This is a genomic window from Nocardia sp. NPDC058058 (genome assembly GCF_042885355.1).
Classification (GTDB): Bacteria; Actinomycetota; Actinomycetes; order Mycobacteriales; family Mycobacteriaceae; genus Nocardia.
In genome coordinates this window covers 734,776-965,461 of the sequence record NZ_JBHVSA010000004.1, presented here as the reverse complement: position 1 = coordinate 965,461, position 230,686 = coordinate 734,776, and the positions used below count along the sequence as shown (strand labels likewise).

Annotated in this window: 203 protein-coding genes, 3 tRNA genes, 1 pseudogene and 1 riboswitch (2 of these 208 running past the window's edge); of the genes and pseudogenes, 96 read left to right on the top strand and 111 right to left on the bottom strand. The window is 66.9% G+C overall.

All coding sequences use genetic code 11. The annotated features are described in order from the left end of the window. Positions 1-404 carry the start of a TetR/AcrR family transcriptional regulator gene (locus ACFVUS_RS35525; RefSeq protein WP_387776871.1) on the bottom strand. 415 nt of this gene lie to the left of the window's left edge, so 404 of the gene's 819 nt are visible here — the first part of the coding sequence; its start codon is at positions 402-404; its stop codon lies off the left edge, out of view. A 160-nt stretch (positions 405-564) separates the two neighbouring features. On the opposite strand from ACFVUS_RS35525, the gene ACFVUS_RS35520 reads away from it, so the two are divergent. Further along, positions 565-1,341, top strand: coding sequence for an ABC transporter ATP-binding protein (locus ACFVUS_RS35520; protein WP_387776868.1), 777 nt, complete (start codon positions 565-567; stop codon positions 1,339-1,341). Beyond that, entirely contained in the window at positions 1,338-2,675 is a 1,338-nt protein-coding gene (locus ACFVUS_RS35515) for an FtsX-like permease family protein (RefSeq protein ID WP_387776865.1), read from the top strand. Before ACFVUS_RS35520 ends, ACFVUS_RS35515 begins: the two co-directional genes overlap by 4 nt. 23 nt (positions 2,676-2,698) lie before the next feature. On the opposite strand, the gene ACFVUS_RS35510 is transcribed toward ACFVUS_RS35515, so the two are convergent. Both ACFVUS_RS35510 and ACFVUS_RS35505 read right to left on the bottom strand, forming a co-directional pair. Then, a complete protein-coding gene (locus ACFVUS_RS35510) occupies positions 2,699-4,072 on the bottom strand; it encodes a cutinase family protein (protein ID WP_387776862.1) in 1,374 nt (457 codons plus the stop codon). A 237-nt stretch (positions 4,073-4,309) separates the two neighbouring features. Next, positions 4,310-4,383 (bottom strand) — tRNA-Met (locus tag ACFVUS_RS35505). A 73-nt stretch (positions 4,384-4,456) separates the two neighbouring features. Here ACFVUS_RS35505 and ACFVUS_RS35500 point away from each other — a divergent pair. Both ACFVUS_RS35500 and ACFVUS_RS35495 read left to right on the top strand, forming a co-directional pair. After that, a complete protein-coding gene (locus ACFVUS_RS35500; protein WP_387776859.1) occupies positions 4,457-5,458 on the top strand; it encodes an AraC family transcriptional regulator in 1,002 nt (333 codons plus the stop codon). 163 nt (positions 5,459-5,621) lie between these two features. Further along, the gene (locus ACFVUS_RS35495) at positions 5,622-6,743 is read left to right on the top strand and encodes an acyl-CoA dehydrogenase family protein (RefSeq protein ID WP_387778532.1); all 1,122 of its coding nucleotides are present in this window, start codon (positions 5,622-5,624) and stop codon (positions 6,741-6,743) included. Here ACFVUS_RS35495 and ACFVUS_RS35490 read toward each other — a convergent pair. The 3 genes from ACFVUS_RS35490 to ACFVUS_RS35480 all read right to left on the bottom strand — a co-directional run bounded on the left by ACFVUS_RS35490 (position 6,724) and on the right by ACFVUS_RS35480 (position 9,231). Beyond that, positions 6,724-7,281 carry a potassium channel family protein gene (locus ACFVUS_RS35490; RefSeq protein ID WP_387776856.1) on the bottom strand — a complete coding sequence of 186 codons (558 nt, stop codon included), beginning with the start codon at positions 7,279-7,281 and terminating at the stop codon, positions 6,724-6,726. The two genes, ACFVUS_RS35495 and ACFVUS_RS35490, sit on opposite strands and share 20 nt — an antisense overlap. A gap of 44 nt (positions 7,282-7,325) precedes the next feature. Beyond that, a complete protein-coding gene (locus ACFVUS_RS35485; RefSeq protein ID WP_387778529.1) occupies positions 7,326-8,420 on the bottom strand; it encodes an AI-2E family transporter in 1,095 nt (364 codons plus the stop codon). Between the two features lie 223 nt (positions 8,421-8,643). After that, complete coding sequence (locus ACFVUS_RS35480; protein WP_387776853.1) at positions 8,644-9,231, bottom strand: TetR/AcrR family transcriptional regulator C-terminal ligand-binding domain-containing protein; 588 nt, start codon at positions 9,229-9,231, stop codon at positions 8,644-8,646. Positions 9,232-9,319: 88 nt separating this feature from the next. Between ACFVUS_RS35480 and ACFVUS_RS35475 the strand changes: the two genes are divergently transcribed. Then, positions 9,320-9,856 carry an anthrone oxygenase family protein gene (locus ACFVUS_RS35475; RefSeq protein WP_387776850.1) on the top strand — a complete coding sequence of 179 codons (537 nt, stop codon included), beginning with the start codon at positions 9,320-9,322 and terminating at the stop codon, positions 9,854-9,856. Here ACFVUS_RS35475 and ACFVUS_RS35470 read toward each other — a convergent pair. The 3 genes from ACFVUS_RS35470 to ACFVUS_RS35460 all read right to left on the bottom strand — a co-directional run bounded on the left by ACFVUS_RS35470 (position 9,763) and on the right by ACFVUS_RS35460 (position 13,137). Next, positions 9,763-10,290 (bottom strand): DUF779 domain-containing protein, encoded by a 528-nt coding sequence (locus ACFVUS_RS35470; RefSeq protein ID WP_387776847.1) that lies wholly within the window; start codon positions 10,288-10,290, stop codon positions 9,763-9,765. The two genes, ACFVUS_RS35475 and ACFVUS_RS35470, sit on opposite strands and share 94 nt — an antisense overlap. Beyond that, complete coding sequence (locus tag ACFVUS_RS35465) at positions 10,290-11,813, bottom strand: aldehyde dehydrogenase family protein (protein ID WP_387776844.1); 1,524 nt, start codon at positions 11,811-11,813, stop codon at positions 10,290-10,292. Before ACFVUS_RS35465 ends, ACFVUS_RS35470 begins: the two co-directional genes overlap by 1 nt. Before the next feature lie 94 nt (positions 11,814-11,907). Beyond that, positions 11,908-13,137 carry a transcriptional regulator gene (locus ACFVUS_RS35460; RefSeq protein WP_387778526.1) on the bottom strand — a complete coding sequence of 410 codons (1,230 nt, stop codon included), beginning with the start codon at positions 13,135-13,137 and terminating at the stop codon, positions 11,908-11,910. Between the two features lie 305 nt (positions 13,138-13,442). Here ACFVUS_RS35460 and ACFVUS_RS35455 point away from each other — a divergent pair, with 305 nt between their 5' ends. From ACFVUS_RS35455 to ACFVUS_RS35440, 4 genes are all read left to right on the top strand, one after another. Beyond that, positions 13,443-14,723 carry a hypothetical protein gene (locus ACFVUS_RS35455; RefSeq protein WP_387776841.1) on the top strand — a complete coding sequence of 427 codons (1,281 nt, stop codon included), beginning with the start codon at positions 13,443-13,445 and terminating at the stop codon, positions 14,721-14,723. 1 nt (position 14,724) lies between these two features. Beyond that, positions 14,725-16,065 carry a lipase family protein gene (locus ACFVUS_RS35450; RefSeq protein WP_387776838.1) on the top strand — a complete coding sequence of 447 codons (1,341 nt, stop codon included), beginning with the start codon at positions 14,725-14,727 and terminating at the stop codon, positions 16,063-16,065. A 152-nt stretch (positions 16,066-16,217) separates the two neighbouring features. Continuing rightward, positions 16,218-16,865 (top strand): SDR family oxidoreductase, encoded by a 648-nt coding sequence (locus tag ACFVUS_RS35445; RefSeq protein ID WP_387776835.1) that lies wholly within the window; start codon positions 16,218-16,220, stop codon positions 16,863-16,865. Positions 16,866-17,005: 140 nt separating this feature from the next. Further along, positions 17,006-19,336 carry a bifunctional serine/threonine-protein kinase/ABC transporter substrate-binding protein gene (locus tag ACFVUS_RS35440; protein ID WP_387776832.1) on the top strand — a complete coding sequence of 777 codons (2,331 nt, stop codon included), beginning with the start codon at positions 17,006-17,008 and terminating at the stop codon, positions 19,334-19,336. 39 nt (positions 19,337-19,375) lie between these two features. Here ACFVUS_RS35440 and ACFVUS_RS35435 read toward each other — a convergent pair whose 3' ends face one another. Beyond that, positions 19,376-21,958: an AAA family ATPase gene (locus tag ACFVUS_RS35435; protein ID WP_387776829.1), complete on the bottom strand. Its 2,583-nt coding sequence runs from the start codon at positions 21,956-21,958 to the stop codon at positions 19,376-19,378. A 215-nt stretch (positions 21,959-22,173) separates the two neighbouring features. On the opposite strand from ACFVUS_RS35435, the gene ACFVUS_RS35430 reads away from it, so the two are divergent. Both ACFVUS_RS35430 and ACFVUS_RS35425 read left to right on the top strand, forming a co-directional pair. Then, positions 22,174-23,223 carry a helix-turn-helix domain-containing protein gene (locus ACFVUS_RS35430; protein WP_387776826.1) on the top strand — a complete coding sequence of 350 codons (1,050 nt, stop codon included), beginning with the start codon at positions 22,174-22,176 and terminating at the stop codon, positions 23,221-23,223. Between the two features lie 49 nt (positions 23,224-23,272). Beyond that, a complete protein-coding gene (locus ACFVUS_RS35425; protein WP_387776823.1) occupies positions 23,273-23,704 on the top strand; it encodes an SRPBCC family protein in 432 nt (143 codons plus the stop codon). A 6-nt stretch (positions 23,705-23,710) separates the two neighbouring features. Here ACFVUS_RS35425 and ACFVUS_RS35420 read toward each other — a convergent pair whose 3' ends face one another. Together ACFVUS_RS35420 and ACFVUS_RS35415 are read right to left on the bottom strand one after the other, a co-directional pair. Further along, positions 23,711-24,802, bottom strand: coding sequence for an FAD-dependent monooxygenase (locus ACFVUS_RS35420; protein ID WP_387776820.1), 1,092 nt, complete (start codon positions 24,800-24,802; stop codon positions 23,711-23,713). A 29-nt stretch (positions 24,803-24,831) separates the two neighbouring features. After that, entirely contained in the window at positions 24,832-25,482 is a 651-nt protein-coding gene (locus ACFVUS_RS35415; RefSeq protein ID WP_387776817.1) for a hydrolase, read from the bottom strand. Between the two features lie 165 nt (positions 25,483-25,647). Between ACFVUS_RS35415 and ACFVUS_RS35410 the strand changes: the two genes are divergently transcribed. Beyond that, complete coding sequence (locus ACFVUS_RS35410) at positions 25,648-26,835, top strand: PucR family transcriptional regulator (RefSeq protein ID WP_387776814.1); 1,188 nt, start codon at positions 25,648-25,650, stop codon at positions 26,833-26,835. Positions 26,836-26,953: 118 nt separating this feature from the next. On the opposite strand, the gene ACFVUS_RS35405 is transcribed toward ACFVUS_RS35410, so the two are convergent. From ACFVUS_RS35405 to ACFVUS_RS35395, 3 genes are all read right to left on the bottom strand, one after another. Next, positions 26,954-27,027 (bottom strand) — tRNA-Met (locus ACFVUS_RS35405). Between the two features lie 78 nt (positions 27,028-27,105). Beyond that, positions 27,106-27,897, bottom strand: a complete 792-nt coding sequence (locus tag ACFVUS_RS35400) for a PP2C family protein-serine/threonine phosphatase (RefSeq protein WP_387776811.1) — start codon at positions 27,895-27,897, stop codon at positions 27,106-27,108. Positions 27,898-28,040: 143 nt separating this feature from the next. Beyond that, the gene (locus tag ACFVUS_RS35395) at positions 28,041-28,808 is read right to left on the bottom strand and encodes a trans-aconitate 2-methyltransferase (RefSeq protein ID WP_387778523.1); all 768 of its coding nucleotides are present in this window, start codon (positions 28,806-28,808) and stop codon (positions 28,041-28,043) included. 168 nt (positions 28,809-28,976) lie between these two features. On the opposite strand from ACFVUS_RS35395, the gene ACFVUS_RS35390 reads away from it, so the two are divergent. After that, positions 28,977-31,106, top strand: coding sequence for a protein kinase (locus tag ACFVUS_RS35390; protein WP_387776808.1), 2,130 nt, complete (start codon positions 28,977-28,979; stop codon positions 31,104-31,106). A 52-nt stretch (positions 31,107-31,158) separates the two neighbouring features. Here the strand turns inward: ACFVUS_RS35390 and ACFVUS_RS35385 are convergent. After that, positions 31,159-31,232 (bottom strand) — tRNA-Met (locus ACFVUS_RS35385). 533 nt (positions 31,233-31,765) lie between these two features. Here ACFVUS_RS35385 and ACFVUS_RS35380 point away from each other — a divergent pair. After that, on the top strand, positions 31,766-32,308 hold the full coding sequence (locus tag ACFVUS_RS35380) for a transglycosylase family protein (protein WP_387776805.1): 543 nt from the start codon (positions 31,766-31,768) through the stop codon (positions 32,306-32,308). Positions 32,309-32,420: 112 nt separating this feature from the next. Here ACFVUS_RS35380 and ACFVUS_RS35375 read toward each other — a convergent pair whose 3' ends face one another. After that, complete coding sequence (locus ACFVUS_RS35375) at positions 32,421-33,272, bottom strand: SDR family oxidoreductase (protein ID WP_387776802.1); 852 nt, start codon at positions 33,270-33,272, stop codon at positions 32,421-32,423. 144 nt (positions 33,273-33,416) lie between these two features. Between ACFVUS_RS35375 and ACFVUS_RS35370 the strand changes: the two genes are divergently transcribed. Further along, positions 33,417-34,442 carry an Lrp/AsnC family transcriptional regulator gene (locus ACFVUS_RS35370; RefSeq protein ID WP_387776799.1) on the top strand — a complete coding sequence of 342 codons (1,026 nt, stop codon included), beginning with the start codon at positions 33,417-33,419 and terminating at the stop codon, positions 34,440-34,442. Between the two features lie 282 nt (positions 34,443-34,724). Here ACFVUS_RS35370 and ACFVUS_RS35365 read toward each other — a convergent pair whose 3' ends face one another. After that, the gene (locus tag ACFVUS_RS35365) at positions 34,725-37,718 is read right to left on the bottom strand and encodes a UPF0182 family protein (protein WP_387776796.1); all 2,994 of its coding nucleotides are present in this window, start codon (positions 37,716-37,718) and stop codon (positions 34,725-34,727) included. 176 nt (positions 37,719-37,894) lie between these two features. Here ACFVUS_RS35365 and ACFVUS_RS35360 point away from each other — a divergent pair, with 176 nt between their 5' ends. Further along, positions 37,895-38,497 (top strand): PPA1309 family protein, encoded by a 603-nt coding sequence (locus ACFVUS_RS35360; protein ID WP_387776793.1) that lies wholly within the window; start codon positions 37,895-37,897, stop codon positions 38,495-38,497. Between the two features lie 179 nt (positions 38,498-38,676). Here the strand turns inward: ACFVUS_RS35360 and ACFVUS_RS35355 are convergent, their stop codons facing one another. Then, positions 38,677-39,702, bottom strand: coding sequence for a PDZ domain-containing protein (locus ACFVUS_RS35355; protein WP_387776790.1), 1,026 nt, complete (start codon positions 39,700-39,702; stop codon positions 38,677-38,679). Between the two features lie 85 nt (positions 39,703-39,787). On the opposite strand from ACFVUS_RS35355, the gene ACFVUS_RS35350 reads away from it, so the two are divergent. The 3 genes from ACFVUS_RS35350 (at position 39,788) to ACFVUS_RS35340 (ending at position 43,716) form a co-directional block, all read left to right on the top strand. Next, positions 39,788-41,224 carry a zinc-dependent metalloprotease gene (locus ACFVUS_RS35350; RefSeq protein WP_387776787.1) on the top strand — a complete coding sequence of 479 codons (1,437 nt, stop codon included), beginning with the start codon at positions 39,788-39,790 and terminating at the stop codon, positions 41,222-41,224. A gap of 120 nt (positions 41,225-41,344) precedes the next feature. After that, on the top strand, positions 41,345-42,286 hold the full coding sequence (locus ACFVUS_RS35345) for a hypothetical protein (RefSeq protein WP_387776784.1): 942 nt from the start codon (positions 41,345-41,347) through the stop codon (positions 42,284-42,286). Between the two features lie 44 nt (positions 42,287-42,330). Beyond that, on the top strand, positions 42,331-43,716 hold the full coding sequence (locus ACFVUS_RS35340) for an ABC1 kinase family protein (protein ID WP_387778520.1): 1,386 nt from the start codon (positions 42,331-42,333) through the stop codon (positions 43,714-43,716). 84 nt (positions 43,717-43,800) lie between these two features. Here ACFVUS_RS35340 and ACFVUS_RS35335 read toward each other — a convergent pair whose 3' ends face one another. The 3 genes from ACFVUS_RS35335 to ACFVUS_RS35325 form a co-directional block, all read right to left on the bottom strand. After that, positions 43,801-44,052, bottom strand: coding sequence for a WhiB family transcriptional regulator (locus tag ACFVUS_RS35335; RefSeq protein WP_375336031.1), 252 nt, complete (start codon positions 44,050-44,052; stop codon positions 43,801-43,803). Positions 44,053-44,251: 199 nt separating this feature from the next. Continuing rightward, complete coding sequence (locus ACFVUS_RS35330) at positions 44,252-44,617, bottom strand: hypothetical protein (RefSeq protein WP_387776781.1); 366 nt, start codon at positions 44,615-44,617, stop codon at positions 44,252-44,254. A gap of 184 nt (positions 44,618-44,801) precedes the next feature. Then, complete coding sequence (locus ACFVUS_RS35325; RefSeq protein ID WP_387776778.1) at positions 44,802-46,946, bottom strand: ATP-dependent DNA helicase UvrD2; 2,145 nt, start codon at positions 46,944-46,946, stop codon at positions 44,802-44,804. A 101-nt stretch (positions 46,947-47,047) separates the two neighbouring features. On the opposite strand from ACFVUS_RS35325, the gene ACFVUS_RS35320 reads away from it, so the two are divergent. Continuing rightward, a complete protein-coding gene (locus ACFVUS_RS35320) occupies positions 47,048-48,313 on the top strand; it encodes a low temperature requirement protein A (protein ID WP_387776775.1) in 1,266 nt (421 codons plus the stop codon). Positions 48,314-48,346: 33 nt separating this feature from the next. Here the strand turns inward: ACFVUS_RS35320 and ACFVUS_RS35315 are convergent, their stop codons facing one another. From ACFVUS_RS35315 to ACFVUS_RS35305, 3 genes are read right to left on the bottom strand one after another with little or no spacing between them, the layout of a single operon-like run. Beyond that, on the bottom strand, positions 48,347-48,811 hold the full coding sequence (locus ACFVUS_RS35315) for a MarR family winged helix-turn-helix transcriptional regulator (protein WP_387776772.1): 465 nt from the start codon (positions 48,809-48,811) through the stop codon (positions 48,347-48,349). Next, positions 48,808-49,230, bottom strand: coding sequence for an EVE domain-containing protein (locus ACFVUS_RS35310; RefSeq protein WP_387776769.1), 423 nt, complete (start codon positions 49,228-49,230; stop codon positions 48,808-48,810). The genes ACFVUS_RS35315 and ACFVUS_RS35310 overlap by 4 nt, the downstream gene beginning before the upstream one ends. Continuing rightward, complete coding sequence (locus tag ACFVUS_RS35305; protein WP_364639396.1) at positions 49,227-49,646, bottom strand: hypothetical protein; 420 nt, start codon at positions 49,644-49,646, stop codon at positions 49,227-49,229. The genes ACFVUS_RS35310 and ACFVUS_RS35305 overlap by 4 nt, the downstream gene beginning before the upstream one ends. 92 nt (positions 49,647-49,738) lie before the next feature. Here ACFVUS_RS35305 and ACFVUS_RS35300 point away from each other — a divergent pair, with 92 nt between their 5' ends. After that, complete coding sequence (locus tag ACFVUS_RS35300) at positions 49,739-49,990, top strand: mycoredoxin (RefSeq protein WP_387776766.1); 252 nt, start codon at positions 49,739-49,741, stop codon at positions 49,988-49,990. A 73-nt stretch (positions 49,991-50,063) separates the two neighbouring features. On the opposite strand, the gene nudC is transcribed toward ACFVUS_RS35300, so the two are convergent. From nudC to ACFVUS_RS35280, 4 genes are all read right to left on the bottom strand, one after another. Beyond that, positions 50,064-50,966, bottom strand: a complete 903-nt coding sequence (gene nudC, locus ACFVUS_RS35295) for an NAD(+) diphosphatase (RefSeq protein ID WP_387776763.1) — start codon at positions 50,964-50,966, stop codon at positions 50,064-50,066. A gap of 60 nt (positions 50,967-51,026) precedes the next feature. Beyond that, complete coding sequence (locus ACFVUS_RS35290) at positions 51,027-52,061, bottom strand: potassium channel family protein (RefSeq protein WP_387776760.1); 1,035 nt, start codon at positions 52,059-52,061, stop codon at positions 51,027-51,029. 123 nt (positions 52,062-52,184) lie between these two features. Beyond that, entirely contained in the window at positions 52,185-55,955 is a 3,771-nt protein-coding gene (locus ACFVUS_RS35285; protein ID WP_387776757.1) for an ATP-dependent helicase, read from the bottom strand. Further along, positions 55,952-59,587: an ATP-dependent helicase gene (locus tag ACFVUS_RS35280; RefSeq protein ID WP_387778517.1), complete on the bottom strand. Its 3,636-nt coding sequence runs from the start codon at positions 59,585-59,587 to the stop codon at positions 55,952-55,954. Before ACFVUS_RS35280 ends, ACFVUS_RS35285 begins: the two co-directional genes overlap by 4 nt. 139 nt (positions 59,588-59,726) lie before the next feature. On the opposite strand from ACFVUS_RS35280, the gene ACFVUS_RS35275 reads away from it, so the two are divergent. From ACFVUS_RS35275 to ACFVUS_RS35265, 3 genes are all read left to right on the top strand, one after another. Continuing rightward, the gene (locus ACFVUS_RS35275; protein WP_387776754.1) at positions 59,727-60,503 is read left to right on the top strand and encodes an alpha/beta fold hydrolase; all 777 of its coding nucleotides are present in this window, start codon (positions 59,727-59,729) and stop codon (positions 60,501-60,503) included. Positions 60,504-60,525: 22 nt separating this feature from the next. Then, positions 60,526-60,831, top strand: coding sequence for an MGMT family protein (locus ACFVUS_RS35270; protein ID WP_387776751.1), 306 nt, complete (start codon positions 60,526-60,528; stop codon positions 60,829-60,831). A 79-nt stretch (positions 60,832-60,910) separates the two neighbouring features. Continuing rightward, positions 60,911-61,651, top strand: coding sequence for a VOC family protein (locus ACFVUS_RS35265; protein WP_387776748.1), 741 nt, complete (start codon positions 60,911-60,913; stop codon positions 61,649-61,651). On the opposite strand, the gene ACFVUS_RS35260 is transcribed toward ACFVUS_RS35265, so the two are convergent. Continuing rightward, on the bottom strand, positions 61,648-61,941 hold the full coding sequence (locus ACFVUS_RS35260) for a WhiB family transcriptional regulator (protein WP_387776745.1): 294 nt from the start codon (positions 61,939-61,941) through the stop codon (positions 61,648-61,650). The two genes, ACFVUS_RS35265 and ACFVUS_RS35260, sit on opposite strands and share 4 nt — an antisense overlap. A gap of 48 nt (positions 61,942-61,989) precedes the next feature. Beyond that, positions 61,990-62,409, bottom strand: coding sequence for a hypothetical protein (locus ACFVUS_RS35255; protein ID WP_387776742.1), 420 nt, complete (start codon positions 62,407-62,409; stop codon positions 61,990-61,992). 260 nt (positions 62,410-62,669) lie between these two features. On the opposite strand from ACFVUS_RS35255, the gene ACFVUS_RS35250 reads away from it, so the two are divergent. Further along, positions 62,670-63,512 (top strand): alpha/beta fold hydrolase, encoded by an 843-nt coding sequence (locus tag ACFVUS_RS35250; RefSeq protein WP_387776739.1) that lies wholly within the window; start codon positions 62,670-62,672, stop codon positions 63,510-63,512. Between the two features lie 12 nt (positions 63,513-63,524). Here the strand turns inward: ACFVUS_RS35250 and ACFVUS_RS35245 are convergent, their stop codons facing one another. Continuing rightward, positions 63,525-64,355, bottom strand: coding sequence for a helix-turn-helix transcriptional regulator (locus tag ACFVUS_RS35245; protein ID WP_387776736.1), 831 nt, complete (start codon positions 64,353-64,355; stop codon positions 63,525-63,527). 350 nt (positions 64,356-64,705) lie between these two features. Between ACFVUS_RS35245 and ACFVUS_RS35240 the strand changes: the two genes are divergently transcribed. After that, on the top strand, positions 64,706-66,454 hold the full coding sequence (locus ACFVUS_RS35240) for an NTP transferase domain-containing protein (protein ID WP_387776733.1): 1,749 nt from the start codon (positions 64,706-64,708) through the stop codon (positions 66,452-66,454). 11 nt (positions 66,455-66,465) lie between these two features. Here the strand turns inward: ACFVUS_RS35240 and ACFVUS_RS35235 are convergent, their stop codons facing one another. The 5 genes from ACFVUS_RS35235 to ACFVUS_RS35215 all read right to left on the bottom strand — a co-directional run bounded on the left by ACFVUS_RS35235 (position 66,466) and on the right by ACFVUS_RS35215 (position 72,561). Next, a complete protein-coding gene (locus ACFVUS_RS35235; protein WP_387776730.1) occupies positions 66,466-67,209 on the bottom strand; it encodes a helix-turn-helix transcriptional regulator in 744 nt (247 codons plus the stop codon). A gap of 192 nt (positions 67,210-67,401) precedes the next feature. Next, entirely contained in the window at positions 67,402-69,108 is a 1,707-nt protein-coding gene (locus tag ACFVUS_RS35230) for a dipeptide ABC transporter ATP-binding protein (RefSeq protein ID WP_387776727.1), read from the bottom strand. Continuing rightward, positions 69,105-70,019 (bottom strand): ABC transporter permease, encoded by a 915-nt coding sequence (locus tag ACFVUS_RS35225; protein ID WP_387776724.1) that lies wholly within the window; start codon positions 70,017-70,019, stop codon positions 69,105-69,107. Before ACFVUS_RS35225 ends, ACFVUS_RS35230 begins: the two co-directional genes overlap by 4 nt. Then, a complete protein-coding gene (locus ACFVUS_RS35220; protein WP_387776721.1) occupies positions 70,016-70,975 on the bottom strand; it encodes an ABC transporter permease in 960 nt (319 codons plus the stop codon). Before ACFVUS_RS35220 ends, ACFVUS_RS35225 begins: the two co-directional genes overlap by 4 nt. Next, positions 70,972-72,561, bottom strand: a complete 1,590-nt coding sequence (locus ACFVUS_RS35215; protein ID WP_387776718.1) for an ABC transporter substrate-binding protein — start codon at positions 72,559-72,561, stop codon at positions 70,972-70,974. The genes ACFVUS_RS35220 and ACFVUS_RS35215 overlap by 4 nt, the downstream gene beginning before the upstream one ends. 282 nt (positions 72,562-72,843) lie before the next feature. On the opposite strand from ACFVUS_RS35215, the gene ACFVUS_RS35210 reads away from it, so the two are divergent. Further along, positions 72,844-75,156, top strand: a complete 2,313-nt coding sequence (locus tag ACFVUS_RS35210; protein ID WP_387776715.1) for an arylsulfatase — start codon at positions 72,844-72,846, stop codon at positions 75,154-75,156. 95 nt (positions 75,157-75,251) lie between these two features. After that, complete coding sequence (locus tag ACFVUS_RS35205) at positions 75,252-76,022, top strand: hypothetical protein (RefSeq protein ID WP_387776712.1); 771 nt, start codon at positions 75,252-75,254, stop codon at positions 76,020-76,022. 10 nt (positions 76,023-76,032) lie between these two features. Here ACFVUS_RS35205 and ACFVUS_RS35200 read toward each other — a convergent pair whose 3' ends face one another. Then, entirely contained in the window at positions 76,033-76,776 is a 744-nt protein-coding gene (locus tag ACFVUS_RS35200) for a TetR/AcrR family transcriptional regulator (protein WP_387776709.1), read from the bottom strand. Between the two features lie 46 nt (positions 76,777-76,822). Here ACFVUS_RS35200 and ACFVUS_RS35195 point away from each other — a divergent pair, with 46 nt between their 5' ends. Further along, positions 76,823-78,424 carry an FAD-dependent monooxygenase gene (locus ACFVUS_RS35195; protein ID WP_387776706.1) on the top strand — a complete coding sequence of 534 codons (1,602 nt, stop codon included), beginning with the start codon at positions 76,823-76,825 and terminating at the stop codon, positions 78,422-78,424. Here the strand turns inward: ACFVUS_RS35195 and ACFVUS_RS35190 are convergent. Then, complete coding sequence (locus ACFVUS_RS35190) at positions 78,387-78,830, bottom strand: YdeI/OmpD-associated family protein (protein ID WP_387776703.1); 444 nt, start codon at positions 78,828-78,830, stop codon at positions 78,387-78,389. The two genes, ACFVUS_RS35195 and ACFVUS_RS35190, sit on opposite strands and share 38 nt — an antisense overlap. Before the next feature lie 368 nt (positions 78,831-79,198). On the opposite strand from ACFVUS_RS35190, the gene ACFVUS_RS35185 reads away from it, so the two are divergent. The 5 genes from ACFVUS_RS35185 to ACFVUS_RS35165 all read left to right on the top strand — a co-directional run bounded on the left by ACFVUS_RS35185 (position 79,199) and on the right by ACFVUS_RS35165 (position 86,371). Then, positions 79,199-82,903: a nitrate reductase subunit alpha gene (locus ACFVUS_RS35185; protein WP_387776700.1), complete on the top strand. Its 3,705-nt coding sequence runs from the start codon at positions 79,199-79,201 to the stop codon at positions 82,901-82,903. A gap of 10 nt (positions 82,904-82,913) precedes the next feature. Next, positions 82,914-84,587 (top strand): nitrate reductase subunit beta, encoded by a 1,674-nt coding sequence (gene narH / locus ACFVUS_RS35180; RefSeq protein WP_387778514.1) that lies wholly within the window; start codon positions 82,914-82,916, stop codon positions 84,585-84,587. Continuing rightward, the gene (gene narJ, locus ACFVUS_RS35175) at positions 84,584-85,264 is read left to right on the top strand and encodes a nitrate reductase molybdenum cofactor assembly chaperone (protein ID WP_387776697.1); all 681 of its coding nucleotides are present in this window, start codon (positions 84,584-84,586) and stop codon (positions 85,262-85,264) included. Before narH ends, narJ begins: the two co-directional genes overlap by 4 nt. Continuing rightward, positions 85,261-85,995 carry a respiratory nitrate reductase subunit gamma gene (gene narI / locus ACFVUS_RS35170; protein ID WP_387776694.1) on the top strand — a complete coding sequence of 245 codons (735 nt, stop codon included), beginning with the start codon at positions 85,261-85,263 and terminating at the stop codon, positions 85,993-85,995. The genes narJ and narI overlap by 4 nt, the downstream gene beginning before the upstream one ends. Positions 85,996-86,155: 160 nt before the next feature. Continuing rightward, entirely contained in the window at positions 86,156-86,371 is a 216-nt protein-coding gene (locus ACFVUS_RS35165; protein WP_375965927.1) for a hypothetical protein, read from the top strand. 52 nt (positions 86,372-86,423) lie between these two features. On the opposite strand, the gene ACFVUS_RS35160 is transcribed toward ACFVUS_RS35165, so the two are convergent. Genes ACFVUS_RS35160 through ACFVUS_RS35140 form a run of 5 tightly spaced genes read right to left on the bottom strand, consistent with a single transcriptional unit; the run spans position 86,424 to position 93,223 of the window. Next, on the bottom strand, positions 86,424-87,203 hold the full coding sequence (locus ACFVUS_RS35160; protein ID WP_387776690.1) for an SDR family NAD(P)-dependent oxidoreductase: 780 nt from the start codon (positions 87,201-87,203) through the stop codon (positions 86,424-86,426). Between the two features lie 10 nt (positions 87,204-87,213). Next, entirely contained in the window at positions 87,214-88,965 is a 1,752-nt protein-coding gene (locus ACFVUS_RS35155; protein WP_387776687.1) for an amidohydrolase family protein, read from the bottom strand. A gap of 6 nt (positions 88,966-88,971) precedes the next feature. Beyond that, positions 88,972-90,630: a class I adenylate-forming enzyme family protein gene (locus ACFVUS_RS35150; RefSeq protein ID WP_387776684.1), complete on the bottom strand. Its 1,659-nt coding sequence runs from the start codon at positions 90,628-90,630 to the stop codon at positions 88,972-88,974. Between the two features lie 60 nt (positions 90,631-90,690). Beyond that, positions 90,691-91,839: a serine hydrolase domain-containing protein gene (locus ACFVUS_RS35145; RefSeq protein WP_387776681.1), complete on the bottom strand. Its 1,149-nt coding sequence runs from the start codon at positions 91,837-91,839 to the stop codon at positions 90,691-90,693. A 16-nt stretch (positions 91,840-91,855) separates the two neighbouring features. Next, positions 91,856-93,223 carry a flavin-containing monooxygenase gene (locus ACFVUS_RS35140; protein WP_387776678.1) on the bottom strand — a complete coding sequence of 456 codons (1,368 nt, stop codon included), beginning with the start codon at positions 93,221-93,223 and terminating at the stop codon, positions 91,856-91,858. Between the two features lie 205 nt (positions 93,224-93,428). On the opposite strand from ACFVUS_RS35140, the gene ACFVUS_RS35135 reads away from it, so the two are divergent. Further along, positions 93,429-94,082: a TetR/AcrR family transcriptional regulator gene (locus ACFVUS_RS35135; protein WP_387776675.1), complete on the top strand. Its 654-nt coding sequence runs from the start codon at positions 93,429-93,431 to the stop codon at positions 94,080-94,082. A 40-nt stretch (positions 94,083-94,122) separates the two neighbouring features. Here ACFVUS_RS35135 and ACFVUS_RS35130 read toward each other — a convergent pair whose 3' ends face one another. From ACFVUS_RS35130 to ACFVUS_RS35095, 8 genes are all read right to left on the bottom strand, one after another. Further along, positions 94,123-94,542: a nuclear transport factor 2 family protein gene (locus ACFVUS_RS35130; RefSeq protein WP_387776672.1), complete on the bottom strand. Its 420-nt coding sequence runs from the start codon at positions 94,540-94,542 to the stop codon at positions 94,123-94,125. Between the two features lie 48 nt (positions 94,543-94,590). After that, on the bottom strand, positions 94,591-94,725 hold the full coding sequence (locus ACFVUS_RS35125; RefSeq protein ID WP_387776669.1) for a hypothetical protein: 135 nt from the start codon (positions 94,723-94,725) through the stop codon (positions 94,591-94,593). A 168-nt stretch (positions 94,726-94,893) separates the two neighbouring features. After that, on the bottom strand, positions 94,894-95,703 hold the full coding sequence (locus ACFVUS_RS35120) for a sirohydrochlorin chelatase (protein ID WP_387776666.1): 810 nt from the start codon (positions 95,701-95,703) through the stop codon (positions 94,894-94,896). Further along, a complete protein-coding gene (locus tag ACFVUS_RS35115) occupies positions 95,700-97,082 on the bottom strand; it encodes a uroporphyrinogen-III synthase (protein ID WP_387776663.1) in 1,383 nt (460 codons plus the stop codon). Before ACFVUS_RS35115 ends, ACFVUS_RS35120 begins: the two co-directional genes overlap by 4 nt. Then, positions 97,079-97,465: a nitrite reductase small subunit NirD gene (gene nirD / locus ACFVUS_RS35110; RefSeq protein WP_387776660.1), complete on the bottom strand. Its 387-nt coding sequence runs from the start codon at positions 97,463-97,465 to the stop codon at positions 97,079-97,081. The genes ACFVUS_RS35115 and nirD overlap by 4 nt, the downstream gene beginning before the upstream one ends. 100 nt (positions 97,466-97,565) lie before the next feature. Then, positions 97,566-100,103 carry a nitrite reductase large subunit NirB gene (gene nirB / locus ACFVUS_RS35105; RefSeq protein ID WP_387776657.1) on the bottom strand — a complete coding sequence of 846 codons (2,538 nt, stop codon included), beginning with the start codon at positions 100,101-100,103 and terminating at the stop codon, positions 97,566-97,568. Between the two features lie 29 nt (positions 100,104-100,132). Then, positions 100,133-101,587: an MFS transporter gene (locus tag ACFVUS_RS35100; protein WP_387778511.1), complete on the bottom strand. Its 1,455-nt coding sequence runs from the start codon at positions 101,585-101,587 to the stop codon at positions 100,133-100,135. Between the two features lie 268 nt (positions 101,588-101,855). Then, on the bottom strand, positions 101,856-103,007 hold the full coding sequence (locus tag ACFVUS_RS35095; protein ID WP_387778508.1) for an MFS transporter: 1,152 nt from the start codon (positions 103,005-103,007) through the stop codon (positions 101,856-101,858). 230 nt (positions 103,008-103,237) lie between these two features. On the opposite strand from ACFVUS_RS35095, the gene ACFVUS_RS35090 reads away from it, so the two are divergent. Both ACFVUS_RS35090 and ACFVUS_RS35085 read left to right on the top strand, forming a co-directional pair. Beyond that, on the top strand, positions 103,238-103,924 hold the full coding sequence (locus ACFVUS_RS35090; RefSeq protein ID WP_387776654.1) for a FadR/GntR family transcriptional regulator: 687 nt from the start codon (positions 103,238-103,240) through the stop codon (positions 103,922-103,924). 152 nt (positions 103,925-104,076) lie between these two features. After that, positions 104,077-105,543 (top strand): MFS transporter, encoded by a 1,467-nt coding sequence (locus tag ACFVUS_RS35085; RefSeq protein WP_387776651.1) that lies wholly within the window; start codon positions 104,077-104,079, stop codon positions 105,541-105,543. Positions 105,544-105,626: 83 nt separating this feature from the next. Here the strand turns inward: ACFVUS_RS35085 and ACFVUS_RS35080 are convergent, their stop codons facing one another. The 3 genes from ACFVUS_RS35080 to ACFVUS_RS35070 all read right to left on the bottom strand — a co-directional run bounded on the left by ACFVUS_RS35080 (position 105,627) and on the right by ACFVUS_RS35070 (position 108,934). Further along, positions 105,627-106,478, bottom strand: a complete 852-nt coding sequence (locus tag ACFVUS_RS35080; protein ID WP_387778505.1) for a TIGR02569 family protein — start codon at positions 106,476-106,478, stop codon at positions 105,627-105,629. 190 nt (positions 106,479-106,668) lie between these two features. After that, positions 106,669-107,856 carry an adenylyltransferase/sulfurtransferase MoeZ gene (moeZ, locus tag ACFVUS_RS35075; protein ID WP_387776648.1) on the bottom strand — a complete coding sequence of 396 codons (1,188 nt, stop codon included), beginning with the start codon at positions 107,854-107,856 and terminating at the stop codon, positions 106,669-106,671. Positions 107,857-107,959: 103 nt separating this feature from the next. Continuing rightward, positions 107,960-108,934, bottom strand: a complete 975-nt coding sequence (locus ACFVUS_RS35070) for a DUF3152 domain-containing protein (RefSeq protein WP_387778502.1) — start codon at positions 108,932-108,934, stop codon at positions 107,960-107,962. 433 nt (positions 108,935-109,367) lie between these two features. Here ACFVUS_RS35070 and ACFVUS_RS35065 point away from each other — a divergent pair, with 433 nt between their 5' ends. Beyond that, positions 109,368-110,042 (top strand): TetR/AcrR family transcriptional regulator, encoded by a 675-nt coding sequence (locus ACFVUS_RS35065; RefSeq protein WP_375965885.1) that lies wholly within the window; start codon positions 109,368-109,370, stop codon positions 110,040-110,042. Between the two features lie 66 nt (positions 110,043-110,108). Here ACFVUS_RS35065 and ACFVUS_RS35060 read toward each other — a convergent pair whose 3' ends face one another. Together ACFVUS_RS35060 and ACFVUS_RS35055 are read right to left on the bottom strand one after the other, a co-directional pair. Further along, on the bottom strand, positions 110,109-110,336 hold the full coding sequence (locus ACFVUS_RS35060; RefSeq protein ID WP_387776645.1) for a DUF3107 domain-containing protein: 228 nt from the start codon (positions 110,334-110,336) through the stop codon (positions 110,109-110,111). 101 nt (positions 110,337-110,437) lie between these two features. Next, on the bottom strand, positions 110,438-111,139 hold the full coding sequence (locus ACFVUS_RS35055) for a ferritin-like fold-containing protein (protein WP_387776642.1): 702 nt from the start codon (positions 111,137-111,139) through the stop codon (positions 110,438-110,440). A 136-nt stretch (positions 111,140-111,275) separates the two neighbouring features. On the opposite strand from ACFVUS_RS35055, the gene ACFVUS_RS35050 reads away from it, so the two are divergent. Beyond that, entirely contained in the window at positions 111,276-112,376 is a 1,101-nt protein-coding gene (locus ACFVUS_RS35050) for an SGNH/GDSL hydrolase family protein (protein WP_387776639.1), read from the top strand. On the opposite strand, the gene ACFVUS_RS35045 is transcribed toward ACFVUS_RS35050, so the two are convergent. After that, entirely contained in the window at positions 112,373-113,404 is a 1,032-nt protein-coding gene (locus ACFVUS_RS35045) for an alpha/beta fold hydrolase (RefSeq protein ID WP_387776636.1), read from the bottom strand. The two genes, ACFVUS_RS35050 and ACFVUS_RS35045, sit on opposite strands and share 4 nt — an antisense overlap. A 496-nt stretch (positions 113,405-113,900) precedes the next feature. On the opposite strand from ACFVUS_RS35045, the pseudogene ACFVUS_RS35040 reads away from it, so the two are divergent. From ACFVUS_RS35040 to ACFVUS_RS35025, 4 genes and pseudogenes are all read left to right on the top strand, one after another. Further along, positions 113,901-115,562: pseudogene (locus ACFVUS_RS35040) on the top strand (DEAD/DEAH box helicase); the annotation flags it as partial. A 2,349-nt stretch (positions 115,563-117,911) separates the two neighbouring features. Further along, positions 117,912-119,132, top strand: a complete 1,221-nt coding sequence (locus tag ACFVUS_RS35035) for a hypothetical protein (RefSeq protein ID WP_387776633.1) — start codon at positions 117,912-117,914, stop codon at positions 119,130-119,132. 96 nt (positions 119,133-119,228) lie between these two features. Further along, a complete protein-coding gene (locus tag ACFVUS_RS35030) occupies positions 119,229-119,843 on the top strand; it encodes an acid phosphatase (RefSeq protein ID WP_387776630.1) in 615 nt (204 codons plus the stop codon). A 4-nt stretch (positions 119,844-119,847) separates the two neighbouring features. After that, positions 119,848-120,333 carry a GNAT family N-acetyltransferase gene (locus ACFVUS_RS35025; RefSeq protein ID WP_387776627.1) on the top strand — a complete coding sequence of 162 codons (486 nt, stop codon included), beginning with the start codon at positions 119,848-119,850 and terminating at the stop codon, positions 120,331-120,333. A gap of 89 nt (positions 120,334-120,422) precedes the next feature. Here the strand turns inward: ACFVUS_RS35025 and ACFVUS_RS35020 are convergent, their stop codons facing one another. Then, positions 120,423-120,815 (bottom strand): hypothetical protein, encoded by a 393-nt coding sequence (locus ACFVUS_RS35020; RefSeq protein ID WP_387778499.1) that lies wholly within the window; start codon positions 120,813-120,815, stop codon positions 120,423-120,425. Between the two features lie 247 nt (positions 120,816-121,062). Here ACFVUS_RS35020 and ACFVUS_RS35015 point away from each other — a divergent pair, with 247 nt between their 5' ends. Both ACFVUS_RS35015 and ACFVUS_RS35010 read left to right on the top strand, forming a co-directional pair. Next, positions 121,063-122,001, top strand: coding sequence for a diacylglycerol kinase family protein (locus ACFVUS_RS35015; protein WP_364639535.1), 939 nt, complete (start codon positions 121,063-121,065; stop codon positions 121,999-122,001). 258 nt (positions 122,002-122,259) lie between these two features. Further along, positions 122,260-122,514 carry a WhiB family transcriptional regulator gene (locus ACFVUS_RS35010; RefSeq protein WP_011211115.1) on the top strand — a complete coding sequence of 85 codons (255 nt, stop codon included), beginning with the start codon at positions 122,260-122,262 and terminating at the stop codon, positions 122,512-122,514. Positions 122,515-122,794: 280 nt separating this feature from the next. Here the strand turns inward: ACFVUS_RS35010 and ACFVUS_RS35005 are convergent, their stop codons facing one another. Both ACFVUS_RS35005 and ACFVUS_RS35000 read right to left on the bottom strand, forming a co-directional pair. Beyond that, positions 122,795-124,309, bottom strand: a complete 1,515-nt coding sequence (locus tag ACFVUS_RS35005; RefSeq protein WP_387776622.1) for a sensor histidine kinase — start codon at positions 124,307-124,309, stop codon at positions 122,795-122,797. A gap of 106 nt (positions 124,310-124,415) precedes the next feature. Next, a complete protein-coding gene (locus tag ACFVUS_RS35000; RefSeq protein WP_387776619.1) occupies positions 124,416-124,631 on the bottom strand; it encodes a biotin/lipoyl-binding carrier protein in 216 nt (71 codons plus the stop codon). 90 nt (positions 124,632-124,721) lie between these two features. Between ACFVUS_RS35000 and ACFVUS_RS34995 the strand changes: the two genes are divergently transcribed. Then, on the top strand, positions 124,722-124,796 hold the full coding sequence (locus tag ACFVUS_RS34995) for a 50S ribosomal protein bL37 (RefSeq protein ID WP_153805149.1): 75 nt from the start codon (positions 124,722-124,724) through the stop codon (positions 124,794-124,796). Positions 124,797-124,874: 78 nt separating this feature from the next. Here ACFVUS_RS34995 and rsrA read toward each other — a convergent pair whose 3' ends face one another. Continuing rightward, a complete protein-coding gene (gene rsrA / locus ACFVUS_RS34990) occupies positions 124,875-125,141 on the bottom strand; it encodes a mycothiol system anti-sigma-R factor (RefSeq protein ID WP_375966466.1) in 267 nt (88 codons plus the stop codon). A gap of 8 nt (positions 125,142-125,149) precedes the next feature. Further along, positions 125,150-125,962 carry a sigma-70 family RNA polymerase sigma factor gene (locus ACFVUS_RS34985; protein WP_387778496.1) on the bottom strand — a complete coding sequence of 271 codons (813 nt, stop codon included), beginning with the start codon at positions 125,960-125,962 and terminating at the stop codon, positions 125,150-125,152. Between the two features lie 167 nt (positions 125,963-126,129). Here ACFVUS_RS34985 and ybaK point away from each other — a divergent pair, with 167 nt between their 5' ends. The 4 genes from ybaK to ACFVUS_RS34965 all read left to right on the top strand — a co-directional run bounded on the left by ybaK (position 126,130) and on the right by ACFVUS_RS34965 (position 129,390). Continuing rightward, positions 126,130-126,624 (top strand): Cys-tRNA(Pro) deacylase, encoded by a 495-nt coding sequence (ybaK, locus tag ACFVUS_RS34980; RefSeq protein WP_387776616.1) that lies wholly within the window; start codon positions 126,130-126,132, stop codon positions 126,622-126,624. A gap of 106 nt (positions 126,625-126,730) precedes the next feature. Continuing rightward, the gene (locus ACFVUS_RS34975; protein ID WP_387776613.1) at positions 126,731-127,267 is read left to right on the top strand and encodes a MarR family winged helix-turn-helix transcriptional regulator; all 537 of its coding nucleotides are present in this window, start codon (positions 126,731-126,733) and stop codon (positions 127,265-127,267) included. Beyond that, entirely contained in the window at positions 127,264-128,952 is a 1,689-nt protein-coding gene (locus ACFVUS_RS34970; protein ID WP_387776610.1) for an MDR family MFS transporter, read from the top strand. The genes ACFVUS_RS34975 and ACFVUS_RS34970 overlap by 4 nt, the downstream gene beginning before the upstream one ends. Before the next feature lie 153 nt (positions 128,953-129,105). Further along, complete coding sequence (locus ACFVUS_RS34965; protein ID WP_375965866.1) at positions 129,106-129,390, top strand: hypothetical protein; 285 nt, start codon at positions 129,106-129,108, stop codon at positions 129,388-129,390. A 20-nt stretch (positions 129,391-129,410) separates the two neighbouring features. Here ACFVUS_RS34965 and ACFVUS_RS34960 read toward each other — a convergent pair whose 3' ends face one another. Beyond that, a complete protein-coding gene (locus tag ACFVUS_RS34960) occupies positions 129,411-130,193 on the bottom strand; it encodes an SOS response-associated peptidase (protein WP_387776607.1) in 783 nt (260 codons plus the stop codon). Positions 130,194-130,362: 169 nt separating this feature from the next. Between ACFVUS_RS34960 and ACFVUS_RS34955 the strand changes: the two genes are divergently transcribed. Beyond that, a complete protein-coding gene (locus ACFVUS_RS34955) occupies positions 130,363-131,871 on the top strand; it encodes an aldehyde dehydrogenase family protein (protein WP_387776604.1) in 1,509 nt (502 codons plus the stop codon). Between the two features lie 53 nt (positions 131,872-131,924). Here ACFVUS_RS34955 and ACFVUS_RS34950 read toward each other — a convergent pair whose 3' ends face one another. Then, positions 131,925-132,215: a hypothetical protein gene (locus ACFVUS_RS34950; RefSeq protein WP_387776601.1), complete on the bottom strand. Its 291-nt coding sequence runs from the start codon at positions 132,213-132,215 to the stop codon at positions 131,925-131,927. A 163-nt stretch (positions 132,216-132,378) separates the two neighbouring features. Between ACFVUS_RS34950 and aroA the strand changes: the two genes are divergently transcribed. The 6 genes from aroA to ACFVUS_RS34920 all read left to right on the top strand — a co-directional run bounded on the left by aroA (position 132,379) and on the right by ACFVUS_RS34920 (position 136,977). After that, positions 132,379-133,662 (top strand): 3-phosphoshikimate 1-carboxyvinyltransferase, encoded by a 1,284-nt coding sequence (gene aroA / locus ACFVUS_RS34945; protein WP_387776598.1) that lies wholly within the window; start codon positions 132,379-132,381, stop codon positions 133,660-133,662. After that, entirely contained in the window at positions 133,623-134,669 is a 1,047-nt protein-coding gene (gene rsgA / locus ACFVUS_RS34940; protein ID WP_387776595.1) for a ribosome small subunit-dependent GTPase A, read from the top strand. The genes aroA and rsgA overlap by 40 nt, the downstream gene beginning before the upstream one ends. Positions 134,670-135,035: 366 nt before the next feature. Next, entirely contained in the window at positions 135,036-135,530 is a 495-nt protein-coding gene (locus ACFVUS_RS34935; RefSeq protein ID WP_387776592.1) for a hypothetical protein, read from the top strand. A gap of 202 nt (positions 135,531-135,732) precedes the next feature. Beyond that, a complete protein-coding gene (locus ACFVUS_RS34930) occupies positions 135,733-135,918 on the top strand; it encodes a hypothetical protein (protein WP_387776589.1) in 186 nt (61 codons plus the stop codon). A gap of 127 nt (positions 135,919-136,045) precedes the next feature. Then, positions 136,046-136,579 (top strand): nitroreductase family deazaflavin-dependent oxidoreductase, encoded by a 534-nt coding sequence (locus ACFVUS_RS34925; RefSeq protein ID WP_387776586.1) that lies wholly within the window; start codon positions 136,046-136,048, stop codon positions 136,577-136,579. Positions 136,580-136,659: 80 nt separating this feature from the next. Continuing rightward, complete coding sequence (locus ACFVUS_RS34920) at positions 136,660-136,977, top strand: hypothetical protein (RefSeq protein WP_364639573.1); 318 nt, start codon at positions 136,660-136,662, stop codon at positions 136,975-136,977. 45 nt (positions 136,978-137,022) lie between these two features. Here the strand turns inward: ACFVUS_RS34920 and ACFVUS_RS34915 are convergent, their stop codons facing one another. Next, positions 137,023-137,301, bottom strand: coding sequence for a hypothetical protein (locus ACFVUS_RS34915; RefSeq protein ID WP_387776583.1), 279 nt, complete (start codon positions 137,299-137,301; stop codon positions 137,023-137,025). Between the two features lie 170 nt (positions 137,302-137,471). Next, a complete protein-coding gene (secA, locus tag ACFVUS_RS34910; protein ID WP_387776580.1) occupies positions 137,472-140,300 on the bottom strand; it encodes a preprotein translocase subunit SecA in 2,829 nt (942 codons plus the stop codon). A 419-nt stretch (positions 140,301-140,719) separates the two neighbouring features. Here secA and ACFVUS_RS34905 point away from each other — a divergent pair, with 419 nt between their 5' ends. The 6 genes from ACFVUS_RS34905 to bluB all read left to right on the top strand — a co-directional run bounded on the left by ACFVUS_RS34905 (position 140,720) and on the right by bluB (position 147,767). Next, complete coding sequence (locus ACFVUS_RS34905) at positions 140,720-142,135, top strand: wax ester/triacylglycerol synthase family O-acyltransferase (RefSeq protein WP_387776577.1); 1,416 nt, start codon at positions 140,720-140,722, stop codon at positions 142,133-142,135. Positions 142,136-142,187: 52 nt separating this feature from the next. Then, positions 142,188-142,700 carry a DUF6912 family protein gene (locus tag ACFVUS_RS34900; RefSeq protein WP_387778493.1) on the top strand — a complete coding sequence of 171 codons (513 nt, stop codon included), beginning with the start codon at positions 142,188-142,190 and terminating at the stop codon, positions 142,698-142,700. Between the two features lie 230 nt (positions 142,701-142,930). Then, the gene (locus ACFVUS_RS34895) at positions 142,931-144,091 is read left to right on the top strand and encodes a ferredoxin reductase (RefSeq protein WP_387776574.1); all 1,161 of its coding nucleotides are present in this window, start codon (positions 142,931-142,933) and stop codon (positions 144,089-144,091) included. 133 nt (positions 144,092-144,224) lie between these two features. Then, positions 144,225-145,643 carry a fatty acid desaturase family protein gene (locus tag ACFVUS_RS34890; protein WP_387776571.1) on the top strand — a complete coding sequence of 473 codons (1,419 nt, stop codon included), beginning with the start codon at positions 144,225-144,227 and terminating at the stop codon, positions 145,641-145,643. 95 nt (positions 145,644-145,738) lie between these two features. After that, positions 145,739-146,989 (top strand): fatty acid desaturase family protein, encoded by a 1,251-nt coding sequence (locus ACFVUS_RS34885; RefSeq protein WP_387776568.1) that lies wholly within the window; start codon positions 145,739-145,741, stop codon positions 146,987-146,989. A 106-nt stretch (positions 146,990-147,095) separates the two neighbouring features. Next, positions 147,096-147,767 carry a 5,6-dimethylbenzimidazole synthase gene (gene bluB, locus ACFVUS_RS34880; RefSeq protein ID WP_364639591.1) on the top strand — a complete coding sequence of 224 codons (672 nt, stop codon included), beginning with the start codon at positions 147,096-147,098 and terminating at the stop codon, positions 147,765-147,767. 133 nt (positions 147,768-147,900) lie between these two features. Here the strand turns inward: bluB and ACFVUS_RS34875 are convergent, their stop codons facing one another. The 7 genes from ACFVUS_RS34875 to ACFVUS_RS34845 all read right to left on the bottom strand — a co-directional run bounded on the left by ACFVUS_RS34875 (position 147,901) and on the right by ACFVUS_RS34845 (position 155,960). Then, entirely contained in the window at positions 147,901-149,193 is a 1,293-nt protein-coding gene (locus ACFVUS_RS34875) for an acetyl-CoA C-acyltransferase (RefSeq protein ID WP_387776564.1), read from the bottom strand. Between the two features lie 84 nt (positions 149,194-149,277). After that, positions 149,278-149,949 (bottom strand): ribosome hibernation-promoting factor, HPF/YfiA family, encoded by a 672-nt coding sequence (gene hpf, locus ACFVUS_RS34870; protein WP_387778490.1) that lies wholly within the window; start codon positions 149,947-149,949, stop codon positions 149,278-149,280. Between the two features lie 227 nt (positions 149,950-150,176). Beyond that, positions 150,177-150,821, bottom strand: a complete 645-nt coding sequence (locus ACFVUS_RS34865; protein ID WP_387776561.1) for a ComF family protein — start codon at positions 150,819-150,821, stop codon at positions 150,177-150,179. Positions 150,822-150,836: 15 nt separating this feature from the next. Beyond that, positions 150,837-152,636: an MtrAB system accessory lipoprotein LpqB gene (gene lpqB / locus ACFVUS_RS34860; protein ID WP_387776558.1), complete on the bottom strand. Its 1,800-nt coding sequence runs from the start codon at positions 152,634-152,636 to the stop codon at positions 150,837-150,839. Then, on the bottom strand, positions 152,633-154,513 hold the full coding sequence (gene mtrB / locus ACFVUS_RS34855) for an MtrAB system histidine kinase MtrB (RefSeq protein WP_387776555.1): 1,881 nt from the start codon (positions 154,511-154,513) through the stop codon (positions 152,633-152,635). Before mtrB ends, lpqB begins: the two co-directional genes overlap by 4 nt. A gap of 44 nt (positions 154,514-154,557) precedes the next feature. Beyond that, positions 154,558-155,235: an MtrAB system response regulator MtrA gene (gene mtrA, locus ACFVUS_RS34850; protein WP_364639602.1), complete on the bottom strand. Its 678-nt coding sequence runs from the start codon at positions 155,233-155,235 to the stop codon at positions 154,558-154,560. 77 nt (positions 155,236-155,312) lie between these two features. Continuing rightward, on the bottom strand, positions 155,313-155,960 hold the full coding sequence (locus tag ACFVUS_RS34845; RefSeq protein WP_387776551.1) for a dTMP kinase: 648 nt from the start codon (positions 155,958-155,960) through the stop codon (positions 155,313-155,315). A gap of 72 nt (positions 155,961-156,032) precedes the next feature. Between ACFVUS_RS34845 and ACFVUS_RS34840 the strand changes: the two genes are divergently transcribed. The 3 genes from ACFVUS_RS34840 (at position 156,033) to ACFVUS_RS34830 (ending at position 157,969) form a co-directional block, all read left to right on the top strand. Further along, a complete protein-coding gene (locus tag ACFVUS_RS34840) occupies positions 156,033-157,127 on the top strand; it encodes a glycerophosphodiester phosphodiesterase (protein ID WP_387776548.1) in 1,095 nt (364 codons plus the stop codon). A gap of 76 nt (positions 157,128-157,203) precedes the next feature. Beyond that, positions 157,204-157,491 (top strand): hypothetical protein, encoded by a 288-nt coding sequence (locus tag ACFVUS_RS34835; protein WP_387776545.1) that lies wholly within the window; start codon positions 157,204-157,206, stop codon positions 157,489-157,491. Positions 157,492-157,645: 154 nt separating this feature from the next. Beyond that, positions 157,646-157,969: a hypothetical protein gene (locus ACFVUS_RS34830; RefSeq protein WP_387776542.1), complete on the top strand. Its 324-nt coding sequence runs from the start codon at positions 157,646-157,648 to the stop codon at positions 157,967-157,969. A 43-nt stretch (positions 157,970-158,012) separates the two neighbouring features. Here the strand turns inward: ACFVUS_RS34830 and ACFVUS_RS34825 are convergent, their stop codons facing one another. The 7 genes from ACFVUS_RS34825 to ACFVUS_RS34795 all read right to left on the bottom strand — a co-directional run bounded on the left by ACFVUS_RS34825 (position 158,013) and on the right by ACFVUS_RS34795 (position 162,399). After that, positions 158,013-158,390 (bottom strand): hypothetical protein, encoded by a 378-nt coding sequence (locus ACFVUS_RS34825; RefSeq protein WP_387776539.1) that lies wholly within the window; start codon positions 158,388-158,390, stop codon positions 158,013-158,015. Further along, a complete protein-coding gene (locus ACFVUS_RS34820; RefSeq protein ID WP_387776536.1) occupies positions 158,381-158,794 on the bottom strand; it encodes a hypothetical protein in 414 nt (137 codons plus the stop codon). Before ACFVUS_RS34820 ends, ACFVUS_RS34825 begins: the two co-directional genes overlap by 10 nt. Positions 158,795-158,895: 101 nt before the next feature. Continuing rightward, complete coding sequence (locus tag ACFVUS_RS34815) at positions 158,896-159,933, bottom strand: hypothetical protein (RefSeq protein WP_387776533.1); 1,038 nt, start codon at positions 159,931-159,933, stop codon at positions 158,896-158,898. A 426-nt stretch (positions 159,934-160,359) separates the two neighbouring features. Next, positions 160,360-160,851, bottom strand: coding sequence for a hypothetical protein (locus ACFVUS_RS34810; RefSeq protein ID WP_387776530.1), 492 nt, complete (start codon positions 160,849-160,851; stop codon positions 160,360-160,362). A gap of 2 nt (positions 160,852-160,853) precedes the next feature. Beyond that, positions 160,854-161,234: a hypothetical protein gene (locus tag ACFVUS_RS34805; RefSeq protein WP_387776527.1), complete on the bottom strand. Its 381-nt coding sequence runs from the start codon at positions 161,232-161,234 to the stop codon at positions 160,854-160,856. Positions 161,235-161,317: 83 nt separating this feature from the next. Next, positions 161,318-161,509 (bottom strand): DUF397 domain-containing protein, encoded by a 192-nt coding sequence (locus tag ACFVUS_RS34800; RefSeq protein ID WP_387776524.1) that lies wholly within the window; start codon positions 161,507-161,509, stop codon positions 161,318-161,320. Beyond that, complete coding sequence (locus tag ACFVUS_RS34795) at positions 161,506-162,399, bottom strand: helix-turn-helix domain-containing protein (protein ID WP_387776521.1); 894 nt, start codon at positions 162,397-162,399, stop codon at positions 161,506-161,508. The genes ACFVUS_RS34800 and ACFVUS_RS34795 overlap by 4 nt, the downstream gene beginning before the upstream one ends. A 199-nt stretch (positions 162,400-162,598) precedes the next feature. Here ACFVUS_RS34795 and ACFVUS_RS34790 point away from each other — a divergent pair, with 199 nt between their 5' ends. Together ACFVUS_RS34790 and ACFVUS_RS34785 are read left to right on the top strand one after the other, a co-directional pair. Then, positions 162,599-163,042 (top strand): DUF4254 domain-containing protein, encoded by a 444-nt coding sequence (locus tag ACFVUS_RS34790; RefSeq protein WP_387776518.1) that lies wholly within the window; start codon positions 162,599-162,601, stop codon positions 163,040-163,042. Further along, the gene (locus ACFVUS_RS34785) at positions 163,039-163,245 is read left to right on the top strand and encodes a hypothetical protein (RefSeq protein WP_387776515.1); all 207 of its coding nucleotides are present in this window, start codon (positions 163,039-163,041) and stop codon (positions 163,243-163,245) included. The genes ACFVUS_RS34790 and ACFVUS_RS34785 overlap by 4 nt, the downstream gene beginning before the upstream one ends. A 54-nt stretch (positions 163,246-163,299) precedes the next feature. Here ACFVUS_RS34785 and ACFVUS_RS34780 read toward each other — a convergent pair whose 3' ends face one another. The 5 genes from ACFVUS_RS34780 to ACFVUS_RS34760 form a co-directional block, all read right to left on the bottom strand. After that, positions 163,300-163,887 carry a hypothetical protein gene (locus ACFVUS_RS34780; protein WP_387776512.1) on the bottom strand — a complete coding sequence of 196 codons (588 nt, stop codon included), beginning with the start codon at positions 163,885-163,887 and terminating at the stop codon, positions 163,300-163,302. A gap of 216 nt (positions 163,888-164,103) precedes the next feature. Beyond that, positions 164,104-165,579 carry an adenosylhomocysteinase gene (gene ahcY, locus ACFVUS_RS34775; protein WP_387776509.1) on the bottom strand — a complete coding sequence of 492 codons (1,476 nt, stop codon included), beginning with the start codon at positions 165,577-165,579 and terminating at the stop codon, positions 164,104-164,106. Positions 165,580-165,706: 127 nt separating this feature from the next. Beyond that, positions 165,707-166,870, bottom strand: a complete 1,164-nt coding sequence (locus tag ACFVUS_RS34770; RefSeq protein ID WP_387776506.1) for an alkane 1-monooxygenase — start codon at positions 166,868-166,870, stop codon at positions 165,707-165,709. Between the two features lie 191 nt (positions 166,871-167,061). Further along, positions 167,062-167,754, bottom strand: coding sequence for a response regulator (locus ACFVUS_RS34765; RefSeq protein WP_387776503.1), 693 nt, complete (start codon positions 167,752-167,754; stop codon positions 167,062-167,064). A gap of 9 nt (positions 167,755-167,763) precedes the next feature. Then, a complete protein-coding gene (locus ACFVUS_RS34760; protein WP_387776500.1) occupies positions 167,764-169,422 on the bottom strand; it encodes an ATP-binding protein in 1,659 nt (552 codons plus the stop codon). A gap of 60 nt (positions 169,423-169,482) precedes the next feature. Between ACFVUS_RS34760 and ACFVUS_RS34755 the strand changes: the two genes are divergently transcribed. Further along, positions 169,483-170,865, top strand: a complete 1,383-nt coding sequence (locus tag ACFVUS_RS34755; RefSeq protein WP_387776497.1) for a cation:dicarboxylate symporter family transporter — start codon at positions 169,483-169,485, stop codon at positions 170,863-170,865. A gap of 101 nt (positions 170,866-170,966) precedes the next feature. On the opposite strand, the gene ACFVUS_RS34750 is transcribed toward ACFVUS_RS34755, so the two are convergent. The 4 genes from ACFVUS_RS34750 to cofD all read right to left on the bottom strand — a co-directional run bounded on the left by ACFVUS_RS34750 (position 170,967) and on the right by cofD (position 174,630). After that, entirely contained in the window at positions 170,967-171,419 is a 453-nt protein-coding gene (locus tag ACFVUS_RS34750) for a 6,7-dimethyl-8-ribityllumazine synthase (protein ID WP_387776494.1), read from the bottom strand. An 80-nt stretch (positions 171,420-171,499) separates the two neighbouring features. Beyond that, positions 171,500-171,667, bottom strand: a riboswitch (FMN riboswitch). Positions 171,668-171,735: 68 nt separating this feature from the next. Then, positions 171,736-172,254 carry an NUDIX hydrolase gene (locus ACFVUS_RS34745; RefSeq protein WP_387776491.1) on the bottom strand — a complete coding sequence of 173 codons (519 nt, stop codon included), beginning with the start codon at positions 172,252-172,254 and terminating at the stop codon, positions 171,736-171,738. Further along, the gene (locus ACFVUS_RS34740) at positions 172,251-173,627 is read right to left on the bottom strand and encodes a coenzyme F420-0:L-glutamate ligase (RefSeq protein ID WP_387776488.1); all 1,377 of its coding nucleotides are present in this window, start codon (positions 173,625-173,627) and stop codon (positions 172,251-172,253) included. The genes ACFVUS_RS34745 and ACFVUS_RS34740 overlap by 4 nt, the downstream gene beginning before the upstream one ends. Positions 173,628-173,670: 43 nt before the next feature. Next, positions 173,671-174,630: a 2-phospho-L-lactate transferase gene (gene cofD, locus ACFVUS_RS34735; protein ID WP_387778487.1), complete on the bottom strand. Its 960-nt coding sequence runs from the start codon at positions 174,628-174,630 to the stop codon at positions 173,671-173,673. Between the two features lie 632 nt (positions 174,631-175,262). Between cofD and ACFVUS_RS34730 the strand changes: the two genes are divergently transcribed. Beyond that, a complete protein-coding gene (locus ACFVUS_RS34730; protein ID WP_033089244.1) occupies positions 175,263-175,490 on the top strand; it encodes a WhiB family transcriptional regulator in 228 nt (75 codons plus the stop codon). A gap of 83 nt (positions 175,491-175,573) precedes the next feature. Here ACFVUS_RS34730 and ACFVUS_RS34725 read toward each other — a convergent pair whose 3' ends face one another. Beyond that, positions 175,574-176,056 carry a metallopeptidase family protein gene (locus ACFVUS_RS34725; RefSeq protein ID WP_375965792.1) on the bottom strand — a complete coding sequence of 161 codons (483 nt, stop codon included), beginning with the start codon at positions 176,054-176,056 and terminating at the stop codon, positions 175,574-175,576. A gap of 182 nt (positions 176,057-176,238) precedes the next feature. On the opposite strand from ACFVUS_RS34725, the gene ACFVUS_RS34720 reads away from it, so the two are divergent. From ACFVUS_RS34720 to ACFVUS_RS34695, 6 genes are all read left to right on the top strand, one after another. After that, positions 176,239-176,619 carry a DUF3499 domain-containing protein gene (locus tag ACFVUS_RS34720; protein ID WP_387778483.1) on the top strand — a complete coding sequence of 127 codons (381 nt, stop codon included), beginning with the start codon at positions 176,239-176,241 and terminating at the stop codon, positions 176,617-176,619. Positions 176,620-176,692: 73 nt separating this feature from the next. Then, complete coding sequence (locus ACFVUS_RS34715) at positions 176,693-178,069, top strand: phosphomannomutase/phosphoglucomutase (protein ID WP_387776485.1); 1,377 nt, start codon at positions 176,693-176,695, stop codon at positions 178,067-178,069. Between the two features lie 73 nt (positions 178,070-178,142). Beyond that, the gene (locus ACFVUS_RS34710) at positions 178,143-179,330 is read left to right on the top strand and encodes a tobH protein (RefSeq protein ID WP_387776482.1); all 1,188 of its coding nucleotides are present in this window, start codon (positions 178,143-178,145) and stop codon (positions 179,328-179,330) included. Continuing rightward, on the top strand, positions 179,330-180,568 hold the full coding sequence (gene manA, locus ACFVUS_RS34705) for a mannose-6-phosphate isomerase, class I (RefSeq protein WP_387776479.1): 1,239 nt from the start codon (positions 179,330-179,332) through the stop codon (positions 180,566-180,568). Before ACFVUS_RS34710 ends, manA begins: the two co-directional genes overlap by 1 nt. 218 nt (positions 180,569-180,786) lie before the next feature. Further along, positions 180,787-181,713 carry a cation diffusion facilitator family transporter gene (locus ACFVUS_RS34700; protein WP_387776476.1) on the top strand — a complete coding sequence of 309 codons (927 nt, stop codon included), beginning with the start codon at positions 180,787-180,789 and terminating at the stop codon, positions 181,711-181,713. Positions 181,714-181,788: 75 nt separating this feature from the next. Then, entirely contained in the window at positions 181,789-182,709 is a 921-nt protein-coding gene (locus tag ACFVUS_RS34695) for a cation diffusion facilitator family transporter (protein WP_387776473.1), read from the top strand. Between the two features lie 3 nt (positions 182,710-182,712). Here the strand turns inward: ACFVUS_RS34695 and ACFVUS_RS34690 are convergent, their stop codons facing one another. The 3 genes from ACFVUS_RS34690 to ACFVUS_RS34680 form a co-directional block, all read right to left on the bottom strand. Continuing rightward, positions 182,713-183,114 (bottom strand): DUF3052 domain-containing protein, encoded by a 402-nt coding sequence (locus tag ACFVUS_RS34690; RefSeq protein WP_387776470.1) that lies wholly within the window; start codon positions 183,112-183,114, stop codon positions 182,713-182,715. Between the two features lie 17 nt (positions 183,115-183,131). Next, a complete protein-coding gene (locus ACFVUS_RS34685; protein WP_387776467.1) occupies positions 183,132-184,616 on the bottom strand; it encodes a phytoene desaturase family protein in 1,485 nt (494 codons plus the stop codon). A gap of 70 nt (positions 184,617-184,686) precedes the next feature. Next, positions 184,687-185,265 (bottom strand): TetR/AcrR family transcriptional regulator, encoded by a 579-nt coding sequence (locus ACFVUS_RS34680; RefSeq protein ID WP_387776464.1) that lies wholly within the window; start codon positions 185,263-185,265, stop codon positions 184,687-184,689. An 89-nt stretch (positions 185,266-185,354) separates the two neighbouring features. Between ACFVUS_RS34680 and ACFVUS_RS34675 the strand changes: the two genes are divergently transcribed. Together ACFVUS_RS34675 and ACFVUS_RS34670 are read left to right on the top strand one after the other, a co-directional pair. Then, positions 185,355-185,783, top strand: coding sequence for a DUF4267 domain-containing protein (locus tag ACFVUS_RS34675; RefSeq protein WP_387776461.1), 429 nt, complete (start codon positions 185,355-185,357; stop codon positions 185,781-185,783). A gap of 56 nt (positions 185,784-185,839) precedes the next feature. Beyond that, entirely contained in the window at positions 185,840-186,058 is a 219-nt protein-coding gene (locus ACFVUS_RS34670) for a DUF4287 domain-containing protein (RefSeq protein WP_387776458.1), read from the top strand. 58 nt (positions 186,059-186,116) lie between these two features. Here the strand turns inward: ACFVUS_RS34670 and ACFVUS_RS34665 are convergent, their stop codons facing one another. The 4 genes from ACFVUS_RS34665 to rfbD form a co-directional block, all read right to left on the bottom strand. Continuing rightward, positions 186,117-186,731: a Uma2 family endonuclease gene (locus tag ACFVUS_RS34665; protein WP_387776455.1), complete on the bottom strand. Its 615-nt coding sequence runs from the start codon at positions 186,729-186,731 to the stop codon at positions 186,117-186,119. Positions 186,732-186,943: 212 nt separating this feature from the next. Beyond that, on the bottom strand, positions 186,944-188,035 hold the full coding sequence (locus tag ACFVUS_RS34660; RefSeq protein WP_387778480.1) for a sugar phosphate nucleotidyltransferase: 1,092 nt from the start codon (positions 188,033-188,035) through the stop codon (positions 186,944-186,946). A gap of 23 nt (positions 188,036-188,058) precedes the next feature. Then, positions 188,059-188,961, bottom strand: coding sequence for a glycosyltransferase family 2 protein (locus tag ACFVUS_RS34655; RefSeq protein ID WP_387776452.1), 903 nt, complete (start codon positions 188,959-188,961; stop codon positions 188,059-188,061). Between the two features lie 11 nt (positions 188,962-188,972). After that, positions 188,973-189,854: a dTDP-4-dehydrorhamnose reductase gene (rfbD, locus tag ACFVUS_RS34650; RefSeq protein ID WP_387778477.1), complete on the bottom strand. Its 882-nt coding sequence runs from the start codon at positions 189,852-189,854 to the stop codon at positions 188,973-188,975. A gap of 215 nt (positions 189,855-190,069) precedes the next feature. Here rfbD and ACFVUS_RS34645 point away from each other — a divergent pair, with 215 nt between their 5' ends. The 3 genes from ACFVUS_RS34645 to ACFVUS_RS34635 all read left to right on the top strand — a co-directional run bounded on the left by ACFVUS_RS34645 (position 190,070) and on the right by ACFVUS_RS34635 (position 193,690). Beyond that, positions 190,070-191,590 (top strand): LCP family protein, encoded by a 1,521-nt coding sequence (locus ACFVUS_RS34645; RefSeq protein WP_387776449.1) that lies wholly within the window; start codon positions 190,070-190,072, stop codon positions 191,588-191,590. Beyond that, on the top strand, positions 191,578-192,294 hold the full coding sequence (locus ACFVUS_RS34640; protein ID WP_387776446.1) for a TIGR03089 family protein: 717 nt from the start codon (positions 191,578-191,580) through the stop codon (positions 192,292-192,294). Before ACFVUS_RS34645 ends, ACFVUS_RS34640 begins: the two co-directional genes overlap by 13 nt. A 100-nt stretch (positions 192,295-192,394) precedes the next feature. Beyond that, positions 192,395-193,690 carry a cytochrome P450 gene (locus ACFVUS_RS34635; RefSeq protein WP_387778474.1) on the top strand — a complete coding sequence of 432 codons (1,296 nt, stop codon included), beginning with the start codon at positions 192,395-192,397 and terminating at the stop codon, positions 193,688-193,690. A gap of 3 nt (positions 193,691-193,693) precedes the next feature. On the opposite strand, the gene ACFVUS_RS34630 is transcribed toward ACFVUS_RS34635, so the two are convergent. After that, positions 193,694-195,253 (bottom strand): carboxylesterase/lipase family protein, encoded by a 1,560-nt coding sequence (locus ACFVUS_RS34630; RefSeq protein WP_387776443.1) that lies wholly within the window; start codon positions 195,251-195,253, stop codon positions 193,694-193,696. Here ACFVUS_RS34630 and ACFVUS_RS34625 point away from each other — a divergent pair. Beyond that, on the top strand, positions 195,229-195,642 hold the full coding sequence (locus ACFVUS_RS34625) for a zinc ribbon domain-containing protein (protein ID WP_387776440.1): 414 nt from the start codon (positions 195,229-195,231) through the stop codon (positions 195,640-195,642). The two genes, ACFVUS_RS34630 and ACFVUS_RS34625, sit on opposite strands and share 25 nt — an antisense overlap. A gap of 3 nt (positions 195,643-195,645) precedes the next feature. On the opposite strand, the gene ACFVUS_RS34620 is transcribed toward ACFVUS_RS34625, so the two are convergent. Next, the gene (locus ACFVUS_RS34620) at positions 195,646-195,945 is read right to left on the bottom strand and encodes a SelT/SelW/SelH family protein (protein ID WP_387776437.1); all 300 of its coding nucleotides are present in this window, start codon (positions 195,943-195,945) and stop codon (positions 195,646-195,648) included. Positions 195,946-196,099: 154 nt separating this feature from the next. Here ACFVUS_RS34620 and ACFVUS_RS34615 point away from each other — a divergent pair, with 154 nt between their 5' ends. The 5 genes from ACFVUS_RS34615 (at position 196,100) to ACFVUS_RS34595 (ending at position 205,246) form a co-directional block, all read left to right on the top strand. Continuing rightward, positions 196,100-199,378 carry a DUF5691 domain-containing protein gene (locus ACFVUS_RS34615; protein WP_387776434.1) on the top strand — a complete coding sequence of 1,093 codons (3,279 nt, stop codon included), beginning with the start codon at positions 196,100-196,102 and terminating at the stop codon, positions 199,376-199,378. Then, entirely contained in the window at positions 199,375-200,472 is a 1,098-nt protein-coding gene (locus tag ACFVUS_RS34610; RefSeq protein WP_387776431.1) for an AAA family ATPase, read from the top strand. The genes ACFVUS_RS34615 and ACFVUS_RS34610 overlap by 4 nt, the downstream gene beginning before the upstream one ends. Continuing rightward, positions 200,472-202,670: a DUF5682 family protein gene (locus ACFVUS_RS34605; RefSeq protein ID WP_387776428.1), complete on the top strand. Its 2,199-nt coding sequence runs from the start codon at positions 200,472-200,474 to the stop codon at positions 202,668-202,670. The genes ACFVUS_RS34610 and ACFVUS_RS34605 overlap by 1 nt, the downstream gene beginning before the upstream one ends. 19 nt (positions 202,671-202,689) lie before the next feature. Beyond that, positions 202,690-203,859: a VWA domain-containing protein gene (locus ACFVUS_RS34600; RefSeq protein ID WP_387776425.1), complete on the top strand. Its 1,170-nt coding sequence runs from the start codon at positions 202,690-202,692 to the stop codon at positions 203,857-203,859. Positions 203,860-203,950: 91 nt separating this feature from the next. Then, complete coding sequence (locus tag ACFVUS_RS34595; protein ID WP_387776422.1) at positions 203,951-205,246, top strand: protein kinase; 1,296 nt, start codon at positions 203,951-203,953, stop codon at positions 205,244-205,246. Positions 205,247-205,324: 78 nt separating this feature from the next. On the opposite strand, the gene ACFVUS_RS34590 is transcribed toward ACFVUS_RS34595, so the two are convergent. The 4 genes from ACFVUS_RS34590 to ACFVUS_RS34575 form a co-directional block, all read right to left on the bottom strand. Further along, positions 205,325-207,835, bottom strand: a complete 2,511-nt coding sequence (locus ACFVUS_RS34590; RefSeq protein ID WP_387776420.1) for an ABC transporter permease — start codon at positions 207,833-207,835, stop codon at positions 205,325-205,327. 14 nt (positions 207,836-207,849) lie between these two features. Then, positions 207,850-208,623 (bottom strand): ABC transporter ATP-binding protein, encoded by a 774-nt coding sequence (locus ACFVUS_RS34585; RefSeq protein WP_387776417.1) that lies wholly within the window; start codon positions 208,621-208,623, stop codon positions 207,850-207,852. 189 nt (positions 208,624-208,812) lie between these two features. Beyond that, positions 208,813-210,366, bottom strand: a complete 1,554-nt coding sequence (locus tag ACFVUS_RS34580) for a protein kinase (protein WP_387776414.1) — start codon at positions 210,364-210,366, stop codon at positions 208,813-208,815. A gap of 96 nt (positions 210,367-210,462) precedes the next feature. Beyond that, a complete protein-coding gene (locus tag ACFVUS_RS34575) occupies positions 210,463-212,346 on the bottom strand; it encodes a protein kinase (protein WP_387776411.1) in 1,884 nt (627 codons plus the stop codon). Between the two features lie 205 nt (positions 212,347-212,551). Between ACFVUS_RS34575 and ACFVUS_RS34570 the strand changes: the two genes are divergently transcribed. The 4 genes from ACFVUS_RS34570 (at position 212,552) to ACFVUS_RS34555 (ending at position 216,751) form a co-directional block, all read left to right on the top strand. After that, positions 212,552-213,322, top strand: a complete 771-nt coding sequence (locus tag ACFVUS_RS34570; protein WP_387776408.1) for a deoxyribonuclease IV — start codon at positions 212,552-212,554, stop codon at positions 213,320-213,322. A 165-nt stretch (positions 213,323-213,487) separates the two neighbouring features. After that, positions 213,488-214,423: a TauD/TfdA dioxygenase family protein gene (locus tag ACFVUS_RS34565; RefSeq protein ID WP_387776405.1), complete on the top strand. Its 936-nt coding sequence runs from the start codon at positions 213,488-213,490 to the stop codon at positions 214,421-214,423. 175 nt (positions 214,424-214,598) lie between these two features. Beyond that, on the top strand, positions 214,599-215,810 hold the full coding sequence (locus ACFVUS_RS34560; RefSeq protein ID WP_387776402.1) for a CaiB/BaiF CoA transferase family protein: 1,212 nt from the start codon (positions 214,599-214,601) through the stop codon (positions 215,808-215,810). Then, complete coding sequence (locus ACFVUS_RS34555; protein ID WP_387776399.1) at positions 215,807-216,751, top strand: hydroxymethylglutaryl-CoA lyase; 945 nt, start codon at positions 215,807-215,809, stop codon at positions 216,749-216,751. Before ACFVUS_RS34560 ends, ACFVUS_RS34555 begins: the two co-directional genes overlap by 4 nt. A 53-nt stretch (positions 216,752-216,804) precedes the next feature. Here the strand turns inward: ACFVUS_RS34555 and ACFVUS_RS34550 are convergent, their stop codons facing one another. After that, positions 216,805-217,065: a hypothetical protein gene (locus ACFVUS_RS34550; protein ID WP_387776396.1), complete on the bottom strand. Its 261-nt coding sequence runs from the start codon at positions 217,063-217,065 to the stop codon at positions 216,805-216,807. Positions 217,066-217,368: 303 nt separating this feature from the next. Here ACFVUS_RS34550 and ACFVUS_RS34545 point away from each other — a divergent pair, with 303 nt between their 5' ends. Further along, complete coding sequence (locus tag ACFVUS_RS34545) at positions 217,369-217,902, top strand: hypothetical protein (RefSeq protein ID WP_387776393.1); 534 nt, start codon at positions 217,369-217,371, stop codon at positions 217,900-217,902. 65 nt (positions 217,903-217,967) lie between these two features. On the opposite strand, the gene ACFVUS_RS34540 is transcribed toward ACFVUS_RS34545, so the two are convergent. Further along, the gene (locus ACFVUS_RS34540) at positions 217,968-219,095 is read right to left on the bottom strand and encodes an acyl-CoA dehydrogenase family protein (protein WP_387776390.1); all 1,128 of its coding nucleotides are present in this window, start codon (positions 219,093-219,095) and stop codon (positions 217,968-217,970) included. 9 nt (positions 219,096-219,104) lie between these two features. Beyond that, positions 219,105-220,274 carry an acyl-CoA dehydrogenase family protein gene (locus ACFVUS_RS34535; protein ID WP_387776387.1) on the bottom strand — a complete coding sequence of 390 codons (1,170 nt, stop codon included), beginning with the start codon at positions 220,272-220,274 and terminating at the stop codon, positions 219,105-219,107. A gap of 220 nt (positions 220,275-220,494) precedes the next feature. On the opposite strand from ACFVUS_RS34535, the gene ACFVUS_RS34530 reads away from it, so the two are divergent. After that, complete coding sequence (locus ACFVUS_RS34530; RefSeq protein WP_387776384.1) at positions 220,495-221,250, top strand: hypothetical protein; 756 nt, start codon at positions 220,495-220,497, stop codon at positions 221,248-221,250. Positions 221,251-221,476: 226 nt separating this feature from the next. Here ACFVUS_RS34530 and ACFVUS_RS34525 read toward each other — a convergent pair whose 3' ends face one another. Continuing rightward, positions 221,477-223,285: a DEAD/DEAH box helicase gene (locus ACFVUS_RS34525; RefSeq protein ID WP_387776381.1), complete on the bottom strand. Its 1,809-nt coding sequence runs from the start codon at positions 223,283-223,285 to the stop codon at positions 221,477-221,479. Between the two features lie 272 nt (positions 223,286-223,557). Between ACFVUS_RS34525 and ACFVUS_RS34520 the strand changes: the two genes are divergently transcribed. Continuing rightward, complete coding sequence (locus ACFVUS_RS34520; RefSeq protein ID WP_387778471.1) at positions 223,558-224,361, top strand: carbon-nitrogen hydrolase family protein; 804 nt, start codon at positions 223,558-223,560, stop codon at positions 224,359-224,361. A 111-nt stretch (positions 224,362-224,472) separates the two neighbouring features. After that, a complete protein-coding gene (locus ACFVUS_RS34515; RefSeq protein WP_387776378.1) occupies positions 224,473-225,102 on the top strand; it encodes a phosphoribosyltransferase in 630 nt (209 codons plus the stop codon). Between the two features lie 121 nt (positions 225,103-225,223). Here the strand turns inward: ACFVUS_RS34515 and ACFVUS_RS34510 are convergent, their stop codons facing one another. Both ACFVUS_RS34510 and ACFVUS_RS34505 read right to left on the bottom strand, forming a co-directional pair. Continuing rightward, the gene (locus tag ACFVUS_RS34510; protein WP_387776375.1) at positions 225,224-225,751 is read right to left on the bottom strand and encodes a gamma carbonic anhydrase family protein; all 528 of its coding nucleotides are present in this window, start codon (positions 225,749-225,751) and stop codon (positions 225,224-225,226) included. A 143-nt stretch (positions 225,752-225,894) separates the two neighbouring features. Then, the gene (locus ACFVUS_RS34505; RefSeq protein WP_387776372.1) at positions 225,895-226,704 is read right to left on the bottom strand and encodes an alpha/beta hydrolase; all 810 of its coding nucleotides are present in this window, start codon (positions 226,702-226,704) and stop codon (positions 225,895-225,897) included. A 474-nt stretch (positions 226,705-227,178) separates the two neighbouring features. Here ACFVUS_RS34505 and ACFVUS_RS34500 point away from each other — a divergent pair, with 474 nt between their 5' ends. Further along, the gene (locus ACFVUS_RS34500; RefSeq protein WP_387776369.1) at positions 227,179-230,616 is read left to right on the top strand and encodes an AAA domain-containing protein; all 3,438 of its coding nucleotides are present in this window, start codon (positions 227,179-227,181) and stop codon (positions 230,614-230,616) included. 14 nt (positions 230,617-230,630) lie between these two features. Here ACFVUS_RS34500 and ACFVUS_RS34495 read toward each other — a convergent pair whose 3' ends face one another. After that, positions 230,631-230,686: the end of an amino acid deaminase/aldolase gene (locus ACFVUS_RS34495; RefSeq protein WP_387776366.1), read on the bottom strand. It continues 1,120 nt past the right edge of the window; only the last 56 of its 1,176 coding nucleotides appear in the window; its start codon lies beyond the right edge, outside the window — the gene reads right to left on this strand; its stop codon occupies positions 230,631-230,633.

The window sequence follows — 230,686 nt, the reverse complement described above, 5'->3', positions numbered from 1 at the left end:
TGCCATTCCGCGCGCGCCGACAGCTCCAGTTTCGCGCGCCAGTCCGGCGGGCCCGGGTCCGGGAGCGGGTGAGCGCCGAACACCGCGTCGACCATGAGGCCGCCGAGTTCCTCCTTACCGGGGACATAGCGGTACAGCGACATCACCCCGACGCCGAGTTCGGCGGCGGTACGGCGCATGGACAGGCCGGCGCTGCCGTCGCGGTCCGCGAGGGCGATCGCGGCGCGCACGATGTGCTCGGTGGTGAGTGCGGCGGCCGGGTCGGCGACGGGGTCGGCGATCCGCTGCTTGTCGGCGACCCGTTCCCGATAGGCGCGCGCCCGGCAGGCGCGCGAGCAGTACCGCGCGGGACGGCCGCGCGGCGTGGGCTCCATCGCGCGGCCGCACATCCGACAGTTCGGCATCTCGCCTCTTTTCGTCACGAATCACTGCTTTCGTGACAAAAGCCTACCCGCTGTTCTTCCGTGTCGATAATGAGTCGATTTCTCTGACAAAAAGCTGCTCTGAACTGGCAATATGAAATAGCTATGGCTTTTCTCGAATTTCCTCGGATACGGTGTATTTATGACTCGTACATCGTATCTGGAGAAACCACATTCCACGGCCTTCTCCCCGCACGCCGTGGTCCTGTCCGGCCTCGTCAAAACCTACGGATCGGGTCCCGCGCGCACGACCGTGCTCGAGGACGTATCGCTGGCCTTCCCGCGCCGCTCGTTCACCGCGGTCATGGGTCCGTCCGGTTCCGGTAAGAGCACGCTGCTGCAGTGCGCGGCCGGACTCGACCGGCCGGACTCCGGTTCGGTGATGATCGAGGGCATCGAATTGACCGCGCTCGACGAGCTCGCGCTCACCCGATTGCGCCGCGATCGACTCGGATTCGTCTTCCAGTCCTACAACCTGGTGCCCACCCTGACGGTTCGGCAGAACGTCACCCTGCCCGGCGAGCTCGCGGGTCGGCGGGTCGATTCGGGCCGAGTGCTAGATATGCTGACCCGCCTCGGGCTCGCCGAGCACCTCGACGCCCGGCCCGCTCAACTGTCCGGCGGTCAGCAGCAACGGGTTTCGATCGCGCGGGCGCTGCTGAGCGACCCCGCGGTGATCTTCGCGGACGAGCCGACCGGGGCGCTGGACAGTCATGCCGGGGCGGAAGTGCTTGCGCTGCTGCGGAACTCGGTCGACACCGGCGGCCGGACGGTCGTGATGGTCACGCACGATCCGATCGCGGCCGCAATGGCCGACGCGGTCGTATTCTTCGCGGACGGGCGGGTCGCGGACTCCCTGCTGCGGCCGACGGCCGATACGGTCGCCGCCCGGATGACGGCGCTGGGCGGTGTCCGATGATCGGGCGGCTCGCGCTGAGCACGGTGCGCGCGCATCCCTCGGCCTATTCGGCGGCGGCCGGTGTCATCGGCGTCGGCACCGCATTGCTCACGTCGTTCGCCGCACTGGCCGAAACGGGGCTGGCCGCGCCCGCGCACCGGGGTGAGTCGATGACCATGCTCGCCGCCATCATGGGCGGCTGGTCGGTGGCGATCGTGGTGTTCGGGATCGCCTCCACCATCACGCTCGTGGTGCGGCAGCGCGGTGCCGAACTCGCGCTGCTGCGCGCCATCGGAGCCACACCGCGGCAGGTGCGGCGCATGGTGCTGCTGGAGACCGTCACCGTCGCGACGCCCGCGATGGCGGTGGGGGTGCTGCCGGGGATCGGGCTGGGCGCGTTCCTGCTGACGCGAATGGTGGACGCGGGCGTGGTGCAGGCTCCGGTCGAGTTCATAACGACTTGGCGCACAGTCATTTCCGGTACCGCCGTCACGCTGGTCGCGGCCGTCGCGGCGGCGGTGATCGCGGGCGGGCGAGCCGCGAAAATCGCGCCGACGCTGGCGATGGCCGAATCATCTTCGGGGACAGCGCAATCGGTGGTGTCCGCACCAAAATTATGGTTCGGACTGCTCTTCCTGCTGCTCGGGCTCGGTTCGGGGGTCGGCACGCTGTTCATGGCCGACGGCCCGCTGCTGGCCGCTGTCGCCGGACCGGCCTGCGTTGCCGTCGCCATCGGGTTGGCGCTGCTGTGCCCCATCGTGGTCGGCGGCCTCGGTCGTATCGCCGCGCTGACGCCGAACGCGGTGATTCGCTTGGCGATTCGCAATCTCGCCGCCCGCGCGGCGGCGTCGAGCACCGTGGTCGGTCCGCTCGCGATGCTGGTCGGCATCGCCACCGGGACGCTCTACATGCAGTACACCGAGAATGGCACGCCGAAGACCGCGGGCGACGATATCGGCGCGCAGTTCGCGGTGGCCAACTATCTGGTGGTCGCCATGATCATCGCGTTCTGCGGTATCGCGGTGACCAATTCGCTGATCGCGGCGACCTGGGAGCGGCGGCGCGAGTTCGCGGCATTGCGATTGAACGCGTCGACGCGCGATCAGGTGCTCGGCATGATCGTTACCGAGAGCGCGCTGGCGGCGGGACTGGCGATCCTGCTGGGCACGGTGGCCGCGGCGACCACCGTCATCCCGTACGCGCTGGTCAAGACCGGCTCGCCGGTACCGCACGGATCGGCGGTGAGCTACCTGGTGATCATCGGCGGAGCCGCTGTGATCGCCTGCGTCACAACGTTTTCCACCACGATGCGCGCCACCCGGACGCGTCCGGCGCTGGTGCTCGCGACGGCGTGAGACGCTCCGATCGAACGCGATACCTACGAATTGACCTGGGAGTCGAGGAAATTCAGCAGGATCTGCGCGTCGTCACCGTAGTCCAGGTGCGCGTTCGAGGCGTAGAAGTTGGCCATGGCCGCACCCTGGCGGCTCAATTGCAGCAGATCGTTGATGGAGTCCGGACCGCCGATGCTGATCAGGGTCTGCGCCGCGACCCGCAGGTCACCGCGCACGGCGTCGGCGAAGGGGCCGACGACGGCTCCCGCCAGATCGATGGTGAGCGGTGCCAGCGCCGACGCGGTGGCGGCGGCCGCCAGCGGACCCGACCGGTCCATGGATTCGACCGCGCGCCACAGGGTTTCCTGCATCTGGCCGACATCCGCGGCAATGCGCAGGATATCGATGCCGGTCATGGCATCGGCGATGACACCGGCGGCGGCGGTCCACCCCGACGGGTCGACCGCGGCGGCCGCGCGGATCACCGAGGCGACGAGCGGCAGATCCACGCCCGCGGCCGCCTTGACCAGCGGGGCCAGCGCCGCGTTCAGATCGCTCGCGACCTGATGCGCGGTACGGAGGTCACCGGATTCGATCACCCCGGGCAGCCCGGTCAGGCTCTCCAGAATCGCGGGCAGATTCGCCGCGGTGGCGGCCCAGCCCGCGCCGACCTGCACCACCTGCGCCATCAGCTGACCCGGATCGGTGGCGCCGGGCAGCAGCGCGGCGATCGGCGTGGGATCCCCGCTGATCACCCGGCCCAGCGCGGCCAGGAACGGCGAGGTCGCCGCATTGAGCGAGCAGTACAGATCGCCGTCCGCGCACAGGGTCCGCACCCGATCGGTCAGCGCCCCGAAATCCTGACTCCGAGACCCGGCGATCCCATGCCCCGGCTGCGGATTCCCCAGGGACAGCGTGGTATTCGGATCCCGATGCGGATCGGCCAGCAGCCCGACCCCCACCACCCGCTCCGCGCCGATCGGCCCTTCACCGTTACCGATCTCGGTGGCGAAGTCACCGATCCCATCCGCCCCCTGGCTGTATCCGGCGAGAATCACCCGCGTCGAAGCGCACAACCCACTCACCATCTGCCGCAACCGCGATTCCAGCGTGCCCAGCGACTGCGCATAGGTCAGCCCCTGATCGAAGGCACTGGCCGCGTACGGCGCGTAAAGCACGGTGATATCGCCCCCGAGCTGCCGCTGCAACCCATCCCCGATCGGCCTGAGCATCCCCACCGGCACCGCCGGATCCGCATCCGGCCGCGTCTCCCAGGTCCCCGGCGCGAAGATCGCCGTATACGGCGTGCACCCCCGCACCCCGCGCGGCTGTGCCCCCGCATCCCCGGCCACCACGGTCCCGACCATAACCACCACGGCCACCGAGATCGCCGCGCACGAGGTCGCCAGCCTGCTCATCGTCCAAATCCTCTGTCACCGAAGGGTTTCCAACCCCACCCGGCAGTTCCCGAAACCCACCGCGCAGTTTCGGCCCATTCTCCCGACTCAGCCCCGATTCCGCAGGACTTTCAGACACATACCTGTTTCAAACCTGTTCGCACGATTCCATTCAAGCCGGGCGACACGTCGTCGCAGGTGATCTCGAATCAATGCGAAAGCAGCCCGGAACCATAAGGTTCCGGGCTGCTTTCGTAGTAGCGGGGACAGGATTTGAACCTGCGACCTCTGGGTTATGAGCCCAGCGAGCTACCGAGCTGCTCCACCCCGCGTCGGGTGAAATGAACAGTACAGGGGTGGGGTGGATATACCAAAACGTCCGGGCAGGTTGATACGGTCGGGCGGATGTCTGCCGAGGCCGGAAGCACCCTGCCGATCCAGCGAGTTCGGGCCATTGTCGAACTCGCCGGAGCGCGTGGCTGGGATATCAGCGGCATGCTCGCCGATGCCGGGATTTCGCCGGATCTGTTGTCGGAGGGGCGATCCCGGGTCACCATCGATCAGGCGGTGCGGGTGGTGCAGCAACTGTGGCGGGCCACCGATGACGAATTGCTCGGGCTCGGACTGCAACCCATGCCGCGTGGCACGCTGCGGCTGGTGTGTTTCGGGTTGATGGGCGCGCCCACGCTGGGGGCCGCGGTCCGGCGCTTCGAGAGCTTTCGGCGGTCGCTGCCCGGGCTCCCCCGGGCCTCGCTCACCGAATACGACGGCGAGGCGCGAGTCAGCTTCGATATGAGCGGCGCGGATCGGGCACCGGGCATCGTCATCGACACCATGCTGACCATTACGCACCGCTTCCTGGCCTGGCTGATCGGCGGGCGGCTGCGGCTGCGGCGGGTCGAGGTACCGTACCCGCGCGACCCCGAGGTCGACGACTACGACGTGGTTTTCGGTGCGCCCGTGGTGTTTTCGGCCGCCGAACCGACGCTCATCTTCGATGCCGCATTACTGGATCATCCGATCGCGCGCACCGAGGAGGAGTTGCTGGAGTTCCTGCGCAATGCCCCGTCGGGGGTGCTCGGGCCGCGCGACTATTCGATCTCGCTGGCCGCGCGGGTGCGGCATATCGTGCAGCGCGGCCTGGACGGCGAATGGCCCGGCGTCGAGGATGTCGCCGCCGAACTGTCCATGAGCCCGCCCACGCTGCGCCGCAAACTGCGCGAGGAGCACACCGCGCTGCGTGAGATCCGCGAACAGATTCTGCGCGACGCGGCCATCGCGAGCCTGGTGCGCGGTGAGGAAACGGTGGCGGCGCTGTCCCGGCGGCTCGGCTTCTCCGAGCCCAGCGCCTTCTCCCGGGCGTTCCGGCGCTGGACCGGCAGTCCGCCCGGCTCCTATCAGCACTGAACATCAGCGCGGAACCGCTGAGCGTTCCGGTCAAGAAGTCGAGCGAGGCGGTCATTGGGAAACCGGGCATATCGCCTTACCGTCACGACTGAGCCGTCTTAAAACAGATAGCGCCGACTGAGAACAGAGGAGTTCGCACGTGGCCCTGCACCGCTCGCCGTGGATGGACGAGGACCTGGACGCGCTGTCCGATCTGGCGCGCAAGTTCTTCGAGAAGGAATGCGCCCCCAATGAGGACCGGTGGGCCCGCCAGCACCACGTCGACCGCGAAATCTGGAACCGCGCGGGCGAATTGGGCCTGCTGTGCCTGAGCATTCCGGAGGAGTACGGCGGTGGCGGCGGCACCTTCGCCCACGAGGCCGTCGTCCTCACCGAACAGGTGCGCGGGCTGTCCCCCAGCCTCGGCAATCCGGTGCACAGCGGTATCGTCGCGCACTACCTGAACGCCTACGGCACCGAACAGCAGAAGCAGGATTGGCTGCCGCGCATGGCATCCGGCGAGGTCGTCGGCGCGATCGCCATGACCGAACCCGGCACCGGCTCGGATCTGCAGGGCATCAAGACCAAGGCGGTCAAGGACGGCGCCGATTACGTCCTGAACGGTGCCAAGACCTTCATCACCAACGGCTATCTGGCCGATCTGGTGATCGTGGCCTGTAAGACCTCCGAGGGCAAGGGCGCGGACACCGTCTCGCTCATCCTGGTGGAGACCGCCCGCGAGGGCTTCCGCCGCGGCCGCAATCTGGAGAAGATCGGCCAGCACGGTCAGGACACCTGCGAGCTGTTCTTCGACAATGTCCGAGTGCCGCAGTCGAATCTGCTGGGCAGCGCGGAGGGCATCGGCTTCATCCAGCTCATGCAGCAGCTCCCGCAGGAGCGCCTGATCCTGGCGGTCATCGCCGCCGCCGCGATCGAGAAGACCGTCGAAGTCACCCTGGCCTACACCAAGGAACGCGAAGCCTTCGGCAAGCCCGTCTTCGCCTTCCAGAACACCCAGTTCACGCTGGCCGAATGCGACACCATCAAGTCCATCGCCTGGTCCTTCACCGATGACTGCGTCAACAAGCACCTGCGCGGCGAACTGGATGTGCCCACCGCCGCCAAGGCCAAGTGGTGGCTCACCGAACAGCAGTGCAAGGTCGCCGACGAATGCCTGCAGCTCTTCGGCGGCTACGGCTACATGGCCGAGTACCCGATCTCGCGCATGTACGCCGACGCTCGCATCCAGAAGATCTACGGCGGCACCAACGAGATCATGAAGCTCATCATCGGCCGGACCCTGTAGTACCCGATCGCAACTGCCGCTGCCGGACCCGGGCCGAACCTGTGATCAGGCGCAGGGCCGTGCCCAGCAGCAGCAGATTGCCGATCATCTGCACCAGCACGAAACCCCTGGCGAGCTGGCTGCTCGCGACGATATCCCCGAATCCGACGGTGGCGAACACCGTCACGGTGAAATAGAGCGCGTCCAGCTTGGTCAGCGACACCCCGAAATTGCCGGGGTCATTGAGGCTCAGCAGGTAGTAGACCGTGGCGAAGCCGATCAGATAGGCCCCGAAAACCGTTGCCAGCGCTTCGGCGGCCTGTTCGATCGGCCGATCCACCCGCAACACCCGGCTCACCTGCCAGACGCACAGCCCGAACACCACCGCCAGCCCGGCCGTGAGCAGGACGAAGGCGGGCACATCGTCGAGCCGATCGAACGGCAGCAGGAAATACGCCAGCGTGAACGCCGTGACGGTCAACAGCGAGCGCCCCATCGCACGATAGAACGACCGGCGGCCGCGCCGTGAAACCCCGCTCCCACCAAGCTGTTCCGGCATGGGGAAATGCTACGTCGCAGGTGGGGGTTCCCGGCGTAAGGCGCTTACCCGGTCGAATCCCCCGCCGCCGGCTCGGGTGCGGTGTCGGCATCGATCTGTTCGCCGATGTAGCGGATGATCACCGCGGCGACCGCCGCCACGGGGACGGACAGGAAGGCGCCGACGATGCCGTAGAGGGAGCTGCCCACGGTGATGGCGAGCAGGACCACCACGGCGTGGAGTTGCATGCTGCGGCTTTGCAGAATCGGTTGCAGGACATTGCCTTCGAGCTGCTGCACGACCACGATGATGGCCAGGACGATCAGGGCCGAGGTGAGGCCCTTGGTCACCAGGGCCACCAGGACCGCCAGCGCGCCCGCGACGAACGCGCCGACGATGGGGATGAAGCCGCCGAGGAAGGTGAGCACCGTCAGGACCGCGGCCAGGGGGATGCCCATGATGACCAGGCCGCCGCCGATCAGGACCGCGTCGATGAGACTGACCAGGGCCTGCGTGCGGATGAAGCCGCCGAGGGTGACCCAGATCCGGTTCAGCACCTCCTCGACGTGCCGGCCGCTGCGGCTGCCGAGGACCCCGTGCAGCCAGGGCAGCAGGCGCGGGCCGTCCTTGACGAAGAAGAAGGTCAGCATGAGGACCAGGAACAGGGTGACGATCGCCGAGGTCGCGGTGCTGACGCCGCTGAAGACGCCGCTCGCGATGCGCTCGGCACTGGCCTGCACCTTGTTCACGATCGCGTCGACGGCCGAATTCAGTTGTTCGTCACCGATATTCAGCGGCGGGCCGTGCAGCCAGTCCCGCACCCGGTGAATACCTTCGGTCGCGCGGTCCGCGAGATCGGGGGCCTGATCGACCACCGACGGCACGATCAGCGCGATCACCCCGGCCAGGATGCCGAGCAGACCGAGCGTGGTGATGGAGGCCGCCGCCGCGGCCGGCAGACCACGCTGGGTGAGCCAGCGGGTGGGCGGCCACAGCACGGTGGCGATCACCAGCGCCAGGGCCATCGGCAGCACCGCGACCCACAGCTTGCCGAGCACGATGCCGAGCACCCACGCCCCGGCCGCGATGGCGACCAGGCACAGCGACCATTTGGCCAGCCAGAGCAGACCCTTGCCGATGACATCGCCTCGATCCGACAGCGTCGCAGACGCATTCGGCGCGTGCGGTACTCCGCCGGATTCGGTCCGCGCCGATTCATCCCGTTCGGACGACGCCCTCGCGGACCCGGCCCCGTCATTCTCGTTCGCTGGCTCGCTCACGCCCACAGTCTGGCACGGTGCGCATGAGAAACCACGGAGCACGTTCGCCGCCGGTGACGCCGCCCACACCATCGAGCGATTCCGGCAATTCGGGCAGTCCGCATTACCCGAATACCCCCGCGTGCGCACCGGCCAATGCCAGCCGGGCCGCCGAATCGGCCGTCGCGTCGGTCAGCCGCTCGCGGGTTATCAAGGCGCGGAAGTAGATCGGCGCGACCAGCGCCTTGATCACCTCCACCGGATCGGCGTCGGCGGGCAGTTCACCCCGCTCGATGGCGCGCGACACGATCGGCAGCGCCTGGCGGATCCGATCGCGAAAGACATGCCGTACCACCGTCGGCGGCGACGCCGAGCCCGCGGTCTCGGACACCAGCACCGCCAGCACCGCCTGTCCCCCCGGGCTTTTCACCCATGCCACCAGACCGCGCGCGAGCGCGCGCAGATCCGCCTCGACCGATCCCGTATCGGGGAGCGGGATTTCGGCCGCGGCGCTGTCCGCGAGCGCGTCGGCGATGAGCGCGTCCCGGTCGGGCCAGCGGCGATAGACGGTGGTCTTGTGCACCCCGGCGCGGCGCGCGACATTGTCGACGACGAACCCCGCGTAGCCGAGTTCGGCCAGCTCGGCTACGGCGGCGGCCAGTACGGCGGTGCGCACCTTGGGTCCGCGACCGAGTGGCGCGTCAGGGCTCATTGCAACTCCTAGTTGCGATATCGAACGGGCACGGGCATGCTCGACCCTATCGCAACTCACTGTTGCGATAATTCAGGACGGGAGTCCCATGCTGTCGAAACTCGTTCGCGCGGCGGCCCTGCTGTTTCCGGGCCTACTGGCCGGAGCCTTCGGCTACGGCGCGGTCAATGTCCTCTACGCCTTCCGCGAGGTTCCGCTCGATGTCCGATTCACCTTCCACACCGCGCTCATGCGCGTCAACGGCCCCGTCATGCAATCGCTCATGGCCCTGACGATCCTGAGCACCCTGGCGCTCGCCATCCGCACCCGGGGCGCGGCGCGGCTACTGGCCGCCACCGCCTCGACCCTGGCGGTGGCGTCCTTCCTCATCACTCGATTCGGCAATGTGCCGATCAATCAGCACATCAAGGTGTGGGCGATCAGCGGACCGCCCGCCGACTACGCCGTACTGCTGCACCGCTGGGAGATGTTCCACTTCGCCCGAACCGGTTGCGCCCTGGTCGCTTTCGTCCTGGCGATCGCGGCGGTCACTCAGCCCTGGCGGTCCGGGACCGGACAGGCGTCGACCGCCTCGGCGACCACCTGGGGTTCGATGGCGGCCGCCGGGCGGGCGCCGAGCTCGTAGTCCGCGCCGGTGATGATCGCCGACGCGGCCAGGACGCTCAATTCGCCCGGTTCGTAAACCCTTCCGCGACTGAGGAATCGGAACCCCTCCGGGGTTTCGAGGCTGAACCCCGAACCCCGGCCGGGCACCACGTCCAGCACCAGTTGGGTATGCCGCCAGGCCGCGAACTGCGGGCCCGAAATCCAAACCGGCGCAGTGTCTTCCGCGGGCGGCTCGGTGTCGGGCAGTTCATCGGCCCGCAGGCGCAGATCGAGCAGCCCGAGCAGGACATCGGCATCGCCGACGATGAATTCCCCTGCGGGATAACACATCGGGGACGAGCCGTCGCAGCAGCCGCCGGACTGGTGCAGCATGAGCGGACCGTGCGAATCGCGGAGGCGACGGAGCAGATCCATCGCCGCCGCGGTGGCGCGCACGCGCCGGGGTGCGGGCATCAGAAGAAGCCTTGCGCCTTCGACGCGTAGCTGACCAGGAGGTTCTTGGTCTGCTGGTAGTGGTCGAGCATCATGCGGTGGTTCTCCCGGCCGATACCGGACTGCTTGTATCCGCCGAACGCCGCGTGCGCCGGGTACTGGTGATAGGTGTTGGTCCAGACGCGTCCGGCCTGGATATCGCGCCCGGCCTTGTACGCCACCCCGCCATCGCGCGACCAGACGCCCGCGCCGAGCCCGTACAGCGTGTCATTGGCGATCTTGATGGCATCGTCGTAATCGGTGAACGAGGTCACCGAGACGACCGGCCCGAAGATCTCCTCCTGGAAGATCCGCATGGAATTGCTGCCGGTGAACACGGTCGGCTGCACGTAGTAACCGCCGGACAGATCGCCACCCAGGTCCACGCGCTCACCGCCCGTGAGCAGGGTCGCGCCCTCGCCCTTGCCGATCTCGATGTAGGACAGGATCTTCTCCAGCTGATCATTGCTGGCCTGTGCGCCGATCATGGTCTCGGTATCGAGCGGATCCCCCTGCCGCACCGCCTTGGTCCGCACCACGGCCGCGCTCAGGAACTCGTCGTAGATATCGGATTGGATCAGCGCGCGCGACGGACAGGTACAGACCTCGCCCTGATTGAGCGCGAACATCGCGAAACCCTCGAGCGCGCTGTCCTGGAAATCGTCATTGGCGGCGAGCACATCGGAGAAGAAGATGTTCGGGCTCTTACCGCCGAGTTCGAGGGTCACCGGAATCAGGTTCTGCGAGGCGTACTGCATGATCAGTCGCCCGGTGGTGGTCTCACCGGTGAAGGCGATTTTCTTGATGCGCGGGCTGGACGCGAGCGGCTTACCCGCCTCGACGCCGAAACCGTTGACGATATTGACCACGCCCGGGGGCAGCAGATCGCCGATGACACTCATCAGGAACAGGATCGAGGCCGGGGTCTGCTCGGCGGGCTTGAGCACCACCGCGTTACCGGCGGCCAGCGCGGGCGCGAGCTTCCAGATGGCCATCAGGATCGGGAAGTTCCACGGAATGATCTGCCCGACGACGCCGAGCGGTTCGTGGAAGTGGTAGGCGACGGTCTGGCTGTCGATCTCGGAGATCGAACCCTCTTGTGCGCGAACGGCTCCCGCGAAGTAGCGCAGATGATCGATGGCCAGCGGGATATCCGCGGCCATGGTCTCGCGGATCGGCTTGCCGTTATCCCAGCTCTCGGCGAGCGCGATGGCCTCGAGGTTTTCCGCGATCCGATCGGCGATCTTGTTGAGGATGACCGAGCGCTCGGCGACCGTGGTCTTACCCCACGCGGGCGCGGCGGCGTGCGCGGCGTCCAGCGCCAGCTCGATGTCCTCGGCGGTGCCGCGCGCGATCTCGCAGAAGGTCTGCCCGGTCACCGGTGTCGGGTTCTCGAAGTACTGCCCCTTGACGGGCGCGACCCATTCACCACCGATCCAGTTCTCGTAGCGGGACTGGAAGGACATGGCTGCCCCGGGGGTGCCGGGGCGCGCGAAGACAGTCATCGATGCTCCTGAATCTGCTGACGGTTGCTGCGATGTCAGATGTGATCCAGGACACTACGAGTGCGCCGGTTGCGGTACCGTTGCATAAAACTGGTCAGATGCCCAATTTGCGGTCTATGAGCGCCAATTGCGCCTCGGCCTGGGCATACATCGGTGAATCCCGGTCCAGCGAGGCCAAATACGCGGACCAGGCCGCGATATCCTCGCGCCCGTCCACCGAACTGGTCCAGCGCGCCAGCAGCCGCCGATCACCCGCCGCGAGCAGCGCCGCGCGCACCCGGCAGTGCAATTCGGCGCGCGCCTCCATGATTCCGGGCGCGAGCGAGCGCGGCAGCAGCGGACCCGGATACGCGCGCAGCGCCGCGGCCGCGTCACCGTGCGCCAGCGCCCGGCGGACCGCGCCGATATCGGTATCCAGATCCAGCAGCAGTCGATACGGTCGCGAGGCCAAACCGTTCGCGCCCACGATCTTTCGCACCCGGGACAACTCCGCGCGCACCGTCACCGGATCCAACTCGGATTCATCGAGCAGCATCGCGAGATGGTCGGCGCTCAATCCTTCCGGATGATCGGCGAGCAGCACCAGAATCTCGGCATGCCGCTGCGACAGTCGAATTCGTTCACCGTCGACGGTGAGCACCGGCCGCCCGGCACCGAGTACCTGCAATCGCGCCAGCGCGGGATCCGACGGTGACGGCGCACCGAGCAGGCGCAAGCGCAGCTCCGATTCCGCGGCCACCACCGTCGCCCGGATCAGTGACAGCATCTCCGGTCCGGCGACCCGCGGCCCGCCGGTGATATCGATCGCGCCGATCACTCGGCCGCTGCTCGGATCGTGCACCGGCGCTGCGGTGCAACTGAATTCGTGCACCGCCCGGCTGAAATGCTCGGCCCCGAAGATCTGCACGTGATGATCCAGCGCGAGCGCGGTCCCCGGCGCGTTGGTGCCGACCCGATCCTCGCTCCAATCCGCGCCTTCGACGAAATTCATTCCGGTGGCACGATCTTTGACCCGGCGATCACCCTCCACCCACAGCAGCCGCCCCTGCGCGTCACTGATCGCCACCAGCAATCCGGCCTCTGCCGCGTCCTCGACGAGCAGCTTGCGGACCACCGGCCGAATCGACGCGGTGGGATGGGTTGCCCGATAGCGCTTCAACTCCGGTCCGGCCAAATCCACCGCACCGCCGAAACCATCGGGATCCACCCCGTTGCTGCGGCTGCGCCGCCAGGAATCCAGCACCACCGATCGCACCGAATCCCCGCCCGGGCGCACCGTCGGGAGTTGGCGACCGTCGATAAAGGAGTTGTGCGCGAACGACATCCGCAACGCCAGCTGCGTGACGTCGTCATCCGGCCGGACGGCAACCCAGGGGCTGCCCTGCGCAACAGTGCTCAATCGCTATCCTTCACGTTCCCCCGCCTCCCACTGTAACGCCGAACGCGAAAGTGGCGGGCGGCCTTCGCCGATCGCCGCGTGTCGAGTGGACGCGGCAAATTTCGCCGGTGTTAGCATCGCGCTTGCCATCGGAGCGACCTATTCGCCAATTCGCCTTCGGCATTCCGGATATCGACCTGTGCTGACAGTTCTCTTCACCTTTTGCCCCACCGACGAAAGGTTCGACAACGATGCGCATCGGCGCGATTCTGCGTGCGCTAATCATGGCCGCGGTGTTACCGATCGGTATAACGCTGCTGTCCCCCGCACCGGCGCTGGCGAGCGGTGCGGTCGAACGATATCTGGATCTGCCGCTGATCAATCGGCACGCCGATATCAGTCCGGGCGGCGTGAATCCCGAACTACCGTATGACCGCAATGAATTGCTGGACCTGCTGAACGAGGCCCGTGCCGCGGGTATCGCGCCGACCCGATACGCGGCGCTGCTGTATCAGTACTGGCTGGTGGATACCGCGCAGATCGCCGGAATCGACTTGCAGACCTGGAATCCGCGCGATGGCGTGCAGGCCAACTATCAGAATCTGATCAAGTCGTACACCTACTACGAAAACCTGCAACTGAATCACCGGGAACTGCAATGGGCGGGTATGGGTGGTGAGGTCGGCGCCGACTTCGGCGGCGGGCTGGTCGATTTCGAGCTGATGACCAATATCTATTCCCTGCCGGGAATGTCCGATACCGCGCATGCGATCGTGAACGCCGCGACCGCCGTCGCCGGACCGCAGATCATCGACAGCCTGCCGAAGGGCCTGATCGCGCTCGACAACGCGGGCAAGGTGATCACGCCGGAGGATCTGCGCTACATCATCGGCTGGATCATGGTGATGCAGAAGAACATCTTCTCCGACCTCATGCCGATGCATGACGCCTATGTCACCGGCGGCGTCCCCGCATTGGCCGAATTCACCGCGGCCGGATTGTTCGGCAACGATATTCTCGACGCCTGGAAAGGCATCGCCTCGGGCGATCCGGATCGCATCTCCGACGGCAACGCCACCCTGCTGCATCGCGAGCAGTACACGATCGTCGGACCGCAGTGGGATCTGGTGCGCGAATACCGGGGCGATGTCGGCGAGGCCATCTCCTATCTCTCCACCGTCGCGGGCTCACCGTCGGTCGCCGGAGTCATTCCGCCGCGTGATTTCAACTCTTCGACCTACACGTTCATCGGAACAGCCGGGAACAGGGAAACCCTGACATTGCCGCTGCCCAACTGGAATTGGGCGGTATTCGAGCAGCGCTGGACCTACATCAACGCGCAACTGCTGCCCAAATACAAGAATCAGGTCAACAATGACTGGCCCGCGCTGGAGGCGGTGCTGCGCACGCCCTACGACATTCAAATGCAGACGCACCGGCCGCTGCTCAATATTCCGGCACTGCTGCAATCCGCGCTGGCGCAGCTCTCGATCGCGCCCGCGAGCCCCGATGCCCAGCTGGGAGCGAACTGATATGAAACGAACCATTCTCACCGCGCTGATCGCCGCGGTGCTTTCCTATGCCGGAACTCCGATCGCCGCGGCGCAACCGGCCCCGCCACCGCCGCCGATTGTCCAGACCCCGACTCTGGATCAGGTTTTCAACGATTTCGTGCAGGGCTCGGTGAACGGGGCCACCGCCGCGTCACCGGAGGAGAACGCGCGGGCGCTGCGCACCGACGACCCGTTCTACGACGAACCGGACTGGGACCGCTCGGCCGCACCGGGCACCCTGCTGAAGGCCGCCAAGGTCGATGTCGCGTTCATGGGTCTGAAGCCCGCGCACCTGGACGCCTACAAGCTCATGTTCGTCACCACCGGAATCGACGGTGTCACACCGGTTGTCAGCACGGGCTTCGTGATGATCCCGGTCGACGGGCAGCCCAATTCGACCAGGCACGTCGTCTCCTACCAGGAAGCCAATGACAGCGTCGGCTGGTACTGCCATCCGACTACGCAGTGGACCGGCGGTGATCCCCTCGACGGTGCGTCCTGGTCGTCACTCGGACCGTTGGCGCTCATGTTCGAAAAGGGTTACGCGGTAGTCATTTCCGATGTCGGCAACAATGCCGATCGCAGTCCGCACGGGGTGTTCGCCGGTAAGTTCGCCGGGCATTCCGAACTGGACGCGGTGCGCGCGGCCTTCCATCACGCACCGATCGGACTCGATCCGCAGGCGCGGATCGCACTGTTCGGCATCGCCGGCGGCGGGGTCGGCGCGGGCTTCGCGGCCGAGGAACAGCCAACGTACGCACCGGAATTGAATGTGGTCTCCACCGTGCTGGAGGGCATGGTCGTGAAGCCGGACAACTTCATGCGGGTGGCGAACGGTTCGGTCGGCTCGGGATTCGCGTTCGCGACGCTGCTCGGACTCGAACCCTGGTATCCGGAGATGCGCATCGATTCCAAGCTGACCCCGACCGGGCTGGCCATCGCGAATTCCTTTCGCACGCAATGCCAGATGCCCGCGTACTTCATGATGCCGTTCATCCCGTTGCAACTGCTGTTCAACACCGGCGTGAGCCCCGCCGACGAGCCCGCGTTCCAGCCGGTGTTCGAAGACAATGTGCTGGGTCGGGGCACGCCCACGTCCAAGGTGCTCATCACCTCCTGCGTCGGCGACGACTCCCCCATGTCGCTGGTGCCCGCCGCCGATTCCCGCGACCTCGCCGCGGAGTATCGCGCCCGGGGCACCGATGTCACCTACGCACCCTCCGACTGCAGCATTCCGCACATGCTCACCAACCTCTACGGCTGGGCCACCGACCTGTGCGGCATGCAAACCATCGATTGGCTCTCCCGCAGTTTCGAATAACCCGACGAAAGGACGAATACCCATGCTCGCAGCACTCGGAATCGCCATCGTGTACGCGGTGACCTTCATGCCCCAGGCGGTCACCGAAGCCATCACCAGGGTCCTGCCCTTCATCACGTAATACCGGGCCGCGCCGCCGTAGGCTCGTCACCATGCGAATCGCAATCATCGGCGGACACGGGCAGATAGCACTTCAGCTCACCGGACTGCTCAGCGAACGCGGGCAGCAGGTGCTCGGCGTGATCCGGAATCCGGGACACGCCGGGGAGGTCGAGGCGGCGGGCGGTGAGCCCGTCGTACTCGATCTCGAACAGCAGGGCGCGGCGGAACTCGCGGCGGCGTTGAAGGGGGTCGACGCGGTGGTGTTCGCGGCCGGTGCCGGACCCGGCAGCGGACCGGAACGCAAGTACTCGGTCGACCGGGACGGATCCGTCCGGCTCGCCGAGGCCGCAGAACAGGCCGGAATCCGGCGCTTCCTGCAAATCTCCACCATGGGCGCGGGCAAACCCGCCGCCGGGGGCGACGAATCGTGGATCGCGTACATCGACGCGAAAACCCAGGCGGAGAACGATCTTCGCGCCCGCGACCTGGACTGGACGATTCTGCGGCCGGGTCGGCTGCTCGATGACGCCCCCACCGGACAGGTCCTGCTCGCCGATACGGTCCCCGCCGGGGGCGTCCCCCGCGCGGATGTGGCCGCCGTGCTGTCCGAACTGCTCGTCACCGGGGCGGGAGCGGGCCGGGTACTCGAATTGATCAGCGGCGACCGCACCGTCGAGGATGCCGTCGCCGCACTGTGACCGGCTGCGGCGCAATCCCTTTCCGCCCACCGCGATCCGAGCGACTTCGGCGTCGGTCCCGCTCCGCGAAACGACCGGATGAGCGGGGCGCGCCGAAGCGGTAGGGTTCGAAGGGTTTTGCGGTATCGAGGGGCCGAATGGTGCGTGCGGGCGAGGAATTCGCGGGTTTTGTGATCGAGCGGCGGCTCGGCGGGGGCGGGATGGGCGAGGTGTATCTCGCCCGGCATCCGCGCCTGCCGCGCCTGGTGGCGATCAAACTGCTGGCGCGGGAGTTGGCGTCGGACCGGCGAACTCGGGCGCGCTTCGAACGCGAGGCCGAACTGGTGGCCCGGCTGGACCATCCGAATATCGTGACGGTGCACGATCGGGGCGTCGAGGACGGGCGGCTCTGGATCGCCATGCAGTACGTCGACGGTGGCGACGCGTCGGCCCTCGATCCATTCGGATTGTCGCCCCGGGACGCGGTGCGGATCGTGGCCGCGACCGCCGCGGCCCTGGACCACGCGCATTCGAAGGGCGTGCTGCATCGCGATGTGAAACCCGCGAACATCCTGTTGACCCGCGATACGCCGGGGCAGCGGCGGCGCATTCTGTTGACGGACTTCGGCATCGGCCGCCTGCGCGACGATTCCACGGAACTGACCCGGACCGGCAGCCTCGCCGCGACCCTCACCTATGCCTCGCCGGAGCAGCTCTCGGGTGAGGCGCTCGATCACCACTCCGATCAGTATTCGCTGGCGTGCACACTGTTCCGCCTGCTCACCGGATCGACCCCGTTCCAGTCCGAGACCGCCGCCGGGGTCGTCGCGGGGCATCTCCAGCATCCGGTGCCGCTGCTCACCGACCGCCGCCCGGGCCTGCCCGACGCGTTGAACGAGGTATTCGAGCGCGGTCTGGCCAAGCGGCCGGGGGATCGATTCGAGTCCTGTCGCGAATTCGCCGCCGCCGCGGCACGCGCGCTGACCACCGATTCGGCGGCCGCCACGACGGACCACGCACCGGCGACGCTGCCGTTCGAGATCGCCGAACCCGCCGCCCTGGCATCGGCGGCAACGCTGGTCACCAGCGCACCGGGGAGCCCGGCCACGCTCATCATGCCCGCGCCGGGTGGCATTGATTCACCGGAAGCGCTTGGGCCGCAAGGTGATTCGGAACCATCGACCGCTGTGGGAGCGTACCCCGACGGTATCGATGGCGGGGCCGCCGTCGCAGCGCTCGATAACGGCGCCCGGCGACCGCGCACCCGGCGGATCGCGGCCGGGGCGGGAGCGCTCGTCGTGGTGATCGCCGCGGCGTGCGGAATCTTCTGGGCCGCACATGATTCCGCCGCGACCCGGCCGAAGATCTCGCCGCCGAACGCGATCGCGCATGCCGCGCTCTATCCCGGCTTCACCCCGCTCACCCGGATCGACGCGGACGGCAAACCGGTCGCCGAGCCGAAATCGGTGCTCGACCCGGCCAATGACGGCAGGTTGTTCTGCAGACCGGTATCGATCGCGGCCGCGATGCCGCTGTCCGGTAAGGATGCGGCGCTGGGGCGCAATGTGATCGGCGGCGTCCGGCTGGCGGTGAACCAGTTCCTGCGCGGCGGCAACAATGCCTGCCCGGTCACCCTGCGCGAATTCGACACCGCCGGTGATCAGGAGACCGCCACCCGGGCGGCGGCGCGCATCGCCGCCGACGAATCCATCGTCGCGGTGATCGGTCCCGCGCTGTCGGGAGAGGTCATCGCGGCGGGTAGCACGCTGGACGAGGCGGGCCTGCCCTTCCTCACCCCGGTGGCGACCAATCCCCTACTGGCGCAGTGGCGCTGGTCCGGCTTCTTCCGCGGGCTGGCCAATGACCACGCCCAGGGCCCCGCCGTGGGCCGCTATCTGGCCGAGACGGCGGGCTTCGCGCACGTCTGCGTGGTGCGGGACACCGGCGGTGGCTTCGGAAACGAATTGGCCGACAATGTGATCGAGGGGCTCGGTACCGCGAAGTCCTGCGAAGTCGAGGTCGATCCCGACACCGACCCGGCGGCGGCCGTAGCCGCGATCGCGGATGCCCACCCCGACGCGATCTACTACTCCGGCTACGCGAAAGCGGCGGCGAAGCTGCTCACCGGACTCCGAAGCGCCGGTGTCACAGCGACTTTCATCCTCGGCGACGGCGGCTACGACCCGCTGTTCCGCACCGATGCCGGTGCGGCGGCCGCGGGCGCCCTGGTGGCCTGCCCCTGCGGTCCGCCGACCGATCGCTTCCAGACCGACTACCGCGCGGCGACCGGTGCGGCCCCCGCCGCACACGCCGTCGAGGCGTACGACCTCACCGCGATCGTATTGCGCGGCATAGCCTCCGGCCGCATCACCCGCGCGGACCTGCGCACCTACCTGCACGATTACCACGGCGACGGCATGGCACACTCCTACGGCTGGTCCGCCACCGGCGAACTCACCGATCCCAGCGTCTGGCTGTACCGACTGGAGTGAACCGCAACCGATCCCGGCACGGCAGCGCCCGCGGCTCGATCAGCCGGACAGATCGGGTGGCCGGATATCCCTGCGGGAGTTGATCATCAGCTTGGACAGGATCGACGCGACCTGGGAATCCACCGTGCGCGTGGAAGTTCCGCGCCGCGCGGCGATCCCGGCGTTGGTGTATCCGGCCGCGACCAGCAGTGCCACCTGCCGCTCCGCGCCGGTCAGCGCATCCCAGTCCGGCGTCCGGTCGGGGGCCGGACTGGGCCCGGACCGTGGCGGGTGCATCAGCGTTGGCTCGGGTGCGAGTCCGCCGCCCGGTGCGGCGGCGAGGTGCTCGGTGCCGGAGCAGGCCGCGAGCAGCCGCCCGGTATCGGGCATCAGCTCACCCTCTCCGGATGCGATTCGGAAGGCCCTGTCCCCCAGTATCTTCGCCGCCACCTCGACCGCCTCGGCGGTGATTTCGGCGAACGGCCGCAAATTCGCCACCTCGAACCCCAACCGCCGCCGCAGTTCCGCGCTGCCACCCAGCAGCCGGGCGATATCCAGCGCCCACGGCACCGCCCGGACATCGCCGGCGGACGGCAGCGCGGTGATCAATCGGGACAGGATCCACGCCCGAATGTGCAGACCCCACACCCCACCCCAGTGATCGCGCATCGGAATCTGCCACGCCATCCCCTGATCACACAGTGCGAGAGCGGCTTTCGGATCGCCGTGCGCGCACACCGCGATGGCGCGCGCGAATCGCGCCCAGGAGATCGCCCACTGCGGTCCGGCCGCAGCCATCCGCTCCGACTGCCTGCCGGTCGCCGCGAGCGCCTGCGCGGCGGTCCCGTGGAATGCCGCGGACAGGGCCTCGAACAGTCCACTCATGGCAGCGCCCCCGGGATCGCCCGCCCGCTCGAACTTATCGAGCGCGCGCGAAAGCACCACCGCCGCAATCGGATCGGCATGCACCAGCCAGAGCGTGCCGCCCCATAGATACTCGACCGCGGCCGGCAGTCCGAGATCGACGGCCGGGTCCAGGCCGTGGGAACCGCCATCCGGCAGCGCGCGCGACGGCAGGCTCGCGGCCACGCACTCGGACAGCAGCCCCTCGGCCTCGCCGGGCAGGCCCTGGCACAGACTGAGCCAGCCGATCAGCGCGCGCGTGGACACTTCCACTTCGGGCGGGCAGTGACCCGATGCGCACGCCGCCGCGAGCGCGCGCTCGATCAAACTCCGTGATTCGCGTAAAGAGCCGCGCAGGAAGGGGATTCGCGAGGTGGCGAGTCCGGTAGCCATTTCCAGGCCGATCACCGCCCGCACCGGTTCGGTCAGACTGCGCTCGATGGCGCACAGGATGTTGTCCCATGCGGCCCGGGTCCGGATCAGCAATTCCTGTTCGCGCGGGCTGACCCAGCCGATGCTCACCGCCAGCACCTGCCCCCGGTAGTAGTCGCGATGCCGGGCGGTCAGCTCCACCCATTCGCCGGACTCCAGCAGGCGCTCCCGCGCGAACACCTGGAAGCTCTCCAGCAGTGAGAATCGCGGCGTCTCGGCGTCGAGATGAATCGATACCAGGGAACGATCGACCAGCCGTTCCAGCAGACCGGCGATCTCGTGCCGGTCCAATCCACCCGAATCCGCTCCGGCGCATACCGATTCGATCGCTTCGAGATCGGCTCCGGTCTCGGGCGCCGATCCGCCGCGCCGGTCGCCGCCATCCGGATCGGCGTCATAGCCGGTCGCGAACACCGCCAGCCGCGCGAACAACAGACGTTCCTTCGGCTCACACAGCTCGTACGACCAGCCGATGACCGCCCCGATATCACGATGCCGCTCATCGACGCCCACCCGGAAACCCGGCGACCAGCGCAGCCTGCGGTCTCCCTCGGCGCCGCCCAGATCACGCAGGATCATCGCCGGGGACTGATAGCGCAATCGCGCCGCGGCCAGCCGGATGTACAGCGGGAAATAGTGCAGATGCCAGCAGATCTGGCGTACCACGGCGGTATCCCCATCCGCCACCGGCCGCCCGGCCAACTCCGCGCGCTGCCGGAACAACGCCAGCGCCTGATCCCAGGCCAGCGGCGGAACCACCGCGATGTGCTCCTCGGCCCAGCCGATCGCGGTACGACTGGTCGCCAGCACCGCCAACCCCGGGACAGCCGCGAGCAGGTCCGCGATCACCGCCCCGGCCGCCGCGAGCAAGTGTTCGCAATTGTCCAGTACCACCACGATTCGCGCGGCCGCACCCGCGCGAGCGGTCTCCGGCCGGTCGGCCATTTCGGCCGCGGTGATACCGGGGCGGGCGAGCGCGGCGATCAATGCCTGCCACCCGGTGCGTCCGGAGAAATCGCCTTCCAGCACGGCGCCCGCGATCTCGTCCACCACCGTGGCGGCGCTCGCGTCCCGGGGCAGCCGGGCCAGATGCACCCAATGGACGGGCAGCCCAGGATCTTCGCGCAGGTGGGTACCGATCGCCATGGCCAGGCGCGTCTTACCGATACCGCCCGGTCCGACCAGCGTCACCAACCGCGCGGAGCCCGAGAGCAGGGTCGCCACGCGATCCAGTTCGGCCGCGCGCCCGATGAATCCGCCGGCGCCCACCGGCATACCGACGCCGAATGGATCAGGACCTACGGACACGAAGCGGAAGCCTAGAGGCTCTCGCTCGCGATGGCCTGTCCGACCTCGCGGTACGCCCCGGAACCCGACCTCGTAGGTACCCGCGGGCGCGACTGCCGATGCGCCCGCACCACCTATTCGCGCAGGATCGAAAGTCCGCCGACCCACCGGATCGAAAGGTGCGAAATGCTTTCCGCACGGTGCGATGCCACACCTCACCGCCGCCCGGTATCGCGATGCCGTTGATCACGGGCACCACCTCCACTCGGCTGGCCGGGCTGATCCGGACCACCGCGATCAACGCCGGGGTGTCCGTTCCGGATCTGAACGCGATCTGCCCGAGCGTGGATCCGGCCGTGCTGGCCGATGACCTGCTCCGGGTGCCGACCGAATGGGCGTGGCGCGCCTGGGAACTCATCGACGCGACCGCGGGTCCGGGCTCCGGGCTGCTCGCCACCGCCGCGGCGAAGCACGGCGGCCTGCATGTCTGGGATTACCTGTTCACCAGCGCGCCGACGTTGGCCGAAAGCGTGCGCATCGCGATCGGATTGCGCGGTGTGGTCACCGATCCCGGCGTCGGCTGGGTGGTGGAGGAGGACGGCCGACTGCTCACCATCCGCGAGACCGCCGCCATCGAACCCGACGGGGTGCTACCGCCCATCGAGGAATTCATGCTCTCGATCATGCTGCGCCGTGTGCGCGAGGCCACCCGGCAGCAGGTGGTGCCGGTCCGAGTCGCGTTCAGCCACAACGCGACTCACCGCTACCGGCATCTGGTCGACGAATTCGGGACCGGCCGAATCGATTTCGGGGCGGCGCACGCGGCGATCACCTTCCTGGACGCGAGCGAGCTGCCCACCGGTGACGACCCGCACCTGGGCGCGATGGTGCGCCACTACGCCGAACTGCTGCTCGCCACCTCGCGACCGGCGCCGGACTGGCGGAAAACCCTGCACGACACCGTCATCGCGGCTCTCCGGGACGGCGACACCAGTCTCGACGCGGCGGCGCGCCGGCTCCTGATGAGCCCGCGCACCCTGCAGCGCCGACTGTGCGAGCATGACACCACCTGGCGCCGGGAGATCGAAACCGTCCGGCACGAGCACGCCATCCAGCTCATGCGGCATACCGATCTGCCCGTGCAATCGGTGGCCGCCCGGCTCGGCTACACCGACGCGCGCACCCTGCGCCGCGCCATCCGCCGCTGGTCCGGGCAGGGTGCGGAGGAGTTCCGGCGCGGACTCCGCGATGCCGCCGCACCCCGGGCCGCGGCGCTCGCGGGCTGAGCCCGGGTCGACGTTAGAGCTACGTCATGTAACAGATACCATCTGGTTTGTGGCAAAGCTGAATGTCTCCGTTGACGTCCCCATCCCGCCCGATCAGGCCTGGGCGCACGCCTCCGACCTGCCCGAACTCGATAAGTGGCTGACCCTGCACGAAGGCTGGCGCGGTCCGATCCCCGCCGACCTCACCCCCGGCACCCGCCTCATCGGCGTGGCCACCGTCAAGGGCTTCCGCAATCGCGTCACCTGGGTGGTGAAGACCGCCGAACCCCCGAATCGCCTGGTACTCAACGGCTCCGGGATCGGCGGCACCAAATTCGGCATCGAACTCCGCGTCGCGCCGAGCCCGACCGGTTCCAAGGTCACCGCCGATTTCAGCCTCGGCGGCGCACCCCTGTTCGGCCCCATCGGCTCGGCCGTGGCCCGCGCCCTGCGCGGCGACGTCGAACGCTCCCTGGACAATTTCGTCAAGCTCTACGGCTGAGCGCGCTCAGCCCGGCGAACCCGCGTACGTACGGCTCCACTGCTGACTCCAGCGCACCAGATCGCGCACCGAATCCAGCCGTAGCCGTTCATAGTTCGCCAGCGCGGCGGGGCCATTACCGCCGGTGACGCCGTCCCGGACGCTGTCGCGCAGGGCGATGGCGTCCTCGACGCTCGAGTTGTAACCCTGACCGGTGGCCGGGGCCACCGCGTGCGCGGCATCGCCCATCAGAGCCACCCGGCCGCGGACCAGCCGCTCCGGCAGGTAGTTGCCGATCGGCGTGCCGAAGGCAATGCCCCGCTCGAAACATTCCACAATCGTCTCCCGCCACGGCGTCGGCCACATGCGCCGGGTGGTGTCGATCATCTCCGCGGTGAAACCCGGTGGGAACATACTCATTTCGAGCCCGCGCAGAATCTTTCCGTCCCGGACGCAGCCGGTGTCCTCCAGCAGTTTCGTGCGGGTGGGGTCGTGCCAGGCGAAACCGATGGTGCGCAACCCCTTCGACATATCCCGGTTGTTCAGTCCAGGCAGCGGGAACGCCACCAGGAGTTGCCGCCCGTACCCGAGGCTGACGAGATCGTCACTGGGCAGCGGGGTTTCGGGCGGCAGATCCGATTCGGCGATCCAGCCGCGCCAGGTCATGAAACCGGCGTAGTCGGTGAGCGGCCGGCGCGGATTCACCTCGGCGCGCACCAGGCTGCGATAGCCGTCCGCGCCGATCAGGATATCGGCCGAGAATTCCTCGGCACCCGTTGTGGCATAAGCTTTCTCGTCATCCTGATACACCTTGGTGACATCGACGCCGAGTCGCAGATCCACACCCGGTACCCGGGAGCCGACCTCGGCGAGCCAGCTGTACAGCGCATTGAAACTGGTGGAGCGCCGATACCCGTAGATATAGGCGAGCGTCTCATCGGGATTCTCCCCGGTGGCCTCGCACAGCATCCGGTAGTCGACGCCGATACCGCCGCGCCCCTCGAAGGTATCCCGGCATTCCAGCACCGTCGTATGAACCCCGCTGCGCGCCAACGCGATCGCCGCGGTGAGACCACCGATCGAGCCGCCGACCACAATCGCACTGCCCGGTCCGGACATGCACTGCCCTCCTGATCGAATCGCGCTGTTCAGCCGATAGCGGCGGCCGCGGGTGCGAACGCGCTGTAGAACGAATTCAGGTGCGACCAGTTGTTGTTGGACCGGGTGATGATGTCGACGACACCACCGGCCGTCGCGGCATTCGTGCCGCCCCACGTCCGCTGCAATTCGGCCAGCACCGAGGTCCAGCTGACCGGTATCGCACCGGCCTGCATCATGCGCTCGATCCCGTATCGATGCGATTCCGGGCTCAGGCCACCGCAGGCGTCGGTGACCAGATACACCTCATAACCCTGGCTGAGCGCGGAAATGGTGGTGAAGGTCGAGCAGACCTCGGTGAGCACGCCCGCGAGCACCAGCTTCTTACGCCCGGTGGCGGCCACCGCCGCCTTGACGCCCGGATCGTCCATCGAGTCCATCGGCCCGCCGGGGCGCACGATGACGGCGGTATCGCCGAGGGCGTCCATCAACTGGGGCACCAGCGGACCGCCCGGCCCTTCCGGCGGGGCATTCGTCGCGATCAGCGGAACATCGAACAGCTTGGCCATCCTCGCCAGCGCCACCGCTCCGTAGGTGATGGCGGTGCGATCACCGGATCCGATGGTCAAGACGAAGCCGTCGCTGTGATCGATGAGCAGAATCGCGCAGTTGTCGGGGGTGAGATGTTCGAGATTGGACATGATGGCCCTTTCACTCGGACGTACCGCCGCTGGCGGTGTGCGTTTTCGACGCCCACCGATTCTGGGTGCGGGCGGTCGAATCCACCTATGGGCAACCGCCAGAGGCTACGATCGACCTCTTTGTTCGCCCGCACAAAACAGCAGGTCATAGCCTACGCTGCTGTAATGGACGCCACACGGGGCACCGCGACTTCGAATATCGGGCAACTCCTTGGCGAACTCTCATCCGAGGTGGACGGACTCGCGGAGACCCTGACCGAACGGATCATCGCGACCGAACAGCGCTACCTCGAGGACACACCCGCCAATCGGCACTATCTCTACGACGCCTGCCGGACGTTGCTGTCCACGATCCTGTTCCAGCTCGGTGCGGCGCAGCCCGCCGACCTCGAATCAGCCGGCGCCGCCGGGCGTTTGCGCGCCGAACAGGGCATCCCGCTCGCCACCGTGCTGCGCTGCTATCGCTTCGCCGTACAGCTCGTCTGGGAGGAGTTCGCGGCGCGCGCGAACCGGATTCCGCCGGGCGAGTTGATCGAATTCACCACCGCGGCATGGGCTCTGGTCGATCGCATGTCCGACGCCCTCACCACTGGTTACCGCGATACCGAGCGCGCGCTGATCCGCGCCGATGCCGAGACCCGGGCGCGGCATATTCGCGAACTGTTCGACACCCGCACCGAAACCCCGGCGCGGGCGATGGAAGCCCTTCGCGCCCTGGACCTTCCGGAACAGGGCAGCTACACCGTGCTGGCAACCGAAATCGAACCCGGGCGGCCCGAGAACACCGCCGCGGCGACACAGTCGCTGCGGCAGCACAGCGTCACAGCGGTATGGGAAACCCGCGAGGATGTTCACCTCGGTCTCGCCTGCGGCCGGTCCCCGGACGAGATCATCTCGGCGGTAACAGGTTTGGCGACACTCTTCCCCGGCCGCACCGGAGCCAGCCAGCCCTTCTCCGCCCCGCAGCGGATCGCGGACGCGGTCGGCGAGGCCCGCCTGGCGCTGCGCTGCCGCCCGCCCGGCATCCGCACCGTGACCTGGTACGGCGCCGACCCGATCCCGCTGCTGCTGGTCCAGCTGCCCGCCGCGGCCAGGCGAACCGCGGCCCGAATCCTGGGCCCGCTCCGCGAGATTCCCGATATCCAACGCGAAGAGTTGCTCACCACCCTGCGCGCCTGGTTCGACCACGGCGGCTCGAATCCGGCGGTCGCGCGCCAACTGCACTGCCACCGCAACACGATCCTCTACCGCCTGCACAAGATTCGCGACCTCACCGGCCGCGACTGCGATAACCCCGTCGAAGCCGCCGAACTCTACATCGCCCTGCAGGCGGAGCAGTTGCTCGGACAGTAGAAGTCAGTTCGTCGGACGGATATCCACAGGCATCCACACTCCACCCGAATCGGTCACCCCGGTGCGCTGATACACGAAGAAGGCTCGGAACCAAGTGGTTCCGAGCCTTCTTCGTTAGTAGCGGGGACAGGATTTGAACCTGCGACCTCTGGGTTATGAGCCCAGCGAGCTACCGAGCTGCTCCACCCCGCGTCGGGTGAAGAAGACGTTACCCCTAGGTGGACGGTATCTCCAAAACGGGCGAAAAGGGCGAGGTCAGGCGGCTTTCGGCTAGGTGAGACGCTGCACCGGGGACAGGCCCCGCAACAGCTGGGCATCCACCACCAGCGCGGTGGTGTTGTCCCGGCCACCGTTGGCCAGTGCGGTCTCGACCAGGGCCTCGGCGGTGTGACCGGCCGAATCATTCGCGGCGAGCAGGGTTTTGATCGCGACCATATCGAGTTTCTTGCCGACGCCGTCGCTGCACAGCAGCAGACGGCCCGCGCTCGAACCCGTTGCGGTGTGGCCGATCTGATCGGGTTCCACGGTGCGGGCGGAGGTGGTGACCAGGTGCGCCATACCGGGCATCGGCTCATGCCCGCGCGAGCGAAAGTATTCGGCCACAGTGTGGTCGGTGGTGATGCGCTGGAGCGCACGGCCGTTCCAGCGATAGGCGCGACAGTCGCCCACCCAGGCGATATCGGTCGGGCCGTCCGGCTGGCCGCCCGCGGGGAGCACCGCCACCACCAGCACGCTGTCCGCGGCCGCCTCGGGCAACTCGCGCAGCAATTCCTGTTGTGCGGCAAGGATTCCGGCTCGCGCACCGTGTACCACCGCCACCCGCGAGGCGGTCCGGGCCACCAGCCGCGCGGCGCGTGCCGCCGCCAGATGATCGCCGACGCCATCGGCGACCACGAAGGCCGTGCGGCCCAGGCGTTCATCGGTGAAGGTGGCCACCGCGTCGGCGTTGATGGTGCGCAAACCGACTCGGCTCACCGCCGAACCCGCCACCCGGCCCAGCCACGCCTGGTCAGCGGGTTCCACCGGATCTCCGGCGCCGATCTCGAACGCCTCGCTGTGCATGGCCCCTCCTGGGACTCGGCCTCACGGGGTGCTGTGGATCAGCACTCCCTCATTCAACGGCCGAAAACCGTGCACTACTCCCGATTTGCCTGTGCGATTGCTGTGTAAACCGGCAAAAGCCGAGATCAGAACGTTATCGCGGATCAGTGCGCGGTCTGTGTGACCACGAAGATCCGGCGGAACGGCAACCAGGTCGCACCGTCCGGCTGCTGCGGATACGCCTCGCGCAGCAGCGGTGCGAGCTGGGACCGGAACTCGGCCCAGTCCGTGTCATCGAGCACATCGCGCACGGGGGTCAGTGCGGTGCCGGTCACCCACTCCAGTACCGGATCCGGACCGGTCAGTCGCTGCAAATAGGTGGTCTCCCAGGCATCCACGGCACACCCCTGTGCGGTCAGCACCTGGGCGTACCCGGCCGGATCGAGCACCGCGCGCGGCTCCAGCAGTCCGGCCGGAGCCAGCCGCACCCGCCACTGTTCCGAACCGGCCAGTGCGCGAATCGCGAGATGCGAAGGGGCATCGAAGTTTCCGGGCACCTGGAACGCCAGCCACGCCCCGGCGGGCAGCTCGCGCGCCCACCTCGCGATCAACTCCGGATGGTCGGGCACCCACTGCAATACCGCATTGGTCACCACCACATCGGTATCCGGGCTCGGCCGCCACTCCCGCACATCCACCAGCCGCGCGTCGATACCGCGCGCCCGCGCGGCGGCCACCATCTCGGGCGAGGAATCCGAGGCCTCCAGCGCGGCCTCCGGCCAACGCTCCCCCAGCGTCACCGTCAGATTGCCGGGCCCGCAACCCAAATCCACCACGCGGCGCGGCTTCTCGGCCCGCACCCGCTGCACCAGATTGAAGAACGGCCGCGCCCGATGATCATCGAAGGCCAAATACTGCCGCGGATCCCACATGGCTACTCCATTCCGGGTCACCAACCGTGTCCTTACTTCCAGGCCAACCCTAATCCGACCCCGCGCGAATACCCGGAAAGCCCCCCGAGATGAATTTCCAGCCAATCTAGAATTGCCGGATACGTTCGCTGCCACAATGATTTTCGCCTCGATGAGTCTGGGGACGAGATGACCGAAGCACCACAGCCGCTCACCATCGGCGACCGGTTCGGTCCGTACCGACTGGACGGGCTGATCGGGCGCGGCGGCATGGGCGAGGTGTACCGGGCCTACGACACCGGCCGCGAACGTATCGTCGCACTGAAGGTGCTACCGGCCCCGCTGGCCGGAGATCCGGTGTACCGCAGGCGTTTCCAACGCGAATCCCGCGCGGCCGCCCGACTGCGGGAAGCACATGTCATCCCCATCCACGACTTCGGCGAGATCGACGGGCGACTCTATATAGATATGCGTCTGGTCGAGGGCGCGAGCCTGCGCAGCCTGTTGCACCGGGAGGCACCGCTCGCACCCGAGACGACGGTCGCGCTGATCACCCAGATCGCCGCCGCGCTCGACGCCGCACATCGCGAAGAGCTGCTGCACCGAGATGTGAAACCGGACAATATTCTCGTCACCCCCGACGGCTTCGCCTACCTGGTGGACTTCGGCATCGCCAGAGCCATCGGCGATGACACCCTGACCCGCACCGACTCCCCCGTCGGCTCGTTCGGATATATGGCCCCCGAACGCTTCACCGCGGGCGATGTCACCGCCGCCGCCGATGTGTACGCCCTCGCCTGCGTGCTCTACGAATGCCTCACCGGTACCCGCCCGTACTCGGGAAGTTCGGCGGCACAGGTCATGTACGCGCATCTGGCCGTACCCATCCCGCATCCCAGCCTGGTTCGCGCCGCGGTACCGGAGGGGTTCGACGCGGTGGTGGCGCGCGGTATGGCCAAGAGTCCGCGCGATCGCTATCGGACCGCGGGCGCACTGGCCGCCGCGGCGCGCACCGTACTCACCGGGCCCGTGCTGACACAGCCGAGTCTCTTTCGCGTGGAAGAGGATTCGTCCGCGGACTCCGGCCCCGCCGAGACGATCACCGGACCCACCCGGGCGAGCGGCAGTGATCTCGCGGCGCATATGAACCATTCGCCGACGGCGATGACCGAGGGCGACACCCCGGCTCCCACACCGGACGAGACACCACCCGAAACCGAACATCCGGCCGAAACATCGACGGGCAGAACACGATTCACCACACGCCGGAAGCTGCTCGCACTCACCGGCGTGCTGGTCCTCGCCCTCGCCGCACTGGGCGTCGAAGGCTGGACCGCGCTGCGCGGCGAGCGAACCGGCACCCCGATCCCCGACGCCACCGCGCTGCAAGCCCCGGATATCGAACTGCTGTCCCTCACCACCGCCACCGGATACAAACGCGCCAACTGCGTGCGCGGCGCGTCCAGCGAATACACGGTCGCCGCCCTGTCCTGCGCCGCCAACCCCGCCTCCGGCGATCCCACCGCGCACCTGTGGCGCTTCCGCAGCGTCGACAGCCTGCGCGATTCGTATGTGCTGTACCTGCACCGCTTCCGGGCCGCACCGTGCGCCGGGGATCCGGCCGGGTTGGACGCCGCCTCGGTCTTCCACGATCAAGAGGTCGGGCGCAGAGCGTGTTTCACCGATCGGGAGAACGATCCGGCCAGTCCGAAACCCGCGCTGGTGCTCACCAACGAGAAGGTGCTGACCATGGCGGTCTACACCTGGGCCGCCGCCGGCGATGAAACCATTCGCGATTACGCCGCCCGGCACGACCTCGGCCAGGTGCAGCTCGCCGAGGACGCCGAGGATCCGGACGCGTTCACCCCGGCGCAGTACGCGTTGCTGGACCGGCTCGGCAGATCCGAGTACCGGCACACCAATTGTCGCCATCTGGCGCCCAAGAGTCCCAGCACACTCACCAACGCCATCCTGACGTGCGGCCTGGCCGGTGGCCCGGCCGTCGTGCTGTACAGCTATCCGGACCGCCGCACCGAGACCATGCGATATCAGGCCCGGCTCACCCAGTACCCGGGACACGGCTGCGGCGGCACGGGCGGCAGCGATGACGTCTGGCGGCAAACCGGCGGACCGGTCGGGCGCTTCTTCTGTTTCGACGACACCACGAGCCTGGACGCACCGCCCCATCCCTGCCTGCTGGCCGCCGATGACGAACGCGTGCTGACCGTCCTGCTCTGCACGCTGGCCGCCGACGACCCCCGCCCCGGACCCAAGACCGAGCGGGACCTTGGCACCTGGTTCGGGCAGCACTTCGGCTAGCGCATACGAAAAAGGCCTCCGAAGATGTGATCTTCGGAGGCCTTCTCGTTAGTAGCGGGGACAGGATTTGAACCTGCGACCTCTGGGTTATGAGCCCAGCGAGCTACCGAGCTGCTCCACCCCGCGTCGGTGAACACAACATTACACACGGCTCGCAGTCAGCACCAAATCGTATGGTCAGAGGCCGTTTTGCGGCGAGACGGTCCGATCTTGAAGTGGCGGCGGCGGGAGTTCCAACCATCCGGATGGTTGCGAAACGGAGGTCGTGGACCGAAAAACCTCCGCCTGGGAAGGCCTTCCTGCGCGCGTGTCCCGCGAAACGCGCCCGAAACGTGACTGGAGTCACATTTACCCAGTGAGTTAAATCACATCACAGGCATATAACAGACCGCTCGGATTTACGAAATGCAGCATAGCCAACCTGCATGAAGGCCATTTTCTCGGTTATTCGCTTCATGCAATTCCGAAGTTATCAAGACGTGATCTGCCGAGATCCTCCCGTTATCGTCAATCTCGGCCCGGATCAAACCCGTGATGGGCACCGCACCGAACCGCCGCACGCCGGAAACCCTGTCCCGCGGTTTGGTACCCAGAGCCCCTGGGGACAGGGACACGGCAGCAAAACGCCTGGTCGGTCGTTCGCAGGGAGGGAAAACACCATGAAACAGAACCGGAAGATCAACACCCGCGCCCTCGGCTTCCTCGCCGTCACCGGTGCCCTTGTTGCCGTCCCGTTCGGCTTCTCCGCGACCGCCTCGGCAGCCCCCGCCCACGACTGGGACGGCGTCGCCCAGTGCGAGAGCGGCGGTAACTGGGGAATCAACACCGGCAACGGCTACTACGGCGGGCTGCAGTTCTCGCCGAGCACTTGGTCGGCACACGGCGGCCAGGGCAGTGCTGCCAACGCCTCCAAGGCCGAGCAGATCCGCGTGGCCGAGAACGTGCTCGCCAGCCAGGGCGTCGGCGCCTGGCCGGTCTGCGGCCAGTACCTGCGCGCCGGTACCTCCGAGCCCGAGCCGGAGCCCTTCGTCGAGCCCGCGCCCGCCCTCCCCGCCGCGCCCGCCCCGGTCAGCGATAAGCAGGTCCTGATCGATCAGGCCAAGACCGCCGCCGGTGGCCTCGCCCAGCAGTTCGGCGTGCAGGATCAGTACCAGCAGGTGCTGGATCAGAACGCCTCGCTCATCGAGTCCTGGGGCCGCTGAGCGTCCCCTGGGCCATCGAGCCCGCATACTCCTTCCCCATACCGGAAGTGACAGGAAAGCGCTGTCGTCGCCCATGACGACAGCGCTTTTCTTGTACCGGAAGGGAATTCGCTCAGTTGGCGAACTCGGCGCGATGCGCGAGCGCCCAATCCCGGAAGTCGCGCGGCGGGCGGCCGGTGAGCTGTTCGACGGTCGGGTGCACCACCGAGGTGAAGGATTCCAGGGCGGTGGCGCGCAGGGCGGTGATGGCATCGGCCATCTCCGGCGTGACACCGAAACCGATGATGGCCGAACGTGATTCGTCCACCGAGATCTCGACATAGCGCAGCGGGCGGCCCAGTACGTCGGCGAGGATAGCGGTCTGCTCACCGGGTGAGAGCGGCCGCGGACCGCTCAGGGTGTAGATCTTGCCCGAATGACTTTCATCCACAAGGGATTTCACCGCGACGGCGGCGATATCGACCGGATCGACCACCGCGATGCGGCCCTGACCGAACGGGGCGCGCACCGTATCGGCGTTCCGGATGCCGGGAGCCCAGTGCAGGGCATTGGACATGAAACCCAAGGGGCGCACCATGGTCCACGGAACCCCGCTCGCCCGGACCGCGTCCTCACCGGCGCGATGCCACATCGGAATCGGATCGGTGGCGGCGTCATCCCCGGCCCGGCCCGAGGACAGCTTCACAATCCGGTCCACGCCCGAATCCGCCGCCGCGGCAGCGATATTCGCGTCATGCTTGGGCAGTTCCGGCCCGCTCGACAGCAGGAACACACTCTCCACACCCCGCAGCGCGGGTACCAGACTGTCCGGCTCCCCGAGATCACCCCGCACCACCTCGACCCCGGCGGGCAATCCGGCATCCGCCGGGCGGCGGGCCAGCGCCCGCACGGGCACACCCAGCTCGAGCAGTCCGTCGATCACGGCTCGTCCAACGGTTCCGGTAGCTCCGGTCACAAGAATCATCACGCACTCCAGCTCTTCAGCGGCTCTTCGCGGGGTTGATCACCGCGCTGAAACCAGCCTGTGCCAAGCGCCGGGCAACATCCATGAACCGAACTCGAAGCGCGGATATATTCCATATCACCCGCGAATGAGATGATTCATTCCATGCTGGATGAGATCGACCGCGGACTGATCCACGCCCTGCACCTCGACGGGCGTGCCACATTCCAGCGGATCGGCGAGGTGCTCGGTGTCTCGACCCAAACCGTCTCGCGCCGCTACGCACGCCTGCGCGAGACGGCGGGGTTGCGCGTGGTCGGCCTCGCGGACCCCGCGCGCACCGGGACCACACAGTGGCTGGTGCGCCTAACCACGACTCCCCCGGCGTCCCGTCAACTCGCCGAAATCCTCGCCCAGCGCACCGATACGACCTGGGTCATGCTCACCTCCGGCGGCACCGAGATCTTCCTGATCGTCGATGCCCCCGAGTCCGGCACACCCGAGCTACTCCTGCACGACCTCCCCCGCACCTCGGTGATCACGGGGATCTCGGCACACTATGTCCTGCACACCTACCTGGGCGGTCCCACCGCCTGGCCGGGTCGCCTCACCGTGCTCGACGCGGACCAGCAGTTCGCGCTGGCGGGACCGCACCCCGACATCCACGCTGCGGCACAGCGGGATTCGGCCACAGCACCGGGAACGCGCACTGCCGCGCGACGCCCCGCCACGGCCGAGGAAGAATCATTCCTCGCGGCTCTCCGCTCCGACGGCCGCGCGGGGTTGGCCCGCCTGGCCGACGCCACCGGATGGTCGCAATCCACTGTGGCACGACGCATTTCGGAGCTGCGAGCCGACGGCGCGCTGTACTTCGATGTGGAGGTGGACGATCGTGGGCTCGGAGTCACGACCCGCGCGCTGCTCTGGGCCACGGTCGCTCCCAGCCAGCTAGACCGCGTCGCGAAAGCCCTTGCCCAGCATGAGGAATTGGCCTTCCTGGCCGCCACCACCGGCAAATCGAACCTCATCGCCGAAGCGCTCTGCCCCGACCCCGCCAGCCTGCACACCTACCTGACCCAGCGCCTCGGCGCGTTCGACGCCATCCACACCCTCGAGACCACACCCGTACTCGCCACGGTGAAGTCCACCTCACAGCCCACCCTCGCGCACCAGCCCGCCCGACGCCGCTGAACGAGTCTTCACCACATCCGGCACAACAGCCCCTCACCACATCCGGCACAACAGCCCCCTCACCACATCCGGCACAGCCCCTTCGTCATCCCGGCGTGTCCTTGGCCGGGATCCACACCACCTGTACTCCAACGAGATTCAGTGGATCCCGGCCAAAAGCGCGCCGGGATGACGGGGTTGTTGTCCGCCGATGCACCTCAGAGGCGTGTGCTGGTGGCGAAGGAAAAGGCGCTGCCGTCGTTGTCGACGGCAGCGCCTTTTCAGTGTTCAGCGGTCAGCGGGTCAGTTGCCTGCCTTCTGGTAGGCGTTGACCGCTGTTTGCAACTGTTCCAATGCCTTGCCGAGTTGGCCGAGGTCGCCGGACTTCTGGGCGTCCTGGACCGACCGCAACGCATCGTCGAGTTGTTTGACCGCGGCGTCCTTATTGGCCGCCGGTGGGGTCACCGTGCCCTGGTTGGGCGGAGTTGTCCCCTGGTTCGGCGGTGGGGATGCCTGGTTGGGCTGGTCGGTGGCCGCGCTGCCGGTGCCCGGGAGCACCTGTTCGAGCGCTTCCTTGACCGTGGATCCGTAGCCGACCTTGTCGCGATAGCTGGCCAGCACCTTCACCAGCTGCGGGAAGGACGGTGTATTCGGCCCGCCCGCATTGCGTTCCAGATACCAGGGTTCGACGTACAGGATGCCGCCGTCACCGACGGGCAACGTCAGCAGATTGCCGTATTTGATCTTGTTGACATTGCCGCCGGTCAGCAGGTTCCGGTCCCTGGACACTTGATCGTTCGTCGTCATGGACGTCTGTGTCTGGCCCGGCCCCGGCGTCTGTGAATCCGGTGGCAACTTCAAAACGGTTATCTTGCCGTAGTTCTCGGGATCCGAATGCGCCTGGATGTAGGCGGACAGGAAGTTTCGCTTGTACCCGACCATGACGCTGGTCAGATTGAAGGTCGGCTTGTTCGTCTTCGGATCGCCCACCAGCACGTAGTACGGCGGTTGATGCGCACCGCTGGCCGCACCCTCCTGCGTCGGATCGTTCGGCACCGACCAGAAGGCGTTATTGGTGAAGAACTCACGCGGATCATCCACGTGGTACTTGGCGAGCATCTCGCGCTGCACCTTGAACAGATCCTCCGGATACCGGAAGTGCGCCCGCAGATCCGCGCTGATCGCGCTCTCCGGCTTCACCGCGTTCGGGAACACCCCGCTCCACGCCTTGAGCACCGGATCGGTCTTGTCCACCTGGTACAGGGTGACGGTGCCGTCGTACGCGTCGACGGTCGCCTTCACCGAGTTGCGGATGTACGAGACCTCCTTGCGCGGCAGCAGCCGGCCGGTGGTCTGGTCGATGCTGTCCTCGACCACCCCGTCCAGCGAAGTGCGCTGGGCGTACGGGTAATTGTCGAGCGTGGTGTAGGCGTCCACGATCCAGAGCATGCGCCCGTCCACCACGGCCGGGTACACATCGCCGTCGGCGGTCAGCCACGGCGCGACCTGGGTGACGCGATCACGCGGATTGCGATTGAAGATGATCTTCGAATCCGAGCCGATCGCACCGGAGAACAGGATGTTCCGCTCGGCGTACTTGGCCGCGAAGGCGAACCGGTTGAACCAGTTGCCGATCGAGACGCCACCCGCGCCCGAGTAGGTGTACTGCTCATCGGGCTTGTCGTATTCGCGCGGAGCCTGATTGTTGCCACCGACGATGGCGTAGTCGGCATCGCCCTTGGAGATCAGTTCGCCGTAGTAGATGCGCGGCTGATCGAGCTTGATGGCCTGCTTGTCCTTGGGCGTGAACAGGTCGCTGACCGTGGACAGGTCACCGACGTTGAATACCGGGTAGCCGTAACCGCCGCCGGAATCACTGCCCGCCGACTGTCCCGCGGCCTGGGTGTCCTTGGGCGGAGCCTGATTCACCCGGTTCGCGGGCGAGGCCACGAAACCATTGCCGTGCGTGTAGACCGTGTGCTTGTTGATCCAGTCCGTCTGGTTGCCGGACAGGTTCTGCGGCTGCAACTCTCGGGCCGCCACGATGAAATCGGTCATCTCACCGTTGATGGTGTAGCGATCGATGTCCAGCGGATCTGGGAAACCGTAGAAGTTCTGCAGCTGCTGATTGCGCTGAATGAACGTCTGCGTCAGCAGATTCGGGTCCAGCAGCCGGATGTTCTTGATGGTCGACTGATCCGACGGCACCATGATCGGCTGCTTGGTCACCGGATCGGTGGTCGCCTCACCCTTGTAATTGGTGTATTCGACCTTGTCCGGCGTGAGCCCGTACGCATCGCGCGTGGCCTCGATATTGCGCTCGATATACGCGCTCTCCTTGGTGGCCGCGTTCGGGCGCACCGAGAACTGCTCCACCAGCAGCGGCCACACCGCGCCGACCAGCACCGAGGACAGCACCAGCAGCGCCGCCGCCATGGCCGGAATGCGCAAGTCGCGCAGTACGACACCGGCGAAGAACGCGATAGCGCAGATCACCGCGATGGACAGCAGAATCAGCTTGGCGGGCAGCACCGCGTTGATATCGGTGTACGAACCACCGGTGAAGGTCGGTTCCTTACGCGTGCTCGACAGCAGCGCATACCGGTCGAACCAGTAGGCGATCGCTTTGAGCAGCACGAAGAGTCCGGCCAGAATCGCCAGCTGCACGCGCGCGGCGGTGCTGAGCGTGCCCTCGCGACCCGCCAGCCGCAGCCCGCCGAACACGTAGTGCGTCACCAGGTTCGCGAAGAACGCGATCACCACGGCGACGAACAGCCAGTTCAGCACCATCCGATAGAACGGCAGATCGAAGGTGTAGAAACCGATGTCCAGATGGAACTGCGGATCCTGCACGCCGAACTTGCCGCCGTGCAGGAACAACTGCACCGTGGCCCAGCTCGACTGCGCCACCAGACCCGACAGCACACCGATCAGCAGCGGAATCCCGATGCCGAACAGCCGAAGTCGGCTCATGACGGTGGTGCGGTAGCGCGCGATCGGATCGCCCGGCCCGGACACCGGCACGAATACCGGCCGCGACCGGTACGCCAGCAGCAGCGCCAGCCAGATGATCGCGCCGACAACCAGCGCGACGACCAGGAACAGTAGGAAGCGGGTCAGCAGGACCCGGTGGTACACACCGCGGAAACCGACCTCGCCGAACCACAACCAGTTCGTATAGGCGTCGGTGAGCCGCGGCCCGACCAATAACAATGCCGCCAGGGCCAGTGCTGTCACCAGCAATATCCGGCTGCGGCGTGACAGCGAAGGTAAGCCAGTCGGGGGGCGCATGCCCACGATGCCACTCTCCCAGGGTCCGGCAGGCCCGCCCGGAAAAACCAGGCGGTGCACCGCAGTCCGATGATGCGAGTTGGTCCCAGGGGACCGTTCGCGCCCCACTCTACGTAAATCGCCCGGGATCCGGCCCAACACCCGGGCTCGAGACCGCGAGATCTCGATGCGAGGATTGCGGGGTGAACCCTGAGCAGTGGGCCGCGTCCGCCCTGTACCGGTGCATCCGTGAAGTCGCCGAGTATGTCGACGGCGAGGGCTGGGACCGTCCCCCGCAAATGTTCGCCCTGGTACCGACGGTGGACCTGGTCGCCGCCGAACCGTCGCTGCTGGATCAGGTGGACGAGAAAGACGCCCTGACTCCCATTGCGCAGGAGCCGTTTCCGGAGGACATCAACGGCGACCACCCGCGCGCGCTCGACGAATTCCTGGCGACCACCAGCTGGCCGCTCGCGGTCGAGGGCTGCGTGCTGGTGCAGCAGATCGTGGTGCTGCCGCCCGATGCCGAGCAGACCCTCGACGACGCGATCGAACCGCTGCTCGCCGATCCCGATGCCGCCGACTCGGCCGCCCGGCAGGCCGCGGTCTCGCATCCGGAGCGCCGGGACGCCCGCCTGTTCGTAGGCGTCCTGCGCGACGGCACCTCGCTGTCCCTGCTCCAGGTCCGCCCCGCCGAAGACGAGGAGGACCCCTTCGGCGACCTCGACCTCCGCACCGCCCCCAACCTGGCTCCGAACCTGGTCGAGGCGGTCAGACAGACGCTCGACAACGAGCCGGAGGACTGAGCGGGCTTACCGCTGAAAGCAATTCGCGCCCCACTGCCTGATGGCAGTGGGGCGCGGCTGCTTACGGGATGCCCCACCTCGTCATCCCGGCATGCTTTTGGCCGGGATCCACAGCTGGCGGTACTCGCACCGATTGTGTGGATCCCGGCCAAAGACGCGCCGGGATGACGAGGGCCGCGCTAGCTACAGCTGGGGGTTTCCTTGCCCGCGTTGATGTCGTCCAGCGCCTGCACCGCGCCCGCCAGGTTTTCGACCTTGACCAGGCGGAGGCCGTCGGGGGTGCGCTGGGCGGCTTCGTTGCAGTTGGCGGCGGGGACCAGGAAGGTCTGGGCGCCTGCCTCGTGGGCGGCGATCATCTTGTACTGGATGCCGCCGATCGGGCCGACCTTGCCGTCCGGGTCGATGGTGCCGGTGCCCGCGACGAACTTGTTGCCGCTGAGTTCACCCGGGGTGAGCTTGTCGATCAGGGCCAGGGTGAACATGAGACCGGCGGAGGGACCGCCGATTTCGGCCAGGTTGAAGTCCACCTGGATCGGACCGCTGGCGAATTCGCCGGGCGTGATGCCGAGATAGCCCTTGTTGGAATCGTCCGGGCGCGCGCCCAGGGTGATCTCGGCGCGCTGCTCCGCACCGTCGCGGCGGAACACCACCGGAATCGCGCTGCCGGGTTTGGCCGCGGACACCGCCGCCACCACATCCTTGGACGTGGTGATGGGTTTGCCGTCCACGCTCACCAATTCATCGCCCTTGCGCAGTACATCCTTCGCGGGCCCGTCCTCGGTGACCGCGCGCAACCGCACCACGGTCGGCATCTTCAGATAATGCAGGGCCGCCAATTCCGCATTGTCTTCGGAATCCTTGAAATCCTGTTGGTTCGATTTGTCTATCTCGTCACGCGACACTCCGGGCGGATACACCTCGGCGCGCGGCACCAGACCGTGCTGACCATCGAGCCACAGCCCGAATGCCTCGAAGATATTCAGCTGATCGCGAACGGAGACCGTGGTCATATTCAGATTGCCCGCGGTCGGATCGACCGCGGCTCCCCGCACCTCAACGACCTGTTTTCCATTCACTTCGCCCAGCGTGTTGAATGTCGGCCCAGGTCCGAGTGCCACGAACGGGACGGTGACGACACTGCCGATGATTCCCAGCACCAAAATGGGGATCAGGGCGGCGAGCAGGGTGAATATCCGACGGTTCACGCGGCCAAGGGTACTGGTGATGCCCCCGATTGCCGCGTTCCGCTCGGCGGTTCGCCGCATCGGAGGCTCCAGTACCGTAGAAGCCATGAGTGATATGCCGTTCGGATTCTCGAATCGCGACGACGACCCGGAGCGCAAGCCCGGCGACGAGTCCAGCGGTTCCGGTGCGAACAACCCGTTCGGATTCGGTGGTCCGGGCGGCGGCGGATTCGATCCCTCGCAACTCGGCCAGATGCTCAGTCAGCTGGGTCAGATGTTCAGCACCATGGGCCAGCCGGGCGCACAGTCCGGTCCGGTCAATTACGACCTCGCCAAGCGGCTGGCCCGCCAGCAGCTCGGTTCCAGCGTCACCCCGGTGACCGAGGGCGCCCAGCGCGCGGTCGCCGATGCCTCGCATCTCGCCGAACTCTGGCTGGACCCGGTCACCACGCTGCCCGCGGGCGCGACCAAGACCGTGGCCTGGACCGCCAATGACTGGATCGAGGAGACGCTGCCGACCTGGAAGCGGCTGTGTGATCCGGTGGCCGAACAGGTTTCGGGCATGTGGACCGCGACCCTGCCCGCCGAGGCCAAGGAATTCGCCGCGCCCATGATGGGCATGCTCGGCCAGATGGGCGGACTCGCCTTCGGTTCACAGCTGGGTTCCGCGCTCGGCCAGCTCGCCAAGGAGGTGCTGACCTCCACCGATATCGGCCTGCCGCTCGGCCCGGCCGGTACCGCGGCGCTGCTGCCCGCCGCCATCTCCGAATTCAGCGCCGGACTGGAACAGCCCGAGAGCGAGATCCTGGTCTACCTGGCCGCCCGCGAGGTCGCGCATCAGCGACTGTTCGCGCATGTGCCGTGGCTGCGCCAGCAGGTGCTGGGCGCGGTCGAGGATTACGCGCGCGGCATCAAGATGGACTTCTCGGCCATCGAACAGGCCGCCGCCGGACTGGATCCGATGACGCTGGCCCAGGACCCGTCCAAGCTGGAGGAACTGCTCGCGCAGGGCACCTTCGAACCGCAGACCACCCCCGAGCAGCAGGCCGCACTGGATCGCCTGGAAACCCTGCTCGCGCTGATCGAGGGCTGGGTCGAGACCGTGGTCACCGACGCCGTCGGTGATCGGCTGCCCGGTGCGGGCGCGCTCGCGGAAACCCTGCGCCGCCGCCGCGCCACCGGCGGACCGGCGGAGCAGACCTTCGCCACCCTGGTCGGCCTGGAACTGCGCCCGCGCAAGGTGCGCGAGGCGGCCACGCTGTGGCGGCGGCTCACCACCGACGCCGGCATCGAACAGCGCGACGGCATCTGGGCGCATCCGGACCTGCTCCCGGACTCCTCCGATCTGGACGCCCCCGCGGGCTTCATCGATTCGGTACTCGGCGGCGGCACAACGGCTTTCGACGATCCGCTGGCTCAGCTGGCGGAGGTGGAGAAGCGCGAGCAGGCCGCCAAGGAAGCCGCGGCGGGCGGGGACAAGCCGGTGGACACCACCAAGCCGGAGCAGCCGACCGACGACGAAGGCGATAAGCCGAACTCCTGAAACCGAGGCCCCTCATGGGGCTCGATCTCGTTTCGTGAAGTTGTGGATAACCCTTGAAAGCGCTGGTAATCAAGCGTTTTCAAGGGTTATCGCGATTTCGGGGGCGGGCAGGGTTGGGGCATGACCACGCTTGCGCGTACGTATGGGCCGATGCTGGATCCGCGAGTCACGGTGCTGCTGCGCCGGAATGGCTTGGTGCAGTTGGGGTGGACTCCGGGGGCAGCGGTCGTGCTGCGACCGGTGGGGCCGGTCGAGGCGGTGCCCGCGCTATTGCGGTTGCTGGATGGGGTGCGGCCCGAGGACGAGATTCTTTGTAAGGCAAGGGCATTGGGATTTTCGGGGGAATCCACGCTGGAGCTGCTGGATACGCTGGCCGATGCCGGACTGCTGATCGACGCCGAAACGCCTTCGCGATTGCGGCGGGTGCGGGTGCACGGGCGCGGCCCGCTCTCGGACGCGCTGCTGGACGGTTTGCGGCGAATCGGGTTGCGGGGCAGTCATTCCTTTCCCGGGCACGCTCCGGGCGCACGGCCGGAGCGGCCGGATCTCGTGGTGCTCGCCGATGCCCTGGTCCCGGATCCGGCACTGGTGGCCGAATTGATGCGCCGGCGCATTCCGCATCTTCAGGTGCGAATTCGCGATGGGCACGGGGTGATCGGGCCGCTGGTGCTGCCCGGTGAGTCCAGCTGTCTGCGCTGCGCGGATCTACTGCGTTGCGATCTGGAACCGGAGTGGCCGCATTTGAGCGCGCAATTGCTGGGCCGGGCCGGGCATGCCACCCCGGCGAGTATCGCGGCCGCGGCGGCACTCGCGTTGCACGAGATCGACACCATCGCGCACGGCGATGCCGAATTCGCACCGGCCACCCTGAATGCCACCCTCGAATTGCATCTCGATCGACCGCACCTGGATTTCCGGCGCTGGCCCGCCCATCCGCTCTGCGGTTGCCTGGATACCGCGCGGAGCGACCGGGAGACCATCGGCGAACCCGCGAGCAGCGAAATCGATTCGGACATCACGGATCCCACGGCTGCCCGTAATAGCGAATCGGAGTTGCTGTGACCGATACCACTAAAGCCCTGGACCCGCGATTACATCCGATTCCCATGGCGAACCGTCTGGGACATCGGCATGATGGGAACGTGTCAGAGATTGTGAGCAAGCGCTCTTCCCGCAATGCCAAGTTGGCGAAGATCCCACTGGGCATCGCAGGGCGGGCGGCCGTGGGTTTCGGCCGCAAACTGGCCGGGGGCGATAAGACCGAGATCAATGCCGAACTGAACCAGAAGGCCGCCGAACAATTGTTCGCGGTACTGGGTGAGCTCAAGGGCGGGGCGATGAAGTTCGGGCAGGCGCTGTCCGTCTTCGAGGCGGCGGTACCCGAGGAATTCGGTGAGCACTACCGCGAGGCCCTCACCAAATTGCAGGCCGCCGCGCCGCCCATGCCGACCGCCGCCGTACACCGGCAGCTGGATCAGCAGCTGGGCACCGGCTGGCGGCAGCGCTTCAAGGAATTCGACGATGAGCCGACCGCCTCGGCGAGTATCGGCCAGGTGCACAAGGCCGTCTGGTCGGACGGCCGCGTCGTCGCGGTCAAGGTGCAGTACCCGGGTGCGGACGAGGCGCTGCGCGCGGATCTCAAAACACTCAATCGCATGGCGGGCATGATGGGCGCGCTGATTCCGGGTGCGGACGTCAAACCGATCCTGGCCGAGATCAGCGAGCGCACCGAGGAAGAACTCGACTACCGCATCGAGGGCGGCCATCAGCGCCAGTTCGCCAAGGCCTTCGACGGGCACGCGCGCTTCCTGGTGCCCAAGGTGGTGGCCAGTGCGCCCAAGGTCATCGTCACCGAATGGCTGGATAGTGCCACTCCGATCTCCAAGGTGATCACCCAGGGCATGGAGGATCCCGCGGGCACGGTGGATGTGCGCAATCGGGTCGCCGCCATGATGGGCGAATTCCATTTCAGCTCACCGGCTATCGCGGGTCTGCTGCACGCCGATCCGCACCCGGGCAATTTCATGCTCATGCCGGACGGCCGGCTCGCGGTCATCGATTACGGCGCCTGTGCCCCGCTGCCCAATGGCTTCCCGAAGGAGCTGGGCCAGATGGTGGCGCTCGCGGTCGAGGAGCGCTTCGACGAACTGACCGAGTTGATGACCACCAATGGCTGGGTCATTCCCGGGAAAAAGGTTACGCACCAGGAGATTCAGGACTACCTGCGGCCGTTCACCGACCCGATCAAGACCGAGACCTTCCACTTCACCCGTAAGTGGATGCAGCGCGTGGCGGGCAAGGCCACCGATATCTCCAATCAGGAGATGCTGAAAACCGCTCGCGCCCTGCAACTTCCGGCCGAACACGTAATGATCTTCCGCGTGCTCGGCGGTTCCATCGGCATCTGCGCCCAGCTCGATGCCGAACTGCCCTTCATGAAGCTCATGCAGGATTGGGTCCCCGGCTACAAGGAATACCGCACCGCGAGCTGAAAACCCTTCAGACGCAAAACGACCCGCTTACGAAGAAGTAAGCGGGTCGTATGCGTTCTTTTTCACCCCCGGCGCTCAGGCCGATCATGCCACCGCGACCTTGCGCGGACGCCCACGCGGGCGCTTACGGGCAATGACGACACCCTGATCGAAGATCTCCCCGCCCCAGACGCCCCAGGGCTCGGCGCGGTCGATGGCGGCGGACAGGCAGCCCTGCCGGATCGGGCAAGCCGCGCACAGCGTCTTGGCCTCTTCCAGCTGAGCCGGGCTCTCGGCGAACCAGAGATCAGGGTTGCCATCTCGGCAAGGTACGGACATCGTGGCGCCCCGGCGAATGCGGGGAGTCGAGGCCACGGTGTTGCGGCATGTCACGCGGTCACGGGTAACCGTGGTGGACACGTCGGTCTCCTTCTCGTGCAGCGGTCGTTTCGGTAGTTGAAGCGAAACCGCTGCCCGAGGGCTGGAGGCCGATATAACTATGGCCACGGTTTCGCTTCTTGGGCGATCCGTGGCCAGATGGTCTGGGAGTTATCCCTTACCTGAGTCGACTTCGGCGTCGACTCCTGTTCACGGTCGCGAGGTGGATGTTGCGGGGGCGGCTGGCTGCCGGCAGCAGATGCACCGGATCGACTCCGGCTTCCGCTGCGAAGGCATCGGTAGCCACATACGTGGCTGCCTGGTGCCAGCTGCCCTCGGGCTTGTCCTGCTTCATGACGATCTGCTCTGCCGCTTGGGTTTTGGTTGCAAAACCCTGAAGACCAAGATCACCGACGAAACCGGACAGACGAATCCCCTGCGTAGCGAGGATCCCCCGGGAGGCGGACATGACGGAGACGGTCGAAACCGTCGCCAAATCACCGGACATTGTCCGGACAGATGCGGTGTTCACGATGCCGTTCATTGGTCTGCCTCCCTCCTGCTCTCGTAGCCGATAAGTACCCATGCGCGCCGGGATTCCTCCCGTGTGCATGAGACCACCCTAAGTAGATATACAGATGCGCACAACCTATTTTTGACCAGCAGTTTTGCGGTCTTGCGCACCCCGGTTCAGAAGTGAAGTGTGGCAACCCGTTCGGGTCGCGCGCTCACCGCTGCCGGGCCCGGACGATAGCCAGTACGTCCGCGCCGTAGGTCTGGAGCTTCTTCGCGCCGATGCCCGGGATGGCGACCAGCGCCCGGTCATCGGCGGGTCGCTGTTCGGCGATGGCGGTCAGCGTGGTGTCGCTGAAGACCACGAAATGGGGTAGGGACAGGGCCTCGGCCTTGTCTTTTCGCCACTCCTGGAGTGCGGCCAGCAACTCGGTGTCGATATCGGCGGGGCAGCGGTTGCAGCGGCCGAGCATGGTCGCCTGGGTATTGAGCAGTGGGCGGCCGCAGACCCGGCAGGTGGGGTGCACGCGTTTGGGACCGGGACGATCGGTGGTGCTCGGCGCTATGCGCGAGGCCGGGGAGTCGTCGGGGACCAGGCCGATCAGGAAGCGGGAGCGGCGGCGCACCTTGCGGCCGCCCTCCGAACGGGCCAGCGCCCACGACAATTGGAGGTGTTCGCGGGCGCGGGTGACGCCGACGTAGAGCAGTCGGCGCTCTTCCTCCAGTGCGGCCTCATCGGTGACGGCGCCGTCGTGACCCAGGACGTGCTGGATCGGCATGGTGCCGTCGGCCAGGCCGACCAGATAGACAGCGTCCCATTCCAGACCCTTGGCGGCATGCAGTGAGGCCAGCGTGACGCCCTGCACGGTCGGTGGGTGCCGAGCCTCGGCGCGGGCCGCGAGCTCGCGCAGCAGGCCGCCGAAATCGAGTTCGGGTTCGTGCGCACCGAGCTCCTCGGTGAGGTTGACCAGGGCCATGAGCGCGGACCAGCGCTCGCGCGCCTGGACGCCGACGGGTTCCTCGGCGGTCAGGCCGAGGCGGGCCAGCACCGCGCGCACCAGATTCACCAGTTCGGGGCCGCGGGCATCGGGGAGATCGTCGCGGGCTCCGGCTTGGCGCAGTGCCTGTACGGCCTGGCGCACATCGGTGCGGTTGAAGAAGCCCTCACCGCCGCGCACCTGATACGGAATTCCGGCTTCGGTGAGCGCCTGCTCATAGGCCTCGGATTGCGCGTTGATGCGGTAGAGCACGGCGATCTCGGCGGCGGGCACACCCTTGCCGAGCAGTTTCGAGATCGAATTGGCAACGGCCGCGGCCTCGGCGGGCTCATCGTCGTATTCGGCGAAGGACGGTTCCGGACCGTCGGGGCGCTGGCCGATGAGTTGCAGGCGGGTGCCCGCGATGCGGCCGCGGGCCGCGCCGATCACCCGGTTGGCGAGCGAGACCACCTGCGGGGTGGAGCGGTAGTCGCGCTCGAGGCGGATCACCGTGGCATCGGGGAAGCGGCGCGAAAAGTCCAGTAGGAAGGCCGGACTCGCGCCGGTGAACGAGTAGATGGTCTGGTTGGCATCGCCGACGACGGTCAGATCGTCGCGTTCGCCGAGCCAGGCGTCGAGCACGCGCTGCTGTAGCGGTGTGACGTCCTGATATTCGTCGACGACGAAACTGCGGTAGCGGCCGCGGAATTCCTCCGCGACCGAGGTGTAGTCCTCCAGCGCGGCGGCGGTGTGCAGCAGCAGATCGTCGAAATCGAGCAGCAGTCCGTCGGCGGTGGTCTTGAGCGATTCGTATCCGGAGTAGACCGCCGCGACCTTCGACGCCTCGAAAGGCGCGTCGCGCTGCAATCGCGCAACGGCGGTCGCGTAATCCTCCGGCGCGATGAGTGAGCCCTTGGCCCATTCGATTTCGCTGGTCAGATCGCGCAGCGTATCGGTGTCACTGGCCAGCCCGGCGCGCTGCGCCGCCTGCGCCACGATCGGGAACTTGCGATCCAGCAGCTTCCACGGCACATCCCCCACCACCTGCGGCCAGAAATACCGCAGCTGCCGCAGCGCGGCCGCGTGGAACGTGCGCGCCTGCACCTGCCCGGCCTCCCCGCCGAGCCCCAAGGCCCGCAACCGGCTCCGCAGCTCCCCCGCCGCCCGCGCCGTAAAGGTCACCGCGAGCACCTGATCCGCCCGCACATGCCCCGCCGACACCAGATGCCCGATCCGATGCGTAATGGTGCGCGTCTTGCCCGTCCCCGCCCCGGCTAGGACGCACACCGGCCCGCGCGGCGCGCGCACGGCCGCCGCCTGCTCGGCATCGAGATCGTCGAGCCGGAGCTTCTGGGTCGCGGCGGCAGTCACGCGCACCATCATGACAGTGCCCCCCGACAACCCGCCCGCCGCTGGCGCTCCCCGGTCCGAATTGGTGTCACCGGTTCCGAGCATTGGGCGCTTTGCCGGGTTAGCGTGCCGTCGTGGTGAATGAGGCGCCCGGGACGGGTGAGGTGACGCATGATCGGCATGCGTCGTGGATGGAGTTGTTCTTCGATCTGGTGGCGGTGGCCGGGATCGGGCAGTTGACGCATCTGCTGCACGGTGGGCCGTCGCTGGAGCATGTGGTGTTGTATGTGTTGCTCTACCTGGCGTTTTGGCTGGTGTGGGCATGTATCACGTTGTACGGGGATATCGCGGGGGATCGCACGCACCCGGTATTGATGTTGTCGGCGATGCTGGGGCTGGGGGTGATGGCGGCCGCGGTGGCGGGGGTGCCGGATCGGCATTCGACCACGTTCGCGGCCGTGTATGTGGTGGTGCGTTTGGTCATCGGGCAGGTGTGGGGGCGCGGGCGGATCGTGGTGGATTTCCCGACCGTGCAGCTGACGGTCGGCGTGTTCCCGTGGATCGCCTCGCTGTGGGTTGGCGAGCCGGGCAAGTACTGGTTCTGGGCGGCAGGCCTGGCCATCGATCTGTATCTGATGTTCGTGCTCACCGGTGAACGCATGCTGGCGCAGGCGCAGCACGAGTTCGACAAGCGGCTGTCGCGGATTCGGGAGTCACCGCGGTTCGACGGCCGCGAATTGCCGAAACTTCGTGCGATGCATGCCAATCCGGAGCATCTGGGTGAGCGGCTGGGCCTGTACGTGATCATCGTGCTCGGCGAGGGCATCATCATGGCGATCAATGCCGTCGGCTCGGCGGCATGGAATTTCCATGTGCTGGCGCTGGGTCTTGGCGCGTTCCTGATCCTGGCCGGGCTGTGGGCGCTGACGCTCAAATTCGGTGCGATACCCCGGCTGATGGGCGGCACCGATCCGGCGAATCAGGTGCCGTGGCAGCACGTCATGGCCACGCACTGCCTGGTGACCGGTGCGATAGCCACCATCGCCGCCGGATTGGGCATGACCATCGAGCATGCGGACAGTCATGTCTCGACGGGAATCGGCTGGGTGTTGTGCGGCGGCACGATCATGTATTTCGTCGTGCTCGCGGTGAGCGGGCTGCGCAGCCCGACCGGCTGGCGAACCCTGCTCGGATATCCCCTGCCCTGCACGCTGATCGCGGTGGCGCTGGGTATATTCGCCCCGAATATCGGCCCGCTTCCGCTGGTGTACGGCATTCTCGCGCTGATCCTGTGGTCGCTGGCCTGGCAGACGCATTCGGAGGGTAGGTGGCGCACCGGATCCGGTCCCGCACGCCCGCATCGGCGGCCGCGCGGCGCCGGCGGACCGGCCGCGGCCTGATCGAGAAGCGCAGCGCCCCTTACGATTCCGATATCAGTCGCGGTCGCGCAGGCGGCGCAGCGCGGTGGTGAACGCACCGGTGCGCTCACCCAGCGGGCCGAAGAAGTCGCGGTCACAGGATTCGACCGCGACGATGGCCTGATTGGCCAGTGCCACACCGGTTTTCGTCGGCACCAGGGATTTGGCGCGACGATCGCTGGGGTGGTCGCGGCGCTCGATCAGGCCCTTCTGTTCGAGCGCGCGCAATACCTGCGAGGTCATCATCGGGTCGGTCGCGGCGTGCGCCGCCAGATCGCGCTGCATGACCGGCTCGTCACCGGATTTGCCGGTGAGCCAGGTGAGCGAGGCCAGCAGCACGAATTGCACGTGGGTCAGGTCGAAGGGCGCCAGGGCGGCGCGCTGGGCGGCCTGCCAGCGATTGGTCACCTGCCAGAGCAACAGGCCCGGACTTTCGTCGGCATCACCGAAATCGGTATGCAGCTCATTGCGCGCCGTCACTGCCCGACCATAGCGCGGGAGATGGCCTCGAAATCGTGCGCGGTCAGTTCCACCAGACCGCGCCGGAGCACGATGCCCCAGTTGGGGACGCCGGTGAGGTCGAGTTCGCCGCGCAGGTCGTCGATCGGGATCTGCCGGGCGTCGCGGTCGTAGCTGACCGCGCGCCGCCAGGGGCGGAAGCAGCCGCCCGGGTCTTCGGCCTGCCAGGCCGGGCGGTCGTCGATGGTGGCCAGGGCGGTGAAGGCGCGCACCGGTTCGCCTTCGCGCATGCCGGTGCGGGGTGAGTAGTAGACGAGTCCGTCACCGGCCGCCATCCGTTCGATGGCGGCGCGTTTGCCGTGATTGGCCTGGGCGATACCAAGTTCCATGCCGCGGTGCACGTGGTCGCGGGAGACCACGGCGAGCCAGTACCGCCTCATGCCCGCACCGCCTCGGCGGCGGCGACCAGCGCGTTCAGGTCGGGCTGGGCGGATTTGGCGAGATCGGCGCCCATGATCTTGGTCCAGAACCAGCGCAGCGGGCCGTCGATGGAGACCTGCACCGAGACGGTGGTCTTGTCCTCGACGCTGACTGTGTGCGCGAAAACGAGCCGGGCGCCGATGAGCTTGGACACATCGATGAATTCGGTATCGGTGAGCTTTTCCACCACGAACCCGACCTTGGGGCCGCCCTTGGGCTTGAGGGTTCCGGTCGCGCCCTGGACGAAGGGGCCGTCGAGTTTCACCCATTCGGTGTCGTTGTTCCACTCCGGCCAGGTGGCCATATCGGCCCATTTCGCGAAGAAGGCGGCGGGTGCGGCGGTCGAAGTGGCGGTGGCCTGTGCGATGAAGTTCATGGATTTAGTATGCGCGCATACTAAATCTCCGTCAACCCCTGATCTCGGAAAACCCGGGGAACACGATCGAAGCGGGTCACGTTGCACAGACCGTGACTGCAAAAGACCTGACCATGTACTCGACGACCTGGTGCGGCTACTGCCGCCGGTTGAAGACCCAACTCGACGAGGCCGGCATCACCTACTCGGTGATCGACATCGAAGAGAATCCGGATGCCGCCGAATTCGTGGGCAGCGTCAACAACGGGAACCACGTGGTCCCGACCATCAAGTACCGCGATGGCTCGACCGCGACGAACCCCAGCCTGGCGCAGGTCAAGAAGGCCCTCGCCGACATCAGCTGAGTAGGCCGCAGTAAAAGACAAGCCGTACATCCGGGGGATGTACGGCTTGTTCTCGTTCCGGGTGACGCGCGAATCAGCTTGCGGCGGCCCAGGATTCGACAATGGTGCGGGCGATCGAGATGGAACCCGGAAGCAGCAGGCGCGCATCGGTTTTCGCGCCCCAGGCACCGGCGGCCAGCGCCTCGCGCACCTCGGCGCGGGTGAACCAGTGCGCCTCGGCGATCTCGCCGTCGTGGAAGGTCACCGTCTGTTCCGGATCGGCGACGGCGCTGAAACCCAGCATGAGCGAGCGCGGGAACGGCCAGGGCTGGCTGCCCAGGTAGCGGATATCGGTGACATCGACGCCGACCTCCTCGCGCAATTCGCGTTCGACGCAGCGCTCGAGGGATTCACCGGCTTCGACGAATCCGGCGAGCAGCGAGAACAGGCCCTCGGGCCAGGTGTGCTGGCGGGCCAGCAGCACGCGGTCGCCGCCGTCGTGGATCAGGCAGATGATGGCCGGATCGATGCGCGGGAATTCCTCGAAACCGGATTCGCTGGTGCGGGACCAGCCGCCCGCGGTGACGCGGGTGGGGGTGCCGTCGGCGGCGCTGAAACCGGCTTTGCCATGCCAATTCAGCAGGGCGATGGCGGTGGAGAGCAGGCCGGTGCTGAAATCGTCGAGTTCGAGGGTGCTGCCGAAGGCGCGCAGATCGGCGAGTTCGCCGTCGATCGCGTCATCGCGGACCGCCCACAGGTGGGTGTCACCGTCGACGCCGAGGAAGACCGCGTCGGGGGCCGGATCGGCGGCCAGGCTAGTGGCGGCATCCAGCACCACCGCACCACTGTCCACGCGCACCTGCCCGCGCTTGTTCATCCGTAGCAGCTTGGCCTGCGCCCAGCCCTCTTTGAGGGCCTGCTCATCGGCGCGCAGGTGCTCCGCGCGATCAAGGGTGGAGCGTGACAGGACCGGAACCGCGTTCAGCTGGAAAGACACATACCGAGACTAGTCGTATCAGGTTGCGGGACATGTGATTGCGATCATGAAGAGCGGTGGTCAGCCCGCCACGCGGCGGAGGTAGAGGAGTTTGTCTTCCTTTTCCAGGGCGTCGGTTTCGGGATCGCCGACCCGGATGAGGACTCCCGCGCGGACCACGCCGAGGACGATATCGCGCAGGTGGCGGGGCGATCCGCCGACTTCCTCGGGTTCCACGTCTCGTTCGGAGATGGCGAAACCGGCCTCGGGGGTGAGCAGATCCTCGATCATCTCCACGACGGTGGGGGTGGTGGTGGCGATGCCGAGCAGGCGGCCCGCGGTCTCGGAGGACACGACCACCGAATCCGCGCCGGATTGGCGCAGCAGATGGGTGTTCTCGGCCTCGCGGACGGCGGCGGAGATGCGCGCCTTGGGGTTGATCTCGCGGGCGGTCAGGGTGACCAGCACCGCGGTGTCATCGCGATTGGCGGCGACCACGATGGCAGCGGCGTGCGCGACGCCCGCCAGGCGCAGCACATCGGATCGGGTGGCCGAACCGTGCACCGTCACCAGCCCGGCGTTGGCGGCGGCCTCGAGCACCTGTGGATCGGTGTCCACCACCACGATGTCGGCCGGTTGCGCGCCGTCGGCGAGCATGGCGTCGACCGCGGTGCGGCCCTTGGTGCCGTAGCCGACGACCACGGTGTGATTGCGCACGGTGTGCCTCCATCGCTGGATCTTGAAAGCCTGCCGGGATCGTTCGGTGAGCACGGCGAGGGTGGTGCCGACCAAGACGATGAGGAAGAGGATCCGCAGCGGGGTGACCACGAGAATATTGATCAGCCGCGCGGTCGGGGTGACCGGTGTGATGTCGCCGTAGCCGGTGGTGGAGAGCGAGACCGTGGCGTAGTAGGCGGAATCGAGCAGCGACATCTCTTCACGCGCGTTGTCGTGATAGCCGTCGCGGCCGATGTACACCACCGCGGTCGCCAGTGCGAGCAGCAGCACCGCCATGCCGAGCCGGCGCGAGAGCGCCTGCCAGGGGCTGTCCTGTCCGGTCGGGATCCGCAGAATGCCGACCAGGGCGAAGTCGGGCCGGTCCGTGAGCCGGGCCAAACCCCGTGAGGATTCACCGAACACGAGAATCACCAGCCATTTCGGGGACGTCTTGCTGCGGCACGGACCGGAGCGTACCCGGCGGCCGCCCACATTGCGGCATGGGCCGCAGGCGCGTCGCCGCTACCGAATGAGGTCCGGGGGCAGCGATTCCGGATCGGGCGGCGGCTCGAAATCGGGGGGCGGGCCGAAGTCGGGCGGGGCCGAGTCGCCGGACGCGGGATGCGAATCCGGTGTCCACCGAAGCGAATCGACATCGATCTCCGGGGGCGGCTCCGCCGCATCGCCGCGATTTCCGGGAGTCGCGTCGGCGGGATCCGGGGTCGCGGTCAGGCGCAGTGGGGCGGCGGCGGTGATGAGGTGGGCGAGTTCCTCGGGGCCCGCGAGGTGTTCGGGGGCGATGGTGCGGACGGTGCGGACGTAGTGGAAGGCCGCGTAGGTGTTGGCGAGGATGTCGGTCTCGGGGGCGCCGGTGCGGGCGGCTTCCAGGCGGGCCCAGGCGAGGCGGTAGACGGCGAGCTGGATGGCGACCGAATCCTCTTCGGCGGCCGCGGGTTCGCCGCCGGTCTTCCAGTCCACGATGACCCAGGCGCCGTCGGGGCGGCGGAAGACCGCGTCCATGCGGCCGCGAATCACGGTGCCCGCTATGGAGGTTTCGAAGGAAACCTCGACTTCGACGGGATTGCGGTCGGCCCAGTCGGAGGCGAGGAAGGCCTCCTGGAGGCGGACCAGGTCGGCATCGGTATCGGAAGTGTCTGCCGCACCGGGGAGTTCGTCGAAGGCGAGCAGGCGCGCGCCGCCGAACCAGCGTTGCAGCCAGGCATGGAAGGCGGTGCCGCGGCGGGTGAACGGGCTGGGCGGGTACGGGAGCGGGCGGCGCAGGCGGGCGGCGAGTTTCGTCGGATCGGCGCGCAGGTCGACCAGGGAGGTGGCGGCGAGCTGGCCGGGGAGTTCCACCTCGCGCACCGCCTGTTCGGCGGCGAGGTGTTCGGCGATGAGGGCGTCGACGTCGGTGGCCCAGCCTTCCGGATCGTCGTCGAGATCATCCGGATCGGCTGCGGCGCTGCCGGATTCGCCGGCGGCGGAGCCATCCGGGTCACTGCCGGAGTCGTCTCCGAAGCCGAAGTCGAATTCGATCTGCTCCGGCTGCGATTCGACGGCCAGGGTGGTGAGGGCCGATTTGACCAGTGCCGCACCCTCTTCCACGAATTCGCGGCGGGAGCCGAGCGGGTCGCGCGGCCAGGTCGCCGAGAGCGGGTTGTCGGTGAAGGGGTTTACGGTATCGGGCAGGGGCGGATCGTCCCAGCGATCGATGCGGACACCGCGCTCGAGGGGGGAGCCCGGGACTTCACTGGCCTGTTTCAACTCCAGCAGGAAATCGCTGGGGCCCTTGGGTTTCGAGCCGGTCTCCGCCCACCAGTGCGCGGAGACGAACAGCGCGCGCTCGGTGCGGGTGAGGGCGACGTAGAAGAGGCGGCGGTCCTCGTCGAGGCGGCGGCGGGCCAGGGCCTTCTTATGCGATTCGATCGCTCGTTCCAGATCGGCGCGATCGTAGAGGTCGGACAGATCCAGTACGGGCACACCGTCACCCGCGTCCTGCTGTACCCGATCACCGCGCAGTTGGGTGGGGAGTTCGGCGAGCGCGCCCATCCAGGTGGTGGTGCCGGTGCCGGACGGGAAGGTGCCGTCCACCACGTGCGGGACCGCCACCACCTCCCATTCCAGGCCCTTGGCGGCGTGCACGGTGAGCACCTGCACGCGATCGTGCGCGACCTCGACTTCGCCCGGCTCCAAACCATTTTCGACCTCGGCGGCGGCGGCGAAGAAGTCGAGCAGGCCGGACAGCGAGGAGCGATAGTCGGCGGCGTAGCCCGCCACCACATCGGCGAACGCGTCGAGGTGTTCGCGCCCGGCGGCGGCCACCGCGCGGCGCGCCTGCGTCTCCACGCCGACACCGATGGTGCGCTCGACATCGGCGACCAGTTCGGGCAGCGGCTGCCCGGACCGCTCGCGCAGTGCGCCCAGTTCGCGGCCGAGTTCCAGAATGCGCGCGAATCCCTGCACCGAATACTGTTCCGAATCACCGGGATCCGCGATGGCATCACCGAGCCCCGCGCGTTCGGCGGGTTCCGGGGCCACTTCGCGCAGGGCGTCGTCCAGTGCCGCGGTATCGGCGATTTCGGCGGATTGACCGCCCGGTCGCCGAATCGACAGCTCCCGCGCCCGCTTCGACAGTGCCGCGATATCCGCCACCCCGATGCGCCAGCGCGCGCCGGTCAGAATGCGCACCGCCGCGCTACCGGCCGACGGATCGGCGATAAGCCGAAGCGTCGCAACGATATCCGCGACCTCCGGGGTGTGCAGCAGTCCGCCCAGCCCGACGATCTCCACCGGCAGCCCCTGCTCGCGCAGCGCCTCGGCCAGCGGCGCGGCATCGGCATTGCGCCGCACCAGCACCGCCGAGGTGGGCGGCTCACCCCCCTCGTCGGCCGCCGCCTCCCATTCCGCCTTGATCCGCCGCGCCACCCATTCCCGTTCCTGCGCAACATCTTCCGCCAAGGCGAGCGCCACCAGCCCGGGCGTCGCATCCGGCCGCGGCCGCAGCGCGTCGACGGTCACTCCCCCGCCCTCGGCCGCTTTCAGCCGCAAGGGATCAGCCACCAGATTCGCCAAATCCAGCGCCTCCGACGGATTCCGCCAACTGGTCAGCAGCGGCAGCACCGGCGCGGGAACCCCCGGCGCACTGGGAAAGTCGGTCGCGAACCGCGGCAGATTCGCCGCCGACGCCCCTCGCCACCCGTAAATCGACTGCATCGGATCACCCACCGCCGTCACCGCAAGTGGTTGGCTCCCCGCCACCTCCAGCAATTGCTCCCCCGTCATCCCGGCATGCTTTTGGCCGGGATCCACAGCCGCCGTGTGGATCCCGGCCAAAAGCGCGCCGGGATGACGGGAGGAGTCCCCAGAATCGTCGGGCGTCGGGGTGTGCACTCCACCGAATAACGCCGAGAGCAGGATGCGCTGGGAGTGGCCGGTGTCCTGGTATTCGTCGAGGAGGACGAGGCGGAAGCGGGTGCGTTCGGCGGTGCTCACCTCGGGGTGGAGGGCGGCGAGCTTTGCGGCGAGGGACATTTGGGCGCCGAAGTCCAGGGCGCCGCGGCGGCGGAGTTCGTCGGCGAGGCGTTCCACCAAGGGCAGCAGGGAAACTCGTTCGTGCTGGGTTTCCAGGAGGTCGAGGAGGGTCTTCTTGGGGCCGCCCTTTTGGCGGGGTCCGGCGGGGAGGGTGTGGACGAGTTGGTCCAATTCCTTGTGGGCACTGGCCAATTGGCGCGGTTCGACCAGGTGTTCGGCGAGTTGGCCGGACAGCGCCAGCACCGCTTCGGTGACCGAGACGGGGCTGCGGTCGGTGTCGAGGTCGCCGTCCCAGGTGGAGACGACGCGGTAGGCGAGCTGCCAGAGTTGGGTTTGGGTGAGCAGGGTGGCGGTGGGTTCCACGGGGAGCAGCAGACCGTATTCGGTGAGCAGGCGGCCCGCGTAGGAGTGGTAGGTGCTGATCTCCGGTTCGGAACCGGTGAGCAGGGCGCGCAGGCGTCCGGTGGGGTCGATATCGCGCAGCAGCGGCGCGCCCGCCAGGCGGGCCAGGCGGGTGCGGATGCGAGTGGTCAACTGCTGGGCGGCTTTTCGGGTGAAGGTCAGGCCAAGCACCTGTTCCGGTTCCACCAGCCCGTTGGCGACCATCCACACCACGCGGGCGGCCATGGTCTCGGTTTTGCCCGCGCCCGCGCCCGCCACCACCAGCGTCGGCCCCGGTTCGGCGGCGATGACCGCGGCCTGTTCGTCGGTGGGCGGCGGCAGGCCGAGGGCGTCGGCGAGTTGCCGGGGAGTGATGCTCACTCGTCGGTCACTTGGCGGCCGGTGTCCTGTACCGGGCAGCTGCCCGCGACCTTGCAGTGTCGGCAGCCGTCATTGCGCATGGCGAGATAGCTGGGTCCGGTGGAGGCGGCGGCCGCGTCGTGGATGACGCCGCGCCATTCGTCGATGCCGCCGCCGTCGAGGGCGGGCTGCTGGCGTTCGGTGGCCGCGCCGTCGCGGGCGCTGGGCTTGGCCACGTAGACCAGGCGCGCACCACCGGGTTCACCGTCGCCGAGGGCTCCGGCGGCGGCCGCCACCTGGTAGGTGGCGAGCTGGGCGTGTTCCTCGGCGGCCTGTTTGGTGATGGGCGTCTTACCGGTCTTCACATCGACGATCACGAAGCGGCCCTGGGCATCTCGTTCCAGGCGGTCCATGCGGCCGCTGATGCGCACCGGCAGTTCACCCGGCGCGCGCGAGGGCAGGATGCAGTCGATGGGCACTTCGACGCCGATATTGGTGAGTTCATCGCGGGTATTGCGCAGCCAGTTCAGGAAGGTGTCGACCATGGTCTCGGTGCGGCGCAGTTCGGCGCGCGAATACCAGTTCTCGCCGTCGCGGGCGGTGGGGTCGATCTTCTTCCATGCCTTGACCAGCGCCATCTTGACCTGCGCCTCGGTGACCTGACCGGCGAGCGCCTGCACCAGGGTGTGCACGAGATTGCCCTTGAGCGCGTGCGGGTTATCGCCGTCGCTGCCGCCGTGCCGTTCCAGCGCCCAGCGCAGCGGGCAGGTTTTGAGCTGTTCGACGGTGGAGGGCGAGAGGGCGACGGACCCGTCCTCGCTGTCCCACAGCGGGGAGTCGGAGGAGAGTTCGGCGGTGCCGTACCAGTCGTCGGGGTGTGCGCCGCGTACCCCGGCGCGGGCCAGCCGGGCGAGCTGGCGGGCGGCGCGGGTGCGGCGCTCCGGGGTGGTCTCGGGATCGCATGCGGCACCGCGCAATTCGGCGATGAGGGTGTGCATGGCCAGGGCGCGGCCCGGGTCGACGGCGGGTGGGATGCGGCCGGGTTGGCCGTCCGCGCCCTCGGCGTCGAGTTCGGCCAGGAATCGGGACGGCACCAGATCCTGGTCGCCGGTGACGGATTCGACGGCGGTGACCAGCAGTGAGCGGCGCGCCCGGCTGCACGCGACCAGCAGCAGGCGGCGTTCCTCGGCGAGCAGCGGCGCGGCGCGGCTCACCTTCTCGCCCGAATCCCCCACTCCGGCAAGCACATCGACCATTTCCTCGACCCCGAGCAGGGTGCCGCGCGGTCGCAGATTCGGCCAGATCCCCTCCTGCACCGCGGCGACCACGACGGTGTCCCACTCCCGCCCGGCGGCGGAGTGCGCACTGCAAATCGTGACGGCCGCACCCGGATCGGTGTGCGGCGCGTTGTCCTGCGGAATCTCCTGCTGCTCCAGGTATTCCACGAATCCCTCGATGGTGGCGCGCGGCAGCCGGTCCACATAGGCGGCGGCCGCCTCGAACAGCCCGACCACCGCGTCCAGATCCCGATCGGCCTGCATGCCGACCGCTCCCCCGCGCTCGGACTGCCCCACCCACCGCCGCTCCAGCGTCGAAGCGGTCCACAGCCCCCACAGCACATCCTCCAGGCCGCCGCCCTCGCGCCGCACCTTGCGCGCGCGCCCGAGCGCCTTGAGCACCCGCTCCAGCGGCGCGGCCTCGACCTTGGTGAGCTTGCTCAGCAGGACCTGATTCCCGGACCCCACCAACAGGTCTCGCAGAATCTCCGCCGACGACCGATCCAGATCCGCATAGCGATCCGCCGTCTCGGGATCATCACCGGCCGCAGCCGCAGCCGAGCGACCCGCTGCCGCGTTGAAGGCCTCGCCACCCGAATCCACCTCGGCGACAACACCTTCACGCCGAGGAGGTTCGTCGAGCTCGCTTTCGCGGACCTCCCGGTCGCGCTCGGGATAGCCGAGTTCCAGTACGGTGCGCCGAATACCGCGCCGCAGGCGGCGCAGGCTGATCTGATCCGCGCCACCGAGTGGACCCGCGAGCAGATCCAGCGCGTCGTCCGCGGTGAAGGCAATGGGGCGCGGATGGCGCAACCGGGTGGGATCACCCGCGGTGACCGCGCGCAGCGCGAGCATGGCCCAAGCCGCACCCCGGCGGCGAGCCAGTGGCACGTCCGCGGGCGGCTGCCGCACCGGCACTCCGGCCGCCAGCAGCGCACGCCGCAGCGGAGCCAATGACAATGGGACAGAACGGACTATGACCGCCATATTCGACCAGGGCACGCCGTGCGTGAGATGCGCGCGCCGCAGCTGATCGGCGATGAGCGCGGCCTCCTTCGCCGGGGTGGTGAGCACCTGCACCCGCACCTCCCCTTCGAATACCGCACCCGCACCGGCATTCTCACGATCCTCCGAGGCGTCGCCCCGACCGTCCGTGCCGGAATCCCGGGCTTCACCACTGCGGTATGGCGCATCGCCCCGGGCACTCTCGCCGGCTCGGCCCGGGGCGATCGGATCCGGGGTGATCTCACCGATGAAGTCGGTGCCGCCGGGTCGGCGCAGCAGGGAGGCGGGTGGGGTGCGGTGGCGGCCGGTGCCGGGGAGGCGGGCGGTGATGCGGGCGGCCAACTCTTGCAGGGCGGTGCCGGATCGGTGGTTGGGGCGCAGGGTGATTCGACGGTCGGCGGGGGCGTCGGGGTCGGTGGCGAAGCGGGGGTCGGCGCCGCGGAAGGTGAAGACGGCCTGGTCCGGGTCGGCGGCCAGGACGGTGGTGGCGGTACCGCTGCCGAGGAGCCGGATGAGTTGGGCGGCAAGGGGATCGAGGTGCTGGGTGTCGTCGACGAGGATGGTGTGCAGGCGGGTGCGTTCGGCGGCGAGCAGATCGGCGTCGATGAGCAGGGCGTCCAACGCCGCGCCGATGAGCTCGGCCGCGTCCAGGGCGGGCGCGCTGGCTTCGGGGACGTCCATGCCGACGGACCAGCGCAGCAGCATGATCTGTTCATAGCGTTCGTAGAAGCGGCCCGCGGCGACCCATTCGGGGTGCCGGTGGGTGTGGCCGAGGTCGATCAGATCTTCGGGTCCGAGGCCGCGTTCGGTAGCGCGCAGCATGAGGTCCCGCAATTGTTCGGCGAATCCTCCGGTAGGCAGTGCCGGATGCAGCCTTTCGGGCCACCCGGGGGCATCCTCGGCGAGTTCGCCGCGCAGCATTTCCCGAATGACGATGTCCTGTTCGGAGCCGGTGAGCAGGCGCGGCGGCGGATTTCCGGCGGCGGCCGAGACGGTGCGCAGCAGACCGAAGGCATAGGAGTGCAGGGTGCGCACCAGTGGGCCGCGTGTGGCTCCTGGTACGCCGCCCAGCAATGGATCGGCCTCGACAATTCGGGCAGTGATCGCATTGCGCACCGCGGTGGCCGCCCGTTTGGTGTACGTGAGCAGCAGCACCGACTCCGGATCGGCCCCGGCCAGAATGCGTTCCGCGGCGATATCGACCAGCAGCGCGGTCTTGCCCGTGCCCGGCCCGCCCAAAACCTGCCAGGGCGCCCAGCCGGGGTCGATACTGCTGTCCTCGAACAGCGGCCGGAGGGCGGCATCCCACTCCCGGGGGTGGGAGACTGCCTCGGCCCGGCGCACCAATTGCACCGAGCTATCCGATCGCATCACGTCGGCTATTTCAACAGACCGGCCCGACATGTTCCGTTTGCCATGTGTTGGCCGTGCCGCCGGTCACAGCCGGGCGGGCGCGGTGCGGGGCGGACTCGGCTGGAATCGGCCGTGCGGCGGCCAGCAGAATGGGCGGATGTCCGATCTTCATGTGCATTGTTTCGGTCCTTCGACCGGTCCGGTGGTGCTCGCGCTGCACGGTCTGACCGGGCATGGCAGGCGCTGGCAGGCCCTGGCCGAGCAGCAGTTGCCCGATGTGCGGATTATTGCGCCGGATCTGCGCGGACACGGGAGGTCGCCCGGCGTGCCGCCGTGGGATTTCGAAACGATCACCGCGGACCTGGTGACGCTGCTGCGGCGGGAGACGAGCGAACCCGTGGTGGTGCTCGGGCATTCGTTCGGCGCGGCGGTGGCGGTGCATCTGGCGCACGCGCATCCGGAGCTGGTGCGCGCGCTGGTGCTGTTGGATCCGGCGATCGGATTGGATCCGGATTTCATGCTGCGGATCGCGAATTCCATGCTGGAGCATCCGGATTACGCGAGCGTCGACGATGCCCGCTTCGACAAATTGGAAACCGCCTGGGCCGAAGTGGATCCGGCGATCCTGGCGGCGGAATTGGCCGAGCATCTGGTGCCGACCGGAGACGGCCGGGTGGGCTGGCGCGTGTGCGCGCCCGCGATCATCGCGTACTGGGGTCAGCTGGCCCGCGAATTCGCGCTGCCGCCCGCGGGATTGCCGACGACGGTGGTGCGGGCCATGAAGGTCGATCCGCCGTTCGTGACCGAGGCGTTCCGGGCCGCGCTGGCCGAGCGCCTGGGCGCGCGGCTGACCCTGCTCGAATTCGACTGCGATCATATGGTCGCGCAATCCCGTCCGGCCGAGACCGCCGCGCTGGTGCGCGCGGCGCTCTGACCAATCCACCGAGGGAGAGTTCATGGCCACCACCGATGCCGAGATCGAGCGGGTGCGCGCCCTGGTGGCGGCCATTCCGCCCGGCCGGGTGTCCACCTACGGCGATATCGCGGCCGCGGCGGGGCTTTCCACACCGCGCACGGTCGGCTGGATCATGCGGACCGATTCGGCGGATCTGCCGTGGCATCGGGTGCTGCGGGCGAATGGCACGCCCGCACCACATTTGGCGCATAAACAATTGCGCGAGCTGGCCGCCGAGGGCTGTCCGGTGCTCGATGACCGGGTGGACCTGCGGCGCGCCCGGCACCATTTCGACACGCCGCACTGATCTGCCGACCGCCGACAACACACCCACCGGGTTCCGCCAAACCTGATACGCGTTCCCGCACCGCGGTTACCGTTGAAATATGTCCACCCGTCTGGCATGCGTGGTGTTCGATGCGATCGAGCCCAGGAGCGTCGCCCGCTTCTGGGCCGAACTGCTGGGCTGGGAGGTGCTGGTGGACCGCCCCGGCGAGGTCGATGTCGCCGCCTCCGACCCCGATGGGCTGGATGTGGCGCTGACCTTCCTACCGGCCCGCGGCGCGAAGTCGGCGAAGAACCGCATGCACCTGGATCTGTCCAGTCGTTCGCTGGATCATCAACGGGTGCAGGTGGATCGGGCGCTATCGCTCGGCGCGCGGCAGCTCGATATCGGGCAGGGTGCGGTGCCCTGGGTGGTGCTGGCCGATCCCGAGGGCAATGAGTTCTGCGTGCTGGAGCCGCGCGAGCACTACGTGGACACCGGTGCGGTGGCGGCGATCGTGGTCGACACCGAGAATCCGCTCCGGCTGGCGGAATTCTGGTCGAAGGCGTCGGGCTGGCCGGTCACCCATGACAGTGCCCGCTACGCCGGAATACGTTCGGCCACCGGACAGGGTCCGTGGCTGGAGTTCCTACGCACGCCCGAGGCGCTGGGCGAATGCAGTCGGCTGCATCTGGATCTCATCGCTTTCCCCAGCGATGACCCCGTGGAAGAAGCCGCGCGCCTGCGCGCCGCGGGCGCCCTGCCGATCACTCCGGGCACCCCGCCGGCCAATGCACCGGCACTGGTGCTGGCCGATCCGGAAACCAACGAATTCTGTCTGCTGCAAGCGGCTTCGGGCTAAGCCGCCCCGCGTTCATAGCGGCGGCGCTCGCGCGGTGAGAGACCGCCCCAGATACCGAACCGCTGATCATGCGCCAGCGCGTAGTCCAGGCATTGCCGGCGCACCTCACACGAACCGCACACGCGTTTGGCCTCGCGGGTGGACCCGCCCTTGTCCGGAAAGAACGCCTCCGGATCGGTCTGCGTGCACAGCGCCTGCTGATGCCACGATTCCGGCTCGAATTCGTTTTTGCGAGTGATGTTTTCGAACATCGCGTCGAAATTGGTGAAAAGCATTCGCACGTCGTTCACCTCTTCATTGACGGTATCGGCAGAAATTCGCGTTCGGACCCGAGATCGCTACTCACCGGCGACGGCGGCCAGTCGAGCCTGTTCCCCGCAATGAAATACCCGGCGGGCGTGCACCGCCGCGGGTGCGTCCGACCACGGCGCGAGCGCGGTGGTGAACATGAGTTCGCACCAGGACAGCGCGGGCACCTCGCCGAGCGCGAGCGTATTGAGCAGCGACAATTCGGTGTCGGAGTCGTTCCAGGCGGCGAACAGCCATGCGGAATCGAGGCGGCCGAGAAATTCCTCGGCGTCCTCCGGCACGCCCAGCGGTGCGTCGACCGCCAGATGTACGACGGCGGCAATGGCATGGCGCATACGCGCATCCAGGCCGACTCCGTCGTGCAACAGCAATCCCTCGAGTGAATCCCGCAGTGCGCCTCCATGATCGATCCGGAAGTCGCGGCGAGCGGTAGCGGTGACGTCGAACATTATTTCCTCCCTATCGAATTGACGCTTGTCCCAAAAGCGTCACGGGCTGATTTAAAAGGCCGAAAGGTCTTGTTGTCCAGTTTTGCGGGCATCTGGGGCAAACCCCTAGCAGTACTGACACTGACCAGTGTGGGTACCCGTCGGGAACAGCACCGAAGGGGGCCTGGCACTGCACGGGCAAACATTAGGGTGTGGCCCGTTCCGGCCTTTACGGTCTGACCATGCCTTATGCGCGATCAGGTGCTGCCACGGTTCATTTCGTGAGCAGCGATATTCCCGGACCGACTCTCGTTCTCACCCATGGATTTCTGATGGACGAATCCATGTTCGAACCTATGCGCGAACCTCTGGCAGCTGCCGGAATCAATCTCGTGACAATCGACGCGCGTTGTCACGGACGTACACAGACACCCGGCGGCGAACAGTTCACCTACTGGGATATGGCCGCGGACACCCTGTCGGTGCTGGACGAATTGGGGATCGAAAAAGCGGTAATCGGCGGAATGAGCCAGGGCGGGTATATCGCGCTGCGGCTGGCACTGCTGGCGCCCGAGCGGGTGCGCGCGCTGGCGCTCATCGATACCGACGCCGAGGCCTGCGCCGGAGCCGAACTCGATTACCAGCGCACGTTTTTCGAGCGCTGGGCGAGCGCCGAGCCGATGGCACCGCTGGTCGCGGAACTGGCCCCGCAATTGATCGGCGGCACCGATCCGCGGCTGTGGCGGGCCTGGACCAGCCGCTGGTACAGCTGCGATCGGCAGACGGTGCTGCCCGCCGTGCGCTGCCTGCTGGAGCGGAACGCGCTACTGCATCGGCTATCGGAGATCGAGGCGCCCGCGTTGGTGGTCCGGGGCGGCCGGGATCCGATCAGCACCGCGCGCAAATCCGCCACCCTGGCGGCGGGGCTGGCCGGCGCCGATGGTGTGGTGACCATTCCGGGCGCGGGGCACGGTGCGGCGTGGACGCATCCGGAAGTGTTGACGCCCTTGCTGATTCGCCTGGTGCGGCGGGCAGGTGCGCGGCGCGGGAATATGCTCGCGCAGGCCCTCGCGCACCCATGGCTGCCTGGGCGCGCGGCGGCCGGAATTCACATCGCGCGATGAATTCGCCGGGCGCTATTCGTCCGGTGTGAGAGACGGATGACCGGGGTCGAGCGGGACGCCGGTATCCGCGCACCAGGTGGGAATGCCGAGGAAGATCTGGATCTGGGTCGGATAGGCCGCGGAGAAGACACTGAACAGCTGTACGTCGATGGCGCGACAGCGGCCGGTGACATCGTCCGCGAGGTGCATGACCGAATTCGGCCGCCCGTACGCGGCAATGCCGTCATCCCATATTTCCCGGAACAGTCCGAAGCGGCCCAATTCCGCCAAAAAGTCCGCCGACCAGGCGGTATCACCGGAACTGGCAATGAGGCCGCGCAGCCAATGCACGGTGAGCCGGACCTCTTCCTCCCATTCCAGCATGACTTCGCGAGCCTTGTCGTTGCTGAGATACCAGCGCAGGATATTGACATCCTCCGCGAGCCCGGGGAAGGCGCGGGCGTAACTCTGGTTGCAGGCCAGCACATTCCAGCGGGTATCGATATAGGCGGCGAGATTGGGCTCGTGCAGATCGAGTGCGCGACGCATGTCATCGGTGATTTCGGCGCGCAGTTGCTGTATCGAGGGGAATTCGCTGACGCCGAGTCCGGCCAGGTCGAGCAAGTGCCGGCGTTCCACCACCGACAGCGGGTCTATTCGGTCCAGATATCGGACCAGGGCGTCCACCACCTCGCGGGTGGGATGGCCGCGATCGCCCTTCTCCAAATGGCTGATGTAGCTGGCGCTCACGCCGGCGTTGAACGCGAGTCTTTCGCGGGAAACGCCGCGGGTGTCGCGCAGCTTGCGCAGCAGGAGGCCGAATGTCGGCGGTTTCAGCTCTTCAAAGTCTTTATTCGGTTTCACGCCCAGCACCACGCCGTTCCCTCTCCACAAACATTCAGCAAACCAACCTTCATCGATCCGGTACTCGCTGGTTCCGGACAGCGGGACCCGCTGTAACGCCTGCTGTGAACTGTGGCGAATCTCCCTCGACCCCCTCAGCTCTGGCTCCGGATACTGCCATATGCGATTGTTCAGAAGTTCAAAACATGATCATTTCTACTATGTGTCGGGACACAACGTGCAACTCGACGCACAGGAGCAATTGCTTAGCAAGCCTTGGAATCGACTGTCGAGACACCACTTCCGAGGCCCCCGGTGCGGTAGCCACTACGATCTTCAACCATGATCATCAGCCTGTCCGCGTACGCCTCGTGACAACCGTCGACGCGATTGTGCTGGCCGGTGGGCGAGCCAGCCGGATGGGCGGGGTCGATAAGCCCGCCATTGTGGTCGGCGGCCGATCGATGCTGGATGCGGCCCTTTCCGCGGTGTCGAACTGCACCCGGATCGTGGTCGTCGGACCGCATCGGCCGGAGCTGGGGCCGGAAATCCTACAGGCCCAAGAGGTCCCGGCCGGGGCCGGTCCGGTGGCCGCGATCGCGGCCGGAATGGCGATGCTCGACGGTTGCGAATTCCCGGCCGGACACATTGTGGTGCTGGCGGCGGACATGCCATTTCTCACATCCAGTGCGGTAGACGAACTACTCGCGCACGCAAGGGAATCCGGAAGTGACGCGGTATTCGCGGCCGATGAATCGGGGCGGCCGCAGTATCTGGTCGGGGTGTGGCGGCGGGCGGCGCTCGCCGAGGCGCTCAATCGTCTTGATTCCCTGGCGAATCGGCCGATGAAGGCGCTGGTGCCGATCGACACCGCCATGGTCGCGCTGGACGGGGTGCAGGACTGCGATACACCCGACGATGTGCGGGAGGCCCGCACCGGCGCGGGCCGGGCCGCCGCGCCCGTGGCCCTGGACGAAGCGCGGGAAACGCTGCGCCGGAGGATATCCCGGCTGCGGGTGCGGCAGCTGGCGGTGCGACCCGCGCGCGGAGCCGTGCTGGCCGAACCGCTGCGCGCGGTCGAGGCGCTGCCGCGCTTCGATGTCAGTGCCATGGACGGGTACGCGGTGAGCGGGGACGGGCCCTGGCGGTTGCGCCGCGATATCGGCTTCGCGGGCGGGCAGCGACCGGTGGGACTGCTACCCGGGGAGGCGGTGCGCATTGCCACCGGCGCGCATGTGCCCGACGGCACCGGCACCGTGGTGCGTGATGAATTCGTGCGCGTCGACGCCGACGGGCGACTACATCGCCTGCCGGACACGCCGATTCGCGATGATGTGCGCCGCCGCGGCGAGGATTGGCAGCCCGGGACCGAACTCGCGCCCGCCGGTACGCCGGTGCATACGGCGCTGATCTCGGTGGCGGCCAGCGCGGAAGTGCGCACGCTCGCGGTGCGCGGACCGATCCGGGCGCGAATCGTCATGACGGGCGATGAGATTCGCAGTGAGGGCCCGCTGCACACCGGACAGACCCGCGACTCCCTCGGACCCATCCTGCCCGATCTGCTCGCCTGGTACGGCATCGATACGGTGGACCGGGTTCACCTGCGGGACACCGCGAATGCCTTCGACGAGGTGTTCGCCGCCGCCGTCGATTGCGATCTGCTGGTGATCGTCGGGGCCACCGGCGGCGGCGCGGCCGATCAGCTCCGCGCCGCGCTGGATCGGGCGCAATCGCGCGTCCTGCTCAGCCGCCTGCGGCTGCGGCCCGGCGGCTCCACGGTCGCGGCCCAACTGGCTTCCGGCCCGGTCGTTCTCGGACTCCCCGGCAACCCGTATGCCGCCGTGGCAACGCTATTGGCGCTCGTACACGCGGTCGTCGAAGGGCTCACCGGCGCGATCCCGGCCCGGCCCATCATGGGGCCGCTGGCCAACGCGGCCGAAATCTCCGGCCCCGCACCGCGAATCGTTCCGGCCCGCGCCGACGCCAACGGCGGCTGGACCGGCGACCCGGGCATCCGGACCGCCCATCTGGCCGGACTCCTGGACCGCGACGGCCTCGTGATCGTCCCCGCCGACGCCGAAGACAACGCCGCGGTGGAATTCATCCCCCTTCCCCGCTGATCCGGGAGGGTTCAGCTGTTGAGGCCCAGGATGGCCATCAGGTGGCCGGGGTGGGGGCCGGTGTCGATACGGCCGGTTTGGGCGTAGACCTTGCGGCGGAGGCCGGTTACCGGGTTGCGCAGGTGCAGGGTCCAGACGTGCGGGGCGAAGGCCACGCCGCCCTCGCTCCAGGCTTGCCGGAATTTCGGGAATTCGCCGAGTTCCTGCAGGAGATCGGCGAATCCGGCGGTATCGCCGGAGCGGCCGATCAATCCGCGCAGCCAGCGGACCACCTGGCGCACATCGGATTCCCAATTCACCATGACGCGGGTCGCCAGATCATTGCCGAACAGCCAGCGGAGCATATTTCCGTCCTCGGTCACCCCGGGGAAGGTGTCATCCCAGCTGTCGTTCCAGGCGAGCACATTCGCCCGGAGGTCGATATAGGCGGCCAGGTTGGGACGATGCAGGTTCAATACCCGGCGCATATTGGCGGTGATGGCATCGCATAACTGCTCCACGGTCGGCAGATCGCCTGATCCCAGCCCCGCCAGATCGCTCAGTTGGCGATGGTCGGCGGCACTGAGCGGATCCAGCAGATCGAGATGGCGAATAAGCGCCTCCACTACTTCGCGAGTGGGGTTGCCGCGCTCACCCTTCTCCAGATGCGTTATGTAGCTGGCGCTTACGCCCGCGTTGAATGCCAGGCGTTCGCGGGAAAGTCCGCGACCGTCGCGTAAGCGGCGCAGCAGATTTCCGAAGGTGGGCGCTTCCAACTCCCGAGATTCATGTCCGCATGGCGCGTCGGCGACCACCGCAGCTCCCTTCAGCTTGCCCGGCGCATGGCATCCCGTTCGGGATGCCACCGGGTTGCCCCCTCCGGTGGATGCTCGCATGAATCGGCCGGATAACAGGTATGCGCGACTATCCCTGTTTGTATATGTCGGTGATCCTGTTGGGAATTCGGCTCAGGCCCCCAGTGCCAGCGGCGGCCGCGCGGGGGCGGATTCCGTGCCGACATCGACGCCGAGCGTAGATCGCCGCGCCCGCCTCGGATCGGGTGCGGGTACGGCCGCCAGCAGCCGGCGGGTGTACTCCTGTGCGGGGTTGCCGAAAACGTCTGCCACCGGCCCGGTTTCGACCACGCCGCCCGCCTTCAGCACGACCACGCGATCGGCGATCTGATTGATCACCGCGAGATCGTGACTGATGAACAGGCAGGCGAATCCGTATTCTTCGCGCAGATCGGTGAACAAGTCCAGCACCTGCGCCTGCACCGAGACATCCAGGGCGCTGGTGGGTTCGTCCGCCACCAGCAGCCGGGGTGCGAGCGCGAGCGCCCGGGCCAATGCGACACGCTGACGCTGTCCACCGGAGAGTTCGGCGGGACGGCGGGTGGCGTAATCACGCGGCAGCCGAACCGATTCCAGCAGCTCGCCCACCTTGGCGCGCAGTAGCGCACCGGAGGCGGCGCGATGCACCAGCAGCGGTTCGCCGATGGAATCCTCCAGCGTGCGCCGGGGATCCAGCGAGGCGGTGACATCCTGATGCACCAGGGCCACGTTCTTGCGCAACCCGCGCAGATCGCGTCTGCCCAGGCCGTTCAGCCGCACCCCCTGCAACACCACCTCGCCACCGGCGGGCGGCACCAGTCCGAGCGCGGTGCGGCCGAGAGTGCTCTTACCGGAACCGGATTCACCGACCAGCCCGATCACCTCGCGCGGCGCGACGGTCAGCGACACATCCGTCAGCGCGCGGAATTCTTTGCGCTGACGGCGATACACCACCGAGACATGCGAAAGGCGCAGCACCGGTTCCTCTTCGGGTACCGCGGCGACCGCTTCTGTGACCGGAGCGTTGTCGCGCGGCGCGGGAACCGTTCCGGGGAGCACCGGGACAGCGTCCAGCAGCGTGCGCGTGTACTCCTGCTCAGGATCGGTGAAAAGCTCCTGCACGTGCCGGGTTTCGATGACCCGACCCGAGCGCATCACCACCACGCGGTCCGCGATGGCCGCCACCACACCGAGATTGTGCGTGATGAACAGGATGGCGGTGCCGGTGCGGGCCTGCAGATCCCGGAGCAGGTCCAGGATTTCGGCCTGCACGGTGACGTCCAGGGCCGTGGTCGGCTCATCGGCGATGAGCAGATCGGGTTCGCCGGACAGTGCCAGCGCGATGACCACCCGCTGTTTCTGCCCGCCGGAGAGCTGATGCGGATACCAGTCCACGCGCTTGTCCGGCTCGGGGATGTCGACCAGGCCGAGCAGTTCGATGGCGCGAGTTCTGGCCTCCGCCTTGCCGATCGACCGGTGCGCGCGCAGCGCCTGGGCGATCTGGGTGCCGATCTTCTGCACCGGATTGAGCGCGGTCTGCGGTTCCTGGAACACCATGGCGGCGCGGGTGCCGCGCAGGGCGCGCAGGTCCGCGTCGGGGGTGCCGATGATCTCGGTGTCGCCCAGGCGAATCGAGCCCTCGGCGTGCGCACCCTCGGGCAGCAGGCCGAGCACGGCGCGCGCGGTGAGCGATTTCCCGGATCCGGATTCGCCCACCAGTGCCACCGTCTCGCCGCGGCCCACCCGCACCCGCACCACGTCGACCACGGTGCGAGTGCCGAAGCGCACCACCAGGTCCCGGATATCGAGCAGGGTCGGCTGTTCGGTCTCGTGCTCGCTCATCCGATCCTCCGGGCGCGGCCCAGGGCCTGGGCGATCAATAGGAATCCGAGGGTCAGGCCGGACACCACCAGTAGCGGTCCGATGGCGAAGGCCGGGTTGGCGTCCAGATTGGCGATGGATTCGGAAATGAGTGATCCCAGTGAGGGATCCGGCGGTCGCACGCCGATGCCGATGAAGCTCATCGCGCCTTCGACGAAGACCGCGAGCGACATGGACAGTGCCAGCTGCACCGAGAGCGGTTCGATCACATTGGGCAGCACGTGTTTCCGCAGCGTCCACCAGGTGCCCGCACCGATGACCTCGGCCGCTTCCACGAAGGGCTGCTCCCGCACGGCCAGGATGGCGGTGCGGATCTGCCTGCCGAAGATGGGCACCTCGGCGGCGATGATGACCACGATCACCGCCTGCACCCCCGGTCCGGTGATGGCGGACAGCGCGATGGCGAAGATGAGCGCCGGGAAGGCCAGGATCAGATCGAAGATGCGCTGGGTGATCACATCGGCGATAGTGTTGACGCTGGCCAGCAGTCCGGTCAGCGCGCCGAGCAGCGCACCGGCGGGCACCGCCACCAGGGCGATGAACAGGTCGATGCGAATGCCGTAGAGCACGCGCGTGAAGACATCGCGATTGACATTGTCGGTGCCGAGCCAGTGGTCGGCGCTGGGCCCGAGCAGGTTCGCGCCCGGAATCTGCTGCAGCGGATCGTATTTCGTGAGCAGTCCGGCGGCCAGACCCGCGATCGCGATGATCGCGACCAGCAGCACACCGGCCAGCCCCTGCCCCCTGCCCAACGCCTGCCATATCGGACGAGCCGAATTCGGTTCGCGCTCCGCACTTTTCACCAGCGCCTCGGCGCTTTCCACCGGATTTCCGGTGCTGTCCACCGATTCGGCGAGTGCGAGGTCGCTCATGCCCGGCCTCCGATGCGAATCCGCGGATCGAGATAGGCGTGCACCACATCGGTGGTCAGCTGGATGATCACGAATACTCCCACCGAGAACAGCAGCAGCGCCTGCACCACCGGATAGTCGCGGCGGTTGATGCCCTGTTCGATCAATTGCCCGATACCCGGCCAGGCGAAGGCCGCCTCGACCAGCACCGCACCGCCGAGCAGCTGCCCGGTCTGGATGCCGAGCACGGTCAGCAGCGTCGGCAGGGCGTTGCGCAGCGCGCCCCGGGTGACGATCCGCCGATGTGAAATCCCCAGTGCCCGTGCGGTGAGCACATACGGCTTGCGCAATTCGGTACGCAGCGATTCGGTGAGGAATCGGGTCAGCGCCGCGATCACCGGCAGCGACAGGCAGATCGAGGGCAGCAGCAGATACTGCACGGCGATATCGGGTGCGGCGATGAACCCGTCCGGCGGAATACCACCGGCGGGCAGGATCGGAATGGCGATGGCGAAGACCAGCACCAGCAACACGCCGGTCACGAACACCGGCACCGCGACGGCGACCGTATTGATCGCCGCCACAACGGCATTGAGCCAACGCCGGTCGAACAGCACCGCGGACACGCTCACCACCAGGCTGACCGTGATCGCCAGGAACAGCGAGAACGCGGTCAGCACAAGGGTATTGGTGAGCCCGCGCCCGACCAGCTCGGAGATCTGCCCGCCGATGATGTAGGACCGGCCCAGATCGCCGGTGAACACCCCGTGCAGCCAGCTCAGGTACTGCGCCGGAATGGACCGGTCCAGCCCCAGCTGATGCCGGATGCTCGCGATGGTGTCGGGGGTGGCATCGGGCCCGGCGAGGGTTTGGGCGGGATCGCCGGGCACCAGCCGCAGCAGCAGGAAGATCAGCACGGACGCGCCGAACAACACCGCTACGGCCGAAGGCACCCGGCGCAGCAGGTATGCGATCATGACAGGAACGTCTCCCGCAGATCCAGTTCGCGGCGCTTGGTCCAGCCGACATTGTGCAGTTTGCGGGTGGTGGAGCCCTGGGCGAGCCGGACGCCGATCTCGATCAGGAACAGGCCGTCCAGCAGCTGATCGCTCAGCGCCTGGTAGGCGCGCACCGCATCCGGTCCGGTGCCCTGCGGCAGCTTCCAGGCATTGTCGGCCGCGGCGACATAGGCGGGTGATTCGTAGTGCGAGGCGTTCTTGCGGGCATTGAACGGGTAGGCGCTGACCGTCAGCGTGGACGGTACGAACTGCGCCCAGGAATGGTCGGTGATCCACAGACCCGGGAACTGCGCGCCGATCAACTGCTTGACGAAGGTGGCGTATTCGGTTGGCACCAACTCGGTTTCGATGCCGATCTCGGCGAGATTGGCCTGCACGATCTGCGCGGTCGCCTCGTGGGTGGCGTAACCGGCGCTGTACGCCAGCGGCAACTTCGGCGGCTTGGGCACCCCGGAGAGCACCTGCTTGGCCTTGGTCACATCGCGCTTGAACCGGGTATTGCGGGCATCGTCGAAGGCGGGAGAGGACTTGGGCCACGGCAGATTCGTGGCATAGCCGGAGCCGCGGAACACCTCGGCGATGACCCGGTCGCGGTCGATGGCGTACGCGATGGCCTGGCGCAGTTTCGGATCGGCCAGCGCCGGATCCTGCACGTTCGCACCGACGTACATCTGGAGTTCGGCGCCCTCGTAATTGATGACGCGGTAGCCGTCCGTCTTGGCGAGGTTTTCGTTATCGCGGTAGGTGATGCCATCGGCGAAGTGGATCTGACCGGACTTGAGCGCGTTCAGCTGCGCCTGATTATCGGAGATGATGGCGAATTCCACCCGGTCCAGATACGGCCGGTCCGGCACCCGGTAGTCCGCGTTCTTCTCGAATACCAACTGCTGGTTGGGGATTCGCTGTACGAACTTGAACGGTCCGGTGCCGACGATCTTATCGCCGGTGCCGAGCTGATCGATGGATTCGCTGTCCAGGATGGGCGCGGTATCGAGCAGATCGAAGATATTGCCCAGCGGCTGCGAGAAGGTCAGCTTGATGCGGTTCGGATCGACGATGTCATATCCGGTGATGGCGGCGGCGGTGCTCTTGAGCTGCGCGGACCACTTCGGGTCCGCGTAGGTGCGCAGCGAGAACTCGACATCCTTCGCGGTGAAGGCGCGACCGGAGTGGAACTTCACATCCTTGCGCAGGTCCAGGGTGATGGACTGGCCGTCCGGTGCGAGGGTCCACTTCTCGGCCAGCAGCGGTTGCGGTTCCAGCTTGTCGTGCGGGTAGCGCACCAGGGTTTCGAAGACCAGGCCCACCACGTACGGCGTGGTACCGGTATTGGTGAGGATATTCGCGGGCACCAGATCCGCGAGCACACCGTACTTCAGCGTGCCGCCCTTGACCGGCTGGGCATTGTCATCGCCGCCACCCCTACTCTGGTTCACCGCGGAGGTGCAGGCGGCCAGTGCGCCGCCACCGAAGATGGCGAGCGCGGCAACGCCGGAATTGCGCAGGAAACGACGACGATCCAGTCCGCCGGGGGACGAATTCATGGGGAAATCCTCGAGATTTGTGGCCGCGCAGCAGGCGGCGAGGGTGCTGTGGACGCACCCGTGGGGACTTTCAGAAACAACGAATACGCGCGGGCCGGGCGCGTCAGGCACAGGGTCGACAGCACAGCGCCCGCGCGGGCCGGATGATTCCGGTGCTGGGCGTGCAGAAGCGACTGGTGTGCATGCGGCGACGCTAACAGCGGGTCGGCGGCCGATCACCGGTTGTGCGCAGCGTGCGCGAAACCCTGGTCCGCACCACGCGTGCGCATCTTTGCTGAGAGGATGCCTGTTCCCCCTCATGCTCGTGGTTACGAGAACTTCGCCGGTGAAATCGGCCGCACCACCGCCGATTCGACGCCGGAGTGGATCTATCCGCCGACCGCCCCGGCCGGTGCGCCCAACATCATCGTGGTGCTGGTCGACGACATGGGCTTCAGCGATATCGGCCCGTTCGGCTCCGAGATCGACACCCCGACGCTGGATCGTATCGCCGCTGATGGTCTGCGGCTCACCAACTTCCACACCACACCGCTGTGCTCGCCGTCGCGGGCCGCGCTGCTGACTGGCGTGAATTCGCATCGCGCCGGATTCGGTTTCGTCGCCAATGCCGATCCGGGATACCCGGGCCTGCGGCTCGAGCTCGCCGATGATGTGCTGACGCTGCCGGAGATCCTGCGCGGCAATGGATACGCCACCTACGCGGTGGGTAAATGGCATCTGGTGCGCGATGCCACGTTGCATCCGGCGGCGAATCGGGATTCCTGGCCGACACAGCGCGGATTCGACCGGTACTACGGGTCTTTGGAGGGTCTGAACTCCTTCTACCATCCGAATCAGCTGGTGTCGGACAGCTCGCCGGTGGATGTGCAGGAATACCCGGAGGGGTACTACCTCACCGACGATTACACCGATCGCGCGATCGGGTATCTGAAGGAATTGCGCGCGCACGACGCCGACAAGCCGTTCTTCCTGTACTTCGCGCACACCGCGATGCACGGCCCGCTCCAGGCCAAGCCGCAAGACCTCGCCAAATATCGCGGTAAGTACAAGGAGGGCTGGGATCGCCTGCGGCAGAGCCGTTTCGCTTCCCAACTCGCACAGGGCCTGTTCCCCGAAGGCACCCAGCAGAAGCCGCGCAATACCGAGCCCGGTTATGAAGCGCAGGAATGGGATTCGCTGACGCCCGAACAACAGTCTCGCTTCGAGCGGTACATGGAGGTGTACGCGGGCATGGTCGACAGCATCGACCAGAGCCTGGGGCGGATTGTCGAAACCCTGGAGCAGTTCGGCGAACTCGACAATACGATCATCGTCTTCACCTCCGACAACGGCGGCACCGCCGAGGGCGGGCCGGAGGGCACGCGCACCTACTTCGCGCAGTTCGCACAGGTGGACGAGCCGGACTGGGAACGCGATGTGCCGCACGATGACGAACTCATCGGCAGCGCCAAGCTCGGCGTCCATTACCCGCGCGGCTGGGGACAGGCCTCCAACACCCCGTTCCGCTTCTACAAGGGCCAGACCTTCGCGGGCGGCGTGCGCGTCCCGTTCCTGCTGTCCTGGCCCAAGGGCCTGCCGCGCACCGAGGATGACAACGGCATCCGCCAGGAGTACACGTACATCACCGATCTGACCCCGACGCTGCTGGAGCTCGCGGGACTGGAACGCCCGTCGGTGCGTAATGGCCTGCCCGCCAAGGAATTCGACGGCATTTCGGCGATCGAGGTGCTGCGCGATCAGCAGGCCGTCTCCCGGCACATCGAACAGTATTCGGAGATGACCGGTCACCGCGGCTTCTACCGCGACGGCTGGAAACTGCTGGCCCTGGCCGAACCCGCACGCGGCGTGGACAATCCGCGCTGGCAGCTCTTCGACGTGCGCACCGATCCCACCGAATTGCACGACCTCTCCGAGCAATTCCCGGAAAAGGTGGCCGAGCTCTCGGCGGCTTGGGACGACGCCGCCTGGCACAACACGGTTTTCCCGCTCGTCACCCGCCAGGATTTGGCCACGCGCCGCCCGGAAGAGGCCCGTTTCGGTGAACGCGTCCGCATCCTGCCCGGCACCCCCACCCTGGAGCGCTACCGCTCCCAGCGCCTGATCGCCTACCGCGACTTCACGATTGCCGTGCAGGTGGCTGACTACCAGCCCGGTGACGAGGGCGTCCTGGTCGCCCACGGCGACCCGCAGGGCGGCTACCTGCTCTTCGTCGAAAACGGCCACCTGTTCTTCGGCTACAACGCCTACGGCCGCTACACCACCGTCGACGCGGGGGCGATTCCCGAAGGCAGCCAACACTTCACGGTCTCCGCGGTGGTCCGCCCGCACCTGCGCTGGGATTTCACCATCGGCATCGACGGCGTCCGCGCCGCCCACCTCCCCGACCAGGTCCAACTCGTAGGCATGGCCCCCTGGACCGGCATCTCCGTCGGCCTCGACTCCCGCGGCCCCGTCGACTGGGACCTCCGCGACCGCCACGGCATCTTCCGCTACACCGGCAACCTCCGCTCGGTCACCTACCGCCCGGGCGCGATCGGCGTAGACGAAGACACCCAGCGCGCCCTGGACTCCGAAGCCGAACTGATCGCCGAGTAGCGGATCAGCAAGACCCGATTGTCCGGGAGCGCTGTTATCTTCCTCGTGGAGCACCGCACAGGATCGTGCGGATGCGGGGATGAAGGAAGAATTCGGTGGATCTCGGCAAAAACGTTGGCGGCAATGGTGATTCCCGGGCGCAGGAGGGCGTGCCGGGAACGACGGGAGCACCGTGGGGAGAACCCGTACCCGCGCCGGTGGGCGACTATCCGCCCACCGCGGCGTTGCCGGAGAGTGTGCCGACTCCGGCGGCCCCGGCGGCTCCGCTGAATTACCCACCTACCGCGGCGATGCCGCCGATGCCGCCCTACGGGGGACAGCCCTATGGCGGACAGCCTTACGGGGGACAGCCTTACGGCGGACAACCCCAGGGCGGCGGCTATCCCCAGGGGTACCCGCAGGGGCCGAATCCCTACGGGCACAACGCGTACGGGCAGCATCCGTATCCGCAGTATCCGGGGAATGTGCAGTATCCGGGATATGGGCAGTATCCGGCGATGCCGATGGAGATGCCGCAGTCCGTGAAGGCCGCTCGGGTGATCGCCTTCCTCTTCGGCGGGCTGGGACTTGTGCTGACCTTCATGACGGGGGCGATCGTCGGGGCGGAGGCCGCGGGCGCCGCCACCGTCGGGTACTTCTTCGCGATCGTGCTGGCGGGGTTCGCATTCGGGTTCAGGTCCGGCGGCAACGGGATTCGGGTCACCGCGATTGTGCTGGCAAGCATCGAACTGCTCATCGGGGCCGGTGGGATGGCCGCGCAGACTCCGCCGGGGGTGCTCGGCTTCGGGGCCAGTCTCGCGGTGGTGATTCTGCTGTGCCAGAAGAGCGCGGTGGCCTGGTTCAAGCGGCCGAGCGAGATCGCTTAGCCTGCGGGAGTCACGGCCGCTGCGGGAGACCGAGGCGGTCCGTGATGCCGTCCAGTAGGGCCGCGAGGGTCCAGGCGACCGGGCCCTGCGTGTCGACAGTGGCTGCGACAGTGCGGTTTTCGAGCCAGCGGGCGAACGCGGGGTGATTGCCCGCCGCGAGGGTGGGTTGCAGGAACGGGGTCGCGACCGCGTCGAGTTGGGCGTCGGTGTGCAGGCCGGTGCGGGTGCGCATGCGCGTTTCCTCGGCCAATTGCAACGCCGTGCCGATGAGATGGCCATCGATGGCGTTGGTGATGCGGGTCATGTCATCGGCCGAAATGCCGAGTGATTCCAGTAGGGCGAAGCGGAAGTCGAAGTAGCGCAGGGCATTCGGGCCGAAGGGTGGGCGGGTGTGCACCAGGTGGCCGAACCAGAGGTGGCGCTGGATGACGGTCCAGGTGTCCAGGGATAGCCGTTCCAGGGTCACGCGCCAATCGGAAGCCGTTGGGGGCAGCGGGATTTCGGCGTAGACCGCGTCGATCATGAGGTCTACCAGGCCGTCTTTGCTGCCGACGTAGCGGTAGAGGGACATGGGGGTGGACGCGCCGACGGCGGTGGCGACCCGGCGCATGGTCAGGGCGGCCGCGCCTTCGGCGTCGGCGATGGTCAGGGCGGCGCGCAGGATGTCGGCGCGGCTCAATGTGGTCGTCGATCGGCCCGGGGGTTCGGGCAGGGTCCAGATCAGCTGGCCGGGTGGGGATTGGTCGTCGGTCATCGTCACCTCCTTGCCCGGAATTCAACCATTCGTGTACAACGTACACATGATGTACAACGTACACACACCACGCGTATTGATCGTCGGCGGCGGACTCGTCGGGCTGTGCGCCGCACTGTTCCTGCGGCAGCACGATGTCGAGGTGACACTGGTCGAGCGGCGGGCCACCACCTCTCCCCAGCCGAAGGCGCGGCGTATCAATCTCCGGACGATGGAGCTGTTCCGCCAGCTCGGGATCGCCGACCAGGTCTTCGGCGCGGCACGGGACCTGGCGAATCATCAGGCGATGGCGGCGGGGCCGACGCTCGCCGAGGCCGAGCGGCTACCGGTGATGTTTCCCGGCGGGATGCCGGATTGGGACGCGATCACCCCGGCGGGGGCGTGCCTGTGCGCACAGGATCTGCTCGAACCGGTGTTGTGGGAGATCGCCGAGGCGCGCGGGGCCGATATCCGGTTCGGCGTGGAACTCATGGACTTCCGTGAACACCACGGCCCGGGCGACATCGCGCACGCGAGCGATTCACCGAGCGCCCCCCGGGATGACGGTCCCGGCATTCGTGCGATCGTGCGCACCGCCGGGGGCGCGATGGACACCCTCGATGCCGACTATCTGATCGCCGCGGACGGCGCGAACAGCCCGATCCGGGAGCGGCTCGGGATTACCCGCGGTGGGCGCGGCACGCTCGGCAGCGCCGTGAACGTGTACTTCCGGGCCGAGCTGGGCGAGCTGGTGCGCGGGCGCGAGTTCAATCTCTGCCAGATCGAGAATGACCGCGCGCCAGGGGCTTTCGCGTCCGTCGACGGTACTCGGCGGTGGATATTCACCAGCGGCGTCGGTGTCGACCGGCCGGTGCGGGACTGGCCGGAAGCCCTGCGGATCGCCATCGGCGTACCCGATATCGATATCGAGGTGTTGAGCGTATTGCCTTGGGAGCCAGGCATGTTCATCGCCGACGCGTTCCGCTCGGGGCGGGTGTTCCTGGCGGGCGACGCGGCGCATGTCATGCCGCCCTTCGCGGCGGCGGGTGCGAATACCGGCATCGAGGACGCGCACAACCTCGCCTGGAAGCTGGCGCACGTCCTACAGGGCCGGGCCGATCCGGCCCTGCTGGACACCTATCACGCCGAGCGTCACCCCGTGGGCTGGTTCATTGCCGATCAGTCGAGCATTCGCACCCTCAACCTGCGCACCATGACCAGGGAGTCGACCGACGGCACACCATTGGCGGATCCGATCGCAATGATTCTCGGAAACCGCTATCCCACAGGCGCATTCGTAACCGACGGCAGCCCGCACACCATGACGCGACTGGATACGAGCGGTCAGCCGGGCACCCGGATTCCGCACACATTCCTCGCCCCCGGCCGGTCGACGCTCGATTTGATCGGCACGGGATACACCCTCCTCATCGGCCCCGAAGGCGGAGCATGGCAGAGGGCAGCCGATCAGACGGGAACGGCCAGCCACCGAATCGACGAAAGCTACTGCACCACAGCCGGTCTCACCACATCGGGTGCGCTACTGGTCCGCCCCGATCAGATAGTCGCCTGGCGCGCACCGGAATTGCCCGCCGATCCGGCGCAGGCACTGCGCACCGCGCTGGAGCTCGTCAACCACGCTCCCGTGCGGCATCGACAGCCTTCGTAATGCGCTTGGCCCGCGTCTGCGCCCGCTTCGCCTCGGTGACCCCGTTCGCCAGCTCCCGCCGATTGGTATAGGACAGCCCGTCGAACGCCGCGCGCACGCCCGCGTCCGCGAGCGCGACGGCCAGATCATCGGGGACCTCGACGGTCCGTTCGGCGGTATCGCGCTCCACCGTCACGGTCACCGCATCGCCCGGCCCCTTACCCAGCTCGGCCCGAATGCCCTTGCGGATCCCCAGGCACGGCCCGTCCCCCATGGACATGATCGACCCGGTGTACGCGATCCCATCGAAGGCGGCCCGCACCGGGATGCGGCCTCCGCCGCCGAGCGCCGCCAGGATGTCGGCGGGAATGGGGATATACGCGCCGCCACCGTCGGCTTCGTGGATCACGCCCTCGAATCGGTGCATGAGCGCATGCTATTCGAGCCCGCTGCGAGTACGCGGGATATTCACCAGCGATCCGATAGCAATCGGATTTCGCTTCGAACTTCTGTTAACAAATGTAAACCGCGAGAGAACCAGCCGTTTCCGAAGCATCACCGCGAGCGGCCGAAAACCTTTGTATAGCGCGACTATTTACCCACCGGTAGGGCATTTCCGCAGGTAGGGACCGATCACACCGGTCCATGCCGCAACCCGCCAGTGACCATGAGGTTGCGCCGACCTCACAGCTCACAATGGTGCTCAGCGCATTGTGAGACAACCGTTTTGCCACCCGCCCGCACCTCTTTACAGTCGAGCCAGCAGCCCGGTTCTTCACTCTCGATAGGGGCGTCATGGCTAACCCGCATACCGGAACTTCGTCCGGCGATGCACTGCTCCGATTGGGTAAATACTTCCAGCGCGGTGAGGTCTCCGGCGATTTGCGCACCCTGCATCAGGTGGGTGGGCGCGACGCGGACGAGTTCTATCGGGATCGGTGGTCGCACGACAAGGTGGTGCGGTCCACGCACGGCGTGAACTGCACCGGATCGTGCTCGTGGAAGATCTACGTCAAGGACGGCGTGATCACCTGGGAGTCGCAGCAGACGGACTACCCGTCCGTCGGCGCGGACAAGCCGGAGTACGAGCCGCGCGGCTGCCCGCGCGGCGCCTCCTTCTCCTGGTACACGTATTCGCCCGCGCGCATTCGGTATCCGTACGTGCGCGGGGTGCTGCTGGAGCTGTACCGCGACGCCAAGACGCGGCTGAAGGATCCGGTGCTGGCATGGGAATCCATTGTCGAGGATCCGGAGACCGCCAAGACCTACAAGTCCGCGCGCGGTAAGGGCGGCTTCGTGCGCGCCGAATGGTGGGAGGCCGCCGAGATCGCCGCGGCCGCGCATGTGCACACCATCAAGAAGTACGGCCCGGACCGGGTGGCGGGCTTCTCCCCCATTCCGGCCATGTCGATGGTCTCGCATGCCGTTGGGGCGCGGTTCATTTCGCTCATCGGCGGTTCCATGCTGTCGTTCTACGACTGGTACGCGGACCTGCCGGTGGCGTCCCCGCAGGTGTTCGGCGATCAGACCGACGTGCCCGAATCCGCGGACTGGTTCGATGCCGGATACCTGATCATGTGGGGCTCCAATGTCCCGGTCACCCGCACCCCGGACGCGCACTACATGACCGAGGCCCGCTATCGCGGCCAGAAGGTCGTGGTGGTCTCCCCCGACTACGCCGACAACACCAAGTTCGCCGACGAATGGGTGCCCGCGCGCCCCGGCACCGATGCCGCACTGGCCATGGCCATGGGGCATGTGGTGCTGCGAGAGTTCTTCGTGGACAAGCGAACCGAGCGTTTCGACGACTACATCAAGCGCTACACCGATCTGCCGTACCTCATCGCACTGGACGAGAAGGACGGCGTCGCGGTACCCGGAAAGTTCCTGACCGCCGCCGACCTCGGAATCACCGGGGAGAGCGTCGAATTCCAGCCGGTGCTGCTGGACGCGGACGGTAAACCGCAGGTGCCCAACGGTTCCCTGGGCCACCGCTTCACCGAGGCGGGTAAGGGCAAGTGGAACCTCGATCTGGGGGATGTCGATCCCCTGCTGACTCTGCACGGCCGCACCGATGACGCTGCGGCCGTGCAGTTCCCACGATTCGACGGGCCGTCCGCGGAGGTCCTCACCCGCGGCGTGCCGACCACCGTCATCGCGGGTAAGCGGGTGACGACGGTGTTCGACCTCCTGCTGGCGCAGTACGGTGTCGCCCGCCCCGGCCTGCCCGGCAGCTGGCCGACCGGTTACGACGATCCGAGCGAGCCGTACACCCCCGCCTGGCAGGAGACGATCACCGGCGTCCCCGCCAAACAGGCCGAGCGCATCGCACGCGAATTCGCCGATAACGCGGACCGTTCCGGCGGCCGCTCCATGATCCTGATGGGCGCGGGCACCAATCACTGGTTCCACTCCGATCAGATCTACCGCGCCTTCTTCACTTTGACGCTGCTCACCGGTTGTCAGGGCGTGAACGGCGGCGGCTGGGCGCATTACGTGGGCCAGGAGAAGTGCCGGCCCGTAACCGGCTGGTCCACACTGGCTTTCGCCTCGGACTGGCAGCGGCCGCCGCGCCAGATGCAGGGCACCGTGTTCTGGTACCTCACCAATGACCAGTGGCGGTACGACCCGTTCACCTCCGAGGCGTTCGCTTCCCCACTGGGAAAGGGCACCTTCTCCGGACGCACGGCGGCCGACAATATCGCGCTCGCTTCACGTTTGGGCTGGATGCCGTCCTACCCCACTCTCAATCGCAATCCCCTCGATCTCGCCGATGCGGCCGAGGCGGCGGGCAAGTCGGCCGCCGACTACGTGGTCGACGGACTCAAATCCGGTGAGCTGCGCTTCGCGTGCGAGGACCCGGACGCACCGGAGAACTTCCCGCGCGTGCTGACGGTCTGGCGGGCGAACCTGCTCGGTTCCTCCGGTAAGGGCAACGAGTACTTCCACAGGCATCTGCTGGGCGCGGACTCGAACCTGCAGACCGCCGAGGCCACCGGGGTGCGCCCGCAGGAGCTGGAATGGCGCGAGGAAGCGCCCACCGGAAAGCTGGATCTGCTGCTCTCCCTGGACTTCCGGATGACCAGCACGACGCTGTTCTCCGATATCGTGCTGCCCGCCGCCACCTGGTACGAGAAGCACGATCTGTCCTCCACCGATATGCACCCGTTCGTGCACGCCTTCACCCCGGCCATCTCCCCGCCGTGGGAGGCGCGCACCGACTTCGAGGCCTTCCACCGCATCGCACGCGGGTTCTCCTGGCTGGCGGAAAAGCATCTGGGCGTGCGCAAGGACATTGTCGCGGTACCGCTACAGCACGACAGCGCCGACGCACTGGCGCAGGCCGGTGGCCGGGTGCTGGACTGGAAGAAGGGCGAGTGTGAGCCCATTCCGGGCGTCACCATGCCCAAAATCGTTGTGGTCGAGCGTGATTACCCGAACGTCGCGGAGAAGATGGCGGCGCTCGGTCCACTCGTGGAGCGCATGGGCCTCACCACCAAGGGCGTCACCACGGTCCCGGACGCCGAGGTCGAGTACCTCAAGGGCATGAACGGCACCGTGGTTTCCGGTGTGGCACAGGGGCGTCCGTCCCTGGCCAAGGACATCCATGCCGCCGAGGCCATTCTGGCGCTGTCCGGCACCACCAACGGCCGGCTCGCGGTGGAGGGCTTCCACGAGCTGGAGCGGCGCACCGGCACCGAACTGGCCGATCTGGCCGCCGAACACGAGGGTAAGCGAATCACGTTCGCGGACACCCAGGCTCGGCCGGTGCCGGTCATCACCTCACCGGAATGGTCCGGCAGTGAGACCGGCGGCCGCAGGTACTCCCCCTTCACCATCAATACCGAGCGGCTCAAGCCGTGGCACACCCTCACCGGGCGGCAGCACTTCTACCTCGACCACGACTGGATGATCGAGCTCGGCGAACAGCTGCCGATCTACCGGCCACCGCTGGATATGACGGCGCTATTCAGTGAGCCCGGTATCGGCAAGGTGAGCGAGAACGGCGTCACCGTGCGGTATCTGACGCCGCACTCCAAATGGTCCATCCACTCGGCCTATCAGGACAACCTGCACATGCTGACGCTCTCGCGCGGCGGCCAGGCCATCTGGATGTCCGAAGTGGACGCCGCCAAAATCGGTGTGGCCGACAACGATTGGATCGAGGCCGTCAACCGCAACGGTGTGGTCGTCGCCCGCGCCATCGTCTCGCATCGCATGCCCGAGGGCACCGTGTTCATGTATCACGCCCAGGACCGCGCGGTGAACGTGCCGCGCATCGAAGGGCCCGCCGAGAATGCCGAGGGCGCACAGGAATTCAAGGGCCGGGGCAAGCGCGGCGGTATCCATAACGCGCTCACCCGCATCATGATCAAGCCCTCGCACCTGATCGGCGGATACGCCCAGCAGTCCTTCGCGCTGAACTACCACGGCCCCACCGGAAATCAGCGCGATGAGGTCACCACCATCCGTAGGCGCAGCCAAGAAGTGGAGTACTGATATGCGCGTCATGGCACAGCTGGCGATGGTGATGAACCTCGACAAATGCATCGGCTGTCACACCTGCTCGGTCACCTGCAAACAGGCGTGGACCAATCGCGCGGGCACCGAATACGTGTGGTTCAACAATGTGGAAACCCGTCCGGGGCAGGGTTATCCGCGCCGCTACGAGGATCAGGAGAAGTGGAAGGGCGGGTGGACCCTGAACAAGAAGGGCCGCCTCACCCTCAAATCCGGATCCCGGATGAAGCGGCTGCTCAATATCTTCGCCAACCCGGATCTGCCCACCGTGTCGGACTACTACGACCCGTGGAGCTACGACTACGACAATCTGCTGTCCGCACCGCAGATGGACACCACGCCGGTGGCGCGGCCCAAATCCCTTATTACGGGCGAGAATACGGACGTCACCTGGGGCGCGAACTGGGATGATTCGCTCGGCTCCGGACCGGAACAGGTCGGTAAAGATCCGCTGCTGGCCAAGCTGTCCGAACAGGTGAAGCTCGAATTCGAGCAGACCTTCATGTTCTACCTGCCGCGCATCTGCGAGCACTGCCTGAACCCGTCCTGCGCGGCGGCCTGCCCGTCGGGTGCCATCTACAAGCGGTCCGAGGACGGCATCGTCCTGGTCGACCAGGATAAGTGCCGCGGCTGGCGGCAGTGCGTGAGCAGCTGCCCGTACAAGAAGATCTACTTCAACCACAAGACGGGCAAGGCGGAGAAATGCACCTTCTGCTACCCGCGCGTGGAGGTCGGCATTCCGACGGTGTGCTCGGAAACCTGTGTGGGACGGCTGCGCTACATCGGCGTCATGCTCTACGACGCGGACGCCGTGCTCGACGCCTGCTCGGTGACCGAGGACAAGGATCTCTATCCGGCACAGCTCGGGGTGTTCCTCAATCCGCATGATCCGCGCGTGATCGCCGAGGCCGAGGCCGCCGGTATCTCCCCGGATTGGATTCAGGCGGCGCAGGATTCGCCGGTCTACAAGCTCATCGTCGACTACAAGATCGCACTGCCGCTGCATCCGGAATACCGCACCATGCCGATGGTCTGGTACGTGCCGCCGCTGTCACCGGTGGTGGACGTGCTGTCCGAGACCGGGCACGACGGTGAGAACGCCTCGAACCTGTTCGGCGCGATCGACGCATTGCGAATTCCCTTGGAATACCTCGCCGAGTTGTTCACCGCCGGTGAGATCGGCCCGGTCCGCGATGCACTGCAACGCCTCGCCGGAATGCGCGCGTTCATGCGCTCGATCAATCTCGGCCAGGAACCCGATATGGCCATCCCGGATTCGGTGCGGCTCGAACCCGAGGAGATCGAGGCCATGTACCGGCTGCTCGCGATCGCCAAGTACGAGCACCGCTATGTGATCCCGAACGGCGCGACATCGCGGGCGCACGAACTGGATTCGCTCGCCACCGGCTGTTCACTGGACACCGACGGCGGACCGGGGATGACGGCGTTCGACGTGATGGCCGAGAAGTTCCATCTCACCGATACCAATGGCGCTGCGCCGGAGGAGAAGTCGACCCGGGTGAACCTGCTGAACTGGGACGGCAAGAGCGCGAACGGCCTACTGCCGACCCGAAACGGCAATGGCAATGGCAATGGCACGAACGGCGACGCTCACCCGGGCGATGATGTGCCCGAACCGATTACGACGGGTGCGAGCCGATGAGCCTGCTGAAACTGCGCCGTCGTCCCGAACCCGTGGTCACGCTCTCCGAGCGGGACCGCCACCTGGTGTGGCGGCTGGCGGCGCTACTGCTGGACTACCCGCACGAGCGCACCCTCGCCATGCTCGACGATTTGTCCGGTGCCGCGGCCGAATTGCCGCCCACCGTGCGCCCGCACCTGGACGGCTTCCTCGACCACCTGCGCGCCACCGCCCCCATCGCACTGGCCCAGCAGTACGTCGAGACCTTCGATATGCGCCGCCGCGCCAGCCTGCACCTGACCTTCTACGCCTACGGTGACACCCGCAAACGCGGTATGGCGCTGCTGCGTTTCAAGCACGCCTACCGGCAGGCGGGCGTGGAACTCGGCGATCAGGAACTGCCCGATCACCTGCCGGTACTGCTGGAATTCGCCGCCACGGTGGATCCCATCGGTGGTGAGCGCCTGCTCGGCGAACACGTCCCGGTGCTGGAATTGCTGCGACTTTCGCTGTCCGACAGTGGATCTCCGTACGCGGGCATCCTCACCGCCGTCACCTGCACGCTGCCGCCGGTCACCACCGCCGACCGCCGCCGCATCGCCGAACTCGCCGCCCAGGGTCCGCCCGAGGAAGAGGTCGGCCTGGAACCCTTCGCCATGGACCCCCTGGCCTTCGCCGGATCGGAAGCCCGCCGATGACCCCCGCCCTCTGGCTGACGCTGCCCTACGTCGCCTTCACCTCCTTCGCCCTGGGCCATCTGTGGCGCTATCGCAATGACCAGTTCGGCTGGACCACGCGGTCCTCACAGGTCTACGAATCGCGACTGCTGCGCCTGGGCAGTCCGCTGTTCCACTTCGGCATGCTCGGGGTGATCGGCGGGCACGTGCTGGGCGTGCTCATCCCCGAGTCCTGGACCAACGCGGTCGGCATCTCCGAGCACCTGTATCACGTGGTGGCGGTCTCGGCGGGCACGGTCGCGGGCATCGCGGTGATCGCGGGCATCGGCATCCTGCTCTACCGCCGCGTCACCGTCACCGCCGTCCGCAAGGCCACCACCCGCAACGATCAGGTCATGTACGTCCTGCTGGCCGGTGCGCTCATCACCGGCCTGCTGAATACGGTCGGCAGCAACCTGCTCTGGGGCACCTACAACTACCGCGAAACCGTCTCCCCGTGGTTCCGCAGCCTGTTCTCGATTCATCCACAGCCCGAACTCATGGTCGGCACCCCGTGGACCTTCCAGGCGCACGGCCTGATCGTGCTGACCCTGATCGGCATCTGGCCGTACACCCGACTGGTGCACATGTTCAGCGCCCCGATCGGCTATCTGACCCGCCCGTACGTCGTCTACCGCAGCAAGGAGACCAACGCGGCCGACAAACGGCGCTTCGCCCGTGCCTGGGAGACCTCATCGCTGCCGCCGCGCTAGATTCCCGAAAACCCCTGCCGACCTGCCTTGTGACAAGCGACAAATGCGTTTCCGGGCGATCTCATTTCTATAACTCCGGCCACCAAGTAGGGTAAGGAATAGACGGTGTTGACCCGATTCATTCGGATACGGCAACCCGACACGGCCTGGGAAGACTTCTATGACCCTGATCAACCAGACCACCAACCTGCGCGATGAGCAGGGTGAGTTCGGTGCGGCACGCGCCGCCGAGAAGGCCGCCTGCGCCAAGCAGAACGCGCAGGCCAGGCATACGGTCGCCGGGCACGCACTCGACGCGGCCGACTGTGAATACCTGCTGCAGATGCTGGGCCTGGACGCGGCCAGCCTCGGCCCGGACGGTCTCGCCAAGGATTGAAAACGCGACTGCCGGTCACCAGCAATTCTGATGACCGGCAGGGGTAGCCGTATTACCCGGCGAGTTTGGCCAGATTCGGGAAATTGCTGATTTCCCAGCCGCCGTCCACCACCAGTTCGGTACCGGTGATGTACGAGGCATCGTCACTGGCGAGGAACAGACATGGCGCGGCCACCTGTTCCGCCGTAGCCGCCGCACCCAGCGGAATGCGGTCCAGGAACATCTGTTTCGCCGGTTCGTAACCCATGACCGCCGCCACCAGTGGGGTGTCGACGAGTCCGGGCAGCACCGAGTTCACTCGAATTCGATACTGCGCCAACTCCAATGCGGCGTTCTTGCTGAACATCACCACGCCGGCCTTACCGGTGGCATAGGCGCTGCCGCCAGGCATGGGGACGCGCCCGTCCAGGGACGAGATGTTCACGATCGCACCGCCGCCGGACTCACGCATCAGGCGGGCTTCATGTTTGGTGCACAGGAACACACTCTTCTGCACCAGATCGACGGTGAAATCCCAATCGGATTCCTCGAGGTCGGTGACCGCGCCGATGCGGGAGCCGCCCGCCACGTTGAACGCCGCGTCGAGGCGGCCGAAACGCGCTGCGGCGACGGCGATTGCGGCGGCGATCTGATCTTCCACCGTCACATCCGCGACCGCGGGCACGAAGGCGTCGCCGAGTTCGGCGGCCTTCTTCTGCAAACCCGCCTCATCGATATCGAGGCCGACCACCGAGGCGCCCTCGGCCACCAGTGCGGTGGCGATGGCCGAACCGATTCCGGAGGCCGCACCGGTCACCACGGCGGTCTTACCGCCGAATCGTGCTGTGCTCATGCTGAATTCCCTACTTCTCGCGTCGACCGGCGCGCAGGAACCGCCCGGTGCGCTGTTTACCGAGGGCCGGGGATTTCTCGCCCAACCCGAATACGTGTTCGCCGTTCACCAGGACCGCGGTGACGGTGTCGTCATTGCGATTGACCATGCGGGAGAGGTTGTCGTACTCGGGAATCGGGTTCTCCGCGTACGCGTCCAGGCTCTCGTCCAGGTGTGCGGGATCGATGATCACCACATCGGCGCGATCGCCGACGCGCAGGTGCCCGGCGTCCAGGTCGTACCAGTCGGCCAGCTCGCCGGTGACGCGGTGCACGGCGTGCTCGACGGTCATGAACGGGCGTCCGGCCTGCTGCGCCTCGTTGACCCGCCGCAGCAGGCGCAGGCCGAAGTTGTAGAAGGCCATATTGCGCAGGTGCGCGCCCGCATCGGAAAAGCCCAGTTGCACACTGGGATCCGCGGCCAGCTGATCCAATACCTCGGGCCGGTGATTGGAGATGGTGGTGCGCCAGCGCACCTTGGGCCCGTACTCCACCACCAGATCCAGGAAGGCGTCGACCGGATGCACGCCACCGCGATCCACGCCGACCTGACCGAAGGTCTTGCCGATCACGCTCGCGTCCGGGCATTCGGTGATCTCGGCATCGAAGAAGTCCCGGTGCCAGACCCGCGGACCCCACTTCTTGTCGTAGTCCTTGCGGAACCAGCGCCGGTAGTTCTCGTCGGCGAGCAGTGCGCGCCGCTCGTCGATCTGGTTGGACAGGTGCAGAGCCGCCGCGCCGGAACCGAATTCCTCGAAGACGGGCAGATCGATGCCGTCGGAATAGACCTCGAACGGCACCGGCAGGTGCTGCCAGCGGAAGTCACCGCCGAGCCGGTTCAGGATCTTGCCGATGAGCGGGAAGACCTTCACCACACCGGGGATCGCCTTGATATCGGCGGCCGAGAGCAGGCTGACCTTCAGATTCGGCCGGAAGACGCCGAGGCTGCTGACCGCCATGGCGACCAGGCTCTGCGGGCGGGCCACATCGGGACCACCCTGGAGCGCCCGCTTGCGTTCGCGCAGAATGCGATTCAGCCGCCGCCGTTCCTTCGGCTTGGCGTAGGTGGAGGGCAGTGTGCGCGAGCGGCACACCTCACCGTCGAGCTTGTCGAACAGCAGCTGCTGCGAGGACATGCCGACGAAGCCCGCGTCCAGGGCCTCGGACAGTTTGTGCTCCATGGCCCGCAACTCGGATTCGGTGGGCGTGACATCGGGACTGGTGGCCCGCTGCAAACCCATCTGCGCCGACCGGATATCCGAATGACCGATGAAGGCAGCCAGATTCGCGCCCAGCGGCAGCGATTCCAGCGCCGCCACATAGCTGTGCGCGCTGTTCCAGGTCTTGAGCTCATCGACGGCCGCCACCACGTGTTTGCGCGGGATGGCCTCCACCCGGCCGAACAGGTCACCGGCGTCGGAGCCGTTCACATGCACAGTCGAGAGCGAGCACGAGCCCAGCAGGATCGTGGTGACGCCGTGCCGCAGCGATTCCGACAGCGTCGGATCCAGCAGCACCTCCACGTCGTAGTGGGTGTGGATATCGACCATGCCGGGAATGACCCACTGCCCGGCGGCGTCTATCACTCGCGCGCAATCGGTCTCGTCCAGCGGGGTGGCGCTGACCACCGCGATCCGGCCGCCGCTGATGCCGATATCACGGATGGCCGACGGCGCACCGGTGCCGTCGAACCAGCGGCCGCCCTTGATGATGGTGTCGTACACGGTGATTCACTCCCCCAGCGATAGTTCGCGGCGCAGCACCTTGCCGGTCGCGTTGCGCGGCAGCGCGTCGGCGGTGATCAGCCAGCGCGCGGGCACCTTGAAGTACGCCAGCCGCTGCGCCACGTGATCGCGCAACTCGTCCTCGGTGACCGAATCCGGGTCCGCGACAACGATGATCGCCGCCACCTCCTGGCCGAGGTCCTCGTGCGGGACGCCGAGCACCGCGGATTCGCGCACCAGCGGATGCTCGTCCAGGGCGTTCTCGATCTCGGCCGGGTACACGTTCTCACCGCCGCGCAGAATGAGATCCGAACGCCGCCCGGCCATTTGCAGGCGGCCCTCGGAGACGAAGCCGAAGTCGCCGGTGCGCAGCCAGCGATTCTCATCGATGGAGGCGGCGGTGGCGGCGGGATCGTTGTAGTAGCCGAGCATGACGTACGGGCTGCGCACGCAGATCTCGCCCTCGGTGCCGTCCGGCACGACTTTGCCTTCGGCATCGCGGATTTCGATGGCGACGCCGACGATGGGCCGCCCCACGGTCTCCGGATTCGCGATCAGGTCCGGCGGGGTGGCGACGGTGGCGGCGGTGCCGCTCTCGGTGCAGCCGTAGCTGGTGGTCAACGCGACCTGGGCCACCGGCACCCGCTCGCGCAGGCGCTGATGCAGGGCGGGCGAGGACGGCGCGGTGTTCAGCGACAGCGCCGACAGCGAGGACAGATCGTATTGCGCGACATCGACATCGAGCAGTCGGCTGGCCATGGTCGGCACCGCCGCCCAGTTGGTGATGCGCTCGGATTCGATGAGCCCCAGGATCTTCTCCGCATCGAAACCACCGCTGTGGAAGATGACCGCGTCACCGGTGGTGAGCCGGGGAATCACCAGATTGTGCAGGCTCGCGATATGGAACAGCGGCGAGGTGTTGAGGTAGCGCCGATCGGTCGGCGAACCGTCCCACGGCAGACCGCGGAATCCCGCCGCCAGCGCATCGGTGAAACGGTGATAGTCGCTGACCGCCACCATATTCCGTTGCGAGTGCACCACGCCCTTGGGACGGCCGGTGGTGCCGCTGGTGTAGAGGATGCAGGCCGGATCCTCTTCGGCCACTTCGGCGGTCGGGTACTGCCCCGCGAATTCGGCGGTCAGCGCCGGAAGGTCGTTCTCCATGGTGAGCACGGGCACCTGCGCACCCGAATCCGCCAGTAGCGCGGCCCGTTTGGCGTCCGCGATCACCACCTTCGGCTCGGTGTGCCCGATGCCGTAGGCGATCTCCTGCGGGGCCCACCAGGCGTTGTAGCCGACCGGTATCGCGCCCAAACGCTGTGCGGCCCAGAAGGTCAGCACCCATTCGGGGGTATTGGCGGCCAGAATGCCGACCCGATCGCCCTTGCCGACGCCGTAGCGTTCGGCCAGCGCGGCGGCGAGCGCGCCCGCGGCCTCGTAGTGCTGGGCGTAGGTCAGCCGGGAATCGGCGGTGACCAGATAGTCGCGGTCGCCGAGCGCGCGCGAATCCTCCAGCAGTTCCAGCAGCGAGCGCCGCCGATTGCGGAAAACCGGAATGGTCGCGCCGAGCACCGGTTCCACGGTGATCTCGAACGGGCCACCGGGACCGGTCAGGCCACCGGCGATCCGCGCCGCGAGCGCTTGGAGGTCAACAGCTTTGGTCATGAATCAGATCCTCGAGTATGTGGTGGGGCCGCGTACCGATATTGCCGTTTCTCCCCGCGCTCACGCACCGCCCCGCACCGCGGCGAAGGCCGCCTTCAGGTAGGCGTCGGCGCGGTCGGAGCCGATCAGGCCGGGGGCCATGCGATTCATGGTGTACGCGAACGTCACCCGGTGATCGAGATCGTTGACGACCATGGAGCCGCCCAGACCGCCCCACCAGCACACCCGCCCGTCCGGGACGTTCGGCACCGTCTGCGCGTGCGGCAGGCCGTAACCGATGCCGAAGCGCAGCGGCAGCAGGATCGCCAGGTCCACCCCGTCGACCTGCTCGTCGAAGATGAGGTCGATCGTCTTCTCGGACAGGTACTTCCGGCCGCTGAGCTCCCCGCCATTGCTGATCAGCGATTGGATGCGCGCCACCGAGCGCGCGTTGCCCTGACCGTTCACGCCGCCGATCTCGGCATCCCGCCATTCCGGGGTGCCACACATCTCGAAGTCCAGCAGCGGCTGGAACAGCGTCTTGTACATGACGCTGTCCTGCGGCAGCAGCGACTGATCGAACTCCGGGTACTCCGGCGGCACCAGGGTGGCGATGCGATCGGAATACTGTGCGGCCCCGCCGATGTGGAAGTCCGCGCCGAGTGGTCCGGCCAGCTCCTCGGCGAAGAATTTGCCCAGGGTGCGGCCGTCGATGCGGCGGATCAGCTCACCGATCAGATGTCCGTAGTTGAGCGCGTGATAGCCCGAGACGGTGCCCGGCTCCCACCACGGCTCCTGTTCGGCCAGCCGCGCGGTGGAGGACTCCCGCTCGTAGATATCGGGCACCTCGATCGGCGCTTCCCAGCCCGAGACCCCGGAGGTGTGCGAAAGCAGGTGCCGCACTTCGATATCGGCCTTGCCGTTGGCCGCGAACTCCGGCCAGTAGTGCGCCACCTTCTCGTGCACGTCCAGCGCGCCCTGATCGACCAGCAGCAGTGCGCTGAGCGCGGTCATGGTCTTGGTGACCGAGAAGGCGTTCACCAGGGTGTCCGCACCCCAGCGCCGGGTGCGCTCGGGATCGGCGTGCCCGCCCCACAGATCGACGACGGTATCGCCCTCGACCGTGATGCACAGGGACGCGCCCAGTTCCGCGCCGGATTCCACCTGTTCGGTGAAAGCCGTACGGACGGACTCGAATTCGTCGGTGCAGAATCCAGCCACGTTGCTCATTCCGATCCGCCCTTTCTCAGACTCGGACGGCCGCGCGGGCCGGGACCGGAAGCTCATGGCCCTGTGCCGCGGCGCGTTTCGCGCCGCGCGTCAGCTCACGCTGGAGATCGCGCACGTAGGGCTCGAATTCGATCTGGATGGTGTGCCGCGGCGAGTCGTAGTACTGCCCGCTGCGCTTCTCCTCGGCCAGGCGCATGGCCTCGGTCATCTCGGCCTCGGACGGCAGCCGGTAGTTGCCGGTCAGATAGGCCGCGACCAGCTTGGACTGCTGTTCGGCGAAGTTCACCAGCGTCGGCATCGGCTGGGCCAGACCGAGATAGAAGAGATTGTCGATGCCCGGCTTGATCATCTGCCGGTACAGCGGAATCATATTGCGCGCATCGGGCACCAGTTCCGCGTCGGAGAAGAACGGGAAGCTGATGTGATATCCGGTGGCGCACACCACCACATCCACCTCCTCCACACTGCCGTCGGCGAAATGCACGTGCTTGCCGTCCAGACGGGTGATGGCGGGTTTGAAGTCGATATCGCCGCAACCGGCGCGGTGCAGGAATTCCTCACTCGCGGACGGATGTGCCTCGAACGGCAGGTGATCCGGCTTGGGCAGGCCGTAATCCTCCATATAGCCGCGATTCTTGACCACGAAGCGCTGTTTCAGCTTGAGCCCCAGCTTCTTCGGCATCCACGGCGGCAGTGACGCCTTGTCACCGACCTTGCCGTTCACATACTTGGGCAGCACCCACACCCCGCGCCGGGCGGACAGGAAGAACTTCGAGGCGATGAACTTCTGCGACAGTTCGGCGGCGATATCCAGCCCCGAATTGCCCATGCCCACAACGACAACGCGCTTACCGCGCATATCGACCGGATCGAACGGATCGTTGTAGGCGTGCGAATGCATGAGCACGCCGTCGAATTCGCCCGGGTAGTCCGGCATGCGGGGATCCCAGTGGTGCCCGTTGCACACCAGCAGCACGTCATAGGTTTCGGTGCGGCCGGTATCGGTGCTGATCTGCCACAGGCCCTCGGCGTCACGCTTGGCCGAGATCACCTTGGTGTTCAGGATGATTCGGTCGCCGATGCCGAAATGCTCGACGTAATCCTTGAAGTACTGATGCAGCTGGGTGTGGTGCGGGAAGTCCGGCCACTCGTCCGGGGCCGGATAGTCCTCGAAGGCCAACCGGAACTTGGAGGTGTCGATGTGCAGGCTCTGATAGCAGGCCGACATGCCGTTCGGGTTCTTGAAGTACCAATTGCCGCCCACCTGATCCGACGCCTCATAGCAGTCGAAGGGGATGCCGTACTCGGCAAGCCGCTTGGCGGCAGTGATGCCGGACGGGCCGGCGCCGATGACGCACACCCTGGGCAACTCGCGTGTTTCCAATGCACTCTCCTGGCTTCGGCCGCAGGTCACACTCCACGGCCGGACGTGATGTGACACACACGCTAGCAGTCACTAGACATAGTGTCTAGTGAATCTACAAACGTCTATCATCGGGAGGGAAACACCGGCAGACGTAGACTCGAGCATCGGAAAAGGCAGCCGCACGGTCGCCTTTCGCTCACCCGAACCAAGGCGGCCAGCACCCATGCAGACCGAACCGGCCACTGACCCCGCACCCGCTGCGGGGGTGACCACCCGGCGCACCTCACTGCGCGATGAGCAGAAACGGCTCACTCGCAGCAGGCTCATCGACGCGGCCAAACAGCTGTTCACCACCCAGGGCTACGCGCCCGTGCGGGTGGACGACATCGCCGCGGCGGTCGGATGCAGCCGCGCCACCTTCTATCTGCACTTCACCGGCAAACCGGATGTCTTGCGCGCCATCGCCGCCCAGGGCGCACTGCCCAGCGTGCAGATCTTCTACGAGGATCTGGACCATGTGCTCGACACCGGATCGCGCGAGGAGTTCGCGGCCTGGATGCGGCGGTCCATCGACTGGTTCCAGGAGTACAAGGATCTGCTGCCCGCCTGGGATGAGGCGACGGCGCTGGAACCGGAGTTCCGCGAGGTGGCGCGCGAGGGCATTCTCGCGGTGCCGAATGTGATGACGTCATATCTGTCGCGCTGGCCCGAAGGGCAGCAGGACGAGGCGAGACTGCGAATCGAATTGCTGGTGGCGCAGCTGGAGCGGTTCTTCACGCGCTGGGCCATGCAGGGGACCATCGATGTCTCGGCCGAGGAGGCCGCGACGGTGCTGACCGATATCTGGTTCCCGGCGCTGCAAACACCCGGGGCCTGAAGGCTATTGGCGATGCCGGTCAGCGTGGATCGGCAAATGCTCAGCTGTCCCGATTCGCCGCAAATGTGGTGCGCGCTTGTTTCAATTCCCAGAAGGCGCGCAGCGCAATGATTTTCCCGCCGGAATTCACCCGATAGGTGAAGACGCCGTCCACCTCGGTGGCGCGATCGGCGCGCGCGCTGCGAATGGTTCCGATGAAGGCCACCTCGTCACCGCAGGCATAGGAATCGGTGAGCCGGAAGTCGATGGCACTGGGGGCGATGGCCATATCCCAGAAGGCGGCAATGGCGGTATGGCCGAAATGGCCGTCGCCGATCGGATCGTACGGGGAGATACCGATGGGGTCCTCGACCCGCGCGTCCGGTGCGAACAGTGCCAGCCAGTCGGCCTTGCGATGCGCGCGCACCGCGGCCTGTGAAGCGAGACCGGCACGGCGGGCGGGATGTTCGGCATCGGACATGCCGTCATCCTGGGCCCGCCGCGGTCGATAGTCGACCGGGAATTCCGGTCAGCGGGCGGCGGCGGAACCCGTCCAGCCGAAGCCCGCGCCCGGGTTGGTGGCCGGGTCATTGGCATTGACCTGCGCGCTGCACGCCTCATCGCTCAAGCCGGACGCCTTGCACGCCGTCCACGGGTCGTACATCGGCACAGCGGAGGCAGGGGCGAAAGACCCTGCGGCACAACCTGCAATCAGACCGACAGTGACAACCAGCTTCTTCACCGGGAAACCCTTCGAGCGAAATGGAATTTCCTGGCACATTGCCATGGCAATGCGAAAACTGCCAAACAATCGGAGATTTCGGCGATTCGGTCAGGCGACGCGAACGGTACGCAAACTACCCGCCGCGATGCGATAGCGATCAACGAGCAAACGCACAATCGCGGGATGCACACCGATCGGCTCGGCCACCCCATCCGCACCCGCGGCATGCAACCGTTCATGGAAAAGACCGTGCGCCAGCAGATACGACGCGATGAAAACCCGCTGCGCGCCAGCGGCCCGCAATTCGGCCACCACCTCGGGCACCCTCGGCTCACCGGTCGCGATATACGCCACCCGCACCGGCGCGGCGATCTGCTCGGCCAGCAGTCCGGCGGCCCGCCGCACATCCCGGCGCGCCCGCGCGTCCGATGATCCGGCGGCCGCGAACACCACCGCGTCACCGGGCCGCCATCCGGCCGCCCGCAACCGCATCCGCATCACCGCGGCCAGGGCCGGATCCGGCCCCATGGCCGGGGTGACCGCCACCGCGCCGTGCGCACTGGCCGCCACCTCGCGCGGCACATCCTGATACACGTGATAGCCCGAGGCCAGGAACGCCGGAACCACCACGGCGGGAACATCATCCACGTCGCGCAGCACCTCGGACGGCGAAGGCCCCAGCACATCCACGAACGCCGTCCGCACCCGCGGCACCTCCGAAGATGCCGATGCGCCCCCGAACGGCGCACCGGCACCAGCTTCCACCCGCACCGCGGCGAAATCCGCCGTGCGAGTGACACGTCCGTCGGCCTGCGCCTCGAGCTCGCGCGACACCGCCTCGGCCAGCGCCGCGATCATCTCCACACCGCGCGCACTCCTGGTGCCGTGCGCGACCAGAACCAGCGCGGGGGTATTCACCAGGCCTCCGCGACGGGGGCGGGGCGGATCGGGCGGACGGGTGCGCCGGAACCGGTGACGGCCGGGCGCGGCGGGAACGACGCGTGGGCCGAGCCGTTCAGTGCGGAGTCGGTGGGCCGGACGATACCGGGGCCGCGCGCCGGGAGGTCCTGGCGCGGCGGGAAAGTCGTTGCGCGGGAAGGAAACTGCGGACGTGCGGCGGGGGTGGCGGGAATCGCCTGGACCGGGCGCGGGTTGTCGATGCATTCGGCCGGGTCCAGGGCGAGCCGGTAGCCGCGCTTGACGACGGTTTGAATGGCCTTCGGGGTGCCCAGGCCCGCGCGCAGGCGGGCGATGGCGGTTTCCACGGCGTGCGTGTCATCGCCGCCGCCGGGCAGGGCGGCCAGCAGATCCTCGCGGGAGACGACACGACCGGGCTGGCGAGCCAGCGAACGCATCAAAGCCATTGGGGCGGGAGCCAATTGGCGCACCTGACCATCCACCACCACGCACGCGCCGCGCACGCTGAGGATATGGCCGGCGGCCTGGATGCGGCTGGCGCGCCGCGGCAGTTCCTCCGCCACATGGCGAGCCAGCGCACCGAGCCGGGCGCGGCCGGGCATGGTGGTGGCCACGCCGAGTTCTTCCAACGGGGCGGCGGTGATCGGTCCGACGCAGGCGGCCAGCACCCGGCCGCGGAAGGCGTGCAGTATCGCCTCCAGCAGTCCGGTTTCCTTGGCGCGCATGAGAAGTGAGGCCACCGCGGGCGCACTGGTGAAGGTCACGCAGTCCAGCCCGCCGGTGACGATGCCCTCGATGAGGCGATCCATCGGGGTGCGGTCCTCGGGCGGAATCCAGCGGTAGACCGGCACCGGCACCACATCGGCTCCGGCACAGCGCAATACCTCGCAGAAGTCCGGAACCGGCTCCCATTCGGTGGTCGCGCCGTGCAGCTGCACCGCGATCCGCATACCCTCGACGCCCTGCGCGAGCAGATGATCGAGCACCTCGGCGGAGGATTCGGACGCGGGCGACCATTCCTCACGCAGTTCGGCGGCGCGAATCGCGCCCTTGGCCTTGGGGCCGCGCGCCAGCATGCGGGTGGACGCCAGGGTTTCGCGCAGTTCCTCGGCGAGCCCCCAACCTTCGGCGGCCTCCATCCAGCCCCGGAATCCGATACCGGTGGTGGCGACGGTGAGCTGCGGCGGCTCGGCGATCAGCTGGCGGGTGACCCGCTCCAGCTCGGTGTCGTCCGCCAGCGGAATGATTCGAATCGCCGGGGCGGAAACAACATTCGCGCCCCGGCGGGTGAGCAGCGTGCCGAGCTCGTCGGCCCGGCGCGCCGCGGTGATGCCGACCGTGAATCCGGCCAGCGGGGTTCCAGCGTCGACCTCGGTCATGCCGTACCACCGTCGGGTTCATTGGCCAGGGCGACCACACCGTCCACCACACGCACCGCGTGCACCGGAACCGATACCGAGTCATCGTCCAGGCAGCGCCCGTCGATGAGCGAGAAAGCCTGCTTGAGCAGCGGAGAAGCCACCACCGGCACCCCGCCGCGATCACCGACGATGCCGCGCGACATGACCGCCGCCCGGCCGAAGGGATCGATATTGCCGACGGCGTACAGCATGCCGTCCGCGGTCAGGAAGAGCGCCGCCTGGCGGCCGCCCTTCAGCAGTACCGCAACGCCGCGGCCGGGAATCAGATAATCGAGTCGGCAAGCCGAGGTCCAGCCGTTGAGGCTGGTGGCGGTGCCTGGTGTGTCGATCACGGTGGTCATCGGTACTCTCCTCCGAACGCCCTCACCTATTGATACGGACGTCCTGTTTCCGGGCGGTTAAGCGGTCATTTCCCGTTCGTGGCGTTGGCTGAGCCGCTGATCACAGCGAATCGCTCACCTTGATCGGCGGAATGCCCAGCAATACCGGCACCTTGCGCTCACCGCTCTCGTCGAAGGCGATGGTCGGATCCGCCTCGTCCGGCGCGTTCACGAAGGATACGAAGCGGGACAGCTTCTCCTCGTCCTCGAGTACGGCCGCCCATTCGTCGCGGTAACCGTCCACGTGCCGGGCCATGGCGGCTTCCAGATCGGCGGCGATGCCGAGGCTGTCCTCGCAGACGACGGCCTTGAGGTAGTCGATGCCGCCTTCGAGGGCCTCCTGCCACGGCGCGGTGCGCTGCAACCGGTCGGCGGTGCGGATGTAGAACATGAGGTAGCGGTCGATGTAGCTGATCAGCGTCTCGTCATCGAGTTCACCGGCCAGCAGCACCGCGTGCTTCGGGGTGAGACCGCCATTGCCGCCCACGTACAGGTTCCAGCCGTGCTCGGTGGCGATGACGCCGACGTCCTTGCCGCGCGCCTCCGCGCATTCGCGGGCGCACCCGGATACGCCCAGCTTCAGCTTGTGCGGGGAACGCAAACCGCGGTAACGCTTTTCGAGCAGTACGGCCATGCCGACCGAATCCTGCTGACCGTACCGGCACCAGGTGGAGCCGACGCAGGACTTCACCGTGCGCAGTGATTTGCCGTAGGCGTGGCCCGATTCCATGCCCGCGTCGACCAGGCGCTGCCAGATCAGCGGCAGCTGCTCCACCCGTGCGCCGAACAGGTCGATGCGCTGACCGCCGGTGACCTTCACGTACAGATCGAATTCCTTGGCCACCTGACCGATGGTGATGAGCTGCTCGGCGGTGACCTCACCGCCGGGCATGCGCGGCACCACCGAATAGGTGCCGTTCTTCTGAAGATTGGCCAGGAAGTGATCGTTGGTGTCCTGCAGCGCCGCCTGCTCGCCGTCCAGAATGTGATCGCTGGAGGTCGAGGCCAGGATCGAGGCCACGGTCGGCTTGCAGATATCGCAACCCGTGCCGGTGCCGTGCTTGGCGATCAGACCGGAGAAGGTGCGGATACCGGTGGACTGAATGATGTGGAACAGCTCGGCACGGGACTGCGTGAAGTGCTCGCACAGCGACTTCGAGACCGCCACACCCGACTGCTCCAGCAGCTTCTTGAGCATGGGAACGCAACCGCCGCAGGAGGTTCCGGCATTGGTGCAGCTCTTGATGGCCGGCACATCGCACGCGCCGTCGGCGATGGCCCCGCAGATCGAACCCTTGGAAACGTTGTTGCAGGAGCAGATCTGGGCGTCATCGGGCAGTGCGTCCGCACCCAGTTCCGCACCGGCCGGGGAGATCAGCGCGGCCGGTTCGGCGGGCAGCGGGCGACCCACCAGCGGGCGCAGCGAGGAGTACGCGGTGGCGTCACCGACCAGCACACCGCCGAGCAGCGTCTTGGCGTCATCGGAGACAACGAGTTTGGCGTAGGTGCGCTTGGCGGCATCGTGCAGCACCACCGAGAGCGCGCCCTCGGTGCGGGCGTGCGCGTCACCGAAGCTGGCCACGTCCACCCCGAGCAGCTTGAGCTTGGTGGACAGATCCGCACCCGGGAATTCCCCTGCGCCACCGAGCAATCGGTCCGCGACGACCTCGGCGGTGCTGTAGCCGGGGGCGACCAGGCCGTAGCAGACGCCCTCGATCGCGGCGACCTCGCCGATGGCGTAGATGTTCGGATCCGAGGTCCGCAGGCCCAGGTCGGTGATGATGCCGCCGCGCGGTCCGACCTCGATATCGGCCGTGCGGGCGATCTCATCGCGGGGGCGCACACCCGCCGCGAACACCACCAGCGCGGCGCGCAGCTGCGACTCGTCCGAGAAGGTGACGTTCAACTTCTCCGAAAGCGGTGCGTCCGCGATGGTTTCGATGCTGGAGGTGCCGACACCGGTGTGCACGTGCAGGCCCAGTTCGGTGACCAGCTTGGCCAGGATCGCGCCGCCGCCCTCATCGATCTGGGCGGGCATCAGCCACTGGTTGAACTCGACCACGTGCGGGGTCATGCCCAGCAGGCGCAGCGCGTTGGCGGCCTCCAGGCCGAGCAGACCGCCGCCGACGACCACGCCGACCGCGCCCGGACCGGCGGCCTCGGCGGTGGCGCGAATGCCGTCCAGGTCCTCCAGGGTGCGGTAGACGAAGCATTCGGGCTCGTCATGACCCGGCACCGGCGGTACGAAGGCGTACGAACCGGTCGCGAGAACCAGTGCGTCGTAACCGATTACGTCACCGGTGGAGGTGGTGACCTTGCGCGCGGCCTTGTCGATCGCGTCGGCGCGCACGCCCAGGCGCACCTGCACCAGCTCGTCGCCCGGGTAGTCGTTGCCCGGCAGCGCCAGCGCGGAGGTCTCCCATTCGCCCACGTAGGACGAGAGGCCGACGCGGTCGTACGCGGCCAGCTTCTCCTCGCTGAGCACGATGACCTGCCAGTCACCGGCGTCGTCGCGGGAGCGCAGCGCCTCCACGAAACGGTGTCCCACCATGCCGTGGCCCACGACCACCGCGGTCTTGCGTTCGACTGAGTTCGTCATGACAGGTCCTTTCGGGACGACGGTGTGGGTCAGACCCGGGCCGACGTGGTGGACGGGGAATCGGATTCGGCCGCTTCGGCTTTCAGCACCAGCGCCTCGGCCTCGGTGACCACCTCGGAATCGAGGGCCTTGAGACTCGGGCGGCGCATGAAGACCGTCCAGCAGACCAGACCGCAGATCACGTAGAAGGCCATGAAGACCCAGAAGGCGGTGGTGGCGGAGCTGGTGGAAGCGTACGAGGAGCGCAGCACCAGGTTGATGCCGACGCCGCCGAGGGCGCCGATCGCGCCGACGAAACCGATCAGCGCACCGGAGGTGTTCTGCGCCCATGCCGCGCGGGTGGCCGAATCACCTTCGATACCACGGGATTTCGCTTCGAAAACGGACGGGATGATCTTGGTGACCGCGCCGTTGCCGAACCCGGAGATGATGAACAGCGCGGTGAAACCGATGATCAGCGCCACCAGCACGCCGCCCTTGGGGCTGCCGATGCCGTCACCCAGGGTGCTGGACACCGCGACCACCGCGGCGGCCGTGGTCATGGCCCCGAAGGTGTACAGCGTGACCCGGCTGCCGCCGATGCGATCGGCCCACTTACCGCCGTAGGGGCGGGCCAGCGAACCGAGCAGCGGGCCGATGAAGGCGATCTGCGCGGCGTGCAGCGCCGCGGCGGCAGCGGTCGCGCCGCCGGCCTTGAAGCTGATCTGCAACACCTGACCGAACGCGAAGCTGTAGCCGATGAAGGAACCGAAGGTGCCGATGTACAGGAAGGCGATGGCCCAGGACTGCGGTACCCGCAGCGCCTTGAGCATGTAGGACAGATCCGCCTTCTGGTTCTTGACGTTGTCCATATTGATCGCCGCGCCCAGCGCCGCGACCACGATGAGCGCCAGGTACACCAGGCAGACCACCGAGGCATTGCCGTACGCGTTGCCCAGGGTGGCGATGACCGCCAGGCCGATCAGCTGGATCACCGGCACGCCGATATTGCCGCCGCCCGCGTTCATGCCCAGCGCCCAGCCCTTGAGCCGCTGCGGGTAGAAGACGTTGATATTCGACATCGACGACGAGAAGTTGCCGCCGCCCAGGCCAGCGAACGCCGCGATCACCAGGAAGGTGGTGTACGAGGTGCCCGGCTTGTTGATGAAGTACAGCGTCAGCAGCACCGGCACCAGCAGCGCCAGCGCGCTGAAGATGGTCCAGTTGCGCCCGCCGAACTTGGCGGTGGCGACGGTGTACGGAATCCGCATGACGCCGCCGACCAGGGTCGGCACCGCGCCGAGGAAGAACTTTCCGGCGGTGTCGATGTGGAACACATTGGTGGGCATGAACAGCACCATGACCGACCAGATCGACCACACCGAGAATCCGATGTGCTCGGCGAACACCGACCAGATCAGATTGCGCCGGGCGATGGCCTTACCGCCGGATTCCCAGGCTTCGACATCCTCGGCATCCCAGTGTTCGATGTCGCGATTGCGCATCAGCATCTTCCCGGCCTCCCTGAAATCTTGATGACTTCAAGGTAGGAAACGGGTATTGCCGCAATGCTGCGCGGAATGACCTTCAAATCAACGGTTGCTCACGCAAACGATTATTCGGAGGTGAGCTTGTGAGGTTTGTTTCGTCCATATGACACAACGGTTTCCGCGCGTCACGAACCACCCAAAATCGCCATTGCCGACCGTGAGGTGAGAGCGTCGCCACATAGCTTCGCCCGATCCTCACCGGTCGGCAACTCGAACGGTGAAATCAGTTCCAGGTGTCCTCGAGCATGCGCGGCTTGCACGCCAGCCACGCGCCGCCGACCAACACCAGCACCGCGACCGAGAGGAAGCCGAACGGGGCCAGCCACTTTCCGGTCATCGTGTGCAGCGCGCCGAACAGCACCGGGCCGATGCATGCCACGGCGTAGCCGACGCCCTGGGTGAAGCCGGACAGCGCGGCCGAACCGGCGGAGGTGCGGGTGCGCAGATTGATCAGGGTCAGCGCCATCGGGAAGGTGGACGGGCCAAGGCCCAGCAGCAGCACCCACACCAGCGGGGCGCTCATCGGGGCGATGAGCAGACCGGCGAAACCGGCGAAGAAGAATGCGGCACAGGCGATCACGACCGGGAACGGATTGCGCATGCGGCCCACCACGATCGGTGCGCTCAGCGCGGCGGCCAGGCCGATCAGCGCGAAGATGCCGACCATGCTGCCGCCGAAGGACGCGCTGGCACCGGCGTCGGAGAAGATCGTCGGCATCCAGGTGAACATGGAATAGGTGGTCAGCGAGGTCATGCCGAACATCAGCGCCATGCCCCAGGCCAGCGGCGAACGCCACACCTTGCCGGTCGCCTCCAGCGGCTCGGGCGGGAGTTCGGTGGTGTCCAGGCGGGCGTGATCACGCCGGACGCGCAGGACGCCGAGCCACGGCAACATGGCCAGCAGCGGCAGCACCGCCCACAGGCCCAGCGAGACGCGCCAGCCGTGCGAATCCGCCAGCGGGACCGCGATCAGCGCGGGGATGACGGTGCCGAGCTGCACCAGCACGATGTACACCGAGCTCAGCAGTGCCAGGCGATCGGAGAAGTAGCGCTTCACCAGCGGCGGGATCACCACGTTGCCGATGCCCATACCGGTCAGGGCCAGGGCCGAAAAGGCAAGCAGCTCCCAGGTTTCCGGTACGACGGCGCGCACGGCGGAGCCCGCGGCGGTCATCAGCATGGCGATCAGGGCGGTGGTTTCCAGGCCGAAGCGGCGCGAAAGGATAGGGGTGAGCAGGCCCGCGATCGCGAACATGGCGGTCGGGATCATGCCGAAGACGCCGACGACGGCGGTGGAGTAGCCCAGGTCATCGCCGATTCGGGAGGCCAGCGGGGTGAAGGCGGTGACCGCGATGCGCAGGGTGAGCGCGGACATCAGGATGGCGGCCAGCACGAGCAGGCGGCCTTCGAGCAGCGAACGCTTACGGTCCGGTATGGACTGCCTGGTATGCGCCTTTTCCGATTCGACGGCGGTGTTCTGCCGGGTAGCAGAAGTAAGGCCCCGCGCGGGGGCCGTCGTCTCGTTCAAGGTCGCAGTCACCACGAAATCATAGGATGACCCGATGATGTGATGCAACGAATGTGAGGCACGGTACGCTGTGCAACGTGCAACCAGTCCGGCGCACCAGCCTCATCGCCCAGGTGACCGAGCAGCTGCGTGCCGAAATCCGTTCCGGCCGTTGGCCCGTCGGCTCGCGTATCCCCACCGAGCCCGAACTCACCGAGCTCACCGGCACCGGCCGCAATACCGTCCGCGAGGCCGTCCAGGCGCTCGTGCACGCGGGGATGGTCGAGCGCAGACAGGGCTCGGGGACCTATGTGATCTCCACCTCCACGCTCGGCGGCACCCTCACCGAGTTCTTCGCCGACGCCCAGCAGCGCGACATCCTCGAACTGCGGCAGGCGCTGGACACCACCGCGGCCGCGCTCGCCGCGCAACGCCGCGATGACATCGACATCGCGAACCTGGAGCGACTCGAGCAGGAGCGGCAAGCCGCCTGGGATGACGATCACGACACCGCCATCGACGCCGACGTGCAACTGCACCGCGCCATCGTGGTCGCCAGCCACAACGCGGTATACCTGGAGTTCTACGATTCGCTGCTGCCGGTGATCGCGGCCGGAATCCGTTCGCGCTCGCAGAAAGCCGGAGAGGCGTACCACGCCGAGCACACCGAACTGGTGCGCGCGGTCATCGACGGCGATCCCGAACGCGCCGCCCGGGCGGCCAACTGCTTCCTCGGCTCGCTCATCGCCGAATACGACGAACCATCCGATGAATCCGGAGCGTAAACGGAACGTCACCGCGCACGCGATCCCGAGGTGAGCCGGAATTAGTTCCGGCGTCACCGAAAGCCATGTCGGCGTAATCACACCTTCGTACGGTTGTCCCGACCGCGAAAGACCACGATGAGGGCGGTCGACATGCGAGAGGAACGCTGCTCATGGCAACCGTCGAAGAAACGAAACCCGCATTCGCATTTCAGAAACGCGGACGATGGATAGACCACTGGGAACCGGATAACAGTGAATTCTGGGAAAACGGCGGAAAACAAACCGCCCGAAAGAATCTGATCTTCTCGGTATTCGCGGAAAATCTCGGCTTCAGCATCTGGGTGATCTGGGGCAGCGTCGTCACCGCCATGGGCGCGGCCGGTTTCGACTTCCTCGCCGGACTCGGCAAGGGCAACCCGACCGCGGTGAGCAATGCCCTGCTGCTCACCTCCACACCCACGCTCGTCGGTGCGGCACTGCGCATTCCGTACACCTTCGCCATCCCCCGCTTCGGCGGGCGCAACTTCACCATCTTCAGCGCGGGCATGCTGTTGCTGCCCACCCTGGGGCTGGCCTGGTTCGTCAATCAGCCCGGTACGCCCATGTGGGTATTCATGCTGCTCGCGGCGCTCGCCGGGGTCGGCGGCGGCAACTTCTCCTCGTCGATGGCGAATATCAACTTCTTCTACCCCGAAGGCAAAAAGGGTGCGGCACTTGGCATCAACGCCGCGGGCGGCAATCTCGGCGTGGCGCAGACGCAGCTGTTCGTACCGCTGATCATCACGCTCGGCACGCACATCATGGCCAAGGACGCGGGCGGTTACCGGTTCGGCATCACTCTCGCGGTGCTGATGTGGATTCCGTTCATCCTCGTCGCCATGGTCGGGGCGCTGCGGTACATGGACTCGCTGTCCGGTGCGAAATCCGATGGGGCGTCGTACAAATTGGCGCTCACCAATCGGCACACCTGGGTGATGGCGATCCTCTACGTCGGCACGTTCGGATCGTTCATCGGCTTCTCCTTCGCGTTCCCGACCCTGCTCAAGGCGAATTTCCCCAGCCTGGCCAAGATCGGCTGGATGGGGACGCTCGGTAATCTCGCGTTCCTCGGCGCGCTCGTGGGCTCCATGAGCCGGCCCTTCGGCGGCTGGGTGTCCGACAAGGTCGGCGGGGCCAAGATGACGCTGTACGTGTTCGGCGGGATGGCGGCTTCGACGCTGCTGATCATGGCTTCGTTGTCGGCCAAGAACTTTCCGCTGTATCTGTTCTCGTTCCTGCTGCTGTTCGTGTTCAGCGGTATCGGCAACGGGTCCACGTATCGGATGATCCCGTCCATCTTCGGGGCGGAATCACGGCGGCGGGCCTCGGAGACCGGGCAGGACATCTCAGCCGCGCTGATCTCGGCCAAGCGGCAGGCGGGTGCGGCGATCGGTGTCATCGGCGCGGTCGGCGCTGCGGGCGGCTGGGTGCTCCAGCAGGCGCTGCGGTTGTCGAATACGCACTACGGCAGCATGACTCCGGCGTTCTGGGGGTACGCGGTGGCGTATCTCGCGATGGCGGGGATCACCTGGTGGTTCTACCTGCGGACCTCGTTCGCGGCCGGGCGCACGCCGTCGCTGGCGCACGCCAACGTGTAAGTCCGCTCTCGGAGAGAGTGTCCACCCCTGAATATGACTGTCGCGCCGAGCAATTCGCTCGGCGCGACTTTTTCATGATCGAATTACAGGGTCAGCCGGATCATGTCGGCGGTGCGCGCCAGCCCCGGGAACGCCTGCGGCGTCGACCTCGGATGCAGCGCGTGCACGGCGAGCCGGAACATGACCGCCCGCACCAGCATCTGCGGCCATTCGGGCAGTCCGGCCCAGCGTTCCAGTAGGCCGTCATCGGCGCCGCCCCAGGACAGCGCGTCCACCACGATCACGGCCGCCGCCCAGGGCGCGGGCCGCCAATACGGGGTGATGTCGGTAAGGCCGGGGGCGGAACCGGTTTGGAAGAGCACGGTCCCGAAAAGGTCCCCGTGCACCAGCTGCGGCGGTGACGCGACCGGCTTACGCAGCGTCGAAAGCTGCGTGATCAACATCAGGCTGCGATCCCCGTCCGGCGAGGTCGCGGGCAACAACCCACCCAGCTTCAATGTCCGCAGCGGCACCGCCTCCCAGGCAGCCCGATCCGCCGCGGCGAAAACATCCACATCCACCCAGGGCGCGGCCGGAGCCTGCGCCAAAAACCGCGGCCGCTCCAACTTCGCCGTCACCTCGTGTAATCGAAGCGACAGCGAGACCACCTCATCGTGCCGAGGCTCCGGAATCCCCTCCAGAAACGTATCCGCCCGCCACCCCGACACCACATACCGCCCATCGGTGGCCCGCACCGGCCGAGCCAACCGCACCCCGTCAACCCGCAACGTCTCCCGAACCTTCGCCGACCAAGCGGCCCGAGCATGATCGGTAACCGGACTCAACACCACATCCGCACACCGCCACCCCCCATCCCAGTTCCCCAGCGGAACCGGCGCAGCCTCGCGCAACCCAAAGGTCGCCCGCACATGCTCAGGAGGCTCCACAGCAGTCATGGTCACGCGCGTACGGTACCGCCGCAAAGTGACCCGAATCGGACGCCGCGCCGGAAACCGCCCGGTCCGTAAACCATCCTTGCCGCCGCACCGATTCGATAGTCGACGAACAGACAACCGCGGCAACGGCTTCCCCGATTCGGACCGGTCGGGAGGTGACTCCCGACCGGTCTTCCCGTCTTGGCGCCCGTCAGTAGACCGGGAGGGAGGGGTCTACCTGGTTGGCCCAGGCGATGATGCCGCCTTGGAGGTGGGTGGCGTCGGAGAAACCGGCGTTCTTCAATGCCGCCAGGGCTTCCGCTGAGCGGATGCCGGTCTTGCAGTGCAGGACTATCGGGGTGTTTTGGGGGAGTTCGGCTAGGGCTTCGCCGGTGAGGATGCGGTCCTTGGGGATCAGGGTTGCGCCCTCTATGCGGACGATTTCCCATTCCACCGGTTCGCGGACGTCGATGATGGCCACGTCTTTGCCTGCGTCGAGCATTTCCTTCAGCTCGCGGGCGGTGACCGTTGAACCGATGGCGGCGGCTTGGCCTTCCTCGGAGACCACGCCGCAGAAGGCGTCGTAGTCGATGAGTTCGGTGATGGGCTCGCGTTCGGGGTCGCGGCGGAGCTTGATGGTGCGGTAGGTCATGTCGAGTGCGTCGTAGACCATCAAACGGCCCAGCAACGGGTCGCCGATGCCGGTGATGAGTTTGATGGCTTCGGTGACCATGATCGAGCCGATCGAGGCGCACAACACGCCCAGGACACCGCCTTCGGCGCAGGACGGGACCATGCCCGGCGGCGGGGCCTCGGGGTAGAGGTCGCGGTAGTTGATGCCGCGGCCGTCGGGGGCGTCTTCCCAGAAGACCGAGACCTGGCCTTCGAAGCGGTAGATCGAACCCCACACGTATGGCTTTCCGGCCAGTACCGCGGCGTCGTTCACCAGGTAGCGGGTGGCGAAGTTGTCGGTGCCGTCGACGATCAGGTCGTACTGGCGGAACAGCTCGATCGCGTTCTCGGGTTCGAGGCGAATCTTGTGCAGTTCCACGGTGATTCCGGAGTTGATCTCCAGAATCGAGTCGCGGGCGCTGTCGGCCTTGGAACGACCGATATCGGATTCACCGTGAATGATCTGGCGTTGCAGGTTCGACGCGTCGACCTCGTCGAATTCGACGATGCCGAGCGTGCCCACACCGGCCGCGGCCAGATACAGCAGCGCCGGGGAACCCAAACCACCCGCGCCGATCACCAGCACGCGAGCGTTCTTCAGGCGTTTCTGACCCGTCACCCCGAGATCGGGAATGATCAGATGGCGGCTGTAGCGGGCGACCTCGTCCTTGGTCAGCTCCGCGGCCGGCTCCACCAGGGGCGGCAGGGAAGGATGCGATGCTGTCACGCTGGCAGACTCCTCAATCGACTTCGCCGGCAACTCGCGGCCTGTCGTGCAACGCCGCGGCCCTGGCCGTTCTTCCCCAGCCTAGGCGGCGTGCGCGAGGACACTAGTCGCGGGGATACGGCCACGGATTGAAGCGGCATTTCTTGCCGTCCATCGGCACCACACCGGTCGGGTCGAGGGTGGCGATGTCGTTATTGCGGGTGCCGAAGGTCTGCTGCATCATCACCGGCGCCAGCCCGCCGTCCACATCGCACGGCTGATGTTCGTGATAGCCGATCGCGTGCCCGGTCTCATGATTGATCTGGTACTGCCGGTACGAGCCGATATCGCCCTCGTACGACAGCGCCCCGCGCACCCAGCGCACCTCGGACAGCACCACGCGATCCAAATCCGAGTTGTAGCAGGAGGAGTCGATCGGAATCTCGAATCCGCACGACTTGTGCGTGGTCTCCCGCGAGGTCAGCGAGATCCGGAAATCCGGGTTGCCGTTGTCGACGCGCCGGAACGCGAATCGCGAATCATGGGTCCAGCTCTTGGGATTGGCGAGCGTGGCATCCACCATCTGCGCCACCGAGGTGTCACCGCCGAACCCGGAAGTGTCCACCCCGTCCTCGATTTCGACGGTGTAGCTGAACACGTGCTCCGAACCGGCGCCGACCTGCGCGGTCCCGCCGGGAACGATATGCCAAGTGCCGGCGGCGATTTCGGTGAAGGGGCCGCCACCGGGCACCGCGCCGGTGGGCAGATTGGCGGCGAACTTGCCACTGCCCGGCGGCGGTACGCCGATGATTCTGGTGGTCTCGCTGCGATCACTCAACCGCCCGAAACCCGGTACCCCGGCGACACTGTCGCCGCCACCGCGGAACGCGTCCACCGCGACCAGCCCGGTCACCACGAGCAGCACCGGCAGCGCGTAGGCGCGCCAGCCGTAGGTGGAGACGAACCGCCCCAGCGGACTCTGCTTCTTGGCCTCGCGCTCGGGACGATCCCGCGATCCCTCGGGCACGGCGGTGGGATCCCAGCTGGCGCGCAACGGCTGATGCGGGAGCGGAAGCCGATCCTCGGCGAGTACCGGCAGTCCGGACTGTCCTGGAAGATCCGGTTGTCCGGATTGCTCGGGATGTGCCGGAGGGTTCCCGGTGTACAGCCCGAGCGGATCGTAAATCGGCCCGGTCGGTCGGCCTTTCCGCTTGGAGTTTCTGCCCCCGTCGTCGGTCACCAGAACAGACTCTCACAGTGCGCTCGACCGCACTCACGGGCCGTCATCGGGACAGCGACGGATCTCACAAATCTGGACATGTGCTACACAGTTGTGACCCGCCTCGCATAATCGAGTCGGCAAGCGCGCTCGCCGAATACACGAGCCGCATCCACAAAGCCTTGTGCGGATCGACAAACATCCAGCACATCAATATTCGGAACCTGGATCGGCACCGACCCCTCGAGCGAGTATCGTTCGGGTGATACCCGGTGACATCCTTTCCGCCGGGAATCGACTGGGAGATCGGAAAATGACTGACCTCGTGGACCGGATGAGCGCGCACCGCACGTCATCCGAGGCCATGGCGCCGACAAAGCGCGGCACCCGCCTGCCCCGCGAGGCCCGACGCGCACAGCTGCTCGCCGCCGCCGGGGAGGTATTCGTACTCCGCGGCTATCACGCGGCCGGCATGGATGAGATCTCGCAGTGTGCGGGCGTCAGCAAACCCGTGCTGTACCAGCACTTCTCGAGCAAGCTCGAGCTGTACCTGGCGGTGCTGCAGAACTATGTCGAAGCCCTCGTGTCGAGTGTGCGCCAGGCGCTGCGCTCCACCACCGACAACAAGCATCGCGTGCGCGCGGCCGTGCAGGCGTACTTCGACTTCGTAGATCACGAAACCCAGGGCTTCCGACTGGTTTTCGAATCCGATCTCACCAATGAGCCGCAGGTGCAACGCCGGGTCGAGCAGGCCACCGAATCCTGTGTGGACGCGGTCTTCGATCTTGTCGCGCACGATTCCGGATTGGACCCGTACCGCGCTCGCATCCTTGCCGTCGGCCTGGTCGGCGCGAGTCAGATCAGCGCGCGCTATTGGCTCGAGGCGGATCGCCCGATTCCCAAGGACGAGGCCGTCGATACGACCGTCGCGCTCTGCTGGGGTGGCCTGTCGCACGTGCCTTTGCACCCGATCGACGACAAATACTGAAGACCGAGCAAAGAATTGCCCCGTTGAATTCTCAACGGGGCAATTGCTTTTGGCGCATTCGCGGCTTTAGACGGCGGCGAAGCCGACACGACCCGCGGACGGAGCACCGATCTCCACGTAGGCGACCTTCTTGGCCTGGATCAGGTACTTGCGGCCCTTCTCGTCGGACAGCGTCACCACACCGCTCTCACCCGTCAGCGCGCCGGTGACCAGTGCCTCCACCTCGGCGGGAGTCTGCGCGCTGTTGATGATCAGCTCACGCGGGCTATCCGAAATACCGATCTTGACCTCCACGGCCAACCTCCGAACCTAGAGTCCTGTGCTGTCTTGGCCAAGGCTAGTGCAGGACGCCCGGCCACCGGCAGCGACCGCCCTGCGCTGAGAGCGAACGAGGGTCAGCCCAGACCGAGCACGCGCATGCGCTCGGCATGCGAGTCCTGCATATGTTCGAACAGGGTCGCGATACCGTTCAGATCGCCGGTCGCGGTGAGCACCAGTTCGGTCAGCTCGTCACGCTGGGCCATCACGTACTGCGCCTGCGTGATCGCCTCGCCGAGCAGGCGGCGTCCCCACAGCGTCAGCCGGTCGCGCTCGGAGCGATTCTGCTCGACCGCCCGGCGCACCTCTTCGATGACGAATTCCGAATGCGAGGTCTCGGCGAGCACATCGCGGACCACCTCGGCGACCTCGGGAGCCAGGGCGCCGGCGATCTCGGTGTAGAAGTCGGCGGCGATACCGTCACCGACGTAGAACTTGACCATCGACTCCAGCCAGGTGGAGGGGTCGGTGGAGGCGTGATAGGCGTCGAGCGCGCGCACGAACGGGGCCATGGCGTCGAAGACGTCCGCGCCGCGATCCGCGAGGGCCTGCTCGAGGGTTTCGAAATGGCCCATCTCATTGGCGGCCATCTTGGCGACGTGCACCTTGCCGCGCAGTGACGGCGACAGTTTGGCCTCTTCGGCCAGACGGTAGAAGGCGGAGATCTCACCGTAGGCGAGGACCGCGAAAAGGTCGGCGACTCCGGGATGTGTGGCGGCGATCCGCGCGTCGGCCGATTCCGACGCGTCGCCCAGCGCGGTAGACGAGTTTGCTCCCATGGACCCCACCCTAGTCCGCGGGTATGAACGCCATTCATCCATCGGTGACACATCATCGGTCGTACCCTCGAATTGCTCGGAAGGTACTGTGCCACAACATTTTTCATGATCATACCGATAGTTCGGGAGAAGTACCGTGCCCACTGCGATTCAGAACCTCGTCATCCTCGGCGACAGCCTGTCGGATATCGGCATCAAACGGGAGGCGCCGGCGGGCATGTTCGCCCGCGCCGCCGGGATGATGCGCACCAATGAAGTCGGCCGCTACAGCGACGGTAAGAACTGGGCCGACTACCTCGTCGAGTGGATCGGCGGGGAACCGCTCATTCGCGGCGATAAGAAGAACACCGAGTACGCCACCGCACCGCATCGCACGCTGACCACCGATTCGCTGGTGCTGCGCACCAACTTCGGTGACCTCGCCCCGGTCAAATACGCCAACTACGCCGAAGGCGGGGCCATCGCGGCCTCGGATTGGAAGCCCAAGGCCGGGGCGCTGGGATACCTCAAAGAGCAGGTCTCGACCTATATCAACGCCCGCCGCAAGCTGATCGAGCAGAACCAGTTCACCGGGCACACCCTGCACGTCATCTGGATCGGGCTCAACGACCTCATCACCGCGAAGCGGCCGGTCCCCGACAATCCGGGACCGACCGATGCGGCCGGAACCGGCGTCCGGCCGCTGGTGCGGGAGATCAACGACCTGGTCAACGAGATCTGCGATTCGTTCCCGACCAATCCGTCATTCGAGCATTTCGTGCTGATCGACCTGCCCAGCCCGCTGGTCTCGATCCGCTTCCAGGACAAGGCCGCCGACAAGGGTGAGGATTCGGTCGCCAAGGCGGTCGCGAACGTACAGGCGTTCAACACCGCGCTGCGCCAGCTGGCCGCGCACTGGGTGCCGCCCAAGGACGGGCTGGGCGCGTTCGCGCCCAATATCTCGTTCGTGCGCATCGCCGACTGGATGCAGGTGGTGTCGAACAATCCGCAGCAGTTCAATCTGACGCCGCTGGCCCAGGATCACGGGCCGGTGCTCTATATGGGCATGCAGGATCCGGCGCCGCCCGCGATCCGCCGCGCCCTCACCACCAGCGATCTCGCGCACCCCACCCAGGCGGTGTACGAACTCATCGCGCGGCAGATCGCCGACACCCTGGTGCCCAAGTACCGGATCGGGACCCTGACCGTCGAGTCCTGGCCCGAAAGACGGCCGTTCCCAACGATTCCCGGGGTCTAACCCACATCCCCCAGGAACTTGTCCAGGTACGTCCAGGTATCGCGTGAGATGAGAATGCCGAGATGCGAACCGGGTGCGGTCTCGTACCGCACCTCCGGCGAACCGGTCAGCGTCTTGGTGCCGTGCTCCACCGCGGCCGCCGCGGTGATCGCATCGTTCGGCCCGCCCACCAGCAGCACCGGAACAGTGACATCGGCGACTGCGATTTCACGCGCACCGAAATGCACCACGCCCTTGCCGATGTCATTGTTCAGCATGAACCGGCCCCACAACTGGTTGTAGAAACGGCCCGGATAACCCGGCAGCGAATTCTGGAAACGATCGATCGTCGCCATCCGCTCCAGCGTCGGCGTATCGGTGATATTGCTGGCAATGAAGAAGGGGCGCTTGAGTTCTCGATCCCACGCGGTCGCGCGGTACGCGATCCGGGTCAGCTGCGCCGACACCCCGCCGGTGGCGCGAATCGCGGCCGTCGCGGTGCGGCCGCCGTCCAGGCGGGCCAGCGCGCGCAATTCGCGCACGCCCACCATGTGGTTGTAGCTCAGCGGCGCGCCCACCGCGGTGATGGAACGAATCGGCAGCGTGTCATCGGCGGCCGCGGTCAGCAGCGCCAGCACGCCGCCGATGGACCAGCCCACCAGATCCACCGGCTGACCACCGCGATCGGCGGACACCTGGCGAATCGCCTCGGGCAGGATGTCGTCGATCCAATCCTCGAAACCCATGCGGCGGTCCTCGAAGGTGATATCGCCGTAGTCGACCAGGTAGGGAGCGCGACCGGATTCCAGCAGGAAGCGCGCCATGCTCTGCTCGGGGCTCAGATCGAAACAGAAGGCGGGGGCGGCCAGCGGCGGCACCAGCAGCACCGCCGGATCGCCGTCCGCCGCGCCGTCATAGCGGCGCAATTCCCGGTGCGGCGCACTGGAAAGCACCGTTGACGGGGTCGGTTCGGGGGCTCCGATGCCGGTGCCGAAGGTCAGGGCCCACGCATTGCGCGCGGCGATGCTCACGGTGTCTGCCAAGCTCACCCGCACAACTTCGCACATGCTGCTACAGCTTGTAACAGCTATGTGAGCAATCCAACTGCCGACCTGGGTGGGTACACGCGACATCCGGGCCAATTGCACTGCGGCACAATCCTTAACGTGGCTGCGAAGACTCCGGGACAGCGACCGCTATGCCCGGTAATCGCGTCTATCAGCGCAATATCCGAGGCAATTGCGGTGGCGGGGAAAAGAGCGAAGACCGTATCACGCTACAATCTCCGGGGACAACGGAAACTTTCGCTCGAACGTGTTTCGCTCGAGTGGCCGTAGTCACGGAAAATGTGCGCGCACTCCGATCCGCAACATTGTCCGCCGCGCCAGGTCGATGCCCGAAAGAGCATCCCGCAGCGGGGACAGACGAACGGATCAAGTGGCAGCGCGGACCGACCGGTCCGCCCCACACCTCGTGCGCGCGAGACGCGATAAATCGAGGAAGGCACGTACCCTGAGCAAGATCACCGTAGAGCAGGAACCCGGAGTGGCCGACACGCTGCTGACCGCGGAGCTCGACGAAACCCACACCGCCCCCACCTTCGCCGAACTCGGCGTGAATCCCGAGATCGTGCGCGCCCTCGGCGAAATGGGCATCGAACGCACCTTCGCCATCCAGGAACTCACCCTGCCGCTCGCGCTGGCCGGTGAAGACCTCATCGGGCAGGCCCGCACCGGCATGGGCAAGACCTTCGGCTTCGGTGTGCCGCTGCTGCACCGCATCGCCTCGGGCACCTCGGGCACCATTCCGCTGGACGGCACGCCGCGCGCACTGGTCATCGTGCCGACGCGCGAGCTGTGCATGCAGGTCACCTCCGATCTGGAGAACGCCAGCAAGTACGTCAAAACCCATGAGGGACGGCCGCTGCGCGTCACCTCCATCTACGGCGGACGGCCCTACGACACCCAGATCGCCGCGCTGCGCAATGGCGTCGACGTCGTGGTCGGCACCCCCGGACGACTGCTGGACCTGGCCGAACAGCAGCACCTCATCCTGGGCAAGGTCCAGGTGCTGGTGCTCGACGAGGCCGACGAAATGCTGGACCTGGGCTTCCTGCCCGATATCGAACGCATTCTGAGCATGGTCCCGAACCAGCGTCAGACCATGCTGTTCTCGGCCACCATGCCGGGTCCGATCATCACCCTGGCGCGCACATTCCTGAACCGGCCCACGCACATTCGGGCCGAGGAGCCGCACGACTCGACGATCACCGATCGCATCACGCAGTTCGCCTACCGGGCGCACGCGCTGGACAAGAGCGAAGTGGTCGCCCGCATTCTGCAGGCCGAAACTCGTGGCGCCACAATGATTTTCGCGCGCACCAAGCGCACCGCACAGAAGGTGGCCGACGATCTGGCCGAGCGCGGCTTCGCGGTCGGCGCGGTACACGGCGACCTCGGGCAGATCGCCCGCGAGAAGGCGCTCAAGAAGTTCCGCGAGGGCAAGATCGACGTGCTCGTCGCCACCGATGTCGCCGCGCGCGGTATCGATATCGACGATGTCACCCACGTCATCAACTACCAGTGCACCGAGGACGAGAAGACCTACGTGCACCGCATCGGCCGCACCGGCCGCGCGGGACGCACCGGTGTCGCCGTCACGCTCGTCGACTGGGATGAGCTCAAGCGCTGGGCCTCCATCGATCAGGCGCTGAAACTCGGTATGCCGGAACCGGTCGAGACCTATTCGCGCTCCCCGCACCTGTACGCCGATCTGGGTATCCCCCAGGACGTCACCGGCATCGTGCGCAAGCGGCCCGTCGTACGCGATGAGGACGCCGTGGTGGTGGAACGCGAACCCCGCGAGGCGCGCTCGCCGCGCAGCCGCAATCGCAAGCGCACCCGTGGCGCGCGCACCGGTGAGGACGTGCGCGTCAACGGCTCGAATTCGACTGACGCGGTGGCTGATTCGGTCAATAGCAACTCCGTGAACGGCGGATCGGTCAACGGCACCGCCGTCAACGGCAATGGCAATGGCGCGGCCGTGAACGGTCACGCGCTCAACGGTCACGCCGTCAACGGCCATGTGGTCGCGGGCAACGAGGAAGGCTCCGCCGATAGGCCGGGTCGTCGCCGTCGCCGCCGCCGTGGCCGTGGCGGGTCCGACAATGCCGCCGCCGCAACGGTTTCCACCACCGCCGAGGGTCAGAACGACACCGAGTCGCCCGTCGAAGCCCCCCGGGCCGAGACGACCGAGGCACCGGCACGCGAAGGCCGCAGGCGCAATCGCAACCGCCGCAACCGGGGGTCGGACAACAACGGCGCGCGCAACGGTGAGCACACCGAGAACGCGATCACCGCGACCGAGAACACCGGCACCGTGAACGCCGCCGCCCGCACGGAAGCACCCGCCGTCGCCACGGTCACGTTCAGCCATGCGGACGAAACCGTCACCACGGCAACCACTTCCGTCGCAGCTGCGGATTCGGCCACGACCGCGGATTCGGCAGCGCCCGCTTCGGCTGACTCGGCGACATTCGCGTCGGCTCCGGCTGTCTCGGTGACGTCCGCGTCGGCTCCGGCCGGCTCGGTGGCATCGGCTCCGGCTGATTCGGCCGAGGCCGCCGCCCCGGCCAAGCGCACTCGCACCCGCCGTGCGCGGGGAACGAGCGAGAACGGTTCGGCTCCGGTCGAAACGGGCGTCGCGGACTCGGCGCAGGTCACCGCGCCTGCCGCCGAATCGGCTGTCGCCGAGGTGAATTCGACCGAGGCCACATCCGGCACGGCCACCGCCGCCCCGGCCAAGCGCACCCGCACCCGCCGCGCGGACAAGCCCGCCGCCGATGCGGCCACCGGCAACCCCGCCACCGCCGATCAAGCGGTCGACGGTGCCGCCGCCGCGCCCGCCGCGACGGTCACCGCCGCAGCCGAAGCGCCTGCCACCGCGGCAGGGGTACTCGGCCAGCGCCCCGCCCGCCGCCGCGCCAGCCGCCCGGCTCTGGCTCCGGGCGATGCGGCTGCCGAAACCACCGCTGCCGCAGTCGCTTCCGGCGATCCGATCACCGCGGCGGTGGCTCCGGCCGAACCGGTCAAGAGCACCGGCCGCCGCCGGGCCAGCCGCCCCACGGCGAGCCCGGCCCCGACGCTGAACGGTTCCGCCCCCACCGCAACGGTGTCCGGCGATCCGATCACCGCCACCGCCCAGGTCTCGGAGGACGCCGCCCCCAAGCGCGCCCGCCGCAGCACCAAGGCCGCCACCGAAACCGCCACGGCCCCCGCCGAAGTCGCAGTCGCGACCGAAGCAGCCGCACCGGTGCAGAGCCCCCGCAAGCGCACCGCCAAGGCGGCGACCACCGACGCGGTCGCCGAAGTCGCGGCCGCACCGGCCAAGGCCGCTCGCAAGAGCACCAAGGCCGCGGCCAAGCCCGCCGAGGTCGCGGAAGTGGTCGCCGAGCCCGTGAAGGCCCCGGCGCGCAAGAAGGCCACCGCGGCCACCAAGGCTCCGGCAGCGGAACCCGTCGAAACCGCGCCCGCCAAGACGGCTCGTAAGAGTGCGGCCAAGGCAGCGGTCGAGGTCGTCGCCGAGCCCGCGAAGGCGACCGGTAAGCGCGTCGCCAAGAAGGCTGTCGCAGTGGAGGTTCCGGCCGAACCGGTCAAGGCGGCTCGCAAGAGCACCAAGACCGCGGTGGCGGAGAAGACCGTCGCACCGGCCAAGACCGCACGCAAGACCGCGGCCAAGGCAGTTGCGGCAGCCGAGGTTCCGGCCGCACCGGCCAAGGCCGCTCGCAAGAGCACCAAAGCCGCGGTGACGGAGCCTGCCAAGGCCCCGGCCCGCAAGACCGCCACCAAGGCCGCCGCCACCAAGGTCGCGGCAGCGGAGAAGACAGTCGCGCCCGCCAAAACCGCACGCAAGACCGCGGCCAAGGCAGTTGCGGCAGCCGAGGTTCCGGCCGCACCGGCCAAGGCCGCTCGCAAGAGCACCAAAGCAGTGGTGACGGAGCCTGCCAAGGCCCCGGCCCGCAAGGCAGCCACCAAGGCCACGACCGCTGCCGCGTCGAAGAAGGCCGCCCCGGCTGCCAAGGCCGCCAGCAAGAGTGCGGTCAAGACCGTTGCGGCAGTCGAGGTTCCGGCCAAGACAGCTCGCAAGAGCACCAAGGCCGTAGTGGCGGAGCCCGTCAAGGCTCCGGCACGCAAGAAGGCCGCCGAACCCGCCTCCAACGGGGCGAAGGCCGCCCCCGCGAAGAAGGGCAAGGCGAAGGTAGCCGAGGCCGCACCGGCCAAGAAGACCCGAGCCAAGGCAGAGCCCGAAGCACCGAAGTCCGCCGCCAAGAAGCGGACCAAGGCCACCGCTTCCAAATAACCGAAGCAGTCAGCCGGGACCGCCGCTCACCCCTGAGCCGCGACCACCCGCTGGCACGTCATCGCCGCCGCGATCGTCACCCCGACGATCGCGGCGGCGCTGGTTTACGACACTGATCAGGCCGGAGCGGCCGTTGCGGTGGCGCGAGGGTGGGTTGCCGCCTCGGCGTGGAGGGTGGGATCGGATAGTCTCGCTGTCGTGCTCGCACCCGAGCGGCGAACGCGCGCCGATATTCTCACCGCTGTCGCGATCGTCGCTCTGCTGGCGATCGCGATAGGCGTGGTGTGGTGGACCAGTGATGCTCGCGGTACCGAATCGGTGACCGCGGATAAGACGCTTTCCGCGCCACCTACTCCCGAACAGCTGCCCGCGAGCATGCGGGAGCTGTGGAATTCGCCGGATCCGGCCGCTGCGCGGGCCATCACGGTCGGCGGGGTCGCGGTTACCGGGGACGGGGGGACCGTCACCGGACGGGATCCGGTCACCGGTGCGCAGGTGTGGAAGTACCAGCGGGATATGCCGTTGTGCGGGATCGAATCCCAGTTCGGAACGGTGATCGCCACCTATCGGGATCAGCGCGGATGCAGTCAGACCACGCTGCTCAACGCCGAGACCGGCGGGCGGATCACCTCGCGATCCAGCTATATGGACGATTCCATCAAGATGTCGGTGGACGGGACCTACACGCTCGCACAGGGACCGGACCGGCTCGAGGTGTGGCGCTCGGATCTGGTGCGCACCCTGGAATTCGGGAAGGTCGACGCACCGGTCAACTCGAAGACCCAGCCGCGCACCGGCTGCGCGCTGCTGTCGGCGGCCTCCTCCCCCAGCCGCGTCGCGGTGCTGGAGCGCTGCCCCAAGGACACCGCCGTCCGGCTCACCGTGTTGAATCCGGCGCCCAAGGACGGCACCACGCCCGAGGAGTACAGCACCCACGTGCTGAACGAACCCGGTGGCGCGTCCGAGAGCGCCCGCGTGATCGCGGTGTCGGACAGTCGAATCGCGCTCTACCTGCCCGGAATCGGCGGCACCGCACCACAATTCACGATCTACGACATTTCCGGCAATGTCATTGCCACGCACCAGCTTCCGGCTCCGCTGCCGGACAACGCACTGGTGAGTCATCTCAGCTCGGCCTGGTTCGTCTTCACCGGACAGTCGCTGCTGGCGCTGAACGCGAGCACCTTCGACGTCAGCTGGACGATCCAGAACGTGCTCGGCACCCCCACCCTGATGTCCGGTCAACTGCTGGTGCCCGCGCCCGAGGGCCTGCGCGCCGTCGATCCCGCCACCGGTGCGGCCACCGGCCGCGTCACGGTGCAGCGCACCGACTATCACAATGAGCCGATCTCGCTGGCCGCCATCGGCGGCACGGTGCTGGAACTGCGCGGCACCCGGCTGTACGCGCTCGGCGCGTAATAGACCGTTTCGCGCGGCCGTACCGTGTCTCGGATCGGGCGGTGATACCGCCGCCAATTCCGTGCGCCGCCGCCCGGGACGGGTGGTTTGTCGGGCATGATCGAAGGCGTGTCCGAACATGATTATCGGCTGATATTGCTACGACACGGTGAGACGGAGTGGTCGGCCTCGCGCCGCCATACCGGGCGCACCGATATTCCGCTGACACCCGCCGGGGAGGAACAGGCCCTGGCCGCCGGGAAATTGCTGGCCGGTCTCGGGCTACACGATCCGCTGGTATTCAGCAGTCCCCGGCAACGCGCATTGCGCACTGCCGAATTGGCCGGGTTGACCGATGTGCACGTTGACGACGATCTCGTCGAATGGGATTACGGCGAATACGAAGGCCTCACCACGCTGGAGATCCAGCGTATGTCACCCGGCTGGACCATCTGGACCGGCGTCACCCCCGAGGGCGAAACCGCCGATCAGGTTCGCAAGCGCGCCGACCACGTGCTGGCCACCGTCATCCCCGAACTCGCCAACCGCGATGTGGTGCTGGTCGGGCACGGGCACTTCTCCCGGGTCATGATCGCCCGCTGGGCCGAATTCGAGGTGGTCGAGGGGCGGCGATTCTTCCTGTCCACCGCCGCCGTTACCGTGCTCGGGTACGACTACCAGGCGCGAACCCTGCTCGCGCACAACCTGGTTCCGCAGTTGGAAGGGAACTGATCGCATGATCCGCCGCGCCACACCCGCCGATATCCCGGCCCTGGTGGGACTCGTCTACGACCTCGCCGAATACGAGAAGCTGCGCGACGAGTGCACGCTCACCGAAGAGCAGCTGCGCACAGCGCTTTTCGGCCCGAACCCGGCGGTCTTCGCGCATGTGGCCGAGGGCCCGGGCGATATGGGTGTGGCGGGCTGCGCGATCTGGTTCCTGAACTACAGCACCTGGACCGGCGTGCACGGGATCTATCTGGAGGATCTGTACGTCAAGCCGGAGACGCGCGGGCTCGGCCTGGGCCGGGATCTGCTGGCGGCGCTGGCCCGCGAGGCCGTCGAACAGGGGTACTCCCGGGTCGACTGGGCGGTGCTGGACTGGAATGAGCCGTCGATCAATTTCTACCGATCGATCGGCGCGGTCGCGCAGGACGAGTGGACCGGGTACCGGCTCACCGGCGGCGCGCTCGCCCGGCTGGCCGCGCACGCCGACGACTGAGCCGATCCGGAACATCGGGTCGGCGAGCGCTCGAAAACGCGGCTGCGGCGTGATCAGCGGGGCTTACGCGGCACTCCTGGACGATTGACCTACTCGTCGTCCAGGGTGTCGTACCCGGCCGCCATCCACCGACTCGACGCGGGCGCGAACAGCGCACCGAGCGCACCCAGCGCGATCACGCCGAACAGGATGCCCAGCGGCACCTGATGCGAGGTGATCATGTACCAGGCCGGCGGCAGCAACAGCAGATTCGCGATCACCGCGATGGCCCGCCCCCACCGCTTACCCCGGAACAGTCCGAGCCCGGCCGCCAGCACCGCGCCCGCCAGAATCACCAGCCAGGCCGCGGTCCCGTACCCGTTCACCACATGCTGATCACTCCCGGTGGCCGCGCGCAGAATCAGCACGATCGCCACGATCACCCCGGCCGCGCCCTCCAGCGCCACCAGCGCACCGGCCACCCGCACGGTGCCGGGCACCATCGTCGACGCGCCCGCACCTGTCTCGTTCTGCTCAGCCACCCGCCCAGCCTACGACCGTCCGTAGTTCACGCAATCATCGGATGAGGCTCCGGCACACACCAGTTCGTTCGCGGCCCGGCCCGGTTCTGGACTGACGGAGAGAGGGAGCGCAGCGACTGAACGGAGGAGGGAAGAACCGGGCCTTCGGGGGCCGCGAACCCGCACCGCGACGAAGGAGCGGTGCAATTGAACACAGTAGGCTGCTTGGGTGCGGACGCTGCTGATCGTGAATCCCAATGCCACCTCCACCACCCCGGCTACTCGCGATCTGCTCGCCCACGCACTCGAAAGCCGCACGCAGCTGACCGTGGTGCACACCGAACGGCGCGGGCACGCGGCCGAACTCGCGCGCTGGGCCGCGGACACCCGGATGGATCTGATCGTGGTGCACGGCGGCGACGGCACCGTGAACGAGACGGTGAACGGTTTTCTGCCGCTGCCGCATGAGCCGCAGCGCGACTGGCTGCCGCGACTGGGCGTGATCCCGGGCGGGTCGGCGAATGTGTTCGCGCGCTCGCTCGGCATCGAACAGGATCCGGTGTTCGCGGCGAACCAGTTGATCGATCTGCTGGCGGCGGACGCGGATCGGCGCATCGGGCTCGGCCTGGCCGACGATCGCTGGTTCCTGTTCAGCGCGGGCGTCGGCCTGGACGCCGATGTGTGCGAGGCCATCGACGCCAAGCGCGCCAACGGCAAAGCCGCTACTCCCGCACGGTATCTGCGCACCACGGTGCGTGAGTTCTTCAAGGCCGCACGCAGTCTCCCCCAGGTGCGCCTGGAGATTCCGGGTCACGAACCGGTCACGGAAGTGCATTACGCATTCGTGACCAACACCAGCCCATGGACTTTCCTCGACAACACGCCGGTCCGGACCAACCCCGGCACGACCTTCGAATCGGGTCTCGGGGTGTTTGCCATGCGAACCATGGGCATCGTGCCCACCCTGATGATTGCCCGCCAGTTGCTGGCAAGCGATGGAAATCCCAAGGGACACAAATTGTTTCGCGAGGACGACGTCCCCTCCGTCCGCATCGAAGCCACCGAGCCGATCGGACTGCAAATCGATGGTGACTTCATTGGTCGGCGCAACATGGTGAATTTCACAGCCGCACCGGATATCCTCGATGTGGTCGCGCCGAAGCCCTAACCGGTAAGACACACCTGAGAAACCTTGCGGTTGCGCTGCGAAAACCCGCTCGACCGAGTAGAAATGGTTCGGCAGGCCCGCCTTGTAGGGGTCTTACAGCGTGAGCTTCCCCACGGTGCACCAGGTATCTATTGACATCTACGGTGTTCGTGAAAGCATTCACAAGCAACCGTGCGGAAACATTCGAGTCGCACAAGTGAACGGACCACAAACCACAGGGGCAGCGCCATGCGCATGCCCAAGCAAAGGAGCAGAGGAATGGACTGGCGCCACAAGGCCATCTGTCGCGACGAGGACCCCGAGCTGTTCTTCCCGGTGGGTAACAGTGGTCCTGCGCTCGCGCAGATTGCCGATGCCAAGCTGGTCTGCGCTCGCTGCCCTGTCACCGCCGATTGCCTTTCCTGGGCCCTGAAGTCCGGTCAGGATGCAGGCGTGTGGGGTGGAATGAGCGAAGACGAACGTCGTGCGCTGAAGCGTCGCAACGCTCGCACGCGTACCCGCACCGTCGTCTAACAGCAGCTAGACGACTTGGCGCTAGGCCGCACAGCTCGCGGCCCAGCGCAATTCAGCCCGGCACCGCATGGTGCCGGGCTTCAGTGTCTAAGGCGAGACTCTTAAGTCTCAGGGGCTCCGCCCCCGAACCCCCAAATGCACTTTGGGCTGCGACTAAACCTCGACTCTGCGACTCGCCGAAGAACAATTCCGTTGAGTGGGATTCAGCTATTCATGAATGACATGAGCGCTTCGCCACTAATGGCGAAGCGCTCATTTAATGGCGCGGGTGTGCCGGTTTCTAGCGGGCTGAACGGCGGCCCAGGGGGACGCGGAGAACGGCGTCGGTGCCAATGTCCGCGCCCGGGTGCAGGCCGATGGAACCGCCCAATTCGGCGGTAACCAGGGTTCGCACGATTTGCAGGCCGAGGCGGTCGGAGGCCTCCAGGCTGAAGCCGTCGGGCAGGCCGCGGCCGTCATCGCTGATGATCACGTCCAGCCAGCGGGCCGAGCGCTCCGAGCGGATCGTCACGGTGCCGTTCTCACCCGCGTCGAAGGCGTGTTCGATTGCGTTCTGGACCAATTCGGTGAGAACCATGACAAGCGGGGTTGCGCGTTCGGCCGAGAAGACGCCCAAAGAGCCTGCGCGCCGGACCTTTATGCGAGCGGTGTGCACCGTAGCGACATCGGCCATTATCGGCAAGAGGCGATCCACGACTTCGTCGAGATCGACCTCCTCGTCCACCGACATCGAAAGCATCTCGTGCACAGAGGCAATGGAGGTGACGCGGCGAACCGATTCGGTCAGCGCCAGCCGCGCCTCCTCGTTCTCGGTGCGACGGGCCTGCAACCGCAACAATGCGGCAACCGTTTGCAGATTGTTCTTGACACGATGGTGGATCTCGCGAATGGTCGCGTCCTTGGACAGCAGCGCACGGTCGCGGCGCTTCACCTCGGTCACATCGCGCACCAGCACGGCCGCGCCGGCCAGCTCGCCATTGGGACGCAGCACAAGTGTGCGCAGCAGCACCGTCGCACCGCGCGCCTCGACTTCCATTCTGCGCCCGGCCTTTCCGGCCAGCGCGGCCTGGATATCGCCGACCACCTCCTGCGCGTCGAACGGATCGGTGATGAGCGAGCGCGTGGTCAACGCCAGATCCTGGCCGACCAGATCGTTCTGCAAACCCATGCGGTGATAGGCCGAGAGCGCGTTCGGGCTGGTGTAGACCACGATGCCGTCGGTATCGAGACGAATGAAACCGTCACCGGCGCGCGGGCTGGAATGCGCCCCGGTGCGATCCTCCAGCGCCGGGAAGGTGCCATCCGCGACCATCTGGCACAGATCATCCGCGCACGCCATGTACGCGATCTCCAAGCTGGAGCGCATCTTTCGGCGCTGCACATCGGTATCGCGGCCGAGAATGGCGATCACATCGTCGCCGACGCGGACCGGAATGGCCTCGCGGATCGCGTGCACCGGATGCGGGTGATAGACGCCGGACACCTCGGAGTCGGTGTCCACCCGGTTGATATCGCTGGTCAGCAGCGCTTCGAAGATCTGCGGGAAGGCATCCTTGTTGGCCAGCGAGCCGACCAGATCCTCCGGATGCACGGTCGGCGCGGTGGTGGGGCGGCACTGGGCGACACACACCACATCCGCGCCATCGGTGATGGGACCCGTGCCCACCCACAGATGCAGGTCCGCGAACGACAGGTCGGCCAGTAACTGCCAGTCACCCACCACCCGCTGCAGATGATCGACCGCCGCACCCGGTAGATCGGTGTGCTCAGCCAGTAGATCGCTCAGTGTCGACATTCACCCACGCTCCTCAGATCCCAACCTCGGTGTATGTTCCCACGCCGAACTAAGGATTCGCGCTTTCGCCAGGAACGCGCGGTACCGCAGGTGTTGCCGGGGGGTACTAGCTGATGACCGCGATCAGGTCATCCTTCTGAATCACATCGCCGGGCTTGACGTTGATGGATGCCACGGTGCCCTCGGCCTCGGCCACGACCGGGATCTCCATCTTCATCGACTCGAGGATCACCAGGGTGTCGCCCTCCTTCACCTGATCGCCCACGTTCGCGACGATCTGGAAGACGGTGGACACCATCTCCGCGAGTACTTCCTCAGCCATGTTGCCCCTCGGTTTTCGTTGACCTGATCCGATGAAGGTACAGCCAATCACACGTGAAAGAATGGTCTTCAATCAGAAGGGAGACTACCTATGGGTAAGCGTGGACGTAAGAAGCGTGGCCGCAAGAAGAACGCAGCCAACCACGGCAAGCGGCCGAACGCCTGAGCTGGCTATATAGCTCGAAATGCACTGAGCGGCACCACTTCTCATCGAAGTGTGCCGCTCATGCTTTTTCCGGGGGTACTACTCGACCGGTTCGATCCTGGTCTCCACCTGGGTGAAGGTCGTGCGGATCTCCATGGTCAGGCGGGCGCGCAGGGAGTCGGGGGCGCGCTCGCCGCCGCACTTGCGGTTCAGCAGCGACTTGAGCTTCTCCTCCAGGCCGTACGCCTCGATGCAGGGGGAACACCGGTTGATGTGCTCCTGCAGGCGGGCCTTGATCGACTCGTCGCACTCGTTGTCCAGGAGCAGCCAGACGTCGGCGAGTACCGCCGTGCAGTCCATATCCATCTCGTCGCTCACTGGGTGACCTCCTGACGCGCGTCATTGCCCGACCGGTTGAATCCGCGTTCCCGCGCCACATCCGCGAGCAGGCCCTTGAGCTGCTTACGGCCGCGGTGCAGGCGGGACATGACGGTGCCGATGGGGGTTCCCATGATCTCGGCGATTTCCTTGTAGGGGAAGCCCTCCACGTCGGCGTAGTACACCGCCATGCGGAATTCCTCCGGAAGTTCCTGTAGAGCGCGCTTGATCTCATCGTCCGGCAGCGCCTCGAGGGCCTCCATCTCGGCCGAGCGCAGACCCTGCGAGGTGTGCTCCGCCGTGGCGGCGAGCTGCCAATCGGTGATCTCGTCGGTCGGATACTGCGCGGGCTGGCGCTGCTTCTTCCGATACGAGTTGATGTAGGTGTTGGTGAGGATGCGGTACAGCCACGCGCGCAGGTTGGTGCCCTCGCGGAACGAGCGGAAACCCTGGTACGCCTTGGCGAACGTCTCCTGGACCAGATCCTCGGCATCGGCCGGATTACGGGTCATGCGCAGCGCCGCGCCGTACAGCTGATCCAGCAGCGGCAGCGCGTCGCGTTCGAATCGGCGGCCGAGCTCCTCGGTGCTCTCCGTGCTGCGCACACGGTTCTCGTCATCTTGGCCGGAATCGCCGCCGTCGATGGCCTCGTCAGTTTCCGAGTCGTCATCGGGCAGGCGATCGACCTTGTCGTCGTCGCTCGTCACGCTGTTCCCTTCGATCGCCGTAGCAATTGAATCTACCGCGAGCGGGACGGGCGCCGGGAAACCGGCAGGGCGGGCGATGTCTGCTGGGATGTTGATCAGCATCCGCACCGGGCGTTCTTCGACCAGAACGGTCACCGACTCCTCCTTCGTGATGAATAACCTCGCGCAACTGTGACGCGTATGGCGTGCAACAGGGCGGGAGATCTTCGTGTTCCCGCCGGTGCGAAATCCGGTGTCGCGTCACGGCCGCGGCTGTTTAGGGTGACGGCATGGCAGCTGCGTCGACTCCCGCGATCAAGGCCCTGGTGCAGGCGAAGGTGGAGCATCGGGTGCATGCGTATACGCATGATCCGCGCAGTGATTCGTACGGGGCCGAGGCGGTGGACGCGCTCGCCGAGGAGCTCGGACTGGTGGCCGGGCAGATCTTCAAGACCTTGGTGATCGAGCTCGGATCGGGCGGGCTGGCGGTCGCGGTGCTGCCGGTTCCGGCGAAGCTCTCGCTCAAGGCGGCGGCCGGGGCGCTCGGCGGTGGTAAGGCCGCGATGGCCGATAAGGCGAAGGCCGAACGCACGACAGGCTATGTGCTGGGCGGGATTTCGCCGCTGGGTCAGAAGAAACGATTGCCGACGGTGATCGACGAATCGGCGCTGGGATTCGATCGGGTGCTGTGCAGTGCGGGTAAGCGCGGGCTGGAGATCGAGCTCGCGCCCGCCGATCTGGTGCGGCTCACCAGGGCCGTGACCGCGGCCGTCGCCGTGAGCTGAGACACCCTCCCGAAAAAAACTTGCCAAGACACAACTATCTCCACATACTTGCTCAGTACAACTAGTTGATTGCTACAAGCAGTTGTTTAGCGCAAGGAGGTGCCCGATGAGCGATGACCCGGCGATTACGCTCGCCGACGACCTGCTCGACACCATCGGTTACCAGCTCACCCGGCTCACCCGGCTGCGCGAGAAGACCAACGCACAGGTCGCCGCCGCCACCAATGGCGAGGTGGAACCGGCCGCGTTCGGCATCCTGTTCCAACTGCTACACAACGGGCCGATGCGCTCGGGCGCACTGGCCGAGGCCCTGTACTCGGACGCCTCCACCATCAGCAGGCAGGTCGCGGCCCTGGTGAAACGCGGACTGCTCGAACGCCGCGCCGATCCGGCCGACGGACGGGTCAGCGTACTGGCGGTCACCGACCTCGGGCGCGAATGCGCCGCGCAGATTCGGATGCGCCGCAATGAATCGCTGACGCAGATCCTGCGCGCCTGGGAGCCCGCCGAGCGCGACACCTTCGCGCACCTGCTCGAGCGCTTCGTGGACGACTACGAGATCAACCGGCAGACCATGCTGGCCGAACTCGCCACCCGCGCCCCCCTCTTCCCGAAAATCGATTCCGCAGAGAGTAATTCGTGACGACTACCGCAGAGACGGAAGCCGCGGCACCCGCGGGCTTCACGCATAAGCAAATCCTGGTGGTGCTCAGTGGTCTATTGCTCGGCATGCTGCTGGGCGCGCTGGACCAGACCATCGTGTCCACCTCCATCCGCACCATCGCCGATGACCTGCAGGGTTATTCGATGCAGGCGTGGGTGACCACGGCATACCTGATCACCGCCACCCTCTCCACCCCGCTGTACGGCAAGCTCTCGGATATGTACGGCCGCAAGCCGTTCTACCTGGCCGCCATCACGATCTTCGTGGTCGGCTCGCTGCTGTGCACGTTCTCCCAGTCCATGTACGAGCTGGCCGCGTTCCGCGCGTTCCAGGGCCTGGGCGCGGGCGGCCTGATGTCGCTGGCGCTGACCATCCTCGGCGATATGGTCGGGCCGCGTGAGCGCGCCCGCTACCAGGGCTACTTCCTCGCCGTGTTCGGTACCTCCAGCGTGGTCGGGCCGGTGCTCGGCGGCATCATCTCCGGACAGGACACCATCCTGGGCATCACCGGCTGGCGCTGGGTGTTCCTGGTGAACGTGCCGCTGGGCATCATCGCGCTGGCCGTGGTGTCGCGGGTGCTGAAGCTGCCCAAGGTGGAGAAGCCGAAGGTGGCCGTCGACTGGTTCGGCGTGCTGACCATGGCCGTCGGCCTGGTGCCGCTGCTCGTGGTCGCCGAACAGGGACGCGAATGGGGTTGGGGCAGTGTCAATTCCATCACCTGCTATGTGGTGGGCGCGCTCGGCCTGATCGGATTCGTCGCCATCGAGGCCAAACTCGGTGACGCCGCGCTGATTCCACTGCGCATGTTCAAGAACTCGACCTTCGCACTCGGCGTGGTCATCTCGATCGTGGTCGGTTCGGCCATGTTCGGCGGCATCACCCTGCTGCCGCAGTACCTGCAGGTGGTGCGCGGGTCCAGCCCGACCCTGGCCGGTATGCAGATGCTGCCGCTGGTGGTGGGCATGATGACCGCGTCCATCGTTGCGGGACAATTGATCTCGCGCACCGGACGGTACAAGTGGTTCCCGCCGATCGGCGCCGGACTGCTGGTGCTGGGACTGTTCCTGCTGCACTTCGTCACCGCCGACACGCACCTGTACGTGACCATGCTGTTCATGCTGATCACCGGTCTGGGACTGGGCAATCTCATGCAGCCGCTGACGCTGGCGATTCAGAACGCGTTGCCGCCCAAGGATATGGGCGTCTCCACCGCGGCCGCGACCTTCTTCCGGCAGATCGGCGGCACGCTCGGTGTCGCGGTGTTCCTGTCCATCCTGTTCTCACAGGTCGGGCCGAATATCAGCACCGAATTGCAGTCCGCGGCAACGACTCCGGCGTACCAGGCCGCCATCGCCGAGGGCATGCACAGCAGCAATCCGGCCGATGTGGCGCTGTCCACCGGGCTCGCCAAGCAGGATCACGCCGCCGCGGCGCAGGTGCTCAATGACAGCTCGATCATTCAGAAGCTGAATCCGACGCTGGCGCATCCGTTCAAGGTCGGCTTCGCCAATGCCATGGACACGGTGTTCCTGGCGGCGGCCGCGGTGGCGCTCATCGCGATGGTGCTGGTGCTGTTCTGGAAGGAGGTGCCATTGCGCACCGCCGGCGGTATCCAGGCCCGGCAGCAGAAGGTCGAGGAGGCCGCGGTCGAGGCCATCGGCTAGCCGACAAGATCAACCGCTGGGCGCTTGACCAGCACTTTTGACACGCACACATCCGGTCACCTTCCACGGGAAGCGGCCGGATGTGTGCGTTACTTGTAGTGCGTGGGTTCCCATCTCGCCAGGTTCGTTTCGACCCGAGGATGTGATGCGGTTATGTCCAACCAGCGTTTTCGCACCGGCATCGTGGCAGTATCCGGCGCACTGCTCTTGGCGCTGGCAGGCCCGATGACAATGGCGACGGCCACCGCCGCGCCGGTCAACCCCAACTATCCGCTCGGGCCCGATCCGAGCACACCCGGCCAGCAGCAGAAGGACGAGAAGCCGGAGAAGGCGGGCAAACTCGGCGGCACGGTGACGACCAAGGTCATCGACCTCGCCACCGGAGTCCTCAAGTGCGGGTTGAACATCGCACTGCCCGCCGTGAAGTGCGACCTGTAGCAACTACCTCTGCAAGCCGGTCAGATCAGGCTGATCTGACCGGCTTTTTCGTCTACCTGCGCCAATAGTTCGGGGCCGTTATTGCGGACGCTGTTGACCAGGGACGGCACCGGGCGGATGAGAATGTCCGAAACCGATTCCACGCCAGGGGTTTCCAGGAGTTCTTCCGGAGCCGGATGATCCGGGTCCAGCCAGGCGGCCCAGTGCTCGCGGGGCATGGGTAGCGGCATGCGGTCGTGGATCTTCGTCAGATCACCCACCGCGTCCGTGGTCAGGATGGTGCAGGAGAGCAGGGGTTTGGCGTCGTCGCCGAGCGAGCGATCGCGCCAGACCGACCACAGGCCCGCCATGTAGAGGCGGCCGCCATCGGCGCGGGACATGAAAAATGGCTGTTTGACGGCTTTTCCGGGCCCCTCGGATTCGGTGACCCACTCGTACCAGCCGTCCATCGGGACCAGGCAGCGCCGCTTCTTCACCGCATCGCGGAACGAGGCGGTGGTGGCGGCCTTGTCGGCGCGGGCATTGAAGAGGGGTTTGCCCTTGGCGGGGATGCCCGGTTCGGCGGCTTTGCTCCAGGGCGGGATCAGACCCCAGCGCATGGCGCGCACGCGCAGGGTGGCCGGATCCTCGGGATGGTCGCGGTCGTGCCGCTCCACCACGGTGAGCACCTGATTGGTCGGGGCCACGTTGTAGTTGGGGTTGAAACCCTGGTCGGTCGAAGTCCCGGGCGTGGCCTCGTCGAGCGCGTCCAGCTCGACGGCCAGCGTGGCGGGATTCGTCGTTGTCGCGTATCTGCCGCACATGATGACCATGCTGCCACCGCGGACCGACATATTCGAGACTTCGCCACCCCGATAAATACCGCCTGGTTCCTTTCCGGACCTCGCGCGAGTCATGTGAAGGCGGTTGACTTCACTTGTATCGTATGAGACGTTCGTCCCATCACACTCTCGTAAGGGATCGCCGCCACTCATGTCTGCAACCGATACCGCCTCGATCGACCGGGACGCCTCGCTGACCTCCGTCAACCCCGCCACCGGCGAAGTTCTCGCCACCTACCAGATCGATGATGAAGACGCGGTGCACGCCGCCGTCGCCAAGGCTCGCACCGCCGCCGCCACCTGGGGCGCGCTGAGCTTCGGCGAACGCAAGCGGCACCTGCTGCGCTGGAGCAGCAAGCTGGTCGAGAAATCCGACGAGCTCTGCGCGCTCATCCACGCCGAGAACGGCAAACCGCTCGATGACGCCTACCTCGAGCTCATGCTCGCGCTGGAGCACATCAAGTGGGCGGCCTCCAACGCCGAGAAGGTGCTCAAGCCCAAGAAGGTCGCGCCCGGTGCGCTGATGGCCAACTTCGCGGCGCATCTGGAGCAGCGTCCGCTGGGCGTGGTCGGCATCATCGGACCGTGGAACTACCCGGTCTACACGCCCAACGGCTCCATCGCCTACGCGCTCGCCGCGGGCAATGCCATTGTGTTCAAGCCGAGCGAATTCTCCACGGGCATCGGCAATTTCGTGGCCGCCGCGTTCAACGAGGCGAATCCGGAACTGCCGGACGGGGTGTTCACCACCATCAACGGATTCGGTGCGACCGGCGCCGCGCTGGTGCGGGCGGGCGTCGACAAACTGGCGTTCACGGGCTCCACCGCGACCGGTAAGAAGATCATGGCCTCGGCCGCCGATTCGCTCACCCCGGTGCTGCTGGAATGCGGCGGCAAGGACGCGGTGATCGTGGCCGCGGACGCCGACATCAAGGCCGCCGCCGACGCGGTGGCGTGGGGCGCGACCGCCAACTCCGGGCAGACCTGCGCGGGCGTGGAGCGGGTGTACGTCGACAAATCGGTCGCCGAACCGTTCATCGCCGAGGTCAAGCGGATCCTCACCGATATCAAGCCGGGCTCGGACGACAAGGCCTCGTACGGGCCGATGACCATGCCCAGCCAGATCGATATCGTGCGGCGGCATATCGAGGACGCCATCAAGAACGGCGGCACGGCCGTGCTCGGCGGACCCGAATCGATCAAGGGACCGTTCATCGAGCCGGTCATCCTGGTCGACACCGATGAATCCTCGGATGCGGTGTGCGAGGAGACCTTCGGGCCGACCGTCACCATTCGCACGGTGAACGGCATCGACGAGGCGGTCGAACTCACCAATAAGAGCAAGTACGGGCTCGGCTCGGCCGTGTACTCGGCCAAGCACGGACTGGAGATCGCACGCCGCCTGAATGTCGGCTGCACATCGGTGAATTCGGTGCTCAGCTACGCCGCCATCTCCGGACTGCCGTTCGGTGGCGTCGGCGATTCCGGCATCGGCCGCATCCACGGCGCGCCCGGGCTGCTGGAATTCTCCCGCCCGCACTCGATCGCGGTGCAGCGCTTCACGATTCCGGGTATGGCGCTGCTGTCCTACAGCCGCACCGACAGCACCATGAAGCTGCTGCGCAAGATCGTGCCGTTCCTGCACGGGCGCAACAAGTAGGAATTGCCCACTCCTGAATGCCGGTTCCCTTGCGGGGACCGGCATTCGGTGTATCAGGGTGTGGGTGGGAGGACGGGTGGGGTGAAGAATTCCTCGAGCGGGGTGGGGCCGGTGTAGCGGCGGCAGTTGCAGGGGACCCAGGCTTTGATTCCCACGCCGGTGTTGCGGAAGGTCTCACCGTGACATTGGGCGGATTCGCGGTCGTGGACGGCGAGATCGTGGCCGCAGCCGCAGAGCGCGGTGGCCACGGCGGGCTTCTTGGCGGGGCGGGAGCCGAAGCGGCCCAGGGCCCAGCCGCCGCCGACCAGCCCGGCGCCGATGAGGAGGCTGATGGGATCGATCACCCGGTCAGTATACGTACTCATATACGTATATGGCTAGCATGACGGGGCGAACATCGGTTCCCGCTCGCGCAATACCGGAAATATCGGACATTTCTACTGGCCGCACCGGACGAAAGGGGCGGGGAGGGCCCGCGGGAGGTCGATCGTTTGGGAGGATGGGGTTGTGACTTTCTGGCCCGCGCCCCATGTCCGCACTCCCGTCCACGCTTCGGTGACCCTGCCCGGGTCCAAATCCATTACCAACCGGGCGCTGATTCTCGCCGCGCTGGCGGATCGGCCGTCCACCCTCACCGGTGCGCTGCGCAGCCGCGACACCAACCTCATGATCGACGCGCTGCGGGCCATGGGCACGAGCATCGAGGGCGAGGGCGAAACCCTCGTCGTGACGCCGCCCGCCGAATTCAGCAGCGCGGTGGTGGATTGCGGGCTGGCCGGAACGGTCATGCGATTCCTGCCGCCGGTCGCGGCGCTGGCCACCGGCGATGTCGCGTTCGACGGTGACGAGCAGGCACGGGTCCGCCCGCTCGGCACCATCCTGGACGCGCTGCGCGGGCTCGGCGTCGATATCGACGGCAACGCACTGCCTTTCGTGGTGCACGGGACCGGCGCGCTGCGCGGCGGACCGGTCACCATCGACGCCTCCGGATCGTCACAGTTCGTCTCCGGGCTGCTGCTCTCGGCGGCACGCTTCGAACAGGGCATCACGGTGAATCACGATGGCGCGGCGCTGCCCTCGATGCCGCATATCGAGATGACCGTGCAGATGCTGCGCGAGGCCGATGTGCAGGTGGACGCGCCCGCCGATCCGCGCAAGGCGCAGACCTGGACCGTCTCCCCCGGGCCGATTCGCGCCGTGGACTGGGAGATCGAACCCGATCTGTCCAATGCCACCCCGTTCCTGGCCGCGGCCGCGGTCACCGGCGGCGAGGTGAGCATTCCGCACTGGCCGCGCTACACCACCCAGCCCGGCGATGTGATCCGCGAGATTCTGGTGCGCATGGGCGCGGAATGCCGCATCTTCGACGGGGTCCTGACCGTGCACGGCCCGGATCGCCTGGCGGGCATCGATATCGATCTGCACGATGTCGGCGAACTCACCCCGACCGTGGCAGCCCTTGCCGCGCTTGCGGATTCGCCGTCCCGGCTGCGCGGTATCGCGCACCTGCGCGGGCACGAGACCGATCGGCTGGCGGCGCTCACCACCGAGATCAACCGGCTCGGCGGCAAAGTCACCGAAACCGAGGACGGGCTTTCCATCACGCCCGCACCGCTTTCCGGCGGCCAGTGGCATTCCTACGCCGACCACCGGATGGCCACCGCCGGCGCGATCCTGGGCCTGGTCGTGCCGGGCGTCGAGATCGAGGACATCGGCACCACCGCCAAGACGCTGCCGAACTTCGTCGAACTGTGGAGCACCATGCTCGACGGACCGGAGGCGGTCCGCTGAAGCGCCGCGAGTACGACGAGTCCGATGTCCGGATCCGACCGGGCAAGAGCTCACGTCCGCGCACCAAAACCCGCCCCCAGCACCTGGATGCCGAAGCGGCCATGGTCGTCTCGGTCGACCGCGGCCGCTGGGGTTGCGTCCTTGCCGACGATCCGGACCACCGGATCGTCGCCATGCGCGCCCGCGAATTAGGGCGCACGCCGATCGTGGTCGGCGACCAGGTGGATGTGGTCGGCGATCTGTCCGGCAAACCCGATACGCTCGCCCGCATCGTGCGGGTGGCGGATCGGCGAACGGTGTTGCGCCGCACCGCCGATGACACCGATCCGTTCGAACGGATCGTGGTCGCCAATGCCGAACAGCTGTTCATCGTGGTGGCCCTGGCCGATCCGCCGCCGCGCACCGGATTCGTGGAGCGCGCCATGGTGGCCGCGTATGTCGGTGGGCTGCAACCGATTCTGTGCCTGACCAAACACGATCTGGCCGCGGACTCCGAATTCGCGGCCGCCTTCGAGGATTTGGATCTCACCATCGTGTACGGCGGTATCGAGGATCCGCTGGAACCGGTCTTCGAAATGTTGAACGGGCGGCTCACCGCATTGATCGGGCACTCCGGGGTGGGTAAGTCCACGCTGGTGAATCGTCTTGTGCCGGATGCGGATCGGGCCGTCGGCGTCGTCTCCGGAGTCGGTAAGGGGCGGCACACCTCCACCCAGTCCGTGGCGCTGGCGCTGGCAGAGGGTGGCTGGGTGGTGGACACCCCTGGCGTGCGCTCCTTCGGTCTCGCGCACATCACCCCGGACGATGTGATCGGCGCGTTCTCCGATCTGGCCGATGCCATCGAGGATTGCCCGCGCGGCTGCACCCATCTGGGGCCGCCCGCCGATCCGGAATGCGCGCTGGACAATCTGCCCGGTAAAGAGGCGCGGGTGGCGGCGATTCGACTGCTGCTCACCGCGCTCAACACCAATGATCCGTGGTTCAAGGGCGTGCAGCCGACGGTCTGAGCCGTGCAGCTTACCGCCTGAGTCGTGCGCGCCACCGCATCTACGCGGAAACTACTCGGCGGTAATGAAACTTCCTGTATAGCAACAGGTTTCAGTTTCGAATAGGCTCACAGCTGCCCGCCCGCAATCGGAAATATCCGCGTTACAGGTGGTCATCCGAGCGCCATCGGACCGTCACCCATTCGGCAAACTCCGAGGCGCACACTGTCTTGCGCACCCGGCGTCCGGCAGCGGCCCGCCCCCTCCGCAGCGGGCCCCGGCGGTACGGATCCGGCGCGAAGACTTCGTCCTGCGATCGCGCCAGCCCACGGGATTCGTCGACGCCCCGGGCGCCGGGTGCACACCACTCGCCGCCCGGAGGTCCCGATGTTCGAATCCTGCTGCTCCCCACATGAATCGGCCCACCTGCTGCGGGCGCGCTACGGGCTACCGGTGGAGATGTTCGCCAACCGGCCGTTCCTGTCGGTCGGCCCGGCGCTGGAGGCGATCACGCTACCGGCGGGGCTCGGCCGCAGGGTACTCGAGCGACTCCGGGTCGGCCGCGAACTACTGGATCGAGCCGAACAATTACCGCGACCACCCGTAATCGCCGATCCCCGCGGCCGCCGCTGGATCCTGCTGACCGCACCACCCGCGCCGTATCACCCACTCCCCCAACAACTCCTGCGCCGCCTGCACGCCCACGCCGTCGAACTGCCCGAACCCGGCACCCGCATCATGCTGCCCACCACGGATCTGCCCCTGGGCTGGCACTGGGCCAGCGAGCCGGAGCCGGGCACCATGCGGCTACCGCACCGGACGGTGGTGCTCGGCGCGGTGCGACTCTCGATCCTGGCCGGCGCCGACAATGTTCCGGCGTGAGGTGAACGCATTTCGGCACGGGATCGCAATTCGCCGAATACGTTTCGTATCGCGATAATTGAATGGCAATGAATAAAAGGGTTGACGTTAACCGTCGATTCATTTTCCGCACAGGGACTTCACATTGCACTCACAGGAATGTGGTAGGAATTTGCGGTCGGCGGACACACCGCCGATCCGCTCGAAATCTCTAGGAGTAAGAATGCGCAAGATGCGCGCGCTGGGTGTGGCCGCTATCGCCACCGGTCTGCTGTTCGGCGCCACCGGTATCGCCGCCGCCGAAACCACCACCCCGCCCCCGGCCGCCACCACCGGCTCCGCGGACCAGGTCGTCAACTGGGTCAACCTGATCCTCAAGGGTCTCACCGCCGGCAGCGCGAAGAAGTAATCTCCGCCGTAAAAGGCCGTCTCCCAGCCGAATAGGCACGGAGACGGCCTTTTCGCCGTCCGCGCTCCGATCACCCGGACGACCTGACATCCCATGAATCCCCGTCGGCGGACTAGGCTTGATAGGCATGGCGAATGATCAGCAGGAGGGTACAGGTGCGGGACGGCGCGTACGCCGCCCGCGGAATCCGCTTCCGGCGGTGGGGCGGGCACTGGCTCGCAGGCCGATCGTGATGCGCAGTGCACCCGCGGTCGCCCTGCTGGAGCGCACCACCCGGCGACTCAGCCGGGGGCGGATGGGCGTACTCGATCTGGCCGGACTGCCCGCACTCGAATTGACGGTCGCGGGACGGCGCACCGGACAACCGCGCACGGTGTCGCTGCTGTACATTCCGGATCCGATCGATCGAAAAGTCTTCCTGCTCATCGGATCCAATTGGGGAAAGCCCAAACATCCCGCATGGTCGTCGAATCTGGCCGCGGCCGATCACGCCGAATTGCATATCGACGGTGAGCGATTCACGGTGAACGTGCGCACCCTCGACGGTGTCGACCGTGAACGCGCCTGGGCGCGCGCCATCGCCTTCTGGCCCGGTTACGCCATGGAACAGCGGCTGGCCGGAGCACGGGTGTTCCGGATGTTCGAACTCACCCGAGCGTGACCGCCCGCAGATAGCCAGTAGCGGACCAGACGGTCGGCGTAAGTGCTGCGCGCGCCGCCCGAACTCGCTAGATTGCCGGGGTGGAAGACCATGAGCGGGGCGAATACTCGCCGCTCCTAGACGAAGACCTGGGGCCCGGCGCACCGGTAACCCCGGAGGTGCGGATCGGGCGCAATGACGACAGCGCGGGCCTGCCCGAATGCGTACGCTGCGGACGACCGGCGGCGCTCTACGTACGCGCGGTATGGCTGTCCATGCGCGCGGTCCTCAGCGGAGATACCGACGTGGACAAGATGATTCAGGTCAACGCCTGCGGCCCCTGCACGGGCAGCGTCGCGGGCATGATCCTGATCAATTGGGATCCCCGGCACTGGGGCGAATCGGTGAACCTGGACTGACACCGTGTGCGGGACCCGGCCGAACAGCACCGGACCCCGCCGGAATTACATCGCGGGACTGGAGCAGACTCGCGATCCGCTCACCGAGCCGCCGATCACGCAGAAGGCGATAACGAACGGCAGCAGTAGCCACGTCGGATCCTTGATGACATCCTTGAGCGCCAGTTCGGCGGAACCCTCGCTGCTGCCCCCGGTGGTCACATCGATCTGCTGCGCCACGACCGGCGCTGGGGCGGCGGGCTCGGCGCTCGCGGTCGCGGTGGCCCCGATCAGAGCCGCGGTGATCGAAACGGTGGCGACGGTGGCGCGGAGTGAACGATGCATGGGGCCATGCCTTCCAGCGGTCTTGCGTGAATGAGTGCCGGGAGCATATCCAGATTTGAAGCAAACGCACTTCAGATTGACCTCGAGGAAATCTGAATCGCGCCCATACCCGCGAAACGACAGCGCCCCGGGTGTCTCCACCCGGGGCGCTCGTCATTCAACCAACGAAATCAGCGGCGGCGCTTGGACTTCGGGGCCTTGTCGAGCTTGCCCTGGGCGCGGGCGGCCTCGCGGCGCTCGCGGCGGGTGCCCTCGGCATTGCCGTCGCCGTACTCCTCGGAGTCGCTGTGCACGGCGGTGTGGCCGCCCTCGTCCGGACCCGAGTAGCTGAGCGCGCGGGGGGCGGGCTCGTCGATTCCCTTGGCGCGCAATGCCGCCGGAGCGCCATTGCCGGCCGCGGGCTGCTCCTGGGTGGGCAGCGGGCGGTTGCCGACCGGGGACTGCAGGCCCGCGCCGACCGAAACGCCGGTGGGCTGGGGCTGCTGCACCTCGACCTGGAGGTTGAACAGGAAGCCGACCGACTCCTCCTTCAGACCCTCCAGCATGGCGGCGAACATATCGAAGCCCTCGCGCTGGTACTCGACCAGCGGATCACGCTGGGCCATGGCGCGCAGGCCGATGCCCTCCTTGAGGTAATCCATCTCGTAGAGGTGCTCACGCCACTTGCGGTCCAGCACGGACAGCAGGATCTGACGCTCGAGGTTGCGCATGCTGCCCTCGCCCGCGAGCGAATCGATCTCGGACTCGCGGTTCTCGTAGGAGGCGTGCGCATCGTCCAGCACGGCTTCCAGCAGTTCCTCGCGGGACAGCTCGCCGACCTCGCCGTCGGCGGTCTCGCCGGTGAGATCCTTGTAGTCGATCCCGATGGGGTACAGCGTCTTCAGCGCGGTCCACAGCTTGGCGAGATCCCAATCCTCCACATAGCCTTCGGCGGTGGCGCCCTGGACGTAGGCGGTGATCACATCGGTGATCATCTCCTGGACCTGACCCTCCATATCCTCACCATTGAGGATGCGGGCACGCTCGGCGTAGATGACCGTGCGCTGCTGGTTCATCACCTCGTCGTACTTCAGAACGTTCTTGCGGATCTCGAAGTTCTGCTGCTCGACCTGGGTCTGCGCGGACTTGATGGCACGCGAGACCATCTTGGCCTCGATCGGCACATCGTCCGGCAGGTTCAGGCGGGTCATGATCGACTCCAGCGCCGCGCCGTTGAAGCGCCGCATGAGCTCGTCACCCAGCGACAGGTAGAAGCGGGACTCGCCCGGATCGCCCTGACGGCCGGAACGACCGCGCAGCTGATTGTCGATACGACGCGATTCGTGCCGCTCGGTGCCGAGCACGTACAGGCCACCGGCCTCGCGCACCGTCTCGGCATCCTCCTCGGTCTGCTCCTTGACGCGCTCCAGCGCCGGATGCCAGGCCGCCTCGTACTCGGCCGGGGTCTCGACCGGGTCCAGACCCTGCTTGCGCAGCAGAATGTCGGCGATGATGTCAGCGTTGCCGCCGAGCACGATATCGGTACCACGACCGGCCATATTGGTGGCGACGGTGACCGCGCCGGGCCGACCGGCCTCGGCGATGATCTGCGCTTCCTGCTCGTGGAACTTCGCGTTCAGCACCGAGTGCGGGACACCGCGCTTGGTGAGCTGCTTGGACAGGTACTCCGAACGCTCCACCGAGGTGGTGCCGATCAGCACCGGCTGGTTCTTCTCGTGCCGCTCGACGATGTCGTCGGCGACCGCGGAGTACTTGGCCTCCTCGGTCTTGTAGATCAGGTCGGACTGATCCTGGCGGACCATCTCCCGGTTGGTCGGGATCGGCACCACGCCCAGGCCGTAGGTCTGGTGCAGCTCGGCCGCCTCGGTCTCGGCGGTACCGGTCATACCGGACAGCTTGTCGTAGAGGCGGAAGTAGTTCTGCAGCGTGATCGTCGCCAGGGTCTGGTTCTCCGGCTGGATCTCGACCGCTTCCTTGGCCTCGATCGCCTGATGCATGCCCTCGTTGTAGCGGCGGCCCACCAGGATTCGGCCGGTGAACTCGTCGACGATGATGACCTCGCCGTCGCGGACGATGTAATCCTTGTCGCGGGTGTACAGCTCCTTCGCCTTGATGGCGTTGTTCAGGTAGCTGACCAGCGGGGAGTTCGCGGCCTCGTACAGGTTGTCGATGCCGAGCTGATCCTCGACGAATTCGACGCCCGCCTCGTGCACGCCGATGGTGCGCTTCTTGATGTCGACCTCGTAGTGCAGGTCCTTCTTCAGCAGCGGCGAGATGCGCGCGAACTCCGCGTACCACTTCGAGGAGGCATCGGCCGGACCCGAGATGATCAGCGGGGTACGGGCCTCGTCGATGAGGATCGAGTCGACCTCGTCGACCACGGCGAAGTTATGCCCGCGCTGCACCAGATCGTCCAGCGAGTGGGTCATATTGTCGCGCAGGTAATCGAAGCCGAACTCGTTGTTCGTGCCGTAGGTGATATCGGCGTTGTAGGCCACGCGGCGCTCGGCCGGGGTCATACCGCCGAGGATCACGCCCACGTCGAAACCGAGGAACCGGTGCACGCGGCCCATCCACTCGGCATCGCGCTTGGCGAGGTAGTCGTTGACGGTGACCACGTGCACGCCGTCGCCGCTGATGGCGTTCAGGTAGGCGGGCAGCACACAGGTCAGGGTCTTGCCCTCACCGGTCTTCATCTCGGACACATTGCCGATGTGCAGGGCGGCACCGCCCATGATCTGCACCTTGTAATGCTTCTGATTGAGCACCCGCCAGGACGCCTCCCGGGCGGTCGCGAAGGCCTCGAGGAGCAGCTCGTCGAGGGATTCACCCTCGGCATAGCGCTCCTTGAACTCCTCGGTCTTGGCTTGCAACTCGGAGTCGGACAGCGCCGAGAACTCCTCGTCCAGGGCGATTACTTCATCCGCCAGGTTCGCAAGCCGCTTGACCGTGCGACCTTCACCAATCCGTAGCAACCTCGAAAGCGTCAGCGCAGGCACGGGTCTTGTCAGTCCTCTGGTCGGTGTATTCGGTAGCCCCCACCAAGGCAGGGAGCGTGCGCGCGAGCGCGCAATCACTGCCATGGTAATCCGCAGCCCAGCATAGGCGCTGAAGTGCACGAGCGACGGGACGGCCGGTTGCTGCGAGCCCGAAACCGCACGTAGCGACAGTTGAGCGAATGACTTTGTGTCCGAGGCTGTTTCAAGTCCGCTGACGTAGGATGTACCAAGGTTCGGCGCGCGGAGGCGCGAACCGGGGGCGTCGGCTACGACGTGAAATTGCGGGCAGTGGCGCCCGGACCGTTCCCCCAGGTGATCGGATTGCGATAGCTTGCCACCAGAACCGGCGCGCGCCGCCGACGCCTTGCGGGGGGGATGCCAGGCGGGCGCACGGCAGGGATTAGGGAGTAGCGGGCAGCGTGATCACCAGACTGACGCCGCAGGACGCGTCGTTCTACCGGCTCGAATCGAGCAGCAATCCCATGCATATCGGCTCGCTCGCCATCCTGCGCAATAGCGCGCCCGCCGGGAATTCCGGGCACGCGCCGCTGGATTACGACAGCCTCGTCGCGCTGGTGGAATCGCGGTTGCCGCTGGTGCCGCTGTACCGGCGCAAGGTGCGCGAGATCCCGTTCGCACTGGGCCGCCCGATCTGGGTGGACGACGCGCATTTCGACGTCACCTATCACATTCGCAGGTCCGCGCTGCCCGAACCGGGCACCGATGAGCAACTGCTCGACCTGGTCGCGCGGCTGGCATCGCGGCCGCTGGACAGCGCCCGGCCGCTCTGGGAGATGTACCTCGTCGAGGGCCTCTCGGACGGACGGTCGGCGGTGTTCACCAAAACGCACTCGGCGCTGGTGGACGGCGATACCGCACTGGAGATCGGGCATGTGATCCTGGACACCTCGGCCGCACCCCGCGAGGTCGCCGACGACGCCTGGATCGCGCATCGCGAACCCGCCGATCTGGAGTTGCTGGTCGGGGCGGTGCTGCATCTGGCAACTCAGCCGCGCGAGGCCCTCGAGGTCATGCGGCATCACGGCGCGGAGGCGTTCGCGGTGGTCGACGCCACCGGCAAGGCCGTGCAGAAGATGGTGTCCATGCTGCGCGCGGCCGCGCTCGGCGCACCCGACAGTCCGCTCAATACGCGCACCTCGCGCAGTCGCCGATTCGAGGTGGTGCGCACCGATCTCGAGGATTACCGCAAGATCCGCAAGCGATTCGACTGTTCGATCAACGATGTGATTCTGGCCGTGGTCACGGGTGCGCTGCGCAATTGGCTGCTCTCGCGCGGGCAGGTGCTCACCGAGGCCGACGCCCTGCGCGCGGTCGTACCGATGTCCGTCTACGCGGACGGCGCGGAGCTGAAACCGGCGGGCGAGGTCACCTCGCTACTGCTGGATCTGCCGGTGGGCGAACCGAATCCGGTGATTCGGATGTCGCATATCAAGCACGCCACCGAGGCGCACGCCCGGCATCAACAGGGGGTGCAGGCGCGGACCCTGGTACATATGGCCGGATTCGCTCCGGCGAGCCTGCATGCGATGAGTGTGCGGTCTGCGAGTACCTTTGCCGAGCACACGTTCAATCTGGTGATCACCAATGCGCCGGGTCCGCAGCAGCCGATGTATATCGGCGGCGCGCGGATGCTGGAGATGTATCCGGTGTCGCCATTGCTGCGCAATCAGGCATTGAGTATCGGACTCACCTCCTATGACGGGCGGGTCTGCTACGGGCTCACCGCCGACCGCGACGCGATGGCCGATATCGCGGTATTGACCGCTTCGGTGCACGAGTCGATGGAGGAGATGCTCGGTGCCTGCGTCCAGTGAGTCGTCCGGCGTGGCGAAGAAGCTACGCGTGTACGTCCCGGCCACCGTGCCGATGCTGCGGGAACTGGTCGCCGACCGGGAGATCCGGGCAATCAACGACACCGCGTTCGCGGTCACGCCCGCCCTGCGCGAGGCGTACGCGTCCGGGGACGACGATGAGCTCGCCGAGGTCGCCATGTCCGAGGCGGCGCGGGCGTCGCTGCGGCTGCTGGCCGAGGATTCCGCGCTGGAGGACAAGGACTCCGAGTCCGACGACGACGCGTCCCCCGCGCGCGGGCCGATCTTCCGGCGCGCGGTGATCGCGGCCGATGTCGACGGTGCGACGCTGCGACCGGATCTGGATGACGCGGTGGTTCGTCTCGCCGCAGCCATCCCCTACGACCGCATCGCGTCGGTGCATGTCGATCTCGTCGAGGCCGAGCCCGAGGTGGCCAAGGCCGTGGATGTGATCGATGCCGCCGATATGGGTGACACCGATGCCGAATTCGTGCTCGGGGACGCCGAGGATCACCAATTGGCTTGGTACGCGGCACAGGAACTGCCGTTCCTGCTGGAACTGCTCTAGCCCACCCCCGGACCTCTTTCGTCGGCGGCACCGGCACCGTAACCTACGATGCCGTAACCTTGCTGTGACAGCGTGCGTAAGCACCCGGTATGCCCCGCACAGGGCATTCGCCGGGCGGCACCTGAGCACCGCGAGCAGCGACGCAGCTGTGCCGCGGAGCGGGCGGCCCGTCACGGGCCGCGGTTGACGACACTGCGCTACAGCGCACGACGACAGGAACGTCCGGAAAAATGGCATCGAAGAGTGGCGGATTCTCCGTGCGGGGACTCCGGGAATGGCTGGAGGCGCCGGTCGCCGAGGGCGCGACCGCGGGACGCACCAAGCTGAACACGCTGCGCGGTGCGGCGGCACGAGTCACCACTCCCCTGCTGCCCGACGATTATCTGCATCTGGTGAATCCGCTGTGGTCGGCGCGTGAGTTGCGCGGGCGCATCGTGGAGGTGCGCAAGGAGACCGCGGATTCGGTCACCCTCGTGATCAAGCCGGGCTGGGGTTTCGATTTCAAGTTCTCGCCGGGCCAGTACATCGGCATCGGCGTGCTGGTGCAGGGGCGCTGGCATTGGCGTTCGTATTCGCTGACCTGCCCGCCGGATTGGACCGATCCCGAACACAAGGCCAAGCGGCTCATCTCGATCGCCGTGAAGGCGATGCCGGAGGGCTTCCTGTCCAGCCACCTGGTCAACGGTGTGGCGGTCGGCAGTGTGGTGCGGCTGGCCGCGCCGCAGGGCGGGTTCGTGCTGCCCGAGCCGCCGCCGCGCAAGGTGCTGTTCCTCACCGCGGGCTCCGGCATCACCCCGGTGATGGCCATGCTGCGCACCATGGATCGCCGCGGTGTGGTGCCGGATGTGGTGCATGTGCACTCCGCGCGCACCCCCGAGGACGTCATGTTCGGTGACGATCTGCGCGAATTGCACGACAAGCACCCGAGTTTCACCGCGAACCTGCACTACACCGGCGAGAACGGCAAGTTCGCGCTGGCCTCGCTCGATGAGCTCGTGCCCGATTGGCGCGAGCGCGACACCTGGGCGTGCGGACCGATCGGCATGCTCGACGAGATCGAAAAGCATTGGGCCGAAGCCGATATCGCGGATCAGCTGCATGTGGAGCGGTTCGAGATCGAGCGTTCGGCCACCGGCGAGGGCGGCACTGTCACCTTCGCGCGCGCGGGCCGCAGCGTCGAAATCGACGGCGCCACCACGCTCTTGCAGGCCGGTGAGGAGGCGGGCGTGCAGATGCCGTTCGGCTGCCGCATGGGCATCTGCCAGACCTGTGTGGTGACCATCACCGACGGCCATGTGCGAGATCTGCGCAACGGCAATGAGCGTCGTGCCGGGGACAAAGTGCAGACCTGTATCTCCGCCGCCGCGGGCGACTGCACTCTTGACGTATAAAGCACACACCGTGCGGCACCACCATTCCGAATAGCGGCTACCCTCGATAGCAGTCGAGCCTGACCGCGGCCCCGCTCGGGGCCGCGAATCCGCCCCAAGGGCGTGAGGCAGTTCAACCACGGAAGGATCGCCGGTGGCCATCACCGACATCAAGACGTTCGCCCACCTCACCGAGGCGGATATCGAGACTCTGGGTCAAGAGCTCGACACCATTCGCAGAAATGTCGAGCTCTCGCTCGGCGAGAAGGACGCGAAGTACATTCGCCGCGTCATTCGCGCCCAGCGCGTGCTGGAGGCCGCCGGGCGCGCCACCCTGTTCGCGAGCCGGAACAGGTGGGCCTGGCTGGGCGGTACCGCGCTGCTGTCGGTCGCCAAGATCATCGAGAACATGGAGCTCGGGCACAACATCAGCCACGGGCAATGGGATTGGATGAACGACCCGGAGATCCACTCCACCACATGGGAGTGGGATATGACGGGTACCTCGGCGCAGTGGAAGACCGCGCACAACTACTCGCACCACACCTATACGAACATCCTCGATATGGATGAGGATCTGGGCTTCGGCATTCTGCGCATGACGCGCGATGAGGAATGGAAGCCGATCAACCTGGCGCAGCCGGTGGCGAATCTGGTGCTGGCCGCGCTGTTCGAGTGGGGCATTGCGCTGCACGATCTTTCGGCTGTCAAAGAGCAGCAGGGCGTGGATCCCAAGGACTGGTTCTCCGAGCCGAACAAGGAGTTCTGGCGCAAAGCGGGCAAGCAGGTCGTCAAGGATTTCGTGATCTATCCGGCGCTGACCGGTCCGGCGTGGAAGTCGACGCTGAAGGCGAATGCCACCGCGAACCTGGTGCGCAATCTGTGGGCGTACGCGGTCATCTTCTGCGGGCATTTCCCGGACGGCGCGGAGAAGTTCACCGAGGAGCAGTTCGAGAACGAGACGCAGGGCGAATGGTATCTGCGGCAGATGCTGGGCAGCGCCAATTTCGAGGCGGGCCCGGCGATGGCGCTGATGAGCGGCAATCTCAGCTTCCAGATCGAACATCATCTGTTCCCGGACATTCCGAGCAATCGGTATGCCGAGGTATCGGTGAAGGTGAAGGAACTGTGCGACAAGTACGACCTGCCGTACACCACCGGTTCGATCGGTAAGCAATACCTGCTGGCATTCCGGACGATTCACAAACTGGCGCTGCCGGATCAGTGGTTGAAGCGGACTTCCGACGATGCGCCGGAGACTTCCTCGGAGCGCAAATTCGCCGGTATCACGCTGCCCGCATTGCCCAGTATGCCGTCGTTGCAGGACGGTCAGGAGTGGCTGGCCGAGCACAATTGGGCTGGTGTGGACCCCGTGACGGGTGAGCGGCGCGGGCTGCGTTCGGCCATGCAGGAGGCCAAGACCGTACTCAAGGAAAAGGCTCAGCACGAGAAGGAAGTACTGCGCGAGGCGAAGGTCGCGTTGCAGGAAAAGGCAAGGCACGAAAAGGCTTTGCTGACCGAGAAGGCCGGGCGCCGGCGCTCGCTGAAGCAAATGCTGCGCCGTTCGCGCTAGCAGGTTACGATATCGAACGCAATGCGGCGTTCGACACGTTACGGATTCACTCGCTCGCAACCTACGGAGCCGTAACCTACGGTACTGTAGGTTGCATGGCGATCTCGGATGTCAAGGAATACGCACACCTCACCCCGGAGGATGTCGAAGCTATCGGCGCGGAGCTCGACGCCATCCGCCGCGAAATCGAATCCTCCCGGGGCGAAAGCGATGCGCGTTACATCCGCCGCGTTATTCGTCTCCAGCGCGCCCTCGAAATCAGTGGGCGCGGAGCACTTTTCTTCAGTCTCTTCCCGCCCGCCTGGATCGCGGGTACGGCACTGCTCGGCACGGCCAAGATCATCGAGAATATGGAGATCGGCCATAACGTCATGCACGGCCAGTGGGATTGGATGAACGATCCGGAAATCCACTCCACCTCGTGGGAATGGGATAACGCCGGGCCGTCCGAGCACTGGAAGATCACGCATAACTTCCTGCACCACAAGTACACCAATGTGCTCGGCATGGACGACGATATCGGCTACGGCCTGCTGCGCGTAACCCGCGATCAGCGGTGGAGCCCGTTCTACCTGGGCCAGCCCATTTACAACCTGCTGCTGCAGAGTTTCTTCGAATACGGCGTCGCCATCCAGCATTTGGAGCTCGGCAAGGTCGCCAAGAAGAAGTGGGCCAAGGACAGCCCCGAATGGAAGCAGTTCGAGGCCGACCGCGCTCTGGTGCTCAAGAAGATCGGCAAGCAGGCGGGCAAGGATTACCTGCTGTTCCCGCTGCTCACCGGTCCCGCGTTCTTCGGCACGCTGACCGCGAACCTGGCCGCGAACGTCATGCGCAATGTGTGGACCAACGCCATCATCTTCTGCGGGCACTTCCCGGACGGTGCGGAGAAGTTCACCAAGCACGATGTGCTGAACGAGACCCAGGGCGAGTGGTACCTGCGCCAGATGCTGGGCAGCGCGAACATCTCCGGCGGCAAGCTGCTGCACTTCATGTCCGGCAACCTGAGCCACCAGATCGAGCACCACCTGTTCCCGGATCTGCCGTCCAACCGGCTGGCCGATATCGCGGTGCGGGTGCGCGCCATGTGCGACAAGTACGACCTGCCGTACACCACCGGCTCGCTGCCGGTGCAGTACTTCAAGTCCTGGCGCACCATCATGAAGCTGTCGCTGCCGAACAAGTACCTGTTCCGCAGTGCCGATGACGCCCCGGAAACCAAGTCGGAGAAGGCCTTCGGCGGTGTCGCCACCGTCGACCCCAGCACCGGCCGTCGCTCCGGCCTGCGCACCGCCCTGGCCCAGGGCCGCAAGCGCCTCACCCGCCGCGAGCCCGCCCTCGTCGGCTGACCCGAATACCCGCCGAATGCGGCCCGCACCTTCCTGGTGCGGGCCGCATTCGTTTATCGCGAGGCTGCCAGGAAGGGCGCTATGAGTGCCTGGTTCACTGGTCGGCGTGTGTGCCGAAGGTCCGATAGCCCCCGAAGAATGTCTCAGCGTCTACGACGCCATCCGCCTGCGCCGCGATGTCCGCGCGGAGTTCACCGGCGAAGTCGTGGACGACCCCACGCTGTTGCGGATTCTCGAAGCGGCGCATCGCGCCCCCAGTGTCGGCAACTCCATGCCCTGGGATTTCATCGTGATCCGGGATCGGGCGATGCTGTCGAAGTTCGCCGATCACGTCGCCGATAAGCGCCGCGAATTCAACGACGCGCTGCCCGCCGATCGCTCGGAGACGTTCAACCCGATCAAGATCGAGGGCATTACCGAATCCGGCACCGGAATCGTGGTGACCCACAATCAGGCTCGCGGCGGCACGCATATCCTCGGCCGCGCCACGGTCCCCGAAACCGGGATCTACTCGACCATCCTCGCCATCCAGAACCTGTGGCTCGCGGCCACCGCCGAGGGCATCGGCGTCGGCTGGGTCAGCTTCTACGACACCCCGGTCCTGGCCGATCTCCTCGACCTCCCCGACCACATCAAACCGGTCGCCTGGCTCTGCGTCGGCCCGGTCACCGAATTCCAGCAGATCCCCGACCTCGAGCGCTTCGGCTGGCGCACCCGCCGCCCCCTCGAATCCGCCATCCACTGGGAGCGTTTCACCCCGGGCCAGGGTGCCGACTAGCGATCCCCGTCATCCGGGATAACGACACCCGTCATCCCGGCGCGTTTTTGGCCGGGATCCACGCTTATCAACGCATATGCGGCCGACGGTGGATCCCGGCCACAAGCATGCCGGGATGACGGGGGGAGGTGGGTCAGACGCGTTCGAGGATTGCCGATGCGCCGATGCCGCCCGCGGCGCAGATGCCGAGGAGGGCGGTGGACTTGCCGGAGCGAGCGAGTTCGTTGGCCATGGTGGTGACCATGCGGGCTCCGGTGGCGCCGAAGGGGTGGCCGAGGGAGACCGAGCCGCCGTGGATATTCAGGGTGGCCGGATCGATCTCGCCGACGGCGGTGTCGCGGTCGAGGCGCTGTTTGGCCCAGTCGGTGCTGGCCAGGGCCGAGACGACGGACAGGGTCTGGGCCGCGAAGGCTTCGTGGATATCCACGAAATCGATGTCCGCCAGGGACAATCCGGCCTTGTCGAGGGCGCGGGGCATGGAGATGGCGGGGCCGATCAGGACCTGGTCGCGCGGGTCGACCGAGACGTAGCTCCAGGAGCGGAAGGCGGCCAGGGGTTCGAAGCCCAGGGCGCGGGCCTTCTCCTCGCTCATGAGCAGCACCGCGGACGCGCCGTCGGTGAGCGGGCTGGCATTGCCCGCGGTGACGGTGCCGCCCTTGGCGAATACCGGTGCGAGCGTGGACAGTTTCTCCACGCTGGTGCCCGGCCGGACCAGTCCGTCGCGGGTGATGGTCTTGCCCTCGGGTGTGGTGACCGACAGGACTTCGCTGTCGAATCGCCCGGATTCGATGGCGGCGGCGGCACGGTGATGTGAGCGCGCGGCGAACTCGTCCTGCGCGGCGCGCGAAATGCCGTGGATGCGAGCCATTTTCTCGGCGCTCTCACCCATGACCTCGCCGGTGGTGCGCTCTTCGATCTTGGGCCGGCGCGGCACCAGGTCGATGAACGGCGCCAATTGTGCTGCGGCCGTGAGGTAGTCCTTGGCCTTGGGCTTGCCCAGCGCGAGCGGCGCGGCGGCGTGCACGACCTTCTGCGGCAGCTTCACCTCGGCATTGCTGGTCGAGTCACTGCCACCGGCGATCATGATGTCGTACTCGCCGCGTTCGATGGCCGCGGCCGCCGAGGTGACGGCCTGCAACCCCGATGCGCACGCGCGCGTGACGGTGTATCCCTCGCACCCCGGATCCAATTGCAGATCCAGTGCGATCTCCCGCGCGATATTCGGTGCGGCACTGGGCAGGATCACCCCGCCCCACACGATCGCCTGGACGAGTTCCTTCGACAGCCCGGTCCGTTCGAGGAGTCCGCGCACGGCGATATCCGCGAGGTCGATGGAGTCCATCCGGGTGTAGTCGCTGAACGCCCGTACGAACGGGGTCCGCGCACCGGACACGATTACTGCGCGACGAGCGCCCTTGTTGGTCACGAATCAGTTGTATCTGATACGAGTTGTAACAGCAAGGGACCGGGGCTTGGGTGAAGCCCCGGTCGAACCAGAGTTCACCTGCCGCTATGCGAGACGGATAATCCCGTAGTCGAAGGCGTGGCGGCGGTACACAACCGACGGCCGGTCGGTCTCCTTGTCCTGGAACAGGAAGAAATCGTGGCCGACGAGCTCCATCTGGTAGAGGGCATCGTCAACCGTCATGGGGATGGCGGGATGGGTCTTGGTGCGGACGACGTGTCCCGGACCGGCTTCGCCGTCCAGTTCCTCGGCCGCGTGATCATGTGCGCCGGACGACCCGTTCGGTGACATGAACAGCGATTCGTCGATCAATCCGGCCGTCGCCTGTGACACCGAGATCGGTGTCTTGTCCCCATGATGTACGCGACGACGGTCCTTGAGCCGACGGAGTCGGCCCTCCAGCCGCTCGACCGCCAGTTCCAGGGCGGCGTAGAAGCTGTCCGCGCAGGCCTCGGCCCGGACGACGGGCCCCTTGCCGCGGGCGGTGATCTCTATTCGCTGGCAATTCTTGCGCTGACGACGGTTGCGCTCGTGAGTGAGCTCCACATCGAACAGGTAGATGGTGGGATCGAAGCGTTCGAGCCGAGAGAGCTTGTCCGCGACGTGGATTCGGAAATGTTCGGGTACGCCGCCCTCGCCGAGCGTGCGTCCCTTGACGACGATTTCCGCCTGGGTGCCCCCGGTGGACTGGTCGTCTGGAATGAAATCGTCCAGCAGCGCAGTGTCTGCGTTTTTCGCTGAAGGTCGTGAAGATGTCGTCACGCGTACCTCCCGGATCTGGCCGCACAATCCGCTCGTGCGGCGGGATTGAAACGTGTGCCGATCGAAATCGCTCGGCACATCTTGGTCCGAGGCGCCACCTCCAAACTTCGAGTTCGGGTGTCTGATCGCCACGCTAGTTCGCCAGCGACCTGTCCGCCAGTGTTCACGCAAATTTCGAAGAATCAAGCGTGGCAGGTAACCAGCGCGGCACGAACGGTCACTCGCGCCTCGCGTAGCGCACGCACCGATTCCGTCACTGTGGCACCGGTGGTCAAGACGTCATCGATGAGCACTACCTCGGCATTTGCCGGAAATGGGAGGGTTTCGGCACAGCGCGGCGCTACGATGATCCGCCCTCGCAGATTGTGCTGGCGGTCGCTGCGATTCAGACCCACCGAATCGCGCACACCTGGTCTTAAACCCAATACGCGCACCAATCGGCAATCGGGCAGCCAACTCGCCGCGACGTGCGCGGAACGCAGTACCGGGTCGCCGCCGCGCCGCCGGGCGGCGGCCCTGCGGGTGGGTGCGGGGATCAGAATCAGCGGCCGGGAGCCGTCGCGTAAAAGATCCAGCCCCCTGGCCAGGGCCACCCCCGTCGAATGTGCCAAATCGGCGCGGCGCTGTTCCTTGGCGGCCAGCACCGCGCGGCGCGGCGCACCGCGGTAGGGCGCGAGCGCCCAGCACGGCACACCGGGATCGGCCCTGGGGCGCAGGCGAATCGGCGGACCGGACAGCGCGGCCGCGCAGTGCGCGCACCACGCCGTGCCACCTGCCCCGCAACCGCCACAGGCGCGCGGCAGGATCAGATCCAGCAGTTCCCCCATGGGGTCAGTGTGCGCCTAGCCGGGCAGCACCGGGACCGCATTGCCGCCGAGACCCGGAACTTCGCGCCAGTAGTATTCGCCGCCTTCGGGATTGCGGGTCAGTTCCAGCACCGCGCGCGAGTCCGCGACGTATTCGTGGTCGGGTGAGACGCTCACGACGCGCACCGGCGGGGTGAGGTTCTGGGTGGTCTGCGGGGTGAAGCCGGAGCCGTCCACCAGGACGCCCGCTACGGGGTCCACATTGCCTTCTCGCGTGACAATCACACGCTCATCGGTCTGCCAGTCCACCGAGACGGCATTGGTGCTCAAACCGACCGCCAGGGGCAGCGGCGCGGTGAGCGCGAACTTGGTGCTGGACTGCGGCGCGACCACCGCGACATAGACCTTGCCGTTGGCGATCAGGGCCGCGCGAGCGCCCGAGGGCGAGATGCGCAATTCGGTGATCGGCCCGCGCGGGGCGTTGGCATTGGCCGCGGCGGCGGTCAATTCGGTGATGTCCACATCCTGCACCGAGACATTGCCGGTGCTGCGATCGTGCACGGCGCGGATCACCCGATCGCCGTCCACGACGGTCCACGCGGAGGTGCCGTCGGCGGGCCAGGAGGGGCGGGTGAAGGTGCCGCCGGTGGCGACCGGGAAGCCCTGCCCGTCATAGGTGCCGATGATGAGGGTGCGTTCCGGTTCCGGTTCGGGGCGGCCGGATTTGGCGACGGCGGCGACCAGTTGCCCGTCCGGGGACAGCGCCACCGATTGCAGCGTGTGCGTGGTGCCGAAGAAGCCGGGGGCGGCGGTGATGCCGTTCTCGGTGACCGCGACCAGTGAACCGTCGCGGACCGCGTGCAGTCCGGCGCGGTTGTGCGCGATGGCGTCCGGGCTCATGGATTCCACGTCGGCGCGATTCCAGCCGGTGGCGGCGTAGCGATCGTCGAGGGGTTTGCCGTCGGCGAGCAGGATGTACGGCCCGAGCACTTCGGCGCCCGCGAGGGTGAGCACGATCTGGGTTGCCAAGAGCTCCTTGGCCTTCGGGTCCAGTGCGGAGGCTCCGGCGAGGTCGACGGTGACACCGCCCGCGCCGACGCCGACATTGTCGGTCTCGCCGTTGGCCTTGGTGATGGGACCGCGCAGGGTGATCGGGCCGGAGAGCGGATTGCGCACGGCCGGGGCGAGCGCCTCCTGCGATCCCTCGGCGAGCAGGCCCATGAGTCGTTGCGGCAGTTGGTCCTTGCGCGCGGAGATCCAGCGCAGGTCCGGAACCATCGCCATCCCGGCGAGATTCGGGAAGAACAGCGAATATCGCTTGTAGGACTTGGCGAACGCGTTCTGTTCGATGATGACGCCGGGCGGTAGTTCGTCGACGCGCCATTCGCCGTCGACCTTCACCATCTCGACCTTGTTCTCCAGGGTGCCGTCGCTGGCGCGGTAGGCGCCGTCGGCGGCGAGTTCGCCGATCTTGCGGGCGCGGATCACATAGGTGGCGGAGTCGGCGGTGCGGGATTCGCGCAGGGTGTCCGGCCGGTCCACGATGGTGGTGCCGGCGGCGTCGTCCCAGCGCACATTGGCGGCGGGCGAGAGGAATTGCCGCGCCGCCTGATGCCGATTGGTGGGATCGGAGGTGGCCTGGAGGAAATCGCGGAGCAGCTGATCCGGTTCTCTGCCCGAAATGGGCGGTGTCGGACCGGCACTGGTGGGCTGGCGGTCCAGCGTGCCCAGGGCTTGCGGTGCGGAGGAATCCGGTAGGTTCGCGCACGCGGTGAGGCCCACCAGGCATGCGACAACCACCAGCGCCCTCGCGAGGCGCGATTTCCCCATCCTCATGGCTTTCCGTCCCCTTTGTCGGCGAGCACGGTGTCATCGGGACTGTCCGGCGGTGTACTGCCGGATGCGAGCGGTAACACGGTCTGCGCGCCGTCGCCGTTATCGGATACCGATGCGGCAGGGGCGGTTTCGGCTTCGGCGGTGGGTCCCGCCGTTGCCGGTTCGTATGGTTCGGCGACGGCGAGTTCGTAGGGTTCGCCGGTGGCCGGGTCGATGGGTTCGGCGGCCGCGAGTTCGGATTCGGTCGGGGTGGAATCGGTGTGGTCCGGGGTGGCTTCCACGGTGCCGATATCGAGGGCGAGTTGTTCGGGGGTGATGGCGCCGCGAGTCTTGGCCGGTTCCAGCGGGAGTGGGCTGACGCCGAGTTTCTTGCTGCGCACCAGCGGCAGGGTGAGGCGGAAGCTGGCGCCGACGCCGATTTCGCCCCAGGCCTCGAGTTTGCCCTCGTGCAGGTTGGCGTCCTCGACGCTGATGGACAGGCCCAATCCGGTTCCGCCGGAACGCCGCATGCGCGAGGGGTCCGAGCGCCAGAACCGGTTGAAGACCAGTTTCTCCTCGCCCGGCCGCAGGCCGACGCCCTGATCGCGCACCACGATGGCGACGGCGTTGGCATCGCTGTCACCGCGCATGCGCATGAGGACGGGCTTGCCTTCGCTGTGATCGATGGCGTTGGCGAGCAGATTGCGCAGCACTCGTTCCACGCGACGCGGATCGACCTCTGCCACAAGGGGTTCCTCGGGCATGTCGACGACGAGTTCGACGCCGGATTCCTTGGCCAGATGCCGCACCGTGGAGACCGCGGCCCGCGCGCACATGCGCACGTCGAGCGATTCCACCTGCAGCTCGGCCACACCCGCGTCGTGGCGGCTGATCTCGAGCAGGTCGTTGAGCAGTCCTTCGAACCGATCCAGTTCGTTCACAAGCAGTTCGGCCGAGCGCGCGAGGGCGGGATCGAGGTCGTCGCTGGAGCCGTGGATGAGGTCGGCGGCCATGCGGACGGTGGTCAGCGGCGTGCGTAGCTCATGGCTGACGTCGGAGGTGAAGCGGCGCTGGAGGTTTCCGAACTCCTCGAGTTGGGTGATCTGGTTCGAGAGACTCTCGGCCATCTCATTGAACGACATGGCCAGCCTGGCCATGTCGTCCTCCCCTCTGACGAGCATTCGCTCTTTCAGACGTCCGTCGGCGAAGCGGGAGGCGATCCGGGCGGCGGATCGAATGGGCAGCACCACCTGCCGGGTCACCAGGGCGGTGATGGCGGCGAGCAGCACCAGCAGCACGATGCCGCCGATGAGCATGGTGCCGCGCATGAGGTCGAGGGAGCGTTTCTCATTCGTGAGCGGGAAGATCAAATAGATTTCCAGCGTCGGAATGTCGGCCGCGGGGCTGCCGATGACCAGTGCCGAGCCGCGATAGCCGTCCGGATCGGACACCGTCGCGAACTGGTAGCTGACCTGGCGCTCCTGCACGAAATGCCGTAGCTCCGGGGGTATTTCCTGAATCGGCCCGGCACTCAGCTCCGATTGTGAGTCCCCGACCATGGCGAGGGCGGAGTCGTAACTGCCTGCCGCGCCGCCGGATTGGGAGCCGCCGCCCCCGGCCAGGGCGCGGCGGGCATCCTCCAATCGTGCCAGCTGGGTGCTGGAGTCGTGCACGCCGGTGAGCGTGGCCTGCACCGTATTTCGGGCGCGGCCCATCTCCTCGACGGCCGCGTTGATCTTCGCGTCCAAGAGCCGGTCGGTGATCTGCGAGGTGAGCACGACTCCGAGAATCGTGATCACGATCAGCGACAGGGTCAGGGTGGACACGACAACGCGCAGTTGCAGCGAACCACGCCACACGTGGCCCAGTCGCTCACCTACGGTGCGAAACCAGGCCACCACTACCGCCAGCCACCGCTGAACGCGGTTTCTGGAGCCAGCGATCACGGCGGTCCGGCCTTGTAGCCCACACCTCGTACGGTCAGTACGATCTCAGGGTTCTCCGGATCCTTCTCCACCTTGGCGCGCAACCGCTGTACGTGCACATTGACCAGGCGGGTATCGGCGGCGTGCCGGTATCCCCAGACCTGTTCCAGGAGCACTTCACGGGTGAACACCTGGCGCGGCTTGCGGGCAAGTGCGACCAGTAGATCGAATTCCAGAGGTGTGAGCGAGATCTGCTGACCGCCGCGGGTCACCTTGTGCGCGGGCACATCGATGACTATGTCCGCGATGGACAGAAGTTCTTGCGGCTCTTCCTCGGTGCGGCGCAGGCGGGCTCGCACGCGAGCAACGAGTTCTTTCGGCTTGAACGGCTTGACGATGTAATCGTCGGCGCCAGACTCCAACCCCAGGACGACGTCGACCGTATCGGTCTTCGCCGTCAGCATCACGATGGGCACTCCCGAATCGGCTCGCAATACCCGGCATACGTCAATTCCGTTCATGCCGGGCAGCATGAGATCCAGCAACACGAGATCCGGGCGCAGCTCCCGGACCGCTGTCAGCGCCTGCGTGCCGTCACCGACGGTGTGAGGATCGAATCCCTCACCCCGCAAGACGATCGTGAGCATCTCAGCGAGAGCCATATCGTCGTCGACGACCAGAATCTTGGGCTTCATAAGACTATGTTGTCACCTCTCCGGCTCCAATCAGGCCGCCACGCCAACACTCGTGACCTGTCGGCGCACATCCAACCCTATCCACCAACGATTTCCGCGAGCCGCGCGGCAAGTGTTGCCGGATCGTCACCGCTCCGATGCACCCACCACGTTCCGTGCCAGTTGGTTTCGGCAAGCTCACGGTAGACGGTTCCGGTGCGGCGTTGCAGCCCACCATCTTTTTCATAGGCGTCGAGTGCGCGAGTCGCGTCCTGCGTTTCGCGTTGCCGGGCGCGCTCCTCCGCCAGTTCTACCGGAACATCCAGGAGAATTTGGACATCTGGGACAGGTAGGGCGAAGCGTGTGAATTCCAATTCGGCTATCCAGGCCACGATTTCGCCGGAGGCATCCTGGTTCAACCGGGCGGCGGAGTAGGCCGCGTTGGAGGCGACATAGCGGTCCAGTAGCACGATGTCGTTGTCCCACAGCATTTTCGAGAGTTCGTCTCGTGCGTCGGCACGATCGCGGGCGAACATCAGCGCCATGCCGTTGACCGAAGCGGCGAGATCACCGTGCTGTCCGCGCAATGCCTCGGCCGCCAGATCCGCGTAGACGGAGACGCCGTAGCGCGGGAAGGCCAGGGTCGTGACGCGCAGACCGCGGGCGCGTAGGCCGGTGACGACAGCATCGGTCAGCGTGCGTTTACCCGCACCGTCGAGCCCTTCCACCGGAACCAGCGCACCCATGGCCGCGAGCGTACCGAATCCCCCCGACATGGGCTCCCGCGGTTACCGGCGGAATGTCGCTATAGTCCGGCAATGGGGTTTTCGAGGGTGGGATCGAAGCAGCTCGGGCACGCTTTTCTGATCTTGGGCGTGGTGTGCGCCGCGTCCGCGTGCGGGAACGGCGGCACCGAGTCGACGCCGGCGTCCAGTTCCGCGACCTCGCATACCGACCCCGGGCGCGCCTTCGATCTGCAGGCGCATCGCGGCGGGCGCGGGATGACCATCGAGGAATCGCTGCCCGGGTTCGCCAAGGCCATCGAACTGGGGGTGAGCACCCTCGAACTCGATATCGTGCTGAGTAAGGACAAGGTCCCGTTCGTCTGGCACGACCCGAAGATCCTGCCGGAGAAATGCACCGATACCGGGCCCGCCTTCCTCGACGATCTCCAGTTCCCCTATGTCGGCAAACTGGTGCACGACCTCACCTCGACCCAGATCGAAAAACTCGACTGTGGCAAAAAACTCGCGGGTTATCCGGAGGCACAGGAACTTCCGGGCAACAAGATCGCCCGCCTGCCCCAGGTCTTCGATCTGGTGAAGTCCTATCCCAGTGCGTTCGACGCGCTGCGCTACAACATCGAAACCAAGCTCGAAGCCGAGCACCCCGAACAATCCGCCACCCCAGCCGAATTCGTCGATGTCATCCTCGGCGCGATCGAGGGTGCCGGAGCCACTTCGAAAGTCGAGATCCAAAGTTTCGACTGGCGCAGCCTGCCGCTGGTGAAAGCCAAGAGGGCGAGCATCCCCACGGTCGCGCTCTACGACAGCACCACCTTCACAGCGGACAGCCCGTGGCTCAGCCCGATCAGCTACAAGGACCATCCCGACGACCCGCTGGCGGCGATCAAGGCCCTGGGCGCGGACATCTCCTCCCCCAGCTACCTGAACCCCGCCGACAGCACCGCGAAGCCCGGCGACGCGAACTTCACGCTGACCACCACCGAGGCGTACGTGGCACGGGCCCATGCGCTGGGCCTGAAGGTCATTCCCTGGACGGTCAACGACAAGGAGGTGATCGGCTTGGTCCTGGATCAGGGTGTCGACGGCCTGATCACCGATTATCCGAATCGTGCCCGCGAGGTCATGACCGAGAAGGGTTATCCGCTGCCGCCGTCTTTTCACAAGTGAAGCAAAACTGAAACAACAGTGATTCATCTCTTGTAGGGTGCGATCGCACTGGTTCCCCCTGCAAGGAGCACACCTGATGAATTCTCGCTTCGCACACCACATGCCGCGTGCCGCGGTCGGCGCGTTCGCCATCGCCGCCGCCATCGCCACCGCGGGCACCGCCGCCGCGGCCCCGGTCACCCTGGACACCGCCACCCCCGTCGCCACCAACAGCTCCCCCACCGGTTCGGCGGACTCGGCCTCCGGCGGCTCCGGCTCCAGCAACGTAGGCGGCACCGGCTCCAGCGCGAGCGAGCTCATCAACGCGGCCCTGTGCACCCTCAAGGGCGGCAAGTGGGTCCCGATCCTGGACATCTGCCTGTAGGTCGCTGCCCCGACCCTCGAACGGCCACCGCTCGCCCCGCGACGGTGGCCGTTCGCATATCCACGCCCAAGAAACTAGGGGCGTTCATTTCGAAATATAAACACTTCACAAGTGGATACAGTGCGACGCACCACTCCCCCTGCAAGGAGCGCAAGTGTCGAAACCCACTGTCCCCCATCTTCTTCCACGAATAACACTGGCCACCCTCGCCCTCACCGCAGCCCTCTCGGCGGGCACGGCCCAAGCGGCCCCACTCACCCTCGACCCGGCATCCCCCACTCCCACCACGGTCGGCACCACCGGCGACGACACCGGCTCCGCCGCCCTCGCCTCGGTCAGTCCCAACAGCAATGCCGCCCAACCGGGTTCAGCCAACTCCGCCTCCCGCATCTACACCTTCTTCGCCTGCATCCTCGGCCGAGGCACCTGGACTCCCGGCCAAGGCTGCTCCGGCGGCATCTCCAGTGGCCCCCTCTAACCCCAAACCCGTTTCCCGCCGCCACAATTCGAGACGGCGGGAACTAAACCCCGATCGGAAATAGCGAAATCGACTCCGGCTCAATACAAATCGCCATACCTTTGCTGACCCCGAACCCAGGATCAGGCTCGATCAACACGGATCCGGCACCGACCTGCAGCGCGAAAACCCCATCCTGATAGACAAGCGAAACCGTCCCCCGAACGGTCAAGCGCCCATCGACCACTTCGATCCCACTCACGGCGTCGGCCCCATCGATCGCGACGATCGAATCGATCGAGTCGATATCCATCTCGACATGCACTTGCGTTCCGGCACAGATGGATTCACTGCCCATCCAGATGGCGGGCCACGGCCCACCATCCACCCGAAACCGCGCCTCCCCACCAGGTTCCGCATCCGACAACGCGGTCACCCGCATCGAATCGAGCCTTCGAACGCGCGTCGAAACGACCTGGCGACCACCGCATGCGGAACACCGTCGAGGGTCAGCGCCGAGACAAGTACCAGCAGCCGTTCGATCAGAGTGCCGCCGATTGATTCGTGGAACTCCGACACCGCGTCGAAGCACCGTGTGAACATCTCGAAGACGTCTTCCCCCGCGGCAGCCTCATCCGAAACAGCTTCGAGTACCGGAGGATACGGCGGAGTTACCAGGATCAGATAGGGAAGGCTGTCGCCGCTCAGGTTTTCGATCACCTGGGCCCGGCCGCGTGGGGGCCTGCCGCCATATCGATCGTGTACCAGGTAGGCGATCATCAAGATCGTGTCGCATCCGGATCCGACAGCGGGCATGCTCCCCACCCGGAACTCGGTACCGGCCATATCTCCCAGCACATCTCGCCACGGCGCCAGATTCCGTTCGAACCTGGCCGCGAAAACAACCTCCATCGACCCCTCCGAGTTGATCAGTCGGTCAGCTGTGTTCAGTTGTGCGGTAGGCGGGGCCAGGCGGCCGCGGCGAGGGTGCGGACGGTTTGGCAGGCGTCGGTGGCGGTTCCGGTGCCGGTGTGGGGCAGCTGGACGTACAGGCGGGTTACCTCTACGAATTTCGAGACGTCGTCGTTGTAGGCCGCGGTGTAGTTGGAGTAGCTGCCCAGCCAGGGGTCCCAGCTGCGGCCGTAGAAGGTGGCTCGGCAGGTGGGCTTCTTCGACGAGGGTTCTATGACGGTGTTCCGGCCCGCGATGGTTTCATCGGTTCCGGTCGCACGTGAATCGGATGCGGACATCAGTGCGGATGACACGGTGATTCGGTAATCACCGGTGTCCCAACGGCATTCGGAGACGGGACCGGCGGGAGACTTCGTTACCGACGTAGCTTTGGTCGCGGCGGTGATCTCCGCGGTTTCGAGGCGGGTGCAGGGATCGACGCCGCCGATCGAATCCTTGGGATAGGAGATCCGATCACCCCGGTTGTTGTCGAGCGCGTCGACGACCGCATTGGTGGCGGCGTCCCGAATCCTGCACAGCGTCTCGAGGCTGTCCGACTGCTGCATCGAGAAGGTGTCGACGCTGAGCCGCACACCGACGCCGTCGGCACGGAAGACATATTGCAGGCACTTGGGCTGCCCCGCATCGGCGGTGGTCACCACCTGCAACGATCCGCGCTGGAACGTCGTAGTCAATCTCCCCAACTCGCCCTGCACCATCCGCCCGGCTTCCAGATGCACGGTCACCGCATTCCCCGCCCCGGATGCCTTGGACCGCTCCAACTCCACATCACAGGTACTGAACCCGGACGGCTCGATCCGAATCATCGGCGACGACGCCCCAGCATCCGCGAACTCGGCGAACTGCTTCGGCTGCAGATACGAGCACGGGTCGAGGCTCAGCAGATTATCGAACCCCCCACCCTTCCCACCCGCACCGGTTTCAGCGTCCCCACCATCCCGCAGCACAGCGAAGTACACCCCCACCCCCGCCGCAATAGCCACCGCCGCAACAACTCCGAGAATCAGCGCCAACCGCCCCTTCCCCGGAGGCCGACCCCCGGGCGCATTGAAAGGCGGCTGCCCGAACCCTTGCTGCGGCCCAAACCCCTGCTGCCCGCCGAACTGCTGCGGCGAAAACCCCTGCGGCTCTTGCGAATACTGCTGCGGCTGCGGCGAATACGGCTGTTGCGGCGGCGAATACGGCTGCCGCTGCTGTGGATATTGCTGTTGCTGCGGCGGATACGACTGCCGCTGCTCCGGGAAAGGCTGCCCCGGATACCCTTGCGGCGGTGGGTAACTCCCCTGCTGCGGGGCAGAATTCTGACCGAACGGCGGAGTACTCACAACATTCCCCCACCCATCCACACACCAACCAACAACTCACGCATAGCGACTTCCCCCTCCAGGACCGCATCCGAAACCGCCCCGATCCTGTCCGGAATCGCCCATGTTGTCCAATCAGTCCGGAATGCCCGCAACCCTGACCTCGCCGGAGAACAGATTCTCGAGCAGTACGGACCTGTCCGGCGAGTAGATCCAGAACTCGGGAATACGCTCCACAATCTCGCGAAGATGTACTGCCAGTGCAGATCCCGAGACTTCTACGCTCGGAAGCGTCAAGGTTCCCCAAAGGAAGACATAGGAATCCGACCCCGCCATGAATCGATCCACCAACGCTTCGATCTCCAAATACTCACCAACCGCAAGCACGAGCCCGTCAGGTACCCGACTCCAATCAACAGTGCCGTCCATCTTTCTCGGGAATCGCCCCAAGCTGGCCCGCTCACACTCTCGGTCCCGAGCAAAATCGAGAAGCGTGACCCCTTCTCGCCCAACCCATTTCAACAGCCGACCACTACCGGCCTCCGCACGAACAACCCGAACCATCGATTTCGGCAGATGATGCGGGCTCGTCCCGTACCCCCGCTCAACATTCCCCGCCCTGCTCACAACTACTTCCTCGCCCGCTTCTTCGCCGGCTTCACCCGGACAAACTGCTGTGGAAGCTCTCCCGCATCCCAGAGCTTGTCGAGCTTGGGGAGAAGTTTCGCGAGGCTGCGGCGATAGATCTCACGCTCCGACTCCGGGAGGCATTCTATGGGGTCGGAGAAGGTGTACTCGCCGGTGTCGGCGCCCGTCCAGCCCTTGAATCGCCGACAGAGTTTGCACCATGAATATGTAAACAGGACAGTGCGATTACCCCCGTTATGCCGATAGACATACGTGCGCACTCCAACCGATTCGCATACGGGGCATTCCCTTTCGGACTGATCATCGACAAAGCTGATTCCGAAATCCAGCTTCGCAACCTCATGACTGTCGTACTGCCTCATCTGCCGCATCCCACGTCGACGCCGCTACCTGGCACGACATCCATCGGCCTGCCCATGTTCACACGGTCTCTCGCAGGCTCGTTTCAGCGCTTCCAAATGCCGCTGGCAATGAAGTCATCCCAGGCCTCACCTGGAAACCAGAGCTCCGGACCTTGGCCGAGATCTTTGGTGTCGCGTACCCCGACCACTCCGGAGCCGATGCAGACCTCCACGCATTGCTGACCGGTCTCGGAACGACTTGACTTGAACCACTTGCCGATTGGCGGTTTGCTCACGCCGCATACTCCTTCGCAATCTTCAGTAAGACATCTACTGTGTCGCTTTCACACAACGCTACAGTGTTCAGTGCATCGACAGCGTCACGAAAACCCTGCACCACGTCGGCCCGCCCGTGGTAGAGGGCCCCGACCGCACCTTCTAGGTAGACCACGGGCGACTCCGTCACGTTGGTGCTCAGACGAGGGAACTGAAGCAACGTGAACGATTGAATGGTCAGGCCACGATGTCCCTTCACCCCGAACGGGATAATCCTGATACTGATGTTGTCCCGCGCGGAAACCGCTGCCAACCAACGCAACTGAGCGGCCATCACATCCGGCTCACCCGGCTGATGTCGCAGGACTGCCTCCGACATCAGGAAATTCAGGCGGAAGCTGGAGTCGTCGAGTTTCGACTGACGTCGCATAGCGAGTTCGACTCGGCGCTCCACATCGACAGCGGACAGCTGTGGGCCGCCGTCGATGCGAACCACCGCGCGACGGTAGTCGGGTGTCTGGAGCAGCCCGTGGACGAGCACGAGCTGGTGCGTGGTGACCTGGTTGGCGGCGCTTTCCAGCCGCAAGTAGCGTGGGAAATGCGAAAGCACCTGATCGGTATAGGGCTGCCAGAAGCCGCGTGAATCCCCCTGCTGCTGAGCAACCTTCTCCTCGGAGCGCACTTCACGCCACAGACTCAACGCCTCATCGCGATCATGAGACGATGCCTCGTAGAAGTCGAGCAGCCGCTCCAGTTCGACCGTGCTCACCTTCGTCGGCAGCCCGTTTTCCAGCCGCATGATCGTCTGGCGGGAGGTCTCGATGTGTAGCCCCGCGGCGAGCGGCGTCTTCTGGCCCTTCATCCGGATCTCGCGGATATACGACCCGAACGCAATTCGAGAAGCGGCCAACCCAGCCATTTTTCGGCCTCGCTGTCTTGGGAAGTGTCCACAACTGCCATGTCGACGAACGCCGTGTCCACGATGGAGATGTTCGCCGTGGACAGCCCATCATATTTCGTAACCAGTCCACCGTGGACACGTTTTCGGGGCGACTCGAGGTGTCTACTGAGAGCACCACCCACCACCAGCCCTTCTCGGAGTGCTCATCATGACGCTCTTGCCCTCAAAGGATTTGATTCTCGAAGCCTGCTCAGGCCACGTCCATGAACCCCATCCGATCCTGCTGGCCGCCTACGAACTGGCAAGTCTCCACGAGGCGAGACCAACTCTCGACCACACAGCCGCAGACGAAATCGATTGCTGCCGTTTCCAATTGATCCAAGACATCGACGTCTGGGTCGCGCAAACCATCCCCACCACCCTGGCCGCGCCCAGCATGCACACCGAAACCATCGGTTCCGTGGTGGACCGCCTCGCCAAGCTCTCCGTCGTCGCCTTCACTGCCCTGCGCACCAACACCACAAACCAAGAACTGCACCAAGCCTGGCAATGCCTTGCCGAACTCGCCCTCGGCTACAGCGACCTGACACACGACCTCATGACCGGCCGCCGCCGACTCCCAACCCCCAAGCCGGACGAGGAAACCCAATGACCGCCTTGATGATCCTGTTCTTCCTCGGGGTAGTGACCGGAGGATTCACAACATGGGCTCTCGAATTGTTCCATCCCACAACCAAGACCGTTGATGCCAGCCGATGGACTGTCACGAGTATTACCGCTCGCATTCAGCAGGAGCAGCACAGCTACACGGTGACGCAAATTCCAGGAAAGCACCGCAGCTGGGGGCAGCATTGAACTCGCGAAATGAGCTGAGCTACTCGCGTCCAACCCATGCACCCCGGCGCGTGATCACAATCGCGCCAGTTCCTTCAGCACACCTCGAACATTGTCGATGAGTGCCTCGTCGGTGATGTCCCCGGAGTCCCGCAGGGAGGGATCGATCGGATAATCCTCCAGGTCGTAGAACACTCGGGTGAGTAGACGCTCGAATGGCTGTCGTAGCCGCTCACCGTTATCGAGGGAGCGCCGTCGGGCGTCGTACCACGATCTGGCGAAGGCTGGGCACGTAATCTGTCTGCAGGCAAGGGATTTCATCAGATTCAGTTGCTCGGCAACCCCGCTTCCCGGTGGGACGTCGGCGGGTTTGGCCCACGTTCGCATGGATTTCCGGGCGAGCTGAACCTCAGGCCGCGGCTCTTGATCGATGGACACGTTCTCGACGTATTCGTTGCCTCGGAAATCCCACCTTCCGGTCAGCGGCCGGACGCCGATCAACCTGCCGTGGACTATCAGCACCTCGCACTCGCCGAGCTCGAAATCGCAGTTCGGGCATTCGCACGCATAGCCTTCGGCCACAGCGGTTTCGGCTGTCGAGTCGCCGATGGCGTGGGCCGCCCAGATCAGTTCGTCGCCGATTTCGTATTCGTGCTGCCGCACGTGGCCGTACTTGAATTGCACCTCGCGGGCTCCGGCGTGCCCGCATGCGCCGCACGGGGCCATCCAGTTCACGGAGTTGAAGGCTGACATCGGGGTCCTTCCGCGGTGCGCCCACGGTAGTCCGCGAAAAGTCTTGTGGCAGGTGGATATTGGAGACAGGTCGGGCCGGTCGCGATTGCGACCGGCCCGATCAGGTTGTGCTACAGGGTATTCGACTCAGTAGCGGTAGTGCTCGGGCTTGTAGGGGCCTTCGACGTCTACGCCGATGTATTCGGCCTGGTCCTTGGTGAGCTTGGTCAATGTGCCGCCGAGGGCCTCGACGTGGATCTTGGCGACCTTTTCGTCGAGGTGCTTGGGGAGGCGGTAGACCTCGTTGTCGTATTCCTGCGGCTTGGTCCAGAGTTCGATCTGGGCGATCACCTGGTTGGAGAAGGAGTTCGACATGACGAAGGAGGGGTGGCCGGTGGCGTTGCCGAGGTTGAGCAGGCGGCCTTCGGACAGCACGATGATGGCGCGGCCGGTGTCCTGGAACGTCCACAGGTCGACCTGGGGCTTGATGTTGAGGCGGTGTGCGCCCGAACGCTCCAGGGCGGCCATATCGATCTCGTTGTCGAAGTGGCCGATATTGCCCAGGATGGCCTGTCCCTTCATCGCCTTCATGTGATCGAGGGTGATGATGTCCTTGTTGCCGGTCGAGGTGACCACGATGTCGGCGTCGGCGATGGCCTGCTCGACGGTGACGACGTCGAAGCCGTCCATCAGCGCCTGCAGCGCGTTGATCGGGTCGATCTCGGTGACCTGGACGCGCGCGCCCTGGCCCTTCAACGACTCCGCGCAGCCCTTGCCGACGTCGCCGTAACCACAGATCAGCACCTTCTTGCCACCGATGAGCACGTCGGTGCCGCGGTTGATGCCGTCCACCAGCGAGTGCCGGGTGCCGTACTTGTTGTCGAACTTGGACTTGGTGACCGAGTCGTTGACGTTGATCGCCGGGAACGACAGCTCACCCGCGGCGGCGAACTGGTACAGCCGCAGCACGCCGGTGGTGGTCTCCTCGGTGACACCCTTGACGCTGTCGGCGATCTTGCCCCACTTGCCCTTATCGGCTTCCAGGCTCGCGCGCAGCAGGTTCAGGAACACCTTGTATTCATCGGAGTGCGTCTCGTCCTCGGGCGGAACGACTCCGGCCTTCTCGAACTGGGCGCCGCGCAGCACCAGCATGGTGGCGTCGCCGCCGTCGTCCAGGATCATGTTCGTGGGCTCGCCGGGCCAGGTGAGCATCTGCTCGGCGGCCCACCAGTACTCCTCGAGGCTCTCGCCCTTCCACGCGAACACCGGGGTGCCCTTGGGCTCCTCTTCGGTGCCGTTGGGGCCCACCACGACTGCGGCGGCGGCGTGGTCCTGGGTGGAGAAGATATTGCAGGACGCCCAGCGGACCTCCGCGCCGAGCGCGACGAGGGTCTCGATCAGGACGGCGGTCTGCACGGTCATGTGCAGCGAGCCGGAGATGCGCGCGCCACGCAGCGGCTGCACATCGTGGTACTCGCGGCGCAGGGCCATCAGACCCGGCATCTCGTGCTCGGCGAGCCGAATCTCCTTGCGGCCGAACTCGGCCAGCGACAGATCCGCCACCTTGAAGTCGATCCCGTTGCGGACGTCGGCGGTCATCATGCTGCTCACTGCGGTCGTCATCTGCCTCTCCTGGTCGGCCTGCTTCCCTTGGCAAGGCTAGTCGGTGCCCTGGGCGGGCGACACAACGACGGCAGGGTCACCTCCTCGAGGGGAGGTGACCCTGCCGTTGCCGGGGGTTATGCGGGCTTCAGGCCGCGGCCGCCATATCGCCGCCGTGCTGGGCGAGGATGCGTTCGCGTTTGCGCGGCTGAATATTGGCCTGGCCGATATCCCCGCCGTAGTGCGCGAGTAATCGCGCGTCCATGACGTAGCGCCACAGCGGCGGGAACATGGCGAGCAGGATCATGGTGGCGTATCCGGCCGGTAGTTGCGGCGCCTCGTCCGAGGTCCGCAATGTCTGGTACCGCCGACCGGGATTCGCGTGGTGATCACTGTGCCGTTGCAGATGGAACAGGAAGATATTGGTGACCAAGCGGTCGCTGTTCCAACTGTCCCGGGGCGAGCAGCGCGCCCAGTTGCCATTGGGTCGCCGCCGCCGCAGCAAACCGTAGTGCTCGACGTAGTTGACCGTCTCCAGCAGCGCCACGCCGATGACCGCCTGCAACAGCAGATACGGCAGGATGCGCGGCCCGAACACCGCGAGCAGCACCCCGAACAGCACCACCGTCATGGACCACGCCTGCAACACGTGGTTCTGGACGCTCCACCAGCCCTTGCCTTTTCGCCGCAGCCGCGCGCGCTCCAGTGTGATGGCGGACCGGAAGCCGCCGATCACGCTGCGCGGCAGGAACTCCCACAGCGTCTCCCCCATGCGCGCGCTGGCCGGATCATCCGGTGTGGCGACGCGCACATGATGCCCGCGGTTGTGTTCGACGAAGAAATGCCCGTACGCCGACTGTGCCAGCGCCAGTTTCGACAGCCAGCGCTCCAGCTTCTCCACCCGGTGCCCGAGTTCGTGCGCGGCATTGATGCCGATGCCGCTGACGAAGCCGAGGGTGGCGGCGAGCCCGAGTTTGTCGATGACGGACAGGTCGTCGCCCGCCCACATCACGGCCGCGATGACCAGGCCGACCAGTTGCACCGGCAGGAACAGATAGGTGCACCACCGGTAGTACCGGTCATTGCTGAGTAGTTCGTAATCCTCGTCGCGCGGATTGGTGCCGTCTTCCCCTACGACCCAATCCAGCACGGGTATGACAATCAGAACGATGATGGGTCCGATCCACCAGAACACCTCGGCTTTGGTGTGCAACACCAGCTGTGAAGGCAACAAAGCACTCGCAGGGGCGATGAGCCCCAACACCCACAGGTGTCGTTTAGGGTCCGGCGAACCCGACCGTTTGCCGACCATTTGCACGTTTGCCCCGCTAATTAGATACCTCAGAACTTCGCAGGTAGATATGTACAGACTCTATCCCCGTTACAACACTGATTGGCCGTCAAAGGTGGCAACCGTTACACCATGGGCAGACCCCATTCGGGCAACTGACCATGTGAGCGCAGTCACCGCACATCACAGGCAAACCGGTGGTGAACCGGAGCTCAGTGCAACCACACGTAGCGAACCTGTGGCCGCCCGGTGCGACCGTAGTCTGTTCGCCGTTCCACCACGCCGTCTTCGGCCAGACGTTCCAGGTATCGCCACGCGGTAACCCGCGAAACGCCGACGACTCGCCCGGCCTCGCCCGCGGACACCCCTTCGGGCGCCGCGCGCACCGCCTTCGACACCTCCTCCATCGTCTGCGGCGCAATACCTTTCGGCGAGGTAGCCCGCTGATCCGGGGTGCGCAAGACCCCGAACGCGCGGTCGATCTCCTGCTGCGAGATCGCCGCCTCGCCCGCGGGCAGTGCCGCGCGATAGTCGAGATAGCGCTCGAGCTTCTCCCGGAACGCCGAAAAGGTAAAGGGCTTCAGGAGATACAGCACCACGCCGTGCGCGACGGCGGCGCGCACCATGGCGAGATCGCGCGCGGAGGTGACGGCGATGACGTCCGGGCGCGGCCGCAGTCCGGCCAGCGCCGCCGCGACGGCCAGACCGCTCATATCCGGTAAACCGATATCCATCAGAACGAGGTCGACGGAATCGTCACCCCGCTGTGACCTCCCGGCGGCCGCGATGGCGGCGCGCCCGGTGTGCGCCACTGCGGCAACCCGAAAACCGGGCAGTCGCTCCACATATGACTTATGCGCCTGCGCGATGGCCGGATCATCTTCCACGATAAGGACATTGATCATCGACGGCCGCTATTCATCGCCACTCCCGGCGTCGTTCGGGGGTGGTTCGGGCAGCGAAAACCGTACTATGACAGCGGATTCCGGCTCCCGCCCGGCACGCAATTCCCCATCGTGCCGGGCCACCAGTCGCCGCACCAGCGCCAATCCCAAACCGTGGTGGTCGGTTTTCGTGGAATAGCCGCGTTCGGTTGCGCGACTGAACAATTCCTCCGACATGCCCGGTCCGCTATCGGCAACCCGCACATACAGTTCGGTCTCATCCCGGCGTACGGTCACCTCCACCCAGGCGTCCTCATCGCGGCCCACCGCGTCGAGCGCGTTGTCGACGAGATTGCCGAGCAGCGTGACCATTTCGTGCGCGGTGAGCGGTTCGGTGGAGTCCAGCAGGGTGTCACCGGTGACCGTCAGCTCCACCCCGTACTCGGCGGCCTGCTCCACCTTGCCCAGCAGCAGCGCCACCACGGCCGGTTCGGCGACCGCACCGGCCAGTCGGTCGATGAGCGCTTGGGACAGTTCGAGTTCCGCCGTCGCGAACACCACCGCTTCCTTGGCGCGGCCCAACTCGACCATGGTGACGACCGCGTGCAGCCGGTTGGCGGCCTCGTGCGCCTGGGCGCGCAGTGCGTCGGCGAAACCGCGCACGGAATTCAATTCCCCCATCACATCCCGTAATTCGGTGTGGTCGCGGAGAGTGAGCACGGTGCCCGCGTGCCTGCCGTTCTGCTCCACCAGATCCTGATTCACCACCAGCACCCGATCGGCGGTCACATGCATCTCATCGCGCACCACCCCGGATCCCAACCGTTGCAATGAGATCGGCAGATCCGTGCGGGCAACCGGTCCCGGCGCCAGTTCGAGCAGGCGGCGGGCCTCATCGTTCACCACCTCCGCGCGCTCCCCGGATTTGTCGAAGACGAGCAGGCCCTCATGTATCGAATGCAACACGGCGTCGTGATGGTCGTAGAGTGCTCGCAGCTCGCCGGGAGCCAAGCCGACGGTTTGCCGTAACAGCCTGCGCCGCAGCAACACCGCGCTCAGCGTCGCCAGCAGCAGGCCGGCCGCGGCGACGATCAGGATCATCGGCAGCTGCTCGCGCACCTGCGCGCCGATATGGGTGCGGGTGACCCCGGCCGATACCAGCGCCACGATCCGGCCGTCGGCATCGCGCACCGGGGTGACCGCGCGAATGGACGGGCCCAGCGTGCCCGCGAACGTCTCGGTGAAGGTCTCCCCCGCCAACGCGCGATCGATGGTGCCGCTGAACGGTTTTCCGATCCGCTCGGGATCGGTATGGGTGTACCGGGTGCGATCCGGGGCCATCACCACGATGAAATCGACCTCGGTCCGGGTGCGAATGGCCTCGGTCACCGGTTGCAGCAGCACCGTCGGATCCGGGGTGCGCACCGCCGCCAGCGTGGCCGGAGACTGCGCCACCGCCACCGCGATATCGGTGACCCGATCCCGCGTGGCGTCATCCTGCGCCCGCCGGGTCTGCAACACCACCAGTGCGGTCGCGACGCCGATGACCACGGCCAGCACCAGCAGCTGCACCAGGAACACCTGCCCGGCGACCGTGCGCCCGCGCCTGGGCTCCGTTCTTCGACCGATCACTGCGCCTCCGTGAACAAAACTTACGAAACAGTGACCCGCGTCACTGTCCGGGGACATCATTCTTCACGCAGCGGCGTGAGCGGGCTCACACCCGCGGAAGATGGGGACCGAACAGTAATGAGTACGACGACACCGAACGACACCGGCGGAACGCCGGGCAGTGCGACACCCAAGCGCGATCGCACGCACTGGCTGTACCTGGCCGTCATCGTGGCCGTGCTGGCCGGCATCCTGGTCGGCTGGCTCGCGCCGGGGTTCGGTAGGCAGGTCGGCGAACTCGGCACGCTGTTCGTGAACCTGATCAAGATGATGATCTCGCCGGTCATCTTCTGCACCATCGTGCTCGGCATCGGCTCGGTGCGCGCGGCCGCCAAGGTCGGCAAGGTCGGCGGCATGGCCCTCGGGTACTTCCTGATCATGTCGACGGTGGCGCTGGCGATCGGCCTGGTGGTCGGCAATCTGCTGCATCCGGGCAGCGGGCTCGATATCGCCGGGCACGCCAAGGAGACCGCCAAATACGTGAAGGACGCGCAGGGCGCGGGCGGCACCTGGGACTTCCTCAAGGACATCGTGCCGACCACGCTGGTGTCGTCGCTGACCGCGGGCAAGGTGCTGCAAACCCTGTTCGTCGCCCTGCTGGTCGGCTTCGGCATCCAGGCCATGGGCGCCACCGGCGAACCGCTGCTGCGCGGTATCGGACTGGTGCAGAAACTGGTCTTCCGGATTCTGACCATGATCCTGTGGCTGGCTCCCATCGGCGCGTTCGGCGCCATCGCGAATGTGGTGGCGCGCACCGGATTGGACGCGGTCAAGGAGCTCGCGCTGCTCATGGTGGCGTTCTATCTGACCTGCGCCGTGTTCGTCTTCGGGGTGCTCGGCGTGCTGCTGCGGGCGGCGGCCGGGGTGTCCATCTTCAAGCTGGTGCGGTACCTGGCCCGCGAATACCTGTTGATCGTGGCGACCTCGTCCTCGGAGTCCGCGCTGCCGCGGCTGATCGCCAAGATGGAACATCTGGGCGTGGAACGCTCCACCGTGGGAGTCGTTGTGCCGACCGGGTATTCGTTCAATCTGGACGGCACCGCCATCTACCTGACCATGGCCACGCTGTTCGTCGCCGACGCCATGCACAAACCGCTGTCCTGGACCGAACAGCTCGGACTGCTGGTATTCATGATCGTGGCGTCCAAGGGCGCGGCCGGGGTCACCGGCGCGGGATTGGCCACCCTGGCGGGCGGGTTGCAGAGCCATCGCCCGGAACTGCTGGACGGCGTCGGCCTGATCGTCGGCATCGACCGATTCATGTCCGAAGCCCGTGCGGTGACCAACTTCTCGGGTAACGCGGTGGCCACGGTGCTCATCGGCACCTGGACCAACACCATCGAACCCGCACGGGTGCGGGCGGTGCTGGACCGGCAGCTGCCGTTCGACGAGACCACCATGGTGGACGACCATCCCGCCACCGCCGCACCGTCTTTGGAGAAGAGCCCGGTTCCGGTCTAGCTGCCCGCGTACGCGACCGGAACCATATCCGCTGCGGCGCAATGCCGTACCGCCGCAGCGCGGCAGTCCCGCACCCCACCGGGGTGCGGGACTGCGTCGTATCAGCTGAGCACGGCGTCCAGTGCGAGCGTGGACGCGATAGCGTTCGCCAGCTCCGTGCCCTTCACGGTGAAATGCCGTGCGTAGTAGGTCAAATGCTCTTCGTGCTCGTGGAAGTGGTGCGGGGTGAGCACCGCCGAGAACACCGGGACATCGGTGTCCAGCTGCACCCGCATGAGCGCGTCCACCACGGTCGAGGCCACGAAATCGTGCCGGTAGATACCGCCGTCGACGACCAGCGCGCACGCCGCGACCGCGGCGTAGCGGCCGCTCTTGGCCAAACGCTGGGCCTGCAAAGGGATTTCGAAGGCGCCGGGTACCTCGATCACATCGATCTCGGTGTAGCCGCGATCGGCGAGCGCGATGCGCGCGGCCTCGACGGCATTGTCCACGATCTCGGAATGCCAGCGCGCGGCGATGATCGCGACCCGAGCGGAATCGGTGATGGGTGACATGAGTTTTCTCCTGTTCGCGTTGTCACCCAGGGCATGACGACGCGAACTCACCCGGCCGGGCTGCGGCCGGGTAGGAACCGTCGCGTTCTCTTTCCTCCGGACTGTGACCGTCGGCTCCGGGCTCACACCGGAATCTGCTGACCCGCGCGATTCTCGCGAATCGCGCGGCGCTCGCGGGCTGGTGCGCACCGGATAGGCCGGACGCCATGACCGCCGGTGGGGATTTCCACCCCGCCCTGAGAACGTCTTACGAATCCGGACTCTATGCGGTCCCCCGGCCGGAATCAACGCGAGGGGCCGCTGAGTGAGCCACAGCTCAGGGCAGCAGTACGTCGGCGTCGGCGGGCAGTGCGTGCACCGGCCACCAGCGCAGATCGTCGGATTCCGAACTGCGCACGGGCACAGCGCCTTCCGGCGCCTTGATCTTGAAAAGCAGATCCAGGTGCCGCGTCGGCACACCCAGTGAGCACTTGATCGGATGCGCCTGCGCCCCATACAGGCCGGGCTCCAGGGTCAGCCCCGCGATCCCCGATTCCTCGGTGGCCTCCCGGAACGCCGCCGCCGCGACCGTATCGTCCGATTCCTCGCAGTGCCCGCCCAGCTGAATCCACCGTCCGACCCGGGGATGCAGCGTCAGCAGCACCTCCGACTCGTCATGCGAGAGCACGATCGCCGAGGCGGTGATATGCCCCGCCGCGTGCTCGCGCAGGCAGCCGCGCGGCGCGGACCCCAGGAACGCCAGCATCGCCTCCCGTAGCGACTGTTCCGGACCCGTTGCCGGAGACCATGTTTCGAGCAGCTCCACCGCCGACTTGTGCAGCGACTCGGCGCTCACAGTTCCACCAGACCGATGCCCGGCTCGCGGGGGTCACGCGGGGCGAGCTCTTCGAGCGGGTAGCCAACGGCTATGGCCCCCAGCGGATTCCAGTCCGGGGCCAAGCCCAGCACCTCACGGGTGATCTCCGGGGCGAAGATGGTGGAGCCGATCCAGCAGCTGCCGATGCCCTTGGTGGCGAGCGAGACCAGCAGGCCCTGTACGGCCGCGCCGACCGCCACGTTGAACATGGTGGCCTCGTTGGCGCGGCGGCGTTCGTCCGGATAGTCGTGCGCGCCATCGGGCACGCAGAACGGGATGATCACCTCGGGGGCGTCGAACAGGATGCGGCCCCGGGCAACTCGGCGTTCGGCGCGCTCATCGGAGAGGCCGTCACCCTTCAGATCCGCGTGCCACTTCTCGGCCATCGTCTCGAGCAGTCGGTTGCGCAGGTCTCGGTCGCGGACCCATACGAACCGCACCGGGCGGGTGTGATGCGGAGCCGGAGCGGTGAGCGCCTCACCGACGGCGGCGCGGATCAACTCGGGTTCGACCGGGGTGTCGGCGAATTGGCGCACCGAACGGCGCATGAGCAATGCCTGACCGCGACCGAGGTCGATGGCTTCCTCGGTGCCGAGCCAGAACAGATCCTCGACGCCGCGGCGCAGCAGATCAGCGGCCGTCGATCCGTCGTCCGCGTAGTCCAGCCCGCGCACCACGGCGATCGGAACGCCGCCGAGTTTGCCCTTCACCAGGTCCGCGGCAGCGGCCAATTCATCGGCGATGGCGACGAGGGTGACGTGCAGTTCATTGCCCTGCCCGTCGATCGCGCCGTCGTAGTCGTGCATGACGCGCAAGCCGGAAGATCCGATGGCAGCATCGATTTGACCGTTTCGCCAGGCTCGTCCCATGGTGTCGGTGATGACCACCGCGACCTGAACGCCGAGCCGTTCGGCGAGCGCGGTGCGCAATGCCTTCGCGCTCGCGTCCGGATCCACCGGCAGCAGCACCAGTTCGCCGCGGTCGACATTGGAACCGTCGATACCGGAGGCCGCCTGCACGATGCCGAGCTTGTTCTCGGTGATGAGCGTGCGGTTCTTGCGCGCGACCACGCGCACGGCTTCCTGCTGCACCAACTCGCGCCGCGCCGCATCGCGTTCGTCCGGATCGGTGGGCGCGGCCACGATGCGCCCCTCCACCTTGGAGATGATTTTGCTGGTCACCACCAGCACATCGCCGTCCTGCAACCAACCCGCCTGCGCCGCAATATGTTCGGCGATGTCATCGCCCGGCCGGAACTCCGGCAGCCCGGCGATCGGCAGGATGCACAACTCCCCACCCGAGGCATGGTCACTCGGCGCGCCCGCACCGGGCGCATTAGATTCCGTGGTCACGATGACACTCCCGCGATGTCGAACCTCAGTCCTGTTGTCGCGCTCATGGTTTCACCCCGGCGATGTCCAGGGCCTGGCGCACCATCTCGGCGGTGGCGGCCGGATCGGTCATGAGCAGGGGCACCGCGCGCACCTCGACGCCGGGGACGTCGGCGCTGTCGGTGTCATGGATGAGCCAGCCGTCCAGGATGCCGGTGCCGGTGCGCGCGCCGTAGTAGTTGCCGACCGCTTCCGCGGTGGTTTCCACACCGATCACCGAGAGGCATTCATCGGCCATGCCGCGCAACGGCTTTCCATCCACCACGGGTGAGAGGCCGATGATCTTGGCGGCGGTGGTGCGCAGCGCGCCGCGAATTCCGGGGACCGCGAGGATGGATCCGACACTCACCACGGGGTTCGAAGGGGCCAGCAGCACGGCGTCAGCGGAGGCTATGATTTCCGTCACACCGGGGGCCGGTTTTGCTTGATCCGCCCCAATAGTCACGAATCCATGGGTCTCTACGTTTGCCCGATAGCGGACCCACCACTCCTGGAAATGGATCGCGCGACGTTCGCCAGGGTTCTCCGGGTCACCGATAACAACGTGCGTTTCGGACCGATCGTCGGTTGCCGGGAGTAGCCGCACACCGGGTTCCCAGCGTTTGCACAGCGCCTCGGTCACCGCCGATAGCGGATACCCCTGGCGCAGCATTTCGGTGCGAATGAGGTGGGTGGCGATATCGCGATCACCGAGTCCGAACCAATCGGGCTGAGCGTTGTATTTCGCCAGCTCCTCCTTGGCGTTCCAGGTCTCGTTCGCATGCCCCCAGCCGCGTTCCGGATCGATGCCGCCACCCAGCGTGTACATGCAGGTGTCCAGGTCAGGGCAGATGCGCAGGCCGTGCATCCAGACGTCGTCGCCGACATTGACGATGGCTGTCACCTCGGCCCCGGGGACCAGCTCTCGCACGCCCATCAGGAACCGCGCGCCGCCCACTCCGCCGACCAATACCGCGATGCGCAGACCGGTTCCGGGTGCGGTGTCCGCTTGTTCTCGAGTCACATCCGCACAGCCTAAGCGGTTCGGGCCGGAAGAACCTTCACGGGATATTTGCTGTGAATTTGCTGTTTGATCTGCGGGAACCTTGCCGAAGGGGGTCGAGGATGGTAACGGAATAGCTTCGGCGGCTTGACCACCGCCACGCCCGGCGTGTCTAATCACAGGCATGTCATTCCGGGTCCGTGCGAGAGCTCAAGGCGCGGACGGCATTTCGAACACGCGTTCGCATCATCGGAATGGCGAACAGCTCGGGGATGGCCGCGGGACTACGTCGCGGTGTTGGGCCGTCGGTGGGATCGGTTCCGACGGATTAATCATTCTGCGCTAACACACAGTGAGGAGGCGGAGCGATGGCCGATGAGCTGGCCCCGTCAGAAATTCCAGGCGGTGTATCGCAAACCGATTCCACAGCTGGCGCAGCACCTGGCTTCTGCGCCGATGCTTGGAACGGAATCGAGGGGGGTGAACCGATGACGACGCGGCCGGGGGGCGGCCAATGGGCGAGAGCGCAATATCAGCCCGAACCGCCGCGCCTGAGCTTGATCGTCACGGGCAATGATGAAGCGTTCGACAGTTTTTCCCGCGGTGGTCGTCAGATGACCGAAGCGGAGCAGTGGCAAGAACGGGCGCTGTGCGCCCAGACCGATCCGGAGGCGTTCTTCCCCGAGAAGGGCGGTTCCACCCGCGAGGCCAAGCGCATCTGCTTGGGCTGCGAAGTTCGCGATGAATGCCTGGAATACGCCCTCGCCAATGATGAGCGGTTCGGCATCTGGGGCGGACTCTCGGAGCGGGAACGCCGACGCCTCAAGCGCGGCATCATCTAAGTCGACCTTGCTGCGTACCCAGCGCAGCAAGTTTCAAACGCACTGGGCGGCAGCTGATTTCAGTGCCGCCGTGCGTCTCGGAGTTACTCTCCGGGTTCGGGGTCGATCACATCCGGGTCGACCCCGAGGTAGGTCGCGATCTGCTGGACGAGAACTTCGCGCAGCAGGTCCACCAGGTCGTCAGGGTCACCCGCGCGTAGTTCCAATGGTTTGCGGAACAAGACAACTCGGGCGCGGGTCGCCTGGCCGTATCGGTCCACCCCTGCCGGGATGAGGCGCGACAGGGGTACCGGGCCGTCGGCGACGACCTCATCCGGCCAGGTCACCGAATCCGGGTGCAGCGGACGGATTTTCGGCACATCGTCGACCGCGATATCGAGTTTGGTGAGCTGATCGTGCCAGCGACTCTCCAACGGCGCGAACGCCTCCAGCACCAGGCGGTCGAACTGCTGCCCGCGCGTGCGCCGCGCCGGAACGGTCGGCGGCAACATCGGCCCGCGCACACCCCGCCCGCGGCGGATCACCGAGCGCGCGGTCGGCGCCGGTCGTTTACGTGAACGGGTCATAACACTGAATCTAACCGCAATCCACCCTCGAGTTGGATTCGCCTCGGCGTCGCTCCCGCAACACCCGACGAACCGGACATCGACCGGCCGAACCGGACATCTGCTCGAGTGAGGCCGACCTCATTGAGCGTGTCTATCCCCCTCGGCGCGCCCGGAGGGTTACCCTGCATGGCGTGATTCCCATGCGTCGTTGCTGCCGTCCAGGCTGCAAGAATCCGGCCGTTGCGACGCTGACCTATGTGTACTCGGACTCGATGGCCGTGGTCGGACCACTGGTCACCGTCGCCGAACCGCACTCCTGGGACCTCTGCGAAACACATGCCTCCCGCATCACCGCCCCCAAGGGCTGGGAGCTGGTCAAGCATGAAGGCGGGTTCTCCTCCGGCACCCCCGACGACGACGATCTGACCGCGCTGGCCGAGGCCGTGCGCGAAGCCGGATTACGCCGCCGCACACCGGAACCCGATCCGCGCGGATACACCGATTACCCGCCCGCCCAGCCGCGCCCGAATCGCACGGGTAGACGCGGGCATCTACGGGTACTCCCGGACCCGCCCAACTGAGCATCGAAGCTTCGCGGACATGCGCAGCAGCGCCGAATTCGACTCCAGAGCCGCCTCTACTAATGTGGTCGGCATGACAGAGCCCCGCTCCGCCGAGTCCGTACATGCAGTCATCAAGGCATATGACGTACGCGGGGTCGTAGGTGAACAAATCGACGCGGCGTTCGTACGTGACGTGGGCGGCTCCTTCGCCCGGCTGATGCGCGCCGAGGGCGCGCGGCGCGTGGTGATCGGCCACGATATGCGCGACTCCTCCCCCGAACTCTCCGCCGCCTTCGCCGACGGCGTGCTGGCGCAGGGCCTGGATGTGGTGCACATCGGGCTCGCCTCCACCGACGAGCTGTACTTCGCCTCGGGCCATCTCGAGTGCCCGGGCGCGATGTTCACCGCGAGCCACAATCCGGCCAAGTACAACGGCATCAAGCTGTGCCGCGCCAAGGCGCTGCCGGTCGGTCAGGACACCGGCCTGGCGACCATCTCCGATGAGGTCATCTCGGGCGTACCGGAATTCGACGGCCCGCGCGGCGCCGCGACCGAACAGGATCTGCTGTCCGCCTACGCCGAATTCCTGCACAAGCTGGTCGATCTGAGCGGTGCGCGCCCGCTGCGCATCGCGGTCGACGCCGGAAATGGCATGGGCGGCTTCACCGTTCCGGCCGTACTCGGCACGCTGTCGCAGTTCACCGTCGAACCGCTGTTCTTCGAACTCGACGGCAATTTCCCCAATCACGAAGCCAATCCCCTGGATCCGAAGAATCTGGTGGATCTGCAGGACTACGTTCGCAAGACCGGTTCCGATATCGGCCTGGCCTTCGACGGCGACGCCGACCGCTGTTTCGTGGTGGACGAGAAGGGCGATCCGGTCGCCCCGTCCGCGATCACCGCACTGGTGGCCGAGCGCGAGCTCGCCAAGGAGCCGGGCGCGACCATCATCCACAACCTCATCACCTCCCAGGCCGTGCCCGAGCTGGTGAACGAGCTGGGCGGCAATCCGGTGCGCACCCGCGTGGGTCACTCGTTCATCAAGCAGCAGATGGCTTCCACCGGAGCGATCTTCGGCGGCGAGCATTCCGCGCACTACTACTTCCGCGATTTCTGGGGCGCCGACTCCGGCATGCTGGCGGCGCTGCACGTGCTGGCCGTGCTCGGTGAGAAGGACCGGCCGATGTCCGAGATCGCGTCCGCGTATGCAACATATTCGTCCTCCGGAGAGATCAACTCGACAGTGGCCGACGCGAAGGAACGAACCACCGCGGTGCTCGAGGCGTTCGGCAAACGAGCCAAGTCGGTGGACCGTCTGGACGGGGTCACCGTGCAACTCGCGGATAAGGCATGGTTCAACCTGCGGGCCTCGAATACCGAACCGCTGCTGCGGCTCAACGTCGAAGCCCGATCGCAGGAGGAAGTAGACCAACTCGTCACCGAGATCCTGGGCATCGTTCGCGCCTGACTGGAATAGTGGAATCACAGAGCTTGGATTCACCAGCGTCTGGTGACCCGATGAGGGGAGGTGGCAACGCCCGATGATCGCTGGGACACCTGTACTCGACCTCGATGACGTCGCCTCGCTGGAGGCGGCGGACACCGGGGGCACCTTGCGCTCTGCCGCATCCGGCGGCGCACTGGTGCGAGCGACCGCGGCGGCACTCGCCGAGGACGCGCTCACCCGGTTGCGGGACCTGCGCCCGCGCAGTCTCGTGATGGTTTCCGGCAGTGGCCGAGCCGCGCGCGCGGCCGCCCTGCTGCTGGCCGCGCTCGGCGATCGCACCAGCATGCCGCTGGTGGCCGCCACCGCGATTCCACCCTGGGTCGGCCCGCTGGACGTGGTGCTGGTCGCCGGTGACGACGCGGGCGATCCGCGGCTGGCCGCGGCCGTGGATTTCGCGGTGCGGCGCGGCGCCGAAGTGGTGGTCGCCGCACCCGATGAGGGACCGCTGCGGGCCGCCGCCGCCGGGCGCGCGACCATGCTGCCGCCCCGCGTCCGGGTGCTCGACCACAATCGGCTGCTGCGCTATCTGGCGGTCGGGATGGCGGTGCTGGGCGCGGTCGACCCCAATCGCACCGGCCCGAGTCTGCCCGAATTGAACGCGCTCGCCGATCTGCTCGATGCCGAGGCGCTGCGCGACGGACCGCAGCACGAGGCGTTCCACAATCCGGCCAAAACCCTGGCCACCCGCATGCAGCAGCGCAAGCGCATGGTGCTGGCCGGGGATTCGCCCGCCGCGACCGTGCTCGCCACGCACGCCTCCGAGGTGCTGCTGGCCGGCGCCGGGCAGATCACCGCCGCGGTCACGCTCGCCGAAGCCGTTGCGGCACACGGTCGTCTGGTGCAGGCGGCGGGGACGGCCGCACCGGACTTCGATCCGCTTTTCCACGATGCCGAACTGGACGGCCCGGCCCCGGTGGAGCAGGTGCGACTGTTCGTGCTCAGCGCCGATCCGGATCAGTCCGCGGCGCGGCGGCGGCTGGCGATCTTCGGCTCCGATGCCGGACTGGTCGACGCCGAACTGGTGAACCTGGATGCCGAAACCGTCGGCGGGACCGAACCGGCGCCGGCGGGCGCGCCCGCGCAACCGCTGCCCGGGGCGCGCGGGGAACTGGAACAGCTTGCGGTGCTCGCGCTTCGGCTGGAAATGGCCGCCGCGTACCTACGACTACTCGGCGTCAGCCCGGCCTCGAATCCGGGTCGCTATGACGGGGGAAACTACTAGTGCACGAACTCGCTGGTGCGCTGCGATCCTATGCATGGGGTTCGCGCACCGCGCTCGCTCAGCTGTGCGGGCGACCGGTTCCATCCGCACATCCGGAGGCCGAACTCTGGTTCGGCGCGCATCCCGCCGATCCCGCACAGGTGCGGATCAACGGGCACACCCGATCCCTGCTCGACGTGGTCAGCGCCGACCCGCAACACGAACTCGGCGCTGTCGCGGGCGAATTCGGCGGTCGGCTGCCCTTCCTGCTGAAGATCCTGGCCGCCGAGGAACCGCTCTCGCTACAGGCGCATCCGAGCCTGGAACAGGCGCGGCAGGGCTTCGCGCGGGAGAACCACACCGGGGTCCCGATCGACTCGCCCATGCGCAACTACCGGGACGAGAACCACAAACCCGAACTCGTGGTGGCCCTGGAACGCTTCGAGGCGCTCGCCGGATTCCGGGAACCGCGCAAGACCGTGCGACTGCTCAACGCGCTCGATGTGCCCGAGCTGAACTCGTACGCGGAGCTGCTTGCCGCCCAACCCGATTCGGCCGGACTGCGCACGCTGTTCACCACCTGGATCGCGCTGCCGCAGGCCGCGCTGAGCATGCTGCTGCCCAAGGTGCTGGACGGCTGCGTGCGCTATCTGTCCGAACGCGATGCCGGAAGCAACGGCACGCGTAAGGAATTCACCGCCGAGGTGCGCACCGCACTCGAACTCGCCGAGGCGTATCCGGGCGATGCGGGAACCCTCGCCGCGCTGCTGCTCAATCGCGTCACCCTGGAACCCGGTGAGGGATTGTTCCTCGCGGCCGGGAACCTGCACGCGTACCTGCGCGGCGTCGGCGTGGAGATCATGGCCAATTCCGACAATGTGCTGCGCGGCGGGCTCACCCCCAAACACGTGGATGTGCCGGAGCTGCTGCGGGTGCTCGACTTCGAGCCCCTGGACCTGCCGATCATCGAGGCCGAGGACCTGGGCGACGGGGTGTTCCAGTACCACACGCCCGCACCGGAATTCGCGCTCAGCCGGTACGAGCTGGGGGCGGACGGCGCGGCGGTGGTCATCCCGCACACCGCCGGTCCGGGCATCGCACTGTGCACGCACGGCACCATCGCGTTCTCGCAGGGACGTGACGAACTGCGCGTCGAATGCGGGCACGCGGCGTGGATCTCGGCGGCTGACGGCGCTATTCGCGCACGGGCGATAGACGGTTCCGCGCAACTGTTCTGCGCGACCGTCGACGAGGATTGAACACCCGTCCGTCATCCCGGCGCGCTTTTGGCCGGGATCCACACAATCAGCAGGCACACCGCCGGTTGTGGATCCCGGCCAAAAACATGCCGGGATGACGGTTACGGTACGCGGGCCGGGGCGGCATAGGGTTCATGGCGGGCGGTCTGGATCGGTAGGCTTCCCCTTCGAACGATTTTTGCGACAAAACGGACATGGGTTCGGGAAGGAACGGCACATTGTCTGCGGGTGGCGGTAAGAAGGCGATCCTGGCGGCGCTCAGCGCCAATGCCGGAATCGCGGTGGCGAAGTTCATCGGCGCGGCGATCACCGGATCGGCGTCGATGCTGGCCGAGGCCGTGCACTCGGTGGCCGACACCTCCAATCAGGGACTGCTGCTACTCGGGCAGCGGCGCGCCGAACAGCAGGCGGATCAGCTGCATCCGTTCGGATACGGGCGCAACCGCTACTTCTACTCGTTCATCGTCGCGCTGGTGATCTTCGCGCTCGGCTCGGTGTACGCCATCTACGAGGGCATCCACAAGATCCAGCATCCCGAGGAACTGTCCAGCCCGTTCGTGGCCATCGCCATCCTCGGCATCGCCATTCTGCTGGAGAGCTACAGCTTCATCACCGCCATGCGAGAGTCCAAGCCGCTCAAGGGCGATGCCAGCTGGTGGCGGTTCATCCGCAACTCGCGCAATCCGGAACTGCCGGTGGTGTTGCTCGAGGACACCGGCGCACTCATCGGCCTGGTGCTGGCGTTCGCGGCCATCAGTCTGACCGTGATCACCGATGAACCGGTGTGGGACGGCATCGGCACGCTGTCCATCGGCATTCTGCTCGGCATCATCGCGGTCATCCTGATCATCGAGATGCAGAGCCTGCTCATCGGCGAGGGCGCGACGCCCGAAGAGGATCGCGCCATCCGGGAAAACCTGGTGGACGACAGCAGCATCAACAAGGTGATCCACCTGCGCACCCAGTACCTGGGTCCGGAGGAGATGCTGGTCGCGGCCAAGGTGTCCATCGTGCCGGGGCTGGAGATCGCCGATATCGCCGCCGCCATCGATGCCGCCGAGGCCCGGGTGCGCGCTGCCGTTCCGGCCGCGCGGGTGATCTATCTCGAGCCGGATCTGTATCGGACACAACCGGTTCAGAGCTGACCCCGCCCGGTTTCGAAGCGGCCGATCCGCGTGTAGCACCGGTGCGCGGGCTCGCGCGTCGGTAGCGTGGATCGCATGGCTTCCGGCAGCAGGCAAGCGGTTCTCGCGGCATTCGCGGCGGATGTCGGCATCACCATCGCGAAATTCATCGGCGCGGCCCTCACCGGATCCGGATCCATGCTGGCCGAGGCGGCGCACTCACTGGCCGACAGCGCCAATCAGGGCCTGCTGCTGATCGGGCGCAAGCGAGCCGAGCAGGAACCGGATCAATTGCATCCCTTCGGATATGGGCGCAATCGATACTTCTACGCCTTCGTGGTGGCGCTGGTGATCTTCAGTGTCGGATCGCTGTACTCCATCGAGGAGGGCATCAACAAGATCCGGCATCAGGAAGAGCTGAGCGATGTGGGTATCGCGCTCGCCATCCTGGTGGTGGCGATGGGGCTGGAGTCCTACAGCCTGCTCACCGCGACCCGCGCGTCCTCGCCGCTCAAGGGGCGCAACAGCTGGTGGCGGTTCATCCGCACCACGCGCAATCCCGAACTGCCGGTGGTGCTGCTGGAGGATTCGGGCGCGCTCATCGGCCTGGTCCTCGCCTTCGCGGGCGTGGGGCTGACCGCGCTCACCGGAAACCCGCTGTGGGACGGTATCGGCACCATCGCCATCGGCGTACTGCTCGGGTGCATCGCGGTGGTGCTCATCATCGAGATGCAGAGCCTGCTCATCGGCGAGGGCGCGACACCCGATGAGGAACAGCGCATCCGCACCGCGCTCGTGGACGGCGGCGGCGCGGTGACCCGGGTGCTGAACCTCAAAACCCAGTACCTCGCACCCAATGATCTACTGGTCGCGGCCAAGGTCTCGATGACCTCCGGCCTGGATATCAATGCCGCAGCGCTCGCCCTCGACGACGCGGAAGCGCGTGTGCGCGAAGCGGTTCCGGCCGCCGGGAACGTGTACCTGGAACCGGATCTGTACCGCACCGCACAGCGCTGAACCTCAGCGGTCGGCCAGTCGGATGACGAACCGCAGGCCCGACCAGACGGGGTCGATGGCGGCGACCTTGTTGTCGACCAGGCCCTGCGCGAGGCCGTATTCGCGAACCATGGTCTCGGTGAGATCGGTGGGCATACCGCCGGACTTCTTCGGCCACGCGATCCACAGACCGCCGTTGGTGACCAGATGTGTTCGCCACGAACCGAATTGCCGTAGCAGGGTGGCGTGATCCGGGCAGAAGCCGAGAATCACGTCGTAACCGCCGCTACCCGCGCGCCGGTGTAATTCGACCGCCCCGGGCAGCTCACCCAGTTCGAAATCCGCGGGCGCACCCGCCAACAGCACCCGCGCGCCTTCCTTGATCCCGAGCTTGCGGGGCAGCGGCGTACCCGAGTAACCGGCCATACCGTGAGGGTAGGCGCTCAGGGGCGAGTGCTGCGGAGCAGGTCCAAAGGGTCGGTGCGTACGCCGAATTCGCGGCGCAGCGCGTGGCGGGCGGCGTGCAGACCGTTCATGCCGTGTACGCCCGGGCCGGGCGGGGTGGCCGAGGAGCAGAGGTAGACGCCCGGGAGGGGGGTGCGGTACGGGTTCCAGCGTGGGACCGGGCGGAAGACGGTCTGGCGGAATGTCATCGCGCCCGCGGAGATATCGCCGCCGATGTAGTTGGCATTGTGCGCGGGCATGGTGGCGGCGGTGCGGACATTGGTGGCGAGGATGAGATCGCGGAAGCCGGGGGCGAACCGCTCGACCTGGGCGGTGACGGCCTCGGTCATATCGCGGGTGGAGCCGTTCGGGACGTGCGCGTAGGTGTAGAAGGTGTGCTGTCCGGCGGGGGCGCGGGTGTCGTCGACGACGCCGGGCTGGATGGACAAGACGTACGGACTGTCCGCGTGATCGCCTGCGGCGACGGCTTTTTCGGCGGCGACGGCCTCGGCGCGGCTGCCGATCAGATGCAGGGTGCCCGCGCGGTCGCAGCCGCGCGCCTGCCACGGCACCGGGCCCGACAGCGCGAAATCCACCTTGCAGGCCGCGCCGCCGTAGCGGAAGTTGTGCAGCGCCCGGTTGTATCGGCTCGGCAGTCGATTCGCGGCGATGCGCTGTAGTTCGGCGGGGGCCAGATCCAGCAGAACCGCTCGCGCGGAATCGAATTCGTCGATGGAGTCCACCCGATGCCCGGTGATGACGCGACCGCCGTTGCGGCGCAGGTCATCCGCGAGCGCATCACTGATGGCCTGGCTGCCGCCGCGCGGCACCGGCCAGCCGCGCGCGTGCGCGAGCGCGCCGAGCAGCAGGCTGACACCCGCGCCGGGCAGGCTGCGCGGCGGCCGAATCGCGTGCGCGGCAACACCGGTCAGCAGTGCGGGCGCGATATCCTCGCGAAAACGCAAGTCCCACAGCGGTGTCGACTGTTCCAGCATGCGGCGGGCGATGCGCAATTCGATGCCCGGGTCCACGCGCAGCATTCCGGTCGGATCGATCGGTACGTGCCGCAGATCCGACATGATCAGGCCGACCAGGTCTTCCCATTTGCGCACCAGCGGGCCGAATAGTCGCCGCCAGGACGCGCCGTCGCGACCCAGCCCGTCCACGGTCTGCTCCAGATCGCGCCACGCCAAACCGGCCCGGCCGCCGTCCAGCGGATGCGCGTAGGACACCTGCGGGGTGAGCAATTCCACCCCGTGCGCCGCCAGGTCGAAGGCCCGGAAGAACGGGGACGCCACCGCCATCGGATGCGCACCGGCGCACAGGTCGTGCCGGAATCCGGGCAGCGTGACCTCCCCGGTCCGGCAGCCGCCGCCGATCGTGTCGGCCGCCTCGTAGACCTCGACCTCGAGTCCCGCCCGAGCCAGGATCACCGCCGCCGCAAGCCCATTGGGCCCCGACCCGACCACCACCGCGTCAGCCATGATCACAGCCTATGCGCGCGACGGCCGGGTGTGCCGCGACCGTGACGAACTCCGCCCCGCGATGCTCCGATCAGGCCGGCCGGACCCACTGGGCGATAAAGATTTCCAGACGCTGATCGCGAAAGTCCGGCCGCAGGCGGCCACCTCGATCGAGGGTGGCGAGACCGTGCAGCGCGGACCACGCGACCTCGGTGAAGGTTTCGACATCGTGCGATCCGGCGAAAGGGGCGAAGGTGTGCAGCAGTTCCAGGAACGCGTCCTTGAGCGCCTGCGGGGCCTCGGGTCCGAATTTCAGATCGGTGCGCAGCAGGAAGATGGCGTCGTAGAGCGCGGCGCTGTCGCGGGCGAAGGTCAGGTAGTTCTCGGTGACGGCGATGAGACCGGCCTCGGGGGTGGCGGCGCGTTCGCGGGCCTCGCGGGTGGCGACGGCGAGTTCGGCGCAGCCCTGTTCGGCGACCGCGGCGACGATGGCGTCCTTGCCGGCGAAATGGCTGTAGAGCACGGGCTGGCTGTATTCGATGGCGTCGGCGAGGCGGCGAATGGTGACCGCTTCCCAGCCCTTGGTCTCGGCGAGTTCGCGAGCGGTGTCGATGATGCGCTGATGTCGATCGGCGCGTTCGCGTTCCTTGCGGGTCTGTATGGCGCTCATGAACTCAACTCTAGCACCGCTAGACAAACTACCCATGCATGATCTAGCGTTATCCACATCAGTTAGCAGCGCTAGATTTTGGAGCTACAGTGAACATCTCCCGCATCGCCACCGCCCTGTCCCTCATCGGCGCGGCCTTCATCCTCTACATCGGCATCAGCTACCTGATCACCCCGCAAACCATCGCCACCGGCTTCGGCCTCCCCGAATGGCCGCACGGTGACGCCACCGCCTTCATGAACCTCAAGGGCGTCCGCGATACCGCCTCCGGCATCCTGATCATCGCGCTGCTGGCCGCCGGACAGCGCTACGCCCTCGGCATCACCCTGCTGGTCGTCGCTCTCATCCCGCTCGGCGATATGACCACCGTGCTGAGCTACCACGGTTCCACGGCCGCCGCCTTCGGCATCCACGGGTTCACCGCCGCCCTGGTCATCCTCACCGGCGCGCTCCTGCTCCGCGAACCCCGCACCGCCGCGGTCGAATCCCCCGCTGTGACCTCCGCCACCGCCCGATGATTTCCGCGCCGCCGAGTCGTCTTCTCCTACAACACCGCACATAAAGGAGCGAACCAATGGCGACCACCAAGCCGCACGGCCCGGCCTTCTACTTCCCCACCATCGAAGCCAAATACGGCCGCCCCGTGGACGATTGGTTCGCCCTGCTCGCCGAAACCGGCATCACCACCCAGAAGCCCATGGTCGACCACCTCAAAGCCGAATACGGCATGGGTCACGGCCACGCCACCGCCCTCGCCGGCTTCCACCTCAACCCCGGTAAGTGGGAACGCTGAAACCTCCTCCCCCACAACGCGAATCGGCCGCCCCCTGATCGGGGCGGCCGATTGCGTTTCACTCCTTGGCGCGCCTGCGCCGAGTGGCCTGCCGTAAATCCAAATCGATCGGGAACGGCAGCTCCAGCTGCAATCGATCATGGTGAATCCCCGTGAGCGAATACGCCCGCGACCCCGGATCGAACTCGTAGGTATAGAAAACCGCCCGATCATCGGCCTTCTCCACCCGCCACAGATACGGGATTCCGGCTTCGGCATACAGCAGTGGCTTGCGCTTGCGATCCCGCTCCAATGAATCGGGCGAGACCACCTCGATAACCAGGACGATGTCCTCGGGCAGATAGGTGGTCTGTTCGAGCCCCGCGTCCCCAGCCGCCCGCGCGACCAGGATGTCGGGTTCGGGACGCTGCCGCGGCCCGATGGTGATCGTCATCTCCCGACTCACCTCTAGTTCCTCAGGCGCCTGCGCATTCAACTCCTGATTGAGGAAGTCGATGACAAGCATGTGGAACTTGGCCTGCGGGCTCACGAAAACGAGACTCCCGTCGATCAGCTCGGTATGCGAAGGCAGATCGTGCATGCGGTCGAGATCTTCGGCGAAGTACCCGTCCGGCGGCGGGACGGGCCAGCCCGGCACCGGACGATCGCTCGACGGCAACGGATCGGCAGTCATCTGTCCTCACTCCACGCAGGTGATCGGGTGACGCCCCCAGTATTGCACTCGCGGTCGATTGAGCAGCTCGTATGCGCGTTCATCCGAGCAGAGCGAACTCGTCCCGCTCGACAATGGCAACGACCATCGCCCGGCAGAGCGATGGTCGTCCAGAGTTCGGCCGACGGCACGATCCGCCGACACCGATCATTCAATTGGGTTCTCGGGCAGCGTTATACGTCGGTGCTGAAGCGGATGCCGCCGTCGGGGATGTCGACGCCGGGCCAGATGCGGGCGCCGCGGAGGAGTTCGCAGCGGGCTCCGACGACCGCGCCGTCGCCGATTACGCCGTCGCGGACGAGGGCTCGGGGGCCGATGCGGGCGCCGAAGCCGACGATGGAGCGTTCCACGGTGGCGCCGGCCTCGACGCAGGCGCCGTCGAAGAGGATGGCGCCGTCGAGGCGGGCTCCTGCGCCTACCTCGGCACCGCGGCCTACGACGGTGCCGCCGATCAGCAGTGCGCCGGGGGCTACGCCCGCGCTGGGGTGGACGAGGGATTCGCCGCGCTGGCCGGGCAGGGCCGGGGAGGGGGCGATGCCGCGGACGAGATCGGCGGAGCCGCGGACGAAGTCCTCGGGGGTGCCCATGTCTCGCCAGTAGGAGGTGTCGACGTGGCCCTGGATGTGCGCGCCCTCGGCGAGCAGGGAGGGGAAGGTTTCGCGTTCCACCGAGACCGGGCGGCCCGCGGGAATCTTCTCGATGTATTCGCGGCGGAAGACGTAGCAACCGGCGTTGATCTGGTCTGTCGGCGGATCCTGGGTCTTCTCCAGGAAGGCTGTCACGCGGCCGGTTTCGTCGGTGGGGACGCAGCCGAAGGCGCGCGGATCGCCGACGCGGACCAGATGCAGGGTGACATCGGCATTGGAGGCGTGGTGGGTTTCCAGCACGCCGTTGAGGTCGGTGCCGCCCAGCACATCACCGTTGAACACCATGACGGTGTCGGCGCGCAGCTTGGGCAGCACATTGCGAATGCCGCCGCCGGTGCCCAGCGCCTCGGTCTCGGTGACGTACTCGAGGTCCAAACCGAGTTCGGAGCCGTCACCGAAGTGCTCCTCGAACACCTCCGCCTTGTAGGAGGTGCCGAGTACGACGTGGGTGATGCCCGCATCGGCGATGCGGGCCAGCAGATGCTGCAGGAACGGCAGTCCGGCCGTGGGCAGCATCGGTTTCGGGGCGGACAGGGTCAGTGGACGCAATCTGGTGCCCTGGCCCCCGACCAGGATCACCGCGTCCGTGGACCCGGCAGCATTGCCGCTGTTCGCCATCATCTCCCCTGTTGTCGGGTGGGTTATTGAGTCGCGTCCGCTTTGTCGCGTTCGCGCAGTGCGGATCGAACCGCAAGCCTGCAGCGGATCGCAAGTCCAGCCTTGAGCGCGACCCGGAGCGGAGCCTGCCACCAGTGCGGATGCCGGTCGGCCTGGAAACGGTAGGCGCTGGCGTGATGCGCCGGGAGCATCGTCTCGGGATGGCGACCTGCGGCGTGCCCCTTGGCATGGGTGACCTCGGCGGACGGCACGAACACATTGTGCCAGCCCGCCCGTCCCATGCGATCACCGAAGTCGACATCTTCCATGTACATGAAGTACCGGGAGTCGAACCCCTCGATGGCATCGAAGGCGGCGCGGCGCACCAGCAGGCAGGAACCGGACAGCCAGCCCACGGTCCGCTCGGAGATCTGCTCGTTCTCCTGGCGGTAGCGGCGGGTCCAGGGGTTACCGGGCCAGATGGTGCCGAGGATGGCGTGTCCGGCGCCGTCGGCCAGGCCGGGCACCGAACGCGCGGACGGGTACAGCGAACCGTCCGGTTCGAGGACCTTGGGTCCGAGGGCTCCGGCGCGCGGCCAGCGGCGGGCGGCGGTCAGCAGTTCGTCGATGGAATCGGTATGCCAGCGAATGTCCGGGTTGACGATGACGATGAACTCGATGTCCGGATCGATCTCCGCGACCGCGCGATTGATCGCGCCGCCGTATCCGATATTGCCGCCGGTGCGTAGCAGTCGCACATGCGCGTTGGCGTCGGCGATCAATTCCGGCACGCCGTCCGTTGAACCGTTGTCGGCCAGGATGACCTGAGGCTTCTCGCTGGTGGCGGTGGCTAGCGTGCTGATGAAGTGCTGCAGGTGCTCACCGGGCGAGTAGGTCACCGTGACGACGGCCAGCGTCGGCCGTTCAGCAGAATCCGAGGGGCTCACGGACGCCCAGCCTAGTCGGAGATGGCGGACAGCGCGTCGTTCAGCGCCAGCCGCCAATCCCGGAGCGGGGTCAGCCCGGCGGCGGCCCAGGATTTGCCGGAAAGGACCGAATACGCCGGGCGCGGAGCCGGTCTCGGGAAATCGGCGGTGCCACAGGGGAGTACACGCCCTGGATCAGCGCCGATACCCGCGAAGACGGCCTGCGCCAGTTCGAACCAGGTGGCCTGTCCGGCATTGGTGGCGTGCAGGATTCGCGGAATCGCGGGATCGTCCGAGCGAGCCGCCAGCTCGAGCAGTCCGGCTGCCAAATCCGGTGCGTACGTGGGTGATCCGAGTTGGTCGGCGACCACGTTCACGGTCTCGCGCTCGCCTTCGAGGCGGCGCATGGTGGCGACGAAATCGGTGCCCTGCCCGGTGTACACCCAGGCGGTCCGGACAATGCACGCATTCGGGTCGGTCTCCAGAACCGCTTGCTCCCCGGCCAATTTCGAACGGCCGTAAACCGTCGACGGCCCGGTCGGATCACCGGGCTCGTACGGCTTTTCGCCATCGCCGGGAAAGACATAGTCCGTGGAGACGGTCACCAGCCGCGCCCCCACCGCGGCGCAGACCCCCGCCAGCACGGCCGGTCCGGTGGCATTGACGGCGAACGCCGCGTCCACCTCGGATTCAGCCTGATCGACGGCGGTGTATGCCGCACAGTTCAGCACCACATCCCCCGGATTCACCACCGCGCGTACGGCATCCGGATCGGTGATATCGAGTTCGGCACGGCCGTAACCGCGGGCAGCGGGTGCGAGCGCCAGCAGCGCGCGGCCGAGCTGCCCGCGCGCACCGGTCACCACGAGCCGCGCGGTGATTGGTGTCACGGCGGGAGAAGTCACGGCGGTCAGTCTGGCATGACCGGTGCGGCCCGGTCGCGCCCGAGTCTGCCTGCGGCGATGCCCGGCTTCGAGTGCGCAAACCACTCGCGCGGACGCACGACTCACGGAGCCTCGGCTACACGGACATGTCCGGCCGCGCGTCTAGCCTCACCTATTGGGGGAAGTCCATCGATGCCACCCGGAGGCTCGGGTGTGGTCGGCCGAGCACTGAGAGGAAGCCGAGGTTGTCGCACTCCACCAGGGCATCCGCGCCGCTACCGTCGCGCCGCCCCGCACAGAAGAGGTCGTGGGGCGGCTGGCACCGCGCGAATCCGCTGCGTGCATTGTCCGCGGTGGTCGCGATACTGGTCCTGATCGTCACCGGGATCGGCTGGCACAGCGTGGACGAGCTGGTGTCCAGCATCGAGCGGATCGGCAATCTCGGCCTGGGTGGGGAAAAGGACGGCGCGGTCGACATTCTCATGGTGGGGATCGACTCTCGCACCGACGCGCACGGCAATCCGCTGTCCGAGGATGAGCGGGCCATGTTGCACGCGGGCGATGAGGTGGGCCTCAATACCGACACCATCGTGCTGATCCGGGTGCCGAACAATGGTGAATCCGCGACCGCGATCTCGATTCCGCGTGACTCGTACGTGGATATTCCGGGCATCGGCATGGGCAAGATCAATTCGGCCTACGGCGCGACCAAACTGACCGAACAGCAGAAGCTGCTGGACAAGGGCGTATCCGCGACCGACGCGGATAAGCGATCCACCCAGTCCGGACGGCAGGCGCTGATCAAATCGGTCGCGAATCTGACCGGTATCACCGTCGACCATTACGCCGAGGTCGGTCTGCTCGGCTTCGTTCTGCTCACCGATGCGGTCGGCGGGGTGGACGTCTGCCTGAACAATCCGGTGTACGAGCCCATGTCGGGCGCGGACTTCCCGGCCGGTCCCCAAAAGCTCAATGGCCCCGAGGCTTTGAGTTTCGTGCGGCAGCGCCACGAGCTGCCCCGGGGCGATCTGGATCGGATCGTGCGGCAGCAGGTGTACATGGCGCAGCTGGTGCATCAGGTGCTGAGCGCGAAAACGCTGACCAGTCCGGGCCGTCTGAAGGATCTCAGCGATGCGGTGGGCCGCACCGTCGTGCTCGACGACGGCTGGGATGTGTTGTCCTTCATGAACCAATTGCAGGATTTGTCCGGTGGTCAGGTGAAGTTCGAGACCATCCCGGTCAAGGATCTCAACGGCTGGACCGATGAGGGCGAATCGGTCGTACGCGTCGATCCGGTCGCGGTGCAGAAGTACGTCGCCAAGACCATCGGCGAGGACAACGACCCGCACGAGGAGACCGGCGGCATCGACCCGTCCACCGTCACCGTGGACATCTTCAACGCCAGCGGCACCGGCGGTCTGGCCGGACAGGCCGCACAGGCACTGACCGGCAAGGGTTTCCGCACCGGCACGGTGGACAATTGGATCGGCGGCCCGATTCAGAGCAGTCGGGTGCTGGCGGCGAGCGGCGGTGACCCCAAAGCGCGCGCGGTGGGCAAGGCGCTGGGCGGACTACCGGTGTTCTCCCAGACCGGTATGCCGGAGGGCTCGATCCGGGTGGTCCTGGCGAGTGACTACTCTGGTCCCGGTTCGGCGACGAGCAGCACCGCCTTCGACCCCACCACCAGCAGCTCCACCACGATGACCCCGGTGCCGCCCGCCCCACCCATCGATGCCGGTAAGAACGGACCGAAATGCGTGAACTGAACGAGACCCTCACCGAAGCGGTGCTCGACCCCATCCTCGCCCGCGATCCCGCGGGCCCGCGCATCACCTATTACGACGACGCCACCGGTGCGCGCATCGAGCTATCCGCGCTCACGCTGGCCAACTGGGCGGCCAAGACCGCCAATATGATTCGCGACGAATTCGGGCTCTCGGCCGGTTCCCGGGTGGCGGTGCTGCTGCCCGCGCACTGGCAGACCGCGGCGGTCCTGCTGGGCTGCTGGTGGGCCGGGGTGGAAGTGGTGTTGCACGCCGACCCGGACGCCGAACTGGCGCTGGTGACCGCCGACCGCATCGCCGAGGCGGGTGATATTCCGGAGGTGGCGGCGCTGTCGCTGGATCCGATGGGTATGCCGGTGCGGGATCTGCCGATCGGCGTCACCGATTACGCGACCGCGGTGCGCGTGCACGGGGATCAGTTCCGGCCCGGCGGCATCGGCTGCGCGCTGGACGGCACCTCGGTCTCGGAGGTCTTCGAGGAGGCGCGCAAATCCGCTGCGCGCCAGGGCTTCACCGCCGAGGATCGGGTGCTGTCCTCGACCTCGTGGGAAACTCCGGCCGAATTGATCGATGGGCTGGTCGCCGTGCTGGCGTCCGGGGCCTCATTGGTGCAGGTCGCGAACCCGGACCCGGCCGCGCGCGAACGCCGCGTCACCAGTGAGCGGGTCACCGCGCAGCGCTCCTGACTCCTGCCACGGGAGGATTTCCGATTCCCTCTTCGGGATGTTTTTCGTCACACCGGTTTTCCGTACGGTGGAGGCATCCGAGGATGGGAGTTCAGCGATGATGAGCCCGCGATACTGGTTACGGTGGCTGCTGGAGCAGGGCACACCCAGGTACGCGCTGCGTTTTCAGGCCCGGCGGGGTGATCCGTTCGCCCAGCTGGTCGGCAGCACCTCCGGTCTGTACGACCCGTACCCGCATATCGAGGAGTTGCGCGGGCGCGGGCGGTTGTACAAGGGTCCGGTCGGCTGGGCCACGGCCGATTACGAGCTGACCCGGGCCGCGTTGCGGGACAGTCGCTTCGGCATTTTCGGTGCGCACAATGTGCAGCTGCCCGGCCCGCTGACCAAGCTGATCCGGGCCGCGGAACTGCCGCCGAATCCGGTGGAGCCGCCGTCCATGCTGGTGATCGATCCGCCCGAGCACACCCGGTTGCGCAAATCGGTGTCGGCCGCGTTCACCCCGCGCGCCATCGGACGGCTGCGCGAGCGGATCGAATCGGTGACCGCGGAACTGCTGGACGCGCTGCCCGAGGACGGGTCCGCGGATCTCATCGAGGATTACGCGGCGCAGGTGCCGATCGCCATCATCGCCGAAATGCTGGGCTTCCCACAGGAATCCCGGAAGCAATTCCTGGCCTGGGGCGATGCCGCGAGCCCGCTGCTGGACTTCGGCATCGCCTGGCGCACCTGGCGCGAGGCGGCCACCGCAATGATCAATATGGACGGCTATCTCGACAATCACATCGCGCGGTTGCGCCGCGAACCCGGTGACGACATTCTCAGCAGTCTGGTGATCGCGGGCGATCTGGACGATCGCGAGCTCAAGGCCACCGCGAGCCTGCTCATGGGCGCCGGCTTCGAGACCACGGTCAATCTGATCGGCAATGGCGTGGTGCAGTTGCTGGCGCATCCCGAGCAGTTGGCGCGCCTGCGCACCGAACCCGAATTGTGGCCGCAGGCGGTCGAAGAGGTGCTGCGCTTCGACGCACCGGTGCAGAGCACGGCGCGAACGGCGTTGTGCGATACCGAACTCGGCGGGGTGACGCTGCACAAGGGCAGCGTGGTGGTGCTCTCTCTGGCCGGGGCGAATCGGGATCCGAAGATGTTCGAGCATCCGGATCGCTTCGATATCACGCGCTCGAATGCCAAGGACCACTTGACCTTCTCCAGCGGTATCCACACCTGTCTGGGCGCGAGCCTGGCGCGCATGGAGGCCGGATACGCGCTGCGCTCGCTGTTCGACCGCTTCCCGGAGTTGGCATTGTCGGGCAAGCCCGAGCGGCGTCCGCTGTACACGCTGCACGGTTATGCCCGGCTGCCGGTGCATCTGGGCCGCCGGGCCACCGCGACGGTCTAGCGGTCAGTAGAAGCCGACGACCTCATCACCCCAGATGGAATTGCGTTCTCCGTCAGGGTCTTCCACGATGCGGTCGGCGGCGTCGATCACCAGGGTCTTGCGCTCGGCGACGGTGTACGGCGGCCAGTGTTTGGAGCCGTCGATGGCCGCGGGCACCCCGTGCGTGGCGAAGGCGGTCCAGCGGCGCATGATGCGGCCCGAAACATCCTGCGCCGCTTTACGTCCGCCGAGCCAGAAGGTGGGGTCGCGGTCGAAGGAGCCGAAATTGCCGAAGACATAGGGCAATTCGCAGGCGTGCCCCGCGCCGACCCGGGCCGCCTTGAGCATCGGCGTGGCATGGTCGAAGCGGTACATCCAGGTCGGTGAATGCGCCGAATGCGCCTCCGCCACCCAGTGCGCGGGCATACGGAACGCGGCATCGGTGGACATGCTCAGCGCACCGCGCGCGGAGGTGACCGCGTAGGCGGAGGCGATCTCGGCGATGCGCTCCGGTGACAGGCCCGGATGTTCGGCGGCCACGCCCAGCAGCATGGAGTTCACCGCCTCGGGGGTGACCGGCATGATCGGCGAGCGGAACAGCCGGAACATGGACGCCTCGTCCCTGTTGGTGCCGATGATCAGCGGCACCCGGTGCGAGCGGCCCTCGCGGAACCGTTCGGTGGGATAGCCGGGCAGCAGGTCGCCGTCCACCACGGGGACCGCCGCCAGGCGGCCGGGCTCCTTGGTGGGCACCTCGTCGAACAGCACCCCGGCGGCGGTCGCGATGCGTTCGATCGGCAGTTCCAGCAGTTCGCCCGCGCGGGATTCGGGCAGTTCCAGGATCTCCAGATAGCGCCGGGCCACGCCCGCGGTGCGTTCCGGGCCGAAAACCGTGGTGGCGGGCGGTGATTCGGCGATGGCGCGATGGAACAGCCCGGCCGAGCGCGGTGAGGTCAGCAGTGCGGTGACGCAGCCCGCGCCGGAGGATTCACCGAAGATGGTGACATTGCTCGGATCACCGCCGAACGCGGCGATATTGTCGCGCACCCATTCCAGGGCGAAGATCTGATCGTGCAGGCCCAGATTCGGGACGAAATCCGCGCCGAGCGAGGACAGGTCCAGGAAGCCGAGCGCGCCGAGCCGGTAATTGACGGTGACCACGATCAGATCACCGGTTTCCGCGAGTTTGCGGCCGTCGTAGATGGCCTGCGCGGCGGTGCCCAGGCAGTACGCGCCGCCGTGGAACCACACCATGACCGGGCGCGGCTCGTCGGTGGCCGCGGCCGGGGCCCAGACATTGAGCCAGAGGCAGTCCTCGCCCATCCGCAAACCGGAGTCGACCGGGACGAAGCCCGCGCTCTGCGGCGCTATCTCACCGAATTTCACGCAATCGCGCACCCCGTCCCAGCGATGCGGGGGTTGCGGGGGCCGGAATCGGTTCGGCCCGCCCGCGCTCGCGGCGTACGGAATGCCGCGCCAGACGGCGGTCGTACCCTCGCGACGGCCTCGAACCTGGCCGAATTCGGTCCGCGCGACCGGGTCGATGCCCTCGTCCGGCAGTGTCTCGAAGACTCGAGTGCTCACAGCCCACCTCCTCGTACTCCGTAAATCGAGAGTACCGAGTGCATCGGTTCCGGTTGCTGGATCGTCACCCGCGTGCCGCCGAACGGGCGGGAGACGAGTGCGCGGACCCGCTGAGCGGCGGTTGCCTCCGGGTGCGCGGTCGATTCGCCTACGCTGGGCGGGTGCCGAGTTATGCGTACCGATGCCGCAGCTGCGGCGACACGTTCGAGAAGTCCCGTCCGATGGCGGAGTCGTCCGATCCCACCGACTGTCCGCAGGGGCATTCGGACACGGTCAAGCTGCTGACCACGTTCGGAACGGTGAATCGCGGGGGCAGTATGCCCGCGGCCGCGCCGCAGGTGCCGATGGCCGGTGGCGGCGGTTGCTGCGGTGGCGGGGGCTGCTGCTGAGCGTCAGGACGGGTCGGTGACCGGTTCGGCGTCCTTCCTATCGGTGTGACCGAGTGAGCGGCCGGGGGCGACCCGGTCGCGAACGCGCTGCTTGAGTACGGCGATATCGGGAAAACCGCCGTCCGCCTTGCGATCCCAGAGCTGTTCGCCGTCCACGGTGATGCGGAACACGCCGCCCTCGCCGGGTACCAGCGCGACCTCGGACAGGTCGGTCGTGAAGGTGGTCAGCAATTCCTGAGCCATCCAGCTCGCACGCAGAAGCCAGCGGCACTGGGTGCAGTATTCGATCGCTACGCGGGACATATCGGGCACTTTACCGGCGTCGCGAGGGGTTGCAGGGGTGCGGTTCGAATTGCCTTTTCACACAGCGCTTTCAGCAAAATAGCGGCTATTGCCGTCGCCGCGCACTTGTCGGTGCCCTGCGATAGAAATGCGGTGAACGAACGAAGGGGGCTCGATGACCACCGCCTGGACCGCCGAGCAGATCGCGGCGCTGGCTCCGGATGCCACATCGCTCACCGCCGCCCGCAAGCTGCGCGGCAAGTGGAACGGCACCGGGCAGCACGACACCGCGCTGTGGGGCCTGTGCCAGGGCAGTGGCAGCCGTCCGTATCAAACCGTCGTCGACACCGCCGGGCCCGCGTACAAATGCTCCTGCCCGAGCCGTAAATTCCCGTGCAAACACGCGCTTTCGCTAATGCTGGCGTGGTCCGAGGGCGATATTCCAGTTACCGACGCGGTGGCCGATTTCGCGGGTGAATGGCTGGCCGGTCGCGCCGCGCGCGAAGCAGGGCACGCTGCGCGCGAAGCCGAAAAGGCCGCGCCCGAATCGAATTCGCCGACCGAGGCCGGCCCCGCGAGCACCGCCACCGCCGATCAGCGCCACGCCCTGGTCACCGCCGGCCTCGCCGATCTGGACACCTGGCTCACCGACCAGATCCGCACCGGCCTGGCCTCGGCCGACCGTTCGATGGCGACCTTCGAGTCCGTGGCAAAACGCATGGTCGACGCCAAGGCCCCCGGCGTGGCTGCCGTACTGCGCCAGTTGCCCCGCACCGCAACCCATTCCGACTGGCCGCGCCTGCTGCTGCGCGAATACGCCCGCCTGCACCTGCTGGCCACCGCCCACCGCCGCCTGGCCACCCTCTCCCCCGCCCTCGCCGCCAGCGTCCGCACCCATATCGGCTATCAGACCAGCACCGAATCCGTCCGCGCCACACCCCCGGTCCGCGACACCTGGCTGGTCCTGGGCACCCGCATCACCAACGAGGAAGCCATCTACACCCGCCGAATCTGGCTGCTCGGCAGGCAATCCGGCCACTGGGCCCTGCTGATCGACCACAAACACGGCGGCCCCGGCTTCCCCCAGGACACCCCACCCCCGGGCTTCATGATCGATGCCGACCTCCACTTCTACCCCGGCGCGAACCCTCTGCGAGCCCTCTGGGGCACCCGCCACGGCCTGCCGGATCCATTCACAACCATCCCCAACCGGCATTCCCGAAGCCGCAGCGATGCGGCACGATCCGATGTCTCTACACGCGACACGGAGCGAGACTCCGCAGCCGGTCCCGGCACCGGCGCTGCCACGACCGAACGAGCGTGGGGCATCGACGCGGCGCTCACCGCCCACGCGCGCGCCGTGGGAGCCGACCCCTTCCTGCGCTCCTGGCCGGTGCTGCTCACCGACGTGGTGCCGGTCCGCGACGAAAGCGGCTGGTACATAGCCGAATCGGACGGCACCGCGCTCCCGATCGCTACCGACCACGGCGAGCCCTGGCACCTGCTCGGCCTGTCCGGCGGACATCCCCTTGGCGTCCTCGGCGAGTGGACCGCATCCGGCCTGATCCCCGTCGCCGCCCTGCTCGACGGAACGGTGATCAATATCGACGTCACGGACGACACCGCCGCCGCTCCGAGCGCCTCCCCCGAAACCGACACGGGCAGTGCGGAACTGGTCTCCGCCGCACTGATCGGCACCGCCCGCAGACCCGCGAACCGGGACGAGCTGGCACCCCCGGTCGCCGCGCTGGCGCACCGGCTCGGCGGGCAGCCGGGCGCGAGTTCCGCCATTCCACCCCGGCCCGGCGAAAGCACTTCGGCCGCACATCAATTCGGTGAGGCCGATCCGGCAGTGCATCAAGCGGCTGGGGAAACCTCGGCATCCGGCGGCCCAGGCAAAGACAGCACGACGACGCAGCAGCACGCGGACAGCGGCCCGGCCACGCAGCAGCACGAAGACAGCCCGGCCGCGCGGGCGCTCGACGACGGCGGCGCGGTGACATCTCGGGTCGGCGCGTATGGGGAGGGGACGTCGGGCGGTAGCGCGGCGGTGTTGCTCGAATCCGCCGCGCTGCAGGATTGTTTTGTGCGGGGTGGGGTGGGCGCGCTGGCGGTGGAGTTGCCTGCGGCGGCGGATGATGATGGGCGGCTGCGGATTTCGGTGGCCGCAGCGGCGCGGTTGGGTGAGCTGCTTTCGACGAATTCACCGTTTTTGGATGAGTGGCTGGCGGCGGCCGAGGGGCGGGAATTGCGGGCTCCGGACGCGTTGGTGAGTGTGCTGTTGGATCGAGCCAAAGCGCTTGCGTTGCAGCGGGAGTCGCTGTTGCGGCTGGCGGGGGCGCGGGGGCGGTGGCTGGCGGGGCAGCATCCCGGATGGCGGGCGCTGGTGCGGGCGGACGTGAGCGATGATTCGGTGTGGTCGCACGGGCGGGCCGCGGAGCGGCGGGTGTGGCTGGCGCAGTTGCGGCGGCGCGATCCGATTGCCGCGCGGGATGCGCTGGCGGGTACCTGGGGTACCGAATCCGGGCCGGGTAAGGCGGAATTGCTGGCCGTGTTCGCCGACGGGCTCTCGCTCATGGATGAGGCGCTGCTGGAGACCGCGCTGGATGATCGGCGCGCCGAGGTGCGCCGCATGGCGGCCGATCTGCTGGGCCGACTGCCGGATTCGCATTTCGCGGGCCGGATGACCGAGCGCGCGGCCGCCTGGCTCACCTTCGGGCGCAAACTGCGCCGACCGGAGCTGAGCACGACCGGCCCGGGCGTGCTGGACGATGCCGCCCGCCGCGACGGGGTCGGAGATCCCTACGGCTACACCGTCTATCGCGCCGACGGCGCACCGGACCTGGCGGCCGAATGGCTGCACCGCGTGGTCGCCGCGACCCCGCTCTCGCATTGGGAACGGGTGCTCGGCCCGCCCGAACAGGCGGTGCGCGCCGCCATGACCGAGGCCGTGCGCGGCCCCATGTTCGCGGGCTGGGCCGATGCCGCACTGGCGCAGCGTAATCCGGCCTGGGCGCGGGAACTCTTCGCCGCCTACGCCGCACAGGAGGAGGGCGGCTCCGCCGGCGAGACGCTGCGCGAACTCTTCGCCCTGCAACCCCTGGCGGATCAGATCCGGCATCTGTGCCGCCTGGACAGCAGCTGGCTCGCCGAGATCGAATCGCTGTTGCGCGCCATGCCGCATCCGTGGCCCGGCCCCATGGCCGAACATGTGCTGCGCCTGCTGCTGGAGCGCGCCCAGCTCAGCGCGGATCGCCCGGGCACGCCCAATAGCCTGCGGCCCGCCTCCTATCGCACCCTGTTCCGCGCGGCCTCGGCGCATTTCCCGGTGGACACCGCCGACATGGTCACCGGTATCGCCCGCAAGTGCGGAGATCCGTACTGGGAGCAGGCTTTCGATCAACTCACCTACGACCTCACCCAACGCAGAGCAATGCTCGAGGAGCTGAAGTGACCACGATTTCATCGCAGGACGCCCTGCTGCGCCCGCATGCCGAACAGGCCTTCGCCGAGGAACTCGCCGCGCTCGCCGCCACCGATGACCGTCCGCGCCCGCCGTCCTGGCGGCTGTCGCCGTGGGCGGTGGTCACCTATCTGCTGGGCGGCACCCTGTCCGACGGCACCGTGATCAGCCCCAAATACGTGGGCCCGCGCCGCCTCATGGAGGTCGCGGTCGCCACCCTGGCCACCGATCGCGCGCTACTGCTCATCGGTGTCCCCGGTACCGCGAAAACCTGGGTGTCCGAACATCTCGCGGCCGCCGTCTCGGGTCGCTCGACGCTGCTGGTGCAGGGCACCTCGGGCACCGCCGAGGAATCCATTCGCTACGGCTGGAACTACGCCCGCCTGCTCGCCGAGGGTCCGAGCGAGGCCGCACTGGTGCCCTCGCCGATCATGACCGCCATGCGCGCGGGATCCATCGCGCGCCTGGAGGAACTCACCCGCATCCCCTCCGATGTGCAGGACGCACTCATCACCGTGCTCTCGGAGAAGACGCTGCCGGTGCCCGAACTGGGCTCGGAAGTGCAGGCGGCCAAGGGTTTCAACCTGATCGCCACCGCCAATGACCGCGATCGCGGCGTGAACGAACTCTCCTCCGCGCTGCGCCGCCGCTTCAATACCGTGGTGCTGCCGCTGCCCGCCGGGGAGGATGAGGAGGTGGCGATCGTCAGCCGCCGGGTCGAACAGCTCGGCGCCGCACTGGAATTGCCCGCCGTGCCCGCCGCCGCCGAGGAGGTGCGCCGCGTGGTGCGGGTATTCCGCGAACTGCGGTCGGGGATCACCGAGGACGGCCGCACCAAACTCAAGTCGCCGTCCGGCACGCTCTCGACCGCCGAGGCGATCTCGGTGATCACCAACGGTTTGGCGCTGGCCGCGCATTTCGGCGACGGCGTGCTGCGCCCCGCCGATATCGCGGGCGCGGTGCTGGGCGCGGTCATCAAGGATCCGGTCGCGGATTCGGTGGTGTGGACCGAATACCTGGAAGCCGTTGTGCGCCAGCGTGCCGACTGGGCCGACTTCTACCGGGCCTGCCGCGAGGTGAGCTGATGAGCACCGTCACCACCACCGTGACGGCGGAGACCCGGATCTTCGGCATCCGTCATCACGGACCGGGTTCGGCGCGGTCGCTGCGCCTGGCGCTGGAGAAGTTCTGCCCGGACGCCATTCTCATCGAGGGCCCGGCCGATGCCGATCCGCTGCTCGCCTTCATCGCGGCCGAGGGTATGGAACCGCCGGTCGCCCTGCTCGGCTACCACCCGGACGCGCCCGCCAAGGCCGCGCTGTGGCCGTTCGCGGTGTTCTCCCCGGAGTGGCAGGCCATGCGGTACGGGGCCGAGAACACCGTGCCCGTGGGGTTTTTCGATCTGCCCGCCGCCATGACGCTGGCCCTCGAGAGCGAGCCGGGTGACAGCGGCGACCCGCTCGCCGAACTCGCCGCGGCGGGCGGCTACGACGATGCCGAGCGCTGGTGGGACGCGGTCGTCGAATCCTCCTCGGACGCCGACATTTTCGATGCCGTGAACGAGGCCATGACGGCGCTGCGGGAGACCGCCGAGATCGATGAGCACACGCTGCGCCGCGAGGCGCATATGCGGCAGGTCATGCGAAAGTCGTTGAAGGACGGGGTGCAACGCCTGGCCATCGTATGCGGCGCCTGGCACGGCCCGGCGCTGTCCGGCAAGCTCGGCCCGGCCGCCGCCGACGCCCGGGTACTCAAGGGCCTGCCCAAGGGCAAGGCCACGCTGACCTGGGTGCCGTGGACGCATTCGCGGCTGGCCTCGTCCTCGGGCTATGGCGCGGGCATCACCTCGCCGGGCTGGTATCACCACCTGTTCACCGAGACCGAGCAGCCCATCGTGCGCTGGCTCACCAAGGTCGCGGGCATGCTGCGCACGCACGATCTGCCGGTGTCCAGCGCGCACATCATCGAATCGGTAAGGCTCGCAGAGACTCTCGCGATTCTGCGGGAGCGGCCGCTGGCCGGACTGTCCGAGGTGACCGAGGCGACCCGCGCGGTGCTGTGCGACGGTGACGAGACCATGCTGCGCCTGGTCAGCACCGAAATGGTGGTGGGTGAGGCACTGGGCGCGGTCCCGGAGGGCACGCCGACCGTCCCGCTGGAGGCGGATCTGCGCGCGCAGATCAGAACCCTGCGCCTGAAGCAGCAGGCGCTCGAGCGCACCATCGACCTGGATCTGCGCACCGAACGCGATATGGCGAAATCCCATCTGCTGCATCGGCTCCGGCTGCTCGGCATCGGCTGGGGACAGCTCACCGACAGCGCGGTGCGCAATACCGGCACCTTCCGGGAGACCTGGACGCTGCGCTGGCGACCGGAACTGTCCATCGCGATCGTGGAGGCGGCGCGCTGGGGCACCACGCTGCGCACCGCCGCCGAGGCCAAAGTCCTTGATACGGCGGCGAATCCGGAAGTCACCGTCGGACAGGTCTCCGCCGCGCTGGAATCGGCGCTGCTGGCCGATCTGGGCGGCGCGACCGACGGGCTCATCACCCGGCTGGAATCGGTCGCGGCCCTCGACCACGACATCACCCACCTGCTGGCGGCACTCCCGGGCCTGCTGCGCACGCTGCGCTACGGCGATGTGCGCGGCACCGATTCCGCCGCCCTGACCCGGGTCGCGGACGGCCTGCTGATCCGCGTCTGCGCGGGCCTGCCGAGCGCGGTGACCGGACTGGACGCCGACGGTGCGGCCGAGCTCCGCGCCCTGATCGACGCTGTGCACCTGGCGCTTTCGGCGCGCGAGAACGAATGGGCGACCACCACCTGGCTGACCGCCCTGCGTGTACTGGCCGACCGCGCCGATATCAACGGCACCCTGATCGGCCGGGCCGTGCGCCTGCTGGCCGACGCCGACATCATCGATGCCGCCGAATCCGCCCGACGACTATCCGCAGCCCTGTCGGTGGGCCACAGCCCGGTCGACAAGGCCGCCTGGATCGACGGCTTCCTCGGCGGCCGCGGCCTGCTCCTGGTCCACGACCGAAACCTGTTGAGCCTCATCGACACCTGGCTCGCCGGGCTGAACGAAGACCAGTTCGTCGCCACGCTCCCCCTGCTGCGCCGCACCTTCGGCGCGTTCGAATCCGGTGAGCGCCAAGCCATCGGCCAAGCGGTGCGCAATGGCGGACAGACCGCCACCGCGACGGTGAGCGGCGATCACGACCTGCGCCGCGGCGAGCTCGCATTGCGCGCGGCCGCCGAAATCCTCGGAGTAGCACCATGATCACAGCGGGAGGGGCGGTATGAGCGAGGTGGATGGGGCGCAGGCTCGACGGTGGCGGCTGGTGCTGGGCGGGGCGGCCGAGGCGAGTGTGGGCGGGCTCGGCGGGGCCGAGGACGTGGCCATGGATCGGGCGCTCGGGGCGCTGTACGACGCGGATGCGCGCAACGGGACGAGCGGGCGCAGATCCGGTGGGCTGGGCGGGTCCGCGCCGCAGGTGGCGCGGTGGCTCGGCGATATTCGGCGGTATTTTCCGTCGACCGTCGTGGAGGTCATGCAGCGTGATGCGGTGGATCGGCTGAACCTCACCGAATTGCTTTTGGAGCCGGAGCTTTTGGAGGCGGTCGAGCCGGATGTGCATCTGGTGGGCACACTGCTGAGCCTGAATCGGGTGATGCCCGAGACCACCAAGGCCACCGCGCGCACGGTGGTGGAGAAGGTGGTGCGGGAGATCGAGCGCAGGATCGCGGCGCAGACCGTCGCGGCGGTCGGGGGCGCGCTCAATCGCGCGGCACGGGTGTCGCGGCCGAAACTGCGGGATATCGACTGGGACCGCACCATTCGCAAGAATCTGGCGCACTATCTGCCCGAACAGCGCACGGTGGTGCCGGAAAGGCTGGTCGGCTACGGCCGCAAGGCGCAGGCGGTGCGCCGGGATGTGGTGCTGGCCATCGATCAATCCGGTTCCATGGCCTCGAGCGTGGTGTACGCGTCGGTGTTCGGCGCGGTGCTGGCCTCCATGCGCTCGCTGAAGACCTCGCTGGTGGTCTTCGATACCGCCGTGGTGGATCTGACCGACAAACTCGCCGATCCGGTCGATGTGCTCTTCGGCACGCAACTGGGCGGCGGCACGGACATCAATCGCGCCATCGCGTATTCGCAATCGCTCATCACCCGCCCGGCCGATTCCCTGTTCGTGCTCATCTCCGATCTCTACGAGGGCGGGGTGCGCGCGGAGATGCTTCGCAGAATTCGCAGCATGAAGGAATCCGGCGTGCAGGTGGTGGTGTTGCTGGCGCTATCGGACGAGGGCGCGCCGTCCTACGACCGCGACAACGCCGCCGCGCTCACCGCCCTCGGCGTACCCGCATTCGCCTGTACGCCGGACCGTTTCCCGGATCTGCTCGCCGTCGCCCTCGATCGCGGTGACGTGCGGAAGTGGGCGCATGTGAACGCCGGGCAGGCGGGCTGAGATATACAGCCGTGGAATGTAGCGTCTGAGGCGGCCGCGACCCGCACGGTAGGCTGCCAACCTGATCTGACTCGGAAACGGGGGCTCGACTGTGCGCTCTGGTGATGTGTTCGCCGGTTTCGTCATCGAACGCGAACTGGGCCGCGGCGGTATGGGGTCGGTGTACCTGGCCCGGCATCCCCGGCTGCCGCGCAAGACGGCGTTGAAACTGCTGAATCAGGAAATGTTCACCGACGACGAGATTCGCGCCCGGTTCATCCGGGAGGCGGATCTGGTCGCCCAGCTGGATCATCCGAATATCGTCACGGTCTACGACCGCGGCACCGAGGGTGAACAGCTGTGGATCTCCATGCAGTACATCGACGGCGTGAACGCCTCCGCCGTCAAGGCCGCTTCACTACCGCCGCTGCGGGCCGCGCAGATCGTCTCCGAGACGGCCAAGGCCCTGGATTACGCGCACGGGCGCGGCGTCCTGCATCGGGATGTGAAGCCCGCGAATATCCTGCTGGCGCGCTCCTCGGGCGGTGCGGGCGGGGAACGGGTGTACCTCACCGACTTCGGCATCGCCCGGCTGCGCGATGACACCGGTCATCTCACCCAGACCGGTACCGTGACCGCGACCCTGGCGTACGCCTCACCCGAACAGTTGACCGGGGCCACCATCGACGGGCGTTCGGATCAGTACGCGCTGGGCTGCACGCTGTTCCAATTGCTCACCGGCGTGGTGCCGTTCGAGGGCACCAGCCCGGCGGCGGTGATTCGCGGGCATCTGCAGCAGACGCCGCCGCCCGCCAGTCCGCAGCGGCCCGAACTGCCACGCGCCATCGACGGGGTGCTCGCCCGGGCGCTGTCCAAACGCCCGCAGGATCGCTTCCGGTCCTGCGCGGAATTCGCCGCCGCGGTCGAGCACGCGCTGACCGCGCGACCGGTGCCGCCACGGCAGCCGACACCGGCGCGACCGCAGCCGATCGTCGCGCCGCCGCCGGTCGTCCCACGGCAGCCGACGCCGGTGCGGCCGCAGCCGGTGGTGCCCGCGCCGCAGCAGCAGCGGCCCATGTCGGGATCCAATCCCGTTCCGCTGTATCAGAATCCGGTGCAGCCGAATCCGAATGCGAATCCGGCGTACCCGAATTCCGGTGCGGGATTTCAGAATTCGGCACCGGCCTATCAGAACCCGGTGGTTCCGACGCCGAATCGGCAGAATCCGGCATCCGGGCCGGCGTACTCGAATCAGCAGCAGCCGAACTTCGCCCCGCCGTCCACCCAGCAACCGGCTTATCGTGCGCCCGAACGCAATTCGAGTCAGATCGGCTGGATCATCGCCGCCACCACGGTGGCGCTGGTGCTGATCATCGTGGTGGTCACGGTGATCCTGTACAACCGCTGAGCACCCGCGAATAACGAAGATCCGGCCGGTCACCCCTCGGCGACCGGCCGGATCTCCTTGTCCCCCGGCTCTATTGGGCTACACGTCCGCGATGGCCGCCAGCGGCGGCGTCCGGGCCGCGCGCACCGCGGGCCACAGCGCCGCCAGCACGCCGACCACGCCGGAACTCACCACCATGAGCACGATCTGACCCCACGGCACCGAAATGGTGGCCAGGCCCAGATCCTTGAGCGTGCGCAGGAATCCGACGCCGAGCACCAGGCCCAGCGCCACCCCGACGACACCGCCGAAGATCGCGATCAGCATGGATTCCAGGTAGATGGTGCGCCGCACCTGCGGCCGCTGCATACCGACCGCGCGCAGCATGCCGATCTCGCGCCGCCGCTCCACCACCGACAGCGCCAGGGTGTTGACGATGCCGAGGATGGCGATCACCACAGCCAAGGCCAGCAGGCCGTACAGGATCGCCAGCATGGTGTTGATCTGCTTGCCCTGTGCGCCCTTGAAGTCGTCGCGGTCCTGCACCTGCACCACGGCCCACTGATCGACGGCCTTCTCCAAATCGGTCCGCATGGCCTTCAGATCCGCGCCCGGTTCGGCCTTGATGAGCACGATGAAATTGGTGCGGAAGCTGACCGGCATCACCTGGTTGTACAGCGCCATCGGCGCGACCAGCGGGCCGAGCAGCTGGGTGTCCTTGTAGATGCCCACGACCTGGACCTTGTAGTTCTTCTTGTCCAGGCTGGTGATGTCGACCTGCTGGCCGACATGCCAACCGCGGTCGCCCGCTTCGGTTTCGGACAGCATGATGCCGTTCTCACCGAGATTGTCACTGCCCTGCACGATGTCGTAGCTGAGCACCTTGTTCAGCGGCCCCTCGGGCACGGTGCCGAGCATCTGATCGTCACCGGCCTTGAAGGTGACGCCGTGGAACTGCACCACATCCGCGACGCCGGGCACCTTCTGCACGACCGGACCGGCCGCCAGCGGCACGCCGACCAGACTGTTGGTCGGCCCCTGCAAGATGTAGTCCGCCTTGACGCCCTTATCGACCACCTCGCCGATGCTGGCCTTGGCGGAAGCGCCGAGCATGCCGATCGCGGTCACCAGCATCAACCCGAGCGTGAGCGCGAAAGCCGTTGCGGCGGTACGCCTCGGATTGCGCAGCGCGTTATTGCGCGCCATCCGGCCGACCGGCCCGAACGGGCGCACCAGCACGCTGAGCACCTTCACCACCGGCTTGGACAGCGCCGGCGAGGCCAGCAGCACCGCGAAAATCAGTGCCAGCGCACCGATTCCGACGGTGAGCGCGGCATTACCGCCGGTGTGCTGAGCACCCAGCACCACCAGCACGATGCCCGCGACGGCCAGTGCCGCGCCGATCGCGGTGCGAATGCGGTTGGATTCCGCGGCCGAACCGAATTCCGAGCGCATGGCCTCGACCGGCGGGATGGTCGCGGCGCGGCGGGCGGGCGCGTACGCGCTGACCACCGTCACCAGGACGCCGACGCCCAGCGCCACCAGCACGGTGCGCGGTTTCAGCGCCATCGATCCGGTGGGCAGGCCCAGATCGAAGGCATTGAGCAGCGCCGACAATCCGAAGGCCAGGCCGACACCGGCCGCCAAACCCAATGCGCTGCCGATCAATCCGATGATCAGCGCCTCGCCGACCACCGACTGCCCGACCTGCTGGCGGGACGCGCCGACCGCGCGCAGCAGCGCCAACTCCCGAAGTCGCTGTGCGACAAGCATGGAGAAGGTGTTGTAGATGATGAAGGTGCCGACGATCAGCGCGATCGCGCCGAAGGCGAGCAGGAAGTAGTTGATGAACTTGAGGGCGTCGCCGATCTGCTTCTTCATGTCCTCGCGGACCTGATCGCCGTCCTGCACCTTGTAATCCGGGAAGGTTTTGGCGATCTGATCGCGCAGCGCGTCGGCGTTCACGCCGGGCTTGGCGGCGATATCGACGAAGGCCACATGCTGGCCGTCGGTGAACAGCTCCCGGGCTTGCACGTCATCGAAGTACAGCTGGATGAAGCCGCCGGTATTACCGGTCAGGTCGTAGATACCGGAGACGGTGACATCGATATTGCCCTTGGACGGGATGAGCACCTTGGTGGTATCGCCGACGTGCAGACCGGCGCGATCGGCGCCGCTCTTGTTGATGGCGACCTGTCCGGTCTGGCTCGGCGGCACGCCCTCGATGAACTTGTCCGGTTCGGCGACCGACTTGTCCGGCGGCAGATAAGAGATGCCGATCGTCGGCGCGCCACCGGTCTGCACTGCCTTGCCGTCCTTGAGCAGCACCACCGAACCGTTGACCGACGGCGCGACCGCGCGCACCTGATCCATGGCGGTGATCTTGTCCACGGCCTCGTTCGGAATGCCGAGGGACTGGCGCTCTTTCGGGCTCACCCGGACATCGACGCCCTTGGCCTGATTGGCGAAGATGCTGTCGAAACTGCTCTGCAAAGTATCGGTGAAGACGAAAGATCCCGCGATGAAGGCGGTTCCGAGCACCACCGACAGCACCGTCAGGAACAGCCGCACCTTGTGCGCGGCGAGGTTGCGCAAGGCAACCTTGCGCATCGGACTACCGGACATCAGTTGGTCTCCAGCGACTTCATCTTGTCGAGCACGGAATCGGCGGTGGGCGAACGCAATTCGTCGACGATCCGGCCGTCGGCGAGGAACACCACGCGATCGGCGTAGGAGGCGGCGCGCGGATCATGGGTCACGATGACGACGGTCTGGCCGAATTCGTCCACGGCCGCGCGCAGAATCGAGAGCACCTCACCCGAGGAATGCGAATCCAGATTGCCGGTCGGCTCGTCACCGAAGATGATGTCCGGCTTGCCCGCCAGGGCTCTGGCACAGGCGACGCGCTGCTGCTGGCCGCCGGACAGTTCACTGGGCCGGTGCGTGAGGCGGTCGTTCAGGCCGAGCCGCTTGAGCACGGTCGAGAGCCATTCCTCATCGGGTTTGCGACCGGCGATATCCAGTGGGAGGGTGACGTTTTCCAGCGCGGTCAGGGTGGGCACCAGGTTGAACGCCTGGAAGACGAAACCGATGCGATCGCGGCGCAGCTGGGTCATGCCCTTATCGGACAGTTCGGTGAGGTTGGTATCGCCGATGTGCACGCTGCCCCCGGTCGCGGCGTCCAGCCCGGCCAGGCAGTGCATCAGGGTGGACTTACCGGACCCCGAAGGCCCCATGATCGCGGTGAACTCCCCCTTGGCAAAATCTGCCGACACCCCGTCGAGTGCCCGGACCTGCGTATCGCCGGAACCGTAGATCTTCACCAGATCGGTCGCGCGCGCGGCGACCGCGCCCGTGCCCGTGTCGAGCCCGACGGAATCCGAGACATTCGAAGTCATGCCGTCCAGTGTGTCGGTCTTCGCAGGCAGATGCCATCCGGGAACACCCCGAGGCGTCTACCCTCAGTGATTCCTTAGACGGTCAAGCGACCGATCGGGGCCGGTAGAAGGACATTTCCGGCAGTGCGGGCACCGGCGGTGCCCACCGAACTCGGGGCAGCACCACTCGGCACTTCCCAACCGCACCACTCAGTGCTGCCAGAACGGAACCACGGGTTGCGGGGTGTTGTATTCCGGGGTCGCGCTCGCGGTACCGCCGGACGGCTCCGGCACCGACTCGGTGGTGGTGTCCTGATACTCCTCGGTCGTCGTATACGCCGGAGCGGGCGGAGGGGTGACCCCCGGCGAATTTCCGCCGCCGCCCGAGCGCATCTGATCGATCGCCAGCAGGACCACCACCGCGATCAGCAGTGGAATCAGAATGATCGCCAGCAACCACATCAGGCAGCCGCGTGCCCGCGACTTCTTCTTCGGCTTCTTGCGCGGCTCCGGAAAAACCTGCTTCCCGGACCGCGGCATCGCCTTGGTGGCCGGGCGCGCGGCCGACGCCTGCGCCGGTGGACGACCGGCCGACGGCGCGGCATGCGCTGCGGCAGCGGCGGTTTGCCCGCGCGGCGGCGAATAGGGCGCTCCCGGAGCGGGATTGGCGCGCACCGCCGGTGATCCGGATGCGGCAAACGGCTTCCCCTGCGCCACAGCACCATTCGCCGAGGTGGCGACCGGCTTGCCCGCCACCGGCTTGCCCGGCGCGCCCGCCGCCTGATGTTGCGGTGCGCCGGGTCGGCCACCCTGCGTCGGGAACGGCCGCGGGGGCGTATTCGAACCCCCCGCAAATGCCGCACCGCCGGGTGCGAAGCCGGGCTGACCGACCATCGGATGCCGTGGGCCGGAATGCTGCCCCGCCACGTGGGTCGGCACCCCGGCCAGGGCCTGCTGGGCGGCGGTGGCGAATTCTACGCAGGAGCCGAAGCGGGCGGGCGGTTGTTTGGCCATGGCGCGGGCCATTACCGCGTCCAGGGCGGGCGGGAGGCCCGGGCGCAGCGAGCTGACCGGGGGCGGGGGTTGTTGCAGGTGACCCTGCATGATGGCGATCGGGTGCTGGGCGTCGAACGGGACGACGCCGGTCAGCAGCCGGAACAGGGTGCAGGCCAGCGAGTATTGATCGCAGCGGTGATCCAGGGGCTGCCCGGAGAGCTGCTCCGGTGCGGCGTAGGCCAGCGTCGCGGTGAAGGAGCCGGTCTGGGTGAGCTTGGTGCCCTCATCGCGTAGTCGCGCGATACCGAAGTCCGCCAGGAAGATTCGCTCCTCACCGTCGGAGCGCTCGATGAGGATGTTGGCGGGCTTCACATCTCGATGCAGCACGCCCTTGCGATGCGCGAAATCCAGCGCCTTCGCGGTCTCGGCAATGATCCGGACGGCCTGGCGCGGCGGCAGATTCGCCGATTCCAGCGTGGACGCGTCCGGCCCGTCGATGTACCGCATGGCGATCCACAGGCGCTCGTCGTCGAAACCGCGATCGAACAGCGGCACGATATTCGGGTGATCCAGCCGCGCGACCACATCACCCTCGCGCTCGAACCGCGCCCGAACCTCGCTGTCGCCGAACAGTTCCCGATTCAGCAGCTTGATCGCCACCAACCGCGGCAGTCGCGGATGCCGCGCCAAATACACCGATCCCATGCCGCCACGGCCGAGCTCACGTTCGATCAGATATCCGGCGAACGTCTCTCCGCTGCGCAGCACAAGCACCCTTCCGTGTCCATTAGCCTCCGCTGCGCTGCGGCTGTTCGCGGCCACAGGGAGTCGATCACCACCTCGGTGAGGCAGGCGGCAGCGAGCTTAGTTCAGCGGTGCGGAGCGCCACCAGGTCAGCACTTCATCGATGGTGCCGACGACGCCGTCGGTGTACATCAGGTACTGACCGCGGTTGGCGTCGCCGGTGAAGGCGGTGACCATGCGCGGGCGATCGCTGCCGCTGAACTGGTAGTTGGTGTACGCCTTGCCGCCGCTGGTGTCGGAGCTCTTCTTGTCCGGGTGCAGGCCGCTCGCCACCGCCTGTGCCTTGGCCGCGGAGGAGTACGCGTAGATGCGGTAGAACGGGTCGGCGTTGTTGCCGCCGCCGAAGCAGCGCCACTGCACCGCCCAGTCGCCGAAATCGGGTTCGCCGTCGGACTTGTCCGGCGGGCTCTTGGGATCGGCCAGCCAGCAGGTCGCGCCGTTGTAGCCGGTGTCGCCGGTCTTGCTGGCGGGTACCAGGCGGGGGAATTCCTTGCTGATCGCGGACGAGTCGACCGGCTTGTCCGAACCACCCGGATTCGTGGGCGGCGCGGAACCATTGGGCTTGCTCGTCGCGCCCGCACTGGTGGTGCCGCCGGCGGTGGAGGTGTCATTGCTCTTGCTGCCCAGCGCGGCCAACCCGATGACCGCCACGATGACCAGGACGAGCACACCCACGATGATGCCGACGATGAGTCCGGTATTGGACTTCTTCGGCGGCTGCGGCGGACGCTGTCCGCCCATCATCGGCGGCTGTCCCGGCGGCGGGCCACCGTAGTTGTACTGCGGCGGGCTCGTGTACTGATGCTGCGGCGGACTGGTGTACTGGTTCGTCGGCCGGTTCGGGGTCTGACCGTACAGCGGCTGCGGCGCAGCCGTATTCAACTGTGTCGCATACGGATTCGGCCCGACCGTGGGCGCGGGCGCGGCGGTGCGCGGACCCGAGGTGTACATCGGCGCGTTCGCCGTCGGGGCCGGTCCGCCGGTCATGGGCATGCCCTGCTGGCCCATGGTCGGATGCGGTCCCTGGGTGTGCGCGGGCTGCCCCTGCGGGGTGTACACCGGCGCGGGCGGCGCGGTACGCGGATTCACCAGCGGCAGCGCGGGCGAACTCGGCGATGCGAGCGCCTGCTTGGCCGCGGCGGCGAAATCGGCGCAGCTGGCGAATCGCTCCTCCGGGCGCTTGGCCATGGCCTTGTTCAACACCAGGTCCAGCGTCGGCGGCAGGCCGGGACGCGCACCGCTCAGCGGGGGCGGCGGCTGCTGCAAATGTCCCTGGATGACCGCGGCCGGATTGGTCGCGGAGAACGGCCCGGAACCGGTGAGCAACCAGAACAGCGTGCAGGCCAGCGAATACTGATCCGAGGTGCCGTCCAGGGCGGAACCGGTGAGCTGTTCCGGCGAGGCGTAGGCCAGGGTCGCGGTGAAGGTGCCGGTCTGGGTCAGATGGCCGCTGTCATCGCGCAGGCGGGCGATGCCGAAGTCGGTGAGGTAGACGCGTTCGCCCTTACCGCCGGTGGAGCGGGCCAGCAGGATATTGGCGGGTTTGACGTCGCGGTGCAGCACCTCGTTGCGGTGCGCGTAATCCAGCGCGTCGGCGGTCTCGGAGATGATCTGCACGGCCCGCTCGGGCGGCAGCGTCTGCGGATTCACGCTGGAGGCGTCGACACCGTCGATGTACTGCATGGAGATCCACAGCTGCCCGTCCTCGAGCCCGCGGTCGTAGACGGTGACGATATTGTGGTGATCCAGCTGCGCGACCAGATCCGCCTCGCGCTCGAAGCGCGCGCGAACTTCCTTGTCGAACACCATTTCCCGGTTCAACAGCTTCAGGGCGGTCAGCCGGGGCAACCGGGGATGCTTGGCCAGATACACCGAGCCCATGCCCCCGCGCCCCAGCTGCCGCTCGATAACGTATTCCGCAAACACATCACCGCTGGACAGCATGTCTAGCTCCCACTTCCTACGCCTGCGCCGGGACCCACCAGCGCGCGACGTACCGCAAACGATCGGCATGATCGTGCTCGGGCCGATCCGGAAATCACCGAAACCATAGCGCAATCGAGTCCTACGGAACTATCTCTGCGAAGCGCGCAAGCGCAACAACAGTGATCACGATCTCGTGTCGGAGGGCGGGGATAAGGTGTTCGGCATGCGCATAGGAGCACACGTTCGGCAGGACGGGGATCCCATCGGCTTCGCCGAGAAGCTGGGGGCCGACGTCATCCAGATGTTCGTGGTCGATCCGCAGAGCTGGGACAAACCCACACCGCATCCGCTGACCGAGGAGATCAAGGCCAGCCCCATCGATGTGGTGGTGCACTCCTCGTATCAGATCAATGTGGCCAGCCTGAACAATCGGCTGCGCATGCCCTCGCGCGGCGCGGTGGCGGCGCAGGCGAAGGCCGCGGCCGATCTCGGCGCGTTCGGGCTGGTGGTGCACGGCGGGCACGTCCGCAAGGACGAGGAGATGGTCGAGGGAATCCTCAACTGGCGCAAGCTCTTCGAACGCCAGCAGGACAAGGGCGGGTTCGCGGTGCCGATTCTGATCGAGAACACCGCGGGCGGAAACCACGCCATGGCACGGCATTTCGACGATATCGGCCGATTGTGGGACGCCGTCGGCGATTTCGGCGCGGGGTTCTGCCTGGACACCTGCCACGCCTGGGCGGGCGGTGAGGAACTGCTCGGCATCGTGGATCGGGTCAAGGCGATCACGGGGCGCATCGATCTGGTGCACCTGAACTCCTCGCGGGACGCCTTCGATTCGGGCGCGGACCGGCACGCCAATCTGGCCGACGGCACCATCGACACGCAGCTATTGGTCGAGGTCTGCAAGGCCGTGGATGCCCCGATCATTCTGGAGACGCCCGCCGAAGGAGTCGCCGACGACCTCGCCTACCTCCGCGAACAGGTCGGCTGAACAATCCCTCCGTCATCCCGGCGCGCTTTTGGCCGGGATCCACACTGGCATACGCCTGCGCTTAGCCCGGGTAACGGCTTTCGATCCGGCTGCGCCTAAACCTGTTTCGGACGCTGGGCCGATGGTGTGCTCGAACCACGCAATCGTTCGAGCGAAAGGCCCAGTATGTCCGTCGATTACGCCACCTCCACCGCCACCGTGGTGAAGCTCGGCAGCAAGATCGGTGCCCGTATCGACGGCGTCCGGCTGAGCGGCGAGCTGGACTCGGAGACCGTCAAGGTGATCCAGGACGCCCTGCACGCGCACAAGGTGATCTTCTTCCGCGGCCAGGAGCATCTGACCGAGGACGGTCAGTACGAATTCGCGCAGCTGCTCGGTCAGCCCACCACCCCGCATCCGACCGTCACCTCGCGCGGTGTGAAGTCGCTGCCGATCGATTCGGAGTACGGCCGCGCCAATAGCTGGCACACCGATGTCACCTTCGTGGATCGCATTCCGAAGGCGTCCATCCTGCGCGCGGTGCACCTGCCCTCCTACGGCGGCTCCACCACCTGGGCCTCCACCACCGCCGCCTACGAATCGCTGCCCGCGCCGCTCAAGGCCCTGGTGGAGAACCTGCGCGCCCGGCACACCAACGCGTACGACTACGCCGCCGACCGCAGCGACACCCACGCCAACAATGAGCAGGGCAAGGCGTACCGCGCGGAGTTCGAGTCCACCTACTACGAGACCGAGCACCCGGTGGTCCGCGTGCACCCGGTCACCGGTGAGCGCACGCTGCTGCTCGGCCACTTCGTGAAGAATTTCGCCGGGCTGTCCGCCGCCGAATCCGCCGCGCTGTTCCAGCTGCTGCAGAACCGGGTCACCAAGCTGGAGAACACCACTCGCTGGAACTGGCAGCTCGGCGATGTCGCCATCTGGGACAACCGCGCCACTCAGCATTACGCCATCGACGATTACGACGGCCAGCCGCGCCGCCTGACCCGCATCACCCTCGCGGGCGATGTGCCGGTCGATATCCACGGCAACCCGAGCACCATCATCACCGGCAATGCCGAGCACTACTCGGTCATCGAACAGGTGGCCCCGCGCGCTGCCTGACGAAAACCCTTCCCGGCGTGATGTTCTTGCGTGCGCCATGCCCGGGAAGCCCGGCCGATGCGGCCCCCTCATCTCTCGAGGGTCGCATCGGCCTTTCGCGTATCCGGGGTTCGCACGGGTCGTCGCACGACCGGAGCCGACCGCTCGATCGCGGGCTCGAGGCAGAATTGCGCGCATGGAGATTCGGCCGATCGACGGTGTGCGGGTTCTGGAGCTGGGTAATTACGTGGCCGCGCCGACAGCGGGCCGGATCCTGGGGGACTTCGGGGCCGAGGTGATCAAGGTCGAGCGGCCGAAAACCGGTGACGAGCTGCGCAATTGGCGGCTCTACGGCGGCGACACCTCGATGCTCTATCGCACGATCAACCGGAGTAAGAAGTCGATCACGCTGGATCTGCGGACCGAGGCCGGGCGGCAGATCGTGCTGGATCTGGTCAAGCGGTGCGATGTGCTGCTGGAGAACTTCCGGCCCGGCATGCTGGAGAAGTGGGGGCTGGGGCCGGAGGCGCTCAATGCCGCCAATCCGGATCTGGTGATCACCCGGATCTCGGCCTACGGGCAGACCGGGCCGCTGGCACAGCGGCCGGGATTCGCGGCGGTGGCCGAAGCCGTCGGCGGATTGCGGGAACTCGTCGGTGATCCGGATCGACCGCCGGTACGGGTCGGGGTATCGATCGGGGATTCGATCGCCGGGATCTACGCGGCGTTCGGAACCGTCATGGCGCTGTTCCAGCGCGAGCGCAGGAGCGATCGGGTTCCCCTGGAGCAGCGCGTCATCGATGTCGCGCTCAATGAATCCATCCTGTCGGTGATGGAGTCGCTGGTGCCGGATTACCTCGCCTACGGCATCAATCGGGAGCGCGTCGGCGGGCGGATGGAAGGCATCGCGCCGAGCAATGCCTATCCGTGCAGCGATGGCAACAGCATCATCATCGGCGGCAATGGCGACGCGATCTTCCAGCGCTATATGCAGGTGATCGAGCGGCCGGATCTCGCGAGTGATCCTGAGCTGCAAGACAATGCGGGACGCTGGCGCAATCGCGAGCGGCTGGACGCGTCGATCGCGGAGTGGACTCGATTGCGCACGAGCGATGAGGCGCTCGCGCTGCTCGAGGCCGCCGCCATTCCGTGCGGGCCCATCTACACCGCCGCCGATATCGTCGCCGACGAGCAGTACAGGGCGCGCAATATGATTCAGCACTTCGCCGTCGATGTGGGCGAGGCCGAACCCAAGCAGGTCGGGTTCACGGGCATCGTTCCGGTGATCGGGGAACAGTCCCTGGATATTCGTAATGTCGGCCCGGATCTGGGCGAGCACACGCGTGCGGTGCTCTCCGGACTGCTCGGTATGTCCGATGTCGAAATCGACGCTCTGGAGGGCCGATGACCGCGCTGACGAATGCCATCCTGCGCGATGTGACGCTGCGGGACGGGTTGCAGCTCACCGGCAAGGTGCTGCCGACCGAGCGCAAGGTCGAGATCGTGCGCGAGCTGCTGGCGCTGGGCGTGCCGGAGCTGGAAATCGGGTCGATGGCGCGGCCGGATCTGGTGCCGCCCATGGCCAATACGCTCGAGCTGGTCGCGGCGCTGACGCCGGAGGAATTGGCGCGCTGCTGGGTGTGGGTGGCGACGCCACGGCACGTGGAAAAGGCCGCGGCCGCGGGCGTGCGCAATTTCCAGTACTGCTTCTCGGTCTCGGATTCACACAACAGGGCGAATATCGGACGCACCACCGAGGAGAGTCTGGCCGCGATGCCCGCGGCCGTCGACTTCGCCCGGCAGGCGGGCGGGCGGATTCAGCTCTGTCTGGCAACGACTTTCACATGCCCGTTCGAGGGGCCGGTGGATCCGGAGCGGGTGCTGGCCATCGCGCGGGATCCGCGGGCGGAGGGCTCGGCCGATATCGTGCTGGCCGACACCCTCGGGCAGGCGCATCCGGCGCAGGTGTCGGTCTTGGTGAGCGCGGTTGTGGCGCAGGGGCACTGGGGCACCGACGCGCATCGGATCGTCTTCCACGGGCACGACACCTGGGGTATGGGCGTGGCCAATTCGCTGGCGGCGCTCGGCGCGGGTGCAAGCGTCCTTGACGGATCGCTGGGCGGGCTCGGCGGCTGCCCGTTCGCACCGGGGGCGTCGGGCAATACCTCGAGTGAGGATCTGCTTTTCGCGACCCGTCCGGAATGGTTCACACCGGCGGCATTGGCGACGCTGGTGCCGATCTCGGAACGCCTGCTCGCCGAACTCGGGGAGTCGAATAGGTCGCGAACCGCCGAGGGCAGTCGTTCGGAGGCCGCCGCATTCGAATGGGTTATTCGCAGGCAGCCCTGAACGCCAGGGCTATTGCGAGTTAGGTGAATGCGCCCGCGAGTTCCGAGAACGCGTCAGTGTTTCTCGGCCGCGGCCGCGGCGTCCGCGCGCAGTTTGAGCAGAATCAATCCGGCGGTGCAGGCGAGAATCAGCCCGGCGACCGTGATTTCGACGCGTAGACCGGCAATCCCGAGCACCGCGCCCACAAGTCCCCCGACGAAGATCAGCCAGGCGGTTGTGCGAGCCAGAATTGTCCACCAGCGCGACGATTCCGAGGCCGCAGGCTCCCCCGAGCGCGCTATCGCGCGTTGCGGGGATGTCGAGAATGCACCCATCATCCACTCCTCGATGACGCCCGCCGAGCTCGGCGAACCAGGGGCGCGTCTCTCGGCAAATTTCGGGCGTCTCACGTGTAACTTTGGACACACATTACGGCTCGGCAACGAAATGTCCATGCGACACGTGCGCAGAACACGCCGACTTTACTGATTCGATATGTGAATCATTGCTGTTTGAGATATTGTTGTGCCTTGCGCTTTCGCCGCGATTGCCGTTGAAACGGACCGACCACCCGCCTGGCACCGCGGTACCTCCTCCGTTAGGGTGAGCCCACTCGAGACGAATCAGGAGTGCTCCCCATGGCAGGCAGCAACGTCCGCGCGGACCCGCGCGACGCCACCCCGTGGCGGCGGCTACCCGCCCCCGTGGCGGGCGTCGCGGCCGCCGTCGGCGCGGTCTCGCTCGGCCTGGTACTCATCGGCGCGTGCGGCCTCGGCGGCCAGGACACCTACGTCGCGCCCCCGCCGTTGAACGCGGATCTGCAAGCGGCGCCGGTGGTTTCGACCAAGAACGGCACCACCACCCCGGCCGTCGTGATCCCGCCCTCCCCCACCTGGCGGGTGGCGGCCGACCAGCCGCCGCGGCACTCGCCGATCTCCTCGCTCCCCACCACGGACCCCAAGGACGCGAACCCGGACGCGGAGGCCCCGACCACGGCGTCCCGCACCACGCCGCTGCGCCCCAGCACCACGCGGCCGACCACCACGCGCCCGCGGCCCACAACCGATAACCCCGCTCCTACAACGGAATACACGCGCACGACGCCACCCGCCACGACGGAGCCCGCGATCGCGGTCCCCACAACGGAGGACGATTCGCCCGCCAGCGGGTAGACCCGACATAACGAAGCGCGCCCCGCACCGGTCCTGGTGCGGGGCGCGAAATCGTTTGCGGCGGGCTAGAACTCGACGAGGGTGTAGTCGCCGACGCGGTCGGTGAGGACGCGCAGATGTTCCAGATCGCTGCCCAGGGTGCGGGCGATGGCGGTCAGGCGAGCCACATAGTGGCTGACCGGGTATTCGGTGGTGATGCCGATACCGCCGTGCATCTGAATCGCTTCCTGGCCGATGTGGCGGGCGGAGCGGCCGACCTGGAGGCGGGCGCGCGAGGCGACCACCGGATCGGTGACATCGTCGGCCACGGCGGCGGTGGCGTACAGGCTCATACTGCGGGCCAGCTCCAGCGAGACGTACATATTGGCGGCACGCTGGCTCAGGGTCTGGAACTTGGACAGCGTGACACCGAATTGCTTACGGGTCTTGAGGTATTCGGTGGTCAGCCGCAGCGACTCCTCCATCGCGCCGAGGGATTCGGCGCACAGGGCCGCCTGGGCCTGCGCGGTGGCCACCGCGACCGCCGCCTGGGCATCGGCATTGTCGCCGAGCAGTTCGGCCCGGGCCGAGGCGAACTCCAGCTGCGCGCCGCGACGGCCGTCGAAGGTGCGGAACGGCTTGCGGGACACGCCTTCCGCATCCGCCGCCACCAGGAAGAGGCCGAGGCCGCCACCCGGGAGTTCGGCGCTGACCACCAGTTCGTCCGCGCAATCACCGTGCGGGACCGGATTTTTGACACCGGTCAACGCGTAGCCGTCACCTGACGGAACGGCGGTGGTGGTGAGTTCGGTTGCGGGCCAGCGGGTACCGGGTTCGGCATGCGCGAAGGCCAGCAGTGTGGTGCCGCCGACCAGCTCGGGCAGCACCCGCTGCCGCTGCGCCTCGGTACCGGCGGCCGCGATCAGCGTGCCGGGGACCAGCACCGCGTCCAGGATCGGCTCGGGCGCGAGCCGGCGGCCGACCTCCTCCAGCACCACCATGACCTCGACCGGTCCCGCGCCGACGCCGCCGTCCTCTTCGCTGAAAGGCAGGCCCAGTACGCCGAGTTCGGCGAGCTGACGCCAGACATCGCGATTCCAGCCGAGTTCGGTATCGGTGACCTTCAGGCGGGTTTCCGGATCGTAGGCCCGGGCGAGCAGATCGCGGACCGTGTCGCGCAGCATGACCTGTTCATCGGTGAGTTCGAAATCCATGGCGGCAGCTCACAATCCGAGGATGGTGGAGGCGATGATGGTGCGCTGCACCTCGCTGGAACCTCCGTAGATGGTTGTCTTGCGGTAGTTCAGGTAGCTCGGACCGGTGCGCTGCGCCCAATCCGGCGACGCGATGCCCTCGGTATCGACCGGAAGCGCGTCCGGCCCGGCGATATCGAGCAGCAATTCCGTTGCGGCCTGCTGCAATTCGGAACCGCGCAGCTTGAGCACCGAGGACGCCGGATTCGGTTTGCCGTCGGAGGGCTGGGAGACCACGCGGGCCAGGGTGAGTTCCAGGGCCAGCAGCTCGTTCTCCAGCTCGGCGATGCGCGCCGCGAAGACCGGATCCTCCAGCAGCGTGCCGCGACCCGACTTGATCTGCGCCGCATACTCTTTCGCCACGCCGAGCTTGACCTTGGTGCGGCCGACGCCGGTAATGCCGGTGCGCTCGTTGCCGAGCAGGAACTTGGCGTAGGTCCAGCCCATGTTCTCCTCGCCGACCAGCTGATCGGCGGGCACGCGGACATTCTCGAAGAAGACCTCGTTGACCTCGTGATGGCCGTCGATCAGCTTGATCGGGCGGATGGTCACGCCGGGGGTCTTCACATCGAAGAGCAGCATCGAGATGCCCGCCTGCTTCTTCACCGTGGGATCGGTGCGGACCAGGCAGAAGATCCAGTCGGCGTACTGCGCGAGGGTGGTCCAGATCTTCTGGCCGTTGACGATGTAGGAATCACCGTCGCGCACCGCGGTGGTGCGCAGCGAGGCCAGGTCCGATCCGGCGTCCGGCTCGGAAAAGCCCTGGCACCACCAGATGTCGAGGTTCGCGGTCGGCGGCAGGAAGCGCTGCTTCATCTCCTCGGAGCCGAACTGCGCGATCACGGGCCCGATCATCTGGGCGTTGAAGGTGAGCGGTTCCACCACCGACGCCAGCTGCATCTCGTCTTCCCAGATGTGCAGCTGCATGGGCGTCCAGTCGCGGCCGCCCCAGGCGACCGGCCACTTGGGGGTGGCGTAACCGTGCTGGTTGAGAATCCGGTGCGTGGTGACGATGTCATCGCGGGAGAGTTCGCGGCCGTACTTGACGCGGTCGCGGATCTCCGCCGGGATCTCGGTCCGGTAGAACTCGCGCAGTTCGTCCCGGAATTTCACCTCGTCGGGTGACAGGGCAAGTTTCATCGCATCTCCCAGCGTCGCTGTCGTATCGAGTTCGAACTTACCCCCCGGTAATAGCGGGCTTGTCGCCTGGATCACAACTACGGGCCACTCGGCCCGGCGGTTCCCAGCCGGAGCTGGTACGTTGCCGAGAAGATCAGGCACGTTCCCGCCCGCGTCACGCGGCGAAAGACGCTCGCCTGCCACCACATCCGGTATCCGAGAGTTCGCAGGAGCAACACGAGTGAACGGCAGGACCCTCCCCCGGCGCGCCGCAGCGGTCGCCGCCATCGCCGCCACGGCGGTCCTCGGTGCGAACGGCACCGCCTCCGCCGAGCCGAAAGTCCCGGGCGACACCCCGGTCGGCATCGCGGTCGCCCAGCTCACCCAGGCCGCGGGCACCGATCAGGACGCGCTGAACGCCGTCGCGTCCACCGCGAAGACCGCGCAGCTGGTCGCCGCCGCCGGACTGAGGAACATCGGCTTCACACCGTTCGGATATCAGGCGCCGACCCTGGGCTGCGGCTTCAATCTGCCGTTCACCATGACCGCCGCCTCCGCGGTCTCCGGCCAGCCCGGTCCGGACAACGGCCTCTCCGGCCCGCCCGGAACCCTGCGCTTCCAGGCCGCGCCCGCCACCGTCGGCATGCCGCTCGCCTCGGGTCTGAATGTGGCCTGGCTCAATGTCGGCAATGGCCGCAGCGGCATCACGCCCCTGGACGAGCAGACCGAATACAACCTCCCGGCCCTGGCCAAGACCGTCGACACCGGCCCCGGCACCGTCGTCGCCTCGCTCTGGGGCAGCATCGACTATCCCGGCGCACGCTGCCTGGTCCTGCCCACCGTCGGCCTTTTCACCGTCGCCGACCTCCCGGCGACCCCGCCCCCGGCCGCCACCCCCGCCACCACGGATCCGGCCGCCCCCGCGACCACCCCGGCCGCACCCGCGGGCCCCGCCGACACCGGCAGCAGCGGCACCGGTTCGAGCGACGCCAACTAAAGCCCCTCCCGTCATCCCGGCATGGTTTTGGCCGGGATCCACACCCGTGGTGCAGCAACGTATCTCGGTGGATTCCGGCCAAGAGCACGCCGGAATGACAGACAGACACAACAAATGCGCCCCGGCTTGTAGCCTGGGCGCATTTTTGTTGCAGCCATGAAGCGCTCGCGCCCAGACTCTTTCGCCGCGCCGGGCAGGCGGGCGAAAACAGCTGGGCGCGTACCGCTTACGAGCGGGGCTTGCGGCGGGTGTCGGCCCGCTTGAACTCGCGATCACTGGGACCGCGACGGGGGGCGCGGCTCATCGAACGCTGACCCGGGGCACCGGAATCGAGCTGGAGCTGAATGAGCTGGCCGCTGATCCTGGTGCGGCTCAACGCGTTCAGCGTCTCCTGCGACAGATCGGCGGGCAGTTCCACCAGGCTGTGATCCGGGCGGATCGAGATATGCCCGAAATCGCTGCGGCGCAGGCCGCCCTCGTTGGCGATGGCGCCGACGATCGCGCCCGGAGCCACCTTGTGCCGCTTGCCGACCTCGATGCGGTAGGTCACCAGATCCGCGCCGGTCTGCCGGTGCTGGCTCGGGCCACCCTCACGCGGACGACGCTCACGGCGATCACCCTCGAAGGTGGAACGCTCGCCACGATCGCGCTCACGCCGGGGCGCGGGCTCGGGATCGGGCTCCATGAAGAAGTTATTGCCGTCGTACGAGCCGATCGCCAGCGCGGCCGCGATATCCACCAGCGGGATATTGTGCTCGCGCTCGTAATCCTCGATCAGCTTGCGGAACAGCGGCAGATTCGCCGAGGAGAGATTCTCGGTGATGGTGTCGCCGAACTTCGCGACACGCTGCGCGTTCACATCGTCCACGCTGGGCAGCTGCATTTCGGTCAGCGGCTGGCGGGTGGCGCGCTCGATGGCGTCGAGCAGGCGGCGCTCGCGCGGAGCCACGAACAGCAGCGCCTCACCGGAACGGCCCGCGCGACCGGTACGGCCGATGCGGTGCACGTACGACTCGGTGTCGTGCGGGATGTCGTAGTTCACGACGTGCGAGATGCGCTCCACGTCCAGACCGCGCGCGGCCACATCGGTGGCGACCAGAATGTCGAGCTGGCCGTTCTTGAGCTGCCCGATGGTGCGCTCACGCTGCGCCTGCGCGATATCGCCGTTGATGGCGGCGGCGGAATACCCACGCGCGCGCAGCTTTTCGGCCAATTCCTCGGTCGCCTGCTTGGTGCGCACGAAGATGATCATGGCCTCGAAGGATTCGACCTCGAGGATGCGGGTCAGCGCGTCCAGCTTGCGCTGGTACGACACCATCACATAGCGCTGACCGATATTGGTGTTGGTGGAGGTCTTGGTCTTGACCGTGATCTCCACCGGATCGTGCAGGTACTGCTTGGCGATCTTGCGGATCACCGGCGGCATGGTCGCCGAGAACAGCGCCACCTGCTTGGTGTCCGGGGTATCGCGCAGAATGCGCTCCACATCGTCCTGGAAGCCCATCTTCAGCATCTCGTCGGCCTCGTCGAGGACCAGATACTGCAGCTGGGTCAGATCGAGCGTGCCGCGCTCCAGATGGTCGATGACACGACCCGGCGTGCCGACCACGACATGCGCGCCCCGGCGCAGGCCGGACAGCTGCACGGCGTAGTTCTGGCCGCCGTAGATCGGCAGCACGTTCAGACCCGGGATATGCGTGGCGTACCGGCCGAACGCCTCGGCAACCTGGATCGCGAGCTCACGCGTCGGCGCCAGCACCAGCGCCTTGGGCGACTTGCCGGTTACTTCCAACCCCATCAGGATCGGGATGGCGAACGCGGCGGTCTTACCGGTGCCGGTCTGCGCGAGACCCACCACGTCCGAACCGCTCAGCAGCGGGGGAATCGTCGCAGCCTGGATGGGCGACGGCGATTCGTAGCCGACATCGGCGATGGCCCGCAAAACGCGGTCATCGATACCGAGATCAGCGAAGGACGGGCCGTTCGCGTCCCTCTCGTCGTCAGTGGGAACGCTGTCGGCCGGTGAGGTACTCATTGACCAGGAGTTTACTGCCTTACCCTGGTCGGTCCGACCATAGGGTGAATAGGCTGGACCGCGTGCAACCGGACAACCCGCCCTCGGCCGCCGCCGCAACGCCCATCCTGTCGGCCTCCGGACTGGGTCACGCCGAACCCGCTCCGGTGCGCAACTACGTAACCGGCACGGTCACAACGCCGGAACCGGGCAGTTCGGGGGCGACGACCGTCGTCGTTCACGAACCCGAGCCACAACCGCAACCGAGCACCGGCGCGGCGGATGCCAGAGCCATTGACATAGCCGTGGTGCAGTTCGCGCCCGGCACCGACACCGTGGCCAATCTCACCGCGTTGCGTGCGGAGGTACAGGCCGCCGCCGAGCTCGGTGCCCAGCTCGTGATCGCGCCCGAATACTCGATGTACTCGGTGCTGCGGCTCGATGAGCAGGCGGTCGCGGCGGCGGAACCGCTCACCGGACCGTTCGTGAACGGATTGCGCGGTATCGCAGCCGAATTCGGGGTGCATCTGGTGGCGGGCGTGCTCGAGACGCCGGGTGGGGACCAGCCCGCGGGGCTCATCTACAACACGCTCGTGGCCGCGACACCCACCGCGGCATTCGCGGCGGTGTATCGCAAGGTGCATCTGTACGACGCGTTCAAATCGCGCGAATCCGATGTGATCCTGCCCGGGCCGCTGGATCAGGATCCGACCTTCACCATCGGCGGCATCGTATTCGGCATGCAGACCTGCTTCGACCTGCGGTTCCCCGAAGGGATTCGGCGCGTCGCGGCGGCGGGGGCGCACGTGCTGGTGCTGCCCGCGCAGTGGATTCCCGGGCCGGGCAAGGTCGATCAGTGGACGACGCTGCTGCGGGCGCGGGCCATCGAGAACACGATTTACGTGGCGGCCTGTGATCAGGCCGCGCCCAATGGGTCCGGGGCGTCGATGATCATCGCGCCCACCGGGGCGGTGCTGGCCGAGCTCGGCGATCAGCCGGGTATCGCGACCGCGCGGGTGGATCTGGATCATCTCGCCGAGGTTCGCACCACCAATCCGAGTCTGGCGCTGCGCCGCTTCACCATTCGCGGAGAGTAGGGCCGGGCCGGACGCGGGCACGGCCCGGAGTTTTTCCGGAGACGGCCCGGTTACTGACCGGATGTGCCAGAAATCGGGGGCGTACCCGGTCGGCAACTAGACTGAGCAGCAATGATGTATCCGGATCGGGGGACCGCCGGGCGGGCGCTGGGTGGGGTGCTCGAGCACCTCCGCGCGGCGGATCCACTGATTCTGGGACTGCCCCGGGGCGGGGTGCCGGTGGCGGTCGGCATTCGCGAGGTGATCGGCGGGGATCTCGATGTGCTGCTGGTGCGCAAACTCGGCGTGCCGTGGCAGCCCGAACTCGCCATGGGGGCCATCGGCGAGGACGGGGTGCGGGTGCTCAATGCCGATGTCGTGCTGAACACCGGTGTCACACCCGAACAGTTCGCCGATATCGAAGATCTGGAACGCGTCGAATTGGAACGGCGACGCCAGGTACTGCGCGCCGAACCGCCCATTCCACTGAAGGACCGCACGGTGATCATCGCCGACGACGGCATGGCCACCGGAGCGACCGTCGCCGCCGCCTGCGAAATCGCGCACCTGCACGAGCCCCGCCGCGTGGTCGTCGCGGTCCCGGTCTCATCCGCCGAAGCGCTGCACCGCATTCGGGCCCTCGCCGACGAAGTCGTCTGCCCGCTGGTCCCCCGCGAACTCGGCGGCGTCGGCGGCGTCTACCTCGACTTCCACCAACTCGCCGACGAAGAGGTAGTCGATTTGCTCACCGAATCACGTTGACGCCCAGCGGGTATCGCATTGCACGCCGATGCGGGGTGGTGCGAGCGTTCGCCGAATCACGCCGAGGCCGAGGAAGTTCGACAGCTCAGCGGTCTCGGTTGCCGGAGGGAGTGCGGATCGCTCAGTGGATCTCGGTGATGCCCTTGCGATGTCGCTGCGCGAGTTCGGCGTAGTAGGAGGGGTTCACCTTCACCCACAGCTCGGCGGGCGTGCCCTCGATGGACTTCTTCACCTGGGCGGGTGACCCGGCGGCCAGCACCCCGTCCGGAATCTCGGCCCCCGGCGGCACCAGCGAGTGCGCCGCGATCATGGTGCCGCTGCCGATCTTCGCCATATCCAGCACCGTGCTGCCATTGCCCACAATCGATTCCGCGCCCAGCGTCGCCCCGTGGAACACCACCGCGTGCGCGATCGTGGACCCCGGCCCGATCTCCACCGGCACCTCCTCCGGCACGTGAATCACCGCATTGTCCTGCACATTCGCCCGCTCGCGAATAATGATCGGCGCGAGATCGGCCCGCAGCACGGCCCCGTACCAAATCGACGCCCCGGCCTCGACCCGCACATCCCCGATCAACGTCGCGGTCGGCGCGATGAACGCCGTCGGATCAACCGTGGGCCGCTTACCCTCGAATTCATAAAGTGGCACCCCAGCACCGTAATCGCCCACCCCACCGAACAGTTCGACATCACCGGCCACCCCACCCCGCCAACCCGCTCCCCCGGCCGACGCGACCCACCTGACAACCAGCCGTCGGCGCGACCATGTCCACGCCACCGCGGCGGCTTCCCTCAACACGCTGCGATCCGGCCGACCCAGTTCGCGATATCGGCACTGACTTCGGCGTGCACGGGCTCATGCAGGAGGTCATGCCCGGCATCGGCGTATTCCCGGAACTCCGCTGCCACGGTCGTGGCCCACGCTCGCACCGGTTCGATCGGCGTGCGCCGATCATCCACCCCGTGCACGAAGAGCACCGGAAGTCCCTCCGGCACAACCGGTCCCATCGTGGCCCGCGAACGCGAACCTGCGTCTGTGGTCGCCGCGATCTCATCCGGGGCCGGACTCCTGTCGCGGCCGATCCCACCGGATGAGTCCGTGACCGCGAATCGCATCGAATCCGCTGTGCGCGAGGCGGTCACGGCGTTGCCGCGCGCCGACGAAGGGTCCGCGCCACGTGCGGACTTCGGCGGTCTGCCCTCGAGCACGGCACGCGGCGTGCCGCAGAGAATCAGTCCGGCGAGCGCGGGCGTCGCGGACGCGGCCGGACACAGTGCGGCCACGGCGGTGGCCGCGCCCAGCGAGTGGCCCATGAGGAACAGCGGGACGGAATCGGCCGGGGCTTGATCGAGGAATGCTCGTGCGTCAGCGGACAATTCGGGCAATGTGCCAGGGCGGTCGATATCGCCTTCGCTGAGTCCGTGGCCCGAGGTGTCCAGGGTCCACAGTTCGATTCCGGCGGGCTTCAGGGCACCGGCGAAGCGGTGGTAGTGGCCGCTGTGCTGGCCGGTTCCGGGTAGTAGCGCGATCCTGGCCGTGGGATCGGTGATCGGCCAGCGGCGATAGTGCAGCCGTCCGCGGCCACCCTCGAAATACGGCATTCGGCGATTCTCGCAAACCCCGCGCGCGGATCCGGCCCGGCAAGGTGCCATGCACGCGCCCGCCCGCGTGGGTGGTGATCGTCAGCAGGTCCGCGCAAATCGGGCACGCGTCATTCGGAGGTTCGGCGGTGGTTGTGCGGACGGGTTGGAGGTTGGTCCGATTCGACCGGATCGGCGGGTCAGAGGGGTGGCCGGGAGGGTGGCGACACGCCGGAATGGCTGGTGAGGTTTCCAGGGGGCTACCGGGGTGCGCGGCGAGGGGATGGTGCCGGAAGGGCGTGAGTCGTGTTGTCCCGCAACGTGGCCCGGCAATCGGGCGAAAGGGGGCGGGGTCCGGAGGCACGAATGGAGGTGGGCGGGGGCTACCTGGCGACGCGGGATGGGGTGCGGAGTCACTACGCTATGGCGCGACTCGGCACGTAATGGCGTGTGTGGGTCGCGGGTGTCGGGCGGAGAGACACAGGAGGGCCGCGATTGATTCTGTTCGGTGATCGTGTCGTGTGCAGCACCGGTGACCTGGTGTCGGCGGCGCGTTGTGAGTTCGCGCTACTGCGTGGGCTCGACGCCGAACTGGGGCTGGTGACGTCGATCGGATATCCGGCGCCCGGTGTGCTGACCCATGCCTGGGATCGGGCGGTCGAACATCGGCTCGCGGATCTGCGGGACCGGCACGGAAGCGCGGTCGTACGCGTGCGCGTCCCCGGAGTCGATCAGCCGCACTCGGCCCCCCTCGCGCCCGACGCGGACCGCTCGGCCCACTTCGCTGCGGGCGCGGACCGCTCGAGCCGGATCTCACCCCTCGGCGCGGATGGATCCGTCGATGCGGAGGCGGCGGTGGCCGCGTTGCGCGATGCGCATGAGCAGACGCTGGCGGCGTTGCGGGGGCAGGCCGAGGCGGTGGCCGGGGCGGTCGTGTTCGACGGGGAGTTCGCCACGCGCTGCGATTTCCTGGTGCGGGACAGTGACCCGGAGACCTATGACTATCTGCCCGCCGCCGTGGTCGGCCGGAACGGGCGCATTCCGGCGCTGCTCACCCTGGCCGCCATGGCGGACGCGTTGCGGCGGTGCGGGTTCCGGCCCGCCGCGCGGGCCCGGCTATGGGTGGACGGGGTGGCGGGTACACAGTCGCTGGCCGATATCGCGGTCATTCATCAGGCGCGCCGGGATCGCCTGAATCGAATCATCGAGGACAAACTCGGCGAGCTGCTGCCCGTGCAGTGGGGCGATCGCCGCTTTCTGGCCTGCGGGAACTGCCCCACCTGCACCGCCGAACTCGAATCACGGCGGGATCTGCTGCTGGTCGCGGGTATGCGGCCCGCCACCCGCGCGCAATTGCGCGATGCCGGAATCACCACCGTGCAGCGGCTGGCGGCGGCCGATGCCACCGTCACCGGTGTGCCCGTCCCGACCTTCAGCACCCTGCGGCGGCAGGCCGAACTCCAATTGGAGCGGGCGAGCACCGGCCGGCCCGCGCACACCCTCATCGACGCCGCGGCCCTGGCCGCACTGCCGCAGCCCAGCCTCGGTGACCTGTTCGTCAGCCGCACCGCACCCGATCTGATCGAGGTGTGGTCGAACTGGTCCGCGGATCGCGTGCACACCTTCGCCATTCACACCGGCGATGCGGCACCGGTCACCGATACCACTGCGGCGCAGGATCTTTCACCCTGGACCGATGACGCCGACGCCCTGCTGGACTTCCTCACCGAACGCCAGTGGGAGCATCCGGACCTGCGCATCCACCATTACCGCGGCGACCTGCGCCCGCTGCTGAGCGCGATCGGCGAACGCTATCCGGACGGCGAAGACGTGGTGGCCGAACTGCTTCCGGCCCTGGTCGACCTGTATCCGATCGTCCGCGCCGCCATGATCGTCGGCGAGCGCTGCTACGACCTGCGCCAGCTCCCCCCGAATCAGGCCTCGCCGGACTCCGCTCCCCCGGCTGCGGGCGGGCTGGCCGGTAGCGGCCCGGAAGATGTTCGGCGACTGCGCGATTGGCTGCTCGAGCTGGCCCGCGAACATGCGGTGACCCCGGCCCGGCGCATGTCCTACGACTATTGGGAAACCGGCCCGGACGAGGTCGAGGCGGCCCTGCGGGAATTCGCCGAAACCGGCTATCGCGATGAGCGCGAACGCAGTTCGGCGCAGATCGCCGCCGCGTTCACCGCCGCCGCGGCCGGATACTTCCGGCGCGAACGGCAACCGCTGCGCTGGGCGCACGACGATCGCCTGGATCACCCCGTCGAGGAGTGGGCGGAGACGCCGGGGGTCCTGGTCGCCGACTGGGGCACCGTCGACACCAAATGGCACAGCACCGATCACCGCCCCATGCGCCGCTACCTGACCCTGACCGGCAGGCTCGGCACCGGCAACGCCCCGAAGCCGGGCACCCCGGTACTGACCCTGTACGACCGCCCCGCGCCCGGGATGACCACCCTGCCCGCCCAGCGCGCGGCAGCGCACGCGACGGTGCTCGGCTGCGCCCTGGACACCAATTTCGAGGATGTGGTGCGCGTCGTCGAACTGCTGCCGGACGGCTGCGAACCCTACGACGAACTACCCACCGCCATCGCGCCCTGCCCGCCGGGCCGCAGCGAATTCCTGGAGGAATCACTCGAGGACATCGCGCACCACCTGTTGGTGACCCTGCCCGAGGTGCCGGACAACGCCGTCTTCGACCTGCTGTGCGGCCGCCCGCCCCGGCTGCGCGCGGGCAAGGCGCTGCCGGAGGTCTTCGGCGATCACGCCGCCGCCGTCACCGCCGCCATTCTCGACCTGGAGAATTCATATGTCGCGGTGCAGGGCCCGCCCGGCACCGGTAAGACCGCCACCACCGCCCGCGTGGTGGAAAGGCTGGTGACACGGTACAAATGGCGCGTCGGCGTGGTCGGCCGCACGCACGCCGTGGTCGAACACGTGCTGGACGCGGTGGTGCAGGTGGGCGTGCTGCCCGAACTCGTCGCCAAGGCCGAAGCCCAGTCGGTGGCCCCGGAATGGCTGCCCATCGACGCCTCGAAATATGAGCGCTTCCTGGACAACGCCGTCAACGGCGGTGTGGTGGGCGGACTTTCGACCGATTTCGCCGATCCGGCGCGTATCGCCCGTGACGGCCTGGACCTGCTGGTGATCGCCGACGCCGGGAAGTTCCCGCTCGCCGACGCCGTCGCGGTCGCACTGTGCGCGCGGAATCTGCTGCTGGTGGGCGATCCCGCGCCCACCATCCGGCACGGCATTCATCCGGAGCCGGTGCATGATTCGGCACTGGGCCGCCTGGTCGGCACGCATCGCACGCTGCCCGCCGCCTTCGGCTACTTCCTGGACCGCACCTGGCGCATGCATCCGCGCGTCTGCGGCCCGGTATCGCGGCTGCGCTACGACAATCGACTGCGATCGAACGAAACCGTCACCCTGGCAAGGGAACTCGAGGGTATCGAACCGGGCGTGCGGACCGTCACCATCGAACATCACGGCAACAGCACCGAATCCGCCGAGGAGGCCCGCGAGATCGTGCGCCAGGTGCGCAATCTGCTCGGCCTGCCGTGGCAGACCGGCGCGGTCACCCGCCGCCTGCACCCGCACGACATCCTGGTGGTCGCGCCGTATCACGCCCAGGTGGCGCGCATTCGAACCCAGTTGTCCCGCGCCAGGATCGAGGACGTGCTGGTCGGCACGGCGGACCATTTCCAGGGTCGCGAGGCCGCCGTGGTGCTGGTCTCCATGGCCACCTCGGCCCCCAAGGACGCCCCGCACGGTATCGGCGCGCTGGTCTCCAGACACTGGCTGACCAGCGCCATCTCCAGAGCGATGTGGGCGGCGATCATCGTCCGCTCACCGCTGCTCACCGAATACCTGCCGACCACCGCGGCCGAGCTGTCCGATCTGGCGGCGGTCCTGCAACTCGACCGCGTCTGAACGGGTTTCGGCGCTCAGCCGAAGTTCTGGCCTTCGCCGCGATAGCTCGGCACCTGGGTGCGCTCACCGT

What these genes read in the sequence shown, in the direction of transcription:
- ACFVUS_RS35340 (WP_387778520.1), top strand. Translation starts at nt 42,331, where the DNA reads ATGGCGAACCGTCTGGGACATCGGCATGATGGGAACGTGTCAGAGATT.
- ACFVUS_RS34915 (WP_387776583.1), bottom strand. Translation starts at nt 137,301, where the DNA reads ATGCATCGTTCACTCCGCGCCACCGTCGCCACCGTTTCGATCACCGCG.
- ACFVUS_RS34615 (WP_387776434.1), top strand. Translation starts at nt 196,100, where the DNA reads ATGACCACCGCCTGGACCGCCGAGCAGATCGCGGCGCTGGCTCCGGAT.
- ACFVUS_RS34900 (WP_387778493.1), top strand. Translation starts at nt 142,188, where the DNA reads ATGCTGCGGGAACTGGTCGCCGACCGGGAGATCCGGGCAATCAACGAC.
- ACFVUS_RS35210 (WP_387776715.1), top strand. Translation starts at nt 72,844, where the DNA reads ATGCCTGTTCCCCCTCATGCTCGTGGTTACGAGAACTTCGCCGGTGAA.
- ACFVUS_RS34975 (WP_387776613.1), top strand. Translation starts at nt 126,731, where the DNA reads ATGAGCGATGACCCGGCGATTACGCTCGCCGACGACCTGCTCGACACC.
- ACFVUS_RS35150 (WP_387776684.1), bottom strand. Translation starts at nt 90,630, where the DNA reads ATGACCAAAGCTGTTGACCTCCAAGCGCTCGCGGCGCGGATCGCCGGT.
- narH (WP_387778514.1), top strand. Translation starts at nt 82,914, where the DNA reads ATGGCACAGCTGGCGATGGTGATGAACCTCGACAAATGCATCGGCTGT.
- ACFVUS_RS34760 (WP_387776500.1), bottom strand. Translation starts at nt 169,422, where the DNA reads ATGTCCCCGGACAGTGACGCGGGTCACTGTTTCGTAAGTTTTGTTCAC.
- ACFVUS_RS34955 (WP_387776604.1), top strand. Translation starts at nt 130,363, where the DNA reads ATGTCTGCAACCGATACCGCCTCGATCGACCGGGACGCCTCGCTGACC.
- ACFVUS_RS35085 (WP_387776651.1), top strand. Translation starts at nt 104,077, where the DNA reads ATGGCAACCGTCGAAGAAACGAAACCCGCATTCGCATTTCAGAAACGC.
- ACFVUS_RS35470 (WP_387776847.1), bottom strand. Translation starts at nt 10,290, where the DNA reads ATGCCCGCACCCCGGCGCGTGCGCGCCACCGCGGCGGCGATGGATCTG.
- ACFVUS_RS34545 (WP_387776393.1), top strand. Translation starts at nt 217,369, where the DNA reads ATGGCAGGCAGCAACGTCCGCGCGGACCCGCGCGACGCCACCCCGTGG.
- ACFVUS_RS34770 (WP_387776506.1), bottom strand. Translation starts at nt 166,870, where the DNA reads ATGGTCGGCAAACGGTCGGGTTCGCCGGACCCTAAACGACACCTGTGG.
- ACFVUS_RS34560 (WP_387776402.1), top strand. Translation starts at nt 214,599, where the DNA reads ATGGAGATTCGGCCGATCGACGGTGTGCGGGTTCTGGAGCTGGGTAAT.
- ACFVUS_RS35380 (WP_387776805.1), top strand. Translation starts at nt 31,766, where the DNA reads ATGAAACAGAACCGGAAGATCAACACCCGCGCCCTCGGCTTCCTCGCC.
- ACFVUS_RS35020 (WP_387778499.1), bottom strand. Translation starts at nt 120,815, where the DNA reads ATGGTGCCCGGCACCGTGCGGGTGGCCGGTGCGCTGGTGGCGCTGGAG.
- ACFVUS_RS34670 (WP_387776458.1), top strand. Translation starts at nt 185,840, where the DNA reads ATGGCGACCACCAAGCCGCACGGCCCGGCCTTCTACTTCCCCACCATC.
- ACFVUS_RS35330 (WP_387776781.1), bottom strand. Translation starts at nt 44,617, where the DNA reads ATGAACGGCATCGTGAACACCGCATCTGTCCGGACAATGTCCGGTGAT.
- ACFVUS_RS35270 (WP_387776751.1), top strand. Translation starts at nt 60,526, where the DNA reads ATGGCCACCACCGATGCCGAGATCGAGCGGGTGCGCGCCCTGGTGGCG.
- ACFVUS_RS34600 (WP_387776425.1), top strand. Translation starts at nt 202,690, where the DNA reads ATGAGCGAGGTGGATGGGGCGCAGGCTCGACGGTGGCGGCTGGTGCTG.
- ACFVUS_RS34895 (WP_387776574.1), top strand. Translation starts at nt 142,931, where the DNA reads ATGGCATCGAAGAGTGGCGGATTCTCCGTGCGGGGACTCCGGGAATGG.
- ACFVUS_RS35000 (WP_387776619.1), bottom strand. Translation starts at nt 124,631, where the DNA reads ATGGCTGAGGAAGTACTCGCGGAGATGGTGTCCACCGTCTTCCAGATC.
- ACFVUS_RS34985 (WP_387778496.1), bottom strand. Translation starts at nt 125,962, where the DNA reads ATGCTGATCAACATCCCAGCAGACATCGCCCGCCCTGCCGGTTTCCCG.
- ACFVUS_RS34835 (WP_387776545.1), top strand. Translation starts at nt 157,204, where the DNA reads ATGAATTCTCGCTTCGCACACCACATGCCGCGTGCCGCGGTCGGCGCG.
- ACFVUS_RS35400 (WP_387776811.1), bottom strand. Translation starts at nt 27,897, where the DNA reads ATGCACAGCGAGGCGTTCGAGATCGGCGCCGGAGATCCGGTGGAACCC.
- ACFVUS_RS35225 (WP_387776724.1), bottom strand. Translation starts at nt 70,019, where the DNA reads ATGAGCGACCTCGCACTCGCCGAATCGGTGGACAGCACCGGAAATCCG.
- ACFVUS_RS35160 (WP_387776690.1), bottom strand. Translation starts at nt 87,203, where the DNA reads ATGAGCACAGCACGATTCGGCGGTAAGACCGCCGTGGTGACCGGTGCG.
- ACFVUS_RS34605 (WP_387776428.1), top strand. Translation starts at nt 200,472, where the DNA reads ATGAGCACCGTCACCACCACCGTGACGGCGGAGACCCGGATCTTCGGC.
- ACFVUS_RS35055 (WP_387776642.1), bottom strand. Translation starts at nt 111,139, where the DNA reads ATGGGAGCAAACTCGTCTACCGCGCTGGGCGACGCGTCGGAATCGGCC.
- ACFVUS_RS34575 (WP_387776411.1), bottom strand. Translation starts at nt 212,346, where the DNA reads ATGCTGTCCAGCGGTGATGTGTTTGCGGAATACGTTATCGAGCGGCAG.
- ACFVUS_RS35515 (WP_387776865.1), top strand. Translation starts at nt 1,338, where the DNA reads ATGATCGGGCGGCTCGCGCTGAGCACGGTGCGCGCGCATCCCTCGGCC.
- ACFVUS_RS35500 (WP_387776859.1), top strand. Translation starts at nt 4,457, where the DNA reads ATGTCTGCCGAGGCCGGAAGCACCCTGCCGATCCAGCGAGTTCGGGCC.
- ACFVUS_RS34635 (WP_387778474.1), top strand. Translation starts at nt 192,395, where the DNA reads ATGAGCCCGCGATACTGGTTACGGTGGCTGCTGGAGCAGGGCACACCC.
- ACFVUS_RS34790 (WP_387776518.1), top strand. Translation starts at nt 162,599, where the DNA reads ATGACGCTCTTGCCCTCAAAGGATTTGATTCTCGAAGCCTGCTCAGGC.
- ACFVUS_RS34640 (WP_387776446.1), top strand. Translation starts at nt 191,578, where the DNA reads ATGCGTGAACTGAACGAGACCCTCACCGAAGCGGTGCTCGACCCCATC.
- ACFVUS_RS34825 (WP_387776539.1), bottom strand. Translation starts at nt 158,390, where the DNA reads ATGCGGGTGACCGCGTTGTCGGATGCGGAACCTGGTGGGGAGGCGCGG.
- ACFVUS_RS35065 (WP_375965885.1), top strand. Translation starts at nt 109,368, where the DNA reads ATGACTGACCTCGTGGACCGGATGAGCGCGCACCGCACGTCATCCGAG.
- ACFVUS_RS34690 (WP_387776470.1), bottom strand. Translation starts at nt 183,114, where the DNA reads ATGGCCGGTTACTCGGGTACGCCGCTGCCCCGCAAGCTCGGGATCAAG.
- ACFVUS_RS35145 (WP_387776681.1), bottom strand. Translation starts at nt 91,839, where the DNA reads ATGAGCAACGTGGCTGGATTCTGCACCGACGAATTCGAGTCCGTCCGT.
- ACFVUS_RS35165 (WP_375965927.1), top strand. Translation starts at nt 86,156, where the DNA reads ATGACCCTGATCAACCAGACCACCAACCTGCGCGATGAGCAGGGTGAG.
- ACFVUS_RS35475 (WP_387776850.1), top strand. Translation starts at nt 9,320, where the DNA reads ATGCTGTCGAAACTCGTTCGCGCGGCGGCCCTGCTGTTTCCGGGCCTA.
- ACFVUS_RS34505 (WP_387776372.1), bottom strand. Translation starts at nt 226,704, where the DNA reads ATGCCGTATTTCGAGGGTGGCCGCGGACGGCTGCACTATCGCCGCTGG.
- ACFVUS_RS35130 (WP_387776672.1), bottom strand. Translation starts at nt 94,542, where the DNA reads ATGTCCGATGCCGAACATCCCGCCCGCCGTGCCGGTCTCGCTTCACAG.
- ACFVUS_RS34715 (WP_387776485.1), top strand. Translation starts at nt 176,693, where the DNA reads ATGACAGAGCCCCGCTCCGCCGAGTCCGTACATGCAGTCATCAAGGCA.
- ACFVUS_RS34925 (WP_387776586.1), top strand. Translation starts at nt 136,046, where the DNA reads ATGGCGAATGATCAGCAGGAGGGTACAGGTGCGGGACGGCGCGTACGC.
- ACFVUS_RS35220 (WP_387776721.1), bottom strand. Translation starts at nt 70,975, where the DNA reads ATGATCGCATACCTGCTGCGCCGGGTGCCTTCGGCCGTAGCGGTGTTG.
- ACFVUS_RS34750 (WP_387776494.1), bottom strand. Translation starts at nt 171,419, where the DNA reads ATGTCACCCATCACCGATTCCGCTCGGGTCGCGATCATCGCCGCGCGC.
- ACFVUS_RS34555 (WP_387776399.1), top strand. Translation starts at nt 215,807, where the DNA reads ATGACCGCGCTGACGAATGCCATCCTGCGCGATGTGACGCTGCGGGAC.
- ACFVUS_RS34930 (WP_387776589.1), top strand. Translation starts at nt 135,733, where the DNA reads ATGCGCAAGATGCGCGCGCTGGGTGTGGCCGCTATCGCCACCGGTCTG.
- ACFVUS_RS34720 (WP_387778483.1), top strand. Translation starts at nt 176,239, where the DNA reads ATGCGTCGTTGCTGCCGTCCAGGCTGCAAGAATCCGGCCGTTGCGACG.
- ACFVUS_RS34755 (WP_387776497.1), top strand. Translation starts at nt 169,483, where the DNA reads ATGAGTACGACGACACCGAACGACACCGGCGGAACGCCGGGCAGTGCG.
- ACFVUS_RS35215 (WP_387776718.1), bottom strand. Translation starts at nt 72,561, where the DNA reads ATGAATTCGTCCCCCGGCGGACTGGATCGTCGTCGTTTCCTGCGCAAT.
- ACFVUS_RS34535 (WP_387776387.1), bottom strand. Translation starts at nt 220,274, where the DNA reads ATGAAACTTGCCCTGTCACCCGACGAGGTGAAATTCCGGGACGAACTG.
- ACFVUS_RS34710 (WP_387776482.1), top strand. Translation starts at nt 178,143, where the DNA reads ATGATCGCTGGGACACCTGTACTCGACCTCGATGACGTCGCCTCGCTG.
- ACFVUS_RS34665 (WP_387776455.1), bottom strand. Translation starts at nt 186,731, where the DNA reads ATGACTGCCGATCCGTTGCCGTCGAGCGATCGTCCGGTGCCGGGCTGG.
- ACFVUS_RS35275 (WP_387776754.1), top strand. Translation starts at nt 59,727, where the DNA reads ATGTCCGATCTTCATGTGCATTGTTTCGGTCCTTCGACCGGTCCGGTG.
- ACFVUS_RS35230 (WP_387776727.1), bottom strand. Translation starts at nt 69,108, where the DNA reads ATGAGCGAGCACGAGACCGAACAGCCGACCCTGCTCGATATCCGGGAC.
- ACFVUS_RS34565 (WP_387776405.1), top strand. Translation starts at nt 213,488, where the DNA reads ATGTCCGTCGATTACGCCACCTCCACCGCCACCGTGGTGAAGCTCGGC.
- ACFVUS_RS35370 (WP_387776799.1), top strand. Translation starts at nt 33,417, where the DNA reads ATGCTGGATGAGATCGACCGCGGACTGATCCACGCCCTGCACCTCGAC.
- ACFVUS_RS34550 (WP_387776396.1), bottom strand. Translation starts at nt 217,065, where the DNA reads ATGGGTGCATTCTCGACATCCCCGCAACGCGCGATAGCGCGCTCGGGG.
- ACFVUS_RS35345 (WP_387776784.1), top strand. Translation starts at nt 41,345, where the DNA reads ATGACCACGCTTGCGCGTACGTATGGGCCGATGCTGGATCCGCGAGTC.
- ACFVUS_RS35450 (WP_387776838.1), top strand. Translation starts at nt 14,725, where the DNA reads ATGAAACGAACCATTCTCACCGCGCTGATCGCCGCGGTGCTTTCCTAT.
- ACFVUS_RS35490 (WP_387776856.1), bottom strand. Translation starts at nt 7,281, where the DNA reads ATGCCGGAACAGCTTGGTGGGAGCGGGGTTTCACGGCGCGGCCGCCGG.
- ACFVUS_RS35305 (WP_364639396.1), bottom strand. Translation starts at nt 49,646, where the DNA reads ATGAACTTCATCGCACAGGCCACCGCCACTTCGACCGCCGCACCCGCC.
- ACFVUS_RS35010 (WP_011211115.1), top strand. Translation starts at nt 122,260, where the DNA reads ATGGACTGGCGCCACAAGGCCATCTGTCGCGACGAGGACCCCGAGCTG.
- ACFVUS_RS35190 (WP_387776703.1), bottom strand. Translation starts at nt 78,830, where the DNA reads ATGCACCGATTCGAGGGCGTGATCCACGAAGCCGACGGTGGCGGCGCG.
- ACFVUS_RS35280 (WP_387778517.1), bottom strand. Translation starts at nt 59,587, where the DNA reads ATGCGATCGGATAGCTCGGTGCAATTGGTGCGCCGGGCCGAGGCAGTC.
- ACFVUS_RS35510 (WP_387776862.1), bottom strand. Translation starts at nt 4,072, where the DNA reads ATGAGCAGGCTGGCGACCTCGTGCGCGGCGATCTCGGTGGCCGTGGTG.
- ACFVUS_RS35115 (WP_387776663.1), bottom strand. Translation starts at nt 97,082, where the DNA reads ATGACCGAGGTCGACGCTGGAACCCCGCTGGCCGGATTCACGGTCGGC.
- ACFVUS_RS34785 (WP_387776515.1), top strand. Translation starts at nt 163,039, where the DNA reads ATGACCGCCTTGATGATCCTGTTCTTCCTCGGGGTAGTGACCGGAGGA.
- ACFVUS_RS35390 (WP_387776808.1), top strand. Translation starts at nt 28,977, where the DNA reads ATGACCGAAGCACCACAGCCGCTCACCATCGGCGACCGGTTCGGTCCG.
- ACFVUS_RS34685 (WP_387776467.1), bottom strand. Translation starts at nt 184,616, where the DNA reads ATGGCTGACGCGGTGGTGGTCGGGTCGGGGCCCAATGGGCTTGCGGCG.
- ACFVUS_RS35325 (WP_387776778.1), bottom strand. Translation starts at nt 46,946, where the DNA reads ATGATGGTGCGCGTGACTGCCGCCGCGACCCAGAAGCTCCGGCTCGAC.
- ACFVUS_RS35310 (WP_387776769.1), bottom strand. Translation starts at nt 49,230, where the DNA reads ATGAGGCGGTACTGGCTCGCCGTGGTCTCCCGCGACCACGTGCACCGC.
- ACFVUS_RS34515 (WP_387776378.1), top strand. Translation starts at nt 224,473, where the DNA reads ATGATGTATCCGGATCGGGGGACCGCCGGGCGGGCGCTGGGTGGGGTG.
- ACFVUS_RS35455 (WP_387776841.1), top strand. Translation starts at nt 13,443, where the DNA reads ATGCGCATCGGCGCGATTCTGCGTGCGCTAATCATGGCCGCGGTGTTA.
- ACFVUS_RS35265 (WP_387776748.1), top strand. Translation starts at nt 60,911, where the DNA reads ATGTCCACCCGTCTGGCATGCGTGGTGTTCGATGCGATCGAGCCCAGG.
- ACFVUS_RS35100 (WP_387778511.1), bottom strand. Translation starts at nt 101,587, where the DNA reads ATGCGCAATCGCGACATCGAACACTGGGATGCCGAGGATGTCGAAGCC.
- nirB (WP_387776657.1), bottom strand. Translation starts at nt 100,103, where the DNA reads ATGACGAACTCAGTCGAACGCAAGACCGCGGTGGTCGTGGGCCACGGC.
- ACFVUS_RS35465 (WP_387776844.1), bottom strand. Translation starts at nt 11,813, where the DNA reads ATGACTGTCTTCGCGCGCCCCGGCACCCCCGGGGCAGCCATGTCCTTC.
- ACFVUS_RS35080 (WP_387778505.1), bottom strand. Translation starts at nt 106,478, where the DNA reads ATGACTGCTGTGGAGCCTCCTGAGCATGTGCGGGCGACCTTTGGGTTG.
- ACFVUS_RS34960 (WP_387776607.1), bottom strand. Translation starts at nt 130,193, where the DNA reads ATGTGCGGCAGATACGCGACAACGACGAATCCCGCCACGCTGGCCGTC.
- ACFVUS_RS35445 (WP_387776835.1), top strand. Translation starts at nt 16,218, where the DNA reads ATGCGAATCGCAATCATCGGCGGACACGGGCAGATAGCACTTCAGCTC.
- ACFVUS_RS35350 (WP_387776787.1), top strand. Translation starts at nt 39,788, where the DNA reads ATGAGTGATATGCCGTTCGGATTCTCGAATCGCGACGACGACCCGGAG.
- ACFVUS_RS34680 (WP_387776464.1), bottom strand. Translation starts at nt 185,265, where the DNA reads ATGAGCGCCATACAGACCCGCAAGGAACGCGAACGCGCCGATCGACAT.
- ACFVUS_RS35095 (WP_387778508.1), bottom strand. Translation starts at nt 103,007, where the DNA reads ATGTCCGCGCTCACCCTGCGCATCGCGGTCACCGCCTTCACCCCGCTG.
- ACFVUS_RS34695 (WP_387776473.1), top strand. Translation starts at nt 181,789, where the DNA reads ATGGCTTCCGGCAGCAGGCAAGCGGTTCTCGCGGCATTCGCGGCGGAT.
- ACFVUS_RS35135 (WP_387776675.1), top strand. Translation starts at nt 93,429, where the DNA reads ATGCAGACCGAACCGGCCACTGACCCCGCACCCGCTGCGGGGGTGACC.
- ACFVUS_RS34935 (WP_387776592.1), top strand. Translation starts at nt 135,036, where the DNA reads ATGTTCGAATCCTGCTGCTCCCCACATGAATCGGCCCACCTGCTGCGG.
- ACFVUS_RS35410 (WP_387776814.1), top strand. Translation starts at nt 25,648, where the DNA reads ATGGACGCCACACGGGGCACCGCGACTTCGAATATCGGGCAACTCCTT.
- ACFVUS_RS34820 (WP_387776536.1), bottom strand. Translation starts at nt 158,794, where the DNA reads ATGGCCGGTACCGAGTTCCGGGTGGGGAGCATGCCCGCTGTCGGATCC.
- ACFVUS_RS34620 (WP_387776437.1), bottom strand. Translation starts at nt 195,945, where the DNA reads ATGTCCCGCGTAGCGATCGAATACTGCACCCAGTGCCGCTGGCTTCTG.
- narI (WP_387776694.1), top strand. Translation starts at nt 85,261, where the DNA reads ATGACCCCCGCCCTCTGGCTGACGCTGCCCTACGTCGCCTTCACCTCC.
- ACFVUS_RS35460 (WP_387778526.1), bottom strand. Translation starts at nt 13,137, where the DNA reads ATGTCGTTCGCGCACAACTCCTTTATCGACGGTCGCCAACTCCCGACG.
- ACFVUS_RS35430 (WP_387776826.1), top strand. Translation starts at nt 22,174, where the DNA reads ATGCCGTTGATCACGGGCACCACCTCCACTCGGCTGGCCGGGCTGATC.
- ACFVUS_RS35005 (WP_387776622.1), bottom strand. Translation starts at nt 124,309, where the DNA reads ATGTCGACACTGAGCGATCTACTGGCTGAGCACACCGATCTACCGGGT.
- ACFVUS_RS35395 (WP_387778523.1), bottom strand. Translation starts at nt 28,808, where the DNA reads ATGTGGGATCCGCGGCAGTATTTGGCCTTCGATGATCATCGGGCGCGG.
- ACFVUS_RS34660 (WP_387778480.1), bottom strand. Translation starts at nt 188,035, where the DNA reads ATGGCGAACAGCGGCAATGCTGCCGGGTCCACGGACGCGGTGATCCTG.
- mtrA (WP_364639602.1), bottom strand. Translation starts at nt 155,235, where the DNA reads ATGAAGCCCAAGATTCTGGTCGTCGACGACGATATGGCTCTCGCTGAG.
- ACFVUS_RS35415 (WP_387776817.1), bottom strand. Translation starts at nt 25,482, where the DNA reads ATGTCCAATCTCGAACATCTCACCCCCGACAACTGCGCGATTCTGCTC.
- ACFVUS_RS34965 (WP_375965866.1), top strand. Translation starts at nt 129,106, where the DNA reads ATGTCCAACCAGCGTTTTCGCACCGGCATCGTGGCAGTATCCGGCGCA.
- ACFVUS_RS34590 (WP_387776420.1), bottom strand. Translation starts at nt 207,835, where the DNA reads ATGCGCAAGGTTGCCTTGCGCAACCTCGCCGCGCACAAGGTGCGGCTG.
- nirD (WP_387776660.1), bottom strand. Translation starts at nt 97,465, where the DNA reads ATGACCACCGTGATCGACACACCAGGCACCGCCACCAGCCTCAACGGC.
- ACFVUS_RS35195 (WP_387776706.1), top strand. Translation starts at nt 76,823, where the DNA reads ATGATGTACAACGTACACACACCACGCGTATTGATCGTCGGCGGCGGA.
- ACFVUS_RS35495 (WP_387778532.1), top strand. Translation starts at nt 5,622, where the DNA reads ATGGACGAGGACCTGGACGCGCTGTCCGATCTGGCGCGCAAGTTCTTC.
- ACFVUS_RS34765 (WP_387776503.1), bottom strand. Translation starts at nt 167,754, where the DNA reads ATGATCAATGTCCTTATCGTGGAAGATGATCCGGCCATCGCGCAGGCG.
- rsrA (WP_375966466.1), bottom strand. Translation starts at nt 125,141, where the DNA reads ATGGATATGGACTGCACGGCGGTACTCGCCGACGTCTGGCTGCTCCTG.
- ACFVUS_RS34570 (WP_387776408.1), top strand. Translation starts at nt 212,552, where the DNA reads ATGCGCATAGGAGCACACGTTCGGCAGGACGGGGATCCCATCGGCTTC.
- ACFVUS_RS34865 (WP_387776561.1), bottom strand. Translation starts at nt 150,821, where the DNA reads ATGGGGGAACTGCTGGATCTGATCCTGCCGCGCGCCTGTGGCGGTTGC.
- lpqB (WP_387776558.1), bottom strand. Translation starts at nt 152,636, where the DNA reads ATGAGGATGGGGAAATCGCGCCTCGCGAGGGCGCTGGTGGTTGTCGCA.
- ACFVUS_RS35025 (WP_387776627.1), top strand. Translation starts at nt 119,848, where the DNA reads ATGATCCGCCGCGCCACACCCGCCGATATCCCGGCCCTGGTGGGACTC.
- narJ (WP_387776697.1), top strand. Translation starts at nt 84,584, where the DNA reads ATGAGCCTGCTGAAACTGCGCCGTCGTCCCGAACCCGTGGTCACGCTC.
- ACFVUS_RS34585 (WP_387776417.1), bottom strand. Translation starts at nt 208,623, where the DNA reads ATGACTTCGAATGTCTCGGATTCCGTCGGGCTCGACACGGGCACGGGC.
- ACFVUS_RS35200 (WP_387776709.1), bottom strand. Translation starts at nt 76,776, where the DNA reads ATGACCGACGACCAATCCCCACCCGGCCAGCTGATCTGGACCCTGCCC.
- ACFVUS_RS35030 (WP_387776630.1), top strand. Translation starts at nt 119,229, where the DNA reads ATGATCGAAGGCGTGTCCGAACATGATTATCGGCTGATATTGCTACGA.
- ahcY (WP_387776509.1), bottom strand. Translation starts at nt 165,579, where the DNA reads ATGACGACCGCAGTGAGCAGCATGATGACCGCCGACGTCCGCAACGGG.
- ACFVUS_RS34540 (WP_387776390.1), bottom strand. Translation starts at nt 219,095, where the DNA reads ATGGATTTCGAACTCACCGATGAACAGGTCATGCTGCGCGACACGGTC.
- ACFVUS_RS35480 (WP_387776853.1), bottom strand. Translation starts at nt 9,231, where the DNA reads ATGAGCCCTGACGCGCCACTCGGTCGCGGACCCAAGGTGCGCACCGCC.
- ybaK (WP_387776616.1), top strand. Translation starts at nt 126,130, where the DNA reads ATGGCAGCTGCGTCGACTCCCGCGATCAAGGCCCTGGTGCAGGCGAAG.
- ACFVUS_RS34805 (WP_387776527.1), bottom strand. Translation starts at nt 161,234, where the DNA reads ATGAGGCAGTACGACAGTCATGAGGTTGCGAAGCTGGATTTCGGAATC.
- ACFVUS_RS35255 (WP_387776742.1), bottom strand. Translation starts at nt 62,409, where the DNA reads ATGTTCGACGTCACCGCTACCGCTCGCCGCGACTTCCGGATCGATCAT.
- ACFVUS_RS35375 (WP_387776802.1), bottom strand. Translation starts at nt 33,272, where the DNA reads ATGATTCTTGTGACCGGAGCTACCGGAACCGTTGGACGAGCCGTGATC.
- ACFVUS_RS35125 (WP_387776669.1), bottom strand. Translation starts at nt 94,725, where the DNA reads ATGTACGACCCGTGGACGGCGTGCAAGGCGTCCGGCTTGAGCGATGAG.
- ACFVUS_RS34730 (WP_033089244.1), top strand. Translation starts at nt 175,263, where the DNA reads ATGACCGAAGCGGAGCAGTGGCAAGAACGGGCGCTGTGCGCCCAGACC.
- ACFVUS_RS35520 (WP_387776868.1), top strand. Translation starts at nt 565, where the DNA reads ATGACTCGTACATCGTATCTGGAGAAACCACATTCCACGGCCTTCTCC.
- ACFVUS_RS34725 (WP_375965792.1), bottom strand. Translation starts at nt 176,056, where the DNA reads ATGACCCGTTCACGTAAACGACCGGCGCCGACCGCGCGCTCGGTGATC.
- ACFVUS_RS34840 (WP_387776548.1), top strand. Translation starts at nt 156,033, where the DNA reads ATGGGGTTTTCGAGGGTGGGATCGAAGCAGCTCGGGCACGCTTTTCTG.
- ACFVUS_RS35420 (WP_387776820.1), bottom strand. Translation starts at nt 24,802, where the DNA reads ATGTCCGGACCGGGCAGTGCGATTGTGGTCGGCGGCTCGATCGGTGGT.
- ACFVUS_RS34525 (WP_387776381.1), bottom strand. Translation starts at nt 223,285, where the DNA reads ATGAGTACCTCACCGGCCGACAGCGTTCCCACTGACGACGAGAGGGAC.
- ACFVUS_RS34845 (WP_387776551.1), bottom strand. Translation starts at nt 155,960, where the DNA reads ATGGGTGCGCTGGTTCCGGTGGAAGGGCTCGACGGTGCGGGTAAACGC.
- ACFVUS_RS34885 (WP_387776568.1), top strand. Translation starts at nt 145,739, where the DNA reads ATGGCGATCTCGGATGTCAAGGAATACGCACACCTCACCCCGGAGGAT.
- ACFVUS_RS35185 (WP_387776700.1), top strand. Translation starts at nt 79,199, where the DNA reads ATGGCTAACCCGCATACCGGAACTTCGTCCGGCGATGCACTGCTCCGA.